This window comes from Paenibacillus sp. FSL R7-0210 (genome assembly GCF_038009085.1).
Classification (GTDB): Bacteria; Bacillota; Bacilli; order Paenibacillales; family Paenibacillaceae; genus Paenibacillus_AQ; species Paenibacillus_AQ silagei.
The window spans coordinates 4,093,816-4,324,501 of the sequence record NZ_JBBPAR010000001.1; the positions used below are offsets into that span (position 1 = coordinate 4,093,816).

At 53.6% G+C, this 230,686-nt stretch carries 184 protein-coding genes, 3 pseudogenes, 2 riboswitches and 1 other annotated feature (2 of these 190 running past the window's edge); of the genes and pseudogenes, 45 read left to right on the top strand and 142 right to left on the bottom strand.

The features are described from left to right. A protein-coding gene (locus MKY64_RS17610; protein ID WP_340954672.1) for a nitroreductase family protein crosses the window boundary here: on the bottom strand, positions 1-582 show its 5' portion. The gene continues 447 nt to the left of window position 1, outside the view; only the first 582 of its 1,029 coding nucleotides appear in the window; its start codon is at positions 580-582; its stop codon lies off the left edge, out of view. Positions 583-790: 208 nt separating this feature from the next. Here MKY64_RS17610 and MKY64_RS17615 point away from each other — a divergent pair, with 208 nt between their 5' ends. Then, positions 791-1,297: a MarR family transcriptional regulator gene (locus MKY64_RS17615; RefSeq protein WP_340954674.1), complete on the top strand. Its 507-nt coding sequence runs from the start codon at positions 791-793 to the stop codon at positions 1,295-1,297. Between the two features lie 132 nt (positions 1,298-1,429). Here the strand turns inward: MKY64_RS17615 and MKY64_RS17620 are convergent, their stop codons facing one another. Together MKY64_RS17620 and MKY64_RS17625 are read right to left on the bottom strand one after the other, a co-directional pair. Then, positions 1,430-1,891, bottom strand: coding sequence for a Dps family protein (locus tag MKY64_RS17620; RefSeq protein WP_036692784.1), 462 nt, complete (start codon positions 1,889-1,891; stop codon positions 1,430-1,432). Positions 1,892-2,166: 275 nt separating this feature from the next. Then, entirely contained in the window at positions 2,167-2,469 is a 303-nt protein-coding gene (locus MKY64_RS17625) for a YunC family protein (RefSeq protein WP_340954676.1), read from the bottom strand. A 212-nt stretch (positions 2,470-2,681) separates the two neighbouring features. Between MKY64_RS17625 and MKY64_RS17630 the strand changes: the two genes are divergently transcribed. After that, complete coding sequence (locus MKY64_RS17630) at positions 2,682-3,215, top strand: hypothetical protein (RefSeq protein WP_036721422.1); 534 nt, start codon at positions 2,682-2,684, stop codon at positions 3,213-3,215. 89 nt (positions 3,216-3,304) lie between these two features. Here the strand turns inward: MKY64_RS17630 and MKY64_RS17635 are convergent, their stop codons facing one another. Continuing rightward, positions 3,305-3,682, bottom strand: a complete 378-nt coding sequence (locus MKY64_RS17635; protein WP_036721421.1) for a DUF423 domain-containing protein — start codon at positions 3,680-3,682, stop codon at positions 3,305-3,307. A 167-nt stretch (positions 3,683-3,849) separates the two neighbouring features. Between MKY64_RS17635 and MKY64_RS17640 the strand changes: the two genes are divergently transcribed. Then, positions 3,850-4,305 (top strand): hypothetical protein, encoded by a 456-nt coding sequence (locus tag MKY64_RS17640; RefSeq protein ID WP_036721420.1) that lies wholly within the window; start codon positions 3,850-3,852, stop codon positions 4,303-4,305. A gap of 86 nt (positions 4,306-4,391) precedes the next feature. Here MKY64_RS17640 and MKY64_RS17645 read toward each other — a convergent pair whose 3' ends face one another. Further along, positions 4,392-6,668: a copper amine oxidase N-terminal domain-containing protein gene (locus MKY64_RS17645; RefSeq protein ID WP_340954681.1), complete on the bottom strand. Its 2,277-nt coding sequence runs from the start codon at positions 6,666-6,668 to the stop codon at positions 4,392-4,394. 205 nt (positions 6,669-6,873) lie between these two features. Beyond that, positions 6,874-7,302: a hypothetical protein gene (locus MKY64_RS17650; RefSeq protein ID WP_051477734.1), complete on the bottom strand. Its 429-nt coding sequence runs from the start codon at positions 7,300-7,302 to the stop codon at positions 6,874-6,876. Between the two features lie 172 nt (positions 7,303-7,474). On the opposite strand from MKY64_RS17650, the gene MKY64_RS17655 reads away from it, so the two are divergent. The 6 genes from MKY64_RS17655 (at position 7,475) to MKY64_RS17680 (ending at position 19,120) form a co-directional block, all read left to right on the top strand. Continuing rightward, positions 7,475-8,119 carry a methyltransferase domain-containing protein gene (locus MKY64_RS17655; RefSeq protein WP_340954684.1) on the top strand — a complete coding sequence of 215 codons (645 nt, stop codon included), beginning with the start codon at positions 7,475-7,477 and terminating at the stop codon, positions 8,117-8,119. Positions 8,120-8,249: 130 nt separating this feature from the next. Continuing rightward, positions 8,250-14,969 (top strand): DUF7507 domain-containing protein, encoded by a 6,720-nt coding sequence (locus MKY64_RS17660; protein ID WP_340954686.1) that lies wholly within the window; start codon positions 8,250-8,252, stop codon positions 14,967-14,969. Beyond that, positions 14,966-16,651, top strand: coding sequence for a hypothetical protein (locus MKY64_RS17665; RefSeq protein ID WP_340954689.1), 1,686 nt, complete (start codon positions 14,966-14,968; stop codon positions 16,649-16,651). The genes MKY64_RS17660 and MKY64_RS17665 overlap by 4 nt, the downstream gene beginning before the upstream one ends. Positions 16,652-16,765: 114 nt before the next feature. Further along, the gene (gene yhbH, locus MKY64_RS17670; RefSeq protein ID WP_036721417.1) at positions 16,766-17,926 is read left to right on the top strand and encodes a sporulation protein YhbH; all 1,161 of its coding nucleotides are present in this window, start codon (positions 16,766-16,768) and stop codon (positions 17,924-17,926) included. 286 nt (positions 17,927-18,212) lie between these two features. Continuing rightward, positions 18,213-18,545: a PadR family transcriptional regulator gene (locus MKY64_RS17675; protein ID WP_036721415.1), complete on the top strand. Its 333-nt coding sequence runs from the start codon at positions 18,213-18,215 to the stop codon at positions 18,543-18,545. After that, entirely contained in the window at positions 18,545-19,120 is a 576-nt protein-coding gene (locus MKY64_RS17680) for a DUF2812 domain-containing protein (protein WP_340954692.1), read from the top strand. Before MKY64_RS17675 ends, MKY64_RS17680 begins: the two co-directional genes overlap by 1 nt. A 521-nt stretch (positions 19,121-19,641) precedes the next feature. On the opposite strand, the gene MKY64_RS17685 is transcribed toward MKY64_RS17680, so the two are convergent. The 7 genes from MKY64_RS17685 to MKY64_RS17715 all read right to left on the bottom strand — a co-directional run bounded on the left by MKY64_RS17685 (position 19,642) and on the right by MKY64_RS17715 (position 29,217). Beyond that, entirely contained in the window at positions 19,642-21,147 is a 1,506-nt protein-coding gene (locus MKY64_RS17685; protein WP_340954695.1) for an alpha-glucosidase/alpha-galactosidase, read from the bottom strand. A gap of 152 nt (positions 21,148-21,299) precedes the next feature. Then, positions 21,300-22,196 (bottom strand): AraC family transcriptional regulator, encoded by an 897-nt coding sequence (locus MKY64_RS17690; RefSeq protein ID WP_076079140.1) that lies wholly within the window; start codon positions 22,194-22,196, stop codon positions 21,300-21,302. A gap of 358 nt (positions 22,197-22,554) precedes the next feature. Then, positions 22,555-23,208 carry a Type 1 glutamine amidotransferase-like domain-containing protein gene (locus MKY64_RS17695; RefSeq protein ID WP_036721624.1) on the bottom strand — a complete coding sequence of 218 codons (654 nt, stop codon included), beginning with the start codon at positions 23,206-23,208 and terminating at the stop codon, positions 22,555-22,557. 113 nt (positions 23,209-23,321) lie between these two features. Beyond that, the gene (locus MKY64_RS17700) at positions 23,322-25,502 is read right to left on the bottom strand and encodes a methyl-accepting chemotaxis protein (RefSeq protein ID WP_036721405.1); all 2,181 of its coding nucleotides are present in this window, start codon (positions 25,500-25,502) and stop codon (positions 23,322-23,324) included. 120 nt (positions 25,503-25,622) lie between these two features. After that, on the bottom strand, positions 25,623-26,471 hold the full coding sequence (locus MKY64_RS17705) for a sugar ABC transporter permease (RefSeq protein WP_340942434.1): 849 nt from the start codon (positions 26,469-26,471) through the stop codon (positions 25,623-25,625). Then, positions 26,468-27,781: a sugar ABC transporter permease gene (locus MKY64_RS17710; protein ID WP_209872835.1), complete on the bottom strand. Its 1,314-nt coding sequence runs from the start codon at positions 27,779-27,781 to the stop codon at positions 26,468-26,470. The genes MKY64_RS17705 and MKY64_RS17710 overlap by 4 nt, the downstream gene beginning before the upstream one ends. 101 nt (positions 27,782-27,882) lie before the next feature. Next, complete coding sequence (locus MKY64_RS17715; protein WP_036721401.1) at positions 27,883-29,217, bottom strand: sugar ABC transporter substrate-binding protein; 1,335 nt, start codon at positions 29,215-29,217, stop codon at positions 27,883-27,885. A gap of 866 nt (positions 29,218-30,083) precedes the next feature. Here MKY64_RS17715 and MKY64_RS17720 point away from each other — a divergent pair. From MKY64_RS17720 to MKY64_RS17735, 4 genes are all read left to right on the top strand, one after another. Further along, positions 30,084-31,832 carry an alpha-glycosidase gene (locus MKY64_RS17720; protein ID WP_340954703.1) on the top strand — a complete coding sequence of 583 codons (1,749 nt, stop codon included), beginning with the start codon at positions 30,084-30,086 and terminating at the stop codon, positions 31,830-31,832. Between the two features lie 449 nt (positions 31,833-32,281). Then, positions 32,282-33,316, top strand: coding sequence for a LacI family DNA-binding transcriptional regulator (locus MKY64_RS17725; protein WP_036721398.1), 1,035 nt, complete (start codon positions 32,282-32,284; stop codon positions 33,314-33,316). A gap of 425 nt (positions 33,317-33,741) precedes the next feature. Next, the gene (pgmB, locus tag MKY64_RS17730) at positions 33,742-34,404 is read left to right on the top strand and encodes a beta-phosphoglucomutase (RefSeq protein ID WP_340954707.1); all 663 of its coding nucleotides are present in this window, start codon (positions 33,742-33,744) and stop codon (positions 34,402-34,404) included. Positions 34,405-35,078: 674 nt separating this feature from the next. After that, positions 35,079-37,397, top strand: a complete 2,319-nt coding sequence (locus MKY64_RS17735; protein WP_340954709.1) for a glycoside hydrolase family 65 protein — start codon at positions 35,079-35,081, stop codon at positions 37,395-37,397. Here MKY64_RS17735 and MKY64_RS17740 read toward each other — a convergent pair. Next, positions 37,387-38,094, bottom strand: coding sequence for an HAD family hydrolase (locus MKY64_RS17740; RefSeq protein WP_209872846.1), 708 nt, complete (start codon positions 38,092-38,094; stop codon positions 37,387-37,389). The two genes, MKY64_RS17735 and MKY64_RS17740, sit on opposite strands and share 11 nt — an antisense overlap. A gap of 63 nt (positions 38,095-38,157) precedes the next feature. Here MKY64_RS17740 and MKY64_RS17745 point away from each other — a divergent pair, with 63 nt between their 5' ends. From MKY64_RS17745 to MKY64_RS17755, 3 genes are all read left to right on the top strand, one after another. Next, complete coding sequence (locus tag MKY64_RS17745; protein ID WP_340954715.1) at positions 38,158-38,451, top strand: alpha-amylase family glycosyl hydrolase; 294 nt, start codon at positions 38,158-38,160, stop codon at positions 38,449-38,451. 109 nt (positions 38,452-38,560) lie between these two features. Then, a complete protein-coding gene (locus tag MKY64_RS17750; RefSeq protein ID WP_200869495.1) occupies positions 38,561-39,421 on the top strand; it encodes an AraC family transcriptional regulator in 861 nt (286 codons plus the stop codon). Between the two features lie 155 nt (positions 39,422-39,576). Beyond that, on the top strand, positions 39,577-40,422 hold the full coding sequence (locus MKY64_RS17755; RefSeq protein WP_036721385.1) for a DegV family protein: 846 nt from the start codon (positions 39,577-39,579) through the stop codon (positions 40,420-40,422). Positions 40,423-40,690: 268 nt separating this feature from the next. Here the strand turns inward: MKY64_RS17755 and MKY64_RS17760 are convergent, their stop codons facing one another. From MKY64_RS17760 to MKY64_RS17790, 7 genes are all read right to left on the bottom strand, one after another. Then, positions 40,691-41,491, bottom strand: a complete 801-nt coding sequence (locus MKY64_RS17760; protein WP_340954721.1) for a class I SAM-dependent methyltransferase — start codon at positions 41,489-41,491, stop codon at positions 40,691-40,693. A gap of 250 nt (positions 41,492-41,741) precedes the next feature. After that, entirely contained in the window at positions 41,742-43,559 is a 1,818-nt protein-coding gene (locus MKY64_RS17765) for a PAS domain-containing sensor histidine kinase (protein WP_340954724.1), read from the bottom strand. 241 nt (positions 43,560-43,800) lie between these two features. Then, the gene (locus tag MKY64_RS17770) at positions 43,801-44,493 is read right to left on the bottom strand and encodes an ABC transporter permease (protein WP_340954727.1); all 693 of its coding nucleotides are present in this window, start codon (positions 44,491-44,493) and stop codon (positions 43,801-43,803) included. Next, positions 44,486-45,403, bottom strand: a complete 918-nt coding sequence (locus tag MKY64_RS17775) for an ABC transporter ATP-binding protein (RefSeq protein WP_340954729.1) — start codon at positions 45,401-45,403, stop codon at positions 44,486-44,488. The genes MKY64_RS17770 and MKY64_RS17775 overlap by 8 nt, the downstream gene beginning before the upstream one ends. A 104-nt stretch (positions 45,404-45,507) precedes the next feature. Beyond that, positions 45,508-46,443: a sensor histidine kinase gene (locus MKY64_RS17780; RefSeq protein WP_340954730.1), complete on the bottom strand. Its 936-nt coding sequence runs from the start codon at positions 46,441-46,443 to the stop codon at positions 45,508-45,510. After that, positions 46,440-47,189: a response regulator transcription factor gene (locus MKY64_RS17785; RefSeq protein WP_340954732.1), complete on the bottom strand. Its 750-nt coding sequence runs from the start codon at positions 47,187-47,189 to the stop codon at positions 46,440-46,442. The genes MKY64_RS17780 and MKY64_RS17785 overlap by 4 nt, the downstream gene beginning before the upstream one ends. Before the next feature lie 193 nt (positions 47,190-47,382). Continuing rightward, a complete protein-coding gene (locus MKY64_RS17790) occupies positions 47,383-50,199 on the bottom strand; it encodes an S-layer homology domain-containing protein (protein ID WP_340954734.1) in 2,817 nt (938 codons plus the stop codon). Between the two features lie 299 nt (positions 50,200-50,498). Between MKY64_RS17790 and MKY64_RS17795 the strand changes: the two genes are divergently transcribed. Then, positions 50,499-50,990, top strand: a complete 492-nt coding sequence (locus tag MKY64_RS17795; protein WP_340954735.1) for a DinB family protein — start codon at positions 50,499-50,501, stop codon at positions 50,988-50,990. Between the two features lie 79 nt (positions 50,991-51,069). On the opposite strand, the pseudogene MKY64_RS17800 reads toward MKY64_RS17795, so the two are convergent. From MKY64_RS17800 to MKY64_RS17815, 4 genes and pseudogenes are all read right to left on the bottom strand, one after another. Continuing rightward, positions 51,070-51,264: pseudogene (locus MKY64_RS17800) on the bottom strand (phosphoribulokinase); the annotation flags it as partial. Between the two features lies 1 nt (position 51,265). After that, a complete protein-coding gene (locus MKY64_RS17805) occupies positions 51,266-52,393 on the bottom strand; it encodes a glycoside hydrolase family 88/105 protein (protein WP_340954738.1) in 1,128 nt (375 codons plus the stop codon). Between the two features lie 35 nt (positions 52,394-52,428). Then, a complete protein-coding gene (locus MKY64_RS17810) occupies positions 52,429-53,463 on the bottom strand; it encodes a dienelactone hydrolase family protein (RefSeq protein WP_339313330.1) in 1,035 nt (344 codons plus the stop codon). Positions 53,464-53,519: 56 nt separating this feature from the next. Next, a complete protein-coding gene (locus MKY64_RS17815; protein WP_340954740.1) occupies positions 53,520-54,410 on the bottom strand; it encodes a pectinesterase family protein in 891 nt (296 codons plus the stop codon). Positions 54,411-54,484: 74 nt separating this feature from the next. Between MKY64_RS17815 and MKY64_RS17820 the strand changes: the two genes are divergently transcribed. Further along, a complete protein-coding gene (locus tag MKY64_RS17820) occupies positions 54,485-55,354 on the top strand; it encodes a helix-turn-helix domain-containing protein (RefSeq protein ID WP_076079114.1) in 870 nt (289 codons plus the stop codon). Positions 55,355-55,379: 25 nt separating this feature from the next. Here MKY64_RS17820 and MKY64_RS17825 read toward each other — a convergent pair whose 3' ends face one another. The 5 genes from MKY64_RS17825 to MKY64_RS17845 all read right to left on the bottom strand — a co-directional run bounded on the left by MKY64_RS17825 (position 55,380) and on the right by MKY64_RS17845 (position 60,797). Further along, positions 55,380-56,831 carry a glycoside hydrolase family 28 protein gene (locus tag MKY64_RS17825; protein ID WP_340954743.1) on the bottom strand — a complete coding sequence of 484 codons (1,452 nt, stop codon included), beginning with the start codon at positions 56,829-56,831 and terminating at the stop codon, positions 55,380-55,382. 30 nt (positions 56,832-56,861) lie between these two features. Continuing rightward, on the bottom strand, positions 56,862-58,427 hold the full coding sequence (locus MKY64_RS17830; protein ID WP_340954746.1) for a glycoside hydrolase family 43 protein: 1,566 nt from the start codon (positions 58,425-58,427) through the stop codon (positions 56,862-56,864). Between the two features lie 264 nt (positions 58,428-58,691). Further along, entirely contained in the window at positions 58,692-59,063 is a 372-nt protein-coding gene (locus MKY64_RS17835; RefSeq protein ID WP_340954749.1) for a hypothetical protein, read from the bottom strand. Positions 59,064-59,119: 56 nt separating this feature from the next. Next, positions 59,120-59,893, bottom strand: a complete 774-nt coding sequence (locus MKY64_RS17840) for a GNAT family N-acetyltransferase (protein ID WP_340954750.1) — start codon at positions 59,891-59,893, stop codon at positions 59,120-59,122. Between the two features lie 106 nt (positions 59,894-59,999). After that, positions 60,000-60,797, bottom strand: coding sequence for an AraC family transcriptional regulator (locus MKY64_RS17845; RefSeq protein ID WP_339255005.1), 798 nt, complete (start codon positions 60,795-60,797; stop codon positions 60,000-60,002). A gap of 138 nt (positions 60,798-60,935) precedes the next feature. Here MKY64_RS17845 and MKY64_RS17850 point away from each other — a divergent pair, with 138 nt between their 5' ends. Next, positions 60,936-63,188 carry an FAD-dependent oxidoreductase gene (locus tag MKY64_RS17850; protein ID WP_340954752.1) on the top strand — a complete coding sequence of 751 codons (2,253 nt, stop codon included), beginning with the start codon at positions 60,936-60,938 and terminating at the stop codon, positions 63,186-63,188. A gap of 294 nt (positions 63,189-63,482) precedes the next feature. On the opposite strand, the gene MKY64_RS17855 is transcribed toward MKY64_RS17850, so the two are convergent. The 3 genes from MKY64_RS17855 to MKY64_RS17865 all read right to left on the bottom strand — a co-directional run bounded on the left by MKY64_RS17855 (position 63,483) and on the right by MKY64_RS17865 (position 67,169). Continuing rightward, positions 63,483-64,112 carry a hypothetical protein gene (locus MKY64_RS17855; protein ID WP_340954754.1) on the bottom strand — a complete coding sequence of 210 codons (630 nt, stop codon included), beginning with the start codon at positions 64,110-64,112 and terminating at the stop codon, positions 63,483-63,485. 110 nt (positions 64,113-64,222) lie between these two features. Further along, on the bottom strand, positions 64,223-65,338 hold the full coding sequence (locus MKY64_RS17860; protein WP_340954757.1) for a glycoside hydrolase family 88/105 protein: 1,116 nt from the start codon (positions 65,336-65,338) through the stop codon (positions 64,223-64,225). A gap of 34 nt (positions 65,339-65,372) precedes the next feature. Then, a complete protein-coding gene (locus MKY64_RS17865; protein ID WP_340954760.1) occupies positions 65,373-67,169 on the bottom strand; it encodes a glycoside hydrolase family 2 protein in 1,797 nt (598 codons plus the stop codon). A 271-nt stretch (positions 67,170-67,440) separates the two neighbouring features. Here MKY64_RS17865 and MKY64_RS17870 point away from each other — a divergent pair, with 271 nt between their 5' ends. The 4 genes from MKY64_RS17870 to MKY64_RS17885 all read left to right on the top strand — a co-directional run bounded on the left by MKY64_RS17870 (position 67,441) and on the right by MKY64_RS17885 (position 73,497). Beyond that, positions 67,441-68,358 (top strand): ArsR/SmtB family transcription factor, encoded by a 918-nt coding sequence (locus MKY64_RS17870; RefSeq protein ID WP_340954763.1) that lies wholly within the window; start codon positions 67,441-67,443, stop codon positions 68,356-68,358. Positions 68,359-68,452: 94 nt separating this feature from the next. After that, positions 68,453-69,850: a SpoVR family protein gene (locus MKY64_RS17875; RefSeq protein ID WP_340954766.1), complete on the top strand. Its 1,398-nt coding sequence runs from the start codon at positions 68,453-68,455 to the stop codon at positions 69,848-69,850. A 235-nt stretch (positions 69,851-70,085) separates the two neighbouring features. Next, positions 70,086-70,829 carry an MBL fold metallo-hydrolase gene (locus tag MKY64_RS17880; RefSeq protein WP_340954769.1) on the top strand — a complete coding sequence of 248 codons (744 nt, stop codon included), beginning with the start codon at positions 70,086-70,088 and terminating at the stop codon, positions 70,827-70,829. 250 nt (positions 70,830-71,079) lie between these two features. Continuing rightward, complete coding sequence (locus MKY64_RS17885; RefSeq protein WP_340954772.1) at positions 71,080-73,497, top strand: transglutaminase domain-containing protein; 2,418 nt, start codon at positions 71,080-71,082, stop codon at positions 73,495-73,497. A gap of 433 nt (positions 73,498-73,930) precedes the next feature. Here the strand turns inward: MKY64_RS17885 and MKY64_RS17890 are convergent, their stop codons facing one another. Genes MKY64_RS17890 through MKY64_RS17905 form a run of 4 tightly spaced genes read right to left on the bottom strand, consistent with a single transcriptional unit; the run spans position 73,931 to position 77,125 of the window. Next, positions 73,931-74,536 (bottom strand): DJ-1/PfpI family protein, encoded by a 606-nt coding sequence (locus MKY64_RS17890; RefSeq protein WP_340954776.1) that lies wholly within the window; start codon positions 74,534-74,536, stop codon positions 73,931-73,933. Between the two features lie 38 nt (positions 74,537-74,574). Next, positions 74,575-75,507 carry a VanZ family protein gene (locus MKY64_RS17895; protein ID WP_340954778.1) on the bottom strand — a complete coding sequence of 311 codons (933 nt, stop codon included), beginning with the start codon at positions 75,505-75,507 and terminating at the stop codon, positions 74,575-74,577. A 54-nt stretch (positions 75,508-75,561) separates the two neighbouring features. Then, the gene (locus MKY64_RS17900; protein WP_235191717.1) at positions 75,562-76,479 is read right to left on the bottom strand and encodes an AraC family transcriptional regulator; all 918 of its coding nucleotides are present in this window, start codon (positions 76,477-76,479) and stop codon (positions 75,562-75,564) included. A gap of 58 nt (positions 76,480-76,537) precedes the next feature. Beyond that, complete coding sequence (locus tag MKY64_RS17905; RefSeq protein ID WP_340954782.1) at positions 76,538-77,125, bottom strand: TetR/AcrR family transcriptional regulator; 588 nt, start codon at positions 77,123-77,125, stop codon at positions 76,538-76,540. A 161-nt stretch (positions 77,126-77,286) separates the two neighbouring features. Between MKY64_RS17905 and MKY64_RS17910 the strand changes: the two genes are divergently transcribed. Then, positions 77,287-78,168 carry a hypothetical protein gene (locus MKY64_RS17910; RefSeq protein ID WP_340954786.1) on the top strand — a complete coding sequence of 294 codons (882 nt, stop codon included), beginning with the start codon at positions 77,287-77,289 and terminating at the stop codon, positions 78,166-78,168. A gap of 195 nt (positions 78,169-78,363) precedes the next feature. Here the strand turns inward: MKY64_RS17910 and MKY64_RS17915 are convergent, their stop codons facing one another. After that, on the bottom strand, positions 78,364-80,259 hold the full coding sequence (locus MKY64_RS17915; protein WP_036721316.1) for a PrkA family serine protein kinase: 1,896 nt from the start codon (positions 80,257-80,259) through the stop codon (positions 78,364-78,366). Positions 80,260-80,429: 170 nt separating this feature from the next. Between MKY64_RS17915 and MKY64_RS17920 the strand changes: the two genes are divergently transcribed. Then, positions 80,430-81,329 (top strand): DUF2161 family putative PD-(D/E)XK-type phosphodiesterase, encoded by a 900-nt coding sequence (locus MKY64_RS17920; protein ID WP_340954788.1) that lies wholly within the window; start codon positions 80,430-80,432, stop codon positions 81,327-81,329. A 772-nt stretch (positions 81,330-82,101) separates the two neighbouring features. Here MKY64_RS17920 and MKY64_RS17925 read toward each other — a convergent pair. The 6 genes from MKY64_RS17925 to MKY64_RS17950 form a co-directional block, all read right to left on the bottom strand. After that, positions 82,102-82,380 (bottom strand): hypothetical protein, encoded by a 279-nt coding sequence (locus MKY64_RS17925; protein ID WP_036722342.1) that lies wholly within the window; start codon positions 82,378-82,380, stop codon positions 82,102-82,104. Between the two features lie 209 nt (positions 82,381-82,589). Next, positions 82,590-84,491 carry a beta-glucoside-specific PTS transporter subunit IIABC gene (locus MKY64_RS17930; protein WP_036722345.1) on the bottom strand — a complete coding sequence of 634 codons (1,902 nt, stop codon included), beginning with the start codon at positions 84,489-84,491 and terminating at the stop codon, positions 82,590-82,592. Positions 84,492-84,729: 238 nt separating this feature from the next. Next, positions 84,730-85,581, bottom strand: a complete 852-nt coding sequence (gene licT / locus MKY64_RS17935) for a BglG family transcription antiterminator LicT (RefSeq protein ID WP_036722348.1) — start codon at positions 85,579-85,581, stop codon at positions 84,730-84,732. A 248-nt stretch (positions 85,582-85,829) separates the two neighbouring features. Continuing rightward, positions 85,830-87,287 (bottom strand): glycoside hydrolase family 1 protein, encoded by a 1,458-nt coding sequence (locus MKY64_RS17940; RefSeq protein ID WP_340954795.1) that lies wholly within the window; start codon positions 87,285-87,287, stop codon positions 85,830-85,832. Positions 87,288-87,554: 267 nt separating this feature from the next. Continuing rightward, complete coding sequence (locus MKY64_RS17945; protein WP_340954798.1) at positions 87,555-88,772, bottom strand: aminotransferase-like domain-containing protein; 1,218 nt, start codon at positions 88,770-88,772, stop codon at positions 87,555-87,557. A 67-nt stretch (positions 88,773-88,839) separates the two neighbouring features. Further along, positions 88,840-89,496, bottom strand: a complete 657-nt coding sequence (locus MKY64_RS17950; protein ID WP_036722353.1) for a response regulator transcription factor — start codon at positions 89,494-89,496, stop codon at positions 88,840-88,842. A 283-nt stretch (positions 89,497-89,779) separates the two neighbouring features. Here MKY64_RS17950 and MKY64_RS17955 point away from each other — a divergent pair, with 283 nt between their 5' ends. Together MKY64_RS17955 and MKY64_RS17960 are read left to right on the top strand one after the other, a co-directional pair. Next, positions 89,780-90,187: a hypothetical protein gene (locus MKY64_RS17955; RefSeq protein WP_036722356.1), complete on the top strand. Its 408-nt coding sequence runs from the start codon at positions 89,780-89,782 to the stop codon at positions 90,185-90,187. After that, positions 90,184-91,251, top strand: a complete 1,068-nt coding sequence (locus MKY64_RS17960) for a phosphodiester glycosidase family protein (protein ID WP_036722359.1) — start codon at positions 90,184-90,186, stop codon at positions 91,249-91,251. Before MKY64_RS17955 ends, MKY64_RS17960 begins: the two co-directional genes overlap by 4 nt. A 386-nt stretch (positions 91,252-91,637) precedes the next feature. Here MKY64_RS17960 and MKY64_RS17965 read toward each other — a convergent pair whose 3' ends face one another. The 23 genes from MKY64_RS17965 to MKY64_RS18075 all read right to left on the bottom strand — a co-directional run bounded on the left by MKY64_RS17965 (position 91,638) and on the right by MKY64_RS18075 (position 121,268). Then, positions 91,638-91,892 carry an AbrB/MazE/SpoVT family DNA-binding domain-containing protein gene (locus MKY64_RS17965; protein ID WP_340954801.1) on the bottom strand — a complete coding sequence of 85 codons (255 nt, stop codon included), beginning with the start codon at positions 91,890-91,892 and terminating at the stop codon, positions 91,638-91,640. A 153-nt stretch (positions 91,893-92,045) separates the two neighbouring features. Continuing rightward, complete coding sequence (trmL, locus tag MKY64_RS17970) at positions 92,046-92,510, bottom strand: tRNA (uridine(34)/cytosine(34)/5-carboxymethylaminomethyluridine(34)-2'-O)-methyltransferase TrmL (RefSeq protein ID WP_036697752.1); 465 nt, start codon at positions 92,508-92,510, stop codon at positions 92,046-92,048. Between the two features lie 195 nt (positions 92,511-92,705). Further along, positions 92,706-93,797 carry a 3-phosphoserine/phosphohydroxythreonine transaminase gene (serC, locus tag MKY64_RS17975; RefSeq protein ID WP_036722639.1) on the bottom strand — a complete coding sequence of 364 codons (1,092 nt, stop codon included), beginning with the start codon at positions 93,795-93,797 and terminating at the stop codon, positions 92,706-92,708. A 106-nt stretch (positions 93,798-93,903) separates the two neighbouring features. Continuing rightward, positions 93,904-94,785: a hypothetical protein gene (locus MKY64_RS17980; protein ID WP_340954805.1), complete on the bottom strand. Its 882-nt coding sequence runs from the start codon at positions 94,783-94,785 to the stop codon at positions 93,904-93,906. Between the two features lie 145 nt (positions 94,786-94,930). Then, positions 94,931-97,678, bottom strand: a complete 2,748-nt coding sequence (locus MKY64_RS17985) for a GH36-type glycosyl hydrolase domain-containing protein (RefSeq protein WP_340954808.1) — start codon at positions 97,676-97,678, stop codon at positions 94,931-94,933. Positions 97,679-98,220: 542 nt separating this feature from the next. Then, entirely contained in the window at positions 98,221-99,645 is a 1,425-nt protein-coding gene (glnA, locus tag MKY64_RS17990) for a type I glutamate--ammonia ligase (RefSeq protein ID WP_036722362.1), read from the bottom strand. Continuing rightward, complete coding sequence (locus MKY64_RS17995; protein WP_076079776.1) at positions 99,635-99,913, bottom strand: hypothetical protein; 279 nt, start codon at positions 99,911-99,913, stop codon at positions 99,635-99,637. Before MKY64_RS17995 ends, glnA begins: the two co-directional genes overlap by 11 nt. A 13-nt stretch (positions 99,914-99,926) precedes the next feature. Then, entirely contained in the window at positions 99,927-100,973 is a 1,047-nt protein-coding gene (aroF, locus tag MKY64_RS18000) for a 3-deoxy-7-phosphoheptulonate synthase (RefSeq protein WP_339254986.1), read from the bottom strand. Between the two features lie 261 nt (positions 100,974-101,234). Then, positions 101,235-102,191, bottom strand: a complete 957-nt coding sequence (locus tag MKY64_RS18005) for a 4-hydroxy-3-methylbut-2-enyl diphosphate reductase (protein ID WP_036722368.1) — start codon at positions 102,189-102,191, stop codon at positions 101,235-101,237. 57 nt (positions 102,192-102,248) lie between these two features. Then, positions 102,249-103,700: a sensor histidine kinase gene (locus MKY64_RS18010; protein ID WP_209872944.1), complete on the bottom strand. Its 1,452-nt coding sequence runs from the start codon at positions 103,698-103,700 to the stop codon at positions 102,249-102,251. Position 103,701: 1 nt separating this feature from the next. Beyond that, a complete protein-coding gene (locus MKY64_RS18015) occupies positions 103,702-104,388 on the bottom strand; it encodes a response regulator transcription factor (protein ID WP_036722376.1) in 687 nt (228 codons plus the stop codon). A 130-nt stretch (positions 104,389-104,518) separates the two neighbouring features. Beyond that, entirely contained in the window at positions 104,519-106,180 is a 1,662-nt protein-coding gene (locus MKY64_RS18020) for a S1C family serine protease (RefSeq protein WP_339254985.1), read from the bottom strand. A 263-nt stretch (positions 106,181-106,443) separates the two neighbouring features. After that, on the bottom strand, positions 106,444-107,655 hold the full coding sequence (locus MKY64_RS18025; RefSeq protein ID WP_340954812.1) for an MFS transporter: 1,212 nt from the start codon (positions 107,653-107,655) through the stop codon (positions 106,444-106,446). A gap of 156 nt (positions 107,656-107,811) precedes the next feature. Further along, positions 107,812-108,807, bottom strand: coding sequence for an ROK family protein (locus MKY64_RS18030; RefSeq protein WP_340958114.1), 996 nt, complete (start codon positions 108,805-108,807; stop codon positions 107,812-107,814). Positions 108,808-109,074: 267 nt separating this feature from the next. Next, positions 109,075-109,728 (bottom strand): response regulator, encoded by a 654-nt coding sequence (locus tag MKY64_RS18035; protein WP_036722382.1) that lies wholly within the window; start codon positions 109,726-109,728, stop codon positions 109,075-109,077. Between the two features lie 64 nt (positions 109,729-109,792). Further along, complete coding sequence (locus MKY64_RS18040; RefSeq protein WP_340954815.1) at positions 109,793-110,857, bottom strand: sensor histidine kinase; 1,065 nt, start codon at positions 110,855-110,857, stop codon at positions 109,793-109,795. Beyond that, positions 110,858-111,937, bottom strand: a complete 1,080-nt coding sequence (gene liaF / locus MKY64_RS18045; RefSeq protein ID WP_340954817.1) for a cell wall-active antibiotics response protein LiaF — start codon at positions 111,935-111,937, stop codon at positions 110,858-110,860. A 236-nt stretch (positions 111,938-112,173) separates the two neighbouring features. Then, positions 112,174-112,320, bottom strand: coding sequence for a hypothetical protein (locus MKY64_RS18050; protein ID WP_200869501.1), 147 nt, complete (start codon positions 112,318-112,320; stop codon positions 112,174-112,176). 134 nt (positions 112,321-112,454) lie between these two features. Further along, entirely contained in the window at positions 112,455-113,156 is a 702-nt protein-coding gene (locus tag MKY64_RS18055) for a 3D domain-containing protein (protein ID WP_143803748.1), read from the bottom strand. A 171-nt stretch (positions 113,157-113,327) separates the two neighbouring features. Next, the gene (gene thrS, locus MKY64_RS18060; RefSeq protein WP_209872960.1) at positions 113,328-115,265 is read right to left on the bottom strand and encodes a threonine--tRNA ligase; all 1,938 of its coding nucleotides are present in this window, start codon (positions 115,263-115,265) and stop codon (positions 113,328-113,330) included. Between the two features lie 456 nt (positions 115,266-115,721). Then, the gene (locus MKY64_RS18065) at positions 115,722-115,895 is read right to left on the bottom strand and encodes a toxin-antitoxin system HicB family antitoxin (protein ID WP_036722388.1); all 174 of its coding nucleotides are present in this window, start codon (positions 115,893-115,895) and stop codon (positions 115,722-115,724) included. A gap of 13 nt (positions 115,896-115,908) precedes the next feature. Then, a complete protein-coding gene (locus MKY64_RS18070; RefSeq protein WP_036722389.1) occupies positions 115,909-116,751 on the bottom strand; it encodes an SPFH domain-containing protein in 843 nt (280 codons plus the stop codon). Positions 116,752-116,897: 146 nt separating this feature from the next. Then, positions 116,898-121,268 (bottom strand): bifunctional 2',3'-cyclic-nucleotide 2'-phosphodiesterase/3'-nucleotidase, encoded by a 4,371-nt coding sequence (locus MKY64_RS18075; protein ID WP_340954822.1) that lies wholly within the window; start codon positions 121,266-121,268, stop codon positions 116,898-116,900. Positions 121,269-121,588: 320 nt separating this feature from the next. Here MKY64_RS18075 and MKY64_RS18080 point away from each other — a divergent pair, with 320 nt between their 5' ends. Then, entirely contained in the window at positions 121,589-122,290 is a 702-nt protein-coding gene (locus MKY64_RS18080) for an HAD family hydrolase (protein WP_340954825.1), read from the top strand. A gap of 96 nt (positions 122,291-122,386) precedes the next feature. Here MKY64_RS18080 and mqnC read toward each other — a convergent pair whose 3' ends face one another. From mqnC to metA, 3 genes are all read right to left on the bottom strand, one after another. Then, the gene (gene mqnC, locus MKY64_RS18085) at positions 122,387-123,523 is read right to left on the bottom strand and encodes a cyclic dehypoxanthinyl futalosine synthase (protein WP_340954829.1); all 1,137 of its coding nucleotides are present in this window, start codon (positions 123,521-123,523) and stop codon (positions 122,387-122,389) included. A gap of 230 nt (positions 123,524-123,753) precedes the next feature. After that, complete coding sequence (locus MKY64_RS18090) at positions 123,754-124,920, bottom strand: aminotransferase class I/II-fold pyridoxal phosphate-dependent enzyme (protein WP_340954830.1); 1,167 nt, start codon at positions 124,918-124,920, stop codon at positions 123,754-123,756. Between the two features lie 49 nt (positions 124,921-124,969). Then, the gene (metA, locus tag MKY64_RS18095) at positions 124,970-125,887 is read right to left on the bottom strand and encodes a homoserine O-acetyltransferase MetA (protein ID WP_036722451.1); all 918 of its coding nucleotides are present in this window, start codon (positions 125,885-125,887) and stop codon (positions 124,970-124,972) included. Positions 125,888-126,003: 116 nt separating this feature from the next. Further along, a riboswitch (SAM riboswitch) is annotated at positions 126,004-126,135 on the bottom strand. 526 nt (positions 126,136-126,661) lie between these two features. Here metA and corA point away from each other — a divergent pair. Beyond that, positions 126,662-127,597: a magnesium/cobalt transporter CorA gene (gene corA, locus MKY64_RS18100; RefSeq protein WP_209873045.1), complete on the top strand. Its 936-nt coding sequence runs from the start codon at positions 126,662-126,664 to the stop codon at positions 127,595-127,597. Between the two features lie 170 nt (positions 127,598-127,767). On the opposite strand, the gene MKY64_RS18105 is transcribed toward corA, so the two are convergent. The 19 genes and pseudogenes from MKY64_RS18105 to MKY64_RS18195 form a co-directional block, all read right to left on the bottom strand. Beyond that, on the bottom strand, positions 127,768-128,784 hold the full coding sequence (locus MKY64_RS18105; protein ID WP_036722453.1) for an HRDC domain-containing protein: 1,017 nt from the start codon (positions 128,782-128,784) through the stop codon (positions 127,768-127,770). A gap of 168 nt (positions 128,785-128,952) precedes the next feature. Beyond that, positions 128,953-129,834, bottom strand: coding sequence for an ROK family protein (locus tag MKY64_RS18110; protein ID WP_051477785.1), 882 nt, complete (start codon positions 129,832-129,834; stop codon positions 128,953-128,955). Positions 129,835-130,258: 424 nt separating this feature from the next. After that, the gene (locus tag MKY64_RS18115; RefSeq protein ID WP_340958116.1) at positions 130,259-131,779 is read right to left on the bottom strand and encodes a cobyrinate a,c-diamide synthase; all 1,521 of its coding nucleotides are present in this window, start codon (positions 131,777-131,779) and stop codon (positions 130,259-130,261) included. Between the two features lie 70 nt (positions 131,780-131,849). Then, positions 131,850-132,989, bottom strand: coding sequence for a cobalt-precorrin 5A hydrolase (locus MKY64_RS18120; protein WP_340954835.1), 1,140 nt, complete (start codon positions 132,987-132,989; stop codon positions 131,850-131,852). Beyond that, the gene (gene cobM, locus MKY64_RS18125) at positions 132,982-133,779 is read right to left on the bottom strand and encodes a precorrin-4 C(11)-methyltransferase (protein WP_076079758.1); all 798 of its coding nucleotides are present in this window, start codon (positions 133,777-133,779) and stop codon (positions 132,982-132,984) included. The genes MKY64_RS18120 and cobM overlap by 8 nt, the downstream gene beginning before the upstream one ends. Further along, positions 133,776-134,651: a precorrin-2 C(20)-methyltransferase gene (gene cobI / locus MKY64_RS18130; protein ID WP_340954836.1), complete on the bottom strand. Its 876-nt coding sequence runs from the start codon at positions 134,649-134,651 to the stop codon at positions 133,776-133,778. Before cobI ends, cobM begins: the two co-directional genes overlap by 4 nt. A gap of 31 nt (positions 134,652-134,682) precedes the next feature. Beyond that, positions 134,683-135,909: a precorrin-6y C5,15-methyltransferase (decarboxylating) subunit CbiE gene (gene cbiE, locus MKY64_RS18135; RefSeq protein WP_340954838.1), complete on the bottom strand. Its 1,227-nt coding sequence runs from the start codon at positions 135,907-135,909 to the stop codon at positions 134,683-134,685. Continuing rightward, on the bottom strand, positions 135,902-137,086 hold the full coding sequence (locus MKY64_RS18140; RefSeq protein WP_445671728.1) for a cobalt-precorrin-5B (C(1))-methyltransferase: 1,185 nt from the start codon (positions 137,084-137,086) through the stop codon (positions 135,902-135,904). Before MKY64_RS18140 ends, cbiE begins: the two co-directional genes overlap by 8 nt. Positions 137,087-138,045: 959 nt before the next feature. Then, the gene (gene ltrA / locus MKY64_RS18145) at positions 138,046-139,344 is read right to left on the bottom strand and encodes a group II intron reverse transcriptase/maturase (protein WP_340950427.1); all 1,299 of its coding nucleotides are present in this window, start codon (positions 139,342-139,344) and stop codon (positions 138,046-138,048) included. A gap of 671 nt (positions 139,345-140,015) precedes the next feature. After that, positions 140,016-140,681, bottom strand: a pseudogene (locus MKY64_RS18150) (precorrin-8X methylmutase). 2 nt (positions 140,682-140,683) lie between these two features. Continuing rightward, entirely contained in the window at positions 140,684-141,478 is a 795-nt protein-coding gene (gene cobK / locus MKY64_RS18155; protein ID WP_340954841.1) for a precorrin-6A reductase, read from the bottom strand. After that, positions 141,475-142,590, bottom strand: a complete 1,116-nt coding sequence (locus MKY64_RS18160) for a sirohydrochlorin chelatase (RefSeq protein ID WP_340958117.1) — start codon at positions 142,588-142,590, stop codon at positions 141,475-141,477. Before MKY64_RS18160 ends, cobK begins: the two co-directional genes overlap by 4 nt. A gap of 8 nt (positions 142,591-142,598) precedes the next feature. Beyond that, on the bottom strand, positions 142,599-142,967 hold the full coding sequence (locus MKY64_RS18165; protein WP_340954844.1) for a hypothetical protein: 369 nt from the start codon (positions 142,965-142,967) through the stop codon (positions 142,599-142,601). After that, positions 142,943-144,382 (bottom strand): precorrin-3B C(17)-methyltransferase, encoded by a 1,440-nt coding sequence (cobJ, locus tag MKY64_RS18170; RefSeq protein WP_340954847.1) that lies wholly within the window; start codon positions 144,380-144,382, stop codon positions 142,943-142,945. Before cobJ ends, MKY64_RS18165 begins: the two co-directional genes overlap by 25 nt. Positions 144,383-144,396: 14 nt before the next feature. Beyond that, positions 144,397-145,257, bottom strand: coding sequence for an energy-coupling factor ABC transporter ATP-binding protein (locus tag MKY64_RS18175; RefSeq protein ID WP_340954848.1), 861 nt, complete (start codon positions 145,255-145,257; stop codon positions 144,397-144,399). A gap of 12 nt (positions 145,258-145,269) precedes the next feature. Continuing rightward, positions 145,270-145,578: a CbiQ family ECF transporter T component gene (locus MKY64_RS18180; RefSeq protein ID WP_340954850.1), complete on the bottom strand. Its 309-nt coding sequence runs from the start codon at positions 145,576-145,578 to the stop codon at positions 145,270-145,272. Further along, the gene (locus MKY64_RS18185) at positions 145,550-146,059 is read right to left on the bottom strand and encodes a CbiQ family ECF transporter T component (RefSeq protein ID WP_340954853.1); all 510 of its coding nucleotides are present in this window, start codon (positions 146,057-146,059) and stop codon (positions 145,550-145,552) included. Before MKY64_RS18185 ends, MKY64_RS18180 begins: the two co-directional genes overlap by 29 nt. Continuing rightward, a complete protein-coding gene (locus MKY64_RS18190) occupies positions 146,056-146,349 on the bottom strand; it encodes an energy-coupling factor ABC transporter substrate-binding protein (protein ID WP_036722466.1) in 294 nt (97 codons plus the stop codon). The genes MKY64_RS18185 and MKY64_RS18190 overlap by 4 nt, the downstream gene beginning before the upstream one ends. After that, positions 146,349-147,114 (bottom strand): annotated as a pseudogene (locus tag MKY64_RS18195) (energy-coupling factor ABC transporter permease). Before MKY64_RS18195 ends, MKY64_RS18190 begins: the two are co-directional and overlap by 1 nt. A gap of 285 nt (positions 147,115-147,399) precedes the next feature. Next, positions 147,400-147,594: riboswitch (cobalamin riboswitch) on the bottom strand. Between the two features lie 139 nt (positions 147,595-147,733). Between MKY64_RS18195 and MKY64_RS18200 the strand changes: the two are divergent. Then, entirely contained in the window at positions 147,734-148,666 is a 933-nt protein-coding gene (locus tag MKY64_RS18200) for an ArsR/SmtB family transcription factor (RefSeq protein ID WP_339254968.1), read from the top strand. A 758-nt stretch (positions 148,667-149,424) separates the two neighbouring features. Here the strand turns inward: MKY64_RS18200 and MKY64_RS18205 are convergent. Both MKY64_RS18205 and MKY64_RS18210 read right to left on the bottom strand, forming a co-directional pair. Further along, complete coding sequence (locus tag MKY64_RS18205) at positions 149,425-149,703, bottom strand: DUF6171 family protein (protein ID WP_340954857.1); 279 nt, start codon at positions 149,701-149,703, stop codon at positions 149,425-149,427. A 12-nt stretch (positions 149,704-149,715) separates the two neighbouring features. Next, entirely contained in the window at positions 149,716-151,209 is a 1,494-nt protein-coding gene (locus MKY64_RS18210) for an alpha-N-arabinofuranosidase (protein ID WP_340954860.1), read from the bottom strand. 185 nt (positions 151,210-151,394) lie between these two features. On the opposite strand from MKY64_RS18210, the gene MKY64_RS18215 reads away from it, so the two are divergent. After that, positions 151,395-151,811, top strand: a complete 417-nt coding sequence (locus MKY64_RS18215) for a peptide deformylase (protein ID WP_339313285.1) — start codon at positions 151,395-151,397, stop codon at positions 151,809-151,811. Then, positions 151,808-152,785, top strand: a complete 978-nt coding sequence (locus MKY64_RS18220; RefSeq protein ID WP_340954864.1) for a hypothetical protein — start codon at positions 151,808-151,810, stop codon at positions 152,783-152,785. The genes MKY64_RS18215 and MKY64_RS18220 overlap by 4 nt, the downstream gene beginning before the upstream one ends. A gap of 43 nt (positions 152,786-152,828) precedes the next feature. Here MKY64_RS18220 and MKY64_RS18225 read toward each other — a convergent pair whose 3' ends face one another. From MKY64_RS18225 to MKY64_RS18245, 5 genes are all read right to left on the bottom strand, one after another. After that, complete coding sequence (locus MKY64_RS18225) at positions 152,829-153,770, bottom strand: 5'-3' exonuclease (RefSeq protein ID WP_051477787.1); 942 nt, start codon at positions 153,768-153,770, stop codon at positions 152,829-152,831. A gap of 27 nt (positions 153,771-153,797) precedes the next feature. Continuing rightward, positions 153,798-154,163: an arsenate reductase family protein gene (locus MKY64_RS18230; protein ID WP_036696760.1), complete on the bottom strand. Its 366-nt coding sequence runs from the start codon at positions 154,161-154,163 to the stop codon at positions 153,798-153,800. Positions 154,164-154,594: 431 nt separating this feature from the next. Next, on the bottom strand, positions 154,595-155,695 hold the full coding sequence (locus MKY64_RS18235; RefSeq protein ID WP_340954867.1) for an RluA family pseudouridine synthase: 1,101 nt from the start codon (positions 155,693-155,695) through the stop codon (positions 154,595-154,597). Continuing rightward, on the bottom strand, positions 155,692-156,258 hold the full coding sequence (locus MKY64_RS18240; RefSeq protein WP_340954868.1) for a cob(I)yrinic acid a,c-diamide adenosyltransferase: 567 nt from the start codon (positions 156,256-156,258) through the stop codon (positions 155,692-155,694). The genes MKY64_RS18235 and MKY64_RS18240 overlap by 4 nt, the downstream gene beginning before the upstream one ends. 142 nt (positions 156,259-156,400) lie before the next feature. Further along, the gene (locus tag MKY64_RS18245; RefSeq protein WP_340954870.1) at positions 156,401-157,180 is read right to left on the bottom strand and encodes a class I SAM-dependent methyltransferase; all 780 of its coding nucleotides are present in this window, start codon (positions 157,178-157,180) and stop codon (positions 156,401-156,403) included. Between the two features lie 314 nt (positions 157,181-157,494). Between MKY64_RS18245 and MKY64_RS18250 the strand changes: the two genes are divergently transcribed. Then, positions 157,495-159,516: a methyl-accepting chemotaxis protein gene (locus MKY64_RS18250; RefSeq protein ID WP_340954872.1), complete on the top strand. Its 2,022-nt coding sequence runs from the start codon at positions 157,495-157,497 to the stop codon at positions 159,514-159,516. A gap of 60 nt (positions 159,517-159,576) precedes the next feature. Here MKY64_RS18250 and MKY64_RS18255 read toward each other — a convergent pair whose 3' ends face one another. The 6 genes from MKY64_RS18255 to MKY64_RS18280 form a co-directional block, all read right to left on the bottom strand. Next, positions 159,577-160,470 (bottom strand): alpha/beta fold hydrolase, encoded by an 894-nt coding sequence (locus MKY64_RS18255; protein WP_340954874.1) that lies wholly within the window; start codon positions 160,468-160,470, stop codon positions 159,577-159,579. An 89-nt stretch (positions 160,471-160,559) separates the two neighbouring features. Then, positions 160,560-160,814, bottom strand: a complete 255-nt coding sequence (locus MKY64_RS18260; RefSeq protein WP_051477788.1) for an aspartyl-phosphate phosphatase Spo0E family protein — start codon at positions 160,812-160,814, stop codon at positions 160,560-160,562. A gap of 200 nt (positions 160,815-161,014) precedes the next feature. Beyond that, a complete protein-coding gene (locus MKY64_RS18265; protein WP_036696744.1) occupies positions 161,015-162,232 on the bottom strand; it encodes an aminotransferase class I/II-fold pyridoxal phosphate-dependent enzyme in 1,218 nt (405 codons plus the stop codon). Positions 162,233-162,245: 13 nt separating this feature from the next. Beyond that, a complete protein-coding gene (locus tag MKY64_RS18270; protein WP_036696743.1) occupies positions 162,246-162,737 on the bottom strand; it encodes an Lrp/AsnC family transcriptional regulator in 492 nt (163 codons plus the stop codon). A 168-nt stretch (positions 162,738-162,905) separates the two neighbouring features. After that, positions 162,906-163,304: a spore coat protein gene (locus MKY64_RS18275; protein WP_209878353.1), complete on the bottom strand. Its 399-nt coding sequence runs from the start codon at positions 163,302-163,304 to the stop codon at positions 162,906-162,908. A 32-nt stretch (positions 163,305-163,336) separates the two neighbouring features. Then, positions 163,337-163,570, bottom strand: coding sequence for a hypothetical protein (locus tag MKY64_RS18280; RefSeq protein ID WP_036696741.1), 234 nt, complete (start codon positions 163,568-163,570; stop codon positions 163,337-163,339). Positions 163,571-163,758: 188 nt separating this feature from the next. Between MKY64_RS18280 and MKY64_RS18285 the strand changes: the two genes are divergently transcribed. Beyond that, complete coding sequence (locus tag MKY64_RS18285; RefSeq protein ID WP_209878357.1) at positions 163,759-164,997, top strand: NAD(P)/FAD-dependent oxidoreductase; 1,239 nt, start codon at positions 163,759-163,761, stop codon at positions 164,995-164,997. Positions 164,998-165,080: 83 nt separating this feature from the next. Here MKY64_RS18285 and MKY64_RS18290 read toward each other — a convergent pair whose 3' ends face one another. From MKY64_RS18290 to MKY64_RS18305, 4 genes are all read right to left on the bottom strand, one after another. Next, on the bottom strand, positions 165,081-166,640 hold the full coding sequence (locus MKY64_RS18290; protein ID WP_340954878.1) for a flavocytochrome c: 1,560 nt from the start codon (positions 166,638-166,640) through the stop codon (positions 165,081-165,083). A gap of 128 nt (positions 166,641-166,768) precedes the next feature. Continuing rightward, a complete protein-coding gene (gene dcuS, locus MKY64_RS18295) occupies positions 166,769-168,382 on the bottom strand; it encodes a DcuS/MalK family sensor histidine kinase (protein ID WP_340954879.1) in 1,614 nt (537 codons plus the stop codon). A 204-nt stretch (positions 168,383-168,586) separates the two neighbouring features. Next, complete coding sequence (locus MKY64_RS18300; RefSeq protein WP_036722498.1) at positions 168,587-168,946, bottom strand: FMN-binding protein; 360 nt, start codon at positions 168,944-168,946, stop codon at positions 168,587-168,589. Between the two features lie 25 nt (positions 168,947-168,971). Then, positions 168,972-170,402: a flavocytochrome c gene (locus MKY64_RS18305; protein WP_339313272.1), complete on the bottom strand. Its 1,431-nt coding sequence runs from the start codon at positions 170,400-170,402 to the stop codon at positions 168,972-168,974. Positions 170,403-170,586: 184 nt separating this feature from the next. On the opposite strand from MKY64_RS18305, the gene MKY64_RS18310 reads away from it, so the two are divergent. Continuing rightward, positions 170,587-171,045: a hypothetical protein gene (locus MKY64_RS18310; RefSeq protein WP_339313271.1), complete on the top strand. Its 459-nt coding sequence runs from the start codon at positions 170,587-170,589 to the stop codon at positions 171,043-171,045. Between the two features lie 126 nt (positions 171,046-171,171). Here MKY64_RS18310 and MKY64_RS18315 read toward each other — a convergent pair whose 3' ends face one another. Both MKY64_RS18315 and MKY64_RS18320 read right to left on the bottom strand, forming a co-directional pair. After that, on the bottom strand, positions 171,172-171,891 hold the full coding sequence (locus MKY64_RS18315) for a response regulator (RefSeq protein WP_209878365.1): 720 nt from the start codon (positions 171,889-171,891) through the stop codon (positions 171,172-171,174). Between the two features lie 156 nt (positions 171,892-172,047). Beyond that, positions 172,048-172,725, bottom strand: coding sequence for a lactate utilization protein (locus MKY64_RS18320; RefSeq protein ID WP_340954885.1), 678 nt, complete (start codon positions 172,723-172,725; stop codon positions 172,048-172,050). A gap of 94 nt (positions 172,726-172,819) precedes the next feature. Between MKY64_RS18320 and MKY64_RS18325 the strand changes: the two genes are divergently transcribed. After that, entirely contained in the window at positions 172,820-173,521 is a 702-nt protein-coding gene (locus tag MKY64_RS18325) for a Crp/Fnr family transcriptional regulator (protein ID WP_340954887.1), read from the top strand. A 398-nt stretch (positions 173,522-173,919) separates the two neighbouring features. Here MKY64_RS18325 and MKY64_RS18330 read toward each other — a convergent pair whose 3' ends face one another. The 6 genes from MKY64_RS18330 to MKY64_RS18355 form a co-directional block, all read right to left on the bottom strand. Continuing rightward, a complete protein-coding gene (locus MKY64_RS18330) occupies positions 173,920-174,327 on the bottom strand; it encodes a hypothetical protein (RefSeq protein ID WP_339313267.1) in 408 nt (135 codons plus the stop codon). Between the two features lie 23 nt (positions 174,328-174,350). Further along, positions 174,351-174,749, bottom strand: coding sequence for an Imm7 family immunity protein (locus tag MKY64_RS18335; RefSeq protein WP_339313266.1), 399 nt, complete (start codon positions 174,747-174,749; stop codon positions 174,351-174,353). A 36-nt stretch (positions 174,750-174,785) separates the two neighbouring features. Next, complete coding sequence (locus tag MKY64_RS18340; RefSeq protein WP_339313265.1) at positions 174,786-175,988, bottom strand: MFS transporter; 1,203 nt, start codon at positions 175,986-175,988, stop codon at positions 174,786-174,788. Between the two features lie 81 nt (positions 175,989-176,069). Beyond that, positions 176,070-176,615, bottom strand: coding sequence for a hypothetical protein (locus MKY64_RS18345; RefSeq protein ID WP_339313264.1), 546 nt, complete (start codon positions 176,613-176,615; stop codon positions 176,070-176,072). Positions 176,616-176,745: 130 nt separating this feature from the next. After that, positions 176,746-177,165 (bottom strand): DUF350 domain-containing protein, encoded by a 420-nt coding sequence (locus tag MKY64_RS18350; protein ID WP_036696710.1) that lies wholly within the window; start codon positions 177,163-177,165, stop codon positions 176,746-176,748. Positions 177,166-177,197: 32 nt separating this feature from the next. Then, positions 177,198-179,564, bottom strand: a complete 2,367-nt coding sequence (locus MKY64_RS18355; RefSeq protein WP_339313263.1) for an endonuclease MutS2 — start codon at positions 179,562-179,564, stop codon at positions 177,198-177,200. A 152-nt stretch (positions 179,565-179,716) separates the two neighbouring features. Here MKY64_RS18355 and MKY64_RS18360 point away from each other — a divergent pair, with 152 nt between their 5' ends. Further along, on the top strand, positions 179,717-180,064 hold the full coding sequence (locus MKY64_RS18360; RefSeq protein WP_036696706.1) for a phage holin family protein: 348 nt from the start codon (positions 179,717-179,719) through the stop codon (positions 180,062-180,064). 43 nt (positions 180,065-180,107) lie between these two features. Here the strand turns inward: MKY64_RS18360 and MKY64_RS18365 are convergent, their stop codons facing one another. Continuing rightward, complete coding sequence (locus MKY64_RS18365) at positions 180,108-181,208, bottom strand: GGDEF domain-containing protein (protein WP_340954895.1); 1,101 nt, start codon at positions 181,206-181,208, stop codon at positions 180,108-180,110. 273 nt (positions 181,209-181,481) lie between these two features. Here MKY64_RS18365 and MKY64_RS18370 point away from each other — a divergent pair, with 273 nt between their 5' ends. After that, positions 181,482-181,868, top strand: a complete 387-nt coding sequence (locus MKY64_RS18370) for a cupredoxin domain-containing protein (RefSeq protein WP_036722528.1) — start codon at positions 181,482-181,484, stop codon at positions 181,866-181,868. Positions 181,869-182,190: 322 nt separating this feature from the next. Here MKY64_RS18370 and MKY64_RS18375 read toward each other — a convergent pair whose 3' ends face one another. From MKY64_RS18375 to pheS, 9 genes are all read right to left on the bottom strand, one after another. Beyond that, a complete protein-coding gene (locus tag MKY64_RS18375) occupies positions 182,191-183,384 on the bottom strand; it encodes a sugar ABC transporter permease (RefSeq protein ID WP_340954897.1) in 1,194 nt (397 codons plus the stop codon). A gap of 2 nt (positions 183,385-183,386) precedes the next feature. Beyond that, on the bottom strand, positions 183,387-184,898 hold the full coding sequence (locus tag MKY64_RS18380) for a xylose ABC transporter ATP-binding protein (protein ID WP_209878383.1): 1,512 nt from the start codon (positions 184,896-184,898) through the stop codon (positions 183,387-183,389). A gap of 87 nt (positions 184,899-184,985) precedes the next feature. Further along, a complete protein-coding gene (gene xylF, locus MKY64_RS18385) occupies positions 184,986-186,032 on the bottom strand; it encodes a D-xylose ABC transporter substrate-binding protein (RefSeq protein WP_209878455.1) in 1,047 nt (348 codons plus the stop codon). Positions 186,033-186,279: 247 nt separating this feature from the next. Further along, entirely contained in the window at positions 186,280-187,860 is a 1,581-nt protein-coding gene (locus MKY64_RS18390; protein ID WP_340954899.1) for a helix-turn-helix domain-containing protein, read from the bottom strand. A 36-nt stretch (positions 187,861-187,896) separates the two neighbouring features. Beyond that, positions 187,897-189,330 carry a sensor histidine kinase gene (locus tag MKY64_RS18395; protein ID WP_036722538.1) on the bottom strand — a complete coding sequence of 478 codons (1,434 nt, stop codon included), beginning with the start codon at positions 189,328-189,330 and terminating at the stop codon, positions 187,897-187,899. Then, on the bottom strand, positions 189,327-190,316 hold the full coding sequence (locus tag MKY64_RS18400; protein ID WP_036722668.1) for a sugar-binding protein: 990 nt from the start codon (positions 190,314-190,316) through the stop codon (positions 189,327-189,329). The genes MKY64_RS18395 and MKY64_RS18400 overlap by 4 nt, the downstream gene beginning before the upstream one ends. 741 nt (positions 190,317-191,057) lie before the next feature. Then, positions 191,058-193,523, bottom strand: coding sequence for a hypothetical protein (locus MKY64_RS18405; RefSeq protein WP_340954903.1), 2,466 nt, complete (start codon positions 193,521-193,523; stop codon positions 191,058-191,060). Between the two features lie 204 nt (positions 193,524-193,727). Next, a complete protein-coding gene (gene pheT / locus MKY64_RS18410; RefSeq protein ID WP_340954905.1) occupies positions 193,728-196,172 on the bottom strand; it encodes a phenylalanine--tRNA ligase subunit beta in 2,445 nt (814 codons plus the stop codon). Between the two features lie 345 nt (positions 196,173-196,517). Further along, entirely contained in the window at positions 196,518-197,552 is a 1,035-nt protein-coding gene (gene pheS, locus MKY64_RS18415; protein WP_340954907.1) for a phenylalanine--tRNA ligase subunit alpha, read from the bottom strand. 59 nt (positions 197,553-197,611) lie between these two features. Continuing rightward, positions 197,612-197,886, bottom strand: a binding site (T-box leader). Positions 197,887-198,106: 220 nt separating this feature from the next. On the opposite strand from pheS, the gene MKY64_RS18420 reads away from it, so the two are divergent. From MKY64_RS18420 to MKY64_RS18440, 5 genes are all read left to right on the top strand, one after another. Then, the gene (locus tag MKY64_RS18420) at positions 198,107-200,653 is read left to right on the top strand and encodes a hypothetical protein (RefSeq protein ID WP_340954909.1); all 2,547 of its coding nucleotides are present in this window, start codon (positions 198,107-198,109) and stop codon (positions 200,651-200,653) included. After that, positions 200,650-202,080: an efflux RND transporter periplasmic adaptor subunit gene (locus MKY64_RS18425; protein ID WP_051477793.1), complete on the top strand. Its 1,431-nt coding sequence runs from the start codon at positions 200,650-200,652 to the stop codon at positions 202,078-202,080. The genes MKY64_RS18420 and MKY64_RS18425 overlap by 4 nt, the downstream gene beginning before the upstream one ends. Continuing rightward, positions 202,077-202,778, top strand: coding sequence for an ABC transporter ATP-binding protein (locus MKY64_RS18430; RefSeq protein ID WP_339254908.1), 702 nt, complete (start codon positions 202,077-202,079; stop codon positions 202,776-202,778). Before MKY64_RS18425 ends, MKY64_RS18430 begins: the two co-directional genes overlap by 4 nt. After that, on the top strand, positions 202,775-203,947 hold the full coding sequence (locus MKY64_RS18435; protein WP_340954913.1) for an ABC transporter permease: 1,173 nt from the start codon (positions 202,775-202,777) through the stop codon (positions 203,945-203,947). The genes MKY64_RS18430 and MKY64_RS18435 overlap by 4 nt, the downstream gene beginning before the upstream one ends. A 528-nt stretch (positions 203,948-204,475) precedes the next feature. Beyond that, the gene (locus MKY64_RS18440) at positions 204,476-206,080 is read left to right on the top strand and encodes a sensor domain-containing diguanylate cyclase (RefSeq protein WP_340954915.1); all 1,605 of its coding nucleotides are present in this window, start codon (positions 204,476-204,478) and stop codon (positions 206,078-206,080) included. A gap of 108 nt (positions 206,081-206,188) precedes the next feature. Here MKY64_RS18440 and pulA read toward each other — a convergent pair whose 3' ends face one another. The 14 genes from pulA to MKY64_RS18510 all read right to left on the bottom strand — a co-directional run bounded on the left by pulA (position 206,189) and on the right by MKY64_RS18510 (position 225,560). Beyond that, a complete protein-coding gene (pulA, locus tag MKY64_RS18445) occupies positions 206,189-208,588 on the bottom strand; it encodes a type I pullulanase (RefSeq protein WP_340954917.1) in 2,400 nt (799 codons plus the stop codon). A gap of 267 nt (positions 208,589-208,855) precedes the next feature. Continuing rightward, positions 208,856-210,100 carry an MFS transporter gene (locus MKY64_RS18450; protein ID WP_340954920.1) on the bottom strand — a complete coding sequence of 415 codons (1,245 nt, stop codon included), beginning with the start codon at positions 210,098-210,100 and terminating at the stop codon, positions 208,856-208,858. 157 nt (positions 210,101-210,257) lie between these two features. Beyond that, positions 210,258-211,970, bottom strand: a complete 1,713-nt coding sequence (gene ptsP, locus MKY64_RS18455; protein WP_339254899.1) for a phosphoenolpyruvate--protein phosphotransferase — start codon at positions 211,968-211,970, stop codon at positions 210,258-210,260. Then, a complete protein-coding gene (locus MKY64_RS18460; RefSeq protein WP_036696683.1) occupies positions 211,963-212,238 on the bottom strand; it encodes an HPr family phosphocarrier protein in 276 nt (91 codons plus the stop codon). Before MKY64_RS18460 ends, ptsP begins: the two co-directional genes overlap by 8 nt. A 100-nt stretch (positions 212,239-212,338) precedes the next feature. Then, on the bottom strand, positions 212,339-214,396 hold the full coding sequence (gene ptsG / locus MKY64_RS18465; protein WP_340954922.1) for a glucose-specific PTS transporter subunit IIBC: 2,058 nt from the start codon (positions 214,394-214,396) through the stop codon (positions 212,339-212,341). Positions 214,397-214,648: 252 nt separating this feature from the next. Next, complete coding sequence (glcT, locus tag MKY64_RS18470; protein WP_339254895.1) at positions 214,649-215,512, bottom strand: glucose PTS transporter transcription antiterminator GlcT; 864 nt, start codon at positions 215,510-215,512, stop codon at positions 214,649-214,651. Positions 215,513-215,657: 145 nt separating this feature from the next. Next, positions 215,658-217,277, bottom strand: coding sequence for a hypothetical protein (locus tag MKY64_RS18475; RefSeq protein WP_340954925.1), 1,620 nt, complete (start codon positions 217,275-217,277; stop codon positions 215,658-215,660). Next, positions 217,270-217,977, bottom strand: a complete 708-nt coding sequence (locus MKY64_RS18480; protein ID WP_340954927.1) for an ABC transporter ATP-binding protein — start codon at positions 217,975-217,977, stop codon at positions 217,270-217,272. The genes MKY64_RS18475 and MKY64_RS18480 overlap by 8 nt, the downstream gene beginning before the upstream one ends. Positions 217,978-218,093: 116 nt before the next feature. Continuing rightward, positions 218,094-219,677, bottom strand: a complete 1,584-nt coding sequence (locus MKY64_RS18485; protein ID WP_340958118.1) for a flotillin family protein — start codon at positions 219,675-219,677, stop codon at positions 218,094-218,096. Next, positions 219,677-220,213, bottom strand: coding sequence for a hypothetical protein (locus MKY64_RS18490; RefSeq protein ID WP_036722562.1), 537 nt, complete (start codon positions 220,211-220,213; stop codon positions 219,677-219,679). Before MKY64_RS18490 ends, MKY64_RS18485 begins: the two co-directional genes overlap by 1 nt. 178 nt (positions 220,214-220,391) lie before the next feature. Next, the gene (locus MKY64_RS18495) at positions 220,392-221,555 is read right to left on the bottom strand and encodes an iron-containing alcohol dehydrogenase (RefSeq protein WP_340954931.1); all 1,164 of its coding nucleotides are present in this window, start codon (positions 221,553-221,555) and stop codon (positions 220,392-220,394) included. Between the two features lie 173 nt (positions 221,556-221,728). After that, positions 221,729-223,312: a UDP-glucose--hexose-1-phosphate uridylyltransferase gene (locus MKY64_RS18500; protein WP_340954933.1), complete on the bottom strand. Its 1,584-nt coding sequence runs from the start codon at positions 223,310-223,312 to the stop codon at positions 221,729-221,731. Between the two features lie 81 nt (positions 223,313-223,393). Then, positions 223,394-224,380: a UDP-glucose 4-epimerase GalE gene (galE, locus tag MKY64_RS18505; RefSeq protein WP_036696662.1), complete on the bottom strand. Its 987-nt coding sequence runs from the start codon at positions 224,378-224,380 to the stop codon at positions 223,394-223,396. Between the two features lies 1 nt (position 224,381). Next, positions 224,382-225,560, bottom strand: a complete 1,179-nt coding sequence (locus MKY64_RS18510; protein WP_340954935.1) for a galactokinase — start codon at positions 225,558-225,560, stop codon at positions 224,382-224,384. Between the two features lie 235 nt (positions 225,561-225,795). Here MKY64_RS18510 and MKY64_RS18515 point away from each other — a divergent pair, with 235 nt between their 5' ends. After that, a complete protein-coding gene (locus MKY64_RS18515; RefSeq protein ID WP_340954937.1) occupies positions 225,796-226,653 on the top strand; it encodes an AraC family transcriptional regulator in 858 nt (285 codons plus the stop codon). Positions 226,654-226,763: 110 nt separating this feature from the next. On the opposite strand, the gene mgrA is transcribed toward MKY64_RS18515, so the two are convergent. The 4 genes from mgrA to MKY64_RS18535 form a co-directional block, all read right to left on the bottom strand. Then, positions 226,764-227,762 (bottom strand): L-glyceraldehyde 3-phosphate reductase, encoded by a 999-nt coding sequence (gene mgrA / locus MKY64_RS18520; RefSeq protein WP_340954939.1) that lies wholly within the window; start codon positions 227,760-227,762, stop codon positions 226,764-226,766. Between the two features lie 98 nt (positions 227,763-227,860). Continuing rightward, a complete protein-coding gene (locus MKY64_RS18525; protein ID WP_209878430.1) occupies positions 227,861-228,601 on the bottom strand; it encodes an NAD-dependent protein deacylase in 741 nt (246 codons plus the stop codon). A gap of 40 nt (positions 228,602-228,641) precedes the next feature. Next, complete coding sequence (locus tag MKY64_RS18530; RefSeq protein ID WP_340954941.1) at positions 228,642-229,412, bottom strand: HAD family hydrolase; 771 nt, start codon at positions 229,410-229,412, stop codon at positions 228,642-228,644. A gap of 47 nt (positions 229,413-229,459) precedes the next feature. Next, entirely contained in the window at positions 229,460-230,209 is a 750-nt protein-coding gene (locus tag MKY64_RS18535) for an alpha/beta hydrolase (RefSeq protein ID WP_340954943.1), read from the bottom strand. A 213-nt stretch (positions 230,210-230,422) separates the two neighbouring features. Between MKY64_RS18535 and MKY64_RS18540 the strand changes: the two genes are divergently transcribed. Beyond that, positions 230,423-230,686: the 5' end (the start) of an acyltransferase family protein gene (locus MKY64_RS18540; RefSeq protein ID WP_340954945.1), read on the top strand. The gene runs 777 nt beyond the window's last position; only the first 264 of its 1,041 coding nucleotides appear in the window; its start codon is at positions 230,423-230,425; the stop codon falls past the right edge of the window.

The following is a 230,686-nucleotide window of genomic DNA, read 5'->3' on the forward strand; positions in this document are numbered from 1 at the left end:
AAGCTGGCGGCTGTCTTCCCCGATAATTGTCCATTTCCGTTCTGCCGGTGTTCTTTTTCGTCCTCGCGGCGCTTTGTCGAAGGAGCCGATTTCCAGTATCCCCGCAAACCGCTCTCCTTCACGCCAGCCGATGAGCTTATAGAACGATTCGCTCAGAATCAAGGGATCTGTGTACCACAGCATCCCCAGCCCCTGTTCCCAGCCCAGAAGCTGAACCGTTTGCATGATGCTGCAGACCGCCGCGTAATTCTCATCCCGCTCCCGCTCCGTGCCGGCGGACTCGGCGATGAAGATTACATGAGCGGGAGTACCCGTGATTTGTCTTCTTAGAAGATCTGTCATGCGGGCAGGAAGGAGCTTCCCGAGCCGGCCGCCCGTCACCTTCGCCATCATGGATTCAGCCAGCTCTTCACGGGACTCGGGAGTGCCGAAGTAAAGACAGCGCCAGTGCGGCGTATCTTCGGACTCGTATAAGCCAGCCGCCTCTTTTATCAAGGAAATAATCCGTTCTTGTTCAACCGGTGCAGCGCTGAATCTCCGTATGGTCCGCCGTTCCCTAACCGTTGTGGACACATCCTTCATCTTCATCCCCCCCAAAATATCGTTTGGCATTCAATAATTCATATTGTTTACCAGTTAACTATATTTTGAAAGAAATACGATGTCAATCTATATTATTAAATTTAATATCAGCAATTTATTATAAATAACTCGTCTGAATATTTAGTTTACACGTTAATAATTTTAAGTTAGAATAAAGGTACTTTGCAGAAAGGAGATGCTAAGCCCTATGCATTCCTCTGAAGGACTTAAGCGGCTGCTGTATGACCGTTTTCTCCACCTCTCCCATTTAGTTGAAGAGACTTTCGTAACCGAAATGGATGTATTTACGGATCTCACACGGAAGTACGGGATTACTCTCACTTCAACCAGCTTGACCAGTATTCATGTCATCGACTGCATCGGCAATTACGAGCCTGTCAACAGCACTACCATCGCGGAGAGCTTGAAATTGTCCAAGGCGAGCATCACTAAGATCAGCACCAAGCTTCTCCAGGATGGTTGCATTAAGCGGAGCCGGATGAATGACAACAAGAAAGAAATCTACTTCAGCCTTACTCCTAAAGGCAGACAGCTCTTTGAACTCCACGCCCGGATGCACAAGAACCTGGAGGAGAAATTCATTGAGAAAATGGGTGAATTCTCGGAACCGGAGCTGCAGGCTTCACTGAAATTCATTCAAATGATGATTGATGAGAATAGAATGCTCCCCCTGAATCTTAGTGAATTCGAGTAGAAAGGGCTACGCTGCCCTTTAAAGGGGATCATGCGAAGCACATGAATCCTTATATTTTGAAAAATAAATAAAGCCTCCCTTCAGGGGAGACTTTATTCCTATATTCAAATCATTGTGCTATTTATCCCGCAATCAGCCCAGGAAAGCGCGCAGCATCCACTGGTTCTTCTCCAGATCCGTGCGGATCTTGATGAACAGGTCTGCCGTCGGCTGGTCGCTGATTTCTTCCGCCAGCTCGATGCCCTCTGTCAGTTCTTCCGCTACTGTAGCGAAATCTTCGATCAGCGCCTGAACCATACCGCGGGCATCTTCTTTGCCGGTGGCTTCCTGAATGGTAGCCAGTTCCAGATATTCTTTCATAGTTGCTGCAGGGCTGCCCTTGATGCTCAGCAGGCGTTCAGCCACCTCGTCCATTTTGAGTGTAATATCATCGTACAGCTCTTCGAACTTCACATGCAGGGCGAAGAACTGCTCCCCCTTCACATACCAGTGATAGTTATGCACTTTCACATACAATACGTTCAGGTTAGCAACCTGACGGTTCAGTACCTGTTCCAATGAAGCGGTGTTCACTTTGTTTGATGCTTTAGCCATGAGATGATCCCTTCCTTATCCATTGAATTTAGCCGGCTGCTTGTCCATTGTCCGGCCTTGCAGTTGTCTATTCTCCATTTACCCTTTTGCCTGGAGGGCGAAACAAGCCTGACCCCGGACAAGCCTTCTTCCCCGCCGCTAGCTGAATGCTTGTGTCTTCACCCGTAGGATGAACCAAGCAAGCGCCGGTTATGCTAAATGATACGGTTCAAGACAGAATAAAGTCAGCCAAGGGGCCGGGAAGCTCCTTGGCTGACTACACATCGCTATGTGCCTTACATCATTAGCAGCAGGGCCTCTGCACCGGACATGCCCGGAACGATTCCCAGCTTCTCTGCTTCTATAGTTACGGACTCCAGCGGCGCGGCCAGCAGCTGTTGAAGCGTGCGCACCCCGACAGCCCTTGCCGCAATAATCTTCCGGTCGCTCAGCACCTCGTTCAGCAGTCCTATGTCCAGCGCCCCGCACATAATATATCCCTTGTCTGTGCTGATGCTGAGCAGCGTCGTTTTGGGCAGCCTCACCTCAACCCCCACCAGGACATGATCGCCCACCTGCATGGGCTCTATTGTTACCATCTGCAGCACCTCCTCCTTTCACATTCACGTTGTAGGTTATGCGTACGGTTCAGGCCACGTGTGGACGATTGTCCTAGTTCATGGAGAAATCGGAGGGTCAGAAGTCCTTATTTCTATACAGGAGGGTATATAATTTCCGCTTATTTAATGGTATAGTTTATACACTAATTTAAATTAAAGAAATCGTGATTAACGATTAAGCTGGGGGATTAATGGATAAGAAACTACAACACACCGACGGCAATTATCTTTTCAATGTCGACATCCTGATTAATGCCCGCACCAACCCGCTTGCGCTGCAGTTCCTGCTTGAAATGTTGAATTCAAGCGACAAAGTCACTGATTTCAACATTAACTCCGGGCTAGAGCTTGGAAGAGCCATTGATCATCTGCTGAAGTCCGCAAAAATGGCTCTGAAGAATGACAACTTCACACCTGCTCCGGTGCCAGTGAAATTGCCGGAGAAGCCGGCAGACCCTCAGGCAGCCAAGCCTGCGGAGAAGCCCGCAGCCAAGAAGCCTGCAGCAGCTCCGGCAGAAACTCCAGCAGATGTATTCGGCAAAATCAGACAGTACATTCAGAATAACCAGCTCGTCCGGCTGCGTGCGAACCGGCATGGCAAACAGGTATCCATGCCCTGCCGTATTCTGAACTTAGACGAAACGGAGAATTCGCTGAGTGTATACCATGTAGACGAGAAGCAGGTCTACACGTTCAAGCTTAATGAAATCGATGAATTTCTGTAAGAGAAAGAAGCACCCGCTCCGGGTTCCGGGGCGGGTGCTTCTTTCTCTTACGATTATTTTGGCGGATACGCAGCTCTTGCCGCACTTATTCACTTCTTGCGCGAGAAGGCCTCCAAGGCCAGGCAAATCCAGCCCGCAATGAAGCATACGCCTCCCAGCGGAGTGATTGCTCCGAGAACCTTGACACCGGAAATACTGAGGATGTACAAGCTGCCCGAGAACAGGACAACCCCGGCAACCATCAGCCGCCCTGCCCAGCGCAGACGGACACTTTCGCCCCACTGCCCAGCGGTAAGCCCGATAAGTATCAGGGCCAGCGCATGGAACATATGATACTGGACGCCCGTCTCGTACACCTGCAGATAGTGCTCACTGATTACAGGCTTCAGGATATGCGATCCGAACGCGCCGATGGCAACAGACAGCATACCCAGCAAGGCTCCCCAGCCCACCAATCTTCGTTGCATGGATATACAGCTCCTTCCCTGAGTTGAACTTCTCCTATCTTAACAATCAGCTTCGCCTTTTGCCAGCCGCATCATTCTGTAGCTTGTATTCCTGAGGACTTGCATTTAGAGCGCTGTTATGATGAAGTGGTAGTAATAACCTATTACACCCCAAGGAGTGCAGCCAAATGGACTATCATACACCTCCCAAATCGGACACCGCCGCAACCGAGCCTGCAAGATGGGGCTCTTCTGAACAAGACATGAACCCGGATTATGTATACCAGGAGAACAAACGCGACTATAAGCACTCGGGCCCCGGTATCGCTTCGTTCGTAATAGCTCTACTTACATTGGTCTGCTATGCCATTACCTTCGTGTATGTAGGAGCGCAAGCGTCTTCTCTGATGAATGAGCATAATAAACTGATTGCCGATTCGGCAGAAACGATTATGTATTTGGGCCTGACGATGCTGATCCTGGTCGCAGTGAATATCATAGGGGCGGTTACCGGTATTATCGGCCTGACCCTGCGCAGACGGCGCAAGGTTTTTGCTATTATCGGCACCATCATTAACGCCGGCTTCCTCCTTCTGTTCATGCTTCTGCTGTCCGTTGTTCTGGTAAATGCCGGAGCATCATGATAACTCGTGTACGCAAACACAGCATATCCCCTTGAACCGGGACATGCTGTGTTTTGTTGTGGAGCCTTATATACAGAGCTGGACGCTTAGATCTCGAACTCTTCGCTTGAATCGGACAGTCCGCCGTTCTGCACTCCAGAGCTGTTGGCTACCGCAAGCACGTATACCTTATACTTGGTGCCTTTGACAATCGGGTTACCGTTAATATCTCTGGCTGCAGCCGCTATAGAGAGACTGCTTCCGTTAGGAACTGCTGATCTGTAGTAAGACGATTGCACGTTAAGAGCTTCTGCAGTGCCGAAGCTCTGCTTGGAAGGGACTACGAATACCCGGTATTCGGAAATATTCGACTCACGGGCAGACTTGGTGAAGTTAACCACAAGTTTGCCATTATCCATGCCGTAGGTCACATTCGTCACGGAGGTGACGGGAAGCTTAGCCGATAAGGTAATGGCTGCCGATCCCTCCGATAATACATTAGCTCCCTGGTAGCTGCCGTTTCTGACAGTCAATACATATACCCGGTAGCTGATTCCCGGCTTGATGGCTGCGCCGCGTACGTCTTTGGCTGAGCTATCGAGCACCTGATTGGTGCTGTCCCCGGATGTACCTGCGGTTGTATAATTCCCCGCATTATTCGCATCCGACAAGCTGAAGCTGTTGTAATAATTCATAGGCACCACCAGAATCCGGTAATGGCTGATGTAGGATTCGTCTCCGGCATGATTGAACAATACTCTCAGATCACGGCCGTCTCCATAATCGTTCACATCACTCACACTTAGATTCGATATGGCACTGAGGCCGGAGGTATTCACCAGCGTAATCGCCGGAGAAGCAGCGGATAGCACATTCGAACCCGAATTGTTCCAGTTGCCTGCCGCGAGCACATACACTTTGTAGCTGGTTCCGTTCCTGATCAGGGAACCGCGAACATCTTTGCTGGAAGAATTCAGGATCTGTTCGGTATAGGTTCCTGATGTGTTTACCGCCGTATAATTCGCACTGGATACATTATTCGCATCATTTAAGCTGAAGCTGCTGTAATAATTCACAGGCACCACCAGAATGCGGTATTGGCTAATATTGGTCTCGTCTGTGGCATGGTTGAAGGTAACCTTCAAATCCCGCCCGTCATTATAATCATTCACATCGGTCACGTTCAGGTTGGATACCCCTGCATTGGCCAGTGTAAGGGCCGTTGAAGCAGGTGACAGCACATTATTCGCAGCATTGCTGCTGTCAACCGCCAGTACGTATACCCGGTAGCTCACACCCGTCTTGATCAGCGCTCCATCTGTATCTCTGGAGCCGGAGGAGAGGTTCATACTGATGTTGTTCCCCGTCTTGTTGATCTGCGTGTAATTGCTGCTGGAGACCGCATTGGCTCTGCCCAGGTCAAACACTGTGGAATTGGACGCTTTGACTACGAAGATCCGGTAAGAGCTTATCTTACTCTCATCGGCCAGCTTGTTGAAGCTGACGGAGAGATCCCGGCCATCCCCGTAATCACTGGTATCCGTTGCCTGGACGGTGCCCAGTGCCGGAACTGCCTTGTTCTGCAATGTAATAACGGCAGCTGCACTGGAGAGGGCACTGGTATTATTGCCTTTGCCGACTGTCACTACATATACGCTATATCCCTGATTATTCTTAATCAGGTCACCGTCGATCGTTCTGGCGGCAGCGTTCAGCTTCACAACAGGATTAGCTCCTGTTACCAGAGCAACGGAGTAGTTATTGGCACCTACTGCCAGTGCAGACGACAGGTTCAGTGAAGTACCGGTCTTGGCGACAAGCACTCGGTATTGATCCACCAGCGATTCGTCGGCCGCACGGTTGAAGCTGACCTGCAGATCCCGGCCGTCTCCATAATCGCTGATATCCTGAGCGGTTACTCCCGATACCGGAGCCGCATTCCCGCCTACCGGAACCGGAGTGGTGATCGTGACAATCTGCGCAGCCGGATTCCAGCCGACCTCGCGGCCGAGCGCTTCACTTACGAAGCGGGTAGGCACCATTGTGCGGCCCTTCAGATTCTGGCCCGGCACATCCAGGCTGACTGCCTTGTTGTTGATGGTTGCGATCTTGGAGCCAATCTTCAGTACAATCGTTGTATCGTTCTGGGAAGCTGTTACTGTCTGTGTCTTCTGATTCCACTTGATGTCGGCATTGAAGGCTTCAAAGATAGCCCGCAGGGGAACCATAGTCCGTCCGTTCACCATTACCGGCGGCTGGTCTGTGGACAAGGTCACTCCATCAATAATAACTCTGATGGGTTTTGCTGCTGCCTGGGCCGGAGCCTGAAACAACATCGGGAACACCAATAATCCTGCTACAATAGAAATCCATAACTTTTTCACAAGCTCACCCTCCCGGATAGGAAACCAATCTCAATTTCTATCTCTTTGACGCAAGCCGGGCGGAAAAAGTTTCTCTCTGAACCGGTTACAAAAAAATAACCTTTGGAGCCGATTCCAAAGGCGACAAAAAGAACTGCAACAGGCGGATACCCATGGGGTATTCCGCCATTGCAGCCCGGGTTCGGGTTCAGGGCACTCTGCCGAATCAGTCCGCTTTGGCCAGACTGGACAATACCCGCTGAATCACGACAGGATCTTTTCCGACTATTTTTTCCACATAAGTAAATACTACAGGATCATCCATCTCAAGCCCTTCCGGCGCATCCGCTGTGCCTGCACCGAGTTCAAAGGCCGTCGGCCCTTCTTCTGTCACAATCTCCACGGAATGGGTATCCATCTGCCCGACATAAGTGCCTGAGCCCTGAATCTTCTCTGACTCTGCGGCTGCGGAAGGACCAGGCTTCAGCACCGGACTGGCGAGAGGTACCGCCGCTGTCTGTACAGGGATTCCCGATGAGCCTGCTGAGGACGATTCTCCGGGGGCTTCCGCAGGGCTGTTCCCGCCGCAAGCCGTCAGGGTGAGCATCAATGCAGCGATTGCTGTCATAGCGGGTAGCGTACGCTCTAGTCTCATGATGTGTACCTCCTCTGTTGGTTGTGTGCTGCTTACCTTACCTAAGGATTACCCCGCAAGCCGGGTAGTGTAAACTTGCCGTTACGGGCTGGGCATCAGCCGTACGCACAGAAGCGCCGGACTAATACAATAGATGAAGAGCCTTATTCAGCATTTGAAGGAGTGGTATCCCTTGAAAATCGATATCGGCTGCGGCCCTGGCAAAGAGTCCGGGTATCTGGGAATCGACCGCACACAGTACCCCGGAGTGGATATCGTCTGCGATATTTGCGAAGAAATCCCCCTGCCCGACAATACGGCTGAATTCGTTATGGCCAGCCGGGTGATGCCTTATGTGAACGATCTGTTTGCAGCGATGTCAGAGATTTATAGAATAAGCACGCACCAAGCGGTTGTGTGTATTCTCGCACCCTATGCCCATAGCTTCCCGCATGCCTCCAACCCTATGTTTAAGCAAAAGTTCGATGAGTATACCCCACGGTATTTCACCGGCCGCTTCTTCCAGCCCTATCAGAGCCCGCTGTGCCCGGAGACCCCGGATTATCCCGTGCCGCTGCCGCCGTTTGACTTCAGACTGCTGCGGATGGAGCTGTTCTATCAATATCCGTATGACGACAATCTGTATGATGCGGAAGAGCTCGAGGTTCTGAAGACGCTCCAGTCCAATGTCATTCACGAAATTATGTACCACTTCGCCGTCATTAAGCGGGAGATTACCGATGAGGAACTGGAGGCGATGAGCCGGAAGGTGCTGCCTGAACCACAGGCACTGCTAGAGCGCCGGCTTCGGCTGCAGAACAGGAAATATATGTTATGAAATTCGGGATGGACATACAAGATTGCCCAAAACGGAACATAGGTTAATACAACACAAGCAAGATGGCATATCGGCTCACACAGAGCCGGTCTGCTTTTTTTTGACTGTCTGAGCTTCTATTCAAAAGGAGGTGAAAATTATTCCTCTAGTCGTTCGGTCTACGGTTAATGCAACAGGCGCCATCACTTTCACTGGCAATACGCTGGGACTAAGCCGCTCTGAAACTGCCGGTGTACCGGGTACACAGGACAGTATCGGAGGCTTCTCTACGATTAATACAGCTTCTGTATACGGCACCTATCCTGCTGGCACTACCAGTCTATATCAGAGCAACAGTTCAGCTGCCATTCTGGTTCTCCCTGCCGGAAGCACAGTTCTGTATGCCGAGCTGATCTGGGGCGGTTCCTATGTTAACGGTACCGTCAATCTCACTGCGGCAATCAACAACCCTGTATCCTTCACTACACCGCTAGGGAACACGGTCAGTGTAACCCCCGATTCAGCCACAGCCAATTCGGTGGATCTGGGCGGGGGTGCACTCGCATATGTCCGTTCCGCCAATGTCACCAGCACCATTCAAGCCTCCGGTGCCGGAACCTATGTCACTGGCGGTGTAGTCGGAACTATTGTAATTCCCGGCGATTCCACTGCCAACCATGCCGGCTGGACACTTGCCGTCATCTACCAGAATCCGTCGCTGCCCTTCCGCAACATGTCCCTGCGCGCAGGCGCTGTCCTTGTCCAAGCCTCCTCGGCCCCGGTGGTCACCACCATTACCGGCTTCGCCACACCTGTTACCGGCGCGCTGGGCGGACGTATCCAGTTCAGCGCCCAGGAAGGAGATGCCAACCGCTCGGGAGACCAGGCGCTTTTCGGCCCTACCTCCACCACTCAGGTCGCTCTCTCCGGGCCTAACAATTTTGCCAATAACTTCTTCGCTTCACAGATTAACAATGATACCGGCAATCTGAATACGACCGGTACGTTCGGCACCCGCAACCAGACCAACGGCAGTCCAGGCTCTAACATTGTCGGCGGGCGGCAGGGCTGGGATATCACGAATGTGGATGTCTCTGCGCGCCTGGTCAATAACCAGTCCTCCGCACTCCTGACCTTAACTACTTCGGGCGATGCGTATGTCGTTAACGCCAACGGGCTGCAAATCGATATCAATGCACCTAAGATCTCCTTGACCAAAAGTGCAAATGTCGCCGGCACCATCGTTGGTGATCTGGTCACCTACACTGTAACGGTCAACAATACCGGTACCGCAAGCGCAGCCAGTGTTGTATTGTCAGACATCTTACCGGCAGGTCTTACTTTTGTCACAGGAAGTGTGGTGGTAGCCGGTGTTGCCAGGCCGACTTATGATATAACCTCGGGCATCCCGCTGGGTTCACTTACTCTGGGCACTTCCATAACGGTGACTTATCAAGCCAGGGTGACTTCCCTGCCGAATCCGCAATTTGTGCCCAACACGGCTAACGCTGCCTTCACCTTCCAGAGTGTAGCCGGAGGCCCGATTGTCAGCGGAGTCATTCCATCCAATACACAATCGCTGCCGGTATATTCTCCCGTTCTCGGCATTGTCAAAAGCGCCAATACTACCAACGCAACCGTCGGAGACCAGATTCTCTACACCCTGCAAATCTCCAACACCGGGAATATCGGAGCCACTACTACGCTCACGGATAACATTCCTGCCGGCAGCTCCTATATTCCGGGAAGCTTCACGGTAAACGGCACGCCTATGGCGGGTAATCCCGCCGCCGGGATCGCCATCGGCACCATCGCGGCGGGAGGAAGCTCTACAGTCCAGTTCCGTGTACTGGTGAACAGTCTGCCTTCTCCCCCGCAGCTGGTGGACCAGGCTACAGCCGCCTATACCTTCCAGGTTCCTGACGGGCGGACCGTGAGCGGTACGGCTGCCTCCAATACGCTCACCATACCGGTCAGACTGCCGAATGTTGCCCTTGTCAAAAGCGCCAGCTTCCCGGATGTCGCCGTAGGCGATACCCTGCAGTATACGTCTGTGGTTACTAATAACGGAATCGTCGCCATCACGAATGTTGTGCTCTCTGATCCGATACCCGCCGGCAGCACTCTGGTGCCTGGAAGCGTGGTGGTAGCGGGAACCGCACGGCCTGCCGCTGATCCGGCTTCGGGGATAACCGTGGGCACCCTTGCCCCGGGAGCCAGCGTAACGGTAACCTTCCAGGTAAGTGTCACCTCTGTGCCGGGAAACGGTCAGCTCGCCAACCAGTCATCGGCCTCTTACAGCTCGGGGACATTTAACGCCATCACACAGTCCAATACAATCCTCACTCCTGTGTACCAGCTAATAATCGGTATCGTCAAAAGCTCCAGTCCAAGCAGCGCCACGGTTGGAGGAAATGTACAATACACGCTGCAGGTGCAGAACACCGGTAATCTCGCAGCGAATGTGACCCTAACTGACACGATCCCTGCCGGGTCTGCCTTCGTCGCCGGAAGCGTCACAGTAAACGGTGTGGTCCGTCCGTCAGATTCTCCGGTAAGCGGAATCCCGCTCGGGTCCGTAGCACCGGGAGCCGCCTTGACCGTAACCTTCCTGACCACTGTCCAATCCCTGCCGTCTCCGGCAACCTTGACGGACCAGGGCAGCAGCAGCTATACCTATCAGTTGCCCAGCGGACGCTCTCTGTCCGGCGGAAGTGTATCCAATACGGTGACTATTCCAGTCTCTGCCCCCAACATCACGATTCTCAAAAATGCCAATCTCACCTCAGTGGCTGTAGGCGAATATCTTACCTACACCGTCTCTGTATCCAACCCCAGCGGCGTAGCTGTTAACAATGTAGTGCTGTCTGATCCGGCTCCGGCAGGCAGTGCCTTTGTAGCAGGAACTGTCACGGTGAACGGGACGGCCGTACCCTCTGCCAATCCAAATGCCGGGATTGCTCTGGGAACACTTGCTGCGGGCGCGACAAGCATCGTTGCCTTCCAGGTGAATGCGAACTCTATTCCAAGCCCGCCTCAACTGAGCAACCGGGCCAGCGCATCCTTTACGGCCGGCTCATTCAGCGGAGCAGCCCTGTCCAATACAGTGTCTACCCCAGTCTTCATTCCAGTCATTGGACTGGTCAAAAGCTCAAGCCCTGCGCAGGCCTCTGTCGGCAGTCTGCTCTCCTTCTCCATCCTGGCCAGCAACACTGGCAATATCGCGGCAATGCTGAATTTGACCGATGCCCTGCCGCCGCAGGCGGTATTCGAGACCAACAGCGTAAGTATAGGCGGGACCCCGCTGCCTGGGTATAGCCCATTAACCGGCATTCCGGTGGGGCCGCTTGCTCCCGGAGACAGCGTCGTAGTCAGCTTCCTTGTTACGGTTACTTCGCTTCCCCCAAACCAGCAGCTGCCTAACTCGGCAGCAGCATCCTATACTTTCACCCTGCCGGATGGGCGTCAGCTTGGCGGTAACACCGTGTCGAACACACTTACGGTTCCCGTCTCGGCACCGAATGTCAGTGTTGTCAAAAGCGTCAATGCCATTGATGCCGTGACCGGCGACATCCTTACATTCACCTCCGTGCTGACGAATAACAGCATTACCTCTGTCAGCAATATCATTCTCAGCGATCCCTTGCCAGAGAATGCAGCGTTCCTTCCCGGAACCGTAATTGTCGGCGGCGTCTCCCAACCGCTGTCAGTTCCGTCGGCCGGCATCCCAATCGGCAGCCTGGGGCCTGGAGCCTCCGTTGCCGTCACATTCGAGGTGAGAATAACCATGCCGATTCCTTCACAGGTCAATAACCAGTCCACCGTCAGTTTCACCTCCGGGGTCTTCTCCGGCTCTTCATCGTCCAACGTCACCACCACACCGGTCACACAGCCACAGATCTCCCTTGTCAAAAGCGCCAGTGACCTGAACGCCACAGTAGGCGATACGGTCATCTATACCATTGTGGTCAGCAATACCGGTAACCTTGCGGCCAATGTTACGATAACCGACAACATCCCGGCCGGCACCACTTTTGACCCCAACAGCGTCATTGTCGGCGGTTTTCCTCAGCCGGGGGCTGCACCGGATACCGGAATCACTGTCGGAACCGTCGCTCCCGGGGCAAGCGTGTCTGTCAGCTTCACGGTCTTCATCGTGTCTCTGCCTTCACCGCAGCAGCTTGTCAATCAGGCAGCCTCTACCTATACCTTCACGCCGTCTGACGGGCGGTTGCTAAGTGGAAGTGCCGCCTCCAATACCGTGACCATCGCAGTCTCTGCCCCTAACCTGTCGGTGGTTAAGAGCACCTCCTCCACTTCAGTGGCACTAGGTGACACTATTGCGTATTCCGTCAATATCACGAATAACGGTATAGACCCGGTGAACAATGTGATCCTCAGTGATCCAACACCAGACGGGGCTGCCTTTGTGCCGGGCAGCGTATCGGTGAACGGGGTGCCTTTTCCGAATGCCAACCCGGCATCAGGGATTACAATCAGTACGCTTGCCTCCGGGGCTAGTGCCGTCGTCTCGTACAGTGTCACTGTCACCTCTGTACCCGCAGATACCTCCATTGATAATCAGGCGACGGTCACTTACACCTCCGGTGTATTTAGCGGATCAACCTTTTCCAATCCTGTGGCGGTGCCTGTCTTCCAGCCCAATATCGCTGCGGTCAAAACAGCCAATACCGCCAATGCAACAGTCGGTGATACCGTAACCTACACGATAACGGTCAGCAATACCGGCAACTACGGAGCAAGCCTTACGGTAACGGACAACATTCCGGCCGGAACTACCTTTGAAGAGAACAGTGTGCTGATTAACGGGCTACCTCTGCCGCAGGCGAGTCCCGCCGCCGGAATTGCCGCCGGAACCATCGCCCCGGGTGCAAGCGTTGCTGTCTCATTCTCCGTAATCATCACTTCACTGCCATCGCCGCAACTGCTGGTGAATCAGGGAACGGTTGCTTACAGCTTCACCTTGCCTGACGGAAGAACGCTGGGAGGGTCGGTGCTCACCAACACCCTGACCATCCCTGTCTCGAACCCGAATCTGGCTGTCGTCAAAACCACCACAACCACCGCAACCAATGTGGGCGACACCATCACTTATTCCGTGACCCTGACCAATAACGGTATTGCTACGGTTAATAATGTGGTATTCACAGATGCTCTGCCTGCCGGTACCGCCTTTGTTCCGGGCAGTGTGCTCGTAGACGGCGTGTCTCGCCCTGCTTCTTCACCAGCTACCGGGGTGACCATAGGCAGCATCGCTCCGGGCGCTTCTGTAACGGTGGCCTTTAACGTAACGGTTACGTCTCTGCCGGCTTCAGGTGTACTGAACAATCAGTCATCCGTCAGCTTCACTTCCGGCGCCCTGTCCAGTGTAGCCTTCTCGAACATTGTGACCACTCCGGTCTTCCAGCCGGTTATCGCTGCAGCCAAGAGCTCCAGCTCTCAGAATGCAACGATAGGCGATACCATTGTCTATACCGTTAATGTCAGCAATTCAGGGAACTATGCGGCATCGGCCACGCTGACTGATACCATTCCCGCAGGTACAACTCTGGTTCCGAACAGTGTACTGATTAACGGCTTCCCTGCTCCGGGTGCAGATCCCGCTACCGGAATCCCTCTGGGCAGTGTTGCAGCCGGTGCATCACTGACCATAGTATTCTCTGTAGTGATCGACACGCTGCCAGCCAGCCAGCAGCTCAGCAATCAGGCCATTATCGCCTTCAACTATACGCTGCCTGACGGACGCGTCTTCAACCAGTCGGCCAGCTCGAACATCAACCAGATTTCCGTATCTTCGCCGAATGTACTTGTGGTCAAGAGCACCACTGTTACCGATGCCGTAGTGACCGATACCATTCCGTACAGCATCGCAGTCACCAATAACGGAATTGCACCGGTTAACAATGCAGTGCTGAGCGATCCGATTCCGGCCGGTTCTTCCTTTGTAGCCGGCAGCGTGGTCGTGGACGGCACTCCGCTGCCGGGGGGCAACCCTGCGAACGGGATCTCGCTCGGAACGATCGCCCCTGGTGCAGTGGTCCAGGTCACCTTCAATATTCTCGTCAACAGTCTTCCTAATCCGGCCACACTGAACAATCAGGCTTCGGTCAGCTTCACCTCCGGGGCATTCTCCGGCGCCTCTTATTCCAATAATCTAATTACCCCGGTATTCCAGCCGATTATCGGTGTCCTGAAATCTGCGGATACCACTAATGCCACGGTTGGAGATACTGTCACTTATGCACTCAGCGTCACCAATACAGGTAATCTTGCGGCAGTCGTCACCTTAACCGATTCTATCCCTGCGGGAGCTGTCTTCATACCGAACAGTGTACTGGTTAACGGCCAGCCCGTTCCCGGCGCTGATCCGACTACCGGAATCAATCTGGGTACAGTTCCAGCAGGTGCCACAGTTACTATGCTCGTCACCCTGCAGGTTACGCTGGCTTCCCTGCCTTCACCGCAGCAGCTGGTGAACCAGGCGGCGGCAACCTTCACCTTCACACCGCCTGATGGACGTCTGCTCTCAGGCTCTACACTATCGAATACACTCGTCATTCCGGTCTCTTCACCGGACGTAACGGCAGTCAAGAGCACTCCGGCTGTCGATGCTGTAGTCGGCGATATCATCACCTACACGATTACCGTAACCAACAACGGCATTGTTCCCGTCAACAATGTGGTCCTTGTTGACCCGATCCCGGCCGGCAGCCAGTTCGTTGCAGGCAGCGTAACTGTGGACAGCACTCCGCGTCCCGGAGCAAATCCGGGCACCGGTATCGTGATCGGAACGATCGCCCCGGGAGCGACCACAACGGTAACCTTCCAGGTTCAGGTCATCGTCATATGACAGACGGCTCACAGCTCCAGCCTGTCGTAAGTAATCAGTCCATGGTTCTGTACAGCTCGGCAGAGGGCACTGAATCGGTTACCTATTCCAATACCGTCAATACCCTTGTCGTCGGTCCGGTACTGTCGCTGCAAAAGCAAGCAGACCGCCTGAGCGCCTCCCTGGGGGAGACGCTCGTCTACACTGTGACCGCCAAGAATAGCGGCAATACCGGGGCGGTTGTCACCATCACGGATGTGCTTCCCCCAGGCGTCTCGTTCATTGCCAATAGTGTGCTTAGAGACGGAGTCCCCCTTCCGGGGCTCACTCCTTCTTCCGGCATTCCCCTTGGCCTACTCGCCCCCCATTCGGGAGTCAGTATCGCCTTCCAGGTCATTGTCATCTCGCTTCCGCCTTCACTCGCGCTGCATAACAGGGCGGTTGGCACGTATTCCTTCACTACACCTGAAGGAAGAACGGTGAACGGGGAGATCCGTTCCAACCCGGTTAGTGTCTCCTTGCTGTCTTACCAGTTGTCCTCACTGCTCTCGGCCAGCACTCCCACTACCTTCATTGGGGATGTCGTCACCTATACCCTTCAACTCAGGAACGAAGGCACCCGGCCGCTGACCGGAGTCATGGCCACGCTTCCCGTTCCGGAAGGCACCACCTTCCTTCCCGGAAGTGTTATCGCTGGCGGGATTTATCAGCCTGAGGCCGACCCACATTCAGGCATCGGGCTGGGCTCGCTCCCTGCAGGCGCAGCCGCCGAGGTCTCCTACCGTGTGAGGGTGGCCTCGAACCCTCCAGGATCGGCGATTATGGCGAACGTGCAGATCTCTTATGAGGTCAACGACAACAGAACCTCCACTGCAAGCAATACGGTTCAGGTTACGGTCATCCAGCCCGGATTATCGGTAAAACTGAAGGTTGATCTGTACAGCGCGGCGCCCGGTGACAACTTGCGGTACGAGTTCACTGTACAGAATAGCGGTAATATGGCGGTGAACGCACTGCTGACGGACGCCATTCCGCCAAGCGTACTGTTCATCTGGGACAGTGTCCGTATTGACGGGGTTCCCCAGAGGGGCGTCCGCCCCGGGGACGGAATTCCGCTGGGCACCTTACGGGCAGGCGCTGTTATGGCAGTAGATTTTCTCGTATCTATTCCAGGTGCCACCGATATCCGCCAGACGCCGGCCATTCAGAATCAGGGAGTGGTCCAGTATACGTTCTCCCTGCCGGACGGGCGCAATGTCGGGCAGCTCTCCCGCTCCAATGCGGTGACCACGTTGCTGTTCACGCCCATCATTTCCATTCAGATTGAGGGCGAGCCGCCCATCGTCGAGCCTGGAGGTATCGCGGAATTCAACATTTACGTGTCCAATAGCGGGAATTATCCGGCAGAGGTCTCGGTGATCCGAATTGTACCGCAGGGTACCGTCATTAATCCCGATATCGTTACCATAAGCGCTATCGCCGTGCCCGGTACGCCATATAGCGGAACAGTTGCTCTGGGAACGCTGGAAGCGGGGCAGACCGTCACACTCACTTACTTTGTCACAATAAATTCGGATTATATGGGCAAGGATCTTCAAGGCTCCACGGCTGCCCTGTATCTGTTCACCATCGACGGACGCCGGTACTCCGGCGAAGCCCGTTCTAACACCTACAGGCTGCTCATGGAAGAAATCAGTGAATAATACAGCTCACATATCCCCCATCTCCCTGAATATACTTTAGTTACAACCTGCTGCTTTGTCTTAGTCTCCGTAGTGACATTACCGAATAACACAGTCCATGGGAGGTGGTCATCCTTGTCCCAGCCGTCCGGTCCATACGCATTTGTCGTATCCAAAGAAGACTGGTCCCTTCACCGCAAAGGCCATCAGGATCAGGAGCGTCACCAGCAAAAGGTCAGAGAAGCCATCAAGGGCAATTTGCCCGATCTGGTTACCGAGGAGAATATTATTTTGTCAGGCGGCAAGCAGATTGTGAAGGTGCCGATCCGCAGTCTGGATGAATACCGGATTATCTATAATTTCCGCAAGCAGAAGCATGTCGGACAGGGAGACGGGGACAGCCAGGTGGGGGATGTACTTGGTCGTGATTCCCAGTCGGCCCAGCCGGGCAAAGGGGATAAAGCGGGCGATCAGCCCGGAGCGGATACCGTTGAGGCCGAGGTCGATCTCGAGGATCTGGAGGATATTCTGTTCCAGGACATGGAGCTTCCCCATCTGAAGCCGAAGGATAAGGAAGAGATTGAGGTCAAATCGATTGTCTTCAATGATATCCGCAAAAAAGGCATGATGTCGAACATCGATAAAAAGCGTACACTGCTTGAGAATCTGCGGCGCAATGCCAGCAGCGGCAATCCCGGAATACACAGCATCAGCCCTGATGATCTGCGTTACAAAACCTGGGATGACATCACGGTCCCTCACTCGAATGCCGTGATTATTGCCATGATGGACACCTCGGGCTCCATGGGCACTTTTGAAAAATACTGCGCGCGCAGCTTCTTCTTCTGGATGACCCGCTTCCTGCGCCGCCAGTATGAGAAGGTGGATATTGTGTTCCTGGCCCATCATACGGAAGCCAAGGAGGTCAGCGAGCATGACTTCTTCACCCGGGGGGAGAGCGGGGGGACGATCTGCTCCTCGGCGTACCAGAAAGCACTGGAGATTATCGACAGCCGCTATCCGCCTGCCAAATACAACATCTATCCCTTCCATTTCTCGGATGGCGACAATCTGACCTCCGACAATGAGCGCTGCGTCAAGCTGATCGGCGAGCTGCTGAAGCGCAGCAACATGTTCGGCTACGGCGAGGTGAACCAGTACAACCGCAGCAGCACCCTGATGTCCGCCTACCGCCACCTGAAGCAGGAGCAGTTCATGCATTATGTGATTAAGGATAAGAAGGAAGTGTATCTGGCGCTGAAGGCTTTTTTCGGCAAAAAGGTTACTGAAGCTTAAGCAGCCTGACATTAGACTTGTCAGCCCAAGCCACCCCGGGCTATGCGCATTCTTGTTGTGAGTTCCCGCCCCGCCCTGCCGCTTATTGCGGTGTGCGGGGTTTTTTGTGCTGTCGAACTTGCACCGCATAACCCTGTTGACTATTATATCGGCAGCCGATATACTAAATATATCGGTTGACGATATAACGACACATGGTATAACGTCAGGTGCTATAACGCCGAATGATACAAAGGAAATTCCCGGTCTGTGAAATGAGACTCAAAGATGCGCGATAAGGAAGGTGATGGCATTGTCCGGCAACAATGAATACGGGGCGCTGACCGAAGGCGTCTATTATATCCTCTTGTCCCTGCTCACCCCGATGCACGGCTACGGGATTATGCAGAACGTGAAGCTGCTGAGCAATCAGCGTGTGGAGCTGGGTGCAGGCACGTTATACGGGGCGTTAAGCACACTTGTGGAACGAGGCTGGATCAAGCTGCTGGCTGGCGGAGAAGATTCCCGCAAGAAAGAGTATCAGATTACGGAGCTAGGCAAATCGATCGTCCAGAGTGAAATGACAAGGCTTGACGAGTTGCTCACTAATGGAAGAAAACTAATGGGAGGCGAAGTGTAATGAGTCAGGTGGTGCGCAAATTTTTCATGGATTTCGAGAAGGAGGAAGCGTGGCTGAATGAAATGTCGGCCAAGGGGTTGGCCCTGGTGGAGCATTCTTGGGCCCGTTATGTGTTCGAAGAGAGCGCTAAGGGGGAGTATATTTACCGGATTGAGCTGCTGGAGAAGGACCCGAAGGAGGCGGCAGGCTACTTGCAATTCATGGAGGAGACCGGAGCCGAGCGGGTGCCATCCGGGACCCCTACCAAGGCCAATCGTGCCTTCATGAACCAACGCTGGGTGTTCTTCAGAAGAAAGGCCTCTGAAGGCCCCTTCCAGATCTATACCGATGCAGATTCCAAGATCAAGCACTATCAGAGAATCTATAAAGTCTATCTGTCCCTCGCATTCATGGAGCTGATCATCGGCTCTTTAAATCTCATGCTGATTATGCTGAACACTTCTTCTAACATCTACAAAATCAACCTCGTCGTGGGAGTGTCCGTTGTGATTCTGGGCCTGCTCTTCATCTGGCTCAGCCTGCCTATCCGCCGCAAGATCGCGCGGCTGCAGCAGGAGAAGCTGATTCGGGAGTGAGGAACTGCTTTACAATCTCGCAAACCAGCGGAAATAGTAGAATTAATACTCCTGCGGGCTAACCATAGCTACAGCATCCACAACCACTGCAGATAACAAGTGGATTAATGCAGCTTAATTCTTCAACGTTTGACGATTATAGGGAACTAAGTGGAAAAACAGCATCTGCTATTGCCGATTTGGCTGCTACCGGGAGAGATATGAATATTTAAGTGTTGTTTTTCCAACTCTTGCCGGAGTATCGTCTATTTATTGGTTAGCAAGTGCCCATTATCCACCTATTTCCCCCATCACAGCAAGGGGAGCCGTTTTTCGCATACATTTGGCCCGCGTGCCTGCTCTCCAGCACATTGTGTTCGGTTTTTCGCACACACATACACCCGGACCCTGCGCGCTCGCCCCACACCTCTACCTACGCCAAAATAAAGGGCTATCCCAAGCAGTCATCATGACTTTTGGGACAGCCCTAATTCCAATATTTCTTCACTCCGGTAGACTTATGCTTACTCTACCTTCTCCGCTTACTGCACCTTCTCGCGGTCCTTGCCCTTGTCGGATTCCCCGGCGTTCTTGTTCGCGGCTTCGCGGTCCTGCATCATCTCGTCTACTGACTTCACCTTGAGCCGGGCGGCGCCTTCGTTGCCGGCATTCGTCGGGATCAGGTCACCGGAGGCAAGGCGTTCCTTCGCTTCCGCAATGGCTGCGCTGTACTGCGGCAGCCACTGTTCTCCGGCCACCAGCATCTCGTCAACCATCTGCCAGATCTCCTTCGGATTGCAGACGGCGCCGACCAGCGGGTCCATCATGAACGCCTGGCGCAGCAGCTTGTCGTCGCCATGCACAGCCGCTTCTACCGCCAGGCGCTGCACGGAGATGCTGACATTGCAGACAGCCGCCAGGCCGAGGGGCAGGTCGCCGACCAGCGGCATCGAGATGCCGTTGCGGTCCACGTAGCCCGGTGCTTCAATAATGGCATCATCCGGCAGATTGGAGATCACGCCGTTGTTCACCATGTTGAAGTGGCCTCTGTACACGCGTCCTGTCTCCAGCCCTTCGATAATAAACGAGCCATGCTCCTCGCCCCGCTTCTCCGGGATGTACTCCAGCGCCGGGTCCTTCATCCAGTTCGGAAAGTCCGTCTCGAACCAGTTACGGCCTTCGGTGCAGACCCGCAGGTAGCCGCCCGTCTCCCCGTTGATCCATACGCCCAGATCAATCCAGTCCATGATCTCGCTCGGGCGCTTGCGGTACCAGGGCACATATTCGCTCAGGTGACCGTTCGATTCCGTGCTGTAATAGCCGAAGCGGCGGAGCATATCAATCCGTACCTTCTCGGTACGGCTGTACTCAGGATGCTTCTCGAAAGCCTCGAGCAGACCTGCCGTCAGATCCTTGCCTTCATGCTTCGCAGAGATATACCAGGTCTGGTGATTGATCCCGGCACAGATAATGTCCACCTGCGATTTCTCCAGGCCGTACACCTGAGCGATTTGCTGATGTCCATGCTGTACGCCATGGCAGAGCCCGATGGTCTGCACACCGCCGTATTTATTACAGGCCCAGGTCAGCATAGCCATCGGATTCGAGTAGTTCAGAAGCAATACATCCGGCGCAGCTGTCTCACGGATATCACGGCAGATCTCCAGCATCTCCGCAATCCCGCGCTGCCCGTACATAATCCCGCCTGCGCACAGCGTATCTCCTACACACTGATCCACGCCATACTTCAGCGGAATATCCACATCGGTAGCGAAGGCCTCAAGGCCACCCATACGGATAGTACAAAATACGTACTTGGCCCCCTTGAGCGCTTCCCTGCGGTCCGTAGTGGAAGAGATGGTGATATCCAGACCATTCTCCTTAATATCCCGCTGGCACAGTTCGGTGACCATGTCCAGGTTATGGCTGTTTATATCCATGAACGAAACTTCGATATTACGGAATTCCGGCACAGTCAGCAGGTCGCGCAGCAGTCCGCGGGTGAACCCGATACTGCCTGCCCCGATAAAGGTTACTTTAAAAGACATAATAATCATCCTCCGGCAATGAATTATTGACTCCTGTCCATTGTAACAAGGGGACTGCCGGAAGCGTAACCAATATCATGACCATTTTGCCGGCATCCTGTCAACAATCCTAACTTTCTATACGCCATACCCTTCCCCGGTAGAACACGAAACTATCCTTCACTCCAGTAATGGCGTTCGATAGAGTTGCGGTATTCGATAGGAGTGCAGCCTGAATATTTCTTGAATAGCAGATGAAAATACTGCCTGCTGCTGATCCCCACATAGTCGGCAATCTCCGCTACCGGAATCTCCCCCTGTCCCAGCAGCATCCGGGCCTTCTCCATACGCAGCTGGTTCAGGTAGTCCGTCAGGGTCTGCCCTGTGTGCGTCCGGAAGATGCGGTGCAGATAACCCGGGTGAACATTCACGGAGAGCGCAACCTCCTTAACCTGAATGCTCCGGTCATAATTCTGGTGCAGGAATTCGATGGCCCGCCGCACGTAGAGCTGTGAGGGCTGCTGGCTGGACGGGAGCGACTCCATGCGCAACCGGGCCAGACGCAGCAGCAGCTCCGCAAAGAGCAGATGCACCATGCTGCTCCCCTTCCGCCCGCGTTGATCCAGCTCCAGCACCAGCGCCTTCAACACATGGAAAACCTCCTCCTGATCGGACAACACCAGACTATCGAACGGATGCCGCAGCAGCTCTGCCAACACCTCCTCCTCCCGGGCCAAGCTGCCAATGGACGGAACTACTCCCCCATATTCGGTAAAAGCAAATTCCACATTTAGCATCCGGCATGAGGAGCCTTCTTCCACAATCAGCCGGTGCGGCACCTCCGCATCCAGCAGAATCATCTCTCCCCGCTTCAGCCGGAAGGGCGTATCGCCGCCCGCTTCATCCCGCACCTCCACTACACAGCTGCCCGAGATAAGATACATGATCTCCGTGGAGTTGTGATGATGGTAAGCCATCGTATAATTGCTCCATTGCTTATAATAGTAAGCCAGAAAGTGCGGGCTATAATCCCGCTCCAGCAATCCCTGCTCAAAAAGACTCCCGTTCATCTCCGCCACACCGCCCGCCTCCCCTCTGCCAGTATCGATAGCACAAGTGTATCGCTTGAGCGCAGGCAGGACAAGAAGCGAGTTGCCCCCTCCCCCCATCCACAAGCCTACGCACCCCTCGCCAGCAAATTGTGTTCGGTTTTTCGATTACATTCCGCCCACGACCCTCTCGCCAGCAAATTATGTTCGGCTTTCCGCATACATTCCGCCTACGCACCCCTCGCCAGCCGATTGTGATCGGTTTTCCGATTACATTCCGCCTACATGCCTTCATACCAGTCTGGAGCTTACATGCCCAGATTCCCCGGCGCAAAAAAAAGAGCAGAAGGCCCGCGCCCTCTGCTCCCGTTCATCATCTTCAATGAATCTTTGTCAATATTCCATTCACCAGACTGTACACCGCGCCACCCTCTATCTCTTCGGGCTGTCCATTCAGCAGGTAGATGCCGGTCTCTTCGTCAATTCCGTAATTCGGCAGCTCCCCGAGGGTACGGACCGCTGTCCGCAGATGCTCCTCCTCATCCCACTGGGTGAAATGGACGGATAGCAGCAGATCAGGAATCAGATTAAGGCCCTTGCGGTGTTTGAATTGTCTGCTCTCATTATCCTTGGCGGAAATTACACAGCACTCCGGGCTAATCAAGGCTCCTGCCGAGAAGCCGGTAACCGGCACACCGGACTCATACCGCTGTCGGATCACCTCCCCGATAGCTGTATCCACAATGAGGTCGGCATACAGATCCGTATCCCCGCCTCCGATAAAGATCCCGCCGCAAGCCCGCAGACTCTCCATAGCTGTCTCCACCGCTGTGGATTTCAGCGGCAAATAACGGATCTCGGATATCCCCGCGTCAACCAGCGGCTGCATGCAAGCTGCCATATAGTCCGGCCAGTCTTCGCCTTCTTCAAATAATACAGCGACTGGTCCTGCTGCCATCACGCTTACGAACCTCCGTGCCAGTCCACGGGTAAACGGAGGACCGCCGCCGTTCAGAAATAAATGCTTGTCCATGACATCACCTTCAGTATTCAAGATATCCTGCATCTTACCTCATCCATCTTATAGAAAAGCGCAGGTTCCCGCAATACGCTTCCTCGCCCGCTCCCCCTCAGCCTTTTATCCCTTCAGCCCTGAAAAGAAATCATCGACTGCTTCAGCTGCTCCGCCAGCTCCTCCAGCCTGTGCGACAGGGCGACCAGCTCCCTGCTGACCGTGAATTGCTGTGAGGACATGGACGCCACCTCTTCCGTAGAGGCGCTGGTCTGCTGCACCACCGAGATCACACTCGCCATGGATTGTCCCACTTGCTGCTGGTATTCGGCCAGCTCGGAGACCGCCGCCGAGGATTGGTTCAGAACTCCGCTGAACACCTCCATCTCGGCCCTCACACTCCCGAAGATGAGCGAGGATTCCCGGACCGAGGCCAGCTGGCTGTGGAACATCGGCGCAGCCTCACTCACAACCTTGACCGTGTTCTCGATATGGCCGCTGATCTCCTCGGTAATCCGGGAGACAGAAGCAATCGACTCACTCGATTGATTGGCCAGCCCTCTGATCTCATTGGCAATGACTATGAAGCCTCTCCCGGCGGCGCCTGCGCGCACGGCTTCAATTGAAGCGTTCAGCGCCAGAATATTCGTCTGCTTGTTCATCGCAATCATCGGGGAGAGAATGCTGCGGATCAGCACCGTGCTATCCCGCAGCATGGCTGAATTCTCCTGAATCAGGTCCATCAGCTTCAGCACATCCTCACTCTGCGATACCAGCCTCTTCATCCGCTCCGCTCCCTGGTCACTGACCTCCATGACCTTCTCAGCGGAAGCGGCCATCACTGCATTCCTTTCTGCTACTTCGCTGGTCTTGCCGCCCATCAGCTCCACCTTGGCATTGCTGCTCTCGGCCTCGGCTGCCAGACTGGCGGCTCCCCCGGCGATTTCGCCGGTAGCAGTTGCGACCTCACTGGCCTGGCCGCTGATCGCGCCGGAAGCGGCAACGAGCTGCTCCGAGGTCACCAGCACTTCAGCAGCCGAGTTGCTGCTCTGCCCGGCCATCCGGGAGATCTGCTCCATCATCCGGTTAAAGCTGTGGCCCAGCCGTCCGATCTCATCCCGGCCCTTGAAGCTGGTCCGCACCTGCAGATTGCCCTGCTCGCCCTCTTCCATCAACCGGGCCAGCTTGCCAAGCGGACGGCCGATCAGCCGCACCAGAACGTAGCCAATGATCAGAGCAATCAAGGCTGCAGCCAAGACTACCAGCAAGGTAATATAGAGCAGCCTGTCGGCCGATTTGGTGAAATCGCTCACCGGCGCATAACCCAGCAGCGTCCAGTCCGCTGTACTCAACGGCTGGTAGACTACCAGCTGCGCACTCCCCTGCTCATCCCCGGCTGTGAAGGACCGCTTCCCGCTCTCCCCTTGCCGTGCTCCGGCCGGCTCTTGTCCCTCATTCTCCCGTTTTCCGGTCAGCTCCCGCTCCTCACTCTTCACTGCCCCAGGCAGCTTCTGCTCCTCACCCTTTTGCACTCCCGTCAGCGCCCCGTCCTTTAACGCTCCAGTATGTATGTAAGAAGCCTGCCCGAGCAGTGCATCGTCAGCACTGTATGCAACCCGGCCCGAAGAATCGAGGATGCGGATCTCCCCACCCAGCCCGATATGCAGGTTGGACAGCACATCTGTCAGTGCCTGTCCCTTCACCTCGATCAGCATATAATACTCTGCCGCCGGATTCTGAATATTCCGCAGCAGACGGCCCATCGTCATAGCGGACTCGCTGTACGCGTCGAAGAAGCCTTTAGCCCGGACGGGGAACCAGACCGGATTGCCTTTACCGTTATCAATCTCCTTCATCCGGGCCAGGATGCCTTCATCACTGCGCACTCCGCTAATCCCCGTCGATTTGTAGGATTCGGCGTCCACCATGCTTCTTGCGACCAGCCGGACTCCGAGCAGCCGCTCATCCGATCCTCTGACGGAGTCCAGCTTGCGGCGTATCCGGTCCTCTGCGGCTGACCTTGCAACCGTACCGGCGGACGGGCGATTAACCGTCTCCATATCAGCCTTTAACGCCGGATCTACAGCGAATTGCCTGGAGAGCGCTTCATATTCAGCGAACAGGAAATCCAGCTTGTCCGCCGCCTGGACAATGGACTGTGAGGAGGCTGCTGCCACCTCATCGGTAATGATCCCTTTTGCCGCATAATAGGAGGTTAAGCCCAGAACTGAGGACAACAGGACAATAGTACAGAACAGAATTACGAATAACTTGACGCCAACCGAGCTGAAATTAATGAATCGCCGCCGTTTCATTACACTCTCCCCTTATCATGCAGATTACGATTTCTCCTCCATAAAAGAAAGGTGCAGCCCCTCAGAACTGCTTCAAGGCCGCACCCGTTATTCGTACATACATTGTCTAATTACTATTTTCTACCCCTTGCTTGCCCCCGCCGTCAGGCCGTCAACCAGCAGACGCTGCAGGAAGGCAAAGAGAATCATTATGGGTACAGAGATCAGCACGGCTCCCGCCGCGAACAGCGTGAAGTTGGAATTCTGCATCGTATTGACCATATCCCACATCCCCACGGCAACCGTCCAGTTCTCCTTGGTCCGCAGAATCAGCTTGGCGAAGATGAAATCGACCCACGGGCCCACAAACAGGGTCAGCGCTATATAAGTAATCATCGGACGGGATAAAGGCAGAATAATCCGGGTAAAAATCCCGAAGTTGCTCGCCCCGTCAATCCGCGCGGCTTCATCCAGCGAACGCGGAATCGTATCCAGGAACCCCTTGGCGATCAGCGTTCCTCCAAGCGGCGCTCCGGCCGCATAGACAATAATCAGCGCCAGATGGGTATCCAGCAGGTTGAATTCCTTCAGGAGCAGATAGATGGCAATCATGCTCATGAAGCCCGGGAACATCCCGAGAATCAGCAGTGTGGACATGGTGGTCTTGCGGCTTTTGAACCGGAACCGGGATAAGGCATAGCTGGTCAACAGCGTCAGCACCACCCCGATCAGCATCGAGAACACCGCAATCTTAAGCGTATTCCCATACCAGGTTCCAAACATATAGACCGGTGAGGTGAACAGCTCCTTATAGTGGGCGAGGGTGAATGTCTCGGGAATCAGCGTCTTGCTGTACAGGGATTTACCCGGCCGGAACGAGGCAAGCAGGATCCAGAGTGCCGGATAGATTGCAGCAACCGCCAGTGCAACAAGAACGATATAGCTTAAGCAGAGACGAATAAAATTCGCTGCCTTGCGTCCGATGATCATTGAATCATATCCTCCTCTTGGAACGATTTGGTCCGGCGGTAATTGTACAGGGAGAACCCGGCAACAATGATGAACAGGATAATGCCGATCGCAGACGCCATATTATTCTTGTTCTGATCCAGCGTCAGCTTATACAGCCAGGTGACGAGCAGATCCGTCGAGCCGGCGTACTGGTAGTTTCCGTTCACCGGGTTCCCTCCCGTCAGCAGGAAGATCGCGTTGAAGTTGTTGATATTCCCCGCGAACTGCATAATCAGCGTAGGTGCGGTAGAGAACAGAATCATCGGCAGGGTAACGATACGGAATTTCTGGTAATTGGTCGCACCGTCCACCTCGGCCGCCTCATACATATCGCGGGGAATCGTAGTCAGCACCCCCATAATCAGCAGCATGGATACCGGAATTCCCACCCACATGTTGACGACAATAACCGTAACCTTGGCCCAGAATGGATCAGTCAGCCAAGGCAGGCCGCCTAGTCCGAAATAGCCGAGATACTGATTAATCGGGCCGAATTGCCCGTTGAACAGGTTGCGCATCAAGAGGAGCGAGATCATCTGCGGAATGGCGTAAGGAATGATCAGGAGCATTCTCCACATGCCTTTGAAGCGTATGCCTTTTTGGCTGATCAGCAGGGCAACCAGCATCCCGCCGAAATAAGTAGTTACAGTCGAAAGAACCGCCCAGATAATGGTCCAGGTAAGTACACCGTAAAAGGTATGGCTCCATGATTTCAGCACCAGCAGATTGCGGAAGGTCTCGAACCCTACCCAGTCTACAAGCTTCGCCGGAGGAATGTGGTTCGGTGCAGCATAGTTGGTAAAGGCCAGCATGATCATAAAGATGATCGGCATAATGGTGAAGAACAGAATGCCCATACCCGGGAGCAGCAGGAAGCTCTGGGCGAATTTATAGTCGAGGATGTAACGTACAGATTGTTTAAATGTATTGGACGGACGGCCGTTTTCGCGTTCTGCTCCGATTTTATAGGCATCCCTAATATTCATGTACCAGATGATCAGGAATAACACAAAGAACAGCAGGGTGATCAGGCTTTCAATCAGAATGACGATGGAATGGTCCCCGGGAACCATTTTGGCAATCCCCTTTACCTTTTCCAGACGGCTTGGAGATTCCCCGAGCGTAGTAATCCCCCAGAAGGCTCTTCCCAGATTGCTAATGAAATAGATAAGTGCCACAGCTTCTACAGCTATGAACATAAGCCCTTTGATGAATTGGCGGTTATATATTTGCCCGAGTCCCATAAAAATGGCCGACAGTATTCCAGCTCTCGCTTTGTGTCGCTGCATTTCCCTTCCGTTCTCCTCTCCGTGCGGAATTCAAGGAAACTGCCCGCCGCAGGCTATGCGGCGGGCAACTCTAATTCCACGGTAAGCTGTTGATTGTGTAGTTACTGGGCAGAAGCCCCGTTGTTCAGGTCTTTAATCTGCTCTACGGCTTTGTCCATGGCTGCCTTCGGATCAGTATTGTTATCCCAGATGGCCGGAAGTGCAGCATTCACCGGGCTCCAGACGTTCCCCATCTCAGGAATCGAAGGCATCGGCTGGGAGTTCTTCGCCTGTTCTGCGAACGCGGATACGAACTCGTCACCCGTAATCTGTGGATCTTTCAGCGCTTCGAGGTTCGTCGGCACGGAGCCGACCAGCTTGTTAAGTGTCAGCTGCGAATCTTTGCCGGAAGCAAAGTGTGCATAGAGTTTAGCCGCATTCGGATACTGAGTGTAGGCGTTGACGGTGAAAATTTTGATCCCGGAGAAGGTAATGGCGGTTTTGCCGTCAATAGTAGGAACCGGAGCAATTCCGAGGTTGTCGCCCAGCGCTTCTTTATATCCCGCAAGCTCCCAAGGTCCTGTAATATCCATGGCGACATCCCCGCTGTTGAACAGGCTGCGCTTGATGTCCGGGTTGATGTCACCGCTCTTGATCGGCAGGACTTCCTTCAGCTTGGCAAATTCAGTCAGGCCTTTGATCGCACCTTCATTGTTCAGGCCGATATCGTCCTTGTCGGTACCGTCTTTGCCGAACAGGTAACCTCCGGTAGTGGCGATGAACGGATAGTTGAAGTACATGTTGCCGACTTCCCACATAATGCCGTAACGGTTCTTGGCTTTATCCGTGAACGTTTTGCTGAAGGCAATAACGTCATCGAAGGATTTGGGAGCTTCTTTGACCAGAGACTTGTTGTAGAACAGCGCATAGGTCTCCGCCGCTCTCGGATAGCCGTACAGCTCGCCGTCATAGGAAGAACCCACGATGGAAGCCTCAGTGTTCTCCGCCTTGGTCTGTTCTGCAAAAATATCATTAGGGAGCAGCAGACTCGCGCTTGCCGCCTTGCCGAGATTATCATGAGGAATGATGATGACGTCCGCAGCCAGACCGGAAGGGCCATCCTGGGTGAGCTTGCCAACCTGATCCGGCGGGGCTACCTCTTCAATTTTGACCGGAACGTTATACTTGGCAGTGAACTGCTTCGCAACTTCTTCAGCGAACTGTCTTTCTTCCTTACTCTCCCAGATCACAAGTGAAGCGCCCTCTTCCGGGACGATCTCACCTGCTGCCGGTGCGTTGTCGCTGCCTGCCCCCGCATTATCGGTAGCTGCTGCATTATCCGCAGGAGCATTAGTGGCTGCCGCATTTCCTCCGGCATTGTTGTTTGAGCCGCACGCCGTAATTGACATTGCCATCGAGCACGCTGCGGTGAGAACCATAAGTTTTTTGAGATTCATTCCTTTTAACCCCTCCTGTGTGTGTATATCACTTGATTTGACGATGATGCTTCTTTTGACTTGACTGACTTGACGTTGCTGCTCCCTACTTTGCGCAAACGATTTCAGAGGATTCAAAAAAAATTCTGCTTTCTCCAATTGCCTCTTCCGAATACGTTATACCCGGTTTAGAAAGCGCTTCATTCCTGAATCCATAATACATCAGCTAACTCGCAGTTGTAAAAACGTTTGCACATAGTAAATTCAATTGAATTTAGCCGTTTATTATGGATAATGTTACCTTTACTATTTTTATCGCATGATTTCTTTAAATAACTTGGATATACTTCGGTTTCAAAATTCTTTTCTGCATTTTTTGTCGTATTTGAACGAATATTGTTATATAATTGCTAAATATTATCAATTTACAGACTTTGGAAATCGGTTTCCCCTTCCTAAAACTTTGTGCAACTGTTTGTACAAACCTCTTGAACCTCATTTTGTTCCGTGCTATAATCCAAACCATCATGAAACACCTCATTCTTCACCAATCTAAAGGCACTGTCCCTTCTCGGGTACAACCTCGGCGTAATCTAACCGGCGGTTGTGCCTTTTTGTTGTGTGCAGAATCGGGTGTGGAATCTATATAAATTGAACTACTGGTTTTTATGTTTTGGGATTAGCCGTGACTCCAGAGAAGTTTTGGACTTCCGGCCGCTGTTGTCTGCAGATTTCATTATTTTATACCGCTGTTCGCGGTCGAAATCCGCAGACAAAGGCGGTCGCTATCGCTCCTCCAGTTCCAAAATTCCCCTCCGCCACTTTTCCCTTAACTTAAATTTTAAAGTTCAATCTATATAGCCAAACTAAATCTAGGAGGAATTAATATGTTATTAGAAGCCGTGTATCATCGTCCCCGTCTGAACTGGTCGTATGCCTATGATCACAACACCATCCACCTGCGGCTGCGTGCCAAGAAGGGGGATCTGACCGAGGTCTTCGCCTGGGCGGGTGATAAATATGCCTGGGATACCACCAAGGAATTGATCCCGATGACCCTGTTCACTTCCGATGCGATGTTCGATTACTGGGAATGCGAATCGGTTCCGCTCTACCGCAGGCTGAAATATGGCTTCCTGCTTCAGCAGGGCCAAGAGCGCATCTGGATGACAGAGAGTGATTTCCAGAAGGAGCGTCCCGCGAACCCCAACCGCCTGTTCGAATTTCCCTACATAAGCCGCGGTGATGTCTTCACGCCTCCGGCCTGGGTCAAGGATGCGGTGTTTTATCAGATTTTCCCGGAACGGTTCGCTAACGGCAATCCTGACATAAGTCCCGCTAATGTGGAGCCTTGGGGCGGAACCCCCCGGCCGGATAATTTCTTCGGCGGAGATCTGCAGGGTGTCATAGATCATCTCGACCATCTGACGGAGCTGAGCATTACGGGCATTTATTTCACACCGGTCTTCACTGCCACCACCAATCACAAATACGACACGGAGGACTATATGCAGGTCGATCCGCATTTCGGTGATGTGGACACGCTGAAAAGATTGGTCGATGCTTGTCATGAGCGCGGCATCCGTGTGCTGCTGGACGCGGTCTTCAACCATGCGGGCCGTACCTTCGCCCCGTTCGTGGATGTACTGGAGAAGGGCGAGGATTCGGAGTATAAGAACTGGTTCCATATCAGGGAATATCCGCTCCAGGTCGTGAACAATATTCCAACCTACGATGCCTTCGCCTTCGAGCCGCTGATGCCGAAGCTGAACACAGAGCATCCTGAGGTGAAGGAGTATCTGCTGAAGGTCGCCGAGTATTGGATCAAGGAGGTGGGCATCGACGGCTGGCGTCTGGATGTGGCCAACGAGGTGGATCACGAATTCTGGCGTGATTTCCGCAAAGTCGTGAAGCGTGCCAATCCCGAGGCTTACATTCTGGGCGAGATCTGGCATGAATCAGCCCCTTGGCTGGAAGGCGACAAATTCGATGCCGTCATGAACTACCCGTTCACAGATGCAGTGCTTGACTTCTTCGTCTACGGAACGCTCGATGCGGAAGGCTTCGCCCATTCGATCGGCAGACAGCTGTCCCGGTATCCGCTCCAGGCCAGTGAGGTCGCCTTCAATCTGCTGGACAGCCATGATACTGCGCGTCTGCTGACTGTAGCCGAGGGCGATAAGAACGTCATGAAGCTGGCTGCACTGTTCCAGTTCACCTTCATGGGCACGCCCTGCATTTACTACGGAGACGAGATCGGAATGGATGGCGGAGGCGACCCGGACTGCCGTAAATGTATGGAGTGGGACCCGGAGCGGCAGGACCGCAATTTATTCAACTTTTACCGTAAGCTGATTGAGATCCGCGGCAGCCATCCGGCGCTGCGCACCGGACGCTTCACCTTCCTTGAAGCCGCAGCCGGGGGCAGCAAGCTGGCCTACGAGCGCAGTCTGGGTGATGATCTGATTATCGTACTGATTAATACGGAGGAGACGGTGCAGACCTTCCGGCTGGACGTCCAGGAACGCAATTGGAAGAATCTGTGGACCGGCGAAGCGCTCCATGCCGAACGCGGCAAGCTGTCACTGAGGCTGCCTGCATACGGCTTCGCTGTGCTCCAGGCCAATATGTCCTAAACTCTGATCGGTTTCTTATGGGCTGATCCAGAACATTTTGGAGCAAACGTTTGTAGAATGAAATAGAGCTACTACTTAGTACAGGACACAATAGAATCAATTCTGTTGTGTCCTCTATATAATGAGTATTTATAGGTGTCTGCTAAAATTTTCGAACCAGCTATTCTTCCGGAAAAGTAATGTTCAACTGCTTACTTTTTAGAGATTGATAAGACAAACTCTACTCTATTTGCACTAATTTTGCACAAAATCCCCTTGTTCATTGCACAGATTTGCATCCCCCTCTGCTCCACTTCCAGATTCACAATAGCTTAAGCCGTATCGCCGTATAGTGCTCAGAACGTAGAAGCCACGGGGATTACGCCCTATGCGAGGTTTCACTATTTACAATCATCCCCGCTTCGATTAATATTACTGTGTAAAGCAAACGGTTCCATTAGGAGGTTTCTATGACAGTTACCATTAAGGACGTTGCCAAGAAAGCGGGGGTCTCACCCTCCACGGTGTCCCGGGTGTTGTCAGGCCATCCCAGAATCAGCTTAGAAACTTCCCGTAAGGTCAAAGTGATTATGGAAGAAATGGGCTACACCCCGAATATGATGGCCAAAAGTCTGGTATCCAAGACCACTAACAGCATCTGCATCATTCTTCCGAAACCGGCTGAAGAGCTGTTCTCCAATTTGTTTTTTATGGAATTAATCCGCGGGATCGTCACTCAGTCCAGCCGTTCCGGCTATGATGTGCTGATCAGCTCCGGAGCAAACGAGAAGGAGGAGCTTGAAGCTGTCTCCCGTCTGCTCAAGGGACGCCGCGTGGACGGCGTTATTCTGCTGTATTCCCGAAAAGACGATGCGGTGATCGATTTCCTGCAGTCGGGCGGTTATCCCTTTGTCCTGGTGGGACGGAGCGACCGCTACGAGGATATTCTGTCAGTGGACAATGATAATATCATGGCCGCCTATGATGCGACGAATCATCTTATCTCCATGGGGCATGAACGCATCGGCTTCGTCAGCGGGCCGCCGAACCTCATCGTCTCGCGCGACCGGCTGGAGGGTTACCGCAAGGCCATGCAGGGCAAGGGTCTGGAAATGAAGGATGAATGGATCGTTGAAGGCGAATTCCTGCAGGACAGCGGCTATAGGGCGATGTCCTTCTTCATGAATCTTCCGAACCGTCCGACAGCGCTTGTCGCGGTGGATGATATGGTCTCATTCGGGGTACTCCGCGGATTGAACGAGCTGAAGTACAAGGTCCCTGAGGATCTGGCGATTGTCAGCTTCAACAATATCCCGCTTTCCGAGCTGTCCAGTCCTCCGATCAGCAGCATTGATATCGGGATTTATCATCTTGGCTATACGGCCTCTCAGGTGTTGATCCAGAACATTCAGAAGCCGGATAATCAGGACGGATATACGAATCGTTTTGTCATTCCCCACCGTCTAATTGTACGGGAGTCCTCTATGCATACTCCGGGAAATTAAGGCATGTACAAGAAAATGAATGAAGCAGAGTTACGCTTCATTTATTTTTTGGAACTTTGTACAAACGTTTGCGCTAAAGTTCAGAATGTTGCTGGTAGGGGGATTCCCGCCTGCGGCTACTGGCGGTGAGGCTGGGGCTGATACACACTTTTTTAGTTTTCACTGTTCGGCCCTCGTGTGAATAGGAATTGTTGCACATTTTGCAGGAATTCCACCAGCAGGGCACGATTCGCAGAGAAATGTTGCATATTTTGCAGGATTCTTGCCCCGTTGGCACCCAGCTTTCACCGATTGTTGCATTTTGTGCAGGATTTCCGCCAGCGGGGCATGATTCGCAGAGAAATGTTGCATATTTTGCAGGATTCTTGCCCAGTTGGCGCGATAACCACATCTAATTGTTAACTAATCATATTAGGAGGTTCAACATGTCAGATATCAAAGCCTGCCTGTTCGATCTGGACGGTGTTCTCGTGGACACTGCCCGGTATCACTATATTGCCTGGAGGGAGCTGGCCGAAGAGCTTGGATTTGTCTTCACAGAGCAGGATAATGAGCGGCTCAAGGGCGTCAGCCGGGCCGCTTCGCTGAATATTCTGCTGGAGATCGGCGGCATCACACTTGGCGAAGACGAGAAAGCCCGGCTGGCGGAGCAAAAGAATAACCGCTATGTCGAGTATATCGCCAAGATGGACAGCTCGGAGATTCTGCCCGGCGCCCTGGACTTTCTGCAGGAATGCCGGACAGCCGGCATCAAGGTAGCCCTCGGCTCCGCCAGCAAGAACGCGATGACCATCCTGAACAATACCGGCCTGACCCCATACTTCGATGCCATCATCGACGGCACGCATACCAGCGCGGCCAAGCCTGACCCGGAGGTCTTCCTGCTGGGTGCGCAGGCTCTGGATACCGTTCCCGCACACTGCGTCGTCTTCGAGGATGCCGCTGCCGGTATCCTGGCCGCTTCCCGTGCCGGTATGCGCAGCGTGGGCATAGGCTCACCCGAGACGCTAGGCGGAGCCACACTAGTTGTCCATTCCCTGCGGCAGCTCACTGTTGCCACACTGAAGGAATCTTTTGCCACTGTATGACGAATAGTAACAGAGCCTGTGAGCCTAGCCGTGAGCCCTTCCGCTCAAGCGGCATCTCTAGTCCGCCGGACAGCCTAACTGTACTTTGTACAACTATATTGCCAATTTATCCCCCGGGTATCGGCTTAGTTGTACTTTGTACACCTATGCTATCCCTTTTAAGCTGATATGACCTTTTAGGGCAGATTTAGTTGTACAGACTACAGTTATACGACTCAAGTCCCTCTAATCGCACCTTTTAAATGCACAGAATACAACTAACTCTAAGTCTGAACCTCTGAGCTTCGCTCATGGTGCAGAAAACATCCACTTCTCTATACATTTATCAGTTCAATTCATCAGTTCAATTAATCAGTTCAGTTCATTAATCAAAATCATCAGCAGATCATCAGTCAGATCAGATGCTGCACTTGCATCTTCTACCCTACCATCAGTAAAAGAACGGTGTGTGAAATCTCCTAGGTGCGTGATCAGCGCAGAAAGCGAAAGGAATGTGCAGAAGCGCCAGCGTTCGCCTTTGTCCCCGGATGCTTACCTTATAGCTTGAATACAGGCATCCGGGGACAACAGCGATCGTAACATCCTTTCGCATTCGGAGTGGCCTGCACGTACCGGCAAGACTGAGGCACACGGTTCATTTTATATCCCCATCCCCCCTTAAAGGAGCCAAAATCATGAAACAATACTTAACAATCAACGAATGGTCCATTATCGAAGAATCCTTTGATCCGCAAACCCAGGAAATATCCGAAAGCGTATTTAGTATCGGGAACGGATACATGGGCGGCAGAGCCAACTTCGAGGAGCAATACAGCGGGCACAGCCTGCAAGGCAGCTACATGGCCGGGGTCTATTACCCTGACAAGACACGGGTCGGCTGGTGGAAGAACGGGTACCCGGAGTATTTTGCCAAAGTGCTGAACAGCACCAACTGGATCGGAATTAACATCGAGCTGGACGGAACCCCGCTGGATCTGGCTACCTGCACAGTTACAGAGTTCCGCCGCGTACTCAATATGAAGGAAGGCACGCTCTCACGCAGCTTCACCGCAACCACCCAAGACGGCAAAGAAGTGAAGGTTGAGAGCATCCGCATCGTCAGCATGGTCCGTCAGGAGATCGGGGCGATCCGCTATTCGCTCACTCCGCTCAATTTTGCAGGGAATATTACCGTAACCCCCTACCTGGACGGCGATATCAAGAACAAGGACTCCAACTATGACGAGAAGTTCTGGAACGAAGTGGAGAAGAAGGCCGGACCAGAAGGCGGACATTTGACCCTGAAGACCAAAAAGCTTGATTTCCATGTCACCTCCGCCTTCGTCTTCGACATTCTGCTGAATGGGGAGCCGGTTGCGGCCGAAGCAGAGGTACTGGAGCAGGACAAATATGTGGCCAGTACAGTGAATGTTCCGGTACAATCCGGCGAACAGCTGGTTATTTATAAGTATGCTGCGAATGTCACCTCCCGCAATTACGGGCTGGGACAGCTCGTGGATGCCGCCGGGTCGGCACTGCAAAGTGCGCGGGAGGCGGGATTTGTGGCGCTTTTGACAGAACAGGCTGCGGCTTGGGGCGACAAGTGGAAAGAGAGCGACATTATTATTGAGGGCGATGTGTCGGCGCAGCAGGCGATCCGGTTCAATATTTTCCAGCTGAATCAGACGTATACGGGTGAGGATGACCGGCTCAACATCGGGCCGAAGGGCTTCACCGGGGAAAAATACGGCGGCAGCACCTACTGGGATACGGAAGCTTATTGTGTGCCGTTCTATCTCAGTACCGCCGACTCCGCGATTGCCCGCAATCTGCTGATCTACCGCTACAAGCACCTGGAGAAGGCCAAGGAGAACGCCCGTAAGCTCGGCTACCGCAAAGGCGCGCTCTACCCGATGGTCACGATGAACGGTGAGGAGTGCCACAACGAGTGGGAGATTACATTCGAGGAGATTCACCGCAACGGCGCGATTGCCTATGCCATCTATAACTATGTGAATTATACCGGCGACAAGGCTTATCTGGCTCAATACGGCCTGGAGGTGCTGGTGGAGATTGCGCGCTTCTGGGAGGAGCGTGTGAACTACGTGGCGCATAAGGACAAATACGTGATGCTGGGCGTCACCGGCCCGAATGAATACGAGAATAACGTCAATAACAACTGGTACACGAACCGGATGGCCGCCTGGACGATGGAATACACGCTTGAGGCTCTGGCCTATGTGCAGGAGAATGAGGGTTCGCGTTACGCTGAGCTGGCCGACAAGCTGGAGCTGCTGGAGAGCGAAACGGCCAAGTGGAGTGAGATTATCGGCAAAATGTACTATCCCGCTGACGAGGAACGCGGAATCTTCCTCCAGCAGGACGGCTTCCTTGACAAGGAGATCATTCAGGTCAAGGATGTGCTGCCGGAGAACCTGCCGCTGAACCAGAAATGGTCATGGGACCGGATTCTGCGCTCCTGCTTCATCAAGCAGGCAGATGTGCTTCAGGGACTCTACTTCCTCGGCGACCGCTATGATCTGGAGACCAAGAAGCGCAACTTCGACTTTTACGAGCCGATCACCGTGCATGAGTCCTCCCTCTCCCCTTGCATCCATTCCATTCTGGCCAGTGAGCTGGGCTACAAGGAGAAGGCGTATGAGATGTACCTGCGGACCTCGCGGCTGGACCTCGACAATTACAATAACGATACGGAGGACGGCTGCCATACAACCAGCATGGCGGGTACATGGATGTCCGTTGTTCATGGCTTCGGCGGACTTCGCGTGCTGAACGACCGGCTGGTTCTGAACCCGTCTAATCCGGGACACTGGACCTCCTATTCGTTCAAAATTATGTTCCGCGGCTCCCGGCTAAAAGTGACCGTGACCGATGCACAGGTTACCGTCAGCAACGAAACCGAGGTTCCAGCCTCCCTCACCATTCACGGCAAGGAGTATATGGTGAACGGACTAGGCACTGTCAGTGCCAGGGGCGCTTCTGTCACGGTGTAAGCTTATCAGCCCCGAAGATGTATGGCTTCTTCGGGGCTTTTTTTAATAAGAGCTCCACTAATTCTGCCAAATCATCAATAACTGCATCCGCTTCGGCCACTGTGACAAACTGTTGATTCCGTTTCCAGACGGCCTTCATTCCCGCTTCGCGGCTTGCCCGAATATCGTTATCCGGATGATCGCCAACAAAAAGAGCATTGCCCGCGTCTACACCTAATCTTGTTAATGCACGATGAAAGATGGCCGGATCTGGTTTACGGAGTCCCTCCCATTCGGAGATAAGCACCTCATCGAATAAATGCCCGATGTTCAATGCCTTGAAATTATCGTATTGAAATTGACCATAACCGTTCGAGATTAACGCAATCTTCAGATCATGATTCTTCAGTTCAGTAAGCATACTTAATAAATTCGGGAAACCTGTACAGTGCTGCTGGAAGTTGTATAAGTAATCATCCAATAGCAAGTTCCAGTCCAGCTTCGAAATAGAGAACTCTTGTAAGATCTGTTGATATACTTTGTCCTTCCACAGGTAACCGTGATTATCAAGCTCGATAAAGCGCTGAACAAACAGATCGTGATCAATGGTCTGAAGCTCCGGGTAACGCCTGTATTGATCTTGTACGAACTTTAACAGGGATGTATCCCGGTCTAGCAATGTTCCATCCAAATCAAAAAGAACCGCTTGAATTGTCAATCCAATCCCTCCATTCCCTTGCAACCTATAAACCTAATATACCATGGTAATCGAGCTACATTTATGAAAAGAACCTTTTGGAAAGAAGCCGTAGTCTACCAGATCTGCCCGCGCTACACCGAGATTAATGGGGAGCAGGCACCGGCTGATGCGGACTCGGTATTTTATTATTATCAAGAATTGATTCGTCTGCGTAAGCAGCATCCCATTATGGTCTATGCCGATTATGAGCTGCTCTTGCCGGAGCATGAATATATCTATGCCTATACCCGCACCCTGGAAGGTGAAAAGTGGCTAATCCTAGAGCCTGCCGGATCGGGTAGTCTAACGGATGCTGACAAACCCCTTCAAGTATGACATCATAGGTGGATAGGACGCAGGCAGAACCCTGTCATGAATGAGCAGAGAATAACAGGAACATCTGTGCGGTGGTATGATAGGATGATTTCAGAAGGAGATGGGGAGCTTGGAATGGCTGATCCGAATGAAGAATGCACTGGACTATATGGAGCTGAAAATGACTGAAACGCTGCGCATTGAGGAAGTGGCTGAGGTGGCCTTTGTCTCACCGTTCCACTTCCAACGCATGTTCAGTATGCTGACCGGCTTCACCGTGGCCGACTATATCCGCAAGCGCAGATTGACGCTGGCCGCCCAGGAGCTGGCCGTGTCCAAGGTCCGTGTGCTGGATGTGGCGCTGAAATACGGTTACGACTCGCCGGAGTCCTTCGCCAAGGCGTTCCGCAAAGCCCATGGGATTACCCCCTCGGAAGCGCGTAAGTCCGGCGTACAGCTCAAAGCCTTCCCCCGCATCTCGTTCCACCTATCATTGAAGGGAGATCAGGACATGGACTACAAAATCGTGGATAAACCAGCTTTTACCGTCATCGGCAAATCAATAGAGGTAACTACCCGGGACGGGGAGAATCTCCGGAGAATCCCGCAGTTCTGGGACGAATGCAATGAGGACGGCACTTCCGATAAGTTGATCGAGCTTGCGTCTTCCCGCGAATGGCTTGGCATCTGCACGGATATGGATATGAAAAAGGAACAGCTTACCTACTGGATCGGGGTGGAAGGAACGCCGGAGACAGATGCACAAGGGTATGAGACCACTGTCGTTCCGGCCGCCAGCTGGGCAGTCTTCCGGTCCGAGGGTGCTTTGCCGCATGCCATTCAAGGAGTCTGGCAACGCATTTTCCAGGAATGGTTCCCGGGAACCGGCTACGAGCATACCGGCGGCCCTGAGATCGAGTTATACCCGCCCGGCGATACGAGATCAGAGGATTATGTCTGTGAAGTATGGATTCCGGTGATGAAGAAATAAGAACAGTGCTGATATTTGGGGAACGGCTTCGCTGTCTGCTTGGACAGTGGAGCTGTTTTTTTGTTTTGAGATTCTTCCCAAGCTTGGTATAATAAATAGATTATAGTTTTCATAATCTAGTGTATTCTCATCCGAGATCGGTGAAGGAGATATTCATGTCTATCGTAAAAATCTTTTCAGACAGCACTTCCGATTTGCCGCAAGGCTGGAAGGACACATATGATATCGGCATTGTGCCGTTATATGTAGTTTTTGAGAACGGTACCTTCAAGGACGGGGTCGAAATTACCCCCGAGGAGGTCTACCGCCGGGTTGCTGCGGGCGGTGCCCTGCCTAAGACCGCTGCGCCTTCCCCTGCTGATTTCATCGCCGCGTTCCAGCCGGTGATCAGCAGCGGCCATGATATTGTCTATATCAGTCTATCCTCTGCTCTATCTTCTACATATCAGAATGCTCTACTGGCAGCGGGTGAATTCCCGGAGGGCCGGGTGCATGTCGTAGATTCTGAGACCTTATGCGGCGGAATCGCGCTGCTGGTCATGAAGGCTGCACGTGCCGCAGCCGCAGGCGAGAGCGCTGCCAACATCGCAGCAATGATTACCGAAGCCCGTAACCGGGTAGAATCGGAATTCGTTGTCGATACGCTGGACTACTTATACATGGGTGGCCGCTGTTCTGGGATGCAGAACTTTATCGGCAGCCTGCTGAAGATCCGTCCGGTTCTCCGGCTGGTGGACGGAGCCATTGTCCCCGTTGCCCGCATCCGCGGCAAGAAGGAGAAGGCCGTGGAACAGATGCTCCACCATGCGCTGGCGAATGCCGCCGATATGGACAAGGAGCTGCTCATTATTGCCCATACGCTGGCTGAAGAGGATGCCAAAATTCTGGAGACCGCGCTGCGCGCGCAGACCGGTGTTGAGGAAATCGCCGTCATTCATGCCGGCTGTGTCATCGGGAGTCACTGCGGACCTGCTACGGTGGGTCTGATGTATATGCGCTAGAACGGTTGGACCCCGCAGCAGGCATCAGGTCCGGTAGTTGCCGGATCAGGCAACTGCCGAACAGCCACAGCTTACCACAAGAAACAGCAAGTCTCCTGGCGGGGACCTGCTGTTTGTTCGTGTTCATGGGTTGTCTGACGTCTCTGCAACAAGCAAGCGTCCGCAATTGTATGCGGTTTTCCGCCTACATTTGGCCCATGTGCCACCGCGACAGCAGCAAGTCTCCGGGGGACCTGCTGTTTTTCTTTTGCATGGGATTGTATTACGTTTACGTTGTTGTATCGGGATATAACGGGCTCAGCGGCCCCTCAACAGCATCGGCAACCAGCGTGTAGAATTCGGGGAATCCCGGGTGCTCGGCACTCTTGATTTCTTCGAAGGTACGGATATATAATCCTTGCGAAGCGACAGAGGTCAGGATATCCCCCAGCGTCCAGCTCCGCACCACCACTTGTCCTAAGCCGGAACGCTCCTCTTCAGGAAGCAGCTTGGCGAACGCAACTTCACTTTCTCTAAGCGTATCGTCAAAATAATTGCCGGTGGGATGCTGAAGCGTCTTCGTGGTCAGCCATGCCCTGGCGAACGGGTGGAAGTCGGTCAGCAGAAGTCGTCCATTTGCCTTCAGCCGTCTGCGGACCAAGGCAAACACCGCATTCAAATCAGTGAAATAATGCAAAATCCCAAACTCCATCAGCACCACGTCGAACGTTCCCAAGGCTTCTTCTCCGGGGATATTCATTGCGTCTGCACAGATGTAATCCAGCTTCACCCCCGCTGCTTCCGCTACCTCGCAGGCATATAAGCGGTTCTCTTCTGAAATATCCACGACGGTAACATCAGCGCCAAGCAACGAGAAGCAAATGGCCTTCCTGCCGTGAGAGCCAAGCAGATTCAGCACCTTCAAGCCTGACGGATCGCCCGTGTACTTGAGCCAATACCGCAGCGTATGTGCGGGATCCTGCTGCAGCTGCACTGCAAGCTCCTCAGGTGAACCATGGTACTGCGTCCAAGCCTGATAGGCTTTTGTCTCCCAAGCCGCCTTATTCGTACGTGACATCTGCTCTTGCATGTTACTCCCCCTTGTAAGAAGAATTTGGAAATGGCACTTTCTGATTTTACTACAATCCGGTTATAATGCAACAAGCTGAAATCTAATGGTTTACGCTACCCATGCGTTAAAGTCGATATAACGAACAGAAATAACCCGCCCCACTGTATCTTGGGGAACGGGTTGTCTGGCTTGAGAGTTGAGAATACAGGTGATTGTCCTCGATATACGAGAACACAAGTGAGCGTCAGCCCCCGGCTCCGGTTAACCCTCAGGAGAGTAACTCCGGCTCCAGCTCCGCCTCTTCCTTCATAAAAGGCAGCATGAACCGGAAGATCGATCCCCGGTCCTCCTCGCTCTCCACGAAGATCGTTCCGCCCATCAGCTCCACGAGCTGCTTGCAGATGGCAAGTCCCAGTCCGGTTCCGCCGTATTTGCGATTAATGGACGGATGCAGCTGGGAGAAGGACTGGAAGAGCAGATTCAGCTTGCTGTCGGCAATGCCTACACCGGTATCACGGACCGAGAACTCCAGCAGATATTCCGGTGAGGCAGGCAGCGGGATGTTCTTGACTGACAAGGTGACACTGCCCCGATCGGTGAATTTCAGCGCGTTGCCGACCAGATTGACGATAATCTGGCGCAGCCGGCTCGGATCGGTCGTGACGATGTCCGGCACACTGGTATCTGCCCACCAGCGCAAAGAGAGCTTCTTCTCCTCCGCCTTTGGAGTGAACAGATCAATAATGCCCTCCAGCATCTCCCGCAGATCGAAGCGTTCGGATTGCAGCGGCATCTTGCCCGCCTCCATCTTGCTGAAATCAAGGATGTCATTGAGAATCTGCAGCAGGCTGTAGCTGCTGCTGCGCAGAATCTCGGCGTAGCTGCGCTGCTCCTCCCCAAGCTCGGTCTCCAGCAGCAGGTCGGCCATACCGATCATTCCGTTCATCGGCGTACGGATCTCATGGCTCATCATTGCCAGGAAATCCGACTTGGCCTGTGCGGCCCGCTCTGCCGATTCCTTGGCGCGGAGAATCTGCCGCTCGTTCGTAATATCGCTGAAGGAAATAACCACACCGCAGATCATCCCTCTGTCCAGCAGCGGAGCGATCCGGTAATTCACGAAGAAGCTGGTCCCATCCTTGCGCCAGAACACTTCATCCGCCTTGCTGCGGGTAACTCCGTCTTGCAGGGTAAGCGTGATGGGGCACTCCAGCAGAGAATGGAGGGGCGCGCCTCCATGCATGTAATGGATTATCTCCATCATCGGCAGCCCGGTCAGCTCTGACGGCTCGTAGCCCAGCATCTCTGCCCCTTCACGGTTAATGAATATGGTCCGGCCGAGGTTGTCCAGGCCGAAGATTCCGGCAGAGACGGAGTTCAGAATGAGGCTAAGCCGTTTGTCCTCGGCCATCTCGAACACGAATTCGGCCTGCGGCAGCTCCTCGTCATCCTTCGCGGCGGCCACTTCATCCGCATACGCAGAACACTCGTCTCCTGCCTGCACATTCCGCTCAGCACCTGCCGCAAGACTGCTGCTCATGCTCACCCAGCTATGCAGCAGACTGGACAGGGGGCGGTTTCCGGGATCATGGAGGATAGCGAATACACCGGCAATGCCCTCGTCTGTGTGAAGCGGCACATAGCGTACCGTAACCCCTGAACCGCAAGCATTTCCCGTTCCCTTGGCACTTCCAGAACTCCCAGCACTCTCAGTACTTCCAGCACCAGCACTTACCACATTTCCAGCACTGGTACTTCCCGCACTTCCAGCACCATAATTTCCCCCAGGCTCAGCACCGCCGGCCCCTCTCCCCGTCTCTTCATGTCCTTCCGAGGCTTCCACGGCCAGCTCGAAGCTCGATGTAATCCCGGCCAGGGCAGCTGCGAAATGAGCCTCACCGGGCGGATGCATCCGGCAATCGTTCAGTCTGCCTGCCTCTTCGGCACTTAACATCCGGTTGCTGTCCCTGTACCTTCCCTGCCTGTCCAGCACAATGATGAAGTCCGGATGATGATCGAACAACGCCCTATAAGCACTTTCACCAGATAGCGCATTGTCCAGAATAGAAGCCCAGTCCTTAAGCATAGCCCACCTCCTCCGCTGCTCCTTCAACCCTGCTATCGTTAGCGTCCGAAGACTGCAGAAACGCTCTGATTATGTAGAACTCTCTGAATTAGTTCCTATTATAGCAAAAAAAACGTTAGCGGTCGCCAGAAAAACATAGCACTAACCAGGCTGTACAACAACAAAAACAGTGCAAATCCTTCAGGAGGACCGCACTGTCTGCTGCATTTCTAAGAGTGGACCGGCTTCGATTCCGGCAGCCTCAGCTTATATCCTGATGCTCGATCTTGCGGATGGAGAGGTAGGCAATCGCCATACCGGCCAGGGCAAGCGTGATCGAAATCCCGAACAGATCACCCATGCGGAAGCCGCCGAAGCTGTTGCCGGAGGATATCAGCGAGACGATCAACACGGCGGAAACAATCGTGGCCGTTACGGATTTGCGGCGCATTCCGAAGTATAACGGAATCAGCCCGATGCCTGCCGCGTATAGCGCATCCGTCCCCGCGCTGAGCAGATGAGTAGTAATCAGCTCCCGGGTCAATGTCTCCTGAATAACATTCGGGAACACATACAAGCTTCCTGCTAGAAAGCTGCTGATGGCAATATCCGACAGCAAAATGCCGAAGAAGGTAAACAAAAAGACAATGATCAGCTTGGCGGCCATGAGCATTTTGCGCGGTACCGGGTACGTGAACAACACAGTAATCGTATTGTTTTTGTATTCGTCGATGACCAGCTTGCTAAGCAACACAGAGGCGAAGACGATATAAGTCGCTTTTACAAATATGAATACTCCTTGAAAAATCTCGCCATAAGTATCGAATTCCCCATCATCCATCCCTGTAAAAATCAGCAAGATCATAGCAGTAAGAATGGCCAGATCCGCAATCAGCACGCCCTTAAGAAAAGTGAATTTACTCTTGCGCAGCTCCAGCCGGATTAACTTAAACATGGTTGACGCCCCCCATCAGTTCCACAAAATGATCCTCCAGCGAATGATGCTTCTTGCTCATACTCTCCAGCTCCACCTCTGCTGCGGACAGGGCCCGGCTCAGCTCTAGCTGCGGGATGTCTTCATAGACACGAATGGTCCGCGGGTCAAGCACCTTGTAATTGCGGAGGCCCAGCTTCCCCTCCAGGACGAAGACGGCTTTCGTGCACTCGCTGGTCACCAGCTCGATATACTGGGTTTGCTGGCTCCGGATCGTATCCATTGCCACCTGCTCCACCAGCACCCCTTCACGAATTACGCCGATCGTGTCGGCAATCTGCTCGATTTCGCCCAGAATATGGCTGGAGATCAGTAGGGTCATGCCATAATCACGGCTCAGCATACGGAATACCTCGCGCAGCTCCTTGATTCCAAGCGGGTCCAGCCCGTTAATCGGTTCGTCAAGAATCAGCAGCTCCGGCTTGGTCATGACCGCTCTGGCAATGCCCAGCCGCTGCTTCATCCCCAGGGAGAAATTCTTCACCGGTTTGCTGTCCACGGCTCTCAGCTTCACTAATTCGAGCGCTTCCTCTATCGCATTGGCATCATAAAAGCCCATATACTCCCCATGCAGCGCCAGATTCTCGCGGGCACTCAGCTTGTCGTAGAACACCGGGTATTCAATAATGCTGCCCATGCGCTTAAGCATGTCGTAAGAGCGGTGGGTCATTTTCTCCCCGGCAAATTCAATCTCGCCCGCCGTCGGCTTCACCAGATTCGTGATCATTTTCATCACCGTTGTTTTGCCGGCGCCGTTCGGTCCCAGGAATCCGTAAATTTCACCCTGCTTAATCTCCATATTCACACTGCTAACAATTTCGTTATCCTCATAGACCTTGGTCAGATCCCATGTCCGGAGTATCGTTGTCATTTTCCGTTATCCCCTTTAGCATCGTCTTGTTCTTCCTGGTATTTATTCTACAGGGCGGAATTTGCTTTTTTCTTACTGAAATCTTACTTAATTCTTAAGAAGCTTCAGAAGGACTGTCTGGGAAAAGAGAGCGTAAATGCCGTACGCACATTCGGCTGGCTGCTCAGGGAAATAGTCCCGTTCATCTGCTCGGTCAGCCGCTTCGTAATCGTCAGTCCCAGGCCGCTGCCCTGATAGTCGCGGTTACGCGAATCCTCCAGGGTGTACAGCCGCTCGAACACCTTATCCTCGTGGCCTTCGGCGATGCCTTTGCCCCGGTCCCACACTTCTATGCAGACCCGTCCGGCGTCAGGGTACAGCTTCAGCCCCAGCACTCCCCCTGCATTACCGTAGGTAATCGCGTTGGAGAGCAGATTCGTCAGAATCCGGTCCAGTGCCTCATCGTTGCCCATGATATGAAGCGGCTCTTCCGGGATCTCGATCTGCACATCCGTGCCGCTCTCACTAAGCAGATCATAGAAGGAGAGAATATTCCGGCGGCAGACCTCGCCCAGCTCTACCCGCGAGAGCGGGATATCCCGGTCCCCCGACTCCAGCTTCGCCAGATCAAAGAACCGGTTCATCAGCACAATGACCTCACCTGCCTTGGTATGAATCGTCCGCAGCATCCGTTCCTGCTCTTCCTTGGATATCGTCTCATCATGCAGCAGCGTCTCAATATAGCCCAGCACCACCGTCAGGGGCGTCTTCAGATCATGCGACACATTCGCCAGCATTCCGCGCATGGATTGCTCCAGCTTACTCCGCTTAGCCGCTCCCTGATGATTGACATCCAGCAGCCGGTTCAGGTCGGTCAGCAGCTGCTGCACCTGCGGACTGCTGCTCATCAGCAGCAGCCGCTCATGCGATCCGCCTTCTATAATGCTCTCCAGCTTATAGTGAATGTAGTCCAACTGGCGGGCATGCTGCCGTGATTTCAAGAACTGTAACGTAGTGACCACAAGCAACAGTACAAGCAGAACCAGCAACAGAATAATCACAGCAGCACATCCCCCAGCTTGTAGCCGATCCCCCACAGCGTTTTGATATACTCCGGATGGGAGGGATCATCCTCAATTTTCTCGCGCAATCTGCGCATATGTACATTAATTACATTCTCATCGCCATAATAATCCTCTTCCCAGACTTGGCTGTAGATCTGCGCCTTGGTGAATACCCGGCCCGGACTGCTCACGAACAGCTTCAGGATGTGGAACTCCTTGGCGGTCAGCTTCAGCTCTTGCCCGTTTTTCCGCACGGAGAAATTATCCAGGTCCACGCTCAGCCCGCGCAGCTCGATTCCCTTCGGCTTCTCCGGCTGTGTCTCTCCGCCATCCTGCACCCCGCTCCCGGCAGCAGCCTGGCTTCCAGATGCAGCATACCCCGCCCGGCGGATCGCCGCCTTCACCCGGGCTGCCAGTTCAATCATCGAGAACGGCTTGGTAATATAATCATCCGCGCCGAAGCCCAGCCCCAGCGCCTTATCCACATCGCTGTCCTTTGCCGACATAATCAGCACCGGCACAAGGCTGCCGCTGCGGATCATCTGCAGCACATCCGTGCCGCTTCGCTTGGGCAGCATCAGATCCAGCAGCACCAGATCGTAAGTAAGCCCGCCCAGGAACTTGCTCACTGCCATGTCTCCGTCATATGCGATCTCCACCTCATAGCCCTCTTTGGTCAGATAAGAATGGACCATTTCGCTAATCGCTTCATCATCCTCGATCAGCAGCACCCTCTGTTGCATAATGAACCTCCCGTACTCCTATTTGTTAAAGTATATCAATGCTGCAGACGCGATTCTACTAAAAAGAGCTAACCATACATACGGTTGTGTACTGAATGACTATTGAATAAGGTTTACATGCAACAGAGCAGCGGCTCTCCGGCAATGGGAGAAGCGCTGCTCTGTTTTCCTGATCATCTGCTGTATTCGGTTATTATTCCTTAGCCAAAATAATATCGAGGGGATCAACAAGCAAGCCCTCTTCAACTTTAAATTTACGATTTATATCGATTCTCTTTTGATGCTCAGCATCCCAATAGAATAATACATCGTATTCCGCATCCGGCAGATAAAAATCAAAATTGCCATTGGTAACTGTTGCTGCATAGGAAAGCGGAGAATCCGTACCGGCCTCAGTAATCATTAGCACTCCATTAGCATGTGGAGTTCCATCCTCATTATAGATCTTGCCTGATATTGCTAAAGGTACCTTGATATCAATCGGTCCGGCGGCAGGTTCACCATTGACAATTGTTATCTGTGTGCGTAAGGCTATACTTTCTGAATTCTTAATGTTCAGCAGTTGTATGTTATAATCGCCATCCGGTAAATAAAGATCAAACTTACCTGCAACCACAAGGACCCTGTAAATTCCGTAATTCTGAGCATTCATTTGTCTAATTTCCAGCCATCCGTCGTCAATCGGGGAGCCGTCCACGAAGGTAATATTCCCTTCTATTTTGGGAGGCAATTTTATATTCAGATTGCTCATCCCGTCAATGACCTCAAATAAATAATTAATTCTTAATTGATTGTTAGTTTCGCCATGGATTAACATTTCTACGTTATAATGACCGTCGGGTAAATTAAAGTTAAACCTGCCTGCTTGGATTTCGGCACTATACCAGCCAATCGGTCCACTGTCCAGGCGCTGTACAAAAATTTCTCCATTCTCAACTATAGTCCCGTCCGAATACTGAATCGTACCTGCCTGCTGCTCAGGAATGAGAATATGCACCTCTCTATCTGCTTTGCCATTCATAACGTAAAACGTATAGTAAAGTGAAATGCTCTCTTGTGTAGTTGTGGAACGCATGGAGTAAATTCTGTACGTCCCATCCGGCAAATCTATAGAGAATTCCCCGTTCGTCAGTGCAGCGGTGTAAATCATATAATCGCTATCCCGTTCTAGGTACAAGATGCCTGTATCAACAGCCTTCCCGTCTGCACGCTCAATGAAACCTTTTACAACACCATGATTTACAACGGGCGGTGTGGGTGCCACCGTTGACCCAGGTGTTACTATGGGTGTTACTACCGGCCACGAGGATGGGGATGGCGACGGTGAATTCACCGCTGTGGGTGCTACTGTAGCTGTTGGTATTGGCGTTGCTACTGGTGTTGGCGTTGCCGTTGGTGCTGGCGTTGCTACTGGTATTGGCGTTGCCGTTGGTATTGGTGTTGCTATTGGTGTCGGCGTTGCCGTTGGTGCTGGCGTTGCTATTGGTGTCGGCGTTGCCGTTGGTGCTGGCGTTGCTATTGGTGTCGGCGTTGCCGTTGCTATTGGTGTCGGCGTCGGCGTCGCTGCTGGCGCCGGTGTTTCTGCCGTACTGCCGCCTCCACCAGCTCCTCCCCCTCCGCCGCCAACTAGTACAGCCGCTGTTGGGGCCGCCGAAGACGCAGCAACCGTTAGATCAGAACCGGCTATATTTACTTTCACATCTGCCGGAACATCTGTGCCGATCGTAAGTTTACCTGGAGCATTCTCCATCGTAATGCCCGAAGCGTTGACAACCGCATTCCCGATGTTGCCTTTACCTGATATTTGTATACCGGCGTTCATTGTCATGGACTTGATATTGCTGCTATTGGACAATTTATTACTGCCCGCTGTTTTATCAAGATTGACTGCCTCCACAGTGCCCCCGCTGAGTTCGATGTTAAGGCGTGAGGCAAGAATATTTACAGCCTTGAAGCTGCCGGTCAACAGAATGCGGGCATCCGCTGGAATTTCAGGAGATAACGTGAGAGTGCTGATCTCAGCTCCGGTGAGGGATTCAACGGCAGCAGCGGACTGAATCTGAAGGTTATGGATTTGGGTCTTTCCTTCAGCGACCACTCTTACACTGCCATCTTCCTTGTCAACACGTACAGAACCCAGTGTGGAATCGGCAAGATGAATACTGTTCACCCCGCCGCCTTCAATTGCGGTATTGCCTTTTACTGTTACATTCTGGAGCCGCACATCGCCTTCAGCTATGCCTTCTCCCAGCAGCAGATCTCCAGTGATATTCATATTACGGAGTGTGATACCCGGCACGCTGACCACTACATCACTGTCTACTTCCGACATTCCTGACAACGGACCATATATACCTGGTGTTTCATAGATGATTACATATTCATCGGAATCTGCATTTAGCACCGATAGAGCCCTATCCAAAATGACTACGGTCTCTGCCCGGGTTGTATAAGCGAGAGGCCGAAAGTTCCCATCACCGAAACCCTTCATGATACCTTGTTCACTGACAGCCCCGATCGCACCTTTGCTCCAAGCTGCACTCTTAGTAATATCCTTGAACTCAGGAGCCGCAGCCGGTGCTGTCAGCTTGAGCAGCTTGCTGATGATCACAGCCAGCTCTTGCCGGTTGATCTTCTGATCAGGCTTAAAGGTCCCATCCTCGTAGCCTTGAATGTAACCTGCAGCATTAGCCTGCAAAATACTTGAATAATACCATTTACTGCTGGAGATATCGTTAAAATTAGCTTTTTTCGTTTCAGTGAATCCAAAAGCCCTATTAATCAAAACCGTTAATTCCGCCCGGGTGACCGGGTTATCCGGCTTGAATTCCCCATCCGGGTAGCCGGAGATCAGACCTTGATCCATCCACCTGCTGATTTGATCCTTCGCCCAGTTTCCTGCCAGATCCGGCGCATTACCCGCAAAAGCTGCGCCTGCCGGCAATATCGCAAGACATATTGCTAGTGCTCCAGCGACTACTTTTTTGCTTACACTTCTTTTGATAAACAAACTGATTCCCCCGACTATGTAGTTATAAAAGCATACAAATTATAAATTTCCTTGCTCTAACTAATCCTTAAGCCCTATGAATCCGTTAAAATTATAGCATGATTCCGGTAAAAGATTGGTATATTTCCGGATTTTATTTTCTAACCGGGAAAGTGAAAATACCGCCTAATGACTGCCCGGTTCTAGTCATATCATCCAGTCTATGAATTCTGCGAACCTGACAGGCTGTCGTCCAGTTCCTCCTATTATAATGAATGATATAATCTCTTATTCAATCTGACAGACAAGGTGGTATGATCATGGCAACCAAAACCAACAAGCAGCTCATTCTTGAATTCGAATCCTTCATCCCCTATATTCAATCGCTGGACAGCATGGAAGATGCAGACTGGGAGGCTCCGCTGGAGGCCGGAAAATGGTCCCTGCAGGATGTCCTTTGCCACATCATGCTGTGGGACAAATACTTTTATGAGGAGGCCCTGGTCAAAATCCAAGAAGGCCTGCCGCTGACAGCCGCACATCTGGACTTCAATGCATTCAATGCCAATGCGGTATTATACGCCAGAACTATGACCCGGCAGGAAGCCATCCGGCAATTCGTCCTGTACCGGACCAAGATTACCGGGCTTGCGGCCTCTTTCAGCGATGCGGCGCTTGAACAGAATCATCCCGATGGGGACGGCAAGAAATTCAGCATCCGCAAGTATCTGAGAGATTTCATCTCCCACGACAAGCATCATAAGAAGCAGATAGAGAAATATGCAGCATCAGTTGCGGTCCCTAAATCATAAAACTGCGGCCCCGTCTGTCCTCTGAAATCTGGATAGATGGAGCCGCAGTTTTTATCATTCTTTTGAATATAAACGATGCTTAATCTTGATTCCTAATCACAATATCGAACCTCTCATGAACCGGATGCATGAATAACTCATATTGAATTCTGCGCTGTTCGTGGGACTTCATTAAGTATCCGATATCCGTACCGCGCTCAGCCACATCCCGGATTCCCCTGCGCCTCAGCTCGGTCTCCCCATCCGTATGCAGGTATACTTTGAGGTCATACAGCCTATTGCCCGGCAACATACCTCTCCACTTCAAGAGAAGCCAGCAGCAGCGGTGCTACCCCCATAGGTACATCTGATACAACCGCTTCGGAAATGTAGTAATCGTAGGAGCCGTTGCGGTCCTTGCTGAGCCCTGCCCCGTGACAGATCTGGTGCAGATGAACGCCTTGTTCATCTTCGGTCACCAGATGCTTAAGGATTCCCTGGTAGCCGCTTAGCATCGCTGCCTTGAAGGAAGGCTCCAGATAGCGCAGCCGCAGGGCTTTGGCCATCGCATAGACGAACATGCAGGAGCCTGTCGCTTCAAGGTAGTTGCCCTTACGTCCCGCCTGATCCAGCACCTGATACCAGAGGCCGCTCTCTTTATCCTGCACCTCAACCAGTGCACCGCACATCCGCTGGAAGATTCCGATAATGGTGCCGCGCTGCGGATGGGTCAACGGGAAGTGCTCCAGGCAGTCCACGGCGGCCATCGCATACCAGCCCATCGCCCGGCTCCAGAAATGGGCCGACAATCCGGTGGAGGAATCCGCCCACTCCTGCTCCCGGGATTCATCCCAGCCGTGATAGAACAGGCCGGTACGGGGATCACGGGTTCGGCGCTCAATCAGCAGCAGCTGACGGGCAGCTTCATCGATCAGCTCCGGGCGCCCGAAGACTGCCCCGTATTCGGCCAGGAACGGCGAAGCCATGTATAATCCGTCCAGCCACATCTGGAAGGGATATATTTTCTTATGCCAGAAGCCGCCTTCGGAGGTCCGGGGCTGTCCGATGAGCTGCGCTGCCAACAGATGAGCGGCTTCCGCGTAGCGCTGCTCACCCGTCTGACGGTACAGCCAGAACAGATTCTTGCCCTGATTGATCTGATCCAGGTTATATTCCTCCAGCGAATAGGAGCGGATGCTTCCGTCCTCCCCGATGAAGCTGTCCATATGCCGCTGCATGAACGAGAGGTACTCAGGCTCGTTATGCTGCATCCCGGCCCGGGCCACTGACATCAGCAGCATACCGGGGACATACGCCCAGCGCTCCATTACATACTCGTGTTCCCCTTGTTCATTGCATTGACCGATGAAGGTATCCGCGATTCTGCGGGATAAGCCTGTGCTTACTGCTTCTGATATAGACATCTCTATTCCTCCTGTCATTTGCGCTAACTGTTACCCTACTCCTGCGGACCGGCAAGCTGCTTAAGCAGCCAGGCATACGCCGGTTCCCCATGAATCTCATGACCCCCTGTGAAAAAATCCGCCGCAAGCCGCCCTCCATAGCCCTCTGCCGCATAAATCAGCTCAAGCCGGTCCAAGGCTTGCCTCGCGGCGGCGGGACCAAACAAATGGTCCGCATCCCCCGCCTCCAGGAACAGCCCGCGCGGTGCAATCAGGCCCAGCAGGTCCGGCATCTCCGCTTCCAGCAGAATGCCCGGAATGTAATTGTCCAGACAATGATTCCGCGTGAGAATGCTGTCTTGGAACGTATTGGCGTAGCCGCTGACCACCGCACTGCTGATCCGTTCATCCAGTGCAGCCGTGAAGCCTGCCACCAGCCCGCCGCCGGAGATGCCCATAATGCCGATCCGCTCACCGTCCACCTCATCCCGCTGCTGCAGATAATCCAGCGCCCGCATCGTCTCATAGATGCGGAAGCCTGCCATCGTCTGCCCTGTCATCAGCAGCGCCGCGGACAGGCGGAAGCAGGAATTACGTCCGGGCTCGCCGCTGGCAAGATCCTCAGCCAGACGCCTGTCTCCGAAACCGAGTACCTCGGGAGCCGCAACGACGAAGCCTTGCTTCACCAGGGAGACGGCAAAATCCTTATGCAGTCCCGGGTCCCCCGTCCGCTCCGACCCGTCCGGGTTCAAGCCGGTAATCTCGCGGCTGCCGTAGCCATGCCCGTGAATAGCCAGCACAGCCGGGCAGGGAGAGCCTGCCGGCTCTTCCGGGATCAGGAGATACAGGGCCATTCTAAGTCCTTCATAGGTGGTGATCTCTATACGTTCACGGATATATCCGCTGCAGACTGTACGCTCCAGCCGTACCGGTTCAAGTGCCGCCCTCTGAGCAGGGAATCCGCCCAGCCGCTCTATGAACCTCGCGGTAAGGGATGCCCGCCATTGTCCGAATGGAAGGTCTGCGCTGAAGGCAGAGCTGCGCGGTGCAGACGCCGTTAGTTGATTGATATATTGTTCAAGTGATTCCATCAGGGAAATCCTCCAATCCTGAATGCCTGGGTCCGGGTGTACCACGGTCCAAGTGATTAATAGCCCTCGGGATGCCAGCCGTCCAGCACAGACAGGATCCGGTACTGTGCGGCTTCCTCCGCAGTTAACTGGCGAGACCACGCCACCCGGCCTTCGGGGCAAGCGCCCGGGCCGCTGCTGCCGTACTCTTCATAGCGGCTGGACTGCTCCCGGTCCGGCTGCCCCCAGTTATGCCAGCCTTCGCCGGTCACCGATCCGTCCATTACCGTGCGGATGAAGGCGACATGCGCGTAAGGGCGCCAAGGGCGTCCGAGATAGACCTCACTTACCCCTTCGCCGCCGGTAATCCGGCAATCCAGGAACACATAACCGAAGGCGGCTCCCTCCGGCGTTGAAGCCGCTGTGATATACCCTCTGGAGCGCTTGTTATGGAGATGGCAGCGGTCAAACAACGCGGTGGCCGGGCCAAAAATATAATCCACATCCCCCTCAATGTAGCAATCATCATAATATTGCCGCCCCGGCCCGGTATATAGAGTATCCTGGTCCCCTAACAGACGTACACGCCGGAACACAGCCTGCCCGGCATCCACGAACGCCGCGACCGCCTGTCCTGTTCCCGGGCCGGAGGTGTTGCGGATGGTCAGATTCTCGGCAGTGAAGCCTTCTGCGAACACATTAAGCGTTCCGGTGCGGAAGGTACGCAGCGGTTCACCGTCCGCGCCGAGCGTATGGGCATTATCATTCCACGAGATAATGGTGGAATGCTGATCCTCTCCCAGCAGCAGGATGGGCGGGGCTTCGCGGACAACCGTAACCTTTTCCTCATAGATCCCGGGCTTAATCCGTATGGTTACGGCTTGCATCTCCCCCGGCGGAATGGAATCCAGCGCCTCCTGCAGACTGCTGAATCCTTCTCCGGCATTCTTCGAGACTATCATTAACATTGAACGGCTCCTTTCACAGCAACCTGAATGTATTCTATAATAACCGTAACAGCTTCCAGGAGAAGAGGAGATGTATGAACAGCGTATCTGGCCCTAATCCCAAATATTATCTTGAAGACGGACGCTTCAGCATCCAGCATATGAAGCGCAAAGGCATCACTGCCATGCCGCGCCCCCACAGCCATGAATGGACTGAGCTGTATTATCTGACGGACGGGGAGCGTGTATATTTCGTGGACGACCGGGTGGTTACGGTTCACAAAGGCGAGCTGATTCTGATTCCCGGCCGCGAGCTCCATTCCACGGCTAGCTCTGAGAAGGCTGAGTTCGAGCGGATTCTGATCAACTATGACCCGCTGTTGCTGCCCCCGGTGCTGAGGGACGAGCAGCAGTGGTTCCAGAGCCGCCGCTACCGCTTGTTCAGGCTGACCCTGCGCGAGCAGAATGAAGCGGAGTCCCTGCTGAACCGCATGCTGGAGGAATCCCGCCTCCGGCGGCCCTTGTACGAAGCCTGTGTCACCGCGCTATTGACTGAGCTGATGATTCTGCTCCAGCGTTCGGAGAGCACGGCCCAGTCCGGCGGGACCCGCCATCCGCTGCACCATCTGGTAACCGATGTCGCCACCTATATCCGTGCCCATTACCGGGAAGCGCTTACGCTGGAAGAGACCGCCAAGGACTTTTTCATCAGTCCGTCCTATTTGAGCCGGGTATTTCATCGCCTGACCGGCTTTCATTTCCGGGAATATATCGTCCATATCCGGGTCCGCGAGGCCCAGCGCCTGCTGGCCGGTACCCCCGCCAGAATCCAGGAGATTGCAGGGGCAGTCGGCTTCGAGCATCTGTCCCATTTCAATAAAACTTTCAAGAAATCAACCGGCCTGACCCCGCTCCAGTACCGCAAGGAAGCGGGGGCACTGCCTGCACCGGAGTCTGGAGGGTAGTATCCGTTCCGCCCCGTACCTCTGCTTAATGCTCTGTGATGGCCAGCTCTCCTGAACGGACAAGCTCAACATCACTGCACTTATGCATCTGTACCTGCGGCTCCTCCTGCGTCTGCAGCCTGATCCGGTCCAGCTTCAGACCTGCGGCATGGCGCAGGATGATTCCCCGCTTGCTTATGGCGGTGAAGTTCTCCACCGTAAGCGCAGCAAGCGGCATTTCCGGCAGCCCGTTCACCAGCAGCGCGGTTGCCGCCCCGTGGCAGGCCATATTCCGTAGTGTAATGTTACGGAACTGCGGAGTTTCCTCAGTGACCGGAACCTCCTGCTCGTCATAGCCCTCAGACCCCTCAACCCCGGCATAGAACAGGTGGAAGGAGACCGCTTCATGGACGATGCCTGACATCTGTATATTTTCCACCAGGATATCCTCTACTACGCCGCCTCTTCCCCGGGTACTCTTGAAGCGCAGCCCGATGTCCGTACCCATGAACACGCAGTCGTTCACCCGGACCGCATGTACACCGCCCGACATTTCACTGCCGATCACTACCCCGCCATGCCCGTGATAGACCGTACAATGACGTATCGTAATGTACCGGCAAGCTCTTCCTGCCCGGCGGCCCTCCTCATCCTTGCCCGATTTCAGACAGATGGCATCGTCGCCTACATCGAACCCGCAGTGCTCGACCAGCGCATGTGTACAGGACTCCAGATCCAGCCCGTCCCCGTTCTGGGAGTACCATGGATTGCGCACTTGAATATGTCTGATTGTAACCTGCTCACAGCCCATGGGGTGCAGACACCAGGCAGGAGAATTCTGAAAGGTCGGCCCCTCCAGCAGCACTCTGCGGCAATTCCGCAGGCTCAGCAGCGCTGGTCGCAGATACGCCCGAGCAGGAAGGTAGGCTTCCATTGCTGTCTCGCCGTTGTCCTTCAGCTTCAGAACATAAGCTTCTCCCGTAAGCGCTTCCTTGGAAGGCCACCAGATCTCACCCTGTTCATCCAAGGCCCCCCTAGAGGCAAGCAGGCTATTCCACTCCAGTTCCGTCCGCTTGAAGCGCTTCACCGGACGCCAGGCCTCACCGCTGCCATCGAAGATGCCTTCACCGGTAATGGCTACATCGCTCAGATCCTCACCGTCCAGCGGAGCCTGGCACCGCCAGCCGGCAGTCCCTTCGTAATGGGAGAACAGCAGGGGATACCTCGAATAGTCGGGTTCAAAGCATACCAGTGCCCCCCGCTCGGCACACAGATTGATCCGGCTGTGCAGCGTCAGCGGCCCGGTACGCCAGATTCCAGGCGGGATGATCACCGTTCCTCCTCCCGCAGCTGCGCAGGCATCCAGGGTATCCTGTATAGCAGATGTACAGAGCAGCCCTTCAGCTTCTGCCCCATAGTCTGTAATACGGAAGGTCCGCTGTGGAATCTGCGGCAGCTCCGGGATTGGATAAACTTCGGAATCATATTTATTATTCATCGTATTCCTCCATCTCTGTCTAATCAAGATCTATTCAAGCTCTTCATAGCTGAACCAGCCGTAATCCGCAACATTGCTGCTCTGTGCTCCGCCCGCACTGGCATACATTCCGATATAGGCCCCTGTAAAACCTCCGGCCCAATCCGTGCTCAGCACCCGGCCGTCAGCCTTTTCATGCAGTGCGGTCCAGGTGTCTGATCCTGAAGCTCTATAATAAAAGCTGTAATCCTGCCCCCTGGCTTCTACCTTAAGCTGTACGGTATCCAGCGGATAAGGCGCAGAGGCCAGCAATTGCTCAGCTCCTCTGCTGCGCACGGTCAGCTTCAGCAGCTGCCTGCCGTCCTCCAGCGCCCGTTCATAGCGGAAGTGGTTGTCCGCATTCTGGATCAGGGCCAGTCCGGCGCTCTCGCCTGCGGCCTCCGGCTGGAAGCGCATCTCCGCTGCGGCTCTGAAGCTGAGATGCTGCTGCCGTCTTCCGATATAAGCCGGATTGCCGGTCTCTGCAAGCACCTCCGGCTTCAGCCGCAGCCGCAGATGTCCCGGATGCTCGCTGAGGCTCCAGAATTCACCGCGCGGCGTGCGCAGGAAGTTCCAGACGGGGCTAAGCTCCCCGTCAGCAAAATCATCACGCACCGGCAGCAGCGGCCACTGCGTCACCGGCAGATCCGGCGCTGGCCCCTCAAGCTCCAGTACGCCCTTGCCGGGATTCACTACCGGCCATTCGTCCTCCCACTTGACCGGAGCCAGGAAGGTCTCCCGGCCCAGGTTGCGGTAATATCCCCCGCAGGTCCGGGAGGCCAGGCAGAGCATCCACCACTGCCCATGCTGCGTCTCGACAAGTTCCCCGTGACCCGTATTCACGATCGGGTACTCCCTGCCGAGATGGCGGTGGGTCAGGATCGGGTTGGCCCGGTGCCCCTCATAAGGCCCCGTCACGTTCCGGCTTCTGGCAACCGTTACCGCATGGGTATGGCCGGTGCCGCCCTCAGCGATCAGCAGATAATACCATCCTCCTATGGAATACAGATGCGGCCCTTCCTGGGCATGCGCAGTCTTCAGCGCACCTTGCCAGAGACTGTGCTTCGGGCCGGTAAGCCTGCCCTGCGCCAGATCAATCTCCTGCAGCCAGATGTCCATATGCTTCGGATAATCCTGGCCCCCGGGAGGCACCCGGTTACCAGTGTAGTAGACCTTGCCGTCCTTATCGAAGAACAGGGAAGGATCAATGCCGGGCGCATCCTCCAGCCAGACCGGATCTGACCAGTCTCCCGCCGGATCAGCTGTGGTTACATAGAAATTATGCGGCTGCTTGTGATTATCAACAAATGTCGTGATCATATAAAAGAGACCTTGATGGTACCGGAGAGTCGGTGCCCAAATCCCTCTCGACGGGAGAATTCCGTCCAGATTGAGCTGGGACGGACGGTCCAGCACATGGCCCAGCTGACGCCAGTGGACAAGGTCCCTGCTGTGAAAGACCGGAACCCCGGGGTAGAATTCAAAGCTTGAAGTAACCAGATAATAGTCCTCTCCTACACGGATGGCCGAAGGATCAGGGTAGAAGCCCGGCAGCACCGGATTACGGAATGTTCTCAAATTCGGAAGTCCTCCTTCACACGGGCAATAGGTACGAATACTCAATCAACGATAGGTAAGCATAACCCATTATAGTTCGGATAAGTTTAATTTTCTTGCGCTTTCTATGTTCTTTTTCTTGTTTTTTATACTTTCTTGTCCTGCAAACAGAAACAGCGACAGCAGAGGTCGGATAACGTCTCTGGCTGTCGCTGTACTATCGAAGCAGAATTCACTCTGGCAACGGCTTACTGGAATGAATGAATCAGACTGAATTAGATTGCATTAATCAAGTGTTTTAGCATACTCTCTCAGCTGTTCAGGATCACTTGTGTGATAGACCATTTGTTCATGATCAAAAATCACAATTACGGGCCGTTTTGCTTCCAGTCCCAGTGCCTCCAGCCACTTCAGCTTCTTCTCCTCTGTATGCACAGTTACATGAGGGATATGCTCCACGAGCGCAGGCTCGGAATTATGTACCTCATTTACTTCATTATCCCAATCCCGTGAATTGGAGAATATATGCATGTGAAGTACGTTCTCTTCCTTGGACACCAGCTGATCAATGACATCTGCTTTCGTAGGGCCGCAGCCTGCTACAAACAACAAGAATACTGAGACCAGTAAGAATAATCTAAATCTGTGCTTAAGCATACAATTCCCCTCCCTATTCCATCTACATACCCATATATTACTACAATGATTCGGCCCTACTTCCTCACATAGAGCGAATAGGTCTCTGGAGCGGCAAAATGTAGTTTCTGCGCCAATCGGATGGAGGCCGTATTGTGAAGGTCACAGTCCCATCTTGGCGTGATCTGACGTTCTAAGCTCTCCAGGATAAAAGCTTCGGCAACACATTGAGCCACGCCCTTTCCCCTAAACAAAGGATTCGTCACTATATCAATTTCAGCATACTGTTCAGACGAGAATATAGAGACAATTTCCCCAGCAAATACATCGTGTTCTGTAACAAAGAAACCGAAGCCCTTGTCCGCAAAACGCTCCACCGATCCCCAGTATTTCCGGATGTACGCTGCATCGAACTCTCTATTCACCTCAAGCGATTCCTTGTTTGTCCTGTTCAGCCGGAAGCCATCCGGTATACCCGCTCTTCCCGATTGCATGAAACGGTGCTCATTGAAGGTAAAAGAATACCTCGGCATTCGCTGCAGCTTCGCCCCTAAAAGCTCATTGATTCTGCGATCCCATCGTTCAGATGATGAAAATAACGTAAATCTCTGATTAAGCATCTCTCTGCGCTTGAATTCGTGCATAAGCATGGGTGCAAAATCATCATTTGTCTCATCGCCCATCACTGCATAAATGCCTGAAGAAGTACCGATCAGCGCCGAAGACTTATCGACGATGATGTCCCCGTCAATATAACGATCTAATACCGAATACGCAAATGTGGGAAAAGTGTTATCTTGATCAGCATCCATTATATTTCTTGCGGCGATGGCAGAAGCATCCTCTTTCATTACAATTCAATCCTTTCTACAGAACAAACCATTTAGTTCACAACAAATTAGATAAATAACTAATTACATATTAGTATAATATACTGAAATATACAATTGTTATTCATTACACACGGTGCAGCTTACGGTACCGGGATGGCGTTAATCCCAGCTTCGCCGTGAATACCCGGCTCAGGTAGAAGCCGTTCTCGTAACCGCACTGCTGGGCGATCAGTTCAATGGGCAATCTGGAATCCTCCAAGAGCTGGCAGGCCCGTCTGAGCCGGAGTCCGGTTACGAAGTCCGAAGGGGCCATCCCATAGGCTGCACGGAAACGTCGCGTTAATTGTACCGGTGTAATATCAAGGGTAGCAGCCAGCTCCTGCAGGGTCATAGGTGTACAGGCATGCTCTAGCAGCCATTGCTTAGCCTGTTGCATCAGCGGGCCCGGGCTTGTCTCTCCAGAGCGCAGCTCCTCGGATGCACTGCTGCGCTCGATTTCAAGCAGCCTCCACAGATCCTCCAGCATATGCTTCATCCGGCTATAGCCCGGTTCCTCCTGAATCCCTCTTCCGATACTCCGCATATAGCGGTAGGTAGACATCAGGCGCTCCACATCCCTGACAGTCCATCTGCCTCCAAGCGTTGCGGCGTCCTCCGGTCCCCCCTCTTCCTCCCATTCAAATTGTATGAAATGAAAGGTCAACGGACTAAGCGTTCTCCGGTAAAAGGTTGTCCCCGGCGGACATACAATGATGTCCCCGGACCCTCCTTCCCCTTCGTGGTCTCCGAAGCGGTAAGCGAATTGTCCCTGCTCCACCGCAAATAAGGTCCACACAGGGTAGGTGTCGTGCTCCAGCAGGAACTGTTTTTTCTGCTCCCAATAGATGTGGGCTGCCGGACGAACCGACCAATTCATGCGCATGTTCTGACTCCCCTCAGATGCATTATTCAATGAAATAAAGTGTATAAATCAAGAAATTATATGCATGTCATTTGATTATTGATTATTCTATCATGAAACTACGGATATATTAACACACACCAAAGGAGAGGTTCAACAATGCGTAGTGAAACGGTCAACACGGATGTAACTGTGGTAGGCGGCGGACTGGCAGGGGTATGCGCGGCGATTGCGGCAGCCCGTCTAGGCCAGCGTGTGGCGCTGATTAATAACCGTCCGGTGCTCGGCGGTAACTCCAGCAGTGAGGTGCGGGTATGGGTATGCGGTGCAACCTCGCACGGCATTCACCGGTATGCCCGTGAAACGGGGATTATGGGCGAGCTGTTTGTGGAGAACCAGTACCGCAACAAAGACGGCAATCCGTATCTCTGGGATATGGTTGTGCTTGAAGCGGTTAAGGCCGAGCCGAACATTCAGCTGTTTCTGAACACGGATGTACATGAGGTCGATACTACCGAGGATGGCAGCGGCCAGCGGAGCATCCGGTCCGTGACCGGGTGGATGATGGGGTCGGAGCGGAGAATTACTTTTGAAAGCGCGGTCTTTCTGGACTGTACGGGGGACGGCCTGGTAGGCTTCCTGGCAGGGGCAGAGTACCGGCTGGGCCGTGAAGCACGCGAAGAATATAATGAGGAATGGGCACCGTTAATCGCAGATGATATTACGCTCGGCAGCACACTGCTCTTCTATACCAAGGACGCAGGTCATCCGGTCAAATTTATCGCTCCAGCCATGGCAAAGGATATTACACAAACCTCTATTGCCGAGCGCCGCATCATCCGCAGCGGCGACAACGGCTGCGCCTACTGGTGGATCGAATTCGGCGGCGAGCAGGACACTGTTCATGACAATGAGGCCATCCGCGACGAGCTGTGGTCTGTGATCTACGGGATCTGGGACTATATTAAGAACTCCGGCAAATTCGACGCGGACAACATGACGCTGGAATGGGTCGGCTCGACTCCGGGCAAGCGGGAGTACCGCCGGTTCATTGGCGATTATGTCCTGAATCAGAATGATATCCTGGCCCAGCGCGAATTCCCGGACCGCGTTGCGTTCGGCGGCTGGTCCATTGACCTGCATCCGCCGCAGGGAGTGTACGCTACAGAGTCAGGCTCGAAGCATATGTATTCGGACGGTAGCTATCACATCCCGTTCCGTTCGCTGTATTCGGTGAACGTGAACAATCTGCTGATGGCCGGCCGCGACATCAGCGCCTCGCATGTCGCGTTCGGCACGACCCGCGTCATGGCTACCTGCGCGGTCATCGGCGAGGCCGCCGGTATCGGCGCGGCACTCTGCGCCGCCAAGGGAATCTCGCCGCGCGAACTGCATGCGGCCCACCTGAACGAGCTGCAGCAGACGATGCTGCGCCAGGATGCTTCCGTCCTCGGGCTACGCAACGAGGATGATGCCGATCTGGCGCTGAAGGCTGCGCTCAGCGCGTCCAGCGAGCGGAGCCGGTTCGGCGTGGAGCAATCCTCATTCAGCGTCCCGCTCACAGCGAACATCGGCATCACCGTTGCGGTCGATCCGGGGCTGGACGGAATTGAGCTGCTGATCGATGCGGCCGAAGCCGCAGAGCTGACCGTCGAGCTATGGGAGACCGAACGGCCGGAGAATTATGTTCCCCATACGCTGGTTCAATTTGCATCAACTCCCGTTCAGGCTGGACCCGTGCAGTGGGTGAAGCTTCCGCTGCAATGGAAGCCAGAGTCACCGCGCAACGCGTTCCTGATCTTGAAGGCCAATCCTGCACTGTCGCTGCATATGGCGGATGAGCAAGCTTCAGGAATGCTCGCCTACGGGCATAGTGACACCCCCGCAGCCTCGCAGGATTTCGGCGAGAATCCGCCTGCACAGCCCGTAGTGCAGTGGGACAAAAAGAAATTCGATCACAAAGCCCCATGCCTTCGCCTGTCCGGGACAACGAGCGCCTTCGCTGCGGATAAAGTCATCGACGGCTACCTCCGCCCCTACGGAGGCCCGCACTTGTGGTCCTCTGACCCGATGGCCTCCGGTCAGCCGGAATGGCTGGAGCTGGCCTGGAACGAGCCGGTAACTCTGCGCGAGGTTCACGTTACCTTCAACGACGATGTCAACGAGGATCTGATCAACCTGCATCATCATATTACGCCTTACGAAATCCTGCCAACGCTCGTTAAGGAGTATCGTATTGAAGCTTACCTGGATGGTAAATGGACCACAGTTGCCGGGGAACGTGACAACCACAAGCGCAAGCGGGTACACACGCTGAACGAAGCTGTGACAACTGGCCGCCTGCGCGTGGTGATTGAGTCAACTAACGGAAGCCAGTATGCGGAGATTATTGAGGTGCGGGTGTACGGTTAAGGGAGCGGACTAAATTTAATACATTGAAATTTGAAGCGGAAGGCTATAGCATTTAAAATGTAGACTTCGGTAATACAGCTAAAACAAGTATGGATGGCAAACATGGTCAGTTAAGAATATCTCGCTTAATGCTGGAACCGCTGTAGGAACCCATACGGTATATGTTACTTTTGTGAAGTCCGATTCAACCACAGTTGCAAATTCAACCTGGTTCCAGTTCAAATAAAATGCAAACTGTTTGATGGATATTGAGCGGGGCCTGACTGCGGTCAGGCCCTTTTGACGCTGAAGGAGCTATTGATCCGTCCACTGCTCAAAGAGGTTGTACAATTCATCAAGGCGTTCCTCGTCTTCGGCCGCGAACATTAGCAGATGGGCACCGTTGTTGTTCATAATCATAATCAATTCACCCGGCCGGCCAAAAAAACGTACGCCCGTGTACAAATCTGAATCGGCTTGGCGGGATGGAAAGTTCTGCTCAATTCGCTCCGCAACAGCCTCATCGATATCCCAATATTCTTCGCTGCTATACTCCATCGCCAGCACTGCCTGCAAATGGGCCATGGCCAGCAAAAATTCCTTAACAGACGAACGCAGGCGCTCCCATTCGGCTCCGCTGCGCACATAGACGGGAGGATTATCAAGCTTCATATCCGCTGCACGGATTCCCCACACGCAGGCTTCTTGATTTTCGGTATAAAAGATGCAGTAATCTTCTTCCATATAACGCGGAAAATTGTGAGGCTGAACCAGAAAATCCTGAGTCGCGTTCAATGCAGAGTGGGCCCCAAGCTCCGTATAATACGCCCGCAACACCTGTGGAATATGCCCGTAGCGTTCCATCCACGGCGTTAACGATTCATTATCAAATCCGCACGGTTCCGTAATATGGAACAGGTCTCGAATCACTGTAAAGTCTGTCATTACTTATCCCTCCCCGTTCGTCGATATCCAAGTGTTAATTAACGTAATCTTAACATAGTTTATTGTAAAAAAAGCCTAATCCTTTGCTCAAGGATTAGGCTTTTTGCCGTTTAGTTTAACGCTTCATATAAAGCAATAAGAGCCAAGGACTGTCCGTACGCCATAGGTCGGAGGGCAATGTTCTTGTAATGCTCCTTATCCATCCCCATACCGGTTCCGGCCGACACATTCAGCACGGTTCCGTCTCCGCTAATATTTTGACATACCGACTGAATGGCCTTATCTGCCGCAGCCTGATAGGAGGAATCCAGAATACCGGCCTTAATGCCTTTGATAATCCCTGCGGCAATGGCGGCTGACCCGGATACCTCTTCATAGCTGGATGGGTCCTGCAGGACGGTATGCCAGAGACCGGAAGCTGCCTGGAGGGATACCAGAGCATTGACCTGAGCCGTATACGTATCAATCAGAAACCGGCGCAACCCCGGACTAATCGAATCCTGGCAGGCTTCCAGGTAATCGACGATACCATAGGTGAACCAGGAATTGCCGCGGCACCAGAAGATGCTGCCGAAATTATCATTGCGCTCGAAGCTCCAGCCGTGGAAGAACAGGCCGGTATGTTTGTCGAACAGATATTTGATATGGAGCAGAATCTGGTGTTCAGCTTCGTGTACCCACTCCGGCCGGTTAAACTTGCGTCCCGCCTGGTTCAGGAACAGAACCGCCATGAAGAGCGTATCAATCCATAACTGTCCATTGTGCAGGTGGATTCCATCCCGGTTGCCAATGGCAGTGACCGTATGCTGAAAGCCGCCTTCCTTCGTTTTGGGCAGCTCATGAATGAGCCAATCCGCATGCTCCCGGCATAGCTCTTCCAGTTCGCTGGAAGGCTCAAGCTGATCCAGGAGCAGCACCAGAGGCAAATAAGGAGCGGTCGTATTAATGTTTTTGGAAGGGAGTCCCACCTCCAGATTACGGGAAACCCAATTCCGGAAAAATTCCATGTAACGCGTATCGCCATAATACTTTTGCAGCTTGTACAGACCATAAAGGCCTACGCCCTGAGGCCAATCCCATTCTTCAATGCCGAAATCACGCTGCACAATCCCTACTCTGGTATCGGCCTGAACCACGGTTTTATCCTTTTCATAGTCGCTGCCGCCCAGATTCATTAGTCTGTCTACTACCAGCCCGATCTTCTCAAGCAATATTTCATTTGTCATCGATTATCAGCTCCTTATTATTCCTTAGGTCCGCTTAAATGGTCCGCAGATGCCACTGATCGTTAATTTCTTTAATTAATGCCAGATCGCATTTAGGTGTCCGGTCATAGGCCAACAGGCCATTAATCTCCTGCTCCACATCCGTTAACTGCGTATAACAATATCCATAAATAATCTTGGACGCGTATACCGCCTTCATGATTCTTCCGTATTCCTGAACAAGATCCTCTGCAGATTGTGCACTGGTATATCCCCAGCCGTCGTCAGCGCCAGCTTTATAGCTAATACCACCGAATTCAGTTAACAAAATGGGCTCGCCCCGATGCTCATATCCGTCTGCATATACACTTCGGGCTGATGGCTTGGAAGCAAGCATGGTATCTTTGGTAGAAAGAATCCGCTTGAACTCTTCATACTTATCGGGCTCATCTGCTCTACCATGCTGATAATTGTGTACCGCACAGATGTCAGTCAACGTCATTTCCCATCCGTCATTCGATATGACTAACCGGGTATTATCCAATGAATGAATAAGACTATACATGGCTACGCTGTGATACTGCTGCTGCTTATCCGATTTCACCATCGGAATGCCCCAGCTTTCGTTAAGCGGGACCCAGGCTACAATCGAGGGATGATTGAAGTCACGGTCAATAATCTCAATCCATTCTTTGGTTAACCGGGCTACAGCATCATTATTGTAAGAGGCGTTCGCCGCACATTCTCCCCATACCAGGAACCCTATCCGGTCAGCCCAGTATAAAAACCGCGGGTCCTCGACCTTCTGATGCTTACGGCAACCGTTGAATCCTAATTCTTTGGCTAACTCAATATCCTTCTTCAGATGCTCATCCGTTGGCGCTGTAAGCAATCCTTCCTGCCAATACCCCTGGTCCAGTACAAGCTTCTGGTAATACGGTTTGTTATTCAGGTAGACCATACCATTCTCTGTATGAACCTTCCGCATGCCAAAATACGATTGAATCGAGTCCACCTCAACCCCGTGATCGTACAGCTTCATTTCCACATCGAACAAATTAGGAGCTTCCGGGCTCCATGTCCAGCCGGCCCGATGGAAGTTGGTGCGGAATATTTTCAGACCAAACAGATCTACCATTCTGCGTGTTATAGGCTGTAATAATCGTACACGGTCCTGAATAACAGGTACTCCGCCAAAAGAAATACGAAGTTCCAAATCTAATTCTTCTGATCCATGTCCCTCCGATTTAACCTCTATCCCAACACTCCCTTGATCCAAATCCGGCGTAAACTTCACCTGCTGAATATGCACAGGGTTTACCGCCTCCAGCCACACAGTCTGCCAAATCCCGCTCGTGCGCGTATACCAGATGCTTTCCGGCTGCTCGATCCAGAACTGTTTGCCCCGGGGTATGGTCTCGTCTGTTGATGGGTCCTCCACGTGAACCGTTACCTGTTCCTCTTGTCCGGTTAAGGCATGGGTAATATCAAACGAAAATGAAGTGTGTCCGCCCTCATGCATCCCGATATATTGACCATTCACATACACCCAAGCTCTATAATCTACCGCTCCAAAATGTAATATCACCCGCTTCTGATACCAGTCCGGATCAAGTGTGAAATTGCGTTTATACCAGACATAGTCGTGAAAAGTGGTATCATGTATTCCGCTGGCAGGGGTCTGAAAAGCAAAGGGAACCTGAATGGTCTGGCTGAAGCTCTCACCTGGATCAAACCACCGCTGTGCGGCTCCCTCATTCCTGTCATCAAACTCAAATTGCCACGTTCCATTCAAGTTAAGCCATGCGTCTCTGACGAACTGCGGACGCGGATATTCCATCCTGTGTGTCATTTAGCTTCAGCTCCCATCTTAGTAGTCTACAACAATAAAAGTTAACTTTTTGTGGTTTTCACAGTAAACCTTCCTCGCGGGCAAGCAAATACTACCATGATGAAAGCGTTCTTTCAAGCTTATATCAGCGTTATCTTTGATTTTCAACTTTGTGGTATACAAAATAAAATCACCGCTTTAACAGAGTTATTATTGTTAACTAAAAAGTTAACAATATGTTATACTATTCAACAATCGGCGGAAGCCACAGATATGACAAGGAGGTATAATTATGTTCTTAGAACTCGACGATCATGGTATTTCTGTTCTGAAAGCACTGGCATCGGACACCAGAGCTTCGATTCTCAGACTATTGTTACATACACCGCTTACTGTCAGTGAGCTGGCAGTAAAACTAAACTTAAGCAAAGCTATCGTGTCACGCCATATCCGGTTACTGGAGGACGCCAAGCTCATCAAGCTCCAGGACAACATGGAGGCTGCCGACAGCCGAAAGAAGAATTTCATTGTTGCGGTAGATCATGTTGCCCTCAACTTACCGCAAAAGCTCCATCTTCCTTTTAAAGTCATTACGAATGAAATCAAGCTGGGATACTATTCTAATTTCTCAGTCACCCCTACCTGCGGATTAGCCAGCCAGGCTAAAATTATCGGCAAGTTAGATGATCAACGGACCTTCGTCTCCAATGACCGGATCGATGCATCCTTACTTTGGTTTGCCGAAGGCTTCGTTGAATATATGATTCCGAATGATTTCAACCATAATTTCACTGCAGAATTATTAGAGTTATCCTTAGAGCTCTCTTCAGAGTTTCCTGGCTCCAACAATAATTGGCCCAGCGATATTGCTTTTTATATCAACGATGTTTTTTTAGGCACCTGGACGGCTCCGGGAAACTTCTCCGATGTGCGTGGGAAATTAACTCCAAACTGGTGGGATAACGAACTAAGCCAGTATGGCCTTTTGAAGCATTTAAGAGTCACCAAGAAAGATACGGGAATAGACGGTCAAAAAATATCATCGGTTACACTCGCCCATTTAAAGATCGAAGATTCCCCCTTCATCAAGCTGAAAATTGGTATTGACGGGAATTCTAAGAACAAAGGCGGACTTACCATCTTCGGGGAGCACTTTGGAAATTATCCGCAGAATATGCTGCTTAAACTATTTTACACAGAAGCAGAGTAATGGATATTTAGGCTGGGCCTGCCCATCATACTCCCTCCCCTCCCCCCATATACATAGGAAGAACGGTTCACAAGCTGGAAGGAGAGATGGATGCATGCCCGGTGATGATGAGATTAAAGCGCTGGAGAGGTCGATTGCCGAGATTACGGAGATTGCTTCCGGGTTCGGGCTCGATTTTTATCCGATGCGTTATGAGATATGTCCGGCGGATATTATTTACACCTTCGGTGCGTACGGGATGCCTACCCGGTTCGGGCACTGGAGCTTTGGCAAAACCTTTCATAAAATGAAGGCTCAATACGATTTCGGCCTGAGCAAAATTTATGAGCTGGTCATTAACTCTAACCCCTGTTATGCCTTTCTGCTTGACGGCAACTCCCTGGTCCAGAATAAGCTTATCGTCGCGCATGTGCTGGCGCACTGCGATTTCTTCAAGAACAATATGCGCTTCTCCATGTCCAACCGGGATATGGTCGAGAGCATGGCGGCCACCGCCGACCGCATCAATGATTATTCCGTCACTTATGGCACAGACACTGTAGAAAGCTTCATTGATTCCGTGCTGGCGATCCAGGAGCATATCGATCCCAGCCTGATCCAACCGCGCAAGCTGGGCAAGACCCATCTGCTCGAAGCCAAGATGAAGGAGCGCAAGGACGCCCCTCCCGGCGGGCCTGGACCGGCTAATGCTTACAGTGAGCTGTGGGACTTGGAAAAGAGTGATGACGTCCCGCCAGTGCCGGAAACCGCTGGCAAACGCACTTTCCCCCCGGAGCCGGAAAAGGACATCGTCTGGTTCATCCAGCAATACTCCACCGCTCTGGAGGACTGGCAGCGCGACATCATGACGATGCTGCATGACGAGATGCTCTATTTCTGGCCGCAGATGGAGACTAAGATCATGAATGAAGGCTGGGCCTCCTACTGGCATCAGCGGATCATGCGCGAGCTGGACCTGACTGCCGAAGAGACTGTCGAATACGCCAAGCTGAATTCATCGGTGGTCCAGCCCTCCCGCCAGAGCCTGAATCCTTACTATCTGGGGCTGAAAATCTTCGAGGATATCGAACGCCGCTGGGACCGGGACAAAATGTTCGAGGTGCGCGAGCTGGATTCCGACATTTCGTTCATCCGCAGCTATCTCTCAAAGGAACTGGTGAACGACCTGGACCTCTATGTATTCGAGAAAAAAGGCCCGGAGTGGAAAATCACCGATAAGGCATGGGAGAATGTGCGCGACCAGTTGGTGCTGGCCCGGGTGAACGGCGGCTCCCCGTACCTCGTCATCCAAGATGCCGATTATGAGCGGAACGGCGAACTCTTGATTGCCCACCGCTACGAAAGCATTGAGCTGGATCTGAAATATCTGGAGCGCACGCTCCCGCATATCTATGCCCTCTGGGGCCGCACCGTGCATCTACAGACCGTTGTGGAAGACAAAAACGCCCTGTTCACCTATGACGGCAAAAAGGTGCAGCGACGGTTTATGTAAAGAAACATATGGGTTCCCACAACAAGCCGCAGTGTAGTTGCTATGTGCAATTACGCTGCGGCTTGTTTTTGATAACATAAGAGTTTATACCGTCCCATGACAACCAATCTGATACGAATGCTGCTTCTGCTCCAAACTTCAGTAAACTTAAAGATTGCTCCCCCGCATCTTTAGATCGCTCCCATTCGTTTATATAGTAAAGAGTACTAATTCATATAATAGGAGAGAAGAAAAGATGAAAATTTCGAATGGAGTAGAAATGCTGGAATTGCAGGTTGAAGTATTCGGCAGTCGTCAAGAATTGAATCCTACCCTGCTTTGGGACGATGAAGCTGCTATTTTAATTGATACCGGCACACCCGGTCAATTCGAGCAAATACGTGCAGCCATGAACGAGTGTGGAGTCTCCATGGATAAGTTGAAGGCAATCATTTTAACTCATCAAGATATTGACCATATCGGCAGTCTTCCTGAAATCCTGCAGGAACTTGATGGAGATATTAAAGTATACGCTCATGAGCTGGATAAACCATATATTGAAGGCCAATTGCCCCTTATGAAAGTGAATCTCGATAGTATGGCTTGGCAATTAGAATCCCTTCCGGAAGACGAACGTTTGAAAATAGTAGCCTACTTGTTAAAGAACTCTCCTAAGGCCAAAGTTGACAGAACCTTAGCTGACAGACAAGAGCTTCCATATTGCGGGGGAATTCAAGTTATCTTTACACCTGGGCATACGCCTGGACATATTAGTCTTTATTTGAAACAAAGCAAAACCCTTGTTGTTGGTGATGCAATGTTCAGTGTGGAAGGCATCTTGAGGGGACCCCACCCGCATTCCACACCGGATATGAACACAGCTTTCCGTTCCCTAGAAAAATATTTAGACTTCGACATTACATCGATTATTTGTTATCACGGAGGATTATGTAAGGGTAACGTTAATGACCAGCTCCAAGAGCTTGTCAGGAAAGCGTAAACGGCTTAAACAAATACTAAAGAAATGTCGAAAAGTATGACAAGTGTGTTGCCCAGAAAATAATAAATCCGCCCTTCCCATCGCCCCCTCTCCCCCATATCCCCTGCTGCAAAAAATACTTAAATATAAATTATCCCAATTTTGTTTTAATAGTATCTGTATGGGTTAAATATCTCCTGTGATTTATAATGGGTAATTCTGGATGGTCTACAATTACCCTCATACAGAAACCAGACGGGAGAGGACGTAAGTGAAAGTGAAACAAATGGCAATACTGCTGCTCATCATGTGTGTGATTCTGACAGGCTGCATGGGGGGCAGCAAAGAAGGAAGTCCAGCACCTTCATCCAGCCCGGCCGCCACGGCAACTGCCGAGACGAAGAACACTTCGGGGAACCCTCCGCCGGAGGCTTCACAGACCGTGTACGATCTGAAGCACAAGTATGATTCGGACGAAGCAGATCACAATCCGGGCATCATGCCTATGTATAATGTGGAGCAGGATATGGAATTCATCTTCAGATTCAATACCGATCTTGGCTCAGAAGCCATTGGCAAGACGTTATCCGTACATACCGATATCGAGGCGCTGCCGGAGAGCAAGGTCGCGACCCTTGAGGATTCACAGCTCGTAGACGGCAAAAGCGTGTACTCCATCAAGCCGCTCGGCTTTGGCGTCCTTCCCTCCGATTCTCTGCGTGCCACGGGAGACAGTTCCTGGGGGAACGCCCCGGTCTACTACATCCGGCTCAACTATGACCTGGATGCCAAGTCGCCTACTCTGCTGAAGCAGCCAGTGATCATCCCGTTTACGGTGAAATCGGATCTGCCCACGCCGACGCTGCAAGCCGATATCAGTCCTGACGGAAGACTGACTCTGGTGTGGAATGAAGTTCCGGGCGCGGAAAGCTACAATATTTACAGCGCCTCCCATATTACAATGGAGAACATCAATGAGCCGCTCAGCGGCGCCGAGCAGGGCTATGCGGATCAGCGTCCGCTGCTGATTGCAACAGTGAAGGGCACTTCGTATAACGATTTCATGAAGGACGGACGCGGTGCGCTCGGTGTAGTAGATGAGACGATTACGAGCGTACAGAATAACAATGTCCAGGGGGAATATTACGTCACTGCCGTTCAGGGTGACAAAGAATCCCGGTTCAGCCGTTCGGCAGATACCGTGGCATTATCCAAACGGCTGCCGCGCACCGTGGCTCCTGAGGATAACATCAACCTGAAATTGTACAAGAATGCCAAAGAGCTGCCAAAGACCGTTCCGGTCCAGTTCATTGACGGCTCCAAAGCCTCAGTAACAGTGATGTACGATACCGGAGCTGTGACTCTTAAGGCTTCCGGTCCAACCGATGTCCCGTACACGATACAAGGTACTGCGCTCAAAGGCTATGTCCAGGTTACGCAGTTGACGGAAGCGGATATTACCAGTCTTGCAGCCGCCCAGAGCAACAAGGCGAATCCCGGGTATGTGGAGCCGCAGAATGACACGGATTATGTGCCTGCACCGGATGTACCGACCATCATTGACAACAACAATAACGGCAACGCCAGTGAACCTGGAGATAATGTCATCGAACAGCAAAAAGAAAATACCAAGAGCAAGGTAGAGGAAGGCAACAAACAGGCGGTTCCGGGCACCACGATACGGGCAGACCTGATTCATGCAGACTCTGCGCTAGAGGAATATCTCGCGTTGACCCTGATGAACGGCGACACCGAAATCTCGCTGCAAGCCTTCCCGGAGGCGCAGAATGCCCGTACCCTGGTGGATGTAATTGAGAAGGTAGTCTACCAGAACCCGCTCATTCTCGGCTTCCGCGGCTATGGCTACGATTATGAGAAGCTGACGCTGAATGTGAAGTACGATGATTCTGCCGAGATCATCCGCTCCAAGCAGAAGGAGATCCTTGCCGAGGCAGATAAAGTAATCGCTGCGGTGATCAAGGAAGGCATGAGCGCGGATGAGAAACAGATGGCGATCTACGATTATCTGAATGATAACACCGCTTATGACGATGCTGCACTGGAGAATGCCATGGAGCAAGAGTTCAAGACAGTAGATGCGAAGTATAACGATTCTTTCAATACCTATGGCATTCTGGTTAAAAAAGTCGGGGTATGCATGAGCTATGCCCATACCTTCCAGCTGCTCTCTGATCTCGTCCAGGTCCCTTCGATGGTCGTCACCGGAACCATGAGCGGCGTGAATCACGCCTGGAACAAGGTGAAGATCGGCGACGAATGGGTCAACGTTGACCCGACCAATAACGCCACCAATACCGGACTTCCTTATCTGCTCTATAACTCCAATGACGCTACAGCCTCCGATGTAGAGTATGTGATGGACAAGGCCTACTGGCTGGACCATGAGCTGCCTCAGTTCAAGGCCACCAGCAATGCCTACGATTATTACGTGACGCAAGGACTGGAAGTAGATTCCCTGGAAGCCTACAAGACCAAGCTGGCCGAACAGCTGAAGAAAGGCGAGACGCTGGTAGTTCTGCGCGTTCTGGGAAATACCGACAGCTCGGAGCTCATGCAGAAAACCGCCGAGGTCATCAAGCAACACGATGCCGCCAAGCTGGATAGTGCAGGCATGGTTGAGCTGGGAAGCTACGTTGCGGTTCAATTGGACGCTGCAGCCGGGCAATAAACGGACAAGAAAAGGCAAGCCCCTGCTACGGGCTTGCCTTTTTTGCTGTTAGGGAATTATGATTTACGCCTGCCCATGGATAGGTGCTCTTACGAATGAGGAATCCAAAATGTAGACGAAAAACCGACCACATTGAGCTGTGACACAGGCATATGACCAAATGTAGACGAAAAACCGACTACATTGAGCAGTGGCACAGGCATATGACCAAATGTAGACGAAAAACCGACCACATTAAGCAGTGGCGCAGGCATATGGCCGAATGTAGACGAAAAACCGACTACATTAAGCAGTGGCGCACGGATATGGCCAAATGTAGGCGAAAAACCGATCACATTGAGCGGCCGCAAAGGTGCATCCACCGGATATATGGGCAAAAGGCAAGCCCTGATGCAGGGGCTTGCCTTTCTTGTAGAATCACACCGCCCTCTGTCTATTCCACTTCATACGGATAGTAGATATCGCTCAGCTTACCTGCCTGGTAGTAAGGGTACTCCAGTTTTTTTTGCACCAGGCGTGCAGTGTCTGTATCCACTAAGCACTCAATCAGGTACAGACCAAGATCGATCGAGGACGTTACTCCGCCTCCGGTGAAGGTATCACCGTCCCGGACGGCCCGGGCCTTAATGACTTCCCCGCAGTAAGGGGCAAGCAGATCGTAGGCTGACGAGTTCGTGGTCGCTTTTTTCCCCTCTAAGAATCCTGCCGCCCCTAAGAGCAGTGCCCCCGTGCACACCGACACTTTATAACGTGCGCCTTCTGCCGTCCGTATCCAGCTTATGAACTCCTCATCATTGCGGAGTGTCCGGGTCGGCATGCCGCCCGGGAGGAAGACCAGATCGAAATCCCCCAGATCAGGCAACACCTCATTAGCCTTCATGGTCAGCCCCCGGTCATCCGTCACCTCCGCTTTGTTGGCGCAGAAGGTCCAGGATACATCCTCCTTCGCCTTCAGGATCGCCACCCAGCTCACCGCTTCATAGAACCCCACAAAATCCATGCTGGTCATGCCGTCGAACAGAACAAATGCCATTTTCATAACCGTCACCCATCCTCTCTGAATAGAAGATCAAGCACTCATTGCCAGAAATACTGCATCTTCTTATACCCCACATCCCATACTTTCAAGCCGCCTTTAATCGTGATCTTCAGCTCATCCCCGGGCTCAACCGGCATCTCATATACCACAGGGTACTGTTCAGGATTAGTACGCTGAAAATCTCCAGTATAATTCAGAATCTCCTGGCCATCCCGGGTAATACTGATCTCACCGGAATAATCCGTTGGTTCGGGGTTTCCGAAAGTGAAGGAGAAAATCGTCTGTCCCTCAGACTTGTACGTGAATGTTCTGGAATCTCCGCCTTCAGCGCCATACAGATTAGAGCGGAGCGGTATCTTCTGTCCGTTGATTTGAATACTATCCGGTTTGTCTGCGGATGAATTGCCCGAGGTGTCCGTCCATTCCATGATCGCCGTAAACGGACCCTCTACTTTAGTTAATATTTTGTCTACCGCCGCGCCTAGTCCCCATAAAGCTATAAAAAGAACCAACCCTGATATAGCCGTTGCCACCAGATTGCGCCCGAGGCTGCGGTTACGGAAACCAAGCTTGTACGCTCCGAAGCCGAGGGCTGCCCCAACCGAATTCTGAAGAGCGTCGTTGATATCGAAGCTGCCCAGGAAGGTAAGAGCCTGGATCGTTTCAAGCACAAGAATCGCGATGAAGAATAAGGTGATGAACCGGACGAAGCCGACCCGGTACAGCCATGGAATCAATATGCCGAAAGGAACAAACGCAAGCGTGTTCCCGAAACCCACCATACTCATGAGGCTGGGATGTAGAAGATCAGATGGATACGGCAGCAGAAGGAAGTTATCGGGCATGAAAATAAAGGTGTAGACGGTATGATCCGATGCCTCACCTCTGCCGAAAGCAAAGAACATAAAATAAAGAACAAACAGTGTGTACAATATAGTTACCGTTAGCAAATTCTTGCGTTGTTTGACCATGGTTAACTCCTTCACTCTACATTTCCACTTATTTCAATTAAACGGTTAGTGGTTTCATGAAACCCGTTCCCGTACAGGGACATAAATCTCCATCACGGAATCCACGCGGGCGTGACAGCGTTCGTCGTAGAACTCAAAGTTCAGTTTATCTTCGTCATGCATGTAGCCGCTGCCCGGGAACCAGTCCTCGAAGATATATCTCCAGGTACTCTTGACCACCTCGGCAAAAGTCTCCGGTCTCGCCTCATCAGTAGCGTCCACCGGAGGTGTCGTGAATACCACGTACTGCGCCGCCGGTACAGCAGCCGTAAGCATGTCAGGAGTGACCTTACTGAAGTCCTCCACTATAACCCCCAGCAGATACACAGCATTACCGCCAGCGTCTGACGGTATACATAAGCCGACCTCCCCGTGCTTCGGCGGATTCAGCTTTGCGTACATCTGATCCTCCAGATTGTCACCCTCATAGTAATACCAGAAGGAAGCGACATCCTGCGTTGCATTCCCGGCCTCTACATCCGTCTCGATTCCATACCCCGCTACGTTAAAAGCAGGCTTCGTCACCAATACAGGCTCCGCGATGTATTCCTTGATGTCATACGCCAGCCGGTCCCGGACATAGCCGTTCATCCGCGCCGCATACTGGGAGGGGCTGTAGCCGTAAGACTTGCGGAAGGCTTTGGCGAAGCCGCCGGGAGTCTCGAACCCATACTCCAGCGCGATGTCCGTAATTCTCCGCCCGTTGAACAATTCAACGGCAGCCCGCGACAATCTCCGGGTGCGCACATATTCCATGACCGGCATGTCCTGAGACTGGCTGAACATCCGGCAAAAATGAAACAGCGAATAACCCGCATACGCCGCAATCTGCTCCGCTGTCAGCGGGTCCATGAGATGCTCCTCAATATAATCAATACTCCGCCCGATCTCTCTGCTGTAATTCAGTGACTCCACCGGCCTTTCAGTATACATAGGTGCATACATTATAGCAGATGGCGGCCTGCGGGACTGATCCAGTCTTGCTATATAATCAGCTCTTCGTATCCGTCAAGCCTTTCATGATGAATTCCACTATATAATCCAGAAGCTGCGGAAAATGGCTTGCCCCGATCTCTTCCTTGTGAATGTCGATATACGGAATAGAGTTGAACAAAGCTAGAATCATCCCGTCCTCCAGATCTGTTCTGATTTTCCCCCTGGACTTCCAGTGCCGGATTAATTCCAGCGTGCCGCTGTTCATCATTTCATGAATACCCTCTATTCCGCCATGCTCATAGAACTCCTTCTCCAGCTTGCTGAAAAGAGCTTTGTTGTACCATTCCTTCAGGATTGGATTCGTATTGATCCCGCTGTAATTAAGCGCCATGATTTCTTTGAGCACTTTGGCAGGCTCGTCGTCCAGATTGACCGAAGATTGCAGGATGCTCCGCTTCAGCTTCTCGTTCTCCTGCAGATAAATATCGATGAACAGCTTCTCTTTCGAAGCGTAATAATTATAGAACGTGCCTACGGCATATCCGCACATTTTGGTGATGTCGGAAATATTGGTGTCCTTGAAGCCCTTGGAGCTGAACAGCTCTTTGCCGCATCTGAAAATCTCAGCCTTCTTATCTTCCATCCGTAAGCCCTCCGCGCCTGAGTGAATAATATATAATTCATTCATAATGGTAGCATAGCCTTGCAGGCATTACAATGCACTTTTATATTCAGCTGACACGAATCACTTCCCATTTCGGTGAATAGGCTATTGTAATGACTTCAAGAATGGAGGGTTCCCGCATGAATTACAGGAACGAAGATTCGAACAGCTCAGCTCATCCGTCAGGCTATCGGCATCTGCCGCAGCCCTACCCTTATTCGCATTACCACTACCTGATACGTTCGGAGTCCACTGAGGAGACCGCTCCGAGGATTGCTAAGAATTCCACAACTGCCGGGAATACGCAGACTGTCAGGGCCTCCGAACCTCCGGCCGCTCCACATAAGCTCGAGAATGACCATGCGGAGGACAACATGGACGGCTGGCAGCAGATTCAGAATGCCAGCAAGCCGCAGACGGTCCTCGAAAGCGGACATCCGGCTGCCGCGAACAAGCCGGTGGACGGCCATCCCGGGGCAAGTCAGGCCGGCGGAAAGGGAATTCATGTCGATGTAGGAGGCGAGTTAGGGGGTAAACACGGCATCGGCATGAATGCCGGAGGAAACCTGGCGTACAGCGGCGCAAGCATGCAGGCAGACGGCCATATCGGCAGCAGCTCCTACGGGATCGAAGCGCAAGGCGATACCCATGTGGGCAACGGGCAAGGCCTCGGAGTGAACGCCGAAGCCCAGGCCTTCGGCAAATACGGGGTGGCTGCACAAGGCAAGGCCCAGCTCGGCGGCGGGCAAGGCGCAGATGTCAAGTTGGGCGCACAGGCCGGGGGCGATCACGGGCTGAATGCAGATGCGGGTGCTCATCTGGGGCTTAGTCAAGGTGCAGGCTTTGACTCTCATGTTCAGCTCGGCGGCAACAAGGGCATCGGGGCTGAGGCCAAAGCCCAGTTCGGCGGCGGCGAAGGTGCAGGCATCGGCGTGGGCGGACAGCTCGGCAAATATAACGGCCAATTAAGCTTCAAGATTGGCGGTAAGGAGCAGGAGCCTAAGGACTCTCAGGAGGATTAGAAGAATTAGTTATCCAGTCCGCACGGATTCGCCGATCAGGCGCTTCGCTAGACTAAAGGGAATATCCCTAAGCCATCACCATGGCCTGGGATATTCCCTTTTGGCTGAGCATACAAGTCTTAATTAGCTCCGGGACAGACAAGAGGACTGCCTGATGGCAGTCCCCGGTCTCCAGTATCCGTGAAGCTACCTCCGTCAGCGGTTCAGCAGGCTTCCGACATATTTCAGCAGCTCATTGGCACAGATCGGGCAGTAGTTGTGCTCGTCGATCAGGCGGCGGCTGACCTCGTTGATCCGTTTGAGCTGGCTTTCATCCGGTGTCTTGGAGGAAGTGGTGATTTTGACGATATCCTTGAGGTCCGTGAACAGCTTCTTCTCGATGGCTTCCCGCAACCGGTCGTGATTGTTGTACTCGAACTTCTTGCCCTTGCGGGAGTAGGACGAAATACGGATCAGGATCTCCTCGCGGAAGGCCTTCTTCGCATTCTCCGAGATGCCGATCTGCTCTTCAATGGAGCGCATCAGCCGCTCATCCGGCTCCATCTCCTCATCGGTAAGCGGGTCGCGGATTTTGGACCAGTTGCAGAAGGCTTCGATATTGTCGAGATAATTCTCGAACAGCGTTTTGGCGGATTCTTCAAAAGAGTAGACGAAGGCCTTTTGCACTTCGCTTTTGGCGAGAATATCGTATTCCTTGCGGGCAATAGAAATAAAGTTCAGATAACGCTCGCGCTCCTCCTTCGTAATCGAAGGATGCTGATCCAGACCGTCCTTGATTGCCCGCAGCACATCCAGCGCGTTCATGCACTGCAGATCGCCTTTGATCAGGGCGCTGGAGATGCGGTTAATAACATAACGCGGGTCGATGCCGGACATGCCTTCATCTAAGTATTCGGTCTGCATCTCCTTCAGATCCGCTTCCTTGTAGCCCTCGACCTCTTCGCCGTCGTACATGCGCAGCTTCTTGATCAGATCCATCCCCTGCTTCTTGCTCTCCTTGAGCCGGGTCAGGATGGAGAAGATCGCCGCCGCGCGCAGCGCGTGAGGGGCAATATGCACATGCTTCATATCGCTCTGGCCGATCAGCTTGGCGTAGATTTTTTCCTCTTCAGAGACGCGCAGATTATAGGGAACCGGCATGACGATCATGCGGGACTGGAGTGCTTCGTTCTTTTTATTGGAGATGAAGGATTTATATTCGGTCTCATTCGTGTGGGCAATAATCATCTCATCCGCCGAAATTAACGCAAACCGCCCGGCCTTGAAATTGCCTTCCTGAGTCAGCGACAGCAGATTCCACAGGAACTTCTCGTCACATTTCAGCATCTCCTGGAATTCCATGATCCCGCGGTTGGCCTTGTTCAGCTCCCCGTCGAAGCGGTAAGCCCGCGGATCGGATTCCGAGCCGAATTCGGTAATGGTGGAGAAGTCGATACTGCCGGTCAGATCCGCGATATCCTGCGACTTCGGGTCGGAAGGGCTGAATGTACCAATCCCTACCCGCTCCTCTTCCGACAACAGCACCCGGGTAACCGCCACACGTTCAATATCCCCGTGGTAGTCATTCTTCAGCCGCATCTGGCAGGACGGGCAGAGATTGCCTTCAATCCGTACATCCAGCTCGCGTTCGATCTCAGGCCGCAGCTCCAGCGGAATCAGATGCAGCGGGTCCTCATGCATCGGGCAGCCCTCAATGGCATACACCGCACCCGCATCCGTGCGCGAATATTGCTCCAGGCCGCGCTTCAGCAGCGTTACCAAGGTGGACTTTCCTCCACTGACCGGTCCCATCAGCAGCAGAATCCGTTTACGCACATCCAGCCTTCGGGCTGCGGAATGGAAGTATTCCTCCACCAGCTTTTCCACCGCACGATCCAGTCCAAAGATCTCCTGTTCAAAAAACTTATACCGTTTACGTCCGTTAATGTCCTCGACGCCGTGTGACTTGATCATGTCGTATACGCGGGAATGAGCCGTTTTGGCGGGAGAGGGGTCTACTCTAAGCAGTTCTATATAGTCCTTGAAAGTGCCGCTCCACGCCAAACGGTCGTTCTCAGCCCGATGCGTTGCTATACGCTCAAAAATATCCATGGCTCGCTGCCTCCTCTTGCGCTCCTACTTGCTCCACCAAGCTTAGAAAGTGTATTACATACCTATGCGGCGAGCCCGGAATAGTTGACCTCTTTTTTGCTGTGCTATAATAGAGAATCATAAATTCTCTATTATAATTACGCTGCAATTCAGGGCAGGAGTGAATACGAATGGCAATCAAGCAGGAGACGGAGCTGTATGCTCCTTTGAAGAGTTTTTTTGAACGGCAAGGCTATGACATCAAGGGTGAGGTGCGGACCTGTGATCTGGTGGGCATCCGGGAGGACGAGGCACCGCCACTCATTGTGGAGATGAAAAAATCGTTCAATCTCGCCCTGCTGCTGCAGGGGATTGAACGGCTGCGGCTCAGCCCTAACGTCTACCTCGCGGTAGAACGCGTCAGGGAGAAGAAGGGCGCGGTCAACCAGCGCTGGGGCGAGCTCACCGGGCTGTGCCGCCGGCTCGGCCTCGGGCTGATCACCGTCGTCTTCTACAAGACGAAGGCCCCGCTCGTCGAGGTGCTCGCGGAGCCGGGCGACGCGCCGCCGCAGGCCCGCAGCGCGGTGCGCCGCCGCGAGCGCTTGCTCTATGAGTTCCGCGAGCGCAGCGGGGACTACAACACCGGCGGCAGCACGCGCGTCAAGCTCGTGACTGCCTACCGCGAGAAGGCGCTGCGCGTGGCCCTCGCGCTGCAGGCCCTGGAGGCCGAAGCCGCCGGAGCGGCCGGCCTCGGCGGGGGGCGCGCGGCGCTAAGCGGCGCGCCGGGCACTGCCCTGGCCGCCGGGGAGTCGGCGGCCGCGGGTACGGCAGCAGCGGCGGCGGGTGATGCCGCTGCGGGTGCGGGCCCGGCGGCTGCGCACAGCCAGGCGGAGAGCGCGCGCGGCGTCGGCGTCACGCCCGCCGCGTTGCGGAAGCGCAGCGGCGTACCCGGCGCCGCTGCGATCCTGCAGAAGAACTACTATGCGTGGTTCTTCCGGGTGCAGCGCGGCCGCTACACGCTCACGGCCGCCGGACAAGCCGCGCTGATCGAGTATGCAGCGGTCGCGGAGATCAGCGCGGGCAAGCTGTAGGCCCGCGCCCGGCCGGAGCGGATCTCAGCGGATTCTGGCCGCCCTCAGCCCAGGTCCCGCCGATTCGTTCGCAGCTCCTCTGCCGGACCTGGGCTGCTGCGACAGCCTATCCGTTCGCAGCCCCAATAGCCGGACCCAGGCCGCCGTGTCTGCCCATCTGTCCGATCACTGCTCCACCTGCCGAACCCGGGCCGCGCGCCTACCCATCCGCTCACTACTCCACCTGCCGGACCCGGGCCGCGCGCCTACCCATCCGCTCACTACTCCACCTGCCGGACCCGGGCCGCGCGCCTACCCATCCGCTCACTACTCCACCTGCCGGACCTGGGCCGCTGCGACTGCCTATCCGTTCGCAGCTCCACCTGCCGGACCTGGGCCGCGCGCCTACCCATCCGCTCACTACTCCACCTGCCGGACCTGGGCCGCTGCGACTGCCTATCCGTTCGCAGCTCCACCTGCCGAACCCGAGCGGAAGCGCCTCCCTTTACATGGGCATTCACACAATTGTGAGACGTTCCCGCTCTACTGCCCGGCTAATAGATGGAAAATCAACACTTAAATCATTGAGTTTTTCCCGGCGCAAAAGATTAGTTGGATAAAAAACACTTATTTTCCATCATTTTGTCTCAAGTAGCATATTTCAGCTGAATAAATGTACTTTTTCCAACTAAAGTCCCAACTCTCAGGAATCCAGTCAAATTAGATGCTCTTTTTCCACCTATCTCCACAGAATAAAGTTACTGGATAAGCGCCAATACATGTATTCGGTTTTTTACACACATTTGGTCCGCTTACCTTCGCCCCATCGCCCCAGCACATTGTATTCGGTTTTCCGCACACATTCGGCCCGCTTACCCTCGTCCATCACATTGTATTCTGTTTTCCGCACACATTCGGCCCGCTTCCCCTCGTCCATCACATTGTATTCGGTTTTCCGTACACATTCGGCCCGCTTACCCTCGTCCATCACATTGTATTCGGTTTTCCGCACACATTTGGTCCGCTTACCTTCGCCCCATCGCCCCAGCACATTGTATTCAGTTTTCCGCACACATTCAGCCTGCGAATCATCTCTCGCGCTAACTATACAAGCACAAATGGAGTTGTCCCCACGCAGACCTGCTGCGAGCGACAACTCCTTTGTACCTTCTCTATCCACTTACCTGATCTATACTCTAGAATATCCTACTGGTTTATACCATGCTCTTCACTCATTCACTCCAAGCCCCCAGCCCTTCGCTTATTCGCTCCTGGCTCGCCCTAAGCAAGCACCGTATACAGCAGCTCCTTCTCCTTAACCCAGGTGGCGCCAGCAGACTGGATGGACTGGTACTGCTGGATGTTCGTAATAATAACCGGCGTAATCGTGCTATAACCAGCCTTCTCGATCTCGACCAGATCGAATTCCATCAGGAGATCGCCGACAGCCACCCGGGTTCCGGCGGTTACCTTGGGCGAGAAATGCAGGCCTTTCAGCTTCACCGTGTCGATGCCGATATGGATCAGCATTTCCGCTCCGCTGTCGCTGACCAGACCAATGGCATGTCCGCTCTTCGAGAGCGAGAACACCGTTCCCTGGACCGGCGAGACTACGCGGCCTTCGGACGGCTGAATGGCATATCCTTTACCCATAATCTCTTCCGAGAAGGCCGGGTCGCTCACTTCGCTGAGCGGCTTCACCGCTCCGGCAATCGGACTGAACACCTCTTGATTCACCATCGTAGACTCAGCAGTAGCGCCGATTACAGTAGTGTTAGCGTCAGATGCGACAGGCTCGGCAGAAGTCACCGCAGGCGCAGCAGCAGCAGCTTCCGGCTCATCCTCGAAGCCGATAATATAAGTGACAATGGCAGCAACTGCCGCCCCGATGGCGAAGCCGATGACCGAATAGACAAAGGTCGCACCGAGAACCATCGGGATGCCGGAGAGCCCGGCGAGTCCGCCGATGACATACGCTTTTACCTTGAACAAGCTGAGGAACGCACCACCGGCGGCTCCGCCGATCAGGGCAGCGATGAACGGTTTCTTAAGCCGCATATTCACACCGTACATAGCCGGTTCTGTAATCCCCATGAAAGCCGTAATACTTGTGGACAGGGAGAGGGACTTCAGCTTGCTGTTCTTCGTTCTCAGTGAGACACCGAGCGCACTGCCCGCCTGGGCGAAGTTCGCTACCATCATAATCGGAATCATATAGTCATAGCCAAGCTGTGCAATGGATGCGATCATGATTGGAATCAGAGCATAGTGCATCCCGGTAATGATCAGCAGCGACATGGTTCCGCCCAGCAGCAGGCCTGCGAACAATCCCGTATTCTCGAACAGCCAGCTGATCCCTCCAGTCAGGCCATCTCCGATAATTACTCCCAGCGGGCCTACGGCAATCAGGGTAAGCGGCACAATGACCAGCAGCGTAACCGTCGGAACGATAATCAGCTTCAGGGAAGCATGGGTTACTTTATCAACGGCTTTTTCCACATAGGAGGCCAGCCATACTGCAATCACAATCGGAATGACGGACGAAGCGTAGGTTGCAGCTACCACCGGCAGTGAAGCGAAGGTAACAGGCTCCCCGGACCCCAGCAGCGTGGTGACGGTCGGATGCAGAATGGCCGCACCTATCGCAGCAGCGATGTACATATTGCTTCCCAGCTTACGGGCAGCGCTGATGGCCAGAACAATCGGCAGGAAGTAAAAGGCACCGTCCCCGATCGCCGAGAGAATGATATACGTGGAGTTCTCTGTCCCCATCCAGCCTACTGCGACAAGCAGGGCGACAATCCCTTTGATCATCCCCGCACCGGTAATGGCCGGCAGGATCGGTGTGAAGATTCCCGAGATGAAGTCAAACAGCTTGCTGAGCGGATTCTGCTTCTTTTTCTCCACCTTGTCACCGGAAGCCTTCATCTCAGGAGAAACGGACATATTGCCAATCAGCTCATTGTAGACCACCGGCACATCATTGCCGATAATAACCTGGAATTGCCCGCCGTTAATCATCACGCCCATAACCCCGTCCGTCTTCTGCAGCGCCGCTTTGTCCGCACGGTTGTTATCATTCAGGTTGAAGCGCAGACGGGTCATACAGTGGGTTACCTGATCGATATTGTCTTCTCCGCCGACAAGCTTCAATATTTCTTTGGACAGCTCTTTTGTATTCATAAGATGTTGCTCCTTAGATGTAGTATGTTTTCCGCACAAGCAGAAACGGCTTCGCCGTCCTTTCAAAGGACGGTACCGCTTCAGCGAGAAATAGAAGGATAATGTATAGCATGAAACATATAAATTTTTATATTTAAAAAAACCTAAACGCCGATCAGCGGGGAAAGGCAGTCTTCTGCCTCCAGCACTGTCCGGGTTTAGGTTTTGCCTCTGTTCCGAGTTGCAATCCTGCACCACATTATTCTGTTATATCCTCATTACGGATAATCCGTTCAATATGAATGGTCAGATACAATATTTCTTCCTTGGACAAGACCCGTTTGTATATCTTGCGGGAATAGTCCGCTATCTTCACCGCAACCGCATGGGCAGCCGGGTACTGCTTCATGACCAGATCATGCAGCGCATGATCATGGTCCCGCTCCTCCATCGGAGTGCCCTGAACCACCCGCTGCGCAAAGAACTTAAGGTGGGTCAGGAAGCGGTAATACCCGAGTGATTCTTCATCCAGCTCAATCAGGAAGCTCCGCCGGACAATATTCAAGATGTCCTTCACGATATTCGTGATACTTACCGTCTCCCGCATCTCACCGTTCATCTGCGCATTAACCAGATGCATCGCGATGAAAGCGCACTCGTCCTCCGGCAGCAGAACCCCAAGCCGTTCCTCGATAATTTGCAGCGCCTTGAGTCCAATTGAGAACTCCTTGCGGTACATTCGCTTGATTTCCCACAGCAGTGCATTCTTGATTTGAAGCCCCTGACGGTGGCGGTCGATGGCGAAATGGATATGGTCCGTCAGGGAGATATAGATGCTGTCATGCAGCTTCTCCCCGAGCACCGTCTCGGCATAACGGATCACTTCATCGGTGCATTCCACATATTCCAGCGGGATCTCCGAGAGAAGCGACATCAGCTTCTGTGAACCTTCTTTATTCTCCAGGGCGAATACCTTCTCGACCTGAGCATCCTCAACATCATCCCCGGCCTGCTTCTTGAAGGCGATACCGCGGCCCATTACGACCCGTTCCTTCCCGCTGGCATCGAGTACGGTGACCACATTGTTGTTGAGCACCTTAGCAATTTTCATTCCATCACCTTACACCGTCAGAGTAATAAAATCCCCCCGCAGGCGCGGGGATACAACATTATCGTGTTAAAAAAGGCAAAACCAAAACGGCATCAAAAGAGTGCCCGTTTCTGGTTTTGCCTGAATGAACAGTAACAATCCAGTTATTCTACCTGTAGCAGCATCTTAGCATATCATTGTTAATATGACAACACTTTTATGAAAACGGTTTATTAAGACCTGTGCTTCTTAAGCTTGCCCCATTTCACCTACAATATTTCACCGTTCGACGAAATCACCTGCTTGTACCACTCAAACGAATCCTTCTTGCTGCGGTTCAGCGTGCCGCTTCCCGTGTCGTCCAGGTCTACGTAGATGAAGCCGTAGCGCTTGGACATTTCCGAGGTCGACATGCTCACCAGGTCAATCGGGCCCCAGGCCGTATAGCCCATCAGCTCCACGCCGTCCTTAACCGCTTCCTTCATCTCCTTGATGTGTTCCCGCAAATAATCAATCCGGTAATGGTCATGGATCGATCCGTCTTCCTCCACCTTGTCATATGCGCCCAGCCCGTTCTCTACGATGAACAACGGCTTCTGGTAACGGTCGTACAGGTTGTTCAGGGTAATGCGCAGGCCCGCAGGATCAATCTGCCAGCCCCAGTCGGAGGCCTTCAAATACGGGTTCTTGATGCCGCCCAGCAGATTTCCTTCAGTCGCCTCACCCTCCGGACCTGCGGACACCGTAAGCGTCATATAATAGCTGAACGAGATGAAATCTACTGTATTCGCAGCAAGAAGCTCATCATCCCCCGGTTCACGGACAATCTCAATATGGTTCTCGGCAAAATAACGGTTCATATAACGCGGGTACTTGCCGCGCGCATGCACATCCGTGAAGAACAGATTCAGCTGGTCCTCCTGCTGTCTCTTACGTACATCCGCCGGATTGCAGGTATGCGCGTAGCTCTCCATACGGGCCAGCATACAGCCAATCTGCGAGCCTGGAATAATCTCATGTCCGAGTCTGGTAACCAGGGCGCTTGCTACGAACTGATGGTGCAGCCCCTGAAAGACCGCTTGCAGCTTGTTCTCCACGCGGTCTGTAAGAATACCGCCTCCGGTATACGGGCTGAACAGCATGACATTGATCTCGTTGAAGGTCAGCCAGTACTTTACTTTTTTCCGGTAACGTGTAAATACAGTCTCAGCATACTTCACATAGAAGCCGACCACTTCACGGCTGGCCCAGCCGTTATACTTCTGTGTAAGACCGAGCGGAGTCTCATAGTGCGAGAGAGTAACCAGCGGCTCAATGCCGTATTTCAACAGTTCATCGAATACATCGTCGTAGAATTGCAGACCCTGCTCGTTAGGCTCGGCATCATCGCCGTTCGGGAAGATCCGTGCCCAGTTAATCGACAGCCGGAACACCTTGAAGCCCATTTCGGCGAATAGAGCAATGTCCTCCTTGTAGCGGTGATAGAAGTCAACGCCTTCGCGTTTCGGGAACCAGTCATCCGTCTCTCCGGCAAGAATCCGGGCGATACGCTCCGAAGAGATCTCCATGGAATGATCCCCTATGCGCTTATCCTTTGGCACGAAGGCGATCATATCTGCGGTTGACAGCCCTTTGCCTCCCTGATCAAAAGCGCCCTCCAGCTGATTGGCAGCGGTTGCCCCGCCCCATAAGAAATGCTCAGGAAATCCGTTAAGTACTGTAGCCATAGTCCTTACCCCTTTTCATTATGATCTTTCTGCATGGCCTATATAACAGAAAAACCTAAACCTATGGCAAGATCATCGAGCCCGGCGAACGGGTTCAAATCAGTCACCATCAGTTTAGGTTTTGCCTGGCACGGCCAGTAACAATCCAGTAAACGATGTGTTTATGGAAGATTTAATTGACTCCAGCCTAACATAGCATCCGGCAAAATTCAAATGAAAATCCGCTCAATTTCTGTGAAGCTCATATTTGCGCCCGTTCCTTCTCCCCTAGCTGCGCGCCGTGAACTCGGTCACCGCTTCGCTCATCAGATTCATTCCAAGCAGCAGCTCATCGCGGCCGGGATGGCTGAAGTTGAGCCGGATACGGTCTGAGCCTCCGCTTACACTGCAGAGCGGACCAGGCAGGAAGGCTACCCCCTTGGACAGCGAAGCTCGCAGCAGAGCCATCGCGTCCAGGCCTTCAGGCAGCGATACCCAGAGGAACATGCCGCCGGCCGGCATATCATACACGCTGTGCTTCCAGGCCGGACGCTTCAGCAGCTCCGCCATCAGCTTCAGGCGGGTATTGTATTCGCGGTTCAGCAGCGCGATATGCTCCCTTAGATCAAAAGCCGACACACTGAGCAGATGATGCAGCAGGCGCTGGTTCAGCGAGCTGGACTGCCAATCCGCCATCTGCTTGGCGGCAGCCATCATGCCGATCAGCTCGCGGCTTCCCGCCGCCCAGCCCGTCCGCAGCGCCGGCGCGACCGTCTTGCTGAAGGAGCCGATGTACAGCACATGCCCGCCCTCGCTGACATTCTCCAGCGCATATAGAGTAGGATATTTCTTGAAGGGGTGGCCCTCACTCCGCTGGAAGTGCAGATCGCCATAGGAATCATCCTCTACGATCAGCACATTATGTGAGATACACAGCTCCAGAATCTCTTGCCGCCGGGCAAGGCTCCAGAGTACTCCGCTGGGGTTGGTGAAGCTTGGCGCAGCGAACAGCATCTTGGGCCTATAGCTGCGGATCGTTCGGCGCAGATGATCCGGCAGCAGGCCGTCCCCATCCCCCTGGACCGGAATAATGACGGCTCCCTGCATCCGCAGCGCCTGCAGAATACCGGGAGAAGTCGGATTCTCAACCAGCACATGATCCCCGGGATCGATGTACACCCTGGACAGCAGATCGATGGCCTGCTGGCTGCCCGTTGTCAGCAGCACTCCGCCTTCGGTTACCGCCACCCCTTTGCTGTGGAGCCAATCTCCGGTCAGCCATTCGCGGAGCGGGCCATACCCTTCAGGCTCCCCGTACTGCAGCGCACTTGCATCTGTGGAGATCACGGTAGATGCCGCCTCAGACAGCAGCGACAGCGGAAATAATTCTTCTGCCGGGAGCTCCTCTGCCAGCGAGATCAGCGTACCCCGGCGTGTCTCCTTACGGATACTCAGCAGCGGTGAAGATAACAATGTATGTGCGCGCGAAGAAAACTCATACTTCATACGCTTCCCCCCTTTATCTGGTTTAAGAATATTCCAGTCCTGACGCCATTATGTCGTAATACAGGGATTATGCGTAGATTTGCTTGTTCTGTCTTGAGAAAAGCGCGAACTTCTCAATTGCCTGCGCTCTTGTCGATACTTCCAGCTTCACATAAATCTTTCGCAGGTAGTTATCGATCGAACGGCGGCTGACTTCAATTTCAAGTGCGATTTTGTCGTATGTAATTCCTTGCACAATGCGTTCCATGATGAACATCTCCGTCTGTGTCAGCTGCAAGACACCTTCCAGCCCTCTGGAGGAGGCTACCGGACGGAAGCCCTTTTCGATCCATTCCAGCGGAATGGAGAGGAACCCTTCGCGGATGCCGCGGATCATCTGCAGAAGCTGATCCGGGGTGGCTCCCTTCGACAATACCCCGCTCGCTCCCAGTTCAATCAGGGGCAGGAATATCTCCTTATCGTTCTCCTCCGTCATGATAATAATGTGGGAGCACGGTGAGCTTTTTTTCATGTCCGGCAGCACCTGCTCTACGGTTCCGTCATGCATCTGATAATCACTCAGCACCAGATCAGGCCTTAATTCCTCCATGCCCGCGAGACATTCTTCCCAGGTAGCGAACATGCCATCTACCGTTAGTCCCTCCTCATCTTCCAGAATTAATTTTGTTCCCAGCATACTTGTGGGATGACATCCCACGATGACCACCTGCCAGACCTTCGTCATTAATGCCCAGACCTCCTGCTATCTATATAATTTTCCAGAATGGAAAGCGCTGTAAGCGTTTCCTGTCAACACGCAAGCAAGGATCTATGCTGTCATAAGTCTATTCTTCCTACTTTTACCTTGAATACGTCCATCAGATATTCCAATCTATAGAAATTGTATCGCAGTAGTTTAACAGGATGCAATTACTTTTTGTCGTTTCTGCGCGGCTCTTTCACTTTTGCGAAAAACCTGAAAGTCTGATAGAATGAGAACTTGAAAAAATATGGCTTGAGGTGATGAAATGCAACCGCTAGCGGAATCGACCCGGGTACACTCTCGCCGGAGTGCAGAGAGAAGCGGCTCGTCCGTCAAATGGTTTCTACTGTTCTGGATTCTGATGATCACAGCCGGCGTATATGCCGTGTACAGCTACACCAATCATCTGAAGGATCAGGTGCTGAGCGAGCTTGGATCTCAAAGCCAGCAGCAGCTTACCGTTTTGAAGACCGACTACGAGTCGAAGATCGCCGTCCTGTCAGAACAAGTGAAGGAGCTTCAGAGCACCGTGCAGACGTTCAACGAGCTGCTGACCTTCACCAAGGATAATGCCAGTAACAAGACGGACAACAGCAACAAGTTGTACACGCAATTAAGCGAGGTCAAGAAACAGCTTGATACGCTCAAGAAAGAGATGGATCTGCTGAAATGATGACTCCTGTCAAAAGAGTGAACCGGTTCTTCATGCTCCTGACCGCTCCATTGTTCGGACTGCTGCTCTGTCTGTGGCTGTACCAGCCTCCGCTTGAGCTTAAGCTGAATACCGCCCCCTTCGCAGCTGACCCCGGACCCGTGAATGAAACCGCGCAATTGAAGCAGGACCTGGCTGTAGCCAAGAGCTATGCCGCTTACACCATAGACTCTATCGGTACCAGCGCACAGCTCTACAAGCAGACCACGAACGCTATGAACACACTGGTCAGCACAGCAACGGCCCAGACCTCCCGTCCTGAGCGGATCTACAACCGCCGGATTAGTTCCCGGCTCGGCATTCCTGCCGATGTGATCAGCAGCGACCGGATTACCATTGAATTATACCGGCTGAACCCCGGCAATTATACAGCATACGCAATGAAGATTAAGCTGAAGGATACCTCAGCCATGAAGATGAGCCTGGCCGGTGACGGCACGGGCGCTTCCGAGACCACACTGCAGGCCGTGAACCGCTACGGTGCCTCGGCCGGTATTAATGCCGGCGGCTTCGCTGATCAGAACGGCAAGCGTTATCCGCTCTCGACCACCATCGTCGGCGGAGAATATCTGTACGGCTTCGAGCCCAGCTACAAGGATCTCAGCTTCGTCGGCCTGAACAAATCCGGCCAGCTGATCGGCGGCAAATTCACCAGTCGTGACCAGCTCGATCAGCTGGAGCCGGTATTCGGAGCAACCTTCGTCCCTGTGCTGCTGAAGAATCAGAGCAAGACAGCCATTCCGCTGAAATGGCAGCTGGCCCCGAAGCGGGCACCGCGGACCGTCATCGGTAACTACAAGGATAATCAGCTGCTGATTCTGGTCGCTGACGGATATAACGAGAACGGTAACTCGGGAGCTACACTGGCTGAGCTGCAGGATAAGCTGTACAATCTCGGCGTCATCGATGCTTATAACCTGGACGGCGGCGGCTCATCGTCCATGATTTTCCGCGGCAAGGTCATTAACAAGCCTTCCGACGGCAATTTGCGCCGCGTCCCAACCAACTTCTTGTTCTTCAAGTAATTCCGAGTATAACCGTCAATGCTAAATATCACATTTTCATTTATTTTTACAGATTAAAAGGGTATACTCAGGGTAACGAAGATCGTCAATAATGGAGGTGCCTGCATGTCGTTCTCCCTGACTTTTTGGATCGTGACCCTGGTATTTGTACTGTTTCTGGCTGGTATTCTTACTTCTTCCTACAACGACGACAAGACTAAGGGGCTGTGACCCGCCCTCCGCGAACCATCTGATGGACGTATACCACAAAAAGGAGCACCGCACTGATGTGTGCGGCGCTCTTTTTGTGTTCTTCACTATTCACTGAAGCCGAGTCCAACCAGCATCCATGTTATAAGACGCGCTTACGCGTTTTACCCTATGTAGATAATTGATGCGCTCTACGCTTACGCGTGTTTTGGCAGTTGGGTCATCTCGGTAAGGCAACTTGAACAAATGTAACGTTCTTTATATTCGCTTACGCCTTCCATAGATCCGCAGAAGACACACTTCGGACGGTAACGCTCCAGAATAATGTGGTCGCCCTGAACAAGAATTTCTACAGGATCACCTTCATTCATTTGATACCTTTTACGCAGAGACTTAGGCAGAACAATTCTACCCAGCTGATCTACTTTACGTACAACGCCAGCAGGTTTCATATCTAACTTACACTCTCCTGTTCAACTTATGATTAGTAGTGCCATTTCTGACATCCAAGTTCACGTACCCTATTACTTTCTTCGGCACTAATCAACTATTTCGTTACTAAAATGTCGAATCCTGCTGAAAAAAATAAAAAATGATGTCAACTTTTAGAAAAGTTGTGGGAAATCGAGCTGCCGGAGCGCTTCATAGACCACAATCGCTGCCGAATTGGACAAATTAAGCGATCTGACCGCCTCGCTCATCGGCATCCGCATCGCCGTTTCCTGACCAGCCTCCAGGATCTCTGCCGGCAACCCCTTGGTTTCTTTCCCGAACACGAAGAAGTCTCCATCCCGGAAGGCGAAATCGCTATAGCGCTTCTTGGCCTTGGTGGTCGCGTAGAAGAACCGCCCTTCCTGATACTTCTCCAAAACTTCACTGAAGGAATTATGATATTCAATATTCACTGCATGCCAATAATCGAGTCCGGCACGCTTCAGCGTAGCATCGTCTGTGCGGAAGCCCAGCGGGTGCACGAGATGGAGATGGGTTCCTGTGGCCGCACAGGTACGGGCGATATTGCCGGTATTCGCCGGTATTTCCGGTTCCACCAGCACAATGTGTAATGCCATAATACGAATGCTTCCTCTCTGTAGGGTCTTAAGGAGTGCGGCGGAGTAAGTATCCGCCGTGTCCTCCATGGCCCTGTGTTGTGTTCTTGATGCTGCTTGCAGATACAGGCCGGACACAGGCCGGGCTCTATGATCCTGGCTGCGGGCAAGAAGAAACCTTCCGCTGCAAGGCGGAAGGTCAGGAACGTTCTTTCATTACCCTTGAGTTTGCCGGAAATGCTTCATGAAATCAGCCAGCGCCTTAACGCTCTCATGTGGGACTGCGTTGTAGATCGAAGCCCGTAAGCCGCCTACGCTGCGGTGTCCCTTGAGGCCGACAAAGCCTTCCGCTTCGGAAGCTTTGATGAACTGCTTCTCCAGCTCCTCCGATTGCATCCGGAACGTTACATTCATGATGGAACGGCTGCCTTCTTCCGCAACTCCGCGGTAGAAGCCGTCGCTGCCATCGATATAATCATACAGGAGACCTGCTTTGTCACGGTTCTTGGCTTCAGTGCCGGCAAGCCCGCCCTGTTCCTCAATCCATTTTAACACTTCGTTAACCATATATACAGAGAAGGATGGCGGCGTATTGTAGAGAGAGTTGTTCTTGTAATGAGTATCATACCGCAGAATCGTCGGAATATTCGCCGGAGAACTTGCGATCAGCTCTTCCTTGGCAATCACTACGGTAACGCCCGACGGTCCGAGATTCTTCTGTGCACCGGCATAGATCAGACCGAATTGGTTCACATCGAAGTCGCGGCTCAGAATATCACTGGACATATCGGCAACCAGCGGAATGTTACCGGCATCAGGATACTGTGCATACTGCGTGCCTTCAATCGTCTCATTCGAGGTGATATGCAGGTAAGCGGCATTGTCCGCAGCCTTGATGCTGCTAAGCTCAGGAATAGCCAGGAATTTCTTATCTGCGGAGGATGCGGCTACATGACCGCCGCCTGTCAGCTTGGCTTCCTTCAGGGCTTTGTCCGCCCAGCTTCCTGTCATGACATAACTGCCGACCTGGCCTTCAGCGATAAGGTTCATCGGAACCATGGCGAACTGTGTGCTTGCTCCGCCCTGAATGAACAATACCTTGTAGCCCTGCGGATTGCCGAGGAGCGAAAGCAGGCGTTCCTGAGCTTCATTATGCACGGATTCGTATATCGCCCCGCGGTGCGACATCTCCATAATGGACATTCCGCTCTCCCGGAATTCAACGAACTCCGCCTGTGCACGTTCCAATACTGCCAGCGGCAATGCGGCCGGACCGGCATTAAAATTGTATGCTCTCTTGCTCAAAATAACTCCCACCCTTTCTCTCCTATGAATATGGATATCGCTATGATAGCAGATAACGATAAACACCAGCAAGTATAATTATTCACATATGAGGTAAGCTAGGCCGCAATCAGGAGGCTGAAAACAGGTAGCTGCGGCTCCAACCCTTGCTGTGACGCGGTAAAATAGTGATGTCTGCAAAAACCTCGGGTGAAATTACATGCTTGTCTCCCCACAGCGCAATCCGCTCAGCAGCGAAATCTCCGCTCTCTCTGATGCAGGCCCCAGTAGGCTTATGGATCAGTTCCCAGTAATAGTCCGCCTCCTGCTCCCAGCCTTCGAGTCTGCAATAGAATTGGCGGTCCAGTTCCCCGGCCCATGTCAGGCTATTCCCGTCTATGCTGAGCAAATTCTCCGTATACGCCGATTCCGGGGCTACGATCTGGGGCGTTCCCGGCAGCCTAAGCTCATAATCCGTCCCTACCAGCGCCCCATCAATGCCGACAAAATTATGAATATACTCTTCAATCCGCAGCGCTTCGGTCCCTGTATTCTCTATCCTGTAGGAAATATCCAGCCGGTTATCTTCAAGCTTCAATGTCTTGACCAGCCGCATGCTGTAGCCCCGGCATTCCAGCGGCTGCACAGTGTATGTAACCGAGTCTTCGCTCCACTCTTCAGTGATCGGGAATGGCTTAAGCGGATACTCCCCGACGAATGAATAAGGCTCATCACTTTGCTTCTGCAGCAGCCCGATGCCGGGCTTGGGGAACCATTCCCCAGGAGCAGCATCTTCATAGCCAATTGCCCGGGAAATGCCAAACTCATTGCAGAGGCCTATCCCTCCAGTACCCTGCCCAGGCACCAGACTTTCCGGAACACAAAAGGTATGCCCGCCCTCGTCCAGCTTCACGCCTGTAATAAATCCTGTCCAGTCAAAACGGGTGCCTCCATAGGCTCCCACATCAGCAATCTCTACGGTCAGTACTCCATTGGATAGTATACGTGTCATTGATCTCTTTCCTTTCTGTCCTGGTTGGACGCAGCACATCCTATCATAGCATTTCCAAGCCCATTCTATACGGGTTATTTGGATATTAAAACGCCTGCTCCGCGCGGACCGGCAAAGCAGGCGATAGAATTCAGCAGCTCCGGCTTTAGGCCAGCTCTACCTCCAGCAGATGAATTTCTCCTTCAGGCAGGTCTGTCAACAGGCTGCGTGGAATCACAGCACCCTCTGAGACGCGCTGAAGCGTTACCTCAGCCCCGTTCAAGCGGGCTGCGTGTATTTGATACTCTCCGTATTCCGTGCTTCCAGAGGCCATATAGACGACTTTCAGCTCGCGTCCGGCAAAGATAGTCTTGATCGAGGCGCTCTTATCGCCGTCAAACTGTTCATTCACCAGCTTCGGCTGCAGCAGCAGGTCGCCGAGCTTGCCTTTGACGCCAAATACCTCAGTTACCATCGTCAGCAGAAGCCAGCTTGCCGAGCCTGTCAGATACGTATACATTCCTCTGCCCTGCTCATTGATATATTCCGGAATTCCGGGATACATCCGGCTCACCTCGAAGTTCGCACTCAGATTATACAGTGAATCCAGCACCTTGCGGCCTTCTTTGACGTATCCGCGCTTATACAGCGCATTGCCGTACATAACGGTCATGTGGCTGAACATGGCTCCGTTCTCCTTGTGTCCGAAGGCGAAGCCGAATGCCCGGCCCAGATTCTGCTGAATGCCGCCGAAGTTGCTGTTCAGACGGTAGCCGATTTTCTCATCGTACAGATTGCGCTCTACCGCAGAGATGATCGCAGGAATCTGCTCTGGAGCAGCAGCGTGGCCGAGGAGCGGGAAGACCTGACCGGTAAGCGTCATCCGTGTGCTCTCCGCCCATTCCCCTTCTACACGTTCACCGTCATTATTATAATAGCCGTTGAACCAGCCGTCACCGTGTCCGCTCTCTACCCATTCATTGCGGCGCAGGTGATCGAAGATCCATTCCGCCTTACGGGAGAGATCTGCTGCAACCTCTTCAAGCGTCAGCACGGCTCTTACCCCGCTCACCTTATTCGGTGCAGCAGCATAGAAGCGGCTGAGCAGCTCATGCTTGGCCGTCACCGATTCATAATCGACAGCTTGGCCGAGCGAGTCAAGCAGCAGCACCATCTCTTCGGCCAGCTCCAGCGTATCTCCGCCAGTCCGTTCCTTCAGGGTAACCAGCAGTTTGGACAGATCGAGCAGGTTGCTGGCATAGAAGGCTGTGAATGTAACACTTTCGCCCCGCTGTGCAGCCATATCGAGGCCATCGTTCCAGTCTGCGCCTTCCAGCAGGATGTTATTGTGCTCACCCACATTGAAGAAAGGAACCAGATTCTGCAGCAGGATATGCTCCAGAATAGTACCTGTATATTCTTCGCCCGCAGTTGTCCGCAGACTGCTTCCTGCCCCCGGCTCCCAGGAGGCGTCGCGGTCCTTACAGCGGTTCATGAAGGTATCACGGAAATAAGTCTGCTCCTGCAGCAGGAAGTCCAGATCCCCGCTCTGATCCAAGTATAGCATGGTAGTCAGGAACGGCCACGCACCATGGTCCATCCAGACCCGGGGAATATTGTTGCGGTCGGCAATGAATTCGCCCGGCTGCTGCCCGATGATCGTCGCATTGCTGCCGTCAATTCGAACTCCGGCATAGTTGTTCAGCAGCAGGCTGCGCACATCCGCAGGCTCCATAATCAACAGAGCCAGGCAATCCTGCCAGAGATCGCGCCAGCCGCGTCCCCCTCTGCCATAATCGTGGTAAGGCAGGAACGAGTTGCCGTATAGCCTGCGCAGCACCGGCTGCAGCGTGACCCATTTCATCCATTCGTCGGCGGCGTGATCTCCGGTATGGAATTTTACCGTATTGACTTTATCCGCCCAGAAGCGTTTATTCTCATCAAGCAACGCGTCAAAAGCCGCAGCAGAGCCATATTTGGCCATCAGCGCCTGCACATCGATTCTATCATTGTCAATCGCCATGACTACGACATAAGAATGACTCTGACCCGGCTCCAAAGTGATTGCGGCGAACCGCAAACCACCCAGCGCCTCATATCCTTCCCAAGGCACTCCGCCATCTTCCCCAATCGGCGGCGCCAGATTGTTCACGACCGCTTCCGGCCAGTCCAGACTTCCGCCCTCGCCGATGAATTCCTCCTGCACCGGGAATAATCCGGTTGGCAGCGCTCCGCCCTCACCAGCCCCGAATACCCCGTACGAAGTATGATTCACCCGGTGGCCGCGTTCGTCGAAGGACAGCGCAGGCTGCACCTCTACGCCATACGCCGAAGTATAGATCCGGTTCAGCAGCGAGGTGACATGCCGGTGATCGCGCAGATCATCCGCAGAACGCGCATACAACGGAATAGCCGCTGTAGATGTCAGCGTAAGCGCCTCTGTACCGCTGTTTGTAAGTACCACCTTCATCAGCTCAACCTTGTCGTTGCCGCAGGGTACGAAGCTTGTGATCTCCGCTCTCAGCCCCAGCTCCTTACTCTCCCGCGTCACCCGATGCCACAGAAGTCCTGCCTCCAGCAAGGATTCATCTGCTGCTTCGCCATAGAACGCCGCATTCTGCCGTGCAGAATTGCCGGCAGCCGACCAGGCGCCCTTGCCTTCAATGTACACCCAGAAATTGCGCGAGGCGCGGGAGTTATGCAGATCCTCCACGGAGATTGGCGGTGTCAGAAAGGTATTATGGCCCGAAGTGGCCTGACCATGCAGCTTAGGACTGACCGAGGACATCATGCCCCCTTCATTCACCAGCGGAAAATATAAAAAGCTGCTCCGGTCCGGCTGCTCCAGTCGAAAGTCCCCGTTATTCCCGGTGAAGCTCCAGCCCGATCTTGACACCTTTAATTGCTCCTTCAATACATTCATCCTCCCTTTTCCTAACAGCAGACGTATTCTTGATTGCGTATGACCACATAATCGCAAAGCCCGGTACCGCTTTCCGAAATCGGTTTCGGTTTCATTATTACACCGTTATTTTCCTTTGTAAAGCGTTATTTGTGACTTATGAGCAGAGATTAATGTGCAAAATTAATACTCTAAAGCTCAGATAATCACATATAATTGTAATTTCATTACATTAATACTATTTTAGTAACGAAAATTTACGAAACCACAATATTAAGCTATTTGTAACAAGTACGAACGGGGTTCCACATTTGCTCAACTAGCACACATTCTCCGAATTCGGGTGCACTAGTGCTCCTCATTTAACTCATTTGCCAACTCCCCTCTAAATCAGAGGGATTTATCCCTTTCACCTTCCACCATTCACCTCACCCTCCAGCACGATCAGCTGTCACCGAAGTTTGTTTACACGATAAATACAAAAAGCCCCCGGAATCAAAAGATTCCAGGGGCCTCTCTATCCAGCTAGTTTTACACTAGCTTATCTTATAAGCTTATACGTCGAAGTACAGGGAGTATTCATGCGGATGAACGCGGATGGCAACGGCTTGAGCTTCGGAACGCTTCAGGGCGATATAGTTATCGATGAAGTCTTTGGTGAATACGCCGCCCTCTGTCAGGAATTCGAAGTCAGCCTCCAGTGCATCCAGAGCTTCGTCCAGGGTACCCGGAACGCTGCGGATCTTCTCTTTGTCTGCATCAGACAATTCGTAGATGTTCTTGTCCAGCGGACCGTAGCCCATTTCTTCAGGGTTGATCTTCTTCTTAATTCCGTCCAGACCAGCCATCAGCATAGCGGAGAAGGCCAGGTATGGGTTAGCCGTAGAGTCCGGTGTACGGAATTCGATACGACAGCCCTTAGGTGTCACAGCAGCTACCGGGATACGGACAGCAGCGGAACGGTTCCCCTTGGAATAGACCAGGTTGACCGGTGCTTCATAGCCAGGAACCAGACGCTTGAACGAGTTGGTGCTTGGGTTCGTCAGCGCGATCAATGCAGGAGCATGATACAGGATACCGCCGATGTAGTGCAGCGCCATTTCACTCAGGTTGGCATAAGCACCTTTTTCATAGAACAAAGGCTCGCTGCCGTTGAAGATCGATTGGTGAACGTGCATTCCGCTACCGTTATCGCCGAACAGCGGTTTTGGCATGAAGGTGGCTACCTTGCCGTATTGGCGTGCAGTGTTCTGCACAATGTATTTGTAAGTGAGGAGATTATCAGCTGTTTTCTTCAAGGTATCGAAACGGAAGTTGATTTCCGCCTGGCCTGCTGTTGCTACTTCGTGATGGTGACGCTCAATTTCGAGACCCGCTTCACCAAGCAAACGGCACATTTCACTGCGGATATCCTGCTGGGAATCCACTGGAGCTACAGGCACGTATCCACCCTTCACGCCAACCTTGAATGCCATGTTGCCGCCTTCTTCCTTACGGCCTGTGTTCCATGCTGCTTCTTCGGAATCCACATAGAAGGAGGAAGTGTTCATTCCGCTCTCGTAACGGACATCGTCGAAGATGAAGAACTCGGATTCAGGTGCGAAGAATGCTGCTGTACCTACACCGCTGGATTGCAGGAATTCTTCAGCCTTCACTGCGATACCGCGCGGGTCGCGCTCATAACGTTCGCCATCAGGCGTGAAAATGTCGCACATAATGTTCAGTGTCGGGTGAGCAGTGAACGGGTCAATGTAAGTGGTGCTTGGATCAGGCATCATTACCATATCCGACTCTTCAATCCCCCGGAAGCCTGTAATGGAAGAACCATCGAATGCTACTCCATTTACAAAGGTTTCTTCTTCAACTGCGGATGCTGGCAAAGAGATATGGTGAGCACGTCCACCCAAATCTACAAACCGGAAATCCACCCACTCGATATTGTTTTCCTTGATCGTCTGCAATACTTTTTCAACCGACATGCTTAATTCCTCCCCAGATTCCGAACATTAGGCCGCTCATCGTATCAAATGTTCTTGTTTTTATTTTTTTGCTGTCGTCATTATAAATCGCATACCTAACATCGTCAATGCTTATGTCAGGTATTTCTTGCGACAATGTGAGATATTCTGACGCTTTGGTGAAAATACCAATTTCATCCGGATTCCATGTCACCTTTGTCCAATATGCAGCAAAAACAGCTCTCATCCTCCAGCCTGAAGCGGGAGAAGAGAGCTGTTCAATAGTCATTATTCGTTGACAATCATACTACAGGCGCAGCCTCCAGAGACGGAGAGAACTTGCGGCCCACCAGCGGTGCCAGCTTCTCCAGATCCCGCAGCAGGCTGTCGAATTGCTCAGGGAACAGAGACTGAACGCCGTCTCCGGTCATGGAGTTATCGGGGTCGGTATGCATCTCGATGATCAGACCGTTGGCGCCTGCAGCAACCGAGGCCTTGGCCATAGGGGCTACCAGTTCGCGGCGTCCGGTGCCGTGGCTCGGGTCAGAGATTACAGGCAGATGGCTGAGGTTCTGCAACACAGGAATGGCCGACAGATCCAGCGTGTTACGCGTGTAAGTCTCGAAGGTACGGATGCCGCGCTCGCACAGCATGACATCCCGGTTGCCCCCCGCGAGAATGTATTCTGCCGCGTTCAGCAGCTCATCATAGGTCGCACTGAACCCGCGCTTCAACAGCACAGGACGGCCGCAGGTCCCCAGCTTGCGCAGCAGGTCAAAGTTCTGCATGTTGCGTGTACCTACCTGCAGAATATCCGCATGCTCAGCACAAATATCCACGTATTCCGGCGTCATGACCTCAGTAATGGTCAGCAGGCCGTGACGTTTGCCGGCTTCCGCCATCATTGTCAGCCCTTCCACGCCAACCCCTTGGAAGCTGTAAGGTCCGGTACGCGGCTTGAAGGCACCTCCGCGCAGTACCTGGCCGCCGGAAGCCTTGACCAGCCGGGCAATCTCATCGATCTGCTCCGGAGATTCTACGGCACACGGACCGCCCATAATAACCAAGTTCTCCCCGCCGATCTTCACTCCGCGGATATCGATAACCGTATCCTCCGGATGGAAGTCGCGGCTCGCCAGCTTATAGGATTTGGTAATCTTAACTACATTCTCCACGCCCTTCATCTGGCGAAGATGCTCGGCTAGCTTCGGAGTGACGCCCCCTACCAGTCCGATTACGGTATGGTCAGCCCCTACAGAGAGATGGACCTGCAAGCCTTCCTTCTCAATCACGGCAATAATCTCACTCACCTGTTCCTGAGGTGTTTGGTTGGATGTAATAACGATCATATTATAGCTCCCCTTTTGGACCCGTATTAGTGTTGTTGGATAGACCGGCACACTGCTAATTCTCTGATTTACTATTTCGCTACGACGCGTGTACGCTTTTAAGCACTAAAGTAATTTTATCGCATATTCCCCTTTCAGTCAACCATTATTCCCCGTTCCGTGTGAATTCTATGTGGCAAAAACGAAGAAAGCAGCACAGCCCTCTCAGGCCGCACTGCCGGTTATCCGCTATGAGTTCATCGTTATTGTTATGCAGACCTGTCAGCTGGTGCTGGCAGTCTTGTTCTTCACAGGAGGCAGAAGCTTCGCCATATTGACTGTGCGCTTGATCTCCCAGGTCTCCGGCTTCGCTTCGTCATACTGCTCCAGATAATTAATGACTTCCTTGGTGATCGGCGTCGGCGTAGAAGCGCCGGAAGTCACACCTACCTTGGTGATTCCCTTCAGCCATTCTGTATTCATCTCGGATACATCCGAGATGCGATAGGCTGTAACTCCCGCGATCTCCTCTGATACCTGCGCCAAGCGGTTGGAGTTATTGCTGCGCGGATCACCGACCACAATAACCAGCTCGCACTGGCCCGCCTGCTCAGCGACAGCCTCCTGCCGCACTTGCGTAGCCATACAAATCTCATTATGAACTTCGGCACCAGGGAAGGTCTCCAGCAGCTTGCGCATAATATGCTTGATATCCCACTGGCTCATTGTGGTCTGGTTCGTAATGACAATCCGTGAGGAAGGGATAGAGAGGCCGGCAATGTCCTCTTCTTTCTCGATCAGATGGACATGCTCCGGCGCAATTCCCACCGCACCTTCCGGCTCCGGGTGGCCTTTCTTGCCAATATAGATAATCTCGCAGCCCTCATCAACCTTCTCCTTGATCAGGTCGTGCGTCTTCGTCACATCCGGGCAAGTAGCATCCACCGTAGTCAGGCCTTTGGCGCGTGCCACCTTACGTACTTCAGGCGATACGCCGTGGGCTGTGAAGATGACTGTTCCCTTATCTATTTTATCTAGAATATCCAGACGGTTATGCCCGTCCAGCGTAATAATTCCGTCATCCTCGAAGGAGTTCGTGACATGGCTGTTGTGCACAATCATGCCCAGTATATAAATCGGCCGGGGCAGATCCAGATTCTGCGCAGCCTGCCGTGCCATCACCATAGCATCGACGACGCCATAGCAATAACCCCGGGGAGAGATTTTGATGACTTCCATGAATTCACCGCTTTCTGCTGTCAATGACTGCTGTAATAGGAGCCACTCAATTATACCCTATTCCAGCGGCGGGGCAAAGAGAAGCGGCAGCCAGATCACAAAGGTCGTCCCTTCCCCCTGACGGGTGACCACCTCAACAGAGCCTCCGTGCTCCTCAATAATCCATTTGGCAATGGACAGTCCTAGCCCGATGCCTTCCGTAATTCCTCTGGATTCATCTGCACGGTAGAAGCGGTCGAAGATATGCGGCACCTCATCTTTGTCCATCCCGATTCCCGTATCAGCAATGCGGATTCCCACCTGATTCTGATACAGCAAGGCATCCAGCGTTACCTCACCGGCCGGAGTGTATTTGAACGCATTGTCAATGAAAATAAACATCATCTGCTGCAGGTAATCCTTATTCCCCAGGATATACTTACCATTCAGATGGCCCATCTCACCTACAGACCACTCCGCTTCGCGCGTCAGGAAGGACGCCCGGCGGGCTACCTCAGTCATCATCGGCTCCAGCGCTACCGGCTCGATCTCGAAGGTCCGGCCGGTATCCGCCCGGGCCAGGGAGAGCATATCCGCTACCAGACGGCTCATGCGTGCCGCTTCATCGGCGATATCCTTCACCGATTCAATTGAGAGCTGGCGGATATCCGCCTCAGACATCCGGCTGTCATCCGGCTTCATTTCCCAGACCTTTTGCAGCAAATCAATATTCCCGCGGATGGTTGTAAGCGGTGTCCGCAGCTCATGCGAAGCATCCGAGACGAAGCGGCGCTGCGTGGCATAGGCCTCCTCCAGCCCCGTATAGAAGCCTTCCATCCGCCCGAGCATACTGTTCACCGTCTCAATCAGCCGTCCGATCTCATCCTGCGGACCGTCATATACGATCCGCGAGCTAAGGTCAGTTCCCGTCTGTATTCCATTCGCAGCTTCAATGACCTTGCCAATCGGACTCATCGCCTTGCGGGCCAGGAAGAGGCCGAAGGTGAAGGCTGCGAGCAGGGTAGCGAAGGAGCCGGCCAGCAGAATATTCTTCAGCCGGTTCAGCAGCGTGACCTGTTCCCCCGTATAGACGGCGACCTGAAGGACAGCAGGCGCAGGCAGACTGTTGTTGAGCGTTACATCAACCGCCCGCTGATAGATCAGGAAGGGGTTACCGCCATAGCTGGCCTGCAGGAATCCCTCCTGGTTATGCAGGTCCTCCTTGGCGGGAACCTGGAATTTCAGTTTAATTTCGGTCATATTTGGGCTTAGAATCAGCCGGTCCAGATCATAGATGTACATTTGGGCGAACAGGCTCTGACCCGCTGGTCCCCCAAGCACAGGCTGCAGGTTTCCGTCCGGGCTCAGGCCCGCCTTCAGCTCTACCTGATGCGATTGATTCTGGAGCCGGTTTTTCAAATCGCCGTACGTATTAATATAGACGAACGCATAGATCACGCCGGACAAAACCAGCAGCATGACAGCCAGAATTCCCGAATACCAGGCAGTAAGCCGCAAACGTATGGACATATTAGTCACCTCTTAGGATGTAACCGGCTCCCCGGATCGTCTGAATCAGTCGTTTGCCGCCATGCTCCTCCGTCTTCTGACGCAGCATTGCAATATATACCTCCAGGACATTCGATTCCCCGCTGTAATCGTATCCCCAGATCTTATCCATAATGAGATCGCGGGAGAGCACCCGCTTCGGATTCTGCATGAACAGATGAAGCAGCTCGAATTCCTTCGCCGTCAGCTCCAGGCGCCGCCCGGCGCGGGTCACTTCCCGGGAATCCACATCCAGCGTAATATCCTCATAGGTGACGGCCTGATCCGGGCTACCGCCCTGCTCGCTTTTGCGCCGGAGCAGTGCCCGTACCCGTGCAAGCAGCTCCTCCAGCGCAAACGGCTTCACCAGATAGTCATCCGCGCCCAGGTCCAGCCCCTTCACCCGGTGCTCGATTTCATCCTTTGCCGTCAGCATCAGCACAGGAACGCTGCTCCCGCCCTCCCGCAGACGGCGGCAGACCTCGAACCCGTCCACCTGGGGCATCATAACATCCAGAATGACCACATCTGGGTCACTGTTCAGAACGGCACGCAGCCCGTCAGCCCCGTTGGACGCCGTCTTGACATCATAGCCCTCAAAGGCCAGCCCGCGGCGGAGCATAGAGGTTATTTTCTCATCATCATCAATTATCAGTATATTCGGTCGCATCCGGCAGCCCCCATTGTCTCATTCATATATCTCTATTGTATCAGATGCACCAGTCTCTCCGCATCCGTACACGAACAGCACAGAACGGAAGGGTTGCCCCTTCCGCTCTAACGCCCACCGCATGATGTGCTTATTGCTTCTGAGTCTGCGTGGTCTCGAAATCATTCTTGTTGCCGATCGTTACCGGCAGATCCAGCTTTTTGCCGTCACGGACCACATTCAGAGTCGCCTTATCGCCTACCTTAAGCGTCTGGATGTAAGTGATCAGATCCTGGCTGGTAGCATAGCTCTTTCCGTCAATTCCTGTAATGATATCGTAAGGACGCAGATCCGCTGTATAAGCAGGAGATTTAAAGACAATTTCAGCTACTACAGAGCCTTCTTTAATCGTTGTCCCCATTTGCTTGGCAACTTCATCGGTAATCGTCATCAGAGTAGCCCCAATGAACGGCACCGGTTCCTTAGGAATTTCCTGATTGGCTTCAAGCTTATCTACCACGCCTTTAATGGTATTTACCGGAATCGCAAAACCGATCCCTTGGGCATCTCTGCTTACTGCAACGTTCATACCGATGACCTGGCCATTCATGTTGAGCAGCGGTCCGCCGGAGTTCCCCGGGTTGATCGAGGCGTCGGTTTGCAGCAGATTTTTGTAGGTTTTTGTACCACTACCGTCTTCTTCGGCAATATCAATACTGCGGCCTCTGGCACTGAGCACCCCGGTTGTCACTGTATGGTCGAAGCCCTGCGGGTTCCCGATCGCCACAACCTCTGAGCCGACCTTAATGCTATCGGAATCGCCAAGCGCCACAGACGGGAAGTCCGAGCCTTCAATCTTCAGTACGGCGAGATCCAGATCCTTGCTGGAGCCCAGCAGCTTCGCTTCATAAGTCTTGGAGGTGCCGTCTACGGTAACCTGAATGACATCGGCACCATCTACCACGTGCTGGTTGGTCAGTATATAACCGTTCGAATCATAGATGAAGCCTGTACCAATACCGTAAGGTGTAAGCTGCGGAGAAGAATTATTCGAGCCCGGCTGGGATTCCGAATTATTCGAACCGGAACCTCCGCCGCCGAATTGATCACCGAAGAAGAACTGTGAGAATGGATCGCTCATATTCGGGCTGCTGCTTCTATTCCGCGAGTTGTTCGATTTCACCAGCGTCTCAATCTTGACGACTGCCGGCCCTACCCCTTCAACTACGCCGGATACATCTCCCGAGCCGGTGACCAGCGCCGCTGCGGAAGTGGAAGGTGTAATATTAGCATTGCCGCTTGCCGTCTTCCCTGCCGGATTCGTTGCAACTGTGGCTGCCTCCTGGCCTCCGGTGAACCAGTTCCCCCGGTCTGCCATGAACATGGAGCCTGATAAGACTACCATTCCGGCGAGAAAAGATACCAGTACCGCCTTCACCGGCTTCTTCGGCTTACGGTTGTACTGCCAGCCGTTGCCCCCCTCAGGAGGATTGCCGCCGCGTCCGCCGTTCCCGTCATTGCCGGTAGTGCGAAGCGATGTGTTATACGGTAAGGACTTCACCGGCTGTGGCGGTGTAACCTCTACCCGCTCAGGATCGCGGCGGTTATAATGCTGCGGGTCATTGCCGTTCATCTCATCATTGTTCAGCGATTTGAAAGGTCCGTAAGAATAGTAGTAGGAGCCGCCTTCTGCGGTTGAATTAGTGCTGTTATCAGTATCATTATGATTATTGTCCCATTCACGATCCGGTCCCGGTTCATGATCACGATTGTAGTTGTTCTCACGATTGAAGTTGTTTTTGTTATCGTCCATGTTTACTTTCCTCCCGCGCCTTGCCGTGTCAGGCAAAGTGTTATTTGTTTTGATGTCCTTATTTTGTACTGTAAACCTTAAGGTCACATTAAAAACAATTTAAGCGGAGATAAAAGATACCAAGACGATGATGGATCGTTGATTAATCAAACAGATCTTCTACACTACGGATAGGCTTCACCTCCATAGGTTCTTTGAATGCGGCCATATGAAAGTAGGCGGCCAGCCAGATGATTGCGCATATAAGAATATAAGCCATCCGTTTATTCCCTCCCTAAAGTGGATTGGCCCAATAGCCGGTTCACACGCTCTGTACTGCCGAACATGAAGATCAGTAACGTAAGTACAGCAAAGGGGAAAACGGCAATGCTGGTGCGCACGGATAAAAGTCCGAATAACGGCGGAATTAACGTTGTCCCCGTATAGGCTACCGCCATCTGATACCCGATTAAGCGGGCTGCATTCTCCTTGCCGAACCGGACCGGCGTCTCATGCAGGAGACCCGGATAAACCGGTGCGAGGCCAAGACCAATCAATATCAGGCCTGCAAGCGAGAGGGCCGGATGGAGCGGGATTACAAGAATAGCTCCGCCTATAATGGTCACCAATTGACCGTAACGGATAAGCAGGCGGTTATGGACTTTTAAAGTGATGAAGCCGGTAATCAGCCTGCCAACTGTAATGCCCGCATAGTATACGGAGATCCAGGCCGCTGCTGTATCTGGCGCAACTCCCCTTGCGCCTACCAGATAACTGGCGCCCCACAGTCCAACCATTGCTTCTATCCCGCAGTACAACAAGAACGTCAACAGAGTAGGCTTAACGCCCTGCAAGCGGAGGGTGTTCGCCTGCGGCTTAAGGTTCACTGCCGTTTCCTCTGGAAGAGTGCTGCTAAGCGCTGCGGGAAGCTGAGGCTCGCGCGTGGCAGCAACCTTTTTCCATAACGGAAGTGTCACTAACAGAAGCATTGCGAATCCGAACTGAATGATGGCCACAACCGCATATCCCCCTCTCCAGGACTGGGCGTGTACGAGATTGACTGCCATAATCATGGGTCCCAGGGTCGCGCCTACGCCCCAGAAGCAGTGCAGCCAGCTCATATGATGAGCCTTGTAATGTTCAGCCACATAATGATTCAGTGCCGCGTCCACTGCACCTGCCCCAAGACCCAGCGGAACGGCCATTACAATGAACCACAACACAGATGGAGACACGGAGAATCCGAACAATGAGGCGGCGGTTAAGAGGCAACTGACAAAGGTAATTCGTCCTGTCCCCAGGCGCTTCACGATTGTGTTGCTGAACAGACTGGACACGATGGTCCCTCCGGCAATAATCATCGAGATGATTCCCGCCGACCCCAGCGATGAACCCATCTCTGGCCAGATCACAGGCCACGCAGAGCCAAGTAAAGAATCGGGAAGTCCCAGACTAATAAAAGCCAGATAAATAATAATCAAAAAATACGTAGACAATGATTCTCCTCCTAAAACCACTTAATAAATAAACTTTATAAAGTATATATACTAAGTATGTTCTCTCTCTTATTTTTTGTCAAGGAGTGGATTGAATGATTCAAAAACAACAAAAAAACCCCTGTATAGTTAACAAGGGTTCTTAGTACGTTAGGTCTAAACGGGCTCCGGCTCTAACTCCTTCAGGGTCAGCCTGCGCAGACCGTGCTCGAAATCTTCCTGAAAGGTATGCTGTAAGATGACTTCCGGATAAACAGGCATGGGGTGCTGAAGCTGATAGGCTGTCCAGGCCGATGTCCAGACGGCATCCTCCACTCTGTCCTGATAGATGACAATTCTATCCGGGGCCAGCACAGCATTCACCGTCTGTAAGATCCTGCAGGTTGCAGCTATGAATGTGTCCCGGGGGATCTCCAGGCTCCACTCAGGCATATCAGGAAGGAACTTTACCTCTCCTGACATCCCCTGATTTCCTTTTAGAAGGCTGCCGTGCAGGTATATCCCCATACCCGGCGGGTAACCGTTCGGAAAGTAGAGACCCAGTAAATATTGCTCTTCGCCTTCGCTATGCTTCATGCAATATCCGCTGATCGCGGCATTCACATCATTCTCCACCAGAATAGGCAGCCCAAACCGGGTTTCAATCTCTTCTATTAACCGGGTGCCCGTCAGCTCCCGGAGACTGCTAACCTTAATTTCACCGTTTACCGCCTGTCCCGGAATACCTATGCCAATGACCTTGATGGAAGGATACCGGTTCAGGGCATGTTCAATAATTGTATAGCAAAAATCTCTTTCGAAAACCGGGATGATATGCTCATCCTTCATCAGAATATCGTCCTTCAAATTGATAACTGCGGCGGAGATCAGTACTTTTCCCGCTTTTTCTGTCACGTACATCACCAACGCGAGACTGAAATCGTAATTAAAGCGATAGGTCTGTGCGGGTCTGCCCCCGTTGGAAGGCACCACCAAGTCTTCAAACAACTCCCCTAACTCGGACAGCTCCTTAACTAATGAGTTCACAGTTACTACGCTTAGCTTGGTCAGTGCAGCTAGCTGGGGTTTTGTAGCCGTCTCCATCCGTTTCATCACCTGGCGCACATTATTCAGGTTAATTTCCTTCATCAGATTGGCGTTTGCTATTCGGATAGCCTCCTTATCGGTTCACTATATAAATTGAACTAATGTTTTTATGTTTTGGAATTAGCCGTGACTCCAGAGAAGTTTTGGACTTCCGGCCGCTGTTGTCTACAGATTTCATGATTTTATACCGTTTTTAACGGTTGAAATCCGTAGACAAAGGCGGTCGCTACCGCTCCTCCAGTTCCAAAATTCCCCTCCGCCACTTTTCCTTTAACTTAAATTTTTAGTTCAATCTATATAGATCATTAGATTTAGTCAAAAAACCGGCAGCTGCTACCCCTGCGCCCAGCCCTTGCGGTGGGCGTAGATCGCCAGCTGGGTGCGGTCATCCAGTTCGCATTTCATCAGCAGGTTGCTGACATGGGTCTTCACGGTCTTGATGCTGATATGCAGCTCCTCGCCGATATCCTTATTCGTCTTGCCCTCGGCGATCAGCAGCAGCACTTCCTTCTCCCGCTCGGTCAAGCCGGAGGTGTCGCCCTGGACCGTGCGCTGGCGGATGCCGCGGGTCAGCGCCTGCGACACATCGCCGGTCATCACCGGCATGCCGCGATAGGCGCCTTGCAGCGCATAGATCAGCTCTTCTGCCGAGACGGTCTTCAGCACATAGCTGACAGCCCCGGCTTCAATCGCATCGACCACCAGATCGTCCTCCAGGAAGCTGGTAAGGATGACGATCTTGAGCCCGGGGAATTCGGCCAGGACCGCGCGGGTGGTCTCAGCCCCGTTCATCACCGGCATCATCAGATCCATCAGCACCAGATCCGGCAGCGATTCCTGTCCCAGCTCGCGCAGCATCGCCAGCGCTTCATGACCGTTGGCTGCTTCTCCGATCACTTCAAACATCGGGTCCAGCATCAGATAGGTTTTGAGGCCCATCCTCACCATATCGTGATCATCTACAAGCAGTACTTTTACGAGACTCATTCTGTACTCCCCCTAACATTGTGTAAAGCATGATTCAGCCCCGGCTTCATCACCGCTGAGCCCATCAAGCCTCTTCAGAATCGGCTTCAATCCCGTCAGCAGCGGTCTCCGCGCGGCCTTGGACAAACTTTGGAATATGTACGCGGATCGTCGTTCCCGCTCCCCTGCGGCTGATAATCTCGACCTGACCGCCGAGCTTCTCGGCACGCTCACGCATAGTTGTGAGCCCGTAGGAGCCTTGCTTGTGCTGCACGTGCTCGAAGCCCTGACCGTCATCGCTGATGCTCAGCACCACCTGGCGCGGCACCTCCCGCAGGGACAGACTGACCACCCGTGCACCGGCATGCTTCACGATATTCGCCATTGATTCCTGAATAATCAGGAACAGCTGATGCTCAATCGCTTCGGACAGCTCACCCTGAAGCTCGAGCTCCTTCACCCCTTTGAGCCCGTTCTGGCGGCAGTAATCCGGGAACCACTTCTCCAGTGCCTCGAACAGATTGCGCCCCTCCAGCTCCACCGGACGCAGCTGTGCGATCAGCGCCCTCATCTGCTTCTGTGCCATCTGGGACATGCTGATCAGCTGATCCATCACCGTCTGCCCGTGCTCTGCGCTGCGTTCAAGCACTTTAGGCAGCGAAGAGGCGGACATGTGAATAGCGAACAGCTGCTGGCTCACCGTATCATGCAGATCCCGGGCCATACGCCTGCGCTCTTCCAGTACCGCACTCTCCGCTGCCTTTTCCTTCTCAATAACTTCCTGTTCTCCGAGCTGCTGAAGCCGCTTCATCTTCTTCTCGACCGTATCCATCATGATGTTGAACTCATGGTAGACACGTGCGAAAGACTGGTCCTCGCTCTCCGGCATCCTCACCGACATATTGCCCTTAGCCACCTGCAGCATATTCAGATCCAGATGATCGATCCGCCGCTGAATCCGCTGACCGGCGATGTAACCGATGATAACTGTGAACAGTACAATGCCCAGACACAGGTAGATCCACATCCGGGTATCCACCACCTGAATATAGCCCAGGCATGTCCCCGCATACATCAGCCCCGCGCTCACCCCGCCGCTAAGCAGGAAATACACCAGCAGCATCCACTTGGTATTACTGAAGATCCCCATTTAACCCACCGTTTTAACTTTAACGTCACCGATGAAGCAGCTAACGTTGATACGGACCTTTTTGCCCGATTCCTTGTAATACGGCGTCTTGCACTGCACATTGCTCATGAACCCGCTGCGCGACTGCTCAAGCACCTGCATATCACCGATGAACGAGCTGCCATTCACAGACACCCCGAGATCCATATCGTCTGGAATGTATACCTTAATGTCGCCGACAAAAGCAGAGATATTAATCTTGGTCTCGCCGTAAGGAATCTGCGCATTGGTCAGGTCCAGCACCGTATCCCCGATAAACTGGGAAATATTGGTCCGTTTCAGTTGAAAATGCTCCTTGCCCATATGCACATCACCGATAAAAGCCGAGCGGTTCGTCGCATCCTTATCATTCCCGGAATCCTGGAACTCCTCATGCCATTCGCCATGACGGCGGGCATGCCGTTCCTGACGCTCCTGACGTCTGCGCTCCTGACGCTCCTGCTTCTCCTGCCAGCGGGTATCTGCCGAGTCATGCAGCGGGTTACCGTCTGCGTCTTCCTCATTCTTATGCAGATAATCATTCCAGTTCCGGTCCACGCTGCCTGCCGGCTTGCCGAATTTCTGCTCGAACTGCTGATCGAGCGTAGATTCGAGCGGAGCGGGCGGCGCTGTATCCAGCGGACTCTTACCGGGTCCAGGCGGGTAATAGCCGGGCGGTGAAGGCGGTGCCGGAGGTATAGGCGGAGTGCCCGGCCGCGGTCTGAAAATGACGGATAAGCCGCCGCCGATCAGCATGACCGGAATCAGCATTTTGAAGAAGTCGCTTGCCGAATAGTAGAACCAGTCTAAATTCCGTCCCAGGAAAAATACACCGATCGCCAGATATATAAATCCGCCGAGTGTTGCAGAGAATCTTGAACGCTCCTCATCCGGGGCCAAAAACCGTTGTACGCCCATCACGATCAGAATAACCGGCCAATAGGTGGAGATCAGTGAACCCAGACTGAAATCCGTATAGCCCATCTGCCGGAGCAGGAACATTCCTCCAAGACCTACGAGGAGCAGGCCTCCGAGTACCTGGCTGGTGAACCTTCGTTTCATAATGTCATCCTCCTTGTCGTAAATACAACTCTTCCTTTTGAACACTTATAGCCTTAGTCTACAGGAAGAATGCGGCGGAGAACAGCGGCGTAAGAAGGAACCGCATCTCAGTCTCCAGACCGAGACAACTGGAATAATAAGTTAAATTATAAACGCATAAAAAAGCTGCCCTCCAGCCCGTAATCCGGACATGGGAGGACAGCTTGTTGCTTCAGGAGCTTACCGGGAACCCAGCATTACTGCTGCGGTTTCTGAGCCGGCTTGGTCATAGAAGAGCTGCTTTGCTTAGTTGCACCGTCATTTTCAACAGCGAACTCTGCATTGTATTTTTCATTTGGTGTTTTGAAGTTTTCTTGTACCTTTGGTTTCTTGGAATTAGCCACGAGATTCACCTCCCTATTGTATCGGAAGAAGCAAGTATTTGCCCCAGTCGATATTATGGGAAGCAGCCCGCTGTATTATGCATGCTCACGTGAAAATAAATTCAAACTCCCGGATTGTCCAGCGAAAGCATCCGTTAAATAGCTTCTTCCAGCAAATATTGCGGAACTGCATTATAAGTCTGGATGGCATGGCCAAGGCTCTTCAGCATACTTTCCGTGCATTTGCCGTCGCCACGTTTGATCACTTGAACCACGACCGACTTCTTGCCCCATTCCTTGTAGACCTGCTTGGTGGTGCTGAAGTAGAGATCGATCTTTCGCCCTTTGATTGCCGATCCGGTATCGGCCACAATTCCATATCCATAACCCGGTATATATAAAATACTCCCCAGCGGCAGCACCTTCGGGTCCGCTGCAATCGTGGATACCGCATTCTTGTCCCGCCGTACCTTCACTCCTGAATACGTAATCCCGTACTCCGGATGCTTAGCGGTCTTGCCGGTGGATTCGTATCCGGCTGTATAGCCGGTCGCCATTACTTTCAGCGAGGTGATAATCTGCTCTGGAGCCGGAGCGGCTACCGGTACCGAGCCGGGTGCTTTGACAGCATTCTTAGGCTTAGCTGCCTGTACCTCTGGCTTAGCAGCTTTGTCTGCAGCATCCGGCTGTACGGCTCTTGAAGAGCCTCCAAGACGGGATGCTGAGCCTGCCTGCTGACGATCAACGGGTGACTGCTTCTGTATGCTGCTTCCATGCTGCCCTGCAGTGTCCTCCATCCCTCTCGCCTGGGCTGACTTGCGCGCGTAATCCGGGAAGATCCCGGCAGCGGTCAGCATAAGGACGATCGTGACGAAAAGACACCAAAACCTCTGGTATAAGCCCATTTTGTTCATTAGTTAAACCCTCCCCATAGTACGAGGGTTTCCCGATTCACAAAACTTTATACATGACACCGCGCCATAGCGGTCTCACGAGGCTTATAACAGAGGTTCAGTAATCAGACTGAATTAAATTACACGTCCGGCAATTTCCTGTGCAAGTGAATCAATCGCTTCCTGCAGAGGTTGGGCACCGATATCCCCTTCACCGCGTTTACGTATCGCTACGCTGCCCGCGTTCATCTCGTTCTCGCCGACCACGAACATGTACGGCAGCTTCTCGAGCTGAGCTTCACGGATCTTGTAGCCCATCTTCTCATTGCGTAAATCCACTTCCGCACGGATGCCGCTGCGCAGCAGCTTCGCTTCCACTTCCTTCGCATAGTCGTCGAAGGCTGACGATACCGGAATAATCTTCACCTGCTGCGGAGACAGCCAGAGCGGCAGTGAACCGGCAAAGTTCTCCAGCAGGAAGGCTACGAACCGTTCCATCGTTCCCAGAATCCCGCGGTGCAGGACAACCGGACGGTGCTTCTGGCCGTCGTCGCCTACATATTCCAGCTCAAAGCGTTCCGGCAGCAGGAAGTCAATCTGTACGGTCGAGAGTGTCTCTTCTTTACCGAGTACAGTCTTAATCTGCACATCTAGCTTCGGACCATAGAAGGCTGCTTCGCCTTCGGCTTCGTAGAACGGCAGGCCGGCTTCTTCGACTACCTCACGCAGCATACGCTGTGCAGTTTCCCACATCTCGTCGTTGGCATAATATTTCTCAGTATCCTTAGGATCACGATAGGACAGGCGGAACCGGTAATCTTCAATCCCGAAGTCGCTGTATACCTGCTTAATCAATTCCAGCACGCGGATGAACTCGCCCTTGATCTGGTCCAGACGGCAGAAGATATGCGAGTCATTCAGCGTCATGGAACGCACGCGGTGCAGACCAGTCAAGGCTCCTGACATTTCATAACGGTGCTGAATCCCAAGCTCAGCAATACGGATCGGCAGATCGCGGTAGCTGTGCATCGAGCTCTTGTAGATCATCATATGGTGCGGGCAGTTCATCGGGCGCAGCACGAACTCTTCGTTATCGATAGTCATCTTAGGGAACATATCTTCCTGATAGTGCTCCCAGTGCCCGGAAGTCTTGTACAGCTCTACGTTCCCCAGTACAGGAGTGTAGACATGCTGGTATCCGAGGCTTGCTTCCAGATCGACAATATAACGCTCCAGAATACTGCGCAGCTTCGCGCCCTTAGGCAGCCAGATCGGCAGGCCTTGTCCAACTAACTGGTTGAAGGTGAAAATCTCCAGCTCCTTGCCCAGCTTCCGGTGGTCGCGCTTCTTCGCTTCCTCCAGCAGGCGCAGATGCTCATCCAGCTGTGCCTTTTTGATCCAGGCTGTGCCGTAGACACGCTGCAGCATCTTATTCTTGCTGTCCCCGCGCCAGTAAGCCCCGGCCACATTCATAAGCTTGAATACCTTGATCTTGGCCGTAGACGGCAAATGCGGGCCACGGCAGAGGTCGAAGAATTCGCCCTGCTCATAGATCGTGATGACACTGTCTTCCGGCAGAGCTTCAATCAGCTCCAGCTTGTAAGGATCACCCAGCTCGCCGAAGCGCTCCAGTGCTTCCCCCCGGCTGACCTCATGCCGGACAATCGGCAGATTCTCCGAGACGATACGGTCCATTTCCTTCTCAATCTTCAGCAGATCCTCGGGATTGAGCGGATGCTCCAGGTCCATATCATAATAGAAGCCGTCTTCGATCACAGGACCGACTCCAAGCTTCACTTCCTTGGTGCCGAACAGGCGTCTTACCGCCTGCGCCATCAGGTGGGCTGTACTGTGGCGCATCACTTCAAGACCTTCCGGCGAATCAAGAGTTACGATCTCTACCAGATCGCCTTCCTGCAGCGGTGTTGACAGGTCTACGACAATCCCGTTGAGCTTGCCTGCTGCGGCGTTCTTGCGCAGTCCGCTGCTGATAGAGGCGGCTACATCATCAATGCTGCTGCCGTCTGCGTATTCCCGGACCGATCCGTCCGGAAGCTTAATATTTACTGACATGATTACTTCCTCCTAAGGTTTGTTGGGCTATACTTCCTTGAACTCTTCACACAAAAAACACCCGTCCCGCAAAGGGACGAGTGATTGCACCCGTGATTCCACCCAAATTCGATCTATCCTTGCAGCAGTTGCTTATGCTTCACTGCAGAATATAATCCTTCGTTAGCATGGGGATAACGGCCATGAACCGGCGGTTCTTACTATCCGTTAAGGTTCCGGAGTACGGAAGCCGTCAGGGGTTCATAACCGCAGCTACAAAGGGGTAAACCGACAGCCGGTACCGGAGGAAGTTGCAGCCTGAGGCTTCCTCTCTCTGAAACGGTCCAAAGCAAGTGGTTCATATCTTCGTCAACGCTGATAACATGAATTAAGGCAATTATAAATCTCAGCTTATCTTCCGTCAAGCGCAAAACGGCTGTCCGTCTTCAGGCCAGAAGGGCCGCCGCCCCGGGCAGATTATTCTTCTTCCCGGCGTTTTTTAACCGGCAAGCGGCCTGCACGCTTCAAAGACTCACGCAGCAAATATTCGATATGTCCGTTTACGCTGCGAAACTCTTCTCCGGCCCAGCGTTCCAGCGCTTCGTGCAGCTCGGGATCGATCCGCAGCGGAAAGCTTTTTTTGGCCGCCATAATATTACCGCCTTTAGTACAACGAGCCGGCATTGATTACCGGGCTCGCGCCGCGCTCAGACACAATCGCGACCATCAGGTTATTGATCATTGCTGCCTTGCGCTCTTCATCCAGTTCAACTACACCGCTCTCCTTAAGCTGACGGATCGCCATATCGACCATACTGACAGCTCCCTCCACAATGATCTGGCGGGCGGACAGAATGGCCGAAGCCTGCTGGCGCTGCAGCATCGTGCTGGCAATCTCGGTAGAGTAAGCCAAGTGGGTCAGCCTGGCTTCAATGACCTCTACACCTGAAAGGGATAAGCGTTCCTGCAGCTCTACGGCAAGCTCTTTGGCAATTTCATCAGCATTGGCCCGCAGGGACATGCCGGTCTCATTAAAGTTATCGTAAGGGTACTTACTCGCCACATGACGCAGTGCTGTCTCACTCTGAATTTCCACAAATGCCATATATTTATCTACATCGAACAGCGCTTTGGCGGAATTAATGACCTTGAACACAATCACCGCAGCAATCTCAATCGGATTACCTTCCACATCATTGACCTTCAGCTTCACGCTGTTGAAGTTGCGGACCCGGAGAGATACCGTCTTACGGATGCTGAACGGAATGACCGCGAACAGTCCGCTTGCTGCAATAGTGCCCACATATTGGCCGAAAAAAGTCACTACCACCGACTTGTTAGGCTGAACCACGGATATACTGGTGCTCAAAATGAACGCCGCTACGAACAGGATAACAGGCAATGCCACATATTCCTGAACCGCACCATAAATCCCGCCGCCGATACAAATGGCAATCAGAGCGATGACCCAAAAACCGCTGACCGGATGCAAAATTTTCTCTTTCATAAAGCCGCCTCCATTAGATATGTATTTGATATGATTATGATATCACTTTTGGATACAATTGTAAACCAAAAAAGGCCCGCGCTATTTCTGCACGGGCCTTCTCTCTGATGGATTATCATTTCATGATCACATGATGAAACTTTTACTTATGATGCTTTGTTCTCCAGCATACGGAAGATAATGACCGCAGCCTGGGCACGGTTAGCCATACTCTTCGGTGCGAACTGCTTGGCATCCACTCCGTTGACGATACCAATCTGAGTCAGCTGTGCCACTGCCTGCTGGGCGTAAGGGGCAATCTTGGCCTTATCCGTGAATTTGTTCAACGTTGCAGCGTCTACCGGCTGCAGCTGACTCTTGAGGGCATTCGCGATCATAATCGCCATTTCCTCACGGGTAATCTCACGGCCCGGCTCGAACTTACCGTTGCCTGAGCCTTTGACCAGACCTGCATTCACAGCCGCAGCAATCGTATCGGAGTACCAGACTCCCTGCTTCACATCGCTGAATTTTGCAGGTGAAGCCGAATTGCTCAAATCAAGTGAACGAACCAGCATGGTTACGAATTCTGCGCGGGTTACACTTTTCATTGGTGCAAAGTTTGTGCCATCCATTCCTTTGATAATGCCTTTGGCTGCCAATGCATTAATGGCATCTGCGGCCCAGGCTACCTTGCCCAGATCCTTGAAGGCTACAACAGGTACAGCCGGGCTTGGCGTTGGAGCTGCTGTTGCCGCAGGTGTAGCTGCCGGACTTGGAGTGGCCGAAGGCGAAGCCGTTGGCTTCGGTGTTGCAGTTGTAACCGGTCCAGGGTTACCAGGGTTCGGATTAACCGTTCCAGGGTCTTTCTCTACATTAGTGATCCGGCCTTCAATGGCAGCAGTGATCGCCCCGCCGTTGAATGTGTCCCTAATGTATTCATAGAATACATCCAGGTCAATCGGTCCGGCCAGCGAGGCGCTTGCCTCAGTCAATACCTTGTAATTGTCGCCGCCCGCAGCCATGAAGTTATTGACTACAGCCGTGTAGCTCTTCGACATTTCAATAGGTGTTCCGTCAGCCTTAGTCAGGTTAGCCACACGCTCTGCAACCGGCAGATACATGTTCGCTGTATATTTCAGCCCTGAGATTTGCAATGTCTTCGTGTCTGCGGTGCCGTCAGCCTTAACAGCCCATTGCTGCTGCAGCAGGGTCTTGATCTGTTGACCAGTCAGGGTCAGCTTCACCAGTGTGTTGCCGAACGGCTGGATCTTCGCCAGATCTCCGAACGCTACATTGCCTTTCGGAAGATCCGCACGGATACCGCCCGGGTTCATGAAGGCGAAATCAGCAGGATCTTTCTCGCCCTCTTTGAAGATAGCATGACGCATCGCATCTGCAATCAGGTTACCCAATGCTGATTCCTTAGTGTAGGCATCTGTACGGGTGATGGTACCGTCAGTAGTTCCTACAGGCTTGGTTAATTCAGGGTGCCGACTCAGATAGTAGTCCACCAACGCCTTGGTTTCGGCATCCGGTGTGATTTTACTCTGAACCGTGTTCGTTACAGTGGCTGTTTTACTCTTCACTGTACCTGTAGCTCCGTCAATCACCAGCTTGATGTCTTCAAAAGCCGTTCCGTAAGAGTAAGCCTGAACGATCAGCTTACCGTTCACCGTATCATTGGCATAGCCATGATTGTCTCCGGCTACGATCACATCAACCGGGGAATTGGCAGGAAGCGCATTAGCCAGATCTACAGCTTCACCGGTGGATACATTTTTTTTGGTAACCGGATCAACCTTGGTTGTTGCCGGATCATGGGCAAGCACCACGATCGTCTTGACGCCTTGAGCATTCAGCTCGGCCGCATATTTCTCAATCGCCGCGACCTCTTCCTCGGCACTCAGGAATTTCACACCAGCTGTACCGGCTGGCGATACTTTGCTTGGCGTTGCTTTGGTCACAACTCCGATGAAACCGATCTTCACGCCGCCAATTTCTTTTACAACATAAGGGGTAATAATAGGTTTGCCAGTAGTGCTGTCTACTGCGTTGGCATTGATATAATCGAAATCTGCGCCATTATGGACGACCTTCTCGTTCTTAGGGTCCTTACCGCCATAGATTTGAGCCTTCATCGCCTCAACACCTTGGTCAAACTCATGGTTCCCAAGGGTGCCGACGTCGAACTTCATGAGGTTCATCCATTCCATCGTAGGCTTGTCGCGTTCCAGCGAAGATACCGGAGCGGAGGCGCCCACAGAGTCGCCGTTGTGGAACAGCAGTGAATGCTCATATTTGGCACGGGCTTCCTTCAAATAAGCAGCAAGTGTAGCCGCTGTGCCTACAGCTTCCCCGTTCACCACCGAGGTAGTGTCCAGTTGGCCGTGGAAGTCATTGATGCCCAGTAGGTGAACTTCAACATCTCCCGTTGGGGTTGGAGGAGCTTTTTTCAAGTCAAGGTTGTAGATTTCAAAGCCTCTGACATCTGTAGCACCCGTAGCTTTAATGTTAGCAGGAGCGACTGCTTCTGCTTTAGGTGAAGACGGGAACGTTACAGTGACATTCCCTTCGATAGGAGCAATCGACCAGTTGTTGTCTGCTGTTGGATCAACTGTTCCCGCTTCCTTGATGTAATCCATCAGCACCTGGCGGTTCTCCATTTGGGAATCAATAATCATTTTCGCTTCTTTGACACCTGGGAAGTTACCCCCGCCGCTTGCACGGTAGTTGTTGGTAACGACCACGAATTCCTGATCCAGGTCCAGCGGCTCGCCACCATAAGTGATGGAGGTTACCCGGCTGGAGGATTTATCGTTGATGCTTCCATCGGGCTTGTACTTGGCATTGCGGGTGACATCAAGCGTATATTGGATGCCGTCAATCACATCGAAATTGTACACAGCAAATGCTGAATTTAACAGAGATTGCGGTGTAGAGATGGACGGCTTGATGCGGTTGAACGCTCCTGCACTCATCTCTACCCATTCTTTGACGGTCGAACCTTTCACTACAATCGCCTTAAGCGTATTGTCATATAGATACAGATCGCTTGCACTGGCTATTGTAAGGTCGCCCTTCTTGATATCTGTATACTCTTCAGGGCCGTTGCGTCCAGCCTTGAACGGTGCGCCGACGCTCAGGATCGGCAGGTTTCTGTAGCCGGCCAGATTCTCGTTCGTATGAATTAAGTTAGATACATACTGCTGCTGGGCATAGGTTACGATCTGGACTGTCGGATCATCCTGTACCATAGCAAAATAGCTGTTCATCGGCGCAGAAGTTACACCAAGCGGCTGATTCACGTAATCAATCGTAGCTTGATGTGCCGCTCCGGCAAGATCATCGATAGCGGTGTCAACGGCAGCGCCAGCAATAGAGCGCGTAGAAGCCTTGGAAGCTGCTTTGTCTACTGCCCATTTGCCGCTGCTGTTCTGGGCGATTTTCAGATCGATAAGGCCCAGGTAACCTCCGCCATAGCCCGCTTGTACTGCCGGAGTGCCATTAATATGGCCGTTGAGGTTGTCTACCTTGGCTACATCATTATTGTAAGGGAGCTTGGTGGATGGATCTTTGAAGGAAGCATCCAGCTTGCTGTCATCCCCGTTCGTCGGGAATACCTTGTGGGTATGCGAGAAGGTAATGGCATCGATGCCAGGGACCTTGCTCAGCAGGTTAATGACATTCTCTGCTCCGGTTCCTTCTGCGGCAGCAGCGTCGAACCCGGAATGAGTCATGGCGACGATAACGTCCGCACCAGCCGTCTTCATTTCAGGAACAAACTTCTTCGCCGTTTCCACAATATCTTTGGCAATAACCTTTTTCTCCAGGTTCACCTTGTCCCACTCCATGATCTGCGGAGTAACCAGACCCAGGAGGCCGACTTTAATGGTAACGGTGTTGCCGTTGCTGTCCTTTACCTCTTTATCGATGATTTTATAAGGTTCAAATGTATTATCATTATCGGATACATTATAAATATTTGCATTCACATAAGGGAACTTCGCTCCCGTAGACTCCTTATAAGTTGCGCTGCTTACATTGCCTTTAACTGTCCGGTCCAGATAATCCAAACCATAATTGAATTCATGATTGCCGAAGGTTGCTGCATCATAACCCATGAGGTTCATAGCTGCGATGATCGGATGAATCTGGTCTTCGCTAGTCCTGAAATCAGACACTTGGGCCATATACGTTCCCAGCGGTGTTCCTTGAATTAAATCGCCATTATCCAGCAAAAGGTTGTATTTCCCCTCTGCGTCATTGCGTGCAGCCTTTACTAAGGTTGAAGTACGGTCCAGACCTACAGTCGCGGAGGCGGCACCCTTGAAATAGTCCCATCCATATACGTTCGTATGAACATCAGTCGTGCTCATCAAGCGTAAATTAATGGTTCCCGGATTAATCACCGGAGAAGCCTCCGCCTTTCCTGCCGCCAGCACAGGAACATTGAATACTCCGCCCAGCATCTGTGCTGCCAGAACTGTGGTAGCCAATAAAGAAGCTATCGGCTTGTTCCATCTTCTCTCTCCCATAAATCTAATTTCCTCCCTGTGATTGCTATATTATTCTACCACTGTCCGAAAAATTGTATCATAGCCTTCCCTATGAATCTATCAAATTCCATTAACTCTTATAAATTGTTGTGTAAAATCTCACATTAATTCATCGTTTTTTGTAAAATATAACGATATCAATTTACAATCAAGTGAACAATCGAGTGAAGAAAGCGTAAAAAGCCAATTCAATTGGACTCCACCCTGTTAGACAGGTTAAACAGGAAATAAAAACAGATTAATTACTCTTTTATAAATGGATTTTTACCAATATCATAGGATTTATAGGGGGAGTTGAAATGACTATACAAAAACCTGTACGTGGTATATTTCTCGACCTTGGCTGGACGATTTTCCGCCCTGCAACAGGTGATTGGAGGATAACATTAAAAGCGTTGGAATACATAAATCCGCAAATACTAGGGTCAATACCACAAGAACAATTGAATACAGCAATTTCAAAAGCAAATGAGCACCTCAAAAATGAAGTTTACAAAACTGAAGATGAGGAGCTTGAAAGATATACAAATTACTATAAAACAATGGCTGAAGGGTTACCTGAAATTCACCTTACCAACGAACAAGCTGAAATCATTGCATATGATAGAGTGTATAACGATTCTAATTACGTTTTTTTTGATCATACAAAGCAGACCCTTGAAAGCCTGAGAGAAAAGTATATGATTGGAGTTATTTCAGATACAGACCCGTCAATCAAAAGGGTTCTTAAAAATGCTGGTATTTATGAGTATTTTGATAATATGACACTTAGTTTTGAACTTGGAGTAAACAAACCTAATCCCGGCATGTTCAGCCATGCACTTAATGCGATGCATTTGCCGGCAACAGAAACAGTATTTGTCGATGATTATGAGCAGAACTTAGATGGTGCATCAGCTCTGGGTATACAATCCGTATTAGTCCTATCAAGACCGAATTCTCAAGCAAACACAAAGTATCTAAACCTCAAAAAGCTATCCGATTTATTATCCTATTTATAGAAATGGAACAAGCATTGCAGTTGAGCATAAAAAAATAACGGAGTCAAAACTACAATTTGTAGATTAACTCCGTTATTTTTGTTTTCTTTATTTATTCTAGTTCTGCATCACAAAATCATTGTCAATCTTGACACTCGCATCCTCGAACGTCCGCAGGATGTCATAGCGCGTGTTGCGCTGCGCCGGGATCTTGCCCGCTTCGCGGATGAGCTGGGTGATCGACTCGATGTTGACCTTGTAGGTGGCGCCCGCCGAGGAGACTACGTTCTCCTCAATCATCGTGCTGCCGAAGTCATTGCAGCCGTATTGCAGGGAGAGCTTGCCTACTTCAGGCCCCATCGTTACCCAGGAGGACTGGAAGTTCTTGATATTGTCCAGCACCAGGCGGCTGATCGCTACGGTCTTCAGGTATTCCTCCGGGGTCTGGCGGTCCAGCTTCAGGTTCGTATTATCCGGCTGGAAGGTCCAGGAGATGAACGCCAGGAAGCCCTCGGAATCATATTTGTTCGCAATACATTCGTCCTGGGCCTCACGGACACGCAGCAGATGCAGCGCCCGTTCTTCCATACTCTCGCCCAGACCGATCACCATCGTGGCTGTTGTATTCATGCCGATCCGGTGTGCGGTCTGCATGACGTCCATCCACTCGCGCCAGGAGCCCTTGAGCCGGCTGATCTTGCGGCGGGTACGGTCATCGAGAATCTCTGCACCGCCGCCGGGCAGGGAATCGAGGCCCGCAGCATGGATCTCACGCATGACCTGCTCCAGCGGCAGGCCGGAGACCTCCACCATCTTCATAATCTCCGCCGGTGAGAAGGAATGCATCGTAATCTCCGGGAACCGCTGCTTGATGCCGCGCAGAATATCCGTATAATAGCTGAACGGCAGATTGGGATTCGTACCGCCCTGCATCAGAATCTCGGTTCCGTTTACGCTCATGGTCTCGGCAATCTTCTGGTAGATCGTCTCATCGGGAAGCACATAGCCTTCCTCCGAACCGGGTCTGCGGTAAAAGGCGCAGAATCGGCAGTATACATCACATACATTGGTGTAGTTAATGTTGCGGCCGATGACGAATGTCGTCACTGGCTCCGGGTGCCAGCGCTTCATAATAATATCTGCGGCAGCGCCCATTTTCTCAATTTCATTGCTCTCGAATAATGTGATCGTATCTTCCAACTGAAGACGTTCACCCTTCAGTGCCTTATCCAGTATAAGATCGACTGCACTCACTGTTGACGGCCTCCTCTTCATCTATGAAGTCTATGAGATAAATACAATTTGAAATAAAAATAGTCCGTTCTCCCATCGTATCACAATCGGCTGTTCTTGAAAAATGTTTCGCTGCACAGGACCGAATAAATGCCCTTGTTCCAGGCAAATTAAACAGCAGTGCCCGAAGGCACTGCTGCTTGTACGTTCTGTGAATCTCGCATGCCGGGCAGGTCCGGCGGCGCATCGCCTTATTCCAGCTCGCTCCCGGCGGCCTCCAGGGCCTGCCCGAGATCGGCGATCAGATCATCTACATGCTCTATGCCGACAGAGAAGCGCAGCAGCCGGTCATCCACGCCTACAGCATCGCGGATTTCAGCCGGAATATCGGCATGGGTCTGTATCGCCGGATAGGTCATCAGCGATTCCACACCGCCCAGACTCTCGGCGAAGGCAATTAGCTTGATATGGCGGAGCAACGGCTCCACATAGCTGGCCTCTTTTACCTTGAAGGAGAAGATCCCGGTGTTGCCGGAGGACTGGCGGTTCTGAATGGCATAACCCGGATGGTCCGGCAGGCCCGGGTGGAAGACCTCGGCAATAGCCGGATGCTCCTGCAGATAACGGGCAATAGCCAGGGCGTTGCTCTCATGCCGCTCCATACGCAGGGCGAGGGTCTTCATGCCCTTCATCAGCTGGTAGCTGTCATTCGGCGCGAGAACGGCTCCCAAGGAGTTATGCAGGACAGCCATTTCAGCCGACAATTCTGCACCCTTGGTCACAATCAGCCCCGCCAGCACATCGTTATGCCCGCCCAGATACTTAGTCGCACTGTGAACCACGATATCTGCGCCAAGCTCCAGCGGGCGCTGGAAGAACGGGGTCAGCAGCGTATTGTCCACAATTGTGAGTAGCCCGTGACGGCGGGCCCAGGTACATACGGCTTCGACATCCGTAATCATCATCAGCGGATTGGTCGGTGTCTCAATGAATACAGCCTTCGTGCCCGGCTGGCGGGCCGCTTCCAGGCCATCCAGATCATTCGTATCTACATAGGAGGCGCTGATGCCGTATTTGGAGAGAATCCGTTCCAGCAGCCGGTAAGTACCGCCGTACAAGTCCAGCGATACAATGAGATGGTCCCCTTGTCCAAACAAGGTGAACACTGTAGTCAGTGCAGCCATACCGGAGGCACAGGCGAAGCCGGCATCCCCTGATTCCAGGGCCGCTGCCGCTTCTTCTAGGACAGAGCGGGTAGGATTTTTGGTGCGGATGTAGTCAAAGCCTGTGCTCTGTCCAAGCCGCGGGTGACGGAAGGCTGTCGCATGATAAATCGGGTAATTAATGGCCCCGGTGGCGGGGTCCTCCATTGAACCAATCTGTGCCAGTCTGCTCTCAATTCTCAGTTTCTCATCCATCTCCATTGCCCTCCTGATTAATTACTTCTATTAAGAATAAGTCAACCTCTTAGATAAATGCCCCGATATCGTAAGGAGTCTCCTGGTATACATAGTAATTGAGCCAATTAGCGAATAATAAGTTAGCATGGGCGCGCCAGACTGCCGGCGGTGTGCGTGTCGGATCATCCTTGGGATAATAGTGCTTCGGCAGGGCAACCTCCAGCCCCTTGGCGATATCCCGGTCATACTCCCATTTCAAGGAGAAGGGATCATACTCCGAATGTCCGGTGACAAAAATCTGCTTCCCGTCATGCGTAGCCACCAGGTACACCCCGGCTTCCTCGGATTCTGCCAGAATCTGCAGCTCCGGGTTCTGCTCAATATCTTCACGGGAGACGTCGGTATGGCGGGAATGCGGAACATGGAACACTTCATCGAAGCCGCGCAGCAGCTTGACATTATTATGGCTCATTGTATGCGGAAACACTCCGAAGCATTTGTCCGGCAGACTCACCTTGCGCACGCCGAAGTGATGATACAGCCCTGCCTGCGCCGCCCAACAGATGTGCATGGTCGAGGTTACATTCTGCTTGCTCCACTCAAAAATCACTTTCAGCTCTTCCCAGTAGTTGACATCCTCGAACTCAAGCTGTTCTACGGGAGCGCCGGTTACAATCAAGCCGTCGAACCGGCGGTGGCTGATCTCATCAAAGGTTTTGTAAAAGCTCTTCAAATGCTCTGCCGAAGTATTCTTCGACGTATGGGAGCTGGGGTGCAGCAGAACAACATCCACCTGAAGCGGGGAATTCCCGATAAGGCGCAGCAGCTGGGTCTCAGTAGTTTCTTTGGTAGGCATCAGGTTCAGGATGGCGATCCGGAGAGGACGGATATCCTGATGGAAGGCCTGGCTTTCATCCATTACAAAAATATTCTCACCGGATAATACTTCTTTGGCCGGCAGGCTGTCGGGAATTTTGATAGGCATTGCTGTTCACTCCTTAACTGAAATGGGGTTCCACTTGGTGGTTCAACCTGAGGCAGGGTAGCGAAAAAAGACCTTTCCCGGGCGAGAAAGGTCATATCATGCAGTCATATGCGCCTCTCTCATCTGCCAGAGAACTTCCGCCGGACGAACAACGCCCTGCAAAGCTTCCGCAAGAATTAGCACCGTGCGTTCACACGCCGGTTGCCGGGTTTCATCGGGCTAGTCCCTCCACCTGCTCTTGATAAGATTTAGCTGTATTCAGTTGAATAACCTTAAGCATCTGAACGATGCTTTTTCTTAAATTTCACTTTAAATCATGAACCTCCTTTTCGTCAAGTCCATACAATGCTGAAGGGGCCTTATAACAGAAAACAATTTCTCTTGTAAGAGCCATATCCCGGCGTTATACTAGACAAGTGTTTCAACCAAGTGGAAACGGCTTTGCCGTCCCTTTAAAGGACGGTACCGTTTCAGCGAGAAATATAAGGATAAGGGATCGTGTGAAACCTATACATTCTTATATTTCAAAAAAAACGGCGAAAAGAAGAGGTGAGAGAACAATGGAAGGCGACCCGGGCTCGCGAATAAGCGTGCAGAATGAACAACCACACAGGATTAACATCAGCTTGCCGGCGGCGGGAGCCCTTTTTCTTCATGCTCTCGGACCGTCTTTTGGCCTTCGTCCATGATTGTACCACCGGCCAAGCTGATTTTTTCCGTGTGCTGAAATTAGCATACCCCTGGAGAAGACCAGGGACATAAGGAGTGAATCAGATGAAAATCCGGCTGGTGAATGCAGGGGTTTTTACGCCTATTGACAATATTGAAGAAACTTTAACCGCCCCTGCTGAGGGGTTCTACTGGATTGATGCCGATGTGGAGGACCTTGTAGAGCTTCAGCCTATATACGGCCTGCATGATCTGGCTGTGGAAGACTGTCTAAGTGAAGAGGATCAGCGTCCGAAGCTGGAGATTTATGAGAGTCATTATTTCATCGTGGTGAACAGCATCCGGTTCGATGATGAGGAAATCTTCCTCCGTGCACTCAATGTATTCCTTGGCAGACATTTCATTATTACCGTTACGAAGCAGAAGATCCATGAACTGCGTGTCCTGAAGCCCGTACTGTGGGAGCAGGAGGTCAGTACGCCTGACCGCTTCCTGTATCTGCTGATCGACCTCGTTGTCGACAACTTCTTCTCGGTCGGTGACCGGATTGAAGCGCGGATCGAGAAGCTGGAAGAAGACATCCTCATGCATACCAAGAAATCGCATCTGAGCGAGATCATCGGTCTGCGCAGTGAGATTCTCTGGCTGAAGAAGATGCTCGGCCCGCAGAAGGAAGTTATCAACACACTCAACAAGAAGGATCTTCGCCTGATCGACGATCAGCTGCAGAAGTATTTCAGCGATATTTATGAGAATGCGGTCAAGATCTCTGAGACCTTCGAAACATACCGCGATCTCATGGGCAACTTGCGCGAAGCTTATCAGTCCAGTATTGCGAACCGAGCCAATGAAATCATGCGTGTATTTACAGCAATTACTACCATATTCATGCCGCTGACCGTGATTACCGGAATCTACGGCATGAACTTTGACAATATCCCGGAGATCCACACCGAGTACGGCTACTATGGCGTCATTGCCGTTATGGTGACGCTAGGCTGCGGAATGCTAATTATCTTCCGTAAGAAGGAGTGGCTATGAAGCAGAGCGGACGAATACGAAGGACGAAGGCACCGTATACCCGGCTACCGGGACTCGGAGAGCCTTCGTCTTTTTGGTATGTCACCAGTATGTAATGCGTCTGCGCCGATCAGGAATTCCGGTCATCAGGACCGTAGATTGGGACTGATGCAGGCCATCAGACTCAATAATTATTGAGGGGTAACTATCCCTAACGCCGCCGGATGCTCCCGCCGGAAGCGGATGCGGATCAGCCGCAGGCGTTCGTAATACAGATCAAGTCCGTCAGCAGGTACGAAGTTGTCGCCGTAGGCTTTGTAGAGGACAGGCTTCAGGAAGTTGTCGCCGATCAGTTCATAGGCTGTCCAAATATTGTTCTGTTCTTCGGGACTCACCTCTCTCAGCTCCAGGGCAATAAGCTTCTCGGCCGAGTAGCCGTCCTTCTCCAGCTCCTCTACCACTTCAAGCACTTCACGGCGGGAAACTCCGCTAAGCACTCTGAGCTGCTCCATCCCCTGTCCCTCTTCAATCCCCTGTAATAGAACGCGCCGCAGTCTCAGCCGCTCCAGCTGCTTCTTGTACTTAAGCTCCTTCTGCTTATAGTGCCAGGATACGAAGCTCTCTTCGTCTATGGCATGATTCACCCAGCTTAGCGGAAAATCATGCTCACGCTCAGCCGCCGCGGTGATGCTAAGCCAGTCTGCACCATACTGTGAGACTTTGCCTTCACCCACACCCGGGAGCTGCAGCAGCTCCTCCTCCGTGCGGGGAAGAAATGCGCTGATCATGCGCAGCAGTCGGTTGCTGGCCAGGATATAAGGCGCCTTCCGCTCACTGGAGGCCTTCCCTCTGCGCCAGGAGCACAGCTCCTCGAAGATGGCTTCATTCCCGTATTGCTCACTGTAATACTGCAGCTTAAGCTGCTCCTGGCTGCGGCTGCTGAGGTTATCGTCATCATGAAATACCCCGTCAATCAGCGGGCGGTAGCCATCCCCCATCTTCACGGCAAGCTCGTGCCGGTAAACACACAGCATCTCATTCCATGATCCGCCTTCATACCACAGGCTGTCGCCCGTCTCCTCTTCGCCGGAGAAATCACGCCAGCCAAGACGCCACTGACCCTCTTCCTCTCCAATCCACAGCTGGGCAAAATTCTCTTCGTCCATTCCTGATCTTCTGCACAAACGGTTCATAAATACGATCTGCATATGAATCCCTTCTTTCGTCGTCTTACAGTACGCATGAGCGCTCTGAACGCAAAAAAAGCACCTCTCCCACGACATTCGTGAAAGAGGTGCTTCCTCTTAAATGCTATACTGTTAAAACCTAGAATACCATATATTACGTAACAGTCAATCTCTTTTTGACAAAATATCCTACTTGCGGTCTAAAGCCAGCTTGGCCAGACCCAGTGCTCCCGACAGACCGGCGTTATCTCCAAGCTGCGGAGGCACAATGTAGCTGCCAATCTCTTCATTGAGCGCTGGATGCTGCACATATCCGCCGAGCAGCTCCTGCAGCTTGGCATGGATCAGCGGGAAGAGCTGGCTCTGCTTCATCACACCGCCGCCCATTACGATCTTCTGCGGCGAGAGGATCAGCACATAGTTCATAAGAGCATGAGCCAGATAGTGGGCCTCCATCGCCCAGGCCGGATGATCCGCAGGCAGCTCGCCCGCGGGCTTACCCCAGCGCTTGCCGATGGCCGGACCCGCCGCCAGACCCTCCAGGCAATCGCCGTGATAAGGGCAGAAGCCTTCGTAGTGGTCCTCGGGATGACGACGGACCAGAATATGGCCCATCTCCGGGTGGGACAGACCGTGAACGAGCTTCCCGCCTACCACAGCACCGGCACCAATCCCGGTGCCCACCGTGATATAGAGACAACTGTCCAGCCCTTGCGCTGCTCCCCAGGTGTACTCGCCCAGCGCTGCGCCGTTTACATCTGTATCAAAGCCGATCGGAACCCGGAATTGCTCCTCCACGGCTCCAACCAGATTATATCCGCCCCAATGCGGCTTCGGTGTGGTTGTAATATATCCATAGGTGGGGCTGCCGATAACAGGGTCAATCGGTCCGAAGGAACCGATCCCGATAGCCTCCACTGATTTTCCGCTGAAATAATCCATTACCTGGCCCATAGTCTCCTGAGGAGTAGCCGTCGGAAAGCTCACCCGGTCGATAATCGTCCCGTCCTCATTCCCGATACCGCATACAAACTTCGTTCCCCCTGCTTCAATCGCTCCCAACAATTTCACTGCAGCGTTCCCCCTTCTCCTGATGCATCCATATGCTGTTGCTTCTGATAATTTCGATAGACTCCTGAGATACGATAAATACAATGATAGTTTCCTGCGCTGGAACTTGCCCGTTGACCAGCCCGTGCGCGATAATGAAGCGTTCTCTTGTCCTATTATACGTATCAAATATACGTATGACAAGCGGTTGACATACAGTATGAATAAGTGATTTGCTGATGAGGCTTAGGCCGCATTGAACGGGACGGGGGTAGTTGGATTTTCTACACTTGCTAATGAACGAATAGCCGATGCTAGAACAACAGTTGGAAAAACAACACTTAATGTTGCCCATTTTAGCCCAAGTAGCTAAAAGTAACATGAATTGATGTTGTTTTTCCACTTGTTGCCGGGCATCCCATGAAAATTAATAAATTAAAATACGTTATTCCACTTGTTGGTTGCGGGAGCCGGGAACATGCTGCTGCACAGCCTGTTTGCTGTCACGATAGGCCCGGCAGGCTGCTACAAGCCGGGCTGCTGCCGAAAGATGGGAGGCCAGATGGATATGCGCATAAGCAGCCATAATGCTGCCGCTGATGTAGCCTTCCGGCTGGCTGCCCCCTCTGCCCTTACTCTCGTAGGCATAGGTCCGGGCTGCCCCCTCAGGATAGCTCATGACGGAGTAATGAAATTCATGGCCGCGCAGACGCTCGCCCTGCTTCAGCAGCAGACAGTCGTGAAGTGCCGTAACTTCACGATACCCGAGTGCCGCCCGGCGTTCCTGCATCACGGTATGCGCCGGAATGATTCCGGCCATCTCATGCACCGTGCCGGTGCGGTCGGTCAGACTGCGGGCCAGCACCATATAGCCGCCGCACTCCGCATACATTGGCATTCCAGCGTCTGCGGCGGATCTCAGGCCGCTTAGGAAGAGTTGGTTCGCGGCAATCACCGCCGCGAATTCTTCCGGGAAGCCGCCGCCGAGATAGATGCCGTCCGCTTCCGGCGGAATGCCTTCACCGCTGAGCGGGCTGAAGTAAGCCAGCTTAGCACCCGCATGTGCAAGCAGCTCCAGATTATCGGCGTAGTAGAAATTGAACGCCGCATCCCGGGCTATGGCAATGAGCGGGCCAGGCCCCGCCGGGCCTGCCTGTGTCTTATGTATCTGAGCAGTGGGGTTACAAAGTTCAGCCGCATATGTAAGGGAGCGGACTTGCTGGTCCGGCGTCTGCTTGCAGGCAAGCAAGGCTTCTTGCTCCGGCGACACAGGCTGCCCCTGCACAGCAGGAGCGGCAGCCGCAAGCTCCAGCAGCCGTTCCAGATCCGTGCCTTGCTCCAGCATATCGGCGGCATGCTCGAACAAGGGCGCAAGCTCCCCTCGCTCCACAGCGGGCAGCAGGCCCAGATGCCGCTCCGGGATGTCCAGCCCGCTGTCGCGGGGGAGCCAGCCAATCACGGGAATCCCGCAGGCTGCTTCAATGGCAGCCTTAACTAACCGGTAGTGACCCTCGCTGCCGCAGCGGTTCACCAGAACGGCGGCAATCTGCACCTGCGGCTCCAGCTGCCGGAAGCCCAGCACTATCGCCGCCGCACTGCGCCCCATGCTGCGGACATCGACCACCAGCAGCACAGGGCTGGCGGTCAGGATGGCGATCTCCGCCGTGGATCCGGTCAGTGCTGTGTCTTCCTTGCCGTCATACAACCCCATCACGCCCTCAATGACGGACAGGTCAGCATCCGCCGAAGCCTGCAGGAAATACTCCTGCAGATAGTCGCTTGAAGTCATCCAGGAGTCCAGGTTGCGCGAGGGATGGCCTGTGACCGCAGTGTGATAGGCGGGATCGATATAGTCAGGGCCGCATTTGAAGCCCTGAACGTTCAGGCCCCGCCGGGCAAAAGCGCGCATCAGCCCCAGTGTGACCGTTGTTTTGCCCGAGCCGCTGCCTGTGCCTGCGATGACCAGGCGGGGATGCGCCTGCGGCTCACGGGGGGCTGATCCAAGCTTTTTTTCATATCCGGCTGCATTCCTCAGCTCATTCACCGCTCTTCCCCTCCTTCTCTCCGGGATAGACAATCCGGGCTACGGCGATGGTCACATTGCCGCTCTTGAGCTTAGGCTGCAGGAGCGAATGCGCACCTGAAGACAGCAGCGCAGCAGGTTCACAGACGCCGTAAGCCCCGGTTGCCCTGAATACCACCTCAGACGGATGGTCCAGCTCTACTGTATTGAGCTGCTCCGGGGTGTACAGAACCAGCTCCCAGCTGTATTTGGCGCACAAGGCCAAGAGTCCCGCTTCATCCCCCTTGAGCCCGGCTGTCGCCACATTCCGCACACTATGGAGCGACAAATTAAGCTCGTGCAGAGTGTGAAGAACCACCGCTTCCAGCTCATCCGCAGACGTCCCGCGGTTGCAGCCGAGTCCAAGCACCAGACTGCGCGGGCGATACACTACAATGTACTCGGCCAGAGTAGTATCTGCCGGTGCGTCCTCCTCTGGTTCCTCCGTCACCCGGTCGCTTACCACAATCGCTGCGCTGAAGCTGCGTCCGCTATGCCGAAGCTCAGCCCTGCTTGCGAACATAGAGACATGCTCCGGCACCTCAGCACCCGGCGGCAGCCAGTCACGTTCCCCGCTCTCCTGCACCCAGGCCACCGGCTCCCCGTTAACGAGCGCAGCACTAACCCCCTTCATGGGGGTGAAGCTGTCCGCGCGCCAGCCGTACTCCCGGCCCAGCAGGTCAACAGCGAAGGTGCCCTGCACATCCGAAGCCGTGGTGATCACCGGGTGGCTGCCCAGCAGCTCCGCAATCTCCAGTGTCAGCTTATTCGCTCCGCCGAGATGGCCGGAGAGCATGCTGATGACATGCTCCCCGCGCTCATCGATGACGATGACAGCAGGATCGGTTCTTTTATCCCCCAGCAGCGGAGCCGTCAGCCGGACAGCCGCCCCCAGTGAGAAGAACAGAATGACCGCCTCATAGCTCCCGAAGAGCCTAGGCAGCAACCCTCTGACCGGTCCGTCAAAAACAGTGATCTCCCCGCTCCGCGCCTCCAGCTCTCCGCTATACTTGGCATAGACAAAGACCTCAGTCCCGCCAAGCCGCCCTCCAAGCTTCACAGCCAGCTCTATCCCGCTGCGCGTAATCGCAACAGCCGCATACCGCTTACTCACCGGAGCCGATTCCTTCCCGGCAGCCGTGGGTGAAGGTCTTGTCGTACAGCTTGGAGCGGTGCTGATCGCGGTCCGTCAGCCCGGGGTCCAGCGCCCAGCCGGCCAGGATCATGGCATGCATGGTGATGCCAGCACCTTGCAGGTCCGCTTCCAGCTTCTCAACCGTGGTCCGCAGAATCTGCTGATCCGGCCAAGTGGCCCGCTTCACGACCGCCACCGGGGTCTCCGGGCTCCAGCCTGCGGCCAGGAATTCACTGCTCACATGACCGGCCAGTGATGCACTCAGAAACAGCGCCACCGTGCAGTGATGCTCCGCCAGCTTGCGCAGCTGCTCGCGCTCCGGCACGGGTGTGCGCCCTTCCGCACGGGTCAGAATGACCGTCTGCGTCAGCTCCGGCACGGTCAGCTCTGCGCCAACCGCCGCCGCAGAGGCAAAAACCGAGCTGACGCCCGGCACAATCTCGTAAGCGACGCCGCGTAGCTTCAGCAGCGACATCTGCTCCAGAATCGCGCCGTACATGGCGGGGTCTCCGGTGTGGACGCGGGCTACGCTTTTACCGGACTGCACGGCAAGCGTCATCAGCTCCACCTGCTGCTCCAGATCCATGCCCGAGCTCTGAAGCACCTGCGCACCGGGCTTAGCGCTGCGGATCAGCTCCTCGCTGACCAGCGAATCCGCATACAGCACCAGATCAGCGGAGCGCAAGATTCGGCTGCCTTTTACAGTGATCAGCTCCGGGTCGCCCGGTCCGGCACCTACAATGTATACCTTCGACGCAAGCTCAGTCATTTGCTCACCACCATCAGACTCAGGTACTCCACTTCCTTGCCCCGCAGGTCCCGTGCATCGCGCCAGACAGTCTCATAAGGGGAGGTGACCTTGGTTACCACCGAGGCGCGGCCGGACAAGCCCAGCTCATCCAGCACATCCAGCACCATATCCAGCACCTTGGCCACCTTAAGGAACACCACCGTATCATGATGCAGCAGCGCTTCCCGAAGCGCCTCCCTGTCGTCCGTAGCCGGGATGATCCCCACCCGCTGATTGCCGTCTGCCAGGGGCTGCTCCAGCGCAGCCGCCGCGCCCAGCACCGAGGATATTCCCGGAACCGAGACGACCGGCACACCGGGGTGCAGCTCCTGCATCAGCCGGGCCAGATGAATGAAGGTACTATAGAGATTAGGATCGCCTTCCGTGACAAAAGCCACATCCCGCCCCTGTCTCAGCTCTCCCCAGCACAGCTCTACCGTGCGGGTCCAGCCGCCGGCCAGCAGCTCCGGGTCCTTCGTCATCGGAAAGACCAGTCCGAGCATGATTTTGTCCTGCGGGTCTACATGCAGCTCAATGATTTCATAGGCGTAGGATTTGCCACCCTTCTTGGTTGCCGGGTAGGCAATCACCGGACATTCCCGCAGCAGACGGCAAGCCTTAAGCGTAATCAGCTCCGGGTCGCCGGGGCCCACGCCTATGCCGTATAACGTTCCGAGCGCCCGGGGAGTCAGTCTTTCCTCCAGCTCCAGCTCTTCTGCATCCAGCGGGTCAAATAACGCACTGGCCGCCTGTATCGCTGCTTCTGTCCACAGCGTCCCTGCAGCTTCTCCTGACGATATTTCCTGTCCCTCCGCAGCCTGCTCACGCGGCTCAGTTACATCGGTCTTCATTGCGGGTTCCTCCTTCGTTATTGTCTGATGATTAATGAAGCCTCCGGCCGCTGACCACATAGACGGGATTCATTCCGTCGAACCGGGTCATGCCGAGAATCGGCTTGCCGCGCGACGCCTGAAGCATCGTCACCTCGCAGGCCAGCCCTGCGGCCTTAAGCGCCTCCATGCTGCCATGCAGGGTCTCCACCGTAATCGCCCCAACCACAATCCGTCCGCCGGGCTGAAGCCTCGCAGCGCTATGTTCAATAATGGCCGCCAGCTCACCGCCGCTCCCGCCGATGAAGACGGCATCCGGGTCAGGTAGAGCCGCTAAGCCCTGCGGCGCCTTCGCCTGAATGATTTCGAAATCCGCCCGGAACTTCAGACGGTTCGCTGCCATATTCGGCAGGTTCTCCGCACTTTTCTCCAGAGCGTAGACCCTCCCGAGTCTGGCGATCCGCGCACATTCCGCAGCCACCGCACCCGAGCCGGAGCCGATATCCCACACGACTGCATCCTCGGACAGGTTCAGCTCCGACAGCACAAGAGCGCGGACCTCGCGCTTCGTAATCAGGCCTTTCTCCGGCTTACGCTGCCGGAACTCCCCGTCGGGATAAGCGAATCCGCGCCGCACGGGAGCGGAAACCTCCTGCTTACGGCGCAGGATCACGACATTAAGCGCCGCGAACTCCCTGGTCTCCATTTCTTCCAGCGTCCAGAACCGGCAGATCTCCTCTGCGCCGCCAAGCCGCTCGCAGACAAACGCCTCATATTCCACCATCCCGAACTCCTGCAGATAAGCGGCAATGACCGCAGGGGTGTTGTTCTCGTCTGTCAGCAGGGCGATTTTGTGCCTGCCGTCGATACGCTGGGCCAGTCCCTGAATGGGACGCCCGTGCAGACTGATCAGCTCGGCATCCTGCCAGCTGTCCCCGAGCCGCGCGAACGCAAGCTGCACGCTGCTATAATGAGGGATCACCTCCACATGCTCCGGCCCGAACCTGCGGACAAGATACCCGGCAATCCCAAAAAAGAACGGGTCCCCCGAGGCCAGCACCACCGTCCGCCGCTCACGCCACACCTCCTCCAGCTTGTCTGTAAAAGGCTTCAGCCCGCCTTGCAGAACGATTTTCTCCCCTCTGTATCTGCCGAAAAAATTCAATTGCCGCTCGCCGCCCAGCAGCACCTCGCTGTTGTTCACTATGCTTAAGCTATCCGGGGTCAGGCCGCCGGCACCATCCTCACCGATCCCGATCACATAAATCAGGTTATCCATGAATCTCCGCCCTTCCCAGCACCCTGCCCTTCATTGTAATAAGCACCATTTCCACAATCATGCCTCCGTTCATATGCGCCAGACTCTGTTCACAGGCATGCCTGCACAGCTGCTCGAAAAAAGTGTGATTCCCCGCCTCAGTCATCATATCCACGACCTGTGAGGCTGTGTTGGCGGCAGCAATCTCCTGCACCTGCTCAGGGGACGCTCCCGCACCCGCCGCAACGGCTGCCAGAAATCCGAAATCGACGGGCGCGTTCTTGGAGTGAATCAGCATGGCCCCCTGAGCCACCTTGGAGAATTTGCCGGCCATCCCGACGAAGGTAACCTTGCGAATTCCGTATGCCTTGGCATGCTCCAGCGAGAAGCCCACATATTCACCCATCTGTATAAAAGCTTCCTCCGGAAGCTCTGCGAACATTGCGATGGCGTATTTCTCGCTGCTGCCGCCTGTGGTGAGCACAACCTGCCGGTTCCCCGCCGCAGCCGCCACCGAGATGGCCTGAACCACACTCGCCTTATAGGCTTCGGTGGAGAATGGGGTCACCACGCCCCGTGTGCCCAGGATCGAAATGCCGCCCAGAATACCCAGCCGGGGATTCAGCGTCTTCATGGCGATGCTCTCGCCCTCCGGCACGCTGATGACTACCCTCAGGCCCCGCACTGCACCGTGCTCCTCCAGTACGGCGGATACCGCCTCCTGAATCATCCGCCGGGGCACCGGATTAATCGCCGCCTCTCCCACGCCCACCGGCAGCCCCGGCTTCGTCACCCGGCCAACACCGCGGCCCCCGTCAATCTCCACGCCCGGCTGATCCCGCCAGCTCACCGCCGCCTCGATCCACGCCAGATGCGTCGCATCCGGATCGTCTCCGGCATCCTTCACTGTGGCACAGCTTGCCGTGTGCGACCCTGCGCGCTGCCAGCCAGTCAGCTCAAAGGTATGACGGAACCCGGCCGGCAGATCAATCTCTACCACAGGCAGGCTCTCCCCTGTAATGAGCAGGGTGGCCGCACCTGCGGCTGCCGCTGCGGCACAGGCCCCTGTCGTGTAGCCCCTGCGCAGCGGGGGAGCAGGGGGCGCTTCTTCGGAATCGTGATCAGGCGATCCGGTATCGGGCGATTGTGCGAACTCAGGCCCAGCAGACTGTTGTACACGATCGCCCTCCTGCTCGATCTCGGGGCCGTCTGCTTGCTCCACCTGCTGGGCTGCCTGATCAAACTCGGGGCAGCTGGCTTGCTCCGGTTGCTCAGTTGCCTGATCGAATCCGGGCAATCCGGGTTCGATAGCCTGCTGTACCTGCCCAGCCATCTGCTCGATCTCGGAGCCGGCTGCGTGCTCCACCTGCTGGGCTGCCTGATCGAACTCGGGGCGGCTGGCTTGCTCTATTCGCTCAGCTGCATGATCGAATCCGAGTACATACGCTTGCCCTACCTGCTCTACCTGCTCCGCCCCTGCCTCACCGCTTTCTTGGCTCCGGTTCTGCCTGACGGCGTGACCGGGTATTTCCTTGGTCATGGCAATCCCTCTTTGCTGTTGGTCTAAGAATAAATCCTCAGAATCTGAACAATCTGCACATCGCTGAAGCTTATCCTCTGAGCGTTCGCCCTGGGCAGGTAACCTGTCTTACTCTCTATATAACCTGATTATACTGCTGCTTCTAAGCAAATCAGGAGATTTTTATACAAATTCTGGCTCCATTGCACTTTGTACATTAGTTGAACCCCATATCCGCCAAAAAAGTGAGTCTGCTGCATTTTGTACATTAGAATTTGGCGGGGGAGGTGTTTTGGAGCCTTTATCCAGAAATCAAGTGTATGAACTACAGTAGAACCAGATTTCAACTATAAAATCACGAATTCTGTTGTACAGAATACTATTAGAACTAAAGAAGTACATAATTTGAGATAGTTGTATTCTGTACATTTAAAACCCGCAAAAAGGGAGGATTTCCTCATCTAACTGTAATCTGTACAACTATATCTGCCCAAATCAAGGAGAACACCGATTATAGAAAAGTTTAATTGGTCGAGTAGGCGGGGCCTTTCCTTCGTGGATTGTGCCCCTACCCCTCACAGATCCGTACGTGCGCAATTTACGCATACGGCTCTTCACCCCATCGTTCACAATTGGCCTTAATCGTAGATATTGACGTAGATCCGCGGCTTAGGTAGCCTGAATTCGTTTAGCACTTCGTAGAACCTCTCCCAGGTGAAACTCCTGCGCTGACTTCTGCGGTTTAGCCATGTATAGATCAAGTCGAGCGTTTGCATGTAATAGGTTTTTATTTTCTCCGAGTTATCCGTGATTCCATAGTATCGGTAGTGTCCCGACAGTTTGGACCGGATGACGCCTAGGAAATCCTCCTGCTTCATGTGGCGATTCCACCTGACCCAGCTCTTCATGGCTCTGACCTTCTGTCTGAATTTCTTCCCACTCGTTTTACGCTTTACCCGGAAGGTTCCTTTTCGGCTCTTGGCGCAGTAGTGCGTGAAGCCTAGGAAATCGAATGTTTTCGGTTTCCCTTCGCCCTTCCTCCGTGATTCTGCTTCCGCAAAACGACCGAACGCGATGATTTTCGTCTTCTCTTCCGCAATGCTTAACCCGAATTTCTCCAGCCGGAGCACAAGTGCGGTATAGAAGCGTTCTGCATCTTCTTTGTACTGGAAGCAGCATACAAAATCATCGGCGAAGCGCACCATTTCGGCTTGCCCCCCGCACTGCTTCCTCACCGTCACGGTAAACCATAGGTCAAGGACATAGTGCAGGTAGACGTTGGCTAGCAGGGGCGACACCACCGAACCTTGGGGAGTTCCTTCCTCCGTCGGTTCAAAGTGTCCATCCTCCTGAATACCTGCTTTCAGCATCCGTCTCACCAGCCGGTGGATGTTTGGATCTCCGATTCGCAGTTCGAGGAATTTCATCAGCCATTCGTGATTTACATGGTTGAAGAAGCCGGAGATGTCTGCATCGACGACATAGCTGGTTTTTCCCTGCTCGATGACCCGGTTTAGATGTTTCAGCGCACTGTGCATGTTTCGGTTCGGGCGAAATCCATACGAGAAATCCATGAAGTCTTGTTCATAAATGGCTTCCAGTACTCTTTTCAGCGCATGTTGCACCAGTTTGTCTTCATACGCAGGAATTCCTAGGGGCCGCATGTTTTTCCCGTCCTTTGGGATGTACACTCTTCTCGCGGGCTGAGGTCTGTAGCTTCTTCGCTTTAACCGGTCCACCAGGTGTGTTACATTCGCTTCCACGTTGGCTTCGTACGTCTCTTTGGTCGATCCATCGACTCCGGTTGCCTTTCCCGGTTTCATCTCTTTGTGACTTCTCTTTAATGCTTCTGTGTCAATGAGATGTCCGATGGAGTTGAACCGTAACTTCGGATCTGCTTTGGCCATTTCTGCTATTCTTGTTAATTTCGTTTCCATTTTTTTCCCACCTCTGTGTGTGGCCAATGTGTCCTTACCAAGATTGATGGGGTGTCGCCTGCCTTTCCTCCGCCCCCATTACAGGGGTTTCACAGGTCTTATGCGGCAATCCGACTCCCTGAACGCCGTTTGACATTCTTACGTGTTACGGCTTGTTTGCCATACTCCTGCAAAGGTTCCTAAATAGTACTTCTCTCGCAGAAGAGCGTCAGGGTCTCCCGAGTTGCTGAGTAACCATGGGTATACATGCCTGGCTCTTCGACCCCGGGGAAGCTCCTCCATCCTCGCCTTTTTTTTTTTTTTTTTTTTTCGGCTGGAGTCATGTTGTCTTCCGGGAAAGTGAGCCCGTCGACCTTCCCGTTTGCTGCATTTCGAGGCTCCATCACTTTCAGGCCTGCATCCTAACTGTCTACGCTTAAACGGCAGGGTTACCCTTGCCGCTCCAAGACTCGCTATTGGTGGCGTGGCTTTCGCCTTTCCAAGCAGGGGTTCCACCTGCTAAGTTACTCAACCTAGGCTCGGTCGCTCCACGTTTTACAGCTAAATGGCTATTCACTCGTACATCAGAGCATTTAGTTGTACAGAGTGCGATTAAGCATACCACTTGCACCTTAAGCGGGATATGACAACTCACCAGCCCTACGCTTCAGCGATCTGATTCTCTGATCAAGCTAACCCAGCTCGCCCGCCGCCCGGCGGACGGCCAGCAGACTTAGTGCGTTCACTGCGGCGACCACGATCGTACTGCCGCCTTTGCGGCCGATATTGGTGATGTAGGGAATATCCAGCTTGCGCAGGCTCATCCTTGGATTCCGCCGCAGAGACGAAGCCAACGGGCATGCCGATGACAAGTCCGGGCTGGGCGGCGCCTGCTTTTACCAGACGGATCAGCTCCAGCAGGGCAGTCGGCGCGTTGCCGATGACATAGATTCCCCCGGTGCCTGTGCGCAGGCCTTGCGCGTTGCGATAATCGCCCTTGTGGTTCCCAGCGCCTTCGCCTCGTCCACCACATCAGGATCTGAAATATGTACCCAGACCTCGCCGCCGTACCGCTGAATCCGCTCCTTGGCAATGCCCGCCTCCACCATCCGCACATCCGCTATAATCGGCTTGCCCTGCAGAATGGCGTGAATCCCCGCCTCAATCGCCCCGGGATGGAACACCAGGCTGCGCCCCAGCTCAAAATCAGCCGAAGCATGAATAATCCGCTGTACAATCGGGTACTCCAATGCACTAAACGAATGTTCACCCAGCTCCTCCGTAATCATCTGAAAGCTTAGACCCTCTATCTCCTGCGGCTGTACGGTCACCGGCTTGAACTCTGTCCCGAAATCCACATTCATCCCTCTTCCCTCGTCATTAGCAGCGCATTCTTCACAGCAGCCGTAATCTCGTCAAAAGAATCAAACACCGTTCCGCCATCCCCGAAGGACAGCCCCGGCCGCATAATCAAAATCACATATAACCCCATATCCAGCGCGGCATGCAGCTTCTCATCCACCGAGCCTTCGGCCCCGCTCTCCTTGGTAATCATCACCCGGGTGCCGTACTGCCGGTATAAGGCCTCATTCATCTCTCTGCTAAAAGGGCCCTGAAGCGCAATAATATTCCGCTGCTCTATCCCAAGGGCCAGACACTTCTCCAGATTCTCCAGACAAGGCAGCAGCCTTACGGTCAGCCGGATGTCCGGATCTCCCAGCAGCTCCTCCGCAAAAATCTCCAGCGTTTTGCCGCCGGTAGTCAGCATCACAGAGCCCTTCAGCTCCTTAGCCTTGCGCGCAGCCTCTTCATAGGAATGCACTAGCAACAGCCGGGGATGGCTGTTATAGATAAGGCTCTGCCGCTCGTAGCGGAAGTAAGGCAACCCCAGCGCAGCAGCAGATTCCATTGCATTAGCATGGGCCTCCAGCGCAAAAGGATGGCTGCCGTCCACCACGGCTCGGTACCCGCCCGCCTGCAGCAAAGCGATCATCGCCGCGCGGTCCAGTCTGCCGACGCGGGTGCGGATGCCTGCGGCCATAAGGCGTTCTGCCCCGCTGGGCGTCACCACGCTGGCCTGCAGCGGCAGGCCTTGGCGCTGCAGGCTCTGTGCCAGCTCCCGGGCGTCGCTGGTGCCGCATAACATGAAGATCATCGAGGTTGGCGAAGCGCCCGGTTGTCTGCCGGAGCCGCCGCCTCCGTTACATCATGCTGCCCATTCCGCCCATCCTGTCCATGACAGTGATGCCCGTGCCTATGTTCCTCATGCCCGTGATGCGTACATTCATGTTGCCCATGCTCGTGCGTGTGCCCTTGATTCCCATGCCCGTGATGCGCACATTCGTGATGCCCATGTTTCTCATGGCAGTGATGTACGTGTCCGTGCTCTTCATCTCCATGCTCATGGCGCCCGTGTCCATGTCCCTCATGACTGTGATGCCCATGCCCGTGATGTCCATGCCCATGCTCCCCGTGCTCCTCCTCACCATGATGGTGATGGTGATGATGCAAAGAGGCTGCATCGCGGTATTTGCAGTTATCGCAGTTGCTGAAGGCACGCCCTTCCAGCGTCTCCTCGATCCGCTCTGTCAGCATATCCACCAGCAGCGGATGTGCGCCCAGTGTGCCGCCGATCTCCACTTCAAGCCCGGGATGCTCCGCTGCGAATTGCGCCACTCTCTCTGCGAACTGCTGCATTAGCACTCCGGTGAACAGCAGGTACGGGAGAACGATAATTCTGCGCGCACCCAGCGCCAGGCAGCGCTCAAGCCCATCCGGCAGCGAAGGCTTGGCGATGGCAATGAAGCAGCTTTCCACGCTGCGGTAGCCTGTTCTCTCCCAGAGCAGCCGGCTTATTTTATACAGATCGCTGTTAGCATCCGGGTCACTGCCTCCGCGTCCCATCAGCAGTACGATGGTGTCCTTATCCTCAATCGTGGATGCACCGTTCCCGCGCAGGTCCAGGTCCATTCCGCCAGCCGCCTTCACCTGCAGGAGTGGAAGTCGTTCTGCTTCCTGAATCCGCTCCAGCAGAATATCGACGGCACGGTCCTGCACCCCCAGCGGACGTCCGTAGATGAACTTCACCCCGGGATATCTCTGCTTGGCTTCATCAATGGCCATTGGAATATCAAGCTTGGAATGCCCCGCCGCGAACAAAATAATCGGCACTACGTATATCTCCGCCGCACCGCCCTCAATGCATCTGGCAATTCCGCCAGCGATGGAAGGCGAGGCCAGCTCTATGAAGCAAGTCTCAACCTTCAGGCTCCGGCTTACGGGCTGCGATCAGGCGGGTGAATTCCAGCAGGCTCCTCATTTCCCGCTTGAACCCGGCTCCCGTGTCCCACCAGTAATACCGTTCTCATCGTCTGCACTCCTTCTTTGCTGTTATCGTTATCGGATGTATGGGCTGCACTCCCTGTTGCGCTGTCCATCCGTTCCCGGAACGCATGATACCGCTCCTGCTCCCGGCCATGAGTCCTATATTCATCAACTGCGGCAGCTACAGCGGCTACCGCTTGCTCTTCGTCCATCCCTTCACGCACCAAAATCCCTGCATGGGCGCCCCGCCCGGACTTCTTGCCGCCGAGATACAACTCATAGCTGCCGCGCGACATTACCAGTCCGATATCATCCAGCACAGCGGAGCCTGCAAGCCATCCCGCAGCCGGCTACACTGATGTGCAGCTCTCTGGGCACAGCCATTCCATGCAGCAGGGTGTGGAGCCGGACAGCAGCACTTAACGCCCCGCTTCTGCGCAGGCTCACAGAATCCGCAGGTCTTCACCTTCACGTAATCTCCAGGCGTACTTACATTCAGTCCGGCCTCCAGCAGCCTTGCCCCTGACTCTGCTCCTTCACTCCGGCTGCCGCGCAGCAGGAAATACCCGTCCTTCGTATAGACCAATTGCCCATCGCTGCCTGCAAGCTCAGCCAGCAGCTTCATCTGATCACCGTTGAAGCTGCGGCTGCCGGTTGCGGGAGCAATCTCCAGCTCGAAGGAAGAATCGGTGGATGCCTTCAGGCGACCGGACAAGCTCCGCAGCCGCTCCACCTGCGGAGCAGCAGCCAGGCTCTGCGCAGCAGCCTCTTCCATTCTCACTGATTCCGCTTCTCTTCCTGATACAGCAGCTTCCCTTCCTGCAACAGCGGCTTCTCTCCCCGCATCCACAGCTTGTGCCGCTCCGGCTCCAGCTGCCCCCTCTGCCTGCCCAGACTCCGCCGCAGCCAGCGACCACGGCTCTGCTGCCGTGCGCAGCCGCTCGTGCGGCTTCAGCGTCTGCGCCTGTGATCCGAGATTGTACTTGCGCTCATATCCGCGCGGCGTAATCATCAGGTCCTCATAGACAACGGTAGCAGAGTTGCCGACCACCACGGTTGAGAGCATGCCGATCTCATGCTCCAGCATCTCCTGCAGCGTCGTTACGACCGTCTGTTGGCGGTCACGGTAGGCGCTTTTGACAATGCCTACCGGTGTAGCCGGATCACGATAACGCAGCAGAATAGTGCGCGCTTCTTCAATCTGGCGCGTTCGTCTGCCGCTGCGCGGATTATAGAACGCAATGACGAAATCTGCCGCCCCCGCTGCTTCCACACGCGCAGCAATGCTCTCCCAGGGCGTAAGATGATCGCTTAGGCTGATCGTGCAGGAATCATGCATAATCGGCGCTCCAAGCAGCGAGGAACAAGACTGGATCGCCGATATTCCCGGGATCACCTCCACCTGTACCCCCTCTGAGCGGCTCCAGCCGCGTTCGATCAGTACCTCATAGACCAGCCCGGCCATTCCGTAGACACCGGCATCTCCGCTGGAGATTACCGCAATGCTCTGCCCTTCTTCTGCTCTGCGGACGGCCTCCTGGGCCCGGCTGACTTCTTCAGTCATCCCCGTGCCGACAATCTCCTGGTGCCGCAGCAGCGGCCTGATCAGATCTACATAAGTGGTATAGCCGATGACCGCCTCGCTCTCATCCAGCGCAGCCAGTGCGCGGCCGGTAATATGCTCCAGCGCTCCGGGGCCGAAGCCGATAATCAGCAGCTTTCCTTGTCTCTTCATTCTTCTTCCCCCGTTCATGAATAGCTGTGGTTAAGCGCAAGCAGCTTATGCAGCTTCACCTTGAATTCCCCGGCGGTGCGGGGAGCGCTCTGCCCTGCGGTCAAGCTGGCAGGCAGGCTGAACCATAAGTCAGCCAGCAGCGGCAGTCCCAGCCCGATGGACAATAGCTCTTCCCGTCCCGCAAAAATCTCCTCCGGCGTCCCCGCCGCCCGGCATCTTCCATGCTCCAGCACAATAATCCAGTCCGCCCAGCGGTAGGCCAGGTCCATATCATGCGTAGCCATAACTACGGTTGTCCCTTTATCATGTATGGCTTCAAGCCCCTTCAGCATCTGCGTTTCCGATAACGGGTCCAGATACGAGGTCGGCTCATCCAATAGAATCAGCTCCGGCTCCATAGCCAGTACACCGGCGAGTGCCGTGCGTTTCTTCTGGCCCAGACTAAGCTGGTGAATCGGTTTATCGCCCAGACCGGTTAGATTCAGCAGCTCCATGACCTCCCGGCAGCGCGCAGCGATAGCCGGTTCAGCCATGCCGCTGCCGCGCAGCCCGAACGACACATCCTCCAGCGGAGTGCTGAGGATCAGCTGCTGCTCGGGGTCCTGGAAGACCAGGCCCACTTTCCGCCGCAGAGCGGCCAGCTCTTTTTTGGAGTAGGATAACGCCTTCCCTCCTTGCACAACCGTCCCCTGCTGCGGGCGCAGAATGCCGACGGCATGCAGGAACAGCGTGGATTTGCCCGAACCGTTATGACCGAGCACCGCCGTCTTGCTGCCTGCGGGGATGGAGAACGTCAGGCCATGCAGTGCAGGCTCCTTCGTATCCGGGTAATGGAACACCACTCCGTCACAAGCCAAGCTAGATTCCTGATCCATGGGTGACTCCTTTCATGTGTTAGTGATAAAGTACGCCTCAGCCAGCAGCAGTAGCGCAATCCCGGCATAAGCCTGGATTGTATAGCGCCGCGGCACAGGATGCGCCGTATAAGGCGGGAGAATAATCTCATCTGTGAATCCGCGGGCCAGCAGCCCCTGCGATAATCCGTAATACCGGTGCATCGTGTTGCCGAACAGCGCTCCTGCCATAGCCGCAGTCTCCCGCATTCTGGCCTTGTAGCCCCGACGGCCTCCGCGCAGCCGGCGGGCCAGCAGCAGACCATGCGCTGCATCACTCAGCAGGAATAAGAAGCGGTACATAATCAGCATCAGGCTCCAGGACAATCTGCGGCATCCGCAGCCTGCGCAGCACCTGCAAAAGCTCACTGAACGGAGTCGTGAACATCAGGAAGAAGAAACAGCTCATGCAGGCAGAGATTCTGGCCAGCAGCTCCCCTGCCCGCTGAAGCCCGGCCGCTGTAACATATACCGGCAGGTTCAGTCCCGGAAGCGGGAATATTCCTGCCTCTCCCGCTGCCGGATGCCCGAATTCCACGAGCAGCGCCGGTACGCTAAGGGCATAGAACAGCAGCGCTGTGCCGAACAGCATGCCATAAGCACGGAAGGGAATACGGGCCTGCACTACACACCAGGACATCATCCATAGGGTGATTGCAGCCTGTAGTACCGGATGTACGGTGTAAGATAGCAGGAACATCAGGGCTGCGAACGAGCTTTTCCACATCGGGGACAACTGGCGCAGAGCATTATTGTAGGAGAGAACGTCAATCCGCCGGATCACTTGCTGCTATGCTGCTTCGTCCCGCCTTGCTTGCCCTTGAGCAGCCCCAGGGTATAACCGATCACACCGGCACCAATCGCGGCCTGCAATGCAAACAGCATACTCTCCGTCTCACCCGGCAGCTCGGTCAGCGGCTTGAACCACGGCTTATAGTCAGGATTCATTTCGGTAATCACACCTTCAGCCGCATCATCGGCCCCACCGAATTCCCCATTGACCAGCAGCAGCGGCAGAATGACCAGCAGAATAACAACCAGCAGCATCAATCCATTTTTCCATTTATTGCTCATTAGGCTCTTCCTCCGTTCACCTTGCGTTTCAGCAGCGACAATTCATTCGGGCTATACGATTTCAGCCAGTTCCACAGCAGCACCGTCAACAGCCCTTCACTGATGGCCAGCGGGATTTGCGTCACGGCAAAGATGCCCCCGAATTTGAGAAAAGATGCCAGAACGCCGCCTTCCGCCGCCGGAAAAGCCACCGCCAGTTGGAAGGAAGTCACTACGTACGTACTCAGATCAGCCACCGCAGCCGCACAGAACAAGGCCAGCTTCTCGCGGTCCGGCATTTTCATCATCAGTTTATACACTGCATATCCGGCAAAAGGACCCGCCACCGCCATCGAGAACGCATTGGCTCCAAGCGTAGTGATACCGCCGTGCGCCAGCAGCAGCGCCTGAAACAGCAGGACAATCGAGCCGATTACGCTCATGGGCAGCGGCCCCAGCATTACCGCACCTAGTCCGGTACCGGTGGGGTGGGAGCTGCTTCCGGTCACGGAAGGCATTTTGAGCGCAGACAGTACGAAGGTAAACGCCCCGGCCAGACCCAGCAGCAGCTTCAGGCTCCGGATTCTCCCGGGTCATGGCTCTCAGCTTGAAGATTCCAAGGACAAAGAACGGGATAAACGCCGCCCACCAGAACACCGCCCAGCCAACCGGCAGGAATCCTTCCATAATGTGCATCGCCCGGGCCGTCCCCGGTTCGTTCAGCATAAAGTACACCATAAATCCGGCAACCAGTGCCGCAAAGCTCCACCATCTGTGCTTTTTCATTTGTCACCCTCCATGTTTGTTGATTTCCCATTACAGATCATAAAGCCCAAAAAACCCACCCTATAGGGTGGGAGTGTATGTACGCAGGCAAGTTCGATAGAGCGCGCAACCCGTGGCGAAGCGGAACAAGGTGCTTTTCACCGTCCCATCACTATGGGCCGTATCCTTGTATCCAGCAGCTATAACCGGGGATCATCTTGAAGCACCAAGCTTTCTCCGGTCCATCAGGGCAGAACGCCTCTTCTCATTAACCTATCCGTACACCGCTCCTATCCGCGTAGAGTCGTGGTGTGCGTAGACAAGGTAGGTCTCCTGGCTTGGAATACAGGCGCTGCAGACTTCGTCTTCCCCGGGGGCTTCCCGAGTGACCTCATGAAGTGCAGCTCTTCCATACAGTGGCGGGACCGCTCGGGAGTTGCACCCGATTCCCTGTTATCCCTTGCCGCTTCCGGCAAGAGCACCTTGTTTCATTGCTAATTCATCTCACATCATAGCGGACAGAGATTGGCCTGTCTGTGATATAAATTGGAAAAGCTCGCCTGCAGCCAATCATGGCTTGTAGAAATTTTATTTGAGTAATATAATTATTAACTATATAACCTGAACGTGGAGGCATCCGATGAAACTTGATCTAACCGAACAATCTTTGCCCGTGTACGAGGCCCTGTCCAGTACCGTGCGCCTGCATATGCTGCGGCTGCTGTCCGATAAGCCCATGAACGTGAAGGAGCTGGCCGCAGCCCTCAAGCTCAGCAGTGCGATTATGACCATGCATGTGCGCAAGCTCGAAGCCGCCGGGCTGATCCGCAGCCATATGGCTCCCGGTAAAAGCGGTCTGCAGAAGATCTGTACACTGGCCGCCGACGGGGCTGAGATAGTTTTTCCGGGACAGGCCCGGACTCCGCGCAGAGGGTACCGCAAGGACATCCCTGTGGGGCATTATTCCGACTTCCAGATCGAGCCTACCTGCGGACTGTCTACGACAGAGAGGGTCATCGGGCACTTTGACGATCCCCGTTATTTCTGGGACCAGGAGCGGGTGAACGCCGGGATTCTCTGGTTCGGAAAGGGGTTCGTGGAGTATAAAATCCCGAATTTCCTGCTGTCGAGCCAGCAGCCGGAGGAGCTTGCCATCACGATGGAGATCGCCTCCGAAGCCCCGTCGGTCAACAACAACTGGCCGTCGGATATTACCTTCACACTGAACGGACAATCGCTCGGCTTCTGGACCAGCCCCGGTGACTACGGAGATAATCCGGGAAAATACACCCCGGCCTGGTGGCCTGCACTCACCAATCAATACGGCCTGCTCAAGCAGCTGCGGATTACTCAGACGGGTACCTTCATGGATGGGCAAAAGCTGTCGGAGGTCACCCTGGATCAGGTAGGCATCCGCAACAAACAATGGACCTTCCGGCTCTCTGTCGAGGAGGATGCCGAGCATATTGGTGGCCTCACCCTGTTCGGCAAGGGCTTCGGCAACTACAACGAGGATTTGGTGTTTGAGTTGTTTTATACAGATGGCGTGGCAGATTTGCCGGGTCCTATATGAAAGCCAGATTAGGGTGTGTAGAAGGTAGGTAGGTAGGTAGGTAGGTAGGTAGGTAGGTAGGTAGGTAGGTAGGTAGGTAGGTAGGTAGGTAGGTAGGTAGGTAGGTAGGTAGGTAGGTAGGTAGGTAGGTAGGTAGGTAGGTAGGTTAGTTTTCGTTTCAGCTACTTTTAGAGCTAATACTCCTTATTTCTGCTTAACGCTCACTTTCAGCAAAATTCAGGTGCATTAGTGCTCTTCATTTCTGCTCAACGCTCACTTTCAGCAAATTCAGGGGCACTTATGCCCCTCGCAACATCCATACAGCCCACTTCCAACCGCACCAAAGGGATTTTTCCCTCTCATTTCCTCATCTAGCCCACTTTCCGCCGCATCAGAGGGATTTATCCCTCTCATTTCCTCCTCCAGCCCACTTTCCACCGCATCAGTGGGATTTATCCCTCTCATTTCCTCACCCAGCCTACTTTCTGCCGCATTAGAGGGATTTATACATCTCATTTCCTCACCCAGCCCACTTTCCGCCGCATCAGTGGGATAAATCCCTCTCATTTCCTCCTCCAGCCCACTTTCACGCCGCATTAGATGGATTTATCCCTCTCATTTCCTCTTCCTCCCCCTCACCTCCACAACGCAAAAAAAAGCCCCTCCAACCGCCGCATTGTGCAGGTTGGAGGGGCTATCGGTGATCGATCCGTCTCTTATGACAAGAGCGGCTTCTAGCCTATCTTTTCGCCTGGCCCCTAGCCGTTAGGCGTGGGCCGTCATTCCGCCACCGGCTGCCACTTGCCGCCGCCGCCCGGCAGCGGACAGCTGCGGGCCTTCAGCCGGGCCACGACGGGAATGATACAGCCGCAGGCGGTACAGGTTACGCCATCCTGCAGCTTGGGGCAAGCCCCGCAAAGCGCAAGCCGCTCGGCATAGACCTCGTCTGAAGCGGTATTGCCGGGGTTGAACATGGAGGACGCCAGAATGCGGGCAATCTGTGCTTCCGTGACCTTGTACTCCTCCCGGCATCCTTTGCAGGCTGAAGTGGTTGTCATGCAGTTCTCTCCTTAGGCTTGTGGAGTGATGGCCAGTACCGTTACCGACATTGGTGGCAGCTCTACAGTCAGCGTATCCCCTTCAAGCTTGAAGGCGCTGAATGCCTGCGGTGTTACAGCTTCCGGCTGCTCAAAGCTATTGTGGGCATCGATGGAAGCTCCGGCCAGCGTTGTTCCGCTTACGGATGCTTGACCAGCCAATCCGCGCAGGGCAAGCGGCAACACTGCCGATGACGCGTGATTCAGGTTACACAGGCTGACATGAATGATGCCCTCAGCATTGACTGAAGCCGAAGCCGATACTTCAGGAATCTCTACGCCATCATAGCTGTATACCGGGCTGTCCACGGTGAACTCCAGCAGTTCTGCATCCTGATGCACCTTATACATGTTGAATACATGATAAGTAGGAGTCAGGAGCATTTTCTCGCCTTCGGTCAGAATAACAGCCTGCAGCACGTTCACGGTCTGGGCAATGTTCGCCATCCGTACACGGTCACTGTGCTTGTGGAAAATATTCAGCGTCAAGCCGGCCACCAGCGCATCGCGGATCGTATTCTGCTGGTAGAGGAAGCCCGGGTTCGTACCCGGCTCAACATCATACCAGGTGCCCCACTCGTCAACGATCAGGCCGACTCTTTTCTCAGGATCGTATTTGTCCATGATGGCAATATGGCGGGTAACCAGCTCATCCATGAATAGCGCCTTCTTCAACGTTGTGAAGTATTCGTCTGTTCCGAAGCCTGTAGCCGCGCCCTTATGATTCCAGTCCGAATTAGGCAGGGTGTAATAGTGCAGGGTAATTGAATCCATGAAGCGGGTAGCTTCACGCATCAGCACTTCCGTCCAGTTATAATCATCCGAATTCGCACCGCAGGCGATCCGGTGGATCTTGTTGTCTCCATAGTTACGTACATACGTCTGATATTGGCGGTACAGATCAGCATAGAACTCAGGACGCATGTTACCGCCACAGCCCCAGTTCTCGTTGCCCACGCCGAAATACTTAACGCTCCAGGCATCTTCCTGGCCGTTCTTCTGACGCAGCTCAGCCATTGGCGAGACTCCGTTGAAGGTCAGATATTCCACCCACTCGGACATCTCTTGAACAGTTCCGCTACCTACGTTACCGTTGATGTACGGCTCGCAGCCCAGCATCTCGCAGAGGAGCATGAATTCATGTGTACCGAAATGGTTGTTCTCTACCGCGCCGCCCCAGTGTGTGTTGATCATCCGCTTGCGCTCTTCGCTCGGGCCGATACCGTCCTTCCAGTGGTATTCATCGGCGAAGCAGCCGCCCGGCCAGCGCAATACCGGAATTTTCATTTCTTTAAGCGCTTCCACTACGTCGTTGCGGATACCTTTGGTGTTCGGAATAGGGGAATCTTCGCCCACCCAGATGCCTTCATAGATACAGCGTCCAAGATGCTCAGCGAAATGTCCGTAGATGTTGCGGTCAATCTTACCTTTGCGGATGTCGGTGTTCAGTACAATGCGTTCTGCCATGGGAAGTTAACGCTCCTCTTTAGATTAATATATTTGTTAATCATTTAACACTTATATTAACATTATAATCAAGCTTCCTCTAGTTCGTCAATCTTTATCTTAAGCAGCACCTCTCGCATTCCCGCATTTCACTTCCCCGCCAAAAATGATATTATGGACACACAAATACAGCATAATTGGAGAGTATGATGATTAGACCTATCAATAAAGATATATCGCTTCTTAGCCAGAAATCTGCGCCGGCCACGGAGAAGGATCTGCCCGTGTTAATGGATCTTGTGGAGACCCTGAACGCCAACTCCGACCGGTGCGTCGGCATGGCTGCGGACATGATTGGCGTCAACAAACGCATCATCGCCATCCGCGTGGAGCAGCAATTAACCCTTTCGATGATCAATCCGGTGATCGTCAAGCGTGCCCGTCCTTATGACACTGAGGAAGGTTGCCTGTCGCTCGAAGGCGTACGTCCTGCGAAACGATACGACTATATTGAGGTAGAGTACCTCGATTATAATTTTAAAAAGCACCGGGATAGCTTTACCGGATTTACGGCGCAGGTTATCCAGCATGAGGTGGATCACTGCGAGGGTATTGTCATTTGAGCCGGGACCTGAGAGCGATAACCTTCAGCAAGACGGCCGCCGAGCAAATTCTGAGGAATGAGACCGATACCCGTACGCTTTTGTCAGAATATCCGGAGTACAAGGAAGAAGTGCTGCTTGAGATCAATGCCCTATCGAGCCAAAAGCGCGCCAACCTGATCCATAATCTGCTCGCCAGCTATACCAGCAGCGCCATAATAGCGAAGAACAAAATTGTCAAAAGCGGCTTTAATCAAACCACTATCAACGCTTTTCTTCCTAATATTATTAAAGCCCGCTTTGCCATTTATCTGATCGAACAGCTGCAATTAGCGGTGTCCGCCGAATCAGCCTCCGGGCCTGTCCGGTTCAATCTCTGGGACGGTTATATTCTGCAGAAGCTCCTGTTCAAGGAAAAGCTTGTACGCAAGCCCGTATCGCTCCCTCTGTTCCGGGTATGCTGGAAGCTGATTATCCGCCCCAAAGTGCTGATGCCGCTTGTCAACAAACAAGGGATCTACTGCTTCTATTCCCGTACGTTAATCAAGCGCTTGTCCGCTCTGATCGGAGACAAGGCATGCCTGGAGATCGGTGCGGGTGACGGTACCTTGACGAGATTCCTTAACGATAACGGCACGGCCTGCCAGGCAACCGATGATTATAGCTGGGCGCATTATATCACCTACCCGGATTTTGTGGAAAAAGCCGATGCCAAAGCCGCCCTGAGCAAATACGCTCCTAAGGTTGTGCTTTGTTCCTGGCCGGTGCCCGGCAACCCGTACGAGAAGCATGTTTTTAATACGGAATCTGTAGAGTTGTATATTGTAATCGGCACAAGAGATCCGGCGATCACCGGTGACTTCGACGCGTATGATAAGGCTAAGCATTTCAGCATGGAGCTGAATGAGGAATTATCGCGCCTGCTTGTGCCGCCCTCCGGGGACAATGCGGTTTATCTCTTCACACGCAAACAAGACAGTACACACTCACGATAGGTGAGTATCTACTGTCTTGTTTGGTTTGCTGTCTATTCCGGCCTCAGCCCAGATCTCCCAGCTCAATCTGCACGATCCCCCGGTCATCCCGCACCTCGGCGATTCCGCCGATCAGATGCATCAGGCTGCCGAACTCCAGCTCCTGGAACTTGCGTGCCGCCGTATCCCGCTGCAGCTCCCAGAGACATTCGGCCAGCTCGCAGACTACCGGCACATCACAGCGGATCTCCGCCAGCTCGCGAGAGAGATGCAGCATGTCGAGATCCGCTTCAATCTTGGCACGTACGCCCTTGGGCAGCAGATGCAGGTTCTCAATGACCCCTTCTACCGTGCCGTATTCGGTCAGCAGCTTGGTGGCCGTCTTCTCGCCTATGCCCTTCACTCCAGGATAATTATCGCTGGTGTCGCCCATGAAGCCCTTCAGGTCGATCACCTGCGCAGGAGTGAGGCCCCGTTCTGCCAAAAGCTCAGCCGGATCATACACTTTATAGTTAGAGCGGCCTTTTTTCATAATCACGACCTTGACGCTGTCATTCACCAACTGGAGCATGTCGTGATCCCCCGTCAGAATATAGACCTCCGACTCCCCGCTGTAGCACGAAGCCAGTGTACCGATGCAGTCATCTGCCTCGTATCCGACCAGCCCGATATTCGGCACGCCCAGCTCTGCCACAACCTCCTTCACGAGGTCGAACTGCGGGATCAGCTCCAGCGGCGCGTCAATCCGGTTCGATTTGTAGCCTTCGTACTTCTCCGAACGGAACGTGCCCTTGCCCATATCCCAGCAGCAGACCACATGTGAAGGCTCAAACGTACTTACCGCATCGAAAAAATACTGCAAAAATCCATACACCGCATTCGTCGGCAGTCCGGCGCGGGTCTTGCGGATATATCCACCATAAGAGGTAGCATAAAAAGCGCGGAACAGCAGAGCCATTCCATCGACAATCATGACCCGGCCCTTCATTTCTGTTGCTGTGCTCATGTGTAACCTCTCCTTGTATTCCTTAATTTAGGCGTTGCTCCAAGCTTCGGCGTACTGGTCTTCCTTGTAGCCTACGGTAACCTTCTTGCCGTCAGTGACTACCGGACGCTTAATCAGCATCCCATGTGCGGACAGCAGTGCAAGCTGCTCGTCTTCGCTTAAGTCTGCAAGCTTATCCTTCAGGCCAAGCTCCCGGTAGACCTCACCACTCGTATTAAAAAACTTCTTCAGCGGCAGGCCGCTGTGCTTCACCAGCACGCGCAGCTCCTCCACAGTTGGCGGCTGCTCAGCGATATGCTGCAGCTCCAGCTCATGCCCTGCTTCCTTCAGCCATTTCACTGCGCTGCGGCAGGTGCTGCACTTGGGATATTGATATACTTTCAAGTTACTCATCGTCTTCTCCTTCTATTATAATGTGCAGCAGTGATGCTAGTCCTACAGGTCGTCACTGCTGCTTAATCGTTGACTGGACCGTCTGCATAGCTGCGGCTATTCCCGACCGGCAATACACCAGGAATCATTAGGTGGAAAATGTACAACTATTCCATTCAAATCCGCATTGTGAGAGGAAATAGTTGGATTTTCGGCACTTAAATCGGGAACAATCGTTACTTTGCGAAGTATGGGGCAATATTAGTTGTACTTTTTCCACTTGCTTGCCGCGGAGCTGCCATATAGCCGGGAATAAGTGCAGCCTGGCACTTATTTGTCTGCTGTTGTGCTCCTGCGGTGGCAGAATGGTTACTCTATGAACAGTCGGAGCATATAAATTGCTGCCCGCTGCGGCAGCTGACAGCTGCGGCCAGAACATGTCCGGCGCTTACTTACCGCGCCGACTGCCGGAGCTTCTCCTGCAGCAGCGCCATATCCGGCGGCAGCGGAGCCTCGAACACCAGCTCGGCATGCGTCACCGGATGCCGGAAGGCCAGCCGCACCGCATGCAGCGCCTGGCGCGGAATGGCCGCGTCCAGCTCCGCGATCTGCGCGAGCCGGGCGGCGTCGCCTGGCGGCAGCGCCGCGCCGTCTGCGGTCACCGCCAGCTCTTGCACCTGTTGCTCCTCGCCGCCTGCGGTCACCGCCGACTCTCCCGCACGCCGCTCCTCGCCCGGCGCTGACGCCTCCGCCCGGCTGTCAGCCGCCTGCCCATACAGCGGGTGACGGTACATCCCGTCACCGATCAGCGGGCAGCCGACCGACCCCATATGCACCCGGATCTGGTGGGTGCGCCCGCTCTCCAGCTTCAGCTCGACGCGTGAAGCGGCGCTGCCATAGACCTCCTTGACCTCATACCGGGTCAAGGAGGGATAGCCGTCCGGCGTTACAATCCGCCGGTGCGGCTCCAGCGGGTCGCGGTCGATCGGACCGTCGATATCGCCGCTGGGCAGAGCAGGCACGCCGTGCACGAACGCGGTATACCGCTTGTCCACCGTTCCTGCGATCATCTGTTCAGAGATGTGCTGGTGGCTGTACGGGTTCTTGGCAATCACCAGCACCCCGGAGGTCTCCTGGTCCAGCCTGTGTACGGGGCGGAAGCGGACCCGCTCGCCCTTCTCTGCCCAGTAATGAACCACACCATTCGCCAGGGTCTCGGTATAATGGCCGTGGGTCGGATGGACAATCATTCCTGCGGCTTTGCTTACCACAAGCAGATGCCCGTCCTCATACAGAATCTCGAAGGGAATCGGCTGCGGTAAAATATCCTCTGACGTCTCCTCCTCCATCCGGATCTGGACCTGATCCCCGCTGCTCACCTTGACGCTGATATAGACACGCTCTCCGTTCAGGGTAATGCCGAGGTCCGTCATTTTGAGCCGGGAGAGCAGCTTGCGGGAGACTTCCATCCTCTTTTGCAGGATGGTTTTGAGCAGCCAGCCGTCCTCGGACGGCGGCACGATATAGGAGATGGGGGGATAATAGCTGGTCATTTGTTCCGGAACACCTTTTTGCTGCGCAGATATTCTACTTCAGCAATCTCCAGCCGGGTATTGGCGGCACGGGCCAGAGCGAAGAAATAGTCGGACAGCCGGTTCAGATAGATTACCGCCTCCGGGTTAATCTCCGCACTGCGGCCCAGCGTCACTGCCCGGCGCTCGGCCCGGCGGCAGACCGTCCGGCAGATATGCAGCACAGAGGACAGCTGGCTTCCGCCGGGCAGGATGAAGCGCTCCAGCACCGGATTCTCGGCCTGAAGCGCATCGATCCAGCCTTCCAGGCGGGTGGCCATCTCGCTTTTCACCTTATAGCGGTTCTCACTCAGCTTCACGAACGCCAGATCCGATCCGCAGTCAAACAGCTCGTGCTGAATCTCCAGCAGCTGCTCGCGGACATCCAGAAACCGTTCGTCCTCCATCAGGCTCCGTGCCTGGCCAACGAAGCAGTTCAGCTCGTCAATGGTGCCGTAAGCCTCGACGCGGACATCGTCCTTGCCTACCCGGCCGCCAATCACCGAGGTCTCCCCCTTATCCCCCGTACGCGTATAGATCGCCATGATACTTCCCTCCTAAGTTGCAAAATCACATAGTAATAGTGTAATCGTTCTTAGGTAGGGTGGCAAACAAAGATCAACATTAAAGACATGTAAATAAAACCCTGAGGAGGAAGTCCGTAATCGTCCTGCCGCACAATTCGCCTCAAGGCTTACGAAAGGTAATGCAATACATCAGGCCCTTGCACACTTCCTTGTACTCTACCTCCAGCATCTCCGGCGGAATCAGCCCAAGCATCTCCGGCATGTCCGCTCCCTCTGCAAAATATCCCTTAACCACCGGCACCTTCCCGTACGTTCCCTTCACCAGCTTCTGCGTCTCATCGGCAATCATCAGCCTTGTGCCCGGCTTCGCCACCCGGATCATCTCCAGTACCGCAGCATGCGGATCGCTGAAACAGTTGATTCCGCCGACATGGTACACGCAGTCAAAGCTGTTGTCCTGAAAAGGCAGCTCCTCAGCAGTCCCTTGGAACAGATGTGCCTCCAGCTTCCACCGCCGCAGATTGCGCACCGCCTGCTTCAGCATTCCGCTGGAAATATCCAGCCCGTACAGCTCGGTCTGCGCGTTTTTGGCCTTCATGTTAAGGTACGGGAAATTATCGCCGCTGCCCACCGAGGTCTCCAGCACACGCTGACCGCCGCGCAGCTCAAGCGCAGACAGGAACTGCTCTCTATAGCTGCGTTCTCCGCCGAATTTCAGCGCGAAATACAGCTTGTTGGACAGCCGGTAGAAGCGGGCAATCCGGTTGTACAGCTCCAGGTACTTCCGGTTACTGCCGGCGGCATACGCTTCCTCCATAAAAGCCAAATACCCGTGCTTCCACGGGTACTTCCGTCCATTTGCCGGATTGACCGCCCCCGTACTTACCAGCTTAAGCTCTTCATATGTATTCGGGTCCCTCAACAGCTGATCATGCAGCATGAATATCTTCCTCTTTCCTTACACTGTACAGTTCCAGCCCGTACTCAGTGATGTTCGTGAATATTCATTATATGCCTACAATTGGAAGCGGACATCAGCCCCGGGTCTGCCGCCGTCTCCGCCTTTGGTCGTACCCCACAGACTTAGATATACGACATTTTTTTATTTTTTTCGACAAAAAGTAACAACAAAATCAGCTCTCCAGCCGATGATATTCAATACAGGTATAAATAGCTTCACTATCTAATGGGGGGATTAACATGGCTAATGTTGTTCACAAGGGGATTTCCAGGCTCCGATTCAAAAGCATACGTATGAGAACATTTGCATTCATCCTGCCCATCTTTCTGATCACGCTGGTGCTAGTCGCTCTGTTGTCGTACATGTATTCCAAAAGCATTATCCAGCGCGAGGTTACACAAAAAATGAATGTGCAGATATCAGATATTTCTAACGAAATTAATGCGAACTTAAATGTGCACAGCAAGGTTCCCGAGGTTCTGGCAAGGACGCTGGAGAGTCACGCTGCGGAATTCACACTGGATCAATACCGGACGATGCTGTCTAGTGCGCTGGAGGCTAATCCGGATACATATGGTGTGGGTATTTATTTTGAACCCGGACGGTATGACAGCAAGCTGAAGTACTTCTCCACCTATGCCCACCGAGACGGCGACAAAATTGTGACAACCGAGCAGTACAATGACCCCGATTATAATTATCACGGGCAGAACTGGTACACTATCGGCAGAGACCATGCAGCGTTTACAGATCCATTCTACGACACGATTACAGGGACAACGATGGCTACGTTCGCTGTTCCTTTCCGGGATACCACGAATACCTTGCTGGGTGTCATGGCCGGCGATATCGATCTCAAGACGCTGCAGAGCAGGATCGAACAGACCAAGGTGGGGAATACAGGCTGGGCCTTCCTGCTGGACAAGCAGGGGAATTATATTGCCGGACCGGATGCCGAGAAGAATATGCAGCTGAAAATAACAGATGAAAAAAGCGCAAGTCTGTCCGCAGCGGGAGCAGAAATGCTTCAGCAGAATCAGGGGATGGTAACCTATGCCGATTCCGGCGGGACCATCCAGATGTATTATGAAAAGCTGCCGGACACCGGCTGGACCGTGGGTCTTGCCATGCCGGAACAGGAACTGTATGCGCCGCTTAAAGGGCTGCTAAGGTCTATTCTGCTGGTTAGCTTTGCAGGTCTTATCCTGACGGTAGCAGCCGTATATCTATACAGCCGCTATATTACCCGTAAGCTGACTCGGGTCAATGAGATGTCCCGGCAGATGGCTGCCGGAGACTTCACTGGGAAGCTGGAGGTAGACAGTGAGGATGAATTCGGCAATATGGCCGGGCATTTGAACCAGATGATTACCAATCTGAGCAGACTCCTGGGGACCATTGCCGATCACTCGCTGCAAGTCGCCTCGACCTCGGAGGAATTAATGTCTAGCGCCAACCAGACCAATCACACCACAGAGGCTATTGTGGAGAATATTCAGGATCTCTCAGCCGGAGCGGATCAGCAGATGCAGGCCACCCGCGAGTCTGCAAGAGCGATGGAGGAGATGGCCGCCGGTGTGCAGCGGATCGCGGAGGCCTCGATGGACACCGCAGCAGCGGCTGGGCGGGCGGCAGGCCAGGCACAGAACGGGTATTCCGTCATTACGGAGGCGGTGGACCGGATGGAAGAGATGGAGCGGACCGCCGCAGATGCTTCCAGCATGATTACCTCTCTTAGCGCACAATCCCAGCAGATCGGCAACATCATTGGTCTGATCAAAGGCATCAGCGATCAGAGCGGCATGCTGGCCTTAAACGCGGCGATTGAGGCTGCCAGAGCGGGCGAATACGGGCGGGGCTTCTCCGTGGTTGCCGGTGAGGTGAAGAAGCTGTCCGAGCAGACAGCCGAAGCCGCCGGGCATATCAGCACCCTGATTCTTGAGATCCAGCAGGGCAACCGTGCCGCATCCGATGCGGTGCTGGCGAATGCCGGTGCCGTTCAGGAAGGCTCGCGGATGGTAGGCGAGGCCGGGCGTCTGTTCACGGATATTCTCGGCGGCATCGGCGAGATTAACACCCAGGTTCATGAGATGTCTGCTTCCTCCGAGCAGCTGCTGGCCGGAACCGAGGAACTAACCTCCTCGGTGGCGGAGATGGCAGAAGTGGCCAGGCAGGCCGCAGAGCGTTCCCAGAGCGCTGCCGCGGCCTCCGAGGAGCAGCTCGCCTCCATGGAGGAGGTAGCCGCAGCCTCTACCGAGCTGGCGAAGATGGCCGATGGGCTACAGCAGGCGGTGGCCACGTTCAAAGTAAACTAACATGCATGTATAACCCCCTGACAGGTCCCTTTGGACTGGCGCAGGGGGTTATTTATATAATCATTCTCCCCCGCTTCCCTTCAAAAAAGCCACCAGCTCGCGGTTGACCCGCACCGGCTGCTCATGATTCACGCCGTGGCCGGCGTCCGGGATGACCGTGTAGCGGAACCCGCCAGCATCCAGTGTTCCAGTGAGCTCCCGCTTCTGCTTCAGCTTATAATCTCCCAGCAGGAAGTATAGCTGATCCCGGAACGTAACCGCTTTCTCTTGTTCGTAGGGCTGAAGCTTATGGGCGAACATCGCCTGCTGGTTATGATTCTGCATTAACAGCACCAGATGCTCCCCGACTTCGGGATGCTTGTCGAACAGGCCTGAGGCCGGGGAGCTGAGCTTGCGGGCTGCCTTGAGCAGATTGCTGCGTGTAGGAACAAGAATCTCCGGGAACATCATCATCAGCGTATGTATCATGCTTTTAATTGGAGAAATGATTATTCCTCCCTCCATGCAGACAGCCTTCAGCGCTCTTCCCGGCCCGTTCACCATGTAATTGAAGGCCATATATGCTCCGTTTGACACTCCTGCCACACAGAATTGGTCAAGCTTCAGCCCATCTGCGACCTTGTTAATCCAATCCACCTGGTCAAAGGTCCGTTTATGGAACAGCTCACCTGGAACACTCTTCCCCGGTCCTCCCAGCGTATCTATCGCAATGCAGCGGAAATGCTGGGACAACTCCTTCATATTCAGCAGCCACATCACGGCCGAATTATCGCCTACCCCGTGTAATAGGAGCAAGGGCGGTGACTCCGGCTCTCCCGCTGTTATACAATGAGTTGTCCCATAAGGGGTCTCCACATCAAGCTCCTGAAATTCCGTCCCCCACGCGTCAAGAAGCTCGTTATAGGACCTTAGAACCTGTTCTTTGCCGGCCTCGCTTTTAAATACCTTGATCATTTTCATACTCCACCTTCCGGTACTTCATTATTCAAAAAAAACGGACATCTCCCCAAAGGAAGACATCCGCTTCATATAATCGTGCTGTATTAATTGCTCTTGCGGTGGCGGCCTCTCATATACTCATTAATCTTGAGATCCAGCAAGCTGCTGATTGCTATTACATTATCCGAGGTAAAGGACTTCTCCTGCATAAAGAGCTGTTCCATTCTGCTGCGGAGCATCTGAATTTCATCTTCCAGCGAGAGCCTGCGTGCATTCGCATCTTCTCTGGCAGGAGGTCGCCCGCTTCCGGAGCCACATTTCCCGCCAAAGGAGGATAAGTAATAATCTGCGCTCAGCACAATCACCCTTCCTGATGTAGTATTGCGCGTCATCCAGATAAGAACTGTGTGGTTCTAAGCAACCAGATATGAAGCGCCTTTATTCCCGGAATAAGAGGTCCATGTAAGTGTATTACAGGTGTTTCTTGTCCTTAGAGTAAAATAATACCATATCAGAAGGTGATCGGCTATAGTTCTATTTACTTCTTTGTCGAGCCTTGTCAGGCCCCTTCCCGGGCCAGCTGTGAGACAAATGCCCCAATTCGCTCAACCGCTTCATTCAACTGGGACACCGAGGTGGCATAGGAGCAGCGCAGATAGCCTTCTCCGCCCAGACCGAAGACACTTCCCGGAACGGCGGCGACCTTATATTCAAGCAGCAGACGCTGGGCGAACTGGTCGGAGGTCAGGCCGGTGGCCTGGATACTAGGGAATGCATAGAAGGCACCCTGCGGCTCATGACACTCAAGTCCCGCCTCCCGCAGCCCCTTGACAATCAATCGGCGGCGCTGGTTATAAGAGTCTGTCATGCGGTCCTTCTCTTCCATTCCGTTGGTAAGGGCCTCCAGCGCAGCCACCTGGCCCATCGAAGGCGCACACATGACGGTATACTGGTGAATCTTCAGCATGGCTGAGATCAGGTCCGGGTGACCGCAGGCATAGCCCATCCGCCAGCCGGTCATGGCGAAGGCCTTGGAGAACCCGCTGACCAGGATCGTCCGGTCAAGCATCCCCGGCAGCGAAGCGAAGCTGACATGGTTGCTTCCATACGTAAGCTCGGCATATATCTCATCCGAGATGACGATAAGATCATGCTTCTCTACCACCTTGGCAATCGGCTCCCAATCTTCACGGCTCATGATGGCACCCGTCGGATTGCTTGGATAGCAGAGAATCAGAATCTTCGAGCGCGGGGTAATCTTGGCCTCCAGATCCTCGGCAGTCAGCTTGAAGTTATTCTTCCCGAAGGTCTCAATGCCTACCGGAATACCGCCGCCGATAGCCGTAATCGGAGAATAAGAGATGTAACATGGCTCGGGTATCAGAATCTCGTCTCCTGGAGAGATCAGGGCACGCAGAGCCAAATCAATGGCCTCGCTGCCGCCGACTGTGGCGATAATCTGATTCGCCGGATCATACTTCACGGCGAAGCGGGTCTCCAGATACTCGGCAATCCCCTCGCGGAGCTCGGGCATTCCGGCATTGGAGGTGTAACCGGTGAAGCCTCGTTCGAGCGAATAGACGCAGGCCTCTCTCACATGCCAGGGCGTCTTGAAGTCCGGCTCGCCGACACCGAGCGAGATAATATCCTTGCTGCCTGCCGCCAGATCAAAAAACTTGCGGATGCCCGAAGGCTGAATCTGCTGGACCAGCGGGGCCAAATAAGAGTTCATCGACTTGCCTTTATCTCCTGTGTGCTGAGCGTTATTAATGATCATGACATTACATCCTTCACGGAGATATCATCAGACGGTTGTCTTCCTCATGCTCTTCAAAGATGATACCGTCCTGTTTGTATTTTTTGAGCGTAAAGTTCGTCTTGGTAGAGAGCACAGCATCAATCGGTGACAGCTTCTCAGACACAAAATTAGCGACCTCGCGCAGATTGCGTCCTTCCACTTCCACCAGCAGATCGTAAGCGCCGGACATCAGATAGACGGATTTAACCTGCGGATACAGATAGATCCGTTCGGCAATGCCCTCGAAGCCGCGGCCCCGTTCCGGCGTAATCTGCACCTCGATCAGCGCCGTCACCCGTTCATCATCGACTTTGTCCCAATTGACCACCGTCGCGTATTTCACAATGACATGATCCTGCTCCATTTCAGCGATCACGGTCTTCACATCTTCTTCCTCCGCACCAAGCAGGGTCGCCATTAATGCCGTTGAGCTTCGCGCGTCCTCCTTGAGCAGTTCCAGCACTTTCCTCTTCAATTCATTCATTCTCAGGGCCTCCTGCAAAAAAGAGTTTAGTATTAATATGACATGAAAAGTGCCGTTCTGCAAACAAAATAACCCCGCCGAGGCGGGGCTATTTGACTTCATTCCCTTTATATTTTCTCCTGCATGGCCGGGTAAGCGCTCTAATGCTTCACAGGGCCATCGCCAGGGTTACATATAATAGGAACCGTTATGATGCTGCTGGACGTTCGGCTGGTGCTGCGAAACATTCGAATGCTGGTTATACGCTCCTGCCCCGCCTGTTTTCTCACGCACGAACTGCTGCAGCTTCTGCTGGGTCTGCTGGGCACTCTGAATCTGCTTGTCCACATCCTGGCGCAGCGCTTTGCCCGGAGGGGTGTACATGTTCATTTGCGACATCTGCATGTACAATTCCCCCTGAATTCTGAGGGTATCCATAGTCAGATCATTGAATACCCGTCTGACGGCGGGACAATTCGATTCTGTAGCTGCTGTGGTGTACTCGCGGACAGTCCGCTTCAGATCAGCCAAAATTGTGTTCAGTAAATCTTCATCCGCCATAAACGGTGTTCCATTCTGTGCGTACACAGTAAAACCTCCTTCAAAGTTTGTGGGTTCTGTTATTGCGGCTGTGATGGTGCGTACTGCTGATGCTGATGGAGCAGCTGGACCAGCATATCCATGTGATGGGTATGACTCTGAATCTGCTGGATGCAGATCCCCTGCACGGCAGAGTTCTGAGTGGTTCCGGCTGTAGCCGCGAGCTGCTTAATCAGCAAATCCTCATTGGAAATGGAATCGGCAATGTATTCCAATTCTTTTCCGCTAAGTGCCTGCATTTGGTTAGATTGCATGTTCGGTAGTCCCTCCTTCTGGTTGTTCAAGCGTTCCTTAGTATGCTTCCGGAGAAGGCTGTTTATGTGCCCGAAGGTACATTAAGCAAGCTCACATATGATGAATAATCCTTAAGGTCTTGACGCATGAGACTCTTCAATAGTGCAAATAATACTACTCTGAATGACATAAAGGAGCGAACAGATCTATGAAACTCGTCAGCGGGCAACTGCCCTGGGAACACACACTGCCTGAGCCTCCGGTATATCCGGTGCTTGAGGAAGATATAACCTGCGACTGTCTCATTGTAGGCGGCGGGATGGGCGGAGCGATGATGTCTTACCGCATGTCCCTCAGTGGAGCAGATACCGTTCTTATCGATAAAAGAACGATCGGTACCGGAAGCTCCCACGCCAATACGGGATTGCTGCAGATCGCCAATGACAAGTCGCTGACAGCTTGCATGAATACTTTCGGGGAAGAGAATGGCGTGTTGTTCTACAAGCTGTGCCAGCAGGCCATGCGTGCGATTCTTGACCTGCCCGGCAAGCTGGACATCGATCCGCAGATCATTGAACGCACCAGTCTGCTCTATGCCAGCGTCCCGGAAGATGTGGATATGCTGAAGCAGGAGAATGAGAATCTGATCAAGCACGGCTTCGACTCGGAGTTCTGGGAGGCGGAGAAGATCCGCGCCCATTACGCCTTCTCCAAACCAGGTGCGCTGTATTCCAAAGGAGATGCGGAAACCAATCCGCTGCGGACGGTACACAGCCTGATTCATAAAGCGCACTCCGGCGGGGTAAGGGTCTATGAGCATACCGAAGCCCTTCATTATGAGTACAATCCAGACGGCGTAATCTGTCATACCGGACAGGGGCGGATTGTTGCAAAGAAAGTCGTCTTTGCTATGGGGTACGAGACCCAGGAGATGAAGAAGGACCGGGGAGCAGAGCTGATCAACACCTATGCTATTATGACCGAGCCTCTGCCACATCTTCCAAAATGGCATGAGCAGAGCCTGCTCTGGGAAACGGCCCGGCCTTATCTGTATTTCCGGACTACCCCGGAAGGCCGGATTATCGCCGGCGGCAAGGATGAGCAGCTTACCAGCGTGGAGCGGCGTGAGGTAAGAGTCCTCTCCCAGTGTGAGCGTCTGGTCGAGGAGCTTACGGCCCTGTTCCCGGAACTTCAAGGAATCAAGGCCGAATATTCCTGGGGAGCGGTCTTCGGCTCCACCCGTGACGGACTGCCTTATATGGGGCCGCACCCGGAATTTCCGCATTGCTACTTCATTGAAGGCTATGGCGGAAACGGCACGGTCTACAGCATGATTGCCGCCGAGCTGCTTGCCGATACGCTGGCCGGCAAAAGCCGTCCGGAGCTGGAGCTGTTCTCGCTGACCCGGTCGGCCAAGCCTGCGCCCTCCCCGGCGATACAGCCTTAGAGCTGCAACACAGAAAGGGATGCCCGCATAGCCTGATGGCTGCGGAGCATCCCTTTTACATGAGAACAATATAGGATAATAGCTTATTGCGCTTTTACAAATTCAGCCGACTTAATCCCTGCCTGACGTCCGAAGATAATGATCTCGGCTACCGAGTTACCGCCGATGCGGTTCTCACCGTGCAGCCCGCCGACCACTTCTCCTGCCGCGAACAGGCCCGTAATCGCCTTGCCGTCTTTGTTCAAGACCTCAGTGTTGGTGTTGATCACCACTCCGCCCATCGTATAGTGAATCCCAGGGCCGATCTGAATCGCATAATACGGAGCACCGGACAGATCATTATCCATACCGGTAGTTCTGCCGAACTCGGCATCCGACTTAGCTTTTACCGCACTGTTCCAAGTATCTACTGTAGTCTTGAGTGAAGCTGCAGGAACTTTCATCTGATCCGCCAGTGCCTCGATGGTATCTGCGGTCTTGACTACACCCATCTTGATGTATTGATCTACCGCCTTGACACGGGATTTCACTCCGGCGTCGAACACGAGATAAGCGGATTTCTCAGGAAGTGTATTAATTGAAGCCGTCACCTTGTCACGGGTATCCATCTCATTGCCGAAGCGCTTGCCCTCAGCAGATACAAGAATAGCCCCTTCTCCCCGGACCGCTTCACCGATCAGGTAGGATTTCTCCTGCTGTACAGTCGGGTGAACCTGAATCTGATCCAGGTCTACGGTAGTTCCGCCGACCTTCTCAATCATGGCAATGCCGTCGCCGGTGCTGCCAATCTGGTTGGTCGTTACCAGTCCTTGCAGATCCGGGCGAACCTTGGCAATCAGTTCCTTGTTGGCACCGAAGCCCCCGGTGGTTACGATAACTGCTGCTGCGCTGATCGTTTTGTCATCGGCCTGGTTGAACAGCACCTTCACGCCGTTCACCTTACCATCCTGTACCGTAAGCTCCTTCACATCCGCATTGACGAACAGCGGAATTCCCTGCTCCTGAACATTGCGGACAAGTCCTGCTACAAGATATTGTCCCACGGCCGAGCCGTCCTCCGGACGATGGGTACGCTTCTCCTTCATACCGCCGGTAATTGTAATATTGTTCAGGCGGATTCCGATGGAATCGAGCCAGTCAATGGCACCTGCGGATTGATCCACGAAGAAGTGCAGCAGCTCCTTATTGTTCGTATCATGTCCGCCCTTAAGGGTCTCTTCATAGAACAGTTCGTTGCTGTCTTCGATGCCCTGCTCCTTCTGGAACTTGGTCTGCGAGGCATTCATCCCTGAGGAGGATTTAGTCGTATTGCCGCCGGCAACCGGCATTTTCTCTAAGATCACCGGGTTCATGCCGGCTGCTTTGGCTTCCAACGCAGCAGACATTCCCGCACCGCCTGCGCCGACGATGACGATATCATATTTATCCTTTAACTGATCGTACGGAGTATAGCTCGCTTCGGATGCTCCCGACACGGCTTCTGCCTTCTCTGTAGGTACAGTGGTTGCTGCCGGCTCTGTGGCCGCGCTGCCCGCTTCCTTGCTCTCATTCTTGCTGCTGCCCGCATTGTTGTTTCCGCAGCCTGCAATGACCAGCATCACGGAGAGAATGAGGATAAGCGCCGCTGTTAATCTCTTATTCATGTGAGTTGTGCCCCCCTTGTGCATATTTTCACAATTATCATAGCGCCAAAGAAGCGGTTTGTGGAACCTTCCGTAAATTATTAAAGAGTTTTGTAACTAAAGTAAGCGGGTATGCAGACCTTAAATGTTCACACACCCTCCTCCTCCTTCACCTCATAAGGCACATCCACGATAAAATGTGCTCCCGGCCCGCAGCCGGCGGCAAGCTCAAGATGACCCCCCAGTTTGTCTACACTTTTCTTCACCAGATATAGGCCGATTCCCCGCTGTTCACCCTTGGAGGAGTAGCCCTGAACGAAGATCTTCTCCCCCAGGCCCGCCGGAATTCCCGGACCGTTGTCGCTAACCTCGCATAGCAGCCGCCCTTCTTCATATTGAAAAGCAAGCTCCACCCGCTTCACGGGTTGCTCACAGAGCTCCCCCAGCGCCTCCAGAGCATTATCCAGCAGATTGCCGGCAATCGTAATCAGCTCATGAATCACCTGCGGATCAGCCGGCTCCGGCAGATAGCTGTCTCCGGTCAGCAGCAGCTCCATCCCCGCTTCGCGTGCCCGGCTCAGCTTCCCCAGCAGAAATCCGGCCAGCACCGGGTCCTTGATCTGTCTTGTGATCGACCCGATCTCCTTCTGGTAATTGCTTACCGTTCCCAGAATATATTGCTGCAGCTCATCATACAGACCCATATGCGTCATGCCCATAATGACATGCAGCTTGTTCATGAACTCATGGGCACCGGAGCGCAGCGCTTCTGCATAGACCGAGACTCCCGACAGCTTCTCTGCCAGCACAGCCAATTCGGTTTCATCCCGGAAGGTAGCAATCGCGCCAACGATATTCCCGTTCACCCGGACTGGCAGGCTGTTCACCAAAAGAGAGCTGTCTCCCAGCTCCAGCTCCCGGTCCTGTATCCCCTCTCCCTCAGCCAATACCTGCTCAAGACCCAGCTCCGGCCAATACTCGGCAATCTGCCGGTTCATGGCGCTCCCGCCAATCCCCGCTGCCCGCAGAAGCCGCTGTGCTTCCATATTAAGGATGGTAATCCGCGCCTCCTGATCTACGGCAATAATTCCCTCACGCGTGGATTCCAGCATCGCACTGCGTTCCTGGAGCAGCTTGGAGATGTCCTCCGGCTCCATCCCGAACACCATCCGCTTGATCCGGGCCGCCAGAATGAATGCTCCTCCCGCTCCAAGCAAGGCTCCCGAGACCAGAATCGCAATAATCGTCCACTCATTCATCAGAACCAGCCGCTCGACCCGCTCCAGGGACAGACCGGCAATGACCACACCCACCTGATGCCCCCGGTTGTTATAGACCGGCACGAAGCCGCGCAGGGATCTGCCGAGCGGACCGGCCCCTTCGGAGATGCTCTCCCCTCCGCGCAGCGATATCTCCTGGCCGCCTCCCGCAAAGGGAAGACCTACCAGCGAAGCATCCGGATGAGAATAGCGGATTCCCTTCATATCTGTCACGACCACGAACATAATATCATTGCGGCGGGCGATCCTTGAGGTGTAGTCCTGAATCTCCTTGCTGTTGCCCTCACTGAGTCCCTCAGAGACCAGCGGAATCAGGGCGATGGTACGGGCAATCGTAATCGCCTTATCCTCCAGCGCCTGCCGGGTCTGCGGAATAATCTGATTCCGGAAAATAAAATATAAAATCAGCAGTACCAGCAGGACAACGGCAGACACCATGACGGCAATCATTGTGCGCAGACTGTAGCTTTTTTTCCTGGCCACTGGTGCGAAGACCTCCCTTCATGTCCCATATTCCTATACCATTCGAACTATATTATTTGAACTAGAATTTGTAAAGCTACTCCAGAGTGATTGTTTCTGGGGATGGAACTATGCAGCAAGCCCAGCCGTTCTGCCGGAGACAGGAGGGCTGGGCTTGCTCGGGTGATATGACCACAACACTTTTATAAGCTATTGAATGATGACTTACTGCTTCTTGGCCTGTTCCAGCGCCTGGGTCACCGCTTCAATAATTCCGCCGCTGGAGCCGGAAGCACCAGAGAGAGCGTCTACGCCTTCTGTGGTTTGTTTTTCAATAATTTCAGGAATCGTATTCTCTACAGCCGCATCGATCATCGCCTGCGTCTCCTTATGCTCCTGTACGGTAATGGCGTCGATCTTCTCATCTTTGATCTCTACCGCCACTTTAATATCACTCTTAACCCCTTTGCCTGTTCCATCATAGGTCCCGTCCACATACTTGCCGGAAGATGATGAGCATCCAGCTGTTAGTACTGTTGCAGCCGCGAGGGCAGAGAACAGCAAGGTTTTTGTCCACTTGTGCATGAATAATTCCTCCTTCTGAAAGTTCCTATTTCTTAAGTGCCTTCACAGCTTCATCCGCTGCGATCCGCCCGAAGGTAGTGATGTCTGCCAGTGCATTACCGCCCAGACGGTTCGCGCCGTGTACTCCGCCGGTTACTTCGCCCGCAGCATACAGCCCGGCAATGACCTGATCCTTGGTATCCAGCACCTGAGCCTGGGTGTTAATTGCTACTCCGCCCATGGTATGGTGGATTCCCGGTGTTACCTGAATTGCATAATATTTACCCTTTTCAAAAGACAGCTCAAGATCCGGCCGTTCAAACTCTGTATCCTTGCCGGAAGCAACGAAGCCATTATACGTTTTCAGTGTATCCGCAAGTGCTTTGCCATCTACACCAATCTGTGCCGCCAATTCTTCAGGTGTTGCCGCTTCTTTGACCAGATCCATTCCAAAATAAACCTCAGTTGCCTTCAGGTTCGCACGCAGCTCATCATTGAAGATCAGGTAAGCTACTTTACCGGATTGGGCCAGAATATTCTGGGACACGACATCGCGGGTCAGCAGTTCATTCGTGAATCGCTTGCCTTCGCTATTGACCAGAATCGCACCGTCTCCGCGTACCCCTTCCGTGATCAGCACGCCTTGATTAGGAATGGTGGTCGGATGAATCTGAATCTCCTTCATGTCTACAAGCTTGGCACCAATCTTCTCTGCCATCGTTGTACCATCTCCGGTTGCGCCCGGGTGGTTAGTGGTAGAGAACCCTTCCAGCTTCGGCTGATACCCCTTGATCATGTCCATGTTAGCTCCAAAACCGCCAGCCGCCAGGATAACGGAATTCGCACTAATCGTGTACTGCTTGCCATCCTTATCCGTCACCTTCACTCCGGTAACCACGCCGTCCTTGTTCTTGACGATCTCATCGGCAGTCGTCCGCAGGCGCACATCAATCTTGTACTCCTCCAGCTTCTTCTTCAGCGCGACTACGATGAAATTCCCTGCCGCTTCCCCGCCTGCCGGACGATGAATCCGGTTCACGCTTGCCCCGCCTGCGCGTCCCACTTCAGACAGCTCGGCTCCATTCTCCTTCAGCCACTCCACCGAAGCCGCCGCACCGTTTGTAAGTGTTCTGACCAGATCCGGGTTGTTCAGGTTCTTGCCGCCCTTCATGGTATCCTCGAAATGCAGCTCCGGACTGTCTGTAATGCCAGCCGCTGCCTGATAAGGTGTTCCTGCCGCATTCAATCCGCCTTCCGCACGGACGGTGTTGCCTCCAAGCATAGGCATTTTTTCGATCAATATCACTTTGGCTCCCTGATTATGCGCTTCAATGGCAGCAGTCATTCCCGCGCCGCCGCCGCCGATAATAACAATGTCCGTAGACTCCCCTTTGGTGCTGTTACATGCAGGCAATACCACCAGACTTGCCAACAGCAACCCCTTGCCCAGCAGACTTCCCCATCTCTTTCTGTTCATTCAGTTCTCCTCCAATTGTTATTGTGCATATTTTCACAATCATCATAACCTGAAGGAGCCCTGACAAGAATATTTAGTAATTAAAGAAATGATAAAGTAAATAAAGGTAGTGAATTTGCTTGAATGTGTTTATAGATTTATAATTGGAGCTTATACAACCGTATCACTAGGAGGAACAGAAACTATGGAAAAAAGCGAAAAATATTGGCTGGCCGGTGCTGTTCTGGCAGCAGCCGGTGTCTCCCTGATGAGCTACACCGCGAGCCGCTATACTTCATTCAAAAGAGTAGTTACCCGAACCATCCATCTGGAAGATATCGCCGCTCTGGAAATTACCCGCCTATCTTCTGTTCCCGGTGAACAGAAGGATATTGTGCTTACTGAGCCGGAAGCGATTAAGCGGATCTACGATGATTTCTCCAGCGTCCGCCTGATGAAATCCGCCCGCAATGTGAGCACAGACAGCAAGTACAGCTATTACATTACCATCGTCCAGGCCGACCGGAAGCAGCGGTTCGACATTATTTTGAAGGGCAAGCATCACATGATTATCTACGACAATGACATGAACAACCCGCACCTGGTAGCCTACAAAATCATTAACGAGTTCAGTCCGCTGGCTCTGCAGCAGGCCTTCGATTGATTCTGCGCACGCTTATGTATGGCATAGCTTAATAACCTTCACAGCTAATGTGACGGCTATATGGAGTCATGGAACGCCTGGGGCACCCTCGGGACACCTTGACTCCGTTTTATTTTAAGAGAACGCTCATAGATATTTACGGATAAGTTCATGCCCTTCGGGTCTCACCTTATACATATACACCGGCCTGCCTACCGCCCCGTAGCTAAGCTCCATTTCCAGAATACCTGCCTCCGTCAGAAAAGCCAGATATTTGCGGACCGAGATCCGCGAGATGGGCGCATGACTGCTGATATCCTCCGTGGAGAACACCGGGCTCTCCAGCCGGTTAATTGTGCTCCAGATGCTCTCCAGTGTGCCTTCGGCAAGCCCTTTGGGCAGCGGCAGGGCAGCGTACTTCTCCTCTTCCGTCCCGAGCGAATGCCGCAGCAGCTTATCCAGCTGCTCCTGGCTTAGATGCTCCTTGTGCATCAGCTTATAATCTTCACGATACGCCGACAGTGCCGCCTGAAACCGGGCAAACTCGAACGGCTTGATCAAATAATCCACGGCCCCGTTCTGCAGTGCCTTGCGGATGCTCGCATTATCACTGGCGGCGGAGATCACAATGATGTCCACCTTGCTCCCCTGCTCCCGCAGAGCAGAGAGCAGTTGCAGCCCGCTGACACGCGGCATATAAATATCCAGCAGCACCAGATCTACCTGCTGCTCCTCCAGCATAGTTCTCGCTTCATCCCCTGTCGCCGCCCAGCCCGCATACTCAAAGCCCGGCACCTGCTCCAGATAATGCCGGTTAAACTTCGCTACCATCGGGTCATCTTCAACGATTAGTACTTTAATGTTCATGGGGTCTCCTTGTCTTTTGTGCAACTATAACTACATATAACTACAACTAATATAACATTGCGGCGGAGAATTTTGGAGGGAGGTGTGCTGAGACATAGAATCAAAACTAACAAAAAGACACCAATTCGAGAAATTACCCGAACGGTGCCGAAAAAATTAAAATCCCAAAGACTCACCAACGAGGATAACCTTTATTCTCCCCGCTGTTTTACACATTCTTGTTTCGACGATGTAAGAACAGATACAATCCTCTGATTTACAATCTGCACAAGCACCATTGATTAGGCAGGGCGTTTTTTGCGGTGAATGTAAAAATGGGCTGGACGAACTCGAAAGACGGTTTGCGTTAATGGGAGCGGCATAGGTTCTGGCTCTTATCACTGCATCTTCAGCGGTCTTGCACACCTTATTCATCCCCACGACAGCAACCACACTTCTCGGTCCAAAAGTAACCGCTGCCGCCCGATTGCCCACACTGTCGATATTGACCAGTATCCCATCTTCACTAACCGCGTTGAAGCTGGTTAAATAGGTGTCGCACAAAAGAGATTGGCGCATGAGGTCATAACGTTCCTCCATCGTCTGCGCTGTATCACGATCAATGACTGCATAGTTGCCTTGGCGTACCCGGTCAAGAAGCCCGATGTCCTCAAGCGTGACTGAACCGCCCCAAGATACCGAAGACTGTTCCGGAATTAAGGATAGCGCCTTTTCCGCAGCTTCTATGGCGTTGTCACAGTAATAGGCCTCAAATTTTCTGCTTTGCAGATTTTTCATAACCTTGGAGGCTAACAGCCGGTTTCTCGCTTTGATTGAATCTTCTTTCGTTTGCATTGCTCTTCCTCCGTTCTGACGTTAGACAAGGTGGCTAAACTTCGTGTGTATGTATGATTAATATAGTATAGTAAAAAGAAAAAGGATGTTGCACATGCAACGCGAAGCCGCTCAGAATAACTTAAAATCCCTCTGCCAATCACGTTTATTTACAGGGATTGCTCCAGATGATATTCCCCAAATGCTTGAATGTCTGTCAGCCACACGCAAAGAATATGCAAAAGATGAGATGGTTGTCCGTGAGGGCGATTACGTTGATGATGTCGGCATCATATTGCAGGGCCTCGCTCAAAGTACGAAATTGAACGTCAAAGGAAAACAAATTATTGTATCCCTCCATTACCCGGGTGGATATACCGCTGTTCTCACAGCTGCCAGCCGTGGAAGAAGATGCCCGATGTCAGTACAGGCCATAGAACCGCTTGAGGTTCTCTTTATTCCTATCCAAAGCATATTGAGCCGTTGCACGAAGCTATGTATGGGTCACGAACAATTACTTGGCAATCTTTTTGATAGTATTGCCGAACGTGCGTTAGAATTGCATGACCGGAATGATTGTCTAATTATGCCGACTATTCGGGATAAGGTTCTAACTTATTTAACAAGAGTGATGCGTGATGCTGGAACAGAAACTTTTACGATTCCCTTTGATCGAGAAGCGATGGCCGAGTATCTGGATGTAGACCGCAGCGCCTTGTCCAGAGAGCTGGCATGGATGAAGCGGGACGGCTTGATTGAGTTTTATAGAAATGAGTTTAGGCTGCTGGAAGAAGCAGTGGAAAAGGATGTTCAGTAATAGCAAGCAGGGCTGGTGTGGTCTTTGCTTATGTGACGGCAGTTACTATGGGGGAGTTCACCGATTTTCCAGTTTTGATTGGATGATATTGGGGGGTGGTTTTCTATTGAAAAAAACTTTGTTTCGCACGCCCTTAATTTTCGAACTTTGGACGGTTATTTATATTACAAATGTTGCGCAGAAGGGTATATTTAGTTAACCATATATCTTTATATTCTATATAGATTAGTAAATTTCGCCAATCAAAACAATCTTGAAAGACTCTAGGCCTCCCAAGGTTGTTGGTTAAATCTAAAAATCGAATGGGTCCGCTATTGTAAACTCATCTTCATGCCATAATTTTTTTGACTAAGTGTCTCAAGAACCATCAATATCCTACATGGCAGTATTCAAGTTTTTCACTTACTTCTTGGAAAAGGATCTCCTTCTAATATTTTGAATGATATTTTTTTTGCTGCTATAAAAATTGGAGGTTTATCAAAACCCTCTACACTGATTTTGAAAATATAATTCCCCAGTTCTACCCTATATTTTTGATTCAAGTCAATGATTTCATCATCATTGGCTAGTTCAATAAAAACTTTGGCTGTATCCGTATGCCATAAAAATAAAGTTGAAACAAAATAAGGTTCTTCAAACTCAATATCTATCGCATATTCATTACTACTTTGGTCAATGCTACCTGACAAAACAATTTGTCCTGCATCCATGCGACAAAATTCAAAATCCATCCATAAGCATCGACTTAAATGCGTATTGATTCTCTTGATCTCTAAGTTAACTTCATCTACACTCATTGCAAACATATGAATCCTCTCCTGCTCGGTCACTATAATATGTCATCCTCCACGACCGGAACAAACGGTGATAACCAGACATCCTCTTGCCGCCTTAGAGTTCCTCGGGCTAGTACGTAGACTTTGAACTCGTTATCGTAGCCTTCGATATCCTCATCATCTCTTGTATAGAGTAAGCCATAAGAACCCGGTGCTTGGTCTGCGATGAATTGAAATAGCTCAATGATCTCCCCGGCCTCGAAACTTTTGTGATTCAAAAATCCTCCTACAGCAAGATGATACGTCCCATTTGCGGGATAGACTTTTAGGAGTCCATCACTCCAACCCAACTCTAAGATAAAGTTTTGTATATTTTTGAACACCAATTCTAAATTTTCAGAATCTTCTTCAAATGTCTCCCGGATCGTAGACCAGCCATGAAACTCGTACATCTTCTCACCCGCTTCCTAGATATTTGATGAAAACAATCAAAACCTCCCCCTCTGCCCCAGCAACCCCCGCACCACCACCCAGCTCCCCAGCGGCGCGGCCCCCAGCAGGAGCATGAGCAGCGTGATCGTCCGCAGGGACTGGTCCAGGGACAGCACGGCGATGAAGATCAGCAGGCCGAGGAGGCGGCCGCTCATCAGGCTAAGCTCCCTGAGCACTACCAGCTCCACGCGTTTGCCGGCGCTCTCCTCGGACACTCCCATCAGGTCGAAGCTGGTGGACAGCATCGGCAGCATGTAGAGGGGCAGGCAGAGTGAGGTCCCGATCCCCATGATGAGGAGGGTCGTAAAGTTCACCTTCCATAGCAGCGGAAGAAGGAAGGCGATGAGCAGCAGGCTGCCTGCCAGCATACCGCCGAGGCGGGCGCGGGGCTTGAACCATCTGCCGGCCGCATAATAGCTGATCAGGGAGACGGCGGAGGTCAGCAGGGCGAACTGTCCCAGCTTGCTCTCCTCTTGTGCTGCAATGTAGACGAGCAGACCAATCAGGAAGGAGAATACGCCTTCCCGGATGCCCTGAAATACTAGCGCCGCCGCAACTGGCCGCCAAGGACTGCGCCTGCGGGTAAGCTCGCGCCAGGGCTCCAGCCAGAGATAGGCTTCACCGCGCGGCCGTTTGCGCAGGCCGAAGCTGAGCACAGCAGCCAACCCATAGATACATAACGACAGTATGAATACCATACGGTAGCCTTGTCCGCCTTGCCAGCGGGAGATCATCCAGCCGGACACCCAGGGTCCGGCTATTCCCGTCAGGGAACCGAGCAGGCCCATCCACCCGTTATAGAAATCGCGGTTCTTGGCATCGGTAATCTCGAAGAAAACAATATTGAACGCCAGCCAGTACAGCCCGATGGATAGCCCGAGGACCCCGCCCAGCGGCCAAATGTAATGAATCGCGTCGCCCCGCAGCCACAGCACCAGCAAATAAAAAAAGCCCGATACGGCAATTCCCAGCCGTAGGGCATTCATTTTGTTATGTTCTTTCACCCACTTGCCGCCCAGCCAAAAGCTGAGACCCACCGCAAGCTGCTGGGCCACGGTGAACCAGCCGATCATGGCGAAGTTCTGCCGGCTTTTCCACAGATATACGTTGAGGAACGTCCCTGCAAGCACTGTAGCCAGAAGGTATAGCCCGCCTACAGCCAGCAGCAGCGCCGCCTGTCCCCGTTCAGAACCTCTCATGCTTAGCCCTCCCTGCTCGTCCTAAGACACATCATCTATTACTAACATGTCCAGACGGCAGGGAAAGCATGAATCCGAACTTTATTCGGCTGCGGTGCTGAGATTGCGGACAAGCTGGATGCGGTCTTCCTGCGCCAGACTATGCTGCACATGGAAGCAGGAAGGACAGACGTACAGATTCAGCGCAAAAGGAGGCTTCAGCACGGCTGCGCCGCCTAGCGCTTCCGGCGTTGCCGGGGTGAACCCGTCCACCTGCTGCGTACCGGAGTGAAGCATCAGCTCATGGCATTGCGGACATTCCGGAGCTTCCAGCTGGGCAGCCAGCAAGCCTGAGACCTTGTCCTCATAACGCTTCAGATCATAGTCATCGCCGAATTGGCCCAGCGTACCCCATACAGGCACCACACTATCCTTGTCGTCGTCATCCCACAAATTATCGTCGCTGATCTCTTCCTCCCCGGAAGCTTCCTGCGTATCCGGCTCTTCATCCTCCAGATCCTCTGCACCTATCGTTACTGTGCGGTAGCCGCTAAGCTCGTTATTGCAATGAGGACAGGTATCCTCGGGGCCAAACTCCTCATCCCATACAATCTCGGTATGGCACCATGGGCAAACTGTTGTCTCCATCTGTATAATCTCCTTCGCTTACTCACATTCGGTTCAATTCACCGTTAAATATATAATGCCGGCCGCTATAAAAGCCAGGGCTGAAAAAAACAGAATCCGAATCAGCAGCTTCATCTCCCTGCCCCCTAATTCAGAATATGGCCGCGCCGATAACATAGGACAAGGATATGGAGAGCAGCATGGCTGTCAGTCCTACGGCCCGGTTATCTGCGGCAATCTCTTCATCAATTGAAAAGACCGGAGTAAAAAACTCGAACAGGAAGTAAGCCAGCAGCAGCAGCAAAAAGCCTACAACCGACCATTTCATCGTCTCATAGATGGATGCCCCCGCTTCAATGCTGAAGCGTAAGATGTTGCAGATTCCGAAGATTTTGCCTCCGGTTGCCATGGCTACGGCCACATTCCCCTTACGGATTTCTTCCCAGCAGTTGTATTTCGTCACCATTTCGAAGAAGGACAGGAATACGACCAGCCCCAATATGGCGACAGTGAAGTAGCCTAGCAGCGCCCCCAGCGGATGTTCCAGCAAAAGATCAATATTATCCTGCACACTTTTCCCTCTTCCCTGCCGGACTATGGGCGCTACTCCAGTTCAGCTACCGTCACACCCGCGCCGCCTTCATTATAGTTCCCGAGCCGATAGCTTTTGACATGCTTGTGCTTGCGGAGGTATTCCTGTATTCCTGTCCGCAGGACCCCCGTCCCCTTGCCGTGGATAATGGAGATCTGCCCCAGATTGCCGAGAAAAGCTTCGTCGATGAAGCGGTCGGTCTCCATAATGGCTTCCTCCAGGTTCGCACCGCGCAGATCAAGCTCATTACGGATATTCTCATCGCGTGTACGCTTGACCGTTGTGGCCCTGCGCAGAGCCGGCGGAGGAGCATCCGGGGCGGAGGCCAGGAATTCCAGATCACTCAGATTGACCTTCATCTTCATGATGCCGAACTGTACCACCGCTTCCTTGGTACCACTCAGCTCAACCACAAGGCCCTTCTGATTCACATTCGCTACCTTCACTTCATCCCCTGGCTGAATCTTACGCGGCGCCTTGACCGTGCTGCGCGGCACAGCCTTCTTGCGTGGTGCAGGCTCTGCTTCATCCAGCCGGCGGCGCGCTTCGATCAGCTTATGCTCCTTGACGGATGCGCCTTCCTCCAGCGCCAGGCGGCGGAGGTCACTGATAATCTCCTCGGCTTCCTTGCGCGCCTTGGCCAGAAGTTCGCTGGCATCCTTCTCTGCCTTCTCAAGGCGTTTGTCGCGTGAGCCCTCCAGCTTCTCCAGCTCCTGCTGCTGCCGCTTACGGAACTCCTCCGCTTCGCGGCGAATCTCTTCCGCCCGTATGCGTTCGTTCTCTGCGGTAAGGCGGTTCTCCTCAAGGGATGCAATCATATGCTCAACACGCATATCTTCTTCCTTCACTTCACCGCGCGCATGCTCAAGGATTGCATTTGGCATCCCGAGGCGTTCAGCAATAGCGAACGCATTGCTTCGTCCAGGTACACCGACCAGCAGCCGGTAAGTAGGACTCAGGCTCTGCACATCGAATTCCATGCTGGCATTAATAACGCCTGCCCGTTCATAAGCGTATGCCTTCAATTCACTGTAATGTGTAGTGGCAACCATCCGGGATTCCGTCCGGTGAATATTCTCCAGAATCGCTATCGCGAGTGCGGAGCCTTCGGCCGGATCTGTTCCTGCACCGACCTCATCGAGCAGAATCAGACTCTTCGGTGTCATCCGCTTCAGAATGGATATAATATTCGTCATATGGCTGGAGAAGGTACTGAGGCTCTGCTCAATGCTCTGCTCATCGCCGATGTCGGCGTAGATCGCATCGAAGACACACAGCTGGCTGCCTTCCTCGGCCGGAATGAAGAGACCCGACATGGCCATCAGGCTGAGCAGGCCGATCGTCTTCAAGGTCACCGTCTTCCCGCCCGTATTGGGGCCGGTCACGATGATGGAGCGGTAATCATTGCCCAGCTCCACATCCAGCGGCACAACCTGCTCGGCCGGAATTAGCGGATGGCGGCCTTTGCGCAGGCGCAGGTATCCGCGGTCATTCATCCGCGGCTGGGTAGCCTTCAGGTCGCGTGCCAGACGCGCCTTGGCGAAGATGAAGTCCAGCTCGCCGAGAATGTCGATATCATAAGCCATCTCCTCGGCAATATCGCCGACCAGCGCAGTCAGACGGTGCAGAATGATCTCAATCTCACGTTCTTCGCGCAGCCGCGTCTCCCGCAGCTTGTTGTTCATCGCTACAATGGATTCCGGCTCGATGAACAGCGTTGCCCCGGAGCCCGACTGATCGTGCACAATACCGCCGAAGTGGGCGCGGTATTCTGCCTTGACCGGAATGACGAACCGGTCACCACGGATCGTCACGAGCTGATCCTGCAGCATCTTCGAGACCGAAGACGAGCGGATCATCGAATCCAGCTTCTCACGGATGCGCGTCTCTCCCCCGCGCAGCTCGCGGCGGAGGGAGGCAAGCTCCGTGCTCGCCGAATCCATTACATCGGCATTCTCGTCAATACACATGCGGATAGCATCCTCAACAGGCTTCTGCTCCGACAGCAGATCACTCTGTGCGAAGAGGGCAGGAACGCTCTCATCGTCATGCATGGCATGGATGAACCGCTTCACTCGGCGTGCCCCGCCAATCGTGTTGCCTACCGCAAGCAGCTCTGCTGTGCCCAGCATTCCGCCAATTGATGCACGCTTCAGCGCAGGACGGATATCGGTTACGCCGCCGAATGAAGGAATTCCCTTCAACCGGTCAACATTTACCGCCTCATCCGTTGCCTGCAGGAGCTTCTTCACCCCTTCGAAATCACCGGAAGGCTTCAGGAGCTCGGCGGTCAGCCGGCCCATCGGCGTCTGCGTATACTGCATCAATTTATTTAAAATCTTGCGATATTCAAGCGTATGCAAAATTTTGTCGTCCAATTACTGTCACAGCTCCCTTCATAGATGGAACCATTATACCTAATTTAGCCCATTTTCGCTATTTGGGTATGATTTCTGGGCATAGAAAACCGGCTTCGGGCCACAATAACAACGCACATATCCTTAAGCGAACGCCAAAGGAGGTTAGTTCATTGAGATTCTTAGCTCATGTAGTACGGTTCGTGGTCGCTGCAATCGTGCTGATGGTGGTCGGCTGGATTGTACCGCAGTTCACGGTCGGGGGATTCTGGAGCGCATTCATGCTTGCTCTGGTGATCGCTCTGCTCGGCTGGGTCGTTGAAGGCATTTTCGGCAAAAAAACCACGCCCTTCGGCCGCGGTATCGTCGGCTTCCTGGTCAGCGCCCTGGTCATCTGGATTGCCCAGTTTGTCGTCAGCGGTGTCAGTGTCTCGGTGCTTGGTGCCCTGCTTGCCGCACTGGTCATCGGGATCATCGATCTGTTCCTGCCGGTATCCACTCCGTTTGAAGCAGGCAAATAACGACGCAAGGCACATGCAGACAATGAAACCCCCAGTTCCCGGTCTATATCGGAATTTGGGGGTTTTCTGTAAGTTTATGCACTTCACCGGAAGTGACCGCAGAGGTCACCACAGCATTTTTCCCGCCGCGCTTGGCCGTATACAGCGAATCGTCCGTCTTGCGGAACAGCAGCTCCTTGCCGTCTCCAAGCTGGTAGTGACACAGTCCGATGCTGACCGTAATGGGCTTGTTCCCGGCATACGGATGGCACATGGCAGCAATGCTGATACGCATTTGCTCGACAGCAGCGTAGGCTTCCTGGAAGCTTTTATCCGTAAAAATCACTGCGAATTCTTCCCCGCCATACCTTGCCGCGAAGTCATTCAACCCGATCAGGCTGCCCATCTTGGCCGCCACCTCTTTCAGCACAAGATCGCCCACCCAGTGTCCGTATCTGTCATTGACCTGCTTGAAATTATCGATGTCCATTAACGCCAGCTGCAGCCTCAATCCGTTGTTCTCACACTGCTCCAGCAGCGAATCCAGATACTCATGGAACGTCTTGTGATTATACAGGCCGGTTAACGCATCCATCTTCAGCAGCTTGTCCGAAATCGCCCGCTCTACCATTAGCTCCTGCTCCGACTTGGTGAGCTGCTCCAGATATTCGCGCGTCTCACGGCCACGGAGGATCACCGCCTGCGCCGTCAGGGCAAAAACAACATACACACACTCCACCAGCACGAACTCCAGCAGCGGCTTGCCAAGCAGCGGCCGTTCAAGCCCAAAGTATACCCCCGCGTAGAATACAATGCTAAATGCTCCAAGCGAGTACAGCAGCCGCTGGTCGAAATAGATGAGGGCCAGCATAAGGGGCATCATCAGCATCATCTGGGCACCGTCTACATAAGGCTCCAGCACAAAATACATCAAATAGGAAACCACAAAGCTGCAGACCACAACCGCCTGCTTATGATAACGGAGCGAGCGCCGCAGCCAGACCTCGGCAGAAGCCATACTCAGGACAATCATCAGGTTGCAGACTATGAACATATGGCCTTTGCCGGGACTAAAAATCGTCTGCATCTCAGCAGAACGGGAGTACAGCATATACAGGAACTGGGCGAGCAGCAGACAGAGTACGATGATCCAGTAGCCATACAATATTCTCCGGTGCCATCTCTCTGCACTTTGCAACGCGTAATCTATAATGATCTGACTCCCCTGCTTCTAGCCGAATAATATGAAGCTTTAATTATATTAGGGTTAATTATAATTAATTTTAAACTCTTTTGCATCATATTTTTGCAAAATTCGACAAAGTTTGCAGCGGTGATGACGGCGGCGGTCGGAGTCTTTTTCATAGATTGATCAAGACAACTTGACCGATTTAGGCTATGCTAAGGACAACTGCCCAAGTAGATGAGGAGGATGCATATGATCAGAAAGTCGGCTATTCTATGTTCTATTATATTTGTGCTTCTGCTAACGGCCTGCGGAGGGAACACGAGCAATTCTGATAGCGCAAACAACGCAGCTGCCGGGAGCAATCTGACGGCGGAGGAAGAACTCGTAATTACAGCCACCAATTATAGCTTTGACCAGCCGGAATACCATTTGAAGAAGGGCGTCCCTGTCAAAATCATCTTCGAAAATGAGAGCGGCAATCACGGCATACTAATCCCGGAAATGAAGCTGCGGTTGGATGCCAAGAACGCCTCGCAGGTTGTCCTGCCCGAGGAAGCCGGAACCTTCGAGATGACCTGTGCCATCATGTGCGGCTCCGGCCACAGCGGAATGACTGCTAAGATTATTGTGGAGTAAGCGACGTCCGCGAATTCAGGGGTATTAGTGCACCTCATTGGGCTCGATTGGCCCTCATCCGAGGAATTCAGGTGCACTTTTACACCTTATTGGCTCGTTTGGCCTGCACCCGCCCCCTTCACCTTCGCGCCGGCCCATTGTGTTCGTTTTTTCGCCTACATTCTCCACAGCCCCTCACCCGACACATTGTAATCGGTTTTTCGATTACATTTGGTCGCGCCCCCCTACCGTGCCCAACTTTACAACAAATAAGCCGGCCGGGATATTCTCCCTGCCGGCTTATTTACTCTACATACACGAGCGGCTGCTACAGCCACTTCTCTTACTTCACACCCTTGCTGCGGCCAGAAATATCCAGCCAGACGGCGATGACCAGGATCGAGCCTTTGACCACATACTGCCAGAACGACTCAAGTCCCATCAGCGACATGCCGTTATCAAGCGAGGTCATCACCAGCGCTCCGATCAGAGCGCCGATGACCGTTCCGGCTCCGCCCATCAGGGAGGTTCCGCCGATGACGCAGGCGGCAATCGCGTCCATCTCGGCCATATTGCCTGCGGTAATGGTCGCCGAAGCCAGGCGGGAGGTCAGCACGATGGCGGCGATGGAGCCGAGCAATCCGCTCAGGATGAAGACCAGCATCGTCTTGCGTCTGATGTTAATGCCGGAGAGCCGTGCAGCCTCAATATTGCCGCCGATGGCGTAGATATGGCGGCCGAAGGTTGTCTTGGTGGACAGGAAGTAGAAGATGGCCGCCAGCACAATGACGAAGATGATCGGGAACGGAATCCCTTTGTAATTGTTCATCAAGGCCACGAAGACTACCACGAGCAGGGACAGTCCTGTTACCTTCGCGATATCCATGCCGAGCGGGGCGACGGTGAATCCGTATTTCTTGCGGGAGCGCCGCTTCGTGAACGCGCTATACAGCAGCAGAGCCACCGCGAGCACGCCCAGAATGATTCCGAAGCCTGAGGCAAAATAGGCATTGCCGAGCAGCGCCAGCACCGGATCAGATACCGGAATGGTCATGGATTCGGTCACGCCCATCAGCACCCCGCGGAACACCATCATCCCGCCGAGGGTGACGATGAAGGCGGGGATCATTTTATAGGCGACCAGCCAGCCCTGCACCAGACCCAGCACCGCACCTGCCGCAACCGTGCCCAGGATGACCACGATAGCGGGCAGCTCCAGCCAGTTGCTCAGAATCGCCGCCATCCCGCCGGTCAAGCCGACGATGGAGCCGACGGACAGATCAATATGGCCTGCCACGATAACCAGCACCATGCCAATGGCGAGTATAGAGGTCACTGACATCTGCGTGAACAGATTGGACAGGTTCCGTGAGGTCAGGAAGGTCGGATTCAGCACGCCGAACAGAACCCAGATCAGAATCAATGCGCCAATCATCGTATAGGCGCGCATATCCATTTTGCCGAACAGGGTACGCAAGCGCGATCCTCCGGCGGCCGGAACCGCTTCAGGTTCCTTAAGCTCTTTTTGCAGCTGCATCTCTATCTGCCTCCTGTGGCGGCCAGCATAATATTCTCCTGTGTTGCTTCGCGCCAGTCATATTCCCGTACCAGTTGTCCTTCGCACATCACCAGAATCCGGTCGCTCATCCCCAGCACCTCGGGAAGCTCGGAGGAGATCATTATAATAGCTACTCCCTGCTCCACCAGCTTGTTCATCAGATTATAGATTTCGTACTTCGCCCCGACATCGATGCCCCGGGTGGGTTCGTCCATAATCAGAATCTTGGGGTCACTCATCAGCCATTTGCCGATAACCACCTTCTGCTGGTTCCCCCCGGACAGTGTGCCGACAAGCGTCTCCAGCGAAGCTGTCTTCGTCTTCAGATCCTTCACGTACTGCTCAGACCACTTGATCTCCTCATTCTCATTGATCACTCCGAGCCTGGAGACCTTGCCGAGTGTGGCCAGCGTCGTATTGCGCTTGACATCCATCCCCATGACCAGCCCCTGACGCTTGCGGTCTTCCGTGACCAGGGCAATCCCGGCCTTGATCGCTTCGGCAATCGAACGGATCTTAACGGCCTTGCCTTCGATCAGAACCGTACCTTCGCTTCTTCCGCCATACGCACCGAACAGGCTGCTGACCAGTTCTGTCCGTCCGGCCCCCATCAGCCCGGCAATGCCCAGAATCTCGCCTTGACGAAGCGTAAATCCAATATCTCTAAGCACCTTCTGCTGACGCTTCTCCGGGTGCCAGACATTATAATCTGCGACCTCAAGCACCTTATCCCCGGGTGAATGCGGGACGCGCGGATAGCGCTCGGTCAACTCACGGCCGACCATCAGCGATACCACCTGATCGTCGTTCGTCGCCTGGCGCTCCAGGGTTGCCACCGTCCGCCCGTCGCGCAGCACGGTAATCGAATCGGCCAGTGCGAACACCTCGGGCATTTTGTGGGAGATATAGACACAGGTAACCCCTTCGCGCCGCAGCTGGTTCAGAATGCCCATCAGGATGGACACCTCACTCTCGGTCAGCGCCGCTGTCGGTTCATCCAATATGAGAATCCGGGTATGCTTGGAGAGCGCCTTGGCGATCTCTACGAGCTGCTGCTGGCCGATGCCCAGATTGCCGATCTTCGTATCCGGCGACAGGTTCAGCCCTACCTTCTTCAGCCACAGCGAAGCCTGATGGTACAGCTCATTCCACTGGATCGCCCCGCGCTTCACCGGCTCTGCCCCCAGGAAAATATTCTCGCCGACCGTCATCTCCTTCACGAGCGCCAGCTCCTGATGGATAATCGCAATGCCGGCCTGCTCGGCATCGGTAATTTGGTGGAATGCCTTCTTCTCCCCGCCGATGCGGATTTCGCCTTCATATGTCCCCGCAGGATACAGTCCGCTCAGCACCTTCATCAGCGTGGATTTGCCTGCGCCGTTCTCCCCGCACAAGGCGTGAATCTCTCCTTGCTTCACCTTGAAGTTCACATGGTCCAGCGCCTTCACGCCGGGGAAGCTCTTGCTGATCTCTACCATTTCAAGTACATCCATGCCTGCCGTTCCTCCTTCCCGCTCTCAAGCAGCAAGCAGATGCGGGTTCGCCACTGGCGCCGCATCTGCTTGCCGTACAGGCTGCCCTTATTGTTTCGGCCACTGGTCCTTCGGAACGTTCTTATACACATCCTCCAGCTTGTGGAAGCCGTCCTTGATCAGCACATCCAGGTTATCCTTGTTGACGGCAAGCGGATCAAGCAGCACGGATGGAACATCAATTTTACCGTTGTTAACAGTCTTATCTGTCGAAATAGCCTCGCCCTTGGCAGCTGCCACCGCCATTTCCGCCGCCTTCGTGGCAATCGCGTTGATCGGCTTGTAGACCGTCATCAGCTGTGTGCCTTCCGCGATACGCTGTACAGCAGCGAGGTCAGCATCCTGACCGGATACCGGAATTTTGCCCGCCATGCCCTGCGCCGTAAGCGCCTGGATGGAGCCGCCTGCTGTCCCGTCATTCGCTGCTACAACGCCCTGTACATCGTTATTGTTCGCGGTCAGCGCATTCTCCATATTTTTCAGCGCTTCTTCCGGCTTCCAGTCCTTGGAGAACTGGTCGTAGACGATTTTGATATCGCCCTTCTCTTCCAGCGGCTTCAGAATATTCATCGCGCCTTCCTTGAACATGTGGGCATTGTTATCGGTATCTGCGCCGCCGATGTAGACGATATTGCCCTTAGGAGCCTTGTCGATAACCGCCTGAGCCTGGAATTCACCGACACGCACATTATCGAAGGAGATATAATAATCCACCTCGGAATTGTTGATCAGCCGGTCATAGGCAATGACCTTGATGCCTTCCTTATGCGCCTTATCCACGATGGGAGCCGTAGCCTCCGCATTATGGGCAATGACCACGAGCACGTCCACACCCTGGGAGATCAATTGCTCCGCCTGGCTTAGCTGGGTAGCATCATCCCCGTTCGCGGCCAGCACCTTCACTTCACCGCCAAGCTCCTGTACTTTTGCTGTGAAAATATCCCGGTCCTTCTGCCAGCGCTCCTCCTTCAAGGTATCCATGGACATGCCGATGACAATTTTGTCCCCGTCCTTGGCCGCTCCCGCAGACTCCTTCTTCTCGTTGTCACCGCTTGAGACCACACCGCAGCCCGCCATCGATGCAGCCAGCACCATCGCCGCCAGCCCGAGGGAAATTGCTCTTCCGTATTTTCTCACGATTACTACGCCCCTTTTCGTCAGTCCTATATTTGATTGCGCTTACAAAAAAAGTGTAGCATGGAAAAACCGCCCCGGGAGCAGCGATTCCCTGCACTTATTTGCCCTCCACCCGCATTCTTGGTCTTGCCTGCTGTAATGTAATTCTCCGCCCCGGCTTTCATAGGATAATCCGGGGCAACAGCACAAAAAAGTCCTTGCTCACTCAGCAAGGACCCGGCTTCTCCTGCTGCTGGCGGAATTCGCTTGGCGTCATCCCCGCAGCCTTCTTGAAGACCCGGCTGAAATAATTCGGGTCCTTATAGCCTACTTCATAGCAGATTTCCTTCAGGTTCAGCTGATCCTCAGAGATTAGGCGTTTCGCTTCATTCATCCGCAGCCGTGTGACATAGTCGATGAAGGTCTCGCCTTCATGCTGCCGGAATAATTTGCTGAAATAATGCGGGCTCAGATTCACATATTCAGCCGTCTGCTCCATGGAGATATCCTCTTTATATTTCTGGCTGATATAGAGCAGCGCCCGCTGATGCACATGGGACCGGTGATGCTCCTGCTCCTCCTCCAGGCCATCGATCAGCCGCTCCAGCCAGGACTCCGCGCTTAACCGCAGAGCACGCGGATCTTCCGCTGCGTTCAGCGAAGCCAGCAGCTCTGCACTGGCCGTGGAGTGAACGCCTCTGGCCAGGAACAGCAGCAGGCCGGTTACCTCACCACGCACGGCGGACAGCGGATGGTCCCCTCCCTGCTCGAAGGAGTCATACAGCAGGCTGAAGCGCTGGGCGGCCTCCTGCTTGCTGCGCTGGAGCAGGGCGGTAAGCAGCTTCTTCTCTTCATCCAGAGAGACCGCCGTCTGCCCCGAGCTCTGGATCATATCATCGTAATGGTGCACACCGAATGAATGCTGGTGGTCCGCACATATGCGGACGGCTTCGCGGTAGGAACGGCTAAGCCCGTCCCAGCCTTCACGGATCGAGCCGATCCCGACGCCAATGGGCAGGCTGAAGCGCTCCCGGGTATAGGTGCGGAGCCGCTCTCCCCAGTCCAGCGAGCTGACGCGCTGGGAATATCCGGTCCTCCCCGGCGGCAAGGGAATGAACAGCGCCAGCTGATGCCCGGCCAGCGGTCCGGCGAGGCAGCCCAGTCCTGTTTTGGCAAACTGCTTGACCGCCTCATAGATCTCCCGCTTGGACTGCCGGAACGTCTCCCAGCCGCTCTCCCCGTGCCGGGGGAATGACAGGACCATCGCGTAGCCCTTGCTGAAATGCAGCTCCAGCAGCCCGGCCAGCTGCTCCGGCTCCAGATCCTGCACATGCTCCAGCATGAGCATCAGGGTCAGCTCATTCTCGGCCAGCGGCAGCAGATGGGCCAGCTTTTCCTGCAGCTCCAGCTGTTCATTCCTGCGCCGCCGCTCCTCCTCAATGACCGCCATCAGCTTCCTCAGCACCTCCGCCACCTCTTCCCGCCGGGCCGGCTTCAGCAGATAGTCGCGGACACCCAGCAGCAGCCCCTCCTTGGCATACGCGAAGTAGTCATGGGCCGTAATCATCACAATCTGCGCCGCCGGAAGCTTCTCCCGAATCTGCCGCACCGCCTCCAGCCCATGAATCCCGGGCATCTTAATATCCATGAAAATCATATCCGGCCGGTGCTCCTCCGCCAGCTGAATCGCCTTCCGCCCGTTCCCCGCATGCAGGAATTCGAATTTGTCCGGGATAAGATGCCGGATCATCAGCTCCAGCCCCTCCCGCTCCAGTGCTTCATCATCTGCGATCAGCAGCTTGTACATCGTTATCGCTTCCCCCTTCACTTCATATGAGTGACTCTAGGCCGAGGTCCGGAAGGGCAGCCGGAACAGCACCGCCGTCCCCTGCCCTTCACTGCTGTTGATCTCGATGAGCTGCTGGCCGTCGAAGAATAAATGCAGTCTTTTGAAAACATTATGTGTCCCAAGCCCGGTAGACTGGCCCTTGCTGCTGGAATGCGGCGCCTCCTGCTGAATCGATCCCATCAGCCGGGCTACCGTCTCGCGGTTCATGCCCGCTCCGTTATCGCTGATTACAATCTCCACCTGCCCGCTGCGGTAACGGATCGATAGCGTAAGTATAGCCCCCTCCTCCATCTGCTCCAGACCGTGAACGAAGGCATTCTCGAAGATCGGCTGCAGCGTCAGACACGGCACCATCCCGTCCATCGCCTGCTCATCAATCTCCATTTCAAAAGCAATCCGGTCCCGGAAGCGGGCCCGCTGGATGTTGATATACTCGTTCACATGCTCGACCTCCTCGCGCAGCGGAACAGCCTGGTCCAGCTTTTGCAGATTATAGCGGAGCAGACGCGAGACCGACACGGTCAGATCGCTGGTTCTCGCCGCCCCTTCCAGATACGCAAGCTTGGCGATGGAATTCAGTGTGTTGAACAGGAAATGCGGATTGATCTGGCTCTGCAGCATTTTCAGCTCCAGCTCCTTGACCAGCCGGTCCTTCTCCGCACTCTTAATGTTCTCCTTCATCAGCTCCTGGATATTATCGATCATCCCGTTAAAAGCGCGGCACAGTATGCTGATCTCATCGTTATTAACACTCTCCGGCGCCTTGGTATCCATCCGTCCCTTCGAGATTTGCTTGGCCGTTGCCACCAGGCGGCGGATCGGTCCGGTAATGCTGCTGGACAGCCAGACGGCCATACAGATGCTAAGCAGCGCCGCGGTGATCACCAGCAGACTGCCCATCCGGTTCAGCTTCGCTGTCGTAGACATAATCTCGGCGTAGATCGGCTTATATTGGTCCAGCTCCAAATCGACCAGCTCCTGGGCCTCCTCACGGATGAACCGCTGCGTCTGCTCCGCCTCGATATAGGCACCTGCCAGCGAATTCGCATCCTGTCCGTCAATCTCCGTGATCATCTGGCCCGCCTGCTCGACAAAAGTATCAATAAGGTGGCTATAGTTCATCAGCGGAAGGCCGCTGCCCCCGATGGTATTCATCCCGTCCAGCCTGCTGCGCAGCTCCAGTACCGCGCCCAGATGCTTCTCCACCTCCGGGAAGCTGTCGGTATCCACCTGCATAATGAAGCGGTTCAAGGAGCGCATATTCTCGCCGACCTCATAGGATACCTCCTTATACAGCATGATCCGGTTCATCATCAGGTGGTAGCTCTCCTGCACATTCTTCCCGCTCTGGAACAGTACGAAGGAGACCGAGCTCATCAGCAGCACCAGCAGCGGAATACAGATCAGCAACTTCAGGCGGATACTCATAGGCTCTCTCCCTCCTGCACATTGGTCTTATCCAGTACCTTCACTCCGGTATAATACCGGGTCTGTAAATGGGCACCATTAAAATAATCATGGAGCAGCCGGACCGCCATATTCCCCATAAGGTAAGGCTGCTGTGCGACAGTCGCTGTGATCGCCCCCCGGCTGATGGCATCCAGTGTCTCCGCCTGATTATCGAAGCCGATAATGGTCAGCGGACCGCGCTTCAGGCTCCTCGATGCCTGCAAGACGCCCAACGCATCCGTTGAACTGGTGCCGACCATGACATCGATCTCCGGATGATAGCGCAGCATATCCGCTGCCTGCTGGATCGCCTCCATATGTGAGATGTTGGAGCTGCGGACATCGACAATCTCCATGCCGCCGTAGTCTTTTACGATATTTTTCAGGCCGTCCAGACGCTGAAGCTGGTTTTTGGCCAGCTCGCTGCCGATAATCACGCCTATTTTGCCTTTTCCGCCAGTTGTCTTCACTACCATGCGCCCCAGCGCCTCACCTGCAGCCACATTGTCAGTGCCCACATAGGCCAGTCTCCGGCTGGCCGGAGCATCCGTGTCAATCGTGATCACCGGAATCCCCCGGTTCACCGCCTTATCAATCACCGGCGTGAACTTCTCGTCGTTGAGCCCCTGGACGATGATGGCATCCGCTTTAGCGGCAATCGCTTTTTCCAGCAGGCTGATCTGCTCCTCCATGTTATTGCGCACCGGTCCCGTGAATTCGATCTCTATCCCGTATTTCGCTGCGGCCTCTGCGGCCCCCTTCTCGACCATCTCCCAGTAAGGGTGGTACCGCTCCTGCTCGATCAGCACAATATGATATCCGGGCTTGTCCTGACTGGGCTGGCCGCTTAATTCCTTGACAATATTGCCCATCCGGGCAGAATGGCGCGCGAAGCCTATAAACAAATATGACAACAGTATAAAAAGCACAATAACCCCAACGCCGCTGACCCATTTCTTATCCATCCCGTTCACCTCAACCAACATCCTACCCCGGGTTGTAACCGGTTGCAATACTTATTATGTCAAAAACACTCCATGCAGGAGGCAGTTAGGCTAATGTATTCTTCGTAGATATGTTCGAACTAATTTAGCTCACATCTGGTGATTCAGGAGCACTAATGCTCTTCATTTACTCATTTGGCTAACTTCTGGTGGATTCAGGAGCACTTGTGCTCTTCATTTACTAATTTGACTAACTTCTGCTGAAATCAGGAGCACTTGTGCTCCTCATTTGCTCATTTGACTAACTTCTGGTGAAATCAGGAGCACTTGTGCTCCTCATCATGAGCTGTTATCGCCAAGTGTTGCACATTTTGCAGGATTCATATCGGATTGTAGCTTGAGAACGCCAAATGTTGCACATTTTGCAGGAATGTTACCAGTGGAGCGGTCGTTGGCTGAAATATATTGCATTCTAGGCAGGATTTCCCGCAATTTGCTGCCTCAGAGGTACGAATGTTGTATTTAGTGCAGGATTTGTCCAAGATGGCAGCCTAGATGTCTTCTTCACTCCCCCCTTCCCTTCACCAACTTCCCCCCCAGTAGAAATTACTTCTGTCCCATACTTCACTTCAGCCAACTTTAGAGCAGCAGCCCCCCCTGCAGTCCCCCTAAGGAGGAATCCGTCCCCCGTCCCTGCACAGCAGAAAAAGCCGTTCTAAGCATTCCTGCTTACAACAGCTCTTCCTGTGATGCATCCGCCATTCAACTGTCCTGTTCGATCAGTTGAATCCATTCATTATATTCACTCTGTAGCTTGGAATATTCCGCCTGCAAGCTGCGATGCTCCTGGGACAGCTTCTCGAGCTCTCCCTGCTGCAGCTCGAACTGGGCCTGAACCAGCCGCAGCTGGCCTTGGACCATCTCATAGCTCTCGCCGATCTCATCCAGCTGCTGCGCCGCCTCAGTACGTGAGCGGCTGACTGCTTCCGCCTGGGCTTCGGCTTCCCCGGCCTCCTGCTGCCAGATCTCAATCTCCTCACGCAGCTGTGCTTCCTGCTCGTTCCACTGCTGCTCGCGCTGCTGAAGCTCCTCAACTTTCTGCTTCCAGGTAGCTTCGTACTCCCGGGTCTCGCGGAGTGCTTCCTGCTGCTCCGCCGCCGCAGCGGCAGCTTCACGGCCCGCCTCATACAGCTCTTCCAGACGCCGCGTAGCTTCCTCGCCTTCGGCTTCCAGCAGTTCGTAGCGTTCCTTCAGTTGCTCCCCGTCCTGAAGAATCTCATCGTACTGGGCGATAAGTTCCTCGTAACGGCCGCGCAGCGCAGCCAGTTCCTTGCGGGCTGCTTCTGCCGCCTCCTGCTGAACAGCAAGCTCCTGCTCCGCTTCGGCACGCAGACGCGCCTCCTGATCAAGCTGCTGAACCATGCCGTCTGCCTGTCCGCGAAGAGTCTCCACTTCGCGCTGCAAGGCTGCCGACTTCTCCCCTTCTTCCAGAAGGTTCATCTCCAGCTCGCTGATATCCTCCATATGCTTGTTCGCACGTTCCTGCCAGGAAGCCGCTTCCTCTGCCGTACGGTCGAATTCGACCTGAGTCCGGCTGAGCTGATCTGCGGTCTCCCGCAGCGATGTACGCAGTGCTGCCGCTTCTTCCTGCGTCAGCTCATAACGCTGGCGCAGCCCTTCCAGCTCATCGTTCAGCAGATTGCCAAGCTCCTTAGCAGTATGCAGCTCCTCCTGCGCTTCACTTAGCTTGCCCTCTACATCCCGAAGTTCGCTGCGGATATCCACCGCCTCGCTCTGTGTAGCCGCAACCTGATTACGCACCTCATCCAGTTCTTCGTTCAACAGGGTGCCGAGCTCGCTCGCCGTGTGCAGTTCTTCCAGCGCAGCGCTTAGCTTGCCCTCTGCGTCCCGCAGTTCGCTGCGGAGCGTTTCCGCCTCGCTTTGCGCAGCTGCAACCTGCTGGCGCAGCCCTTCCAGCTCTTCGTTCAGCAGGGTGCCCATCTCGTTCGCCGTGCTCAGCTCTTCCAGCGCAGCGCTTAGCTTGTCCTCTGCTTCCCGCAGCCCGCTCCGGAGCGCTTCCGCCTCGCTCTGCGAAGCCGCAGCCTGTTTGCGCACTTCCTCCAGCTCGGCGCTATGCTGCTGCGCCCCCTCTGCCGCGAGCCGCAGCTCCTCCCCGAGCTGCTCCTCCCGCTTCAGCACAGCTTCGTACTGCGCCAGCAGCGTCAGCCGCGCATCGCGTTCACCCTTAAGCCCGGCTTCCGCCGCACGCAGCCGGGACTGGAGCTGCCCGGTTCCGCCGCGCAGCTCGCCAAGCTGCTTCTCCAGCTCCTGAAGCTGCTGCTTGTGCCGGTGCTCCTGCGTCCCCTGGGACTGCCGCAGCTCCTTGTTCTTGGCCAGCTCCTTCTCAAGCGCTTCCCGCTCCCCGGTAAGCTCACTTGTGAGCGCAGCCTTGGTATCAGCCAGCTCCTTGCTTAACGTGGAGCGGATCTCCACGATCTCGCTGCCCATCGACTCCCGGGTCTCATGCAGCTCCTGCTCCAGGGCAGACAACGTCTCTGTCTTCTCGCGGATCAGCGTCTCGCGCAGCTGCTCCAATTCCTGCTGATGGGCAGCCTTCATCTCTTCCAGCTGCTGCAGCCGCATGGCTTCTGCGGCTTCCAGCTCCTGACGCGCTGCCTCGCGGCCTGCAGCCTGCTCTGCTTCATGGCCGTCGCGCAGCGCCTTCAGCTCATCCTCGCGTGCCTTCAGCTCCTGCACCAGCTGCTCGCGGCCGGCGGCCGCAGCCTGCTTCTCTTCCTCCAGCAGCTGGGCATGCAGCTGCCGCTCCTGCTCCTGCTGCTCCAGATGTCTTGAGCGTTCTTCTTCGGCAGCGGCAATCAGCCGCGCCGCCTCTTCCTTCGCAGCCGCTTCCAGCTTCTCATATTCTTCCTGCTGTTCACGCTGCGCTTCCTGAAGGCGTGACACCTCCACGCGAAGCTCGGTACGTTCACCGGTCAGCATATTCAGCTCATTCTTGAAATCCTGAACCTGGATTGCCTGCTCTGCCATATGTACAGCTGTAAGCACCGCAATCCGCGGCGTATCCAGTCTGGAATGTGATTTCGATATTGCACGCATATGCTCATCGACATGACGGGCGACCTGTTTCATATATTCTGTGCTGCTTCCTACAAGCTTGTAGGAAGTTCCGTATATCTCCACGGCGACACGGGTCCGGTCCATAGCCACAGTTGTGCCCTCCTTTGTATGTGTGCGGATTCTAAGTTGGTTTCTTTGCTCTTGCTCCTATTGTAGCGTGATTTCCTGACCTTTGGCAAAAGCACGCGTCCATTGCATTTATTCGCATGTTCCTCCGCACTTCACAAGGGTACAGAAAAGCCGCAGGGAATCTCTGTTTCTAAATGGATTCGCTGCGGCTTTGCACAATTCCTGCTATTTTCTTAATTCTGCACCAAAAGTTTGTTCAAGGGCAGAGACCACTTTGTCATGCACTTCCACAACCTCTTCGTCAGTCAGCGTATGCTCGGTATGGCGGTACAGGAGCGACAGGGCAACACTCTTCTTGCCTGCCTCCATCTTGCCTCCTGTGTAGATATCGAATACCTGCACATTTTGCAGCAGAGTGCCACCGTGCTCACGGATCGCCGCGATCAGGTCACCTGCCGGAACCGCGTCATCGACTACCACCGCAATGTCCCGCTCCATGCCCGGGAAGCGGTGAAGCTCGCTGTACTGCAGCCCGGCGCGTGCCGCATCATAGAGCGGCTGCAGCAGGACTTCGGATACATAGGTATCCTCCAGATCCATCCGGCGTTGCAGCTCGGGATGAATCTGCCCCATCGAACCGATCTTCACACGGCCCTCTGCCTGAAGCAGATAGATGGAAGCGGAGCGTCCCGGATGATAGCCTTCAGGCGCGTCCCCTTCATAGATTACGCGATCCGTAAGGCCCAGATGTGCAAATACAGTCTCCAGCGCACCCTTAAGGTCGAAGAAATCCACCGGCTCAGCAGCCACGTTCCACTGCTTGGCTGCACGCGTACCGCTCAGCAGCAGCCCCAGCACCGGCAGCTCGCTCGGCTGGCGGGTAAGGACTTCCTCCTCCGTGAAGAAGACGTTGCCGATTTCGAATAACGCCAGATCGCCTTGGCGGCGGTTCGTATTGTAGAGGGCAATGTCCAGCAGCTGCGGCAGCAGGCTGGTACGCAGCACGCTGCGCTCCTCGCTCATCGGCATCGCCAGCTTCACTGACTGTTTGCCTTCCGCCAGCATAGGGAAGAGCGTGCTCTGCTCCGGCTGGATGAAGGAATAGCCCATAACCTCCTGATATCCGCCCAGCGAGAGCATGCGGCGCAGCTCGCGGCGCAGAGATTGCTGTCTGGTAAGCGCGCCCGGTGTTGTTGTGCCTTCGATCAGGGTGGTCGGGATGTTGTCGTAGCCGTACAAGCGGGCAATCTCTTCAATCAGATCCACATCCTGCGTAATGTCTCCGCGCCGTGTCGGCACCTCGACCTCGACGATTCCCTGAGCCGCATCACCGCACTTGAAGTGCAGGCGTCCGAACAGGGTTTTCACTTCCAGCAATGACAGATCTGTCCCGAGATAGCGGTTCAGCTTCTCCAGCGATAAGTTCAGCACCTTCTCCTGAGCAGCGGCGCTGCCGGCCTGGACAATCCCTTCATGCACCGTTCCTCCGGCATACCGGGCAATCAGTGCAGCCGCGCGGTTAAGCGCAGGGATGACCGCATTCGGGTCAACTTCCTTCTCGAACCGCTGGGACGCTTCCGAGCGCAGACCGAGCTGACGCGAGGTCTTGCGTACCGTTCCACCATCGAATTTGGCTGATTCCAGTACGATATTAACGGTGTCTGCGGTAACCTCTGTAGACAGTCCGCCCATCACTCCGGCCAGGCCAATTGCGCCTGAGCCGTCGGCAATGACCAGCATCTGCGGCGCAAGCTTGCGCTCTTGTCCGTCAAGGGTAACCAGTCCTTCCCCTTCACGGGCAAACCGTACACCGATGGTTCCGCCCTGGAGCTGCCCGCCGTCAAATGCATGCAGGGGCTGCCCGTATTCCAGCATCACGTAGTTGGTGATGTCTACGATATTGTTAATCGGACGTACCCCGGCCGCCATCAGGCGGTTCTGAATCCACAGCGGGGACGGCGCGGTCTTCACTCCGGCAATATAACGCACGGCATAATGGCTGCAGAATGCCTCATCCTCAATCGTAACCGTGATGGAGTCCGCAGCCTTCCCGCCCGTTTCCACAAGCTCTGCCGCCGGATCAGCCAGCTTCAGCTCACGGCCCAGTACCGCACTTACCTCATAAGCGGCACCGATCATGCTCAGGCAGTCGGAACGGTTCGGCGTTAGATCGAAATCAAGAATTTCGTCATTCAGTCCAAGCACCTTGAGAATATCCTGGCCCACCTCGGTCTGCTCCGGCAGCACGAGAATGCCCTCCTGCAGCTCTTTGGGCAGCAGCTTGTCGTTCAGGCCCAGCTCTTTGGCCGAGCAGATCATCCCCTGCGACAGCACGCCGCGCAGCTTGGCTTTTTTGATCTCCAGGCCCGGCAGCTTGGCACCTACCAGCGCGACCGGAACCTTCTGGCCCGCTGCGACATTCTTTGCTCCGCAGACGATCTGCAGATCCTCGCCCTGCCCGGCATCGACGATACAGATATTCAGCTTATCGGCGTCCGGGTGCTTCTCCTTGGATTTCACGTAGCCGGTCACAATCCCGGAAATCCCTTTGTTGCGGCGTTCTACTCCGTCAATCTCGATGCCGGCGGTGGTGATTTTGTCCGCCAGTTGATCAGCGGTCACTCCTTCCAGCGATATATAATCGGCCAGCCAGGCGGTTGATACTTTCATAATCGCACACTTCCTTTTTGTTTCAGATGTATTGATCTCCATGCCGGTTGTGCTGGGGTGCGGAAGCGGATATAAACAAGCCCACGTCAACTTCGCGCAAAAAAATTCTGCATTGCAATGTTCCTACAGAGAATATTTGGACTTCCGGCCGCTGTTGTGTTTGGATTTCCTGATTAGAACCGCTTCTCGCGGTAGAAATCCAAACACAAAGGCGGACGCTACCGCTCCTACAGTTCCAAAATTCCCCTCCGGTCCTTCAATCGCAGTCATTTAATTAGCACTGCCGTCATCCCTCCAGCTTAACAATATCCGTCCAACACGCCCCCGCGCACACCCGCCAAATCCCTAAATACCCTTGAACTGCTTCACAAAGCCCATATCATTCGTGTAGAAGTAGCGGATGTCATCGATGCCGTATTTCAGCATCGCGATCCGTTCCGCACCCATGCCGAACGCGAAGCCGCTGTAAACTTCCGGATCGTATCCGCCCATCCGCAGCACATTCGGGTGCACCATACCGGCGCCGAGAATCTCCAGCCAGCCGCTCTGCTTGCAGAGACGGCAGCCATCGCCGCCGCATTTGAAGCAGCTTACATCCACCTCAACGCTAGGCTCGGTGAACGGGAAGAAGCTGGGGCGCAGACGGATACCCGCGCTAGGTCCGAACATCTCCTTGGTGAACTGCTGCAGGGTACCCTTCAGGTCGCTCATGCGGATATTGAGGCCGATGACCAGGCCTTCAATCTGATGGAACTGGAAGGAGTGGGTCGCATCGTCATCGTCGCGGCGGAAGACTTTGCCGGGACAGATGATTTTGACCGGAGACTCCCCGTTCGCCGCCTGCATGGTACGCACCTGTACCGGCGAGGTCTGGGTACGCATCAGAATATCATCCGTGATATAGAAGGAATCCTGCATGTCCCGAGCCGGATGGTTCTTCGGCAGGTTCAGCGCCTCGAAGTTGTAATAGTCCGTCTCCACCTCCTGTCCTTCAGCGATCCGGAAGCCCATGCCGATGAAGATATCCTCGATCTCCTGGAGCACCCGGCTCAGCGGATGAATCCCGCCCTGCGGCAGGCCGCGGCCCGGCAGGGTTACATCGACCTTCTCCGCATTCAGGCGGCTCTCTGTCTCCTGCTGCTGGAACAGCTCCTGCTTGGCGCTGATCACCTCTTCAATGGCGCTGCGCACCAGATTGGCCACCTGGCCGATCACCGGACGCTCCTCCGCGCTTAGTCCGCCCATACCGCGCAGAACCTCTGTCAGCTCGCCTTTTTTGCCAAGGTATTTGACGCGCAGGTCATTCAGAATCTGCGGATCGTTTACCGCCTGCAGCTTCGTCAGCGCCTCAGCCTTCAGTGCTTCCAATTTGTCTTTCATGGCTTGTACTGCCCCCTCAAATCTCGTATTGTTCAACAAAAAAAGGCCTTTCCTCCCGGTAAAGGGACGAAAAGACCGTGGTACCACCCTTGTTAGACGGCCGTACGCTTCCCTTAAGAGCACTATTCCCTCTTTCGGTGCGGCAAAGACCTGTCTCACTTTATACAGAAATAACGGTCTGCGGCCGGTCCCCCCTACTAGTGCTTCAAGCACATTCAGGGAACTGCTCCGGAGTGAACTTCGGCAGCTCTGCTCTCTTAGAAACGCTCTCAATCTGCGGCGCTTCCTCCCTGTAAGCCAGGCACTGCGTACTCTTCTCCATCATTGCATGTATGCGGATTATAACCTCTGCACTTCGATCCTCCACTTGGGAAGATATGCCCATCTATTATATGCAAAAACAGCCAGTTTGACAAGCCGCACAAATTCCGCTTATTTTTTATCTTTTTTTAAGCTCCCTTTAAGCTTCAGCGCGGTTTGACGGCTTTTTTTTCAGCGGACATTCAGTCAATGTTGATATTTTCCCTTAAGAGATCACACAAGGAGGAAATTACATGCTTACACGAAAAAAAGCATTTGTTCTGCTGCTGCTCAGCACATTTGCCGCAAGTCAAACCACTGGAAGCCCGGGAACCGCGGCCTATGCCGCTTCATCCGCTTCAACGGCTGCCACAGCAGCAAGCGCGGTCACGGAAGTCTCCACACTTAACGGTCTAAGTGCGCTCAAGCTCGGTACCACGCTTCAGGTGAAGCTGAGCCATGTAGGGCTTCAGAGCCAAACCGGCGGTAATATTCTCACCTACACGCTTACCTATACCAACACTGCCGGCAGCAGCGTCAATCTGGCGGACTATTTCTCCAAAATTGTAACTGCGGGCGGCAGCATCATTAAGGGAATTCCGGTCAGCGCAGACAGTGCGGTCAAGAAAATCCCTGCTAAACAAAGCACCAGTCTTACATACTATGCGAATATTGGAACCACCGCCTCAGTCAAAGGACTCAAAATCAACATCTACGGCTGGAATTTCAGCGCCGCTAATTATGAACAGCGTATAGGCACGTTCACGATTCCTTCCAATTATTCTCTGTCCTCGCTTACAGGGGAGACCCGAAAGGTTGAACTCGGCGGCATTACTGCCGGCACCAAAGCCGAATCCGTGCAAATCTACAAATATAACAGCAAAGTCTATGCCAAGGTCGGGCTCAGCCTAACCAATCTGGGTACCAAAGTGCTTACAGATCCGGGCTATACGTTGTACCTGAAATCCTCGGGCGGCTCTGTCTTCACGCTTACGCTGGATGACAGCAGCTCCGAATTCAAGCTTCAGCCTCAGGAGAAGAAGACGCTCTATTATATGACCGAGATCCCCTCCTACATGAATCTCAGCAAGATGACGCTGCAGATCGCCAAGCTGGATGAAGGACTCAAGCTGTACCTGCCTGTCTCTTCCTACGCACTTCCGGCTGCGGTAACTGCAGATTTCACTGTAGCAGCGGGCTATACCAAAAAGGTCTCCATCGACAGCAATCTGGTAGACTTGCAGCTGCTGAAGGCAAGTGTGCATGCGGATAACGGGAATGGTGTCTGGAGCTATCAGCTCCGGGTGAAGAATACCGGCAGCACAGCCGTTACTTTGCCTGCTTATGAGCTTAACGTCAAGTCGGCGGAAGGCTATAGCTTCCCGGTGACGGCCACTGCCTTGAGCAGCCTGACCCTGAAGCCGCTGGAAGAAAAGCTGATTGAGCTGAGCGCCAGTGTTCCGCTGGAGCTGGCTCAGAATTCGCTGGAGCTGCGAATGATCGCTCCCGCAGCCAGCGCGGATAAAGTAACGCTGCCTGTGGCCTATTTCCGCATCCCTTATACGCCTGAGAGACAGATTCATCTCGCCTCTGAGACCAGCGTAACCAATACCTATGGCACCTTCGCTGTCTCTCTGGACTCGCTGCTGCGTCTGCCTTGGGGCAGCGAGGATCTGGTACAGGCTGTACTAACGATACGCAATGCAACGTCCAAATCCATTGCCTTACCTGCTCTTACCGGCGTACTCCTGGCGGATCAGAAGGATCTCAGTTCCTCTTCGCAGACTTATACGGACAACAGCTCTTCGGTGCTTGCCCCGGGTGCCAGCACTCAGATCACGGTTCAAGGCCATATTCCATATACCCAGGATGTCAGACAAATCAAGCTCATCCTCCAGGAGACCAAGGGTACAGAGGTGTCGCAGTTCCTCACTCTCAGCACAAGCGACAGCACCGTTAAGAGTGTAGCTCCGGTGGCTGCAGGGGAAGCCTTCAAGATCACCGCCACCGGCAAAAAAGCCACCGTGAAGGAGCGCTCCACCCTCCTGTATACAGGAACCGGATCGAACCTGGTGTACAGCGAAGTGGAAATGAACAGCGATGAAGTCCGGCAGGCAGATCTGGCCCGTCTGTACGCACAGTTCAGGACTGCTGACGGGCAATATTTTGAAGCAACTGCCAACCAGTCCGAGTTGTCGACCAGCCCTGGGGGCAAAACACTGGTTACCTTCTGGGCGAAAGTCCCGGCCACCCTGGACACCACAGGTCTTGAGCTGTATATCAGCCAGTCGATTGCGGATGGCAAGCTGACTGCCGCAGGAACGGCTGCGACGGGATACGTCAATACGGCAGCGCTGACACTGACACCGGCAGAGGTTACGCCTCTGACCAATCTGGCTTCCGTTCCACTTTTCCCTTATACACTGGCAGTTACCAGCTCTATAGGGGAACTCACCAAGGGCGCAAGCAGCATTGCTGTGACGTTCAATTACAATCTCAATCAGGATACTACCTACCAGACAGGTGCTTACCAGCATAAGCTCATCCTTCAGGTTATCGATCCTTATGGACAGTCTCACGAGAAAGCACTGACGCTGGGAACCGACTTGACACTGGGAACCAACAACTCTTATTCAACGACTCTATCCAGCGTCCTGTTCAAAAACCTCAGCTCCGGCACCTATGCCCTTAAATTCTACGATGAATTCCAGGGAGTACGGACAGAGCTCGCCAGCCAGGCCTATTCCCTTGAGGTTACCGCCAAAGCAACCACCTCTTCCCCCGAAGGAGCTGCACAATGAATAAGAAGAAGAAGATCATCATTATCGCTTCAGCGATAGTCCTCGTTGCTATTGCAGGGATTGCGGGCTATAAGCTCTGGCCGGATCAGAACCGGCAGATCAATGCCGCTCCGCTGAATACGGCAGTTGCCAGTAAGGGGGATATCCTGGTGGGTGTCTCGGGTTCAGGTGCAGTATCGGCGATCAACAGCGAGAGCATCCGTACCAAAGAAGCCGGGAAGGTCGATACGGTCATGGTTAAGAAAGGCGATGTTGTTAAAAAAGGTGCTGTGCTGATCACATTTGTTGCGGGCGATCTGGACGATAAGCTGAAGGAAGCGACAAAGTCACTGGAGAATCTCAAGACAGAGCTTGAGAATAAACAGGAGAGCTACAAGACGCTGGCTATGAATAACGCGACAGAGGAAGAGCTGGAATCGGCAAAAAAAGCCATCGATAAAGCCAATAGCGATATCGTGGACGGGCAGGAATCCATCGCTGCCATCCATGAAGATATGGCTCCGCCTGATCCGCTGACCGCTCCGATCGATGGAACGATCACTGCCGTGAATATTACGGACGGTGAACAAGCCCAGAATGGGACAGAGCTGTTCACCATGACCGACTACGTGAATCTAAGCGTAACCGTGCAGGTAGACGAGCTGGACATCCCCAAAATCAAGCTGAATCAAGCCTCTACCATTACACTGGATGCCCTTGAGGACAAATCTTTTACCGGTAAAGTTATAGATATCGCCAAAGAAGGGACCTCCTCTAATGGCGTCTCCCTGTTCAACGTCACTGTAGGATTAAATAACTCGGAGGGTGTGCTTATCGGCATGTCTGCGGAGGTGGCGGTTACGATCGAAGAGAAAAAGGATATTCTGACCGTTCCCATCGAAGCTGTAACGAAGATAAACGGGAAATCCTTCGTCAATGTGCCGGGAACCGGGGATGAGCAAGCTAACACAACAGACAGAGATGCTGCTGACTCCAAGCCCCCTGCTGGCGCTGCAGCGGACGGTGAACCCTCCGGTAGTGAAGCGGGGACCCGAGGCACAGGCGCCCGCGGCGGCAGAGAATTTCAGGGCGGTGAACTTCCGTCTGGAGAGTTCCCTGCTGGTGCGGAGTTCCCCGGCAGAGCAGCCGGAAGCAAAGGGGCAGCCGGTTTCGCCTCAGGCATGAAACGGATAGCTGTAGAGGTTGGTATCCACAATGAGAGCAGCATCGAAATCGTCAGCGGCTTAAGTGAAGGGGATGAAGTAATCCTCCCGACCGTGATCTCCTCAGGCAATGCCACCTCCCCGCAGCAAGGCGGTATGGGTGGTATGGGCGGCTTCAGCGGCGGAGGAATGACCGGCGGGAGCGGTGGCTTTCCCGGCGGGGGCGGCGGCTTCGGCGGCGGTGGCAGCGGCGGAGGCTTCGGCGGAGGCGGTGGCGGACGATGACCGCACCAGAGCCGCTGATCCGGGTTGAGAAGATGCAGCACAGCTACACGATGGCCGGAGAATCGATGACGGTTCTGAAGAGCCTGAGCTTCAGCATTAATCACGGTGAATTCGTGGCGATCATCGGTCCGTCAGGTTCAGGCAAGTCCACCCTGATGAACATGCTGGGCTGCCTCGATGTCGCCAATGAAGGCGATTATTTCCTGGACGGCCAGGAGATCCGCAAGCTGTCTGACAACAGGCTGGCCCAGATCCGCAACGAAAAGATTGGCTTTATATTTCAGAACTTTAATCTATTGCCGAAATTATCAGCGGTAGAGAATGTGGAGCTGCCCTTGATCTATCGTGGAATGTCCCACAGGGAGCGCAGAGAAATTGCCCGTAATGCCCTGGTCCGGGTAGGCCTTGCGAGCAGAATGAATCACCGTCCCTCCGAGCTGTCCGGGGGCCAGCAGCAGCGTGTGGCTATTGCCCGCGCCCTTGCCGGAACCCCACCGATTCTGCTTGCCGATGAGCCAACCGGAGCGCTGGACTCCAAGACAGGCAAGGAAGTTCTGGAGATGATTAAGGAGCTTAACGTACAGGGGCATACCATTATTCTGATCACGCATGACCTGGAGATTGCCGAGCAGGCCAAACGGGTGATCCGGATTCAGGATGGGGATCTTGTAGAGGATCGGAAGGTGGTGCCCTCATGATGCTGTACCAGAGTATGAAAATGGCCTTCAAAAGTATCCTCAGCAGTAAAATAAGAGCCTTTCTTACCATGCTGGGCATTATTATCGGGGTCTCCTCCGTCATTGCACTTGTCGCTGTGGGCCAGGGCACCACCTCGCAGATTACAGAGTCCCTAAGCTCTCTGGGCACCAACCAGCTGACCGTCAACATTATGGGCCGCGGAGCCACCACTTCGCTGACCTACGAGGAGGCCCTGGCCATGAATGAGATTGAAGGGGTGGACAATGTATCGCCGGTAATCAGCGGGAACGTTACCGCCAAGCACGGTACCGAGAACGTTTCCGTATCCGTTGAAGGCATTACACCTGCTTACGAAGAGGTCCAGGATTTCCATGTGCAATCCGGAAGATTTCTGCTTGAGATGGATACAGAATACCGGCAAAAGGTTGCGTTAATCGGATCAGATACGGCGGAGGATCTGTTCGGTACAGATAATCCTGTAGGCCAAAAGGTACAGATCAACGGAAGCAGCTTCAAGATCGTCGGGCTGCTGGAGAGTAAAGGCTCCACCAGCGTGGGTTCAAGCGATGAGAAGCTGCTGATCCCCATCTCTACAGCCGAACGGTTCCTGCAGAGCAGGGGAATCCGCTCCATTACGATCACAACCACTTCCAATGACAATGTGGATGCTGTCAAAACCAGGCTGGAGGCCAGCCTTGATGCCAAATTCAATGCCGCCGAGAACGCCTACTCTGTCTTTGATTCCCGGGAGATGCTGGAAACGGTAAATGAAACCAGCGCCACTCTGTCCATGGCACTTGGCGGTATCGCCGGTATCTCCTTATTTGTAGGCGGGATAGGGATTATGAACATTATGATTGTCTCGGTCAATGAGCGAACCAGAGAGATTGGCATCCGTAAGGCCATCGGGGCCAAGAAAAAGAACATTATGATGCAGTTCATGATTGAGTCCGTAGTCTTAAGCGGAACCGGAGGCCTAATCGGAGTCGCACTGGGACTTGGCGCCAGCTGGGCTGTCGGTAACTATACCACCTTGAATGTGGCGCCTTCCTGGAATATGGTCCTGATCTCCTTTTCATTCTCCTTGATCATCGGTGTCGTATTCGGAATGATTCCTGCAAGCAAGGCTGCAAGAATGCGCCCGATCTATGCGCTGCGCAACGAGTAGCGCCATCCTAGACGCTGCGTTATCATCAGCTTTTCAATCCGCCAGTCTCAGATCCCTGGGCTGGCGGATTTTTCTGTTTTATTTTTAATGCACAATTGATACCAAAGGGGTATCGTTTGCAGCAAAAGTGGGTAATAGGACTCAAAGGTCAGAATACCTTGTACATAGTAGTAGGGTATACATAATAGTTCTTTGTATCGGCTGTAACGGATATGTCTCCACTGTTTCTCCTCCGGCTCCAGGGTGTGCTTCACGGCCTGTCATCCGCAGCGGAAGCTGACGGGGCTTATTATTTTTTCAGCAATTGCTCTGCTTAAGGGATGTCCTATATACTGGTGAAAAGAAACCGCGATCTAACCGGAAGTTATTCTTTCTATTGCCTCCTTCTTCCCCTGCTTTCTAGGACTCGCTAACGTATACTCTCTTACATGCCTGCAAGAAGCCATATTCCGCATAAGGATAAGTTTCGCATGCACCAAAGCTACACCCATGAGATTTGCAAAAGTTCTGTGCGGGGAGAGGATGACAGTGGCAGTTTTTTCGGAAAACAAAAGTACACGCAGACTGATTATATTATTCACATCCATCACCGTTCTTCTGGTTGGGATCAGTGTGGCCTCCCTGCTGTTTCTGAATCATACGATGAACAAATTATCCGATTCGCTGTACAGTGACGTCTACCAGAATTCCGAGCTCATTCTGAACGCCGACCGCGATCTCTATCAGGCAGCCCTTGCGCTTCAGACCACAGTCGGCGGGGCGCTGACCAGCGCGCAGCGCAGTACGCTGTCGCAGGAATTCGAGGACAATAATGCCCAGGCGCTGCAGCGGGTCAATACCGCCCGCTACAATCTGGATGCTGTGAAGAGCCCGTTCAATGGAATGAAGCAGAGCGAGCTGCTGCTGGACGAGCTGAGGAACGAGCTGGATCACTTCGGAACCACGCTTACCGTGTGGAGGGATAACGGCCGGGAGCTGATCTCGCAGCGGGTTCAGAAGAGCTGGAATCCCGCCTCTTATTCTGCCCTCACCATACATACGGAGCTGAATGAGGTACGGGAAAGCTTGAATCAGGCAGAGGACAAGATTGACACCTATGCAAGCCAAGTGATGACAGAGTTCAATAATCTCAAAAGCTCCCTGTTCGCCGTCTACTCTGTATTTCTTTTCCTGCTTGTTATGGTCATCATCTATCTCAGCCGCAGACTGATCTCCCTGCAGAACGAAATGCAGGACGAGCAATCGCTCTACCAGCTGATCGGTGAGACGATGTCCGACTTCATTGTGCTGACAGATCCGAACGGTCTGATCCTGTATGCCTCGCCTTCCCATGCAACTGCACTGGGCTATGTGCCTAGCAAAGGGGCACCGCTCTCCAACTATATCCGTGAAGCCGAAATCTCCTGGGCCAAGCTCAAGAGTGTGGTGCAGTCTTCACCGAGAATATCCGAGCTGCGCATGCGTTCGGCCGAAGGGCACTGGGTGTGGCTGGAGACCAAGGTCACCCCTATTGCGGGCAGCCGCAATTTCCCGGCACAGTTCATGCTGGTCTCGCGTGAGATTACCCAGCGCAAGCAATATGAGGAGCGCCTGCACAAGCTGGCCTTCTATGATCATCTGACCGCGATTCCCAACCGTGCCCATTTCAAAATGTACATGGAGAACCTGATCAACCAGCCCGAGGAGCGCCGGCAGGAGATCGCCGTGGCGCTGCTGGACTGCGACCGCTTCAAGCAGCTGAACGATACGCTCGGCCATCTGGCCGGAGATGAATTCCTGCAGCTGCTCTCCCGGGAGCTGCAGCAGACCGTGAAGGGCTCCGGCCAGGCCTTCCGGATCGGCGGAGATGAATTCGCGGTGGTGCTGCACCGGTTCACCAGCCCGCAAATGCTGGACGAGCTGCTGAACCGTCTGCTCCAGCTGTTCAACAAATCCTGGTCCGTCAACCAGGGCTCCAGCTTCCACACCTCTGCCAGCATCGGCGTGGCCCTGTACCCGGAGCACGGCAGCAGCATCAACGAGCTGCTCCGTGCCGCCGATCTGGCGATGTACCGCTCCAAGAACCATGGCGGCAATGAGGCTAATCTGTACAGCGAGCATGTGGATAAGAAGTACAGCGATCAGCGGAACTAGCACCAGCGGAAGCTCACTCCTATACTAAGGCTTCTTTAATAACTCTTAGCCAAAAAGAGCTGATTGGTTCCATCCCTGGGGGAGGAACTAATCAGCTCTTCTTATGTTTTAGCTGGTCTGCGGCAGCGGATCAGCCAGCTCTGTCCTATGCTCCGGACTACGCTCCCGAACCGTCACCTTGATAACCTGCTCCCCGCTGCCCGAGCAGTCGATGAAGCGGTCAGCGGTGCCGTCTTTCTCCTCCCAATCGTTCAGCCGGAGGATGTAGCCTATCGTGGAGGTCCCCGGCAGCACTTCAATCCGTGCTACGGCATGACCTTCCTCCATGTGCTGGAAGTCCCGTTGGCCATCCTGAATGCCTGTACCCCACACCCAGAGATTCCAGCCCCGGTAATCGCCGTCCGGGCGGTCATAATGAACTTCCACAATCTTCGATCTCGGCTCAGGCTCTCCGTATTTATCATAGAGTACCATCATCGACAGTCCGAATACCTCAACACTGCCGTTCTCCGTCTGCCGGAAGGCCTCCGGTCCGGCATGGGTATGATCGACTACGATGTTCCAGCAGCCGGAGGTCTCCGGGAGGCACTGGGTGACCGGCTCCATATTGGCATTATAGATCACCACGATATTATTCCATGGATCTCCGCCGGCGTTATCCTTCAGTCTGTAGGCAACGATTCCGCTGTCACAGCGCAGGAACTCCAGACTGCGTTCAATCTCCTGGCGTCCGTGCAGGCGGAAGGCCGGATGTGTCCGGCGCAGCTCAATCAGACCTTTGTAATATTGAAATACTGCAATGAATTTGCTTTTGTTCTCCCAGCGGATCGCATTGATACAGTCCGGGCTGCGGTAGCTGTTATGATCTCCGTATTTGCTGCGCAGCAGCTCATCCCCGGCATGAAGGAACGGAATTCCCTGCGAGGTCAGAATGATTCCATTAGCCAGCAACGAACGGCGTACTGTCTCATTATCCAGCATATTCTCGGGATCTACTCCCACATACGGATTCGCCTGCTCTAGTGCGGCCTTGAGATCCCCGCCGCCCCGCAGCTTGCCGCCCTCAAGCTCCGGCAGTCCGGCTTCCCCGCGAAGTCCCCGGGTCGCCAGAATTTTGTCCCACAGGTTGAGATTATCATGTGCGGTTACATAGTTCACAGTCTCTGTAGGCGCATCGGTGAATTCATGAATCGCCCCGCTCACTCCGGACGCAATCGCACCTTCCTTGCCGTATTCCCCGGTCACGAAGCCTTTGCCCCAGCCGTCGCTGTCTCCCTTGATGGCTGCGCGGAAGTTGTCGTTGAAGACAGCGTAGCCTTTGCCCCGCTGCACGCCCTTCAGCGTCTTGGAGGCAAGCGGCGAGTCGCCGCCAGTCCACGGTTCACCATAGATCAGCAGCCCCGGATTAATCTCCAGCCGCAGCTCCTCGGTAATCTCGCGCATGGTCACGCTGTCCATCAGCCCCATCAGATCGAAGCGGAACCCGTCAATATGGTACTCCTTCGCCCAGTAGGCCAGGGAATCCTTGATATACTTGCGGACCATCGGCCGTTCTGTAGCCAGCTCATTGCCGACGCCCGAGCCGTTAGAGAGCCGGCCGCTCTGATCATGACGGTAGTAATAGTCCGGCACCAGCGGCTGGAAGGGTCCCTTCTGGAAGCCGTAGGTATGATTGTAGACCACATCCATAATCACCGAGATGCCGCGGCTGTGCAGCGCCTGGACCAGCTCCTTGAATTCCCGGATACGGGCTAGCGGGTTAGCCGGGTCTGTGCTGTAGGAGCCTTCCGGCACATTATAGTGCTGGGGGTCGTAGCCCCAGTTATAGTCTGTGAAGATGGAGGATGCCGGTTCTTCCCCTGGCTTGCCCAGCTCATCCACCGTCTGATAATCGAACACCGGCAGCAGATGAACATGCGTGATGCCCAGCTCAGCCAGATGATCAATACCCAGCAGATGACCCGCCTCATCCCGCAGGCCGGTCTCGGTGAAGGCCTTGAATTTCCCCTTATACGTCAGACCGGAGCTAGGGTCTGACGAGAAATCGCGGACATGCAGCTCATAGATTACTGCATCTGCCGGATGCGGCAGCACCGGAGAGGCATCGCTCTCCCAGCCGTCGGGGTCTGTCTCGGACAAATCCACAATGGCTGTGCGTGTTCCATTGGCCGATACAGCCGTAGCGTAAGGATCGGCCGCTTCATTAATCGACCCGTCCGCAAATACGGCGCGGTACATATAATATTTCCCCTTGAGGTTACCGGAAACCTGGATCGTCCATACTCCGCCCTCAGCGCGCTCCATACTAAGAATTTTGCCGCTGTCCTTGTAATCTGCGGTCTGCGGGGTCAGCCCGTTTCCGCCTGTTGCATATAATACGAGCGACACTGTGAAGGCTGTTGGGGCCCAGACTTTGAATACACAGTATTCCGCTGTGTAGGTCAAGCCGAGGTCATTGCCTTGATAGGTATCGATTTCTTGTTCTGCTTGTATATAATTGCTGCTCATTGCTATTCACCATCCCTACGCTCATCCGTAATACTCCCGGAGAACTATCATTCTATTACTATCAAGCTATGTCCACATTCTCCTTAACTAATACTTTGTACTTGCACAGCTCTGCAAGCGGATGACGCCGGAATTGCTACATAGGGTTCATTATATAATATGTAACACTATGTTCACAGGTCTGGGTTAAGGGTTGAATTGTGTCACCGGATATATCCTATATCGGCATGGATCGCCGGGGAATTAAGCTAATGAAGTTCCAAAACATCATGACCGCTTCCGCAGCACCCTGCCATATAACGCTATCACAGGTAGCAGCAGGAAGCCCGCCGACAGCAGCGAAGCTCTGATAGAGATCCGGCTGCCGATATATCCTACAACCGGACCGCCTGCACTCTGGCCCAGGGCATCGGACTGGCTGATCATCGACAAGAGGGTCGCCCGGTTCCGGGATGGCAGCTTTGTGTTCAGCCAGGTGGTATAGATCGGGTCGCTGACCGAAGCGACCACCCCCAGGAGCAGTACCGCCCCGATAGCCCAGTAGAAATTAGGCGCAAGTGCCACCATTATAATGCAGCCGGCACGGACGGAGGTCAGGAGGAACAAGGCGGCCGCTACTTGACGTTCCTTTTGCAAATCAATGATTGTCCCGGCCATATAGACAGCCAGCACACCCAGCAGAGTCGTCGCCGCACTGATCAGCCCGAAGCCGGCCGCCATCGAGACTCCAATCTCCGGGAACCCGACTTCGTTCATAAGAAAGACTGGCCATAGGCGATCATATCCTTCAGACGCAGCACCGCTGAATAAAGTTACAACCGTCAGCAGCAGGAGCAGCGGATGATGCCTCAGGATAGAGATGCCGCTGACCCAGGTCTTGCCCAGCTCACGGATAGCGGAGGAATGCGGCGCACGCTCCCGGCGTATGAACCCCGTCTCCTTCATGTGCCGGATCAATATGAACCCCAGGACGAAATAGATGACTCCACCCGCCAGAAAAGGGAGATTAGACGCAACCTGGGATAATCCTACGCTGACCGCAATGCCTAGCAGAGAGGCGCTTAAAGAGAAGATTTTGGAGAGCATGAAGATTCTTCCAGCCTGCTCTTCCTCAAGCTCATCTATGATCCATGCGGTATCCGCTCCGCTCAGGAAGGTCCAGCCGATCCCGTACAGCATCTGGGAGATCAGCAGCCAGCCGAAGGCAGGCAACAGGGAAGCCGGATGCATGATCCAGACAATACTCCCTTCGAGGACAAAGGCACCCCCCAGAACGAACACGGCAATAATGACGGACAGTCTGCGGCTATAGGTATCAGCGACCACTCCGGTGATTCCCTCGAACACAAGCACCGTTATCTCCAGCACCGTTCCAATCAGCACAAGCTGAAGCGGATTCAGCTTAAGGTCAACTACATAATAAATACTGTAGGTTGTGAATATCGTACTGGCGGCAAGCGACAACATAAACACATGGATCAAATAAATCTGTGAAGCACTGAATCTCTGCACAATGGTTCCACCCTCCGAAAGTAATGGACACATTATATAAAATAACGCCCGGGCGGGCGGTTCCAGATTTGCTGAAATTCAAATAACCGCAAAAAAAAGCCCCCTGTAAAGGAGGCCGCAAAGTAGTTGGAGTTATAACCAATGCTTGAGTAAAGAATTAATTCACGCGGGATTGCACCAGTGCGGCTACTTCCTCGGCCGTGCCGAGCTGCAGGGCCTGGGCAGCCATTTCCTTCATGTCGGCCGCAGACAGCTTCGAGATCTGGCTGCGTGCTGGCAGGATGGAGGTAGCGCTCATGCTGAATTCATCGAGGCCAAGACCGAGCAGCAGAGGAATAGCTGTGGCATCCCCCGCCATTTCTCCGCACATCCCGGTCCACTTGCCTTCGGCGTGTGCAGCATCAATGACGATTTTGACCAGTCGCAGAATTGCCGGGTTGTATGGCTGATACAGGTAGGCTACCTGTTCATTCATACGGTCTGCAGCCATTGTATATTGGATAAGATCGTTGGTTCCGATACTGAAGAAATCCACTTCCTTGGCGAACTGATCCGCCAGTACAGCCGTCGAAGGAATCTCTACCATGATGCCCAGCTGGATGCTGTCGGACACTTCTTTGCCTTCTTCACGCAGCTTGGCCTTCTCTTCCAGCAGCAGATCACGGGCTGCACGGAATTCACCAAGGGTAGCGATCATCGGGAACATAATGCGCAGGTCGCCGTGGGCACTTGCTCTGAGCAAGGCGCGCAGCTGAGTGCGGAAGATATCCTGACGGTCCAGACAGAGACGGATCGCACGGTAGCCGAGGAACGGGTTCATTTCCTTCGGCAGCTCCAGATAAGGCAGCTCCTTGTCTCCGCCGATATCCAGCGTACGCACTACAACCGGCTTGCCTTGCATATTCTCAAGCACCGTCTTGTAGGCATTATACTGGATTTCTTCGGAAGGCAGCTTGTCGCGGCCCATATAGAGGAACTCGGTGCGGTACAGACCTACACCTTCGCCGCCGTTCTCAATAACGCCAGTCACATCATTCGGAGTCCCGATGTTGGCTGCCAGCTCCACATGCTTGCCGTCGGCAGATACCGTTGGCTCGTCGCGGAGCTTTTTCCATTCAGCAATCTGAAGATTGTAAGCTTCCTGCTTCGCTGTATACTCGGCTACCTCAGCTTCGGAAGGGTTAATCAGCACATCGCCGCTCAGACCATCCACGATAACCAGATCGCCTGCTTTGACCAGGGACATCACGTTCTTCGTGCCCACAACCGCCGGAATCTCCAAGGAACGGGCCATAATGGCCGAATGGGATGTCCGTCCGCCGATATTGGTGGTGAAGCCTTTGACGAAATTGCGGTTAAGCTGTGCTGTATCCGATGGCGTCAGATCCAGGGCAATAACAATAACCTCTTCACTGATCTCAGCCGGGCTCACATAGTGAATGCCAAGCAGATGGTTCAGCACACGTTTGGTTACGTCACGCATATCTGCTGCACGTTCCTGCAGGTAAGCGCTCTTCATGTTCTGGAACATTTCCACGAATTGATTAGCTACTTCATTCAGTGCGTAGTCCGCATTTACCGATTCCTCACGGATTTTGTCCATTACAGGGGTAATGAGCTCAGGATCATCAAGGATCAGCAGATGTGATTCGAAAATCTCCGCCTTCTTCTCGCCAAGCTCAGCCAAGGTACGCTCTTTGATGGTCTGAAGTTCGCCTCTGGATTTGTCCAGGGCGTCATTCAGCTTCGCAAGCTCAGCGTCCACATCCGTGACCGCTGTTTTGGTAATGGTATAGTCCGGGTGTTCCAGGATAAAGGCACGGGCTACTGCAATACCTGCGGAAGCCGCGATTCCTGAAATTTTATTCATGAACTTCTCCCAGCCCTTCTTTAACCATAACCTCCTGCAACGCGTTCAGTGCTTCTGCTTCTTCACTGCCTTCAGTAATAAGAGTCAGGGTATCTCCTGCTTCAAGGCCCAGGGAGAGAACGCCCAGGATGGATTTAAGGGTAACTTTTTTGCCTTTAGCTTCTGCAAAAGCTTCAGTGCCTTTGAATTTTGTAGCTGTATTTACCAGCGCTGTTGCCGGGCGTGCGTGAATTCCGTCTTCGTCAATAATTCTGAAAGTTGTTTGCATAATATAATCCAACTCGCTTTCTGTTAATTTGGGATGGTGAATTATAGTGAAGGCTTGCGCTCCCCTTCATTATAATGGAAGCGCTTCGCCATTGCACATTTTACTGAATGGTGATGATATCCTTGTCGCCGATGACGACTCTGCCCGGCTTATTCAAGGTAACGGAGGAGCCTTCCGGCAGGTTGGAGAAGATGACCGGAGAGATGACAGAAGGTGCATTCGCCTTCACATACTCCATGTCCACTTCCATAATCGGCTGTCCGGCAGCTACCAGATCGCCTTCCTCCACCAGAACCGTGAAGCCCTGGCCCTTAAGCTTAACGGTGTTGACCCCGATATGCACAAGGACTTCCTTGCCGCCGTCTGACATGATGCCAATGGCGTGCTTACTAGGGAACACGTTGAATACCTTGCCGTATACCGGCGAAGCAATCTTGCCGTCTTCGGACAGGAAGGCGAAGCCGTCACCGGTCATTTTCTGCGAGAAGACCGCATCAGGAACCTCTGTAATATCCATCAGCTGGCCGTTTACCGGGGATACGATATCCTCAGGGATAATAGCGTCGCCCTGCTCGCCGGCCTGTTGTTCAAGCTCCGGCTTCGGAGCAGCAGGGGCTGCAGCCGGTGTTCTGCCGTTCATGACATCCTGAATCTGTGACTTGATCGTGTCCGAACGTGTGCCGAAGATCGCTTGTACGTTGTTACCCACTTCAAGAACACCAGACGCACCCAGCTTCTTCAGCCGGTTCTTGTCTACGCCCGCTTTGTCCTTCACTTCGACCCGCAGGCGCGTAATGCAGGCATCCAGATGGGTGATGTTCTCTTTGCCGCCCAGGGCAGACAGAATGTTGCGCGGCAGATCGTCGCCTGTCTTGGACACACTCTCCAAGCTTACCTCATCCTCATCCTCGGAGGAATCCTCACGGCCGGGAGTCTTCAGGTTGAACTTACGGATGACGAACCGGAACCCGAAGTAATAGATCACGGCCAGTACCAGACCTACCGGGATAACCAGCCACCAGGCGGTACGGTTCGGAATGACACCGAACAGCACATAGTCGATGAACCCGCCGGAGAAGGTCATGCCGATTTTGACATTCAAGAGGTGCATGGTCATGAAGGACAGTCCTGCGAATACAGCATGGACGGCGAACAGCAGCGGAGCCACGAACAGGAAGGAGAATTCCAGCGGCTCGGTGATCCCTGTCAGGAACGAGGTCAGCGCAGCCGAAATCATCAAGCTTCCGACAATCCGTCTGTTCTCAGGCTTCGACTCATGGTAGATCGCAAGTGCCGCTGCCGGAAGACCGAACATCATGAACGGATATTTACCGGTTGTAAATGTACCCGCTGTGAACTCCACACCGTCACGAAGCTGCTGCATGAAGATCCGCTGGTCACCTCGGACCAGATCGCCCGCCTTGTCAATATAGCTTCCGAATTCATACCAGAACGGTGAATAGAAGATATGGTGCAGGCCGAACGGAATCAGGGAGCGCTCGATGACCCCGAAGATAAAGGCCGACAGCGTCAGGTTGGTATTAATCATACTCTGTGACACATAGTTCAGACCGTGCTGGATCGGCGGCCACACAATCGTGAGCGCAAGACCAAGCATCAGGGAGGTCACTGCCGTCATAATCGGTACGAAACGTTTACCCGCGAAGAAGCCCAGATACGACGGCAATTCTATACGGAAGAACCTTTTGTACATAGATGCGGCCAATATCCCGACCAGGATACCACCGAAGACCCCGGTTTGCAAGGTGGGAATCCCCAGCACACTGGAATACGAGAAATCCTTCCAGGTCAGCACGTAAGCATTGACCCCGACTACCGTACCCATGGTTACGTTCATCACCAGGAAGCCGATAATCGCTGCCAGCCCGGCCACGCCTTCACCTCCGGCCAGCCCGATAGCTACGCCGACTGCAAAGAGCAGGGACAGGTTATCGAATACGATTTGCCCGGAGTTCATTAGTACTGTGGCAATGGCCTGTACGATATTATTCTCCAGTGCAGGCACGTATTGCAGGAAGTCCGGATTCACCAGCATGTTCCCGATTCCAAGCAGCAGGCCCGCTGCAGGCAGAATGGCAACAGGAAGCATTAGCGCTTTACCGACTCTCTGCAGAACGCCAAATAATTTTTTAAACATTCAAGGTCACTTCCTAATCCTTAATTTCTGTCAACAGAAGCCAAAAAAGGCATGAGCAATACAGCACATGGATTGCCACACTAACGCTAACGTTAGCGTACCCCAAGTTGGGGCAGGACAACCATAATACTGTAAATCACTCATGCCTGATCGTATCAGTTACACGTTGGTATTCTGCTTCTGTTTCATAACAGGGATCATTGTAGCACCATTGATTTGAAGTTGCAAGCCCCAAAATCGCCTAAAGCCGGTCTACTCCTCCAGCTCCGGCTCATCTTCCTTCTTCTGGGCAATACGCTGCAGATGAATCGTCAGATAGCTGACCTCGGCCGGATATACCGGAATGCGCACCCGCTGCTCAATCACCTTCGTCAGCTTCCAGGCAAGCATGTACATCTCGGGATACTCCCGCTTCATTAGTCCATCCAGGGACGAGGTCTCGCGCACAGTCTCTCCCCGGCGCAGACGCTCCAGAACGAACCGCAAATGGGTCACCAGCCTTGAATAGTCCAGAGAATCCCGCGGAATGCGGTATTCCAGGCTATCCTCGACCAGTCCCACCATGTCCCCGATGAGCTCGGAATGCTGCTTCACCTCAGAGATATGGCGGTTGCTGAGCGCACTGACAATATGCAGAGCCACGAAGCCGATCTCATCCGGCGGCAGCGTCACCTTCATCACCTCATTGATCCGCTCCACCGCATATTCCGCCAGACTGTATTCCTCCGGATAAATCTCCCGGGTCTCGTACAGAAACGGATTATGAATAGCCATATGCTGCTCGCTTCTGCGGATCGCAAAGGAAATATGGTCGGTAAGGGCAATATGGATATGCTCATTCAGCGTCTGGCGGCTGCTCTGCATAATATGCAGCACAATCTCCTGGACCACCTCAATCAGCTTCTCATCTACCTGCGGCACCAGCTGCTTGTATTGCTCCTGCTCCTCCTGGCTGCGCAGAATGAACATCTTCTCTACGGAGGACAGATTGATCCGGTCCCGCGTTTTACGGTTGAAGCCGATCCCCTTGCCAATCACCACAACCTCGGCATATTGGGGATGCTCGGCAATGATAACGTTATTATTAAGCACCTTGCCCACGGTAATGCTGCTCACTTCCGACACCTCTTTTACTTCTGAATCCTGATCTATTCCAGCAGCACGATACATGTTTCAGCGTGTGATTCGTTACCTTAAGCTCCTATCATAACATCAAGAATCCCAAATTAGAAGGGTGCCGCAAACCGCCCGCGGGCTCCATTCATTTCACCCGAAACGTCCGGCCTGAGAACCTGTATACCATGATCAGCGCAGCCAGCATATACACCACAGCAGAAAGCACTACGATCACGGCAAACATTCCAGGCTCACTCTTGAACTGCATCGCGATGAATCCGACCCCCAGCACCACACTGTTCACAATCGTAAAGAACGGATTCTTCACATTCAGCTCCGTGCTGTAGGGCTGGAAGATGTAGTACATGAACAGATGATGCACCGAGAAGAACAGGGACAGCGCCACAATCGTCACGCAAAAGAGTACGGCATCCCCCGCGCCCCAACTCTCTGCTGACAGCACCAATAGCAGATTCACCGCCAGGCAGATCGCGGCAGCCGGGATCAGATTAAGCACGCTGATACGCAGCAGCCGGATACGGAAGTTGCTTAGAATCGCCGATTGTTCACGGTAGAATCCGTAGCGCAGCAGGCTGAGATCACAGTTATAGAACATCGCCTTGCAGAGGCGTTCGCCAATGGACGTGTAGTTCATAATGATCAGGAAGGTGGGCAACGCGGTAATCAGATAATGAGTCAGTTTGGTAAAAGCGGATTGCGACAACAGCATCGTCAGCAAAGCAGCGGCAAAGAGCGATCCAATAATAACCAGCCGCCGTTGAATCGGACTGGTGATCAGCCGCCGGTGACGTGAGAAAAAGATTGCATTCAGGTAAGCGTACCCGCTTTTCCCCTCGAACTTCTCTTGATTCTGTTGTTCCGCCGAGTAGTGCTGATCTTGGGTGGCCACATCCTTCACCCGTGCTTCTTTCATCATCCGTCCCATGTCGAGCAGCGGATCATCGATTTTGGTGACGGCATCGACGGCATTCGTATAGTCCTTATAACGGGCGATATAGACCGCACTTAAGGTTCCCAGCACCAGCACGCCAAGCACCACAGGCAGATTGAACAGCATTCCGCTCTCTACTACCGCATATCCGGGGAGCAGCGGAAGATAGGCCAGCAGATAGCCAGCGCCGATGGCGGTCCAGATCCAGCTTGTTTTTTTGACAATAACCATGCCGTAGCGGTCAAACACCCACAGATGCAGCGCCTCGCAAGCCGTACGCCAGAACGTAAGCAGCAGCGTAAGAACCGCCCCATGCCACAGCGGAGCACCGAGAAGATTCCCGAAGACCAGCATCGCCGGAATAAAAGTAACCAGGAAGCTGATCCCGCGCAAGGTCAGTGTGGTCCGCATATACCGCTCTGCCGGCAGCCTCATCAGCTTCACGAATATGTATTTATCCCGCTTCGGCTCCAGAATAACCGCGCTGGAAACCCCGGCCGTAAGGAAGCTTATACACAGCAGCATCTGCAAATAGAGCTGGTACTGAACAGAGAGGGATAAGCTGATATCATTACCGATGAACTTCACCGGCAGATAGATCATGATCCCAAGATAAGCGAACTTCGTCACAAAGGCCATAAGTACCTTGAGGATATGCACGATAACAGATAAGGTCCGCTTCAGCGTGGTTTCCGAGTAGACCGAGGCCGGGATCAGCTTACCCAGCACCGGGAGCTTACGGATATAGAACATCAGCCGGTTAGCGCCGGACATCCCACGCACTTCCAGAATCGCCTTCAACGTCCTAATCATGATCCTCATCCTTCAGCAGGGCAATAATCTGCTCTTCAAATTCCGGACTGTGGAGGGTCTCCGCCGGAATCTCCCGCAATGTACCGTTATTCAGAATAACCAGCTCATCGCAGAGATCGGCGGCCAGCTGCAGAATATGAGTGGAGAAAATAATGATATGATCCTGCTTCATCTCCCGCAACAGCTTCTTGATCTCCAGTGCCACTACCACATCGAACGAGGTTAACGGCTCATCCAGCAGGATCAGCGGCGGACGGGAGATGATAAAGCATAGCATCTGAATTTTGTTCTTCATCCCGTGGGAATAGCCCTTGATCAGACGGTGCCTGTCCGCCTCCTCGAAACGGATGATATCGAAATATTCCTCGATGGTCCGGTCCGCTTGTATCTTCCCCTTATTGATGTCCATGTAGAACTTCACAAACTCATAACCGGTCAGGAAGTCAGGCAGAATCGGCAAGGAGAAGACGTAGCCGATCTCCTCCTCAAGCAGCGGAAGACTCACCTCATCTCTCCGCAGAAAAGCCCCGCCGCTATCCATTTGGATCTCCCCGCTCAGGCAGTTGAATAACGAGGTCTTCCCCACGCCGTTACGGCCGAGCAAGCCGTATATCTTGCCTTGCTCAAAGGTAAAATCAATCCCCTTCAGCACCTCTCTGCCGTCAAAGCTCTTGCGTATATTATCCAGTATAAGCTCCATGCCTCTGCCTCCGTTTCAGCGTAAAAGATAAGGAATCTCTGTTTAGCGGATCACTTACAAAAAAGGTATGGCTGGCGTTACTGCTGCCTGCCATACCTTGGTGGCTTGCTCTGCTCTTATCCTTCAAGGTGTTCTGAAGGTTCCACCGGTTGTGCCGGAGTGACCGGAGCAGCCGGGGCCGGTCTGGTGACGACAGAGGTTATGGGCGCCGCTGTATGTCTCACCACGTCCTTAGGCTCCGTCTTGCCCTTGGTCAGCCCTTTGATCAGCGCCTCGACATCAATGCCGGACACGCTTTTGAGCATCTCAGGGGCTGTGGACATCAGTTTGGTCACATAATTACTCACACGCGCAGCTCCTTCACCGTTGCCGGTATCCACCACAGTCAGCTTATCGATAGACGCCAGCGGCTCGGCAATCTTCCCGGCCAGCTCAGGCAGCATTTTGACGATAATATCGAGAACCGCCGCTTCGCCGAATTTCTGGAAGGCTTCTGCCAGCTTCTCCTTGGCTTCCGCTTCCGCCAGACCGCGCAGACGGATAACTTCAGACTCTGCTTTACCTTTGGCCAGCTCTGCATCCGCAATCGCCTGACCTTCCAGCCGCTTCTGCTCGGAGGTTGCCTTAGCCTGAGTCTCAATGCTGTACTGCACAGCATCGGCTTCACGCATGCGCTTGGCCTTGTCGGCTTCCGCCGCCTGCTCGACCGCATAACGGTCTGCTTCCGCTTTCTTCTTCACTTCAGCATCATACTGCTTCTCGCGTACCTGGATTTCCTTCGCCTGAATATCGATTTCGCGTTCCTTGCGGACCAGCTCAACCTTCATCTGCTCTTCCACCACGGTCTGCTTGGCACGCGCCTCCTGAATGTGGTACGCCTGGTCGGCTTCCGCCTTGGCAGTATCCTGATCGCGTTTGAACGCTGCGACCTTGAGCTGGTTCTCCTTCGATGCTTCAGCGATGTTGGTATCCCGCAGCAGCTCCGCCTTCTGCCCCTGCTCCTCGGCATTGGCCTTCTGAATCCGCGCGTCACGGACAGCTTCCGCTTCCGCAATCTCCGCATCCCGCTTCACTGCGGCAATCCGCGGTTTACCCAGCGCTTCCAGGTATCCGTGCTTATCGCGTACGTCCTTGATGGTAAATGAGACAATCTGGAGTCCCATCTTTTTGAGGTCACGGGCGGCAACCCCCTGAACCTCCTGGGCGAAGCGGTCCCGGTTGCGGTAGACCTCTTCTACGGTCATCGTACCAAGAATCGCCCGCAGATGTCCTTCCAGCACTTCCTGCGCTTCACTCTTCAGGGATTCAATCGGCTTGCCCATGAATTGCTCGGCTGCCGTTGCCACATCTTCCGTGGAGCTGCCTACCTTGATGATGGCGACCCCGTCGGCAATGACCGGCACGCCTTGCTCCGTATAGACCTCCGGGGTCGTCACATCGAGCTTATGGGAGAGCAGAGACATGAACTCCGCTTTCTGGAAGACAGGCAGAATGAACGCACCGCCGCCGCGGACGATTTTGATTTTGCGGCCGGAGCCGTCATCTGATATATGATTGTTGCCCAGGAAGGAACCAGTGACGATCATGCCTTCATCCGGGCCAACCGTCTTGTAACGCGCCCAGAAGGCGAGTCCGAGGACAAGCAGTACAGCGATTACTATCGCAGGTATAAACAGGGATTCTGGAATATTTTCTAGCATCATAAGTCCACTCCTTTTCTCTCTTCGAATTCAGACACAAGTGCTACACCCTCACGTACCTCAACTACTACAACCTTGATTCCGGCCGGCAGTGCATGCTGCTCGAAGCTGGCCGCCGTATGCAGGCTGTTGCCTGCACCGAACTTCACCATAATCTCACCGTAGCCTGTGCCGGGGACCGGGACGGTAACCTCACCGATCTTACCCGGCAGTTCATTCATGGAGAAGCCGTTCGACATCTCACTGTTCCTCATTGGCTTCACTACCACCAAATGCATCAATACGCCCATGAATGCCGCAACCAGCAGGGACAAGGCAAGAATCACGCCATCTTCCAGTCCGCTGTAGCGGCCCAGCAGCATGCCTGCTCCACCGAATACAGTGATCCCTCCTGCCAATAGGGTAGGATTCAGGAAATCAAAGGATACGATGTCAAAAATCCCGTCCAGAGCGCTCCCGATCAGGTCGCCCAACACTACACTCACTAAGGCAAATAAAATACCCAGCGCCAAACAGCCCAAATACAGCGTTTGCATTATAGTCTCCTCCCGTCGATACTTCCGGACTGTCATACTAGTATAAACGCAACTGTCATGCCCTTGGTTTCACAAAGTTGGGTATTGCTCTCATTAATGTATGCCGGAAGCGGGAAAATTAACAGACCAAAGAAGCCGCCCCCTTAGACGGGAAGCGGCTGTACTGTCGATGGCTGACTTACAAAGCCAGCTTATAAATTTCAACTACGTCCTGACGCTCCAGCTTGCGGAAGTTGCCGAACGGACCGAAGCGGACCGCCTTGTCGGCCATGCTGCCGATTTCGCTGTCGTCGATATCGTAATCGCCGAGCGTCTTCGGAGCGCCAATGGAATCCCAGAAGCGGCGGAGCGCTTCAATGCCTTCGAGGCCGGTCTGTTCATCGGTTTTGCCGGAAGGGTCAATGCCGAACACGTTCACAGCCAGCTGGCGGAAGCGGGCAGGATTCGTGCTGAGGTTATATCTCATCCACTGCGGGAAGAGAATTGCCAGGCCGCCGCCGTGGGGAATATCATACACAGCGGATACAGCATGCTCAATGTTGTGCGTAGCCCAGTCACCGGCAAAGCCCATGCTGACCATTCCGTTCAGCGCCATCGTCCCGCAGTACATAATAGTCTCGCGAAGCTCGTAGTTGTTCAGATCCTCAATCAGCTTAGGAGCCGTCTCAATCACGGTACGAAGCAGAGTCTCCAAGAAGCCGTCCTGTAAAGGCGTATTGCTGTCTGTATGGAAATAATGCTCCAGCGTATGGGACATGATGTCCACCATACCGTACACCGTCTGGTCGCGCGGCAGGGAGAAGGTGTTCTCCGGGTCAAGGATCGAGAAGGCCGGATAGGCATGGATGCTGCCCCAGCCCATTTTCTCCTGGGTCACTTCGTTGGTGATGACCGAGCCGTTGTTCATTTCGGAGCCGGTGGCTGCCATTGTCAGCACGGTTCCCAGTGGAAGCGCACCTTGAGGTGCGGCCTTGCGTTCTACGAAGTCCCACATATCCCCTTCATATTTCGCTCCGACGGCCACCGCCTTGGCACAATCGAGCACACTGCCGCCGCCAACGGCAAGAATCAGGTCAATCTGATTCTCACGGCACAACGCTACACCTTTATGTACCGTTGAGAGACGCGGATTCGGCTCCACTCCGGCAAGCTCGGTAACTACGGCACCAACCGCAGCCAGCTCGGCAATGACGTTATCGTACAAGCCGCTGTGCTTGATGCTGCCGCCGCCGTACATCAGCAGTACGTTCTTACCGTATTTCGGCACCTCGGTACGGAGTGCCTGCAATGTTCCCTGTCCGAAAATAAGCTTGGTCGGGTTATAAAATTCAAACTTGCGCATATGGGTAAACCTCCATGATTATGTGAATGTGAAGCACTGTCTATTATAGTCCTCCAGCCTGGCGCATTCAAATCGCTGATTTCTCCACAGCAGGGCACGCAGAAATGCCCCGCCGGTACTCCGGCAGGGCGATAACTTATGAAATATGAAACGGGCTCAAAACCTATCCAGACTTAGTTAAAACCGCTGCTGTTCAGGAACCGGCGGAAAGCCGCCTGTCCTTCCGGCGTGCGTTTGTAGACTCCGGCATGCTCCAGAATGTGAGTGAACTTCGTACCCACCTCATTCTGGATGGTCTTCACCGCTTCTTCTCGGTTCAAGGAGGTGCCGAAGCGGCTTACCAGTTCGGTAATCCATGAAGTGTGTAGCGCCAGCGGATGCTCCTGGCCTTGGCTCTGGACATCTCCGAGAAGCGCAGTGTCGCCCGCCAATATGCCAGCGATGGCGTCAAGCTCTTCCTTGAGCCGCCCCGGCAGAATCGCCAGGCCCATTACCTCAATCAGGCCGATGTTCTCCTTCTTGATATGGTGCATCTCCCGGTGCGGGTGGAAAATCCCTTCGGGATATTCTTCGCTGGTCCGGTTGTTGCGCAGCACCAGATCCATCTCGTAGCCGCCGTCCTCTGCCCGGCGCACGATAGGGGTAACGGTATTATGCGGCACGCTCCCGCCGTCCTCTTCACTGAACGCCAGCACTTCGGCGGCCGGATCACTGTAGGTCTTCCAGGATTCGTAGATATGGTTGCCTGCCTCCAGCAGCACCGCCGGATCTTCGGCATGCATCCGCAGCACGGACATCGGCCATTTCACAGTGCTTAAGCGGACGCCGGGATACGAGGCATGTGTGAAGGTGTCCTCTTTGGGTGCCTTCTGGATCGGGAACGTATGCCGTCCGCCCTGGAAGTGGTCATGCGTCAGAATGGAGCCGCCGACAATCGGCAGATCGGCATTCGAACCGATGAAATAATGCGGGAAGGCCTCCACGAAGCTAAGCAGACGCTTCAGCGTATCCTTCGTCAGCTTCATCGGCACATGATCATGGTGGAACACAATGCAATGCTCGTTATAGTAGACATAAGGCGAGTACTGGAAGAACCACTTCTCGCTGTTCATCGAGAGCGGGATCACGCGCAGGTTCTGACGCGGCGGGTGATTGACCCGGCCGGCATAGCCGACATTCTCGCGGCAGAGCTGGCACTTCGGATAGACCGGAGGCGGAAGCAGCCGGGCCATGGCGATTTCCTTCGGACTTTTCTCCGGCTTGGAGAGGTTGATCGTCATCTCAATATCCCCGTACGGCGACTCCTGAAGCCAATACACATTCTTCGCTACACGGTCCATACGGATATAGTTGGAATCAATGCTCAGCTTATAAAAGCGGTCCGTTGCCGCCTGAATGCCCTGTGCCGCCTGGATCGCGGCGAACTCCGCATTCACCTCAGACGGGCGGGCCATCAGAAGGCCCATAATCTTCGCATCCAGCAGGTCGCGGTACGTATCCGTATTCTCCGGGATCAGCCCGAGACTGAACCCGTAATCAATCAGCTGGTCCAGCGGGGCCTGCGGGCTGTCCAGCGGACCTTCAGTGAACTCGCCGGGATACGGCTCGCTGAAGCCGAACTGGTCCAGGAGTTCATTGCGGCTGTAATCCACATCTGCTGGCTGAATAAGTCCCGTATGTCCGGCAAACAGAACCAGCTGTTCAATCGCATACAGCGCCTTCTCAGCGGCAGCAGCCGTACTATTATCGTTCTGCATTTCATTTCTCCTTCTATGGTGCCTTATGCGGCGCTTTGCATTCTGTCTATTTCACCTTCGGGCAACAAGCAGAATTGCTTCTTACTCCCCGTATCCTTGCGGATTGGCAGAGTGCCAGCTCCAGGCGCTCTGAATAATGCCTTCCAGATCGGCATGCTGCGGGTCCCAGCCCAGAACCTTGCGGGCTTTGTCAGAGGAAGCGACGAGTACTGCCGGATCTCCAGCGCGGCGGTCCTGAACCACAACCGGAATGTCCAGGCCGGTAACCTTCTTCGCAGTCTCAATGACCTGCTTCACAGAGAAGCCCAGACCGTTGCCTAGGTTGAAGATATTGCTTGCACTGCCGCTGCGCAGATAAGTGACTGCACGGACATGCGCATCCGCCAGATCGCTGACATGGATGTAGTCGCGTACGCAGGTTCCGTCCTCTGTCGGATAGTCTTCCCCGAACACTGCAATATTCTCGCGCTGCTTCAGCGCAGCCTGGAGCACCAGCGGAATCAGATGGCTCTCCGGACGGTGGTCTTCGCCGATCTTGCCGCTGGCGTGTGCGCCTGCGGCATTGAAGTAGCGCAGCGCTACGTATTTGATGCCGAGCACTTTGTCGAACCAGGCCATCATGCGTTCCATGGTCAGCTTGGTCTCGCCGTAGACATTGGCAGGCTCGGTGCGGTCGGTCTCTTCGATAGGCACCTTTTCCGGTTCGCCGTAGGTGGCGGCAGTGGAGGAGAAGACGATTTTATCCACACCGGCATGCTGCATGGCTTCTAGAAGACACTGCGTTCCATACACATTGTTGTCGTAGTATTTAACCGGGTCCTTCATGCTCTCGCCCACCAGGGAGCTGGCTGCGAAGTGAATCACCGCTTCGATCTCATTCTCGGAGAACAGCTTCGCCAGCAGCGCCTTGTCGCGCAGGTCGCCCTCGTACAGCTTGCCGCCCAGCAGCGCCTCACGGTGCCCTGTCAGCAGATTGTCAATCACCACAACCTCTTCCCCGCGGTCCAGCAGCTCTGCTACTGTATGTGAACCGATGTATCCTGCGCCGCCCGTTACCAGAATCGCCATCTTATTTCACTCCTTTCAATTCTTCCACGCCGTTGCCGATGCCGCATACATAGAATTCGCCGGTCAGGCCGGTTCTGTTCTTGTAGGCTTCTCCAACTTCCGTTATGAACCGCTGCACATCATCCTCGTGTACCAGCGATACCGTACATCCCCCGAATCCGGCCCCCGTCATCCGTGATCCCAGTGTGCCGGGAATGCGCTGCGCTTCTTCCACCATCACATCGAGCTCCTCGCAGCTGACTTCATACAGGTCGCGGAGGGAGACATGGGAGTCATTCATGTACAGGCCGAACTGCTTCAGATCATTGTTCTTCAGCACCTCCACCGAGTCAAGCACACGCTGATTCTCCTCCACTACATGGCGGGCCCGGCGTCTGACGGTTTCGTCCGTAATTCTGTCCTGCAGAAGCTCGAACTGCTCAGGCTTCACCTCAGCCAGATAGGACAGGGACGGAACCTCCTGCTTCAGAATAGCGAGTGCCTCTTCACATTGGCTGCGGCGCTCATTATACTTCGAGTCCACCAGACCGCGCTTCTTGTTCGTATTGCCGATGACCAGCTTATAGCTGCCCGTTACGAATGGGACCAGGCTGTATTCCAGCGTATCGCACATCAGCAGGATGGCCTGGTCGCGCTTGCCATTGGCTACAGCGAACTGGTCCATGATCCCGGAATTCACGCCGACATACTGGTTCTCCGCGCGCTGGGACAGCAGGGCGATCTCCACCGTATCTGTGTCACCGCCAAGCAGCGTCAGGAAGGCGAAGCCGGTCACTACCTCGATCGAAGCGGAAGAGGACAAGCCCGAGCCGTTAGGAATCTCACCATGGAACAAAAGATCGTAGCCCCCGGATACCGGGTGACCCTTCTTAGCCAGCTCCACCATTACGCCGACCGGATAGTCCACCCATTCGCCGGTCTTGGCTGCGCCGATGTCGCTGAAGTCGATAGAAGCTTCATAGGGGAAATTCGTGGATGCGAATTGAACCTTGCCGTCTGTACGCGGGCGCACAATCAGGGTGGTTCCGAAGTCCAGGGCTGCCGGGAAAACATAACCTCCGTTATAATCCAGATGCTCTCCGATCAGATTCACGCGGCCCGGTGCGTAGAATACCCGCGCGGCTTCCCCGCTCTCCCCGTACTTCTTGATAAATGTACTGTTAAGTTCCTGTATGCTCATTATTGACACTCCATCCTTTCGCTGCTTGTGCTGGGACTGTGGATTATAGCTTGCGTCCTTCATGCTTACATTATAATAAAATCAGACTTGCCCTGATAATGCAATCATGTGTGCAATATATGGACAAATGTGACTTTCGTCTCTGAAGAGACTATACTCGGTATAAGGAAAAGTGAACCGGCGCTCCCTATACACTTAGTTTTAGAAGCGTTCTGCTCAGGAAAGGCGGCTTGCAATGCAACATACCTATTCAGTAGGATCAAATCCTGTCTATTACGATAAGCAGCTGCTGCATGTACTCTTTGCGGGAGAGAGCCAGACCCTCCCGCTGCATCAGGCAGGTCCCAAGATCTACGATTACTATCTGCTCCATTATATTGAATCAGGCTCCGGGGTCTTCCGGACAGAGGAGCATACGTACGAGCTGGGAGCCGGAGACTGCTTCCTGATCCACCCGGGCCAGCTGGTCAGCTACATCTCGGATCAGCAGGCGCCCTGGCGTTACCGCTGGGCCGCCTTCACCGGCGGCGATGCCGGACAGCTTGCGGAGCAGGCGGGCTTCGCGCCGCTCGCCCCGGTGCTGTCTACCGCAGGCGGCAGTGTAATACCCGGAGCGCTTGCCGGGATGATGTCCGCCTTCTATGCCAATAAGGAGAGTGCCGCCCTGACCTCTCTGGGGTATCTGTACCTTATCGCCGGCGAAGCGGCGGAGCTGCTGGTCTCCTCCACCCGGCTGCCGGGTGCGGAATCACAGATCAAGCGGACGGTGAAGCAGATGATTCACTACATGGCTTCTCAGTATGCCCATCCGGTCTCGATTGAACAGATGTGCGGCTCTCTGGGGTATAACCGTGCTTACCTCTCCCGCATCTTCAAGCAGGAGACGGGGCTCTCTCCGGTCACTTACCTGCTGAAGCTGCGGGTGGAGAAATCGCGCCAGCTGCTGCGTGAACGTCCCGAGCTGTCCGTGGAGCAGGTAGCGGCATCGGTCGGACTGACCGATGCCCTGTATTTCTCCCGGCAATTCAAGCGTTTCTACCGCCAGTCCCCCACCGCTTACCGCCAGGCCACAGTGAACCCTGGAGAGAAATAGCTGTATCGCCTAGAGCAACAGCCCGTCTCCTGAACAGGAAGCGGGCTGCTTGCATTGTTATTTATGGAAGCCGGACCTTATGGCAACTCATAGGCTGAGCGCCTTAAGCTTCACTCCTCTGTCTTAAGGATCGTTTCGATCCGGTCCAGCTCCTCCTGAGTGAAGTCACTGTGGGACAGCGCGGCGATATTCTCTTCGATCTGGCTGACCCGGCTGGCGCCGATCAGCGCCGAGGTGATCCGGCCGCCGCGCAGCGTCCAGAGCAGGGCGAACTGGGCCAGACTCTGGCCGCGCGTTACGGCCATCTGGTTCAGCGCGTGGATTCTGCGCAGCACCTCCGGCGTAATCCGGCTCTCATTCAGCGCTACCGAAGGTCCGGCTGCCTGGGAATCTCCGGGAATGCCGTTCAGATATTTATTCGTCAGCAGACCTTGCGCCAGCGGAGTGAAGGCAATACTGCCCACCCCATGCTCCTCCAGCACATCCTGAAGCCCGCCTTCAATCCAGCGGTCCAGCATGGAATACCTCGGCTGATGAATCAGCAGCGGGGTGCCCAGCTCCTTCAGGATCGCAATAGCCTGCTGCGTCTGCTCCGCTGTATAGTTGGACAAGCCGATGTACAACGCCTTGCCTGAGCGTACAGCATGATCCAGCGCTCCCATCGTTTCTTCCATGGGGGTATCCGGGTCAGGACGGTGGGAATAGAAGATATCCACATAGTCCAGTCCCAGCCGCTTCAGGCTCTGGTCCAGACTGGACAGGATATATTTACGTGAACCCCAGTCCCCGTAAGGGCCGGGCCACATCGTATATCCCGCCTTGGTCGAGATCACCAGCTCGTCACGGTACGGCGCGAGATCCCGGGCCAGCACTTTGCCGAACAGCTCTTCCGCCGATCCTGCCGGAGGCCCGTAGTTATTCGCCAGGTCGAAGTGGGTGATTCCAAGATCAAAGGCACGGGTAATCATCCCGCGGCCATTCTCAAAGGCATCAATGCCGCCGAAATTATGCCACAGGCCCAGTGAGATGGCTGGAAGCTTGAGACCTGACCTGCCGGTGCGGTTGTAACGCATTCCTTCATACCGTTCATCACTAGCCACATATACCATGTTATATCCCTGCCTCTCGTATCTCTTTTGTGAATACCCTTCTTTAAACACACGGCCTCATAAGTAATCTTGTTCTATAAAAAAAGACTGACTGGGCGTTAACCCAGCAGTCCCTGCACTCTACCCAGCACCTCTCCGATCCGCTCTGTTATAATCAGGTCTGCCTGATCGTCATACGGGGTAGGCTCGCCGTTAAGCAATACAGTATGCTGTCCCCTGAAGTAAGTAACCAGGCTTGCGGCAGGATGAACCGTAAGCGAGGTACCGCCGATGATCAGCAGATCCGCCGCTGCAATGGCATCCACGGCTTCAACCAGCACTTCATGATCGAGCGCTTCCTCATAGAGCACCACATCCGGCTTGATGATGCCCCCGCAGTCCTCACAGCGCGGCACAGAGCCTTCCTGCTCCAGCCATTCCTCCAGGCCGTAATAGCGCTGGCACCCCATGCAGTGATTGCGGTGGATAGAGCCGTGCAGCTCCAGAACCCGGCGGCTGCCGGCAATCTGATGGAGGCCGTCGATATTTTGCGTAATGACCGCCTTCAGCCTCCCGCTCTCCTCCAGATCCGCGAGCAGCCGGTGGGCCCCGTTCGGCTTCGCTCCGGGATGAATCATTTTGCTGCGGTAGAAATCAAAAAAAATGTCCGGCGAGGACATAAAAAAGCTGCGGCTGAGCATCACCTCAGGCGGATAGGGGGAGTTGTGCTGTGTCTGATACAGACCGGCTGCCGAACGGAAGTCCGGGATGCCGCTCTCCGTCGATGTTCCGGCACCGCCGAAAAAGACGATATTATTGCTTTTTTGAATCCAGGAAGCCAGTAGCTGTAATTGTTCCATAATCTACACCTGTCCTCTCTGTACCTCATTCGTAATGCATTCAGATTGTTAAGCGGAGCGCCGGATAGCCGGATACCACAATATCCGCATCCAGCAGATGGTCTGTCCTTCCGTCCGGTGAGATCCCGACTGCAAGGCGCAGTCCCGCCCCACGGCCCAGCTGCATATCCGCATTACTGTCACCGATAATCACTGTGTCTTCGGGACGCAGCTCCAGCTCCCGGCAGGCCTTCTCGGCCATCTCCGGTGCAGGCTTGCCGTACTTTACCCTGTCGCGGGTAACCACCGCCCCGAAGTACCCGGAGATGCCAAGCCATTCCAGATGCTCACGGGTAGTGGACAGATTGTCAGAGGTCACAACGCCAAGCTTCAGGGAAGCGGCGGCACACTGCTCCAGGAATGGCAATACTCCCGGCATGGGTACAGCCGTACGGCGGCGGCGAAGCTCATTCATGGCCTCCTTGGAGATGGCATTCACGCGCGTCACCGCCTCATTCCATGGAAGACCTGCTGTATAGAGCTGCCAGGCCAGAATTCCGGTGGATTCCTCAGCCGTTGCCATCGAGAGCGGACCGGCGGGATCATAACCGGTAATTCGTCCGGAAGCATCATGCGTCGTCCCCAGCACCGGGGCCAGATCGGCTCCCGTAACGGGTCTGCTGCCCATTAAAGTCAGCTGGCTGCCCAGCCCCTCAAGCACCAGTTCGGCCCAGCTACCCCAGGTGGCCAGGAGATCAAGCAGCGTGCCGTCCTTATCGAACAGGATGCCGCTTACGGGAACGGAGAGTTCATTGATGTGCAATACAGGCATTCCAGCGCTCCTTCCGCATAAGTTATATTACTTCAGGTATTCGTTGTTCATTTGCTCTGGCGCAGATTCCCCAGCCAGTCCAGCATCGCCCGGACGGTCCGCGTCTGCTGTTCATCTTCGGTAATCGTAGCGGTCCCGTCACCCTTTTGCGCGCCATAGCTGCCGAATTGGGCATGGTTACCGCCGTCAACCGACACATATACGGTATTGCCCGGCAGATAGGAACGCCCTTTGTTATAGCTCTTCTGATCTACGACTTCATCCTGCGTGCCAATCACAGACAAGACGGATAGCGTGGTGTCCTTCAGGCTGCCTTTCTCATCGGGATACGAGGCCAGAAAAAAAACGCCTTCCAGCTGGCCGGCATGATCGGCAGCGAAGCGTGAAGCCATTACGCCGCCGAGCGAATGTCCGCCCAGGACGAAGGACTGCTTCGGATGCACGCGGATAATCTCTTCGGCGGCATCCCCTTTGATTACAGCCAGATTAAGCGGCATTCTGGCAATGTAGAACGGGTGACCGGCAGCGGCAACTTTACGGGCCAGCGGCGCGTATGCTTCTGCCTTGACCAGTGCTCCCGGATAAAAGATTACGGCGGTGCCGAGCACCACTGAGGGCTCGAACGAGATCCAGTTGTCATTCTGCTCTACAGTGACTCCCCCGGCAGAGATCAGAGCGGTTTCAGCCCGTGCCTCCGGCTTATACGGGGTCAGATATCTCCATATAAACACCCCCGCCACCAGTAGAACCAACACCACTCCAATAAGCACACGGCGTCTGATTATATTCTTTTTCATTAGTGTTCACTCCCGATTCCTGCATACTGAAAATTATAAGGGAATCGGTGAATTCAAACAACCTTCAAGACTTCGCCACATCTGGCCCTATCCATTTCCAATGATAGCGCTTACTATTGTGATGTATTTCACAATTTATTGTCCGGAAATCATGTATTTTAAAATTAAAGTATCGAACCCTACGCAAACCCTAATTTCATTGGAGGTTACGTCATGACCGGGGAAAGCCCGCTTAACACGCGCGGAGAGACCTTTTTTCTTAATCTGCGCTTCATGCTTATTGTAACTGTCTTTGTGGCCAATGCGATCGAACCCCTGATTCAAGAAATGAGCGGACTTCACACGCTTTACCAATGGATCTTCAGTTTTCATATGCCGCTGTTTGTGCTGGTAACCGGATACTTCGCCCGTTCAAGCTTACACGGAGCGCCAGGACGCAAAGTCCTGCTGCAGATTGCCTTGCAATATGTTATTTTT

Bases quoted from the DNA above. Each gene is read 5' to 3' on its own strand.
- MKY64_RS17705 (WP_340942434.1), bottom strand. From the start codon at position 26,471: ATGATCATCGGACGCAAGGCAGCGAATTTTATTCGTCTCTGCTTAAGC.
- MKY64_RS17720 (WP_340954703.1), top strand. From the start codon at position 30,084: ATGTTATTAGAAGCCGTGTATCATCGTCCCCGTCTGAACTGGTCGTAT.
- cobI (WP_340954836.1), bottom strand. From the start codon at position 134,651: ATGAAGACCGATGTAACTGAGCCGCGTGAGCAGGCTGCGGAGGGACAG.
- MKY64_RS18245 (WP_340954870.1), bottom strand. From the start codon at position 157,180: ATGCTGCATGATCAGCTGTTGAGGGACCCGAATACATATGAAGAGCTT.
- metA (WP_036722451.1), bottom strand. From the start codon at position 125,887: ATGCCTATCAAAATTCCCGACAGCCTGCCGGCCAAAGAAGTATTATCC.
- MKY64_RS18395 (WP_036722538.1), bottom strand. From the start codon at position 189,330: ATGAGTATCCGCCTGAAGTTGCTGATCTGTATTCCGCTGCTGGTGCTG.
- MKY64_RS17865 (WP_340954760.1), bottom strand. From the start codon at position 67,169: ATGACACACAGGATGGAATATCCGCGTCCGCAGTTCGTCAGAGACGCA.
- ptsP (WP_339254899.1), bottom strand. From the start codon at position 211,970: ATGAATAAAATTTCAGGAATCGCGGCTTCCGCAGGTATTGCAGTAGCC.
- MKY64_RS17770 (WP_340954727.1), bottom strand. From the start codon at position 44,493: ATGTTTAAGTTAATCCGGCTGGAGCTGCGCAAGAGTAAATTCACTTTT.
- MKY64_RS17870 (WP_340954763.1), top strand. From the start codon at position 67,441: ATGTTCTTAGAACTCGACGATCATGGTATTTCTGTTCTGAAAGCACTG.
- MKY64_RS18380 (WP_209878383.1), bottom strand. From the start codon at position 184,898: ATGGATGTACTTGAAATGGTAGAGATCAGCAAGAGCTTCCCCGGCGTG.
- MKY64_RS18525 (WP_209878430.1), bottom strand. From the start codon at position 228,601: ATGGAACAATTACAGCTACTGGCTTCCTGGATTCAAAAAAGCAATAAT.
- MKY64_RS17760 (WP_340954721.1), bottom strand. From the start codon at position 41,491: ATGCAAGAGCAGATGTCACGTACGAATAAGGCGGCTTGGGAGACAAAA.
- MKY64_RS18340 (WP_339313265.1), bottom strand. From the start codon at position 175,988: ATGAGAGGTTCTGAACGGGGACAGGCGGCGCTGCTGCTGGCTGTAGGC.
- MKY64_RS17620 (WP_036692784.1), bottom strand. From the start codon at position 1,891: ATGGCTAAAGCATCAAACAAAGTGAACACCGCTTCATTGGAACAGGTA.
- MKY64_RS18375 (WP_340954897.1), bottom strand. From the start codon at position 183,384: ATGCAGCTGCAAAAAGAGCTTAAGGAACCTGAAGCGGTTCCGGCCGCC.
- MKY64_RS17895 (WP_340954778.1), bottom strand. From the start codon at position 75,507: ATGGTCAAACAACGCAAGAATTTGCTAACGGTAACTATATTGTACACA.
- MKY64_RS18240 (WP_340954868.1), bottom strand. From the start codon at position 156,258: ATGGCGATCTATACGCGTACGGGGGATAAGGGGGAGACCTCGGTGATT.
- MKY64_RS17650 (WP_051477734.1), bottom strand. From the start codon at position 7,302: ATGAGACTAGAGCGTACGCTACCCGCTATGACAGCAATCGCTGCATTG.
- galE (WP_036696662.1), bottom strand. From the start codon at position 224,380: ATGGCGATTCTGGTAACGGGCGGCGCAGGATACATCGGTTCACATACA.
- MKY64_RS17820 (WP_076079114.1), top strand. From the start codon at position 54,485: ATGAACAGCGTATCTGGCCCTAATCCCAAATATTATCTTGAAGACGGA.
- MKY64_RS17725 (WP_036721398.1), top strand. From the start codon at position 32,282: ATGACAGTTACCATTAAGGACGTTGCCAAGAAAGCGGGGGTCTCACCC.
- MKY64_RS17735 (WP_340954709.1), top strand. From the start codon at position 35,079: ATGAAACAATACTTAACAATCAACGAATGGTCCATTATCGAAGAATCC.
- MKY64_RS18335 (WP_339313266.1), bottom strand. From the start codon at position 174,749: ATGTACGAGTTTCATGGCTGGTCTACGATCCGGGAGACATTTGAAGAA.
- MKY64_RS18230 (WP_036696760.1), bottom strand. From the start codon at position 154,163: ATGAGTAACTTGAAAGTATATCAATATCCCAAGTGCAGCACCTGCCGC.
- MKY64_RS18315 (WP_209878365.1), bottom strand. From the start codon at position 171,891: ATGAACATTAAAGTACTAATCGTTGAAGATGACCCGATGGTAGCGAAG.
- MKY64_RS18270 (WP_036696743.1), bottom strand. From the start codon at position 162,737: ATGAATGAATTGAAGAGGAAAGTGCTGGAACTGCTCAAGGAGGACGCG.
- MKY64_RS17640 (WP_036721420.1), top strand. From the start codon at position 3,850: ATGGACTATCATACACCTCCCAAATCGGACACCGCCGCAACCGAGCCT.
- MKY64_RS17805 (WP_340954738.1), bottom strand. From the start codon at position 52,393: ATGTCTATATCAGAAGCAGTAAGCACAGGCTTATCCCGCAGAATCGCG.
- liaF (WP_340954817.1), bottom strand. From the start codon at position 111,937: ATGAAACGAAGGTTCACCAGCCAGGTACTCGGAGGCCTGCTCCTCGTA.
- MKY64_RS18495 (WP_340954931.1), bottom strand. From the start codon at position 221,555: ATGCGCAAGTTTGAATTTTATAACCCGACCAAGCTTATTTTCGGACAG.
- MKY64_RS17700 (WP_036721405.1), bottom strand. From the start codon at position 25,502: ATGAAACGGCGGCGATTCATTAATTTCAGCTCGGTTGGCGTCAAGTTA.
- MKY64_RS17795 (WP_340954735.1), top strand. From the start codon at position 50,499: ATGGCAACCAAAACCAACAAGCAGCTCATTCTTGAATTCGAATCCTTC.
- MKY64_RS17815 (WP_340954740.1), bottom strand. From the start codon at position 54,410: ATGTTAATGATAGTCTCGAAGAATGCCGGAGAAGGATTCAGCAGTCTG.
- MKY64_RS17980 (WP_340954805.1), bottom strand. From the start codon at position 94,785: ATGACACGTATACTATCCAATGGAGTACTGACCGTAGAGATTGCTGAT.
- MKY64_RS17835 (WP_340954749.1), bottom strand. From the start codon at position 59,063: ATGCTTAAGCACAGATTTAGATTATTCTTACTGGTCTCAGTATTCTTG.
- cobM (WP_076079758.1), bottom strand. From the start codon at position 133,779: ATGACTGAGCTTGCGTCGAAGGTATACATTGTAGGTGCCGGACCGGGC.
- MKY64_RS17915 (WP_036721316.1), bottom strand. From the start codon at position 80,259: ATGGATATTTTTGAGCGTATAGCAACGCATCGGGCTGAGAACGACCGT.
- MKY64_RS18040 (WP_340954815.1), bottom strand. From the start codon at position 110,857: ATGGGGATCTTCAGTAATACCAAGTGGATGCTGCTGGTGTATTTCCTG.
- MKY64_RS18400 (WP_036722668.1), bottom strand. From the start codon at position 190,316: ATGGATAAGAAATGGGTCAGCGGCGTTGGGGTTATTGTGCTTTTTATA.
- MKY64_RS17690 (WP_076079140.1), bottom strand. From the start codon at position 22,196: ATGAACGGGAGTCTTTTTGAGCAGGGATTGCTGGAGCGGGATTATAGC.
- MKY64_RS18420 (WP_340954909.1), top strand. From the start codon at position 198,107: ATGCTTACACGAAAAAAAGCATTTGTTCTGCTGCTGCTCAGCACATTT.
- MKY64_RS18330 (WP_339313267.1), bottom strand. From the start codon at position 174,327: ATGTTTGCAATGAGTGTAGATGAAGTTAACTTAGAGATCAAGAGAATC.
- MKY64_RS17855 (WP_340954754.1), bottom strand. From the start codon at position 64,112: ATGACAGACTTTACAGTGATTCGAGACCTGTTCCATATTACGGAACCG.
- MKY64_RS18250 (WP_340954872.1), top strand. From the start codon at position 157,495: ATGAGAACATTTGCATTCATCCTGCCCATCTTTCTGATCACGCTGGTG.
- MKY64_RS17715 (WP_036721401.1), bottom strand. From the start codon at position 29,217: ATGAATCTCAAAAAACTTATGGTTCTCACCGCAGCGTGCTCGATGGCA.
- MKY64_RS17910 (WP_340954786.1), top strand. From the start codon at position 77,287: ATGAATTACAGGAACGAAGATTCGAACAGCTCAGCTCATCCGTCAGGC.
- MKY64_RS17615 (WP_340954674.1), top strand. From the start codon at position 791: ATGCATTCCTCTGAAGGACTTAAGCGGCTGCTGTATGACCGTTTTCTC.
- MKY64_RS17940 (WP_340954795.1), bottom strand. From the start codon at position 87,287: ATGGCTACAGTACTTAACGGATTTCCTGAGCATTTCTTATGGGGCGGG.
- MKY64_RS18500 (WP_340954933.1), bottom strand. From the start codon at position 223,312: ATGCAGAACGATAATAGTACGGCTGCTGCCGCTGAGAAGGCGCTGTAT.
- MKY64_RS18510 (WP_340954935.1), bottom strand. From the start codon at position 225,560: ATGAGCATACAGGAACTTAACAGTACATTTATCAAGAAGTACGGGGAG.
- MKY64_RS18210 (WP_340954860.1), bottom strand. From the start codon at position 151,209: ATGGCAGAACGCATTGTACTGAACACCGACATCCGCAAAGGTAAGATT.
- MKY64_RS17825 (WP_340954743.1), bottom strand. From the start codon at position 56,831: ATGAATAATAAATATGATTCCGAAGTTTATCCAATCCCGGAGCTGCCG.
- MKY64_RS18015 (WP_036722376.1), bottom strand. From the start codon at position 104,388: ATGCGACCGAATATACTGATAATTGATGATGATGAGAAAATAACCTCT.
- MKY64_RS17745 (WP_340954715.1), top strand. From the start codon at position 38,158: ATGAAAAGAACCTTTTGGAAAGAAGCCGTAGTCTACCAGATCTGCCCG.
- MKY64_RS18290 (WP_340954878.1), bottom strand. From the start codon at position 166,640: ATGAATAAGAGATTAACAGCGGCGCTTATCCTCATTCTCTCCGTGATG.
- MKY64_RS17810 (WP_339313330.1), bottom strand. From the start codon at position 53,463: ATGGAATCACTTGAACAATATATCAATCAACTAACGGCGTCTGCACCG.
- MKY64_RS18005 (WP_036722368.1), bottom strand. From the start codon at position 102,191: ATGGAAGTCATCAAAATCTCTCCCCGGGGTTATTGCTATGGCGTCGTC.
- cobJ (WP_340954847.1), bottom strand. From the start codon at position 144,382: ATGAAGAGACAAGGAAAGCTGCTGATTATCGGCTTCGGCCCCGGAGCG.
- MKY64_RS17890 (WP_340954776.1), bottom strand. From the start codon at position 74,536: ATGAAAATGGCATTTGTTCTGTTCGACGGCATGACCAGCATGGATTTT.
- MKY64_RS17960 (WP_036722359.1), top strand. From the start codon at position 90,184: ATGATGACTCCTGTCAAAAGAGTGAACCGGTTCTTCATGCTCCTGACC.
- MKY64_RS17765 (WP_340954724.1), bottom strand. From the start codon at position 43,559: ATGCTTAAGGACTGGGCTTCTATTCTGGACAATGCGCTATCTGGTGAA.
- MKY64_RS17625 (WP_340954676.1), bottom strand. From the start codon at position 2,469: ATGGTAACAATAGAGCCCATGCAGGTGGGCGATCATGTCCTGGTGGGG.
- MKY64_RS17630 (WP_036721422.1), top strand. From the start codon at position 2,682: ATGGATAAGAAACTACAACACACCGACGGCAATTATCTTTTCAATGTC.
- MKY64_RS17845 (WP_339255005.1), bottom strand. From the start codon at position 60,797: ATGCGCATGAATTGGTCGGTTCGTCCGGCAGCCCACATCTATTGGGAG.
- MKY64_RS18485 (WP_340958118.1), bottom strand. From the start codon at position 219,677: ATGCTAGAAAATATTCCAGAATCCCTGTTTATACCTGCGATAGTAATC.
- MKY64_RS17965 (WP_340954801.1), bottom strand. From the start codon at position 91,892: ATGAAACCTGCTGGCGTTGTACGTAAAGTAGATCAGCTGGGTAGAATT.
- MKY64_RS18305 (WP_339313272.1), bottom strand. From the start codon at position 170,402: ATGAACAGAAAGAGATGGGGAAGTCTGCTGGGCAAGGGGTTGCTGTTG.
- MKY64_RS17920 (WP_340954788.1), top strand. From the start codon at position 80,430: ATGGCAATCAAGCAGGAGACGGAGCTGTATGCTCCTTTGAAGAGTTTT.
- MKY64_RS18265 (WP_036696744.1), bottom strand. From the start codon at position 162,232: ATGATCATTAATAACGCTCAGCACACAGGAGATAAAGGCAAGTCGATG.
- MKY64_RS18285 (WP_209878357.1), top strand. From the start codon at position 163,759: ATGAAACTCGTCAGCGGGCAACTGCCCTGGGAACACACACTGCCTGAG.
- MKY64_RS18390 (WP_340954899.1), bottom strand. From the start codon at position 187,860: ATGTACAAGCTGCTGATCGCAGATGATGAAGCACTGGAGCGGGAGGGG.
- aroF (WP_339254986.1), bottom strand. From the start codon at position 100,973: ATGATCGTTATTACATCCAACCAAACACCTCAGGAACAGGTGAGTGAG.
- cbiE (WP_340954838.1), bottom strand. From the start codon at position 135,909: ATGGATAACCTGATTTATGTGATCGGGATCGGTGAGGATGGTGCCGGC.
- MKY64_RS17840 (WP_340954750.1), bottom strand. From the start codon at position 59,893: ATGAAAGAGGATGCTTCTGCCATCGCCGCAAGAAATATAATGGATGCT.
- MKY64_RS18310 (WP_339313271.1), top strand. From the start codon at position 170,587: ATGGAAAAAAGCGAAAAATATTGGCTGGCCGGTGCTGTTCTGGCAGCA.
- MKY64_RS18105 (WP_036722453.1), bottom strand. From the start codon at position 128,784: ATGCAGATCGTATTTATGAACCGTTTGTGCAGAAGATCAGGAATGGAC.
- MKY64_RS18225 (WP_051477787.1), bottom strand. From the start codon at position 153,770: ATGAGCACAGCAACAGAAATGAAGGGCCGGGTCATGATTGTCGATGGA.
- MKY64_RS17850 (WP_340954752.1), top strand. From the start codon at position 60,936: ATGCGTAGTGAAACGGTCAACACGGATGTAACTGTGGTAGGCGGCGGA.
- MKY64_RS18090 (WP_340954830.1), bottom strand. From the start codon at position 124,920: ATGGATGAGAAACTGAGAATTGAGAGCAGACTGGCACAGATTGGTTCA.
- MKY64_RS18490 (WP_036722562.1), bottom strand. From the start codon at position 220,213: ATGCAAACGCTGTATTTGGGCTGTTTGGCGCTGGGTATTTTATTTGCC.
- MKY64_RS18070 (WP_036722389.1), bottom strand. From the start codon at position 116,751: ATGAAAGAGAAAATTTTGCATCCGGTCAGCGGTTTTTGGGTCATCGCT.
- MKY64_RS18080 (WP_340954825.1), top strand. From the start codon at position 121,589: ATGACTATACAAAAACCTGTACGTGGTATATTTCTCGACCTTGGCTGG.
- MKY64_RS18345 (WP_339313264.1), bottom strand. From the start codon at position 176,615: ATGGAGACAACAGTTTGCCCATGGTGCCATACCGAGATTGTATGGGAT.
- xylF (WP_209878455.1), bottom strand. From the start codon at position 186,032: ATGGTGCTGGCTGCATCGATGGCGGGCTGCGGTGTGGTCTCAAGCGGT.
- MKY64_RS17635 (WP_036721421.1), bottom strand. From the start codon at position 3,682: ATGCAACGAAGATTGGTGGGCTGGGGAGCCTTGCTGGGTATGCTGTCT.
- MKY64_RS18300 (WP_036722498.1), bottom strand. From the start codon at position 168,946: ATGCACAAGTGGACAAAAACCTTGCTGTTCTCTGCCCTCGCGGCTGCA.
- MKY64_RS18460 (WP_036696683.1), bottom strand. From the start codon at position 212,238: ATGCAAACAACTTTCAGAATTATTGACGAAGACGGAATTCACGCACGC.
- mgrA (WP_340954939.1), bottom strand. From the start codon at position 227,762: ATGGTATATGTGGCTAGTGATGAACGGTATGAAGGAATGCGTTACAAC.
- MKY64_RS17695 (WP_036721624.1), bottom strand. From the start codon at position 23,208: ATGGACAAGCATTTATTTCTGAACGGCGGCGGTCCTCCGTTTACCCGT.
- thrS (WP_209872960.1), bottom strand. From the start codon at position 115,265: ATGTCAGTAAATATTAAGCTTCCGGACGGATCGGTCCGGGAATACGCA.
- corA (WP_209873045.1), top strand. From the start codon at position 126,662: ATGAAAATCCGGCTGGTGAATGCAGGGGTTTTTACGCCTATTGACAAT.
- MKY64_RS17950 (WP_036722353.1), bottom strand. From the start codon at position 89,496: ATGACGAAGGTCTGGCAGGTGGTCATCGTGGGATGTCATCCCACAAGT.
- MKY64_RS18175 (WP_340954848.1), bottom strand. From the start codon at position 145,257: ATGGATCAGGAATCTAGCTTGGCTTGTGACGGAGTGGTGTTCCATTAC.
- MKY64_RS17785 (WP_340954732.1), bottom strand. From the start codon at position 47,189: ATGCAACAGAGGGTGCTGCTGATCGAGGATGATGAAGCGATTAGCGAA.
- MKY64_RS17710 (WP_209872835.1), bottom strand. From the start codon at position 27,781: ATGCAGCGACACAAAGCGAGAGCTGGAATACTGTCGGCCATTTTTATG.
- MKY64_RS18235 (WP_340954867.1), bottom strand. From the start codon at position 155,695: ATGACCAGCTATTATCCCCCCATCTCCTATATCGTGCCGCCGTCCGAG.
- MKY64_RS18215 (WP_339313285.1), top strand. From the start codon at position 151,395: ATGATGATTAGACCTATCAATAAAGATATATCGCTTCTTAGCCAGAAA.
- pulA (WP_340954917.1), bottom strand. From the start codon at position 208,588: ATGAGCAGCAATTATATACAAGCAGAACAAGAAATCGATACCTATCAA.
- MKY64_RS18535 (WP_340954943.1), bottom strand. From the start codon at position 230,209: ATGAAAAAGAATATAATCAGACGCCGTGTGCTTATTGGAGTGGTGTTG.
- MKY64_RS18035 (WP_036722382.1), bottom strand. From the start codon at position 109,728: ATGAGTCTCGTAAAAGTACTGCTTGTAGATGATCACGATATGGTGAGG.
- MKY64_RS18065 (WP_036722388.1), bottom strand. From the start codon at position 115,895: ATGGCGGCCAAAAAAAGCTTTCCGCTGCGGATCGATCCCGAGCTGCAC.
- pheT (WP_340954905.1), bottom strand. From the start codon at position 196,172: ATGAAAGTATCAACCGCCTGGCTGGCCGATTATATATCGCTGGAAGGA.
- MKY64_RS18435 (WP_340954913.1), top strand. From the start codon at position 202,775: ATGATGCTGTACCAGAGTATGAAAATGGCCTTCAAAAGTATCCTCAGC.
- MKY64_RS18255 (WP_340954874.1), bottom strand. From the start codon at position 160,470: ATGATCAAGGTATTTAAAAGCGAGGCCGGCAAAGAACAGGTTCTAAGG.
- MKY64_RS17995 (WP_076079776.1), bottom strand. From the start codon at position 99,913: ATGACTATTGAACAGCTCTCTTCTCCCGCTTCAGGCTGGAGGATGAGA.
- MKY64_RS18325 (WP_340954887.1), top strand. From the start codon at position 172,820: ATGCAACGCGAAGCCGCTCAGAATAACTTAAAATCCCTCTGCCAATCA.
- pheS (WP_340954907.1), bottom strand. From the start codon at position 197,552: ATGAAAGACAAATTGGAAGCACTGAAGGCTGAGGCGCTGACGAAGCTG.
- MKY64_RS18530 (WP_340954941.1), bottom strand. From the start codon at position 229,412: ATGCCTGTATTGCACATCAATGAACTCTCCGTTCCCGTAAGCGGCATC.
- licT (WP_036722348.1), bottom strand. From the start codon at position 85,581: ATGAAAATTGCTAAGGTGCTCAACAACAATGTGGTCACCGTACTCGAT.
- cobK (WP_340954841.1), bottom strand. From the start codon at position 141,478: ATGATCTTCATGTTATGCGGCACCAGCGACGCCCGGGAGCTGGCACAG.
- pgmB (WP_340954707.1), top strand. From the start codon at position 33,742: ATGTCAGATATCAAAGCCTGCCTGTTCGATCTGGACGGTGTTCTCGTG.
- MKY64_RS18515 (WP_340954937.1), top strand. From the start codon at position 225,796: ATGCAACATACCTATTCAGTAGGATCAAATCCTGTCTATTACGATAAG.
- MKY64_RS17755 (WP_036721385.1), top strand. From the start codon at position 39,577: ATGTCTATCGTAAAAATCTTTTCAGACAGCACTTCCGATTTGCCGCAA.
- MKY64_RS17900 (WP_235191717.1), bottom strand. From the start codon at position 76,479: ATGTATACTGAAAGGCCGGTGGAGTCACTGAATTACAGCAGAGAGATC.
- glnA (WP_036722362.1), bottom strand. From the start codon at position 99,645: ATGTCGGTTGAAAAAGTATTGCAGACGATCAAGGAAAACAATATCGAG.
- MKY64_RS18055 (WP_143803748.1), bottom strand. From the start codon at position 113,156: ATGCTGACCGCTGCCGGGATCTTCCCGGATTACGCGCGCAAGTCAGCC.
- MKY64_RS18370 (WP_036722528.1), top strand. From the start codon at position 181,482: ATGATCAGAAAGTCGGCTATTCTATGTTCTATTATATTTGTGCTTCTG.
- MKY64_RS17875 (WP_340954766.1), top strand. From the start codon at position 68,453: ATGCCCGGTGATGATGAGATTAAAGCGCTGGAGAGGTCGATTGCCGAG.
- MKY64_RS18190 (WP_036722466.1), bottom strand. From the start codon at position 146,349: ATGAGCAATAAATGGAAAAATGGATTGATGCTGCTGGTTGTTATTCTG.
- trmL (WP_036697752.1), bottom strand. From the start codon at position 92,510: ATGGCATTACACATTGTGCTGGTGGAACCGGAAATACCGGCGAATACC.
- MKY64_RS18180 (WP_340954850.1), bottom strand. From the start codon at position 145,578: ATGTACCGCTTCTTATTCCTGCTGAGTGATGCAGCGCATGGTCTGCTG.
- MKY64_RS18430 (WP_339254908.1), top strand. From the start codon at position 202,077: ATGACCGCACCAGAGCCGCTGATCCGGGTTGAGAAGATGCAGCACAGC.
- MKY64_RS17880 (WP_340954769.1), top strand. From the start codon at position 70,086: ATGAAAATTTCGAATGGAGTAGAAATGCTGGAATTGCAGGTTGAAGTA.
- MKY64_RS17860 (WP_340954757.1), bottom strand. From the start codon at position 65,338: ATGACAAATGAAATATTGCTTGAGAAGATCGGGCTGGTAGTAGACAGA.
- MKY64_RS17905 (WP_340954782.1), bottom strand. From the start codon at position 77,125: ATGGAAGATAAGAAGGCTGAGATTTTCAGATGCGGCAAAGAGCTGTTC.
- MKY64_RS17665 (WP_340954689.1), top strand. From the start codon at position 14,966: ATGACAGACGGCTCACAGCTCCAGCCTGTCGTAAGTAATCAGTCCATG.
- MKY64_RS18020 (WP_339254985.1), bottom strand. From the start codon at position 106,180: ATGGACGATAACAAAAACAACTTCAATCGTGAGAACAACTACAATCGT.
- ltrA (WP_340950427.1), bottom strand. From the start codon at position 139,344: ATGGAAACGAAATTAACAAGAATAGCAGAAATGGCCAAAGCAGATCCG.
- MKY64_RS17680 (WP_340954692.1), top strand. From the start codon at position 18,545: ATGAGTCAGGTGGTGCGCAAATTTTTCATGGATTTCGAGAAGGAGGAA.
- MKY64_RS17930 (WP_036722345.1), bottom strand. From the start codon at position 84,491: ATGAATACAAAAGAGCTGTCCAAAGAAATATTGAAGCTTGTCGGCGGA.
- MKY64_RS18475 (WP_340954925.1), bottom strand. From the start codon at position 217,277: ATGATTAGGACGTTGAAGGCGATTCTGGAAGTGCGTGGGATGTCCGGC.
- MKY64_RS18205 (WP_340954857.1), bottom strand. From the start codon at position 149,703: ATGACAACCACTTCAGCCTGCAAAGGATGCCGGGAGGAGTACAAGGTC.
- MKY64_RS17775 (WP_340954729.1), bottom strand. From the start codon at position 45,403: ATGACAACGATACTCCGGACATGGGATCTGACCAAGGTCTATGAGGAT.
- MKY64_RS18200 (WP_339254968.1), top strand. From the start codon at position 147,734: ATGAAACTTGATCTAACCGAACAATCTTTGCCCGTGTACGAGGCCCTG.
- MKY64_RS18010 (WP_209872944.1), bottom strand. From the start codon at position 103,700: ATGTCCATACGTTTGCGGCTTACTGCCTGGTATTCGGGAATTCTGGCT.
- MKY64_RS18480 (WP_340954927.1), bottom strand. From the start codon at position 217,977: ATGGAGCTTATACTGGATAATATACGCAAGAGCTTTGACGGCAGAGAG.
- MKY64_RS17685 (WP_340954695.1), bottom strand. From the start codon at position 21,147: ATGTCTTTTAAAGTAACCTTTATCGGGGCAGGCAGTATCGGGTTCACC.
- MKY64_RS17945 (WP_340954798.1), bottom strand. From the start codon at position 88,772: ATGAAGTATGAGTTTTCTTCGCGCGCACATACATTGTTATCTTCACCG.
- MKY64_RS18280 (WP_036696741.1), bottom strand. From the start codon at position 163,570: ATGCAATCTAACCAAATGCAGGCACTTAGCGGAAAAGAATTGGAATAC.
- ptsG (WP_340954922.1), bottom strand. From the start codon at position 214,396: ATGTTTAAAAAATTATTTGGCGTTCTGCAGAGAGTCGGTAAAGCGCTA.
- MKY64_RS18075 (WP_340954822.1), bottom strand. From the start codon at position 121,268: ATGGGAGAGAGAAGATGGAACAAGCCGATAGCTTCTTTATTGGCTACC.
- MKY64_RS18320 (WP_340954885.1), bottom strand. From the start codon at position 172,725: ATGCAAACGAAAGAAGATTCAATCAAAGCGAGAAACCGGCTGTTAGCC.
- MKY64_RS17955 (WP_036722356.1), top strand. From the start codon at position 89,780: ATGCAACCGCTAGCGGAATCGACCCGGGTACACTCTCGCCGGAGTGCA.
- MKY64_RS18425 (WP_051477793.1), top strand. From the start codon at position 200,650: ATGAATAAGAAGAAGAAGATCATCATTATCGCTTCAGCGATAGTCCTC.
- MKY64_RS17675 (WP_036721415.1), top strand. From the start codon at position 18,213: ATGGCATTGTCCGGCAACAATGAATACGGGGCGCTGACCGAAGGCGTC.